Source organism: Streptomyces sp. NPDC039424 (assembly GCF_055639495.1).
Genome location: NZ_JBVKAI010000016.1, coordinates 1 through 186065, shown reverse-complemented (window position 1 = coordinate 186065; position 186065 = coordinate 1). Strand labels below are relative to the sequence as shown.

The window sequence follows — 186065 nt, the reverse complement described above, 5'->3', positions numbered from 1 at the left end:
CTCCGTGGTGACCGGCACGCCGGCGGGAAGACCCTCCAGCGTGGCGACGAGTGCGGGACCGTGGGACTCCCCCGCGGTCAGCCAGCGCAACCTGCTCAACGGTGCTCCTCAGTGCTCGCGCCCGGTACTGCCCTGCGTACGCGCGTCCTCGCGTACGGCAACGGCGCGACCAGGTGCGCGGCCCCGGCCCGCCATCTCCGATCCTCCCACGTCCGCGACGGGACCCGGCCCCCGGTCCAGAACCCGGACGCGCGGGCGGCGGTCAATGTCCGGCGAGCGCCTTCTCCCCGGCCCGGCGCATGGCCTCCAGCGGCGCCGGTGCGCGGCCGGTCATCTGCTCCACCTGGAGCACGGCCTGGTGCACCAGCAGGTCGAGTCCGCTGACGACGGCGCCGCCGAACATCGACCAGCGCGCCGCCAGTTCGGTCGGCCAGGGGTCGTAGAGCACGTCGAAGAGGGTGGCGGGCCGCTCCGGTACGGCGGCGGCGAGGGCGTCGGTGGTGCCCGCGGGCGTCGTGGCGATCACCAGGGGGGCGCGCAGCGCCTCGGCCGCGTCCGCCCAGTCGGCCGTGCGCAGCTCCACGTCGAGCCGCTCGCCCCACTGGCGCATCTCGGCGGCGCGGGCCTCGCTGCGGACGTACGCGACGATCTCACCGGTGCAGACCCGGGCCAGAGCGGCCAGGGCGGAGGAGGCGGTGGCGCCGGCGCCGAGGACGGCGGCGGAGTCGACCTGTTCGATGCCGTGCTCGCGCAGGGCGGCGACCATGCCCGGGATGTCGGTGTTGTCGCCGATACGCCGGCCGTCCTCGGTGAAGACGACCGTGTTGACCGCCTCCACGGAGGCGGCCGTGTCGCTGATCTCGTCGACCAGCGGGATGACCGCCCGCTTCAGCGGCATGGTCAGCGACAGCCCCGCCCACCCGGGCCCGAGCCCGTCGAGAAAGCCGGGCAGGCCGTCCTCGTCGACCTCGAAGCGCTCGTACGACCAGTCGGCCAGGCCGAGTTCGTCGTACGCCGCCCGGTGCAGCACCGGGGAGAGCGAGTGGGCGATGGGCTTACCGAGCACGGCGGCACGGCGGGCGTCAGCGGCCCGAGCTGGCATTGAACTTGTCCTTGAGTTCCTGGAATTCGGCGTACGTCTTGGCGAACTCGGTCTCGTTCTGACCGTCGGTCGCCACGAAGTAGATCCAGCCGTCGTCGGTCGGATTCAGTGCCGCCTTGATCGCGTCGTCGCCGGGGTTTCCGATGGGACCGGGCGGGAGTCCCCTGTTGGTGTAGGTGTTGTACGGGTCCTTGTTGCTGTTGATCTCGGACTCGCTGATGTGGATGTTGCTGGTGCCCTTCAGGTAGTTGAAGGTCGAGTCGAACTGCAGCAGCTGGTTGGTCTCGGTGTTCGTCGGCTTGAGGCGGTTGTAGATCACTTCCGCCATCTTGCGGAAGTCGTCGTGCGTCTTTCCCTCGGCCTGGACAAGGCTCGAGACCGTGACGAGCTGCCACGGGTTCTCCAGCCCCAGGTCCTTGGCCTTCGCCGTGAGGCCGTAGGCGGCGTATTTGTCCTTGGCCTGGGTGACCATCTGCTTCAGGATCGCCGCGGGCTTCATCCCCTTGGCCGCGGGATAGGTGCCCGGGAAGAGGAAGCCCTCCAGCGGATCGATGATCTGCTTGTCGTTCTTCGCCCAGCCCGGCAGCCCGAGGCTCTTGTACTGCTTGCGGGCGATTCCCTTGGTGGTGCCGATGGAAAGACCGAGCTTCTTGTCGATCGCCGCGTAGACGCCCGCGTTGCGCTGTCCGGGCGTGACCACCACGTTGGCCTGGCTCCGCGGGTCGAGCATCGCGGTGACGGCGCTGGCGGCGGACATCTCCTTCTTCAGGAGATAGGCACCGGCCTGGATCTGGTCACCCTTGGAGTTCTGCCCCTGGGCGTGCACGAAAGCGTCGGCGCTCTTGACGACCCCGGCCTCTTTCAGCCGGCGGCCGATCTCCCAGCCGCCCGCGCCCTTGGGGATCTCGACGGCCACCGTCGCGTTGATGCCGTCGCCCGCGTAGTCCGGAGCCGGGGCGAAACGATTTTGGTAGAACTTGTACCCGAAATATCCGACACCGCCCAGCCCGCCGCCGAAGACCAGGACGACCACCATGCAGGCGCAGCCGTTGCGCCGCTTCTTGGCCCCCTTGCCGCCCTTGGCCCCTTTGCCGTTCTTGCCGCGCTTGTCACCATGGGCACGGCGCGCTTTCGGGTCGTCACCGAGCTCGTCGTCGGCCTCGTCCTCGTCGTCGCCCCCACCCGCGAAGAAGGGGTGCTCGTCCTGCTCGGGACCGGGCTCCGGCTCGGCCTCCGGCTCGGGCTCGGGGCGTCTGCGGCCGGGCGGCTCCGGTGGCGGGTAGGCGTCGGGGGTGCCGTAGAGGTCGGGCTGCTCCCCGCCGTAGGCCACCGGCTGCTGGCCGTAGGGGTCACCGGGATCGGCGGCGTAGGGCACGTGTCCGTGGGTACCGGTGGCGTCCCAGCCGCCGCCCTGGTGGTACTGCTCCTGGACATGACCGGCATACTGCTGCTGGTCGTACTGCTGCTGCCCCTGCTCGCCGTAGTGCTGGTGACCCTGCTGCTCGTACTGCTGGTGGCCCTGGCCCTCGTAGTACTGGTACTGCTGCTGGTCGTACCCGCCCTGCTGGCCCTGGTCCTGGGCCCAGTCACCGTACTGCGGCTCCTGCGGATACTGCTGCGGCTGGCCGCCGTAGGCAGACTGCGGGCCCACGTGAGCCTGCTGCTGCCCTTCCCATCCGCCATCCCCGTACAACGGGTCCTCCGGATGCCACGGTTCGGAGCCTTGGCCCCGGCCATACTCAGTCATCGATCCCCTAGAGCCGCGAGACGGCCGGTCACGCGGCCCGGGGGCCGGGTTACCGTTCCGACTCTCTCTGTGCGGTGGCTGTTCGAACACCACCGCATCGCGCGGAACGTTACCGTATCGCGATCAGATGACCACTTCGACGCCCTCGCCGGGTGCATTGCCTGACACCCGTTCGGATTCCAGGGCCTGCTGCAGAATGACGACGGCGGCGGCCTGATCGATGACGGAACGGCCCTTCTTGGACGTCACGCCGGAGGCGCGCAGCCCCTGAGTGGCCGTCACGGTCGTCATCCGCTCGTCCACCAGTCTCACCCCGACCGGCTGAATCATGCGGGCGAGTTCCTGGGCGAAGCGGCGGACCTTGGCCGCAGCCGGGCCCTCGCCCCCCTTGAGGGAGCGAGGGAGACCGACGACGACCTCGATCGGCTCGTACTCCTCGACCAGTTGCCTCAGCCGGCGGTGAGCCGCCGGGATGTCCCGTCCGGGGACGGTCTCCACCGGCGTGGCGAGGATCCCGTCGGGGTCGCACGAGGCGACCCCGATACGGGCGTCCCCGACGTCGATCGCGAGTCGGCGTCCGCGGCGCATCACTTGGCCGTTTCCGCCACGAGCCGCTCGACGGCGTCGACGGCCTCGCCGACGGCGGCCGGGTTCTGGCCGCCGCCCTGGGCGACGTCCGGCTTGCCGCCACCGCCGCCGCCGAGGGTCTTGGCGGCCGTACGCACCAGGTCACCGGCCTTGAGACCGCGCTCGCGGGCGGCCTCGTTGGTGGCGATCACGGTCAGCGGCTTGCCGTTGTTGACCGTGAACAGGGCGACCACGGCGGCCCGGCCGCCCTGGATGCGGCCACGCACGTCGAGGACGAGCCTGCGCAGGTCGTCGGGGGTCGTACCGTCCGGCACCTGACCGGTGACCAGGGCGACCCCGCGGACGTCCTTGGCCGACCCGGCGAGACCGGCCGCGGCCTGCAGCACCTTCTCGGCGCGGAACTTCTCGATCTCCTTCTCGGCGTCCTTGAGCTTGCCGAGCATGGCGGAGACCTTCTCCGGCAGCTCCTCGGAACGCCCCTTGAGCAGCTCGGTCAGCTGGTTGACGACCGTGTGCTCGCGGGCGAGGAAGTTGTAGGCGTCGACGCCGACCAGGGCCTCGATACGGCGCACACCGGAGCCGATCGAGGACTCGCCGAGCAGCTTCACCAGACCCAGCTGGGCGGTGTTGTGCACATGCGTGCCGCCGCACAGCTCCTTGGAGAAGTCGCCGATGGTGACCACGCGGACGCGCTCGCCGTACTTCTCGCCGAACTCGGCGATGGCGCCCTGCTTCTTGGCCTCGTCGATGCCCATGACCTCGGCGTGCACGTCGAGGTCGCGGGCGAGCACCTCGTTGATCTGCTGCTCGACGTCGGTCATCACGGCCGTCGGCACGGCGGACGGCGAACCGAAGTCGAAGCGGAAGCGGCCGGGCTGGTTCTCGGAACCGGCCTGGGCGGCCGTCGGGCCGAGGGCGTCGCGCAGGGCCTGGTGGGTGAGGTGGGTGGCCGAGTGGGCGCGGGCGATGGCCTTGCGACGGCGGTGGTCGATGGAGGCGTGGGCCTTGGCGCCGACCGTCACCTCGCCGACCTGGACGACGCCCTTGTGGACGTAGACCCCCGGGACCGGCTTCTGGGTGTCGCGGACCTCGATGACGGCACCGGAGTCGACCTTGATACGGCCGGTGTCGCCGATCTGACCGCCGCCCTCGGCGTAGAACGGGGTGCGGTCGAGGACGACCTCGACCTCGTCGCCCTCGGTGGCGGCCGGGGAGGAGACACCGTCGACGAGCAGGCCGACGATCGTGGTCTCGCCCTCGGTGTCCGAGTAGCCGATGAAGTCGGTGGCACCGGCGGCGTCGGCGATCTCGCGGTAGGCGCCCATGTCGGCGTGGCCGGTCTTCTTGGACTGGGCGTCGGCCTTGGCGCGCTCCCGCTGCTCCTTCATCAGGCGGCGGAAGCCCTCCTCGTCCACGGACAGCCCCTGCTCGGCGGCCATCTCGAGGGTGAGGTCGATCGGGAAGCCCCAGGTGTCGTGGAGCAGGAAGGCCTTGTCGCCGGGCAGGACGGCCGAACCGGCCTGCTTGGTCTCGGTGACGGCGGTGTCGAGGATGTTGGTGCCGGCCTTCAGCGTCTTGAGGAAGGCGTTCTCCTCGGCGAGGGCGACCTTCTCGATGCGCTCGCGGTCGGTTACCAGCTCCGGGTACTGCTGGCCCATCATCTCGATGACCGTGTCGATCAGGTCCTTGACGACCGGACCGGTGGCACCGAGCAGGCGCATGTTGCGGATGGCGCGGCGCATGATGCGGCGCAGGACGTAGCCGCGGCCCTCGTTGCCGGGGGTGACGCCGTCGCCGATGAGCATCACGGACGTGCGCATGTGGTCGGTGACCACGCGCAGGGAGACGTCCGAGGCGTGGGCGTCGCCGTACTCGACACCGGTCAGCTCGGTGGCCTTCTTGATGACCGCCATGGAGGTGTCGATCTCGTACATGTTCTGCACACCCTGCAGAATCATGGCGAGGCGCTCCATGCCGAGGCCCGTGTCGATGTTCTTGCTCGGCAGATCGCCGAGGATCTCGAAGTTGTCCTTGCCGATGCCCTCGCCGCGCTCGTACTGCATGAAGACGAGGTTCCAGATCTCCACGTACCGCTCGTCGTTGACGGCGGGGCCGCCCTCGACGCCGAACTCGGGGCCGCGGTCGTAGTTGATCTCGGAACAGGGGCCGCACGGGCCGGGGACGCCCATGGACCAGTAGTTGTCCTTCATGCCGAGGCGCTGGATGCGCTCCTTGGGCACGCCGACGACCTCGTGCCAGATCCGCTCGGCCTCGTCGTCGTCCTTGTAGACGGTGATCCACAGGCGCTCGGGGTCGAGGCCGTAACCACCCTTGTCCTGGGGCGTGGTGAGCAGCTCCCAGGCGTACTTGATGGCGCCTTCCTTGAAGTAGTCGCCGAAGGAGAAGTTGCCGCACATCTGGAAGAACGTGCCGTGCCGCGTGGTCTTGCCGACCTCTTCGATGTCGGGCGTGCGCACGCACTTCTGCACGCTGGTGGCGCGGGCGAAGGGCGGCTTGACCTCACCCAGGAAGTAGGGCTTGAAGGGAACCATGCCGGCGGGGACGAGGAGCAGAGTCGGGTCGTCCGCGATGAGCGACGCCGAAGGGACGACGGTGTGCCCGCGCTCCTCGAAGAAGCTCAGCCAGCGGCGGCGAATCTCGGCCGACTCCATCAGTGGTCCTCATTCCGGTTGTACGAGTACGTCTGGTACGTCGAGCCCTCGACGTACTTCGGGTTGTTGCGGTTCTCGATGGCGGCGTACCGCCGGGGCGCCGGGAGTTCGGGGTCCGCGTCGATCCCGAGCGCATCGCCCAGTTCGGCCTCCCGCTGGGCCATGTTGTCGCGGACGTCGAGCGCGAAGCCGACCGCGCGGTCCTTGAGCCGGTGACCGGCCTCGAGCGCCTTGTTGGCCGCCGTGGCGGCGAGGTTCTCGGGCGTCAGCTGCTTGAGCTTGCGGTTGACCTTGGTGGTGGCCCACACACCGGCTGCGACGCCCGTGGTGAACCAGAACGTACGGCGGAACATCGGTCGCTCAGTCCCTCTTCTCCGGGTTGTTCCCCCGGTTCCGCTTCTCCCGCCGCGCGGCCGGGACGGTGCGGCCCACGATCACGGTACGCCTCGACCTCTTCGCGGGCTCGTCCTCCTTGCGGGCGCCCAGGGCCCGGCGCACGCCGTAGCCGAAGGCCGCGACCTTGACCAGGGGGCCGCCGAAGGTGGAGGCGACGGTGGTCGAGAGCGCGGAGGCGTTCGACGTGACCTCCTGGACGTCGGAGGCGATCGCGTCGACCCGGTCGATCTGGGTCTGCGCGGAGCGCACGGCCGCGGAGGCGTCGGCGAGCAGCGGGACCGCCTGGTCGGTCACGTCCGCCACGAGCTTGGTGGTCGCCCTGAGCGTCTGGGCCAGCCTCGCCAGAGCCACGGCGAGGAAGGAGACCAGGATCGCCCAGAAGACGGCCACCAGGATCCCGGCCACCTCTCCACCGGACACTGTTCACCCGCTCCCTGAAACGTGCCTGAACATCGAAAAGGTCGTGTCCCGAGCCTATCGCGCCGGGGCTGGGGCTCCGTACCGGATTACCGGCGGGGAGCGGTGGAAACACAGGAAGCGATTGTACGGAATGAATACGCTTCAGTACGCTCCGTGTCCCATGCGAGGTCCTCAGCGTCACGGCCCCCCGGCGGACGGCCATCTGCCCCTGGAGCTCAACGCCTTCGTCGGCCGCTCGGCGGAGCTGGCCGGGCTGGCCCAGGCGCTGGAGGCGGGCCGGCTGGTGACGGTGACGGGCGTCGGCGGGGTCGGCAAGTCGCGGCTGGCGGTACGGGCGGCGCGGCGGGCGGTGCACCGGGACGGTGTATGGCTGGTGGAGCTGGCCCCGGCGCAGGACCCGGAGTTCGTGGACTACGCGGTGGTGGAGGCGCTGGGGCTGACGGACCACACCACACGCCCGCCACGCCAGGCGCTGCTGGAGCACCTCGCCGACCGTGACCTCCTGCTGGTGCTGGACGGGTTCGAGCACCTGGTGGCGGCGTGCGCGGAGCTGGTGGCCGAGCTGCTGCGGCGGGCGCCGGGGCTGCGGGTGCTGGCGGCCGGCCGCAGACCGCTGGCGGTGGCGGGCGAGCGGCTGTTCCCGCTGGCGCCGCTGGGTGAGGACGAGGCGGTGGAGCTGTTCGCCGACCGGGCGGACCGGCAGGGCCTGGACGTGCCGGACAGCGGGGAGGTACGGGAGCTGTGCCGCCGCCTGGACGGGATCCCGCTGGCGGTGGAGCTGGCCGCCGGGCGGTTGCGGGCCCTGTCCCCCGCCCGGCTGCTGGAGCGGCTCGACGACCGGTTCCGGCTGCTGACCGGCGGCGGCCGGGACGTCCCGGCCCGCCACCAGACGCTGCGCACCGCGATCGGCTGGAGCCACGAGCTGTGCACGCCCGCCGAGCGGCTGCTGTGGGCGCGGCTGTCGGTGTTCGCCCGGACCTTCGACCTGGAGGCGGCCGAGTACGTGTGCGGCGGCGCCGGGCTGGACGCCGACGACGTCCTGGACGTGCTGTCCGAGCTGCTCGCCCAGTCGGTGATCACCCGCGAGGAGACCCCCGCGGGCGTGCGCTACCGGATGCTGGACACGGTCCGGGCGTACGGCGCCGACTGGCTGGCGGCGGCGGGGGACGCGGCCCGGCTGCGGCGGCGGCACCGCGACTGGTACATGGGCCTGGCGACCTGGTGCGAGCTGGAGTGGTTCTCGCCCCGGCAGGCCGAGGTGGCCGCGCGGGTCGAGGCCGAGCTGCCGAATCTCAGGGCGGCCCTGGAGCACTGCCTGACCGAGCCCGAGGAGGCGCACCTGGGCCAGTACCTCGCGGGCTCGCTGTGGTTCTGCTGGGTCGGCTGCGGGCGGCTGTCGGAGGGGCGGCGCTGGCTGGAGCGCAGCCTGGAGCCGGTCTCGGAGTACGAGCAGTCCCGGCTGAAGGCGCTGTGGGTGCTGGGTTACGTGGCGATCCTCCAGGGCGACACCGTCCCGGCGCTGGCCGTGCTGCGGGAGTGCCGGCAGGCGGCGGAGCGGTCGGGCGACGCGACGGCGGTGGCGTACGCGGAACACCGCACCGGCTGCCTCGCCCTGGTCACGGACGACATGGCGGGTGCTCAGACGCTGCTGCGCTCGGCGCTCGCCCGCTACCGGGAGATCGGCGAGTTCAACAGCAACGTGCTGATGGGCCAGGTCGAGCTGGCGATGACGCGGGCGTTCCTGGGCGATCTGCCGGACGCGGTGCGGCTGTGCGAGGAGGTGCGCCGGGTGTGCGAGGAGCACGGGGAGCGGTGGGCGCGGTCGTACGCGCTGTTCGTGCTGGCGTACGCGGCCTGGCAGGGCGGCGATCCGGCGCGTGCCCGGGGGCTGCTGACGGAGTGCCTGGGCAGCGCGCACTCCTTCCGGGACCTGCTGGGCTCGGTGCTGTCGATCGAGCTGCTGGCCCTGGTCAGGGCCACCGAGGGCGACCCGGCCGAGGCCGCGGTGCTGCAGGGCGCGGCGGCCCGGATGTGGCCGTCGGTGGGGCTGCCGCTGTTCGGCTCGGCCTACTACAACGCCCCGCACGAGCTGTGCGAGGCGACGGCCCGGCAGGCGCTGGGCGACGCGCGGTACGAGGAGTGCGTACGGCAGGGGGCGGGCCTGGACCGGGAGGCCGCCGTGGCCCGGGCGCTGGGGCGGACATGCGAAAGCCCGCCGCCTCGCCCGCCCGGGAGGGCGGGGAGACGGCGGGCCGACGCGGAGGTGCTACACCCGGCTGGTGATCAGCGGGCGTAGTACTCGACGACGAGCTGCTCGTCGCAGATGACCGGAACTTCCTTGCGGTTCGGCTCGCGGTCCAGGCGGAACGCCAGGGCGCGGAGGTTCACCTGCAGGTAGCGGGGGGTCTCGCCGTCGGGGGCGAAGCCACCCTCGCGGGCGATCTGGAAGAGCGTCTTGTCCTTGGAGCGGTCACGGACCTGGACGACGTCGTCCGGACGCACGCGGAAGGACGGCTTGTCGACCTTCTGGCCGTTGACCTGGATGTGGCCGTGCACGACCATCTGGCGGGCCTGGTAGATGGTGCGGGCGATGCCCGAACGCAGGACCAGGGCGTCGAGACGGCGCTCGAGCTCGACGATCAGGGCCTCACCGGTCTTGCCCTGAACCTTGGAGGCGCGCTCGTAGGCGCGGACCAGCTGGCGCTCGGAGATGTCGTACTGCGCGCGCAGACGCTGCTTCTCCAGCAGACGGACCTTGTAGTCCGAGTTCTGCTTGCGGCCACGGCCGTGCTCACCCGGCGGGTAGGGGCGGGCCTCGAAGTACTTGACGGCCTTCGGGGTCAGCGCGATGCCGAGGGCACGCGACTTCTTGACCTTGGGGCGGGACTGGTTCGCCACTGTCTCTGTCTTCTTTCGTAGTTTCCGGCTTGTCAGGGTTGAGGGAGGTCGCATCCGCAGCCGGGGAAACCCGCCGGGTCCGCGAGGGACCTGCCGGGCAGCCGCTCCCCTGGTCTGGGCACATATGTGCAGCACGCGAGTGGCCCACCGACCGTTCCCGGAAGTTCGGGTGGTGGTGGGCTGCCCGCGACACCGTCCGACGGTGCGCGACGCTCCTGGAGTCAATCCACGAAGGACTGGATCTCCGGCTGGCTGTCCCGCTCTGACTGCGCGGGACTCAGCACTTCGGAGCATTCTACAGCGTGCTCAGGACCGCTTGCGACCGAGGTGCTTCCTGGTCCACTCGACCGCGTCCGCGTACCGGGCCTCGGTGCCGTGCCGGGTCGGTGTGTAGTACTCGCGCTCCTTGATGGCGTCCGGTGCGTACTGCTGCGGGGCGATGCCCTCGGGCAGGTCGTGCGGGTACACGTACCCCTGCGCGTGGCCGAGCTTGGCCGCGCCCTTGTAGTGCCCGTCACGCAGGTGCGGGGGCACCGGGCCGGCCAGCCCCTTGCGTACGTCGTCCAGAGCGGCGCCTATCGCGAGGGTCGCGGAGTTGGACTTGGGGGCGAGGGCCAGGGCGATGGTGGCGTGACTGAGGGTGAGGGCGGCCTCGGGGAAGCCGATCAGGGCGACGGCCTGGGCGGCGGCGACCGCGATCGGCAGGGCGTTGGGGTCGGCCAGGCCGATGTCCTCGCTGGCCGAGATCATCAGGCGGCGGGCGATGAAGCGGGGGTCCTCGCCGGCCTCGATCATCCGGGCCAGATAGTGCAGGGCCGCGTCGACGTCGGAGCCGCGGATGGACTTGATCAGGGCGCTGGCCACGTCGTAGTGCTGGTCGCCGTCGCGGTCGTACTTCACCGCGGCCCGGTCGACCGTCTCCTCCAGGGTCGCCAGGGCGATCTCCGTCTCGCCCTTGTCGAGCGCGGCTCCGGCGGCGGCCTCCAGGGCGGTCAGGGCGCGGCGGGCGTCGCCGCCGGCGATGCGCAGGAGGTGGTCCTCGGTGTCCTCGGGGAGGGTGACGGCGTCCCGCAGACCGCGCTCGTCGGTCAGGGCCCGCTTGATCAGACCGCGCAGGTCGTCGTCGGTGAGGGGTTCGAGGGTGAGCAGGAGGGAGCGGGACAGCAGTGGGGAGATCACCGAGAAGTACGGGTTCTCCGTGGTCGCCGCGATCAGGGTCACCCAGCGGTTCTCCACCGCCGGGAGCAGGGAGTCCTGCTGGGCCTTGCTGAAGCGGTGGATCTCGTCCAGGAACAGGACGGTCTCCTTGCCGAAGCCGCCGGTGGCGCGGCGGGCGCCGTCGATGACCGCGCGCACCTCCTTGACGCCCGCGGTGATGGCCGACAGCTCGACGAAGCGCTTGTTGGTGGCCTTGGAGACGACGTACGCCAGAGTCGTCTTGCCGGTGCCCGGCGGCCCCCAGAGGATCACCGAGGACGGTCCGGCGGGACCGCCCGCGCCCTCGCCGACCAGCCGGCGCAGGGGCGAGCCGGGCTTCAGCAGATGCTGCTGGCCCACGACCTCGTCGAGGGTGCGCGGGCGCATCCGCACCGCCAGGGGGCTGGCGGCGGGGTCCTTCTCCTGGCGTTCTTCGGCTGCGGCGGTGAACAGGTCGGGTTCCACGTCCAAAACCCTAAATCACCGCACTGACATCGCCGCCGGACCGGGCTCAGACCCAGAGCTTGCTGCCCCAGCGGGTCAGGATCAGCATGGCGATGATGCCGCAGTGCGTGACCGGCAGCACCCAGGTGAACTCGGCGAGGAAGTTCTTGACCGGGCGCGGGGCGGGCAGGAGGTCGTTGCGCACGTTGAAGGAGGTCACGTACCAGAACATGGTGATCGTGGCGACCCAGGCCAGGGAGCACCACAGGCACAGCGCGTTGATCCGGTACAGCGACTGGAACTGCAGCCAGGTGCAGAAGGCCACGCCGAAGAGCGTGCCGAAGTTGAAGGTGAGCCAGTACCAGCGCGGGAAGCGGGCCCGGGCGAGCAGGCTCATGCCGACGCAGATGACGATGCCGTAGCAGACCAGGCCGAGCATCGGGTTGGGAAAGCCGAAGGCGGCGGCCTGCTTGCTCTCCATGACGCTGCCGCAGGAGACGATCGGGTTGAGGCTGCACCCGGGAGTGAAGGTCTCGCCCGCGACCTTGGCCTCGAGGATCTTGAACTTGTCGATCGTGATGACCCACGCGGCGAGCAGTCCGGCCGCACCGGTGATCAGCAGCAGCAGGGCGAAGGCACGGCTGCCGCCCAGCGTCCGCGACGCGGCGGTGGCCTGCTCGGGCCCGGGCTCCGTGGAGACGTCGTTCACAGTCGTCTTGCTCATCACGCCGATTCCGTCACTTGAGAATAGGACCATCTTCGGGCACGCGTCATTGTGCCGCACGCACCCGTGTGTCCACCGTTCGCTGGACATAAGGAGGTACGCGCGGTCGTCCCGGAGCGTTCGGTTCCGGCCGGAGCTCGGGGGCATGACAGCACACGCGGACGAATACGCGGTGCACGTACGAGGGCTGCGCAAGCAGTACGGCGACGTGACCGCGGTGGACGGCATCGATCTGGGCATCCGGCGCGGAGAGGTGTTCGGCCTGCTGGGGCCCAACGGCGCGGGCAAGAGCACCACGGTGGAGATGGGTCACCGCTCCCGGGACGCGGGCGAGGTCTCCGTCCTGGGGTCGGACCCGGCGACCGGCACGCGCGCGTGGCGATCCCGTGTGGGAATCGTCTGGCAGGACGAATCGGCGCCCGCCGAGTTGACGGTCCGCGAGACCGTACGGCACTTCGCCCGCTACTACCCGCGCCCGCGGGACCCGGAGCGGGTCATCGGCCTGGTCGGGCTGGACGCGAAGGCGGACAGCCGGATCCAGGGCCTCTCGGGCCGCCAGCGCCGCCGCCTCGACGTGGCGCTCGGTGTGATCGGCGGCCCCGAACTGCTGCTCCTGGACGAGCCGACGACCGGCTTCGACCCGGCGGCCCGGCGGCAGTTCTGGGACCTGATCCGGCTGCTCGCCGACGAGGGCACGACGATCGTGCTGCCCACCCACTACCTGGAGGAGGCCGAGGCACTCGCGGACCGGCTCGCGGTGGTCGCCCGGGGCCGGGTCGTCGCCGAGGGCGAGCCCGGGGAGCTGCGCGAGCGGTACGGCACCGGAGCCACGGTGACCTGGACGGATCCCGGCGGCTTCGCGCGCGCGGAGCAGACGGACACCCCGACGAAGACGGTCGCCGCGCTCATGGAGCGCTTCGACGGCGAGATACCGGGGCTCACGGTGAGCCGCCCCACCCTGGAGGACGTCTACCTCCGGCTGACCGGACAGGAGCACGCGCGATGACCTGGTCCCTCGGCCTGAGCAGGGGCGCGCTGGAGATCAAGCAGTTCTTCCGGCAGCGCGACCAGGTGGTGTTCACCTTCGCCTTCCCGGTCGTCTTCCTCTTCCTCTTCGCGTCGATCTTCCACGACGACGTGCGCGGCAGCGGCGTCACCGCCTCCCAGCTGTACGTCCCCGCGATGATGGCCTCCGGGATCATGTCGACGAGCTTCCAGTCGCTGGGCATCTCGATCGCCGTCGAGCCTGCCGCGGGGCCGGTTGGCCGACGCCGTACGCGCCGCCGCCCGTGGCGAGACCGTACTGGCCCCCTCCGTCGCGGCCCGCCTGGTCGACCAACTGCGCGCCAAGCCCGAACGCCCCGCCTGTCGGACCGGGAGACCGCGATCCTCCGCCTGGTGGCCGACGGCTGCACCAACGCCGAGATCGGCCGCCGCCTGTTCATCGGGGAGTCCACGGTGAAAACCCACCTGCTGCGGGCCTTCGGCAAGCTGGGAGTCGACGACCGGACGGCAGCGGTCACCTCGGCGATGCGGTTCGGGCTGCTGGATCCGTGACGGAAGCGCCGGGTGCCCTCTCGGGCGCCCGGCGCTTCACGTGCCTGCTAGCCCAGCCGTGACTCCAGTTCGGCCACGATCTCGTTCACGCCGATCGGGGTCTGCTCGCCGGACTCCATGTCCTTGAGCTGGACGACGCCCTCAGCGAGGTCGCGCTCGCCGGCGACGAGGGTGAAGCGGGCGCCGGAGCGGTTGGCGGCCTTCATGGCCGCCTTCAGCCCCTTCGCGCCGTAGGAGAAGTCCGCCGCGATGCCCACCTTGCGCAGCTCGGTGACCTTGGCGAACAGCACCCGGCGGGCGTCCTCGCCCAGCGGCACGGCGAAGACGCTGGTCGTCGACGGAAGGTCGAGCTCGACCCCCTCCGCCTCCAGGGCCAGCACCGTACGGTCGACGCCGAGGGCCCAGCCCACGGACGGCAGCGCGGGGCCGCCGATCATCTCCGACAGGCCGTCGTAGCGGCCACCGCCGCCCACGGCGGACTGGGAGCCGAGGCCGTCGTGGACGAACTCGAAGGTCGTACGGGTGTAGTAGTCGAGGCCGCGCACCAGCTTCGGGTCGTCCTCGAAGGCCACACCGGCCGCGCTGATCAGCTCGCGCACCTCCTCGTGGTACGCCTTGCACGCGTCGCACAGGTAGTCGCGCAGGAGCGGGGCGTCCCCCAGCTGCTTCTGGACCGACTCACGCTTGTCGTCCAGTACTCGCAGCGGGTTGATCTCGGCCCGGCGCAGGGTGTCCTCGTCCAGGTCCAGGTTCCGCAGGAAGTCCTGCAGCGCGGCCCGGTACACCGGCCGGCACTCCTTGTCGCCCAGCGAGTTCAGCAGGATGCGGAAGTTCCGCAGCCCCAGCGAACGGTACGCCTGGTCGGCCAGGATGATCAGCTCGGCGTCCAGCGCCGGGTCCTCCGCGCCGATGGCCTCGGCGCCGACCTGGGAGAAGTGCCTGTAGCGGCCCTTCTGCGGGCGCTCGTAGCGGTAGTACGAGCCGGAGTACCAGAGCTTGACCGGCAGGTTGCCCGCCTTGTGCAGGTTGGCCTCCAGCGCGGCGCGCAGCACGGAGGCCGTGCCCTCGGGGCGCAGGGCCAGCCGGTCGCCGCCCTTGGTCTCGAAGGCGTACATCTCCTTGGTCACGATGTCGGTCGACTCGCCGACACCGCGCGCGAACAGCTCGACGTTCTCGAAGCCGGGCGTCTCGATGTAGCCGTAGCCGGAGTTGCGCAGCGGGGCGGCGATGGCCTCGCGGACCGCCAGGTACTTCGCGGAGTCCGGCGGGATCAGGTCGTATGTGCCCTTGGGGGCCTTGTAGGTGCTCACGGGAAGTCTCTCGTCACATTCCTCGTCGGGGAGCGTCCACGCTCCCGAGGCCGGCGGCCACCTGCCGCAGATACGGGTTGGTGGCGCGCTCCTGGCCGATGGTCGTCTGGGGGCCGTGGCCGGACAGCACCACGGTCGAGTCCTCGAGCGGCAGGCACACGCGGGCCAGCGAGTCGAGCATCTCGGCCATGTCACCGCCGGGCAGGTCGGTGCGTCCGATGGAGCCGGCGAAGAGCAGATCCCCGGAGAAGAACACCGACGGGATGTCGGTCGACTCGGGCATCCGGAACGTCACCGACCCCTTGGTATGGCCGGGCGCGTGCGCCACGGAGAACTCCAGACCGGCGAGCGCGAGCCGCGCGCCGTCGGTCAGCTCCTTGACGTCGTCCGGCTCCCCGACCGTCAGCTCGCCCATGAGCGGCATGCCGATGGAACGGCCGAGCGCCTTCTCGGGGTCGCTCATCATGTACCGGTCCTCGGGGTGGATCCACGCGGGCACGTCGTGCGCGCCGCACACCGGGACGACCGAGGCCACATGGTCGATGTGGCCGTGGGTGAGGACGACGGCGACGGGCTTGAGCCGATGCTTCTTCAGCGTTTCCTCGACTCCTGGGGCGGCCTGGTGGCCCGGGTCGATGATCACGCACTCCTCTCCGGCGGCGGGGGCGACGAGATAACAGTTCGTCCCCCAGGCCCCGGCGGGGAACCCGGCAATGAGCACGATCGTCCTTCGTTGTGTCGATTACAGGCGGCTACAACTGCTGTCAGAGCCTACCGGCGGTGCCGTTTCCTCAGCGAACCCATATACGGTACGGGGCTACACGCGGCTGTCGGCTCACAGGACGCACGCGTACCGGTCGGCAACACGACACGCATGAGGAGAGAACCCGGTGGTCAGCCAGGAGCAGCGGCGGCGTCAGCTCGCCCGGGAGAAGTTCTTGCGGCAGCAGCAGCGGCGCACGTCGGCGCGGCGCAAGGCACGCATGCGCAACTCCGTGATCGCGTCGGTGCTCGGCGTGGTCGTCATAGGCAGCGTCGCCCTGTACACGACCGGGGTGCTGAAGAACGACGACGACAAGAAGTCCAACGCCAGTTCCGACGTCACCCCCAGCGCCTCGCCCACCAGCAAGGCCCCGGACCCGTGCGAGAAGGCCGCCAAGGGTTCGGTGAAGAAGCTGAGCTGGAAGAAGGAACCGGCGGTCACCATCGACAAGTCGGCGAAGTACACGATGAAGCTGGCGACGACCTGCGGTGACATCGGCGTCGCGCTGAAGACCTCGGCGGCGCCGCACACGGTGAACTCGTTCAACTTCCTCGCGGCCAAGGGCTACTTCGACCACACGAAGTGCCACCGGCTCACCACCAACGGCATCTACGTGCTGCAGTGCGGCGACCCGACGGGCACCGGCAGCGGTGGTCCGGGGTACACGATCCCTGACGAGAACCTCAAGGACGCAAGCCTGAAGGGCAACGTCTATCCGGCGGGCACGGTCGCGATGGCGAACACCGGCCAGAAGCACACCGGTGGCAGCCAATTCTTCCTGGTCTACCAGGACAGCCAGTTGCCGCCCAGCTACACCCCGTTCGGTACTGTCGACGCGGCGGGCCTGAAGGTGCTGAAGAAGATCGCCGCCGCGGGCGACAGCACCGGGCAGGGTGACGGTGCTCCGAACGCGACGGTCGTGATCAACAAGGCGACGGTCACGAAATCCTGACGGCCGGGTCGGCGGGCAGCGGAATTCGGTCGCGCTGGATGCGGACAGGCAACCCGCTGGTCGCCTATGTTGGCCGTGACGAAACTGTGGACGATGCCCGGGGGAGCTGAGGCCCCCCGCAGGCATCATGTGGAGGAGGCGCTGTGAGCAGCGACCCGTGGGGCCGCGTCGACGAGACGGGGACCGTGTACGTGCGTACGGCCGACGGCGAGCAGGTCGTCGGTTCCTGGCAGGCCGGCTCCCCCGAGGAGGCGCTGGCCTACTTCGAGCGCAAGTACGAGGGCCTGGTTGTCGAGATCGGCCTCCTCGAGAAGCGAGTGCAGACCACCGACCTGTCGGCGAAGGACGCACAGGCCGCCATCGACCACCTCCGGGAGCAGGTCGACGCGCACCACGCGGTCGGCGACCTGGACGCGCTGCGCACCCGCCTGGACAAGCTCGTCCAGACCGTCGAGGCGCGCCGCGAGGAGCGCAAGCAGCAGCGCGCCAAGCAGTCCGACGAGGCCCGGCACTCCAAGGAGGCGCTGGTCGCCGAGGCGGAGGAGCTGGCGCAGTCCGACCAGTGGCGGGCGGCCGGTGAGCGGCTGCGTTCCCTCGTGGACACCTGGAAGGGCCTGCCGCGTCTGGACCGCAAGTCGGACGACGAGCTGTGGCACCGCTTCTCGCACGCTCGCTCGGCGTTCTCCAAGCGGCGCAAGGCGCACTTCGCGCAGCTGGACGCGCAGCGCGAGGAGGCCCGGAAGACCAAGGAGAGGCTGGTCGCCGAGGCCGAGGCCCTGTCCGGTTCCACGGACTGGGGTCCGACGGCGGCCCGCTACCGCGAGCTGATGGCGGAGTGGAAGGCCGCGGGCCGCGCCCAGCGCGAACACGAGGACGACCTGTGGAACCGCTTCCGCGGCGCCCAGGACGTGTTCTTCGCCGCCCGCAGCTCGGTCTTCGCCGAGCGGGACGCGGAGCAGTCGGAGAACCTGAAGCTGAAGGAGGAGCTGGCCGAGGAGGCCGAGAAGCTCCTGCCGATCACGGACCTGAAGTCCGCCCGCGCAGCCTTCCGCTCGATCAACGAGCGCTGGGAGGCCATCGGCCATGTGCCGCGCGACGCGCGTCCGAAGGTCGAGGGCCGGATGCACACGGTCGACCGGGCGATCCAGGAGGCCGAGGAGGCCGAGTGGCGCCGGACGAACCCGGAGGCACGCGCGCGTGCCGAGGGTCTGACCGGCCAGCTGCAGGCCGCCGTGGACAAGCTCAGGGGTCAGATCGAGCAGGCGCGCGCCCAGGGCAACACCGCCAAGGCCGACAAGCTCGAGCGGGAGCTGGAGGGCCGTCAGGCCCTGCTGGACCAGGCGCTGAAGGGTCTGCAGGAGTTCGGCGGCTGACGCCTGCCCCACGCACGTGAGAGGGCCCCGTACGACGGTGTACGGGGCCCTCTCGCGTGCGCTGCTACGTCCGGCGGGTCGTCATGAACGGCTGCGCGCCGACGTCACCCGGTACACGTCGTACACGCCCTCCACGCCCCGTACCGCCTTCAGGACGTGTCCGAGGTGCTTGGGGTCGCCCATCTCGAAGGTGAAGCGGGAGGTGGCCACACGGTCGCGGGAGGTCTGGACGGCCGCGGAGAGGATGTTGACGTGCTGGTCGGACAGGACGCGCGTGACGTCCGACAGCAGCCGGGAGCGGTCCAGGGCCTCGACCTGGATGGCGACCAGGAAGACGGAGGACTGGGTGGGCGCCCACTCGACGTCGAGGATGCGCTCCGGCTCTCGGGACAGTGACTCCACGTTGACGCAGTCGCTGCGGTGAACCGATACGCCGCTACCGCGCGTGACGAAGCCGATGATCGGGTCGCCGGGGACCGGCGTACAACAGCGGGCCAGCTTGACCCACACGTCGTCGACACCCTTGACGACGACGCCCGGGTCGGCGCTGGAGCGGCGCTTGCGGCTGCGGCTGCGGGAGGGCGGGACCGTCTCGTCGATCTCCTCGGTGGCCGCCTCCTCGCCGCCGAGCGCCTGGACGAGCTTCTGCACGATGTTCTGCGCGGAGACATGGCCCTCGCCGATCGCCGCGTACAGCGCGGAGATGTCCGAGTAGCGCATCTCGTGGGCGAGCGTGACGAGCGAGTCGCCGGTGAGGATGCGCTGGATCGGCAGGTTCTGCTTGCGCATCGCGCGGACGATGGCGTCCTTGCCCTGCTCGATCGCCTCGTCGCGCCGCTCCTTGGAGAACCACGCCCGGATCTTGTTGCGGGCGCGCGGCGACTTCACGAACCCGAGCCAGTCGCGGGAGGGACCCGCGCCGGGCGCCTTGGAGGTGAAGACCTCGACCAGGTCGCCATTGTCCAGGGTGGATTCCAGTGGTACGAGGCGGCCGTTGACCCGCGCCCCTATGGTGCGGTGGCCGACCTCGGTGTGCACCGCGTACGCGAAGTCGACCGGGGTGGCACCGGCCGGGAGCGCGATGACGTCGCCCTTGGGGGTGAAGACGAAGACCTCGTTGCGGGAGAGGTCGAAGCGCAGCGACTCCAGGAACTCGCTGGGGTCCTCGGTCTCCTTCTGCCAGTCCAGGAGCTGCCGCAGCCACGCCATGTCGTTGATGGCGTCCTTGTCCTTGCCGGACGCCTTGGGCACGTCGGTGCGCACCTTGGAGGCGCCGGCGACGGCCTCCTGCTTGTACTTCCAGTGGGCGGCGATGCCGTACTCGGCGCGGCGGTGCATGTCGAAGGTGCGGATCTGGAGTTCGACCGGCTTGCCGTTGGGCCCGATGACCGTCGTGTGCAGCGACTGGTACATGTTGAACTTGGGCATCGCGATGTAGTCCTTGAACCGGCCGGGGACCGGGTTCCATCGCGCGTGCACGGTGCCGAGGGCCGCGTAGCAGTCCCTGACCGTGTCGACCAGGACACGGATGCCCACCAGGTCGTAGATCTCCGCGAAGTCACGGCCGCGGACGATCATCTTCTGGTAGACGCTGTAATAGTGCTTGGGCCGGCCGGTGACGGTCGCCTTGATGCGGGCGGCGCGCAGGTCGGCCTGGACCTCGTCGGTCACTATGGCGAGGTACTCGTCGCGCTTGGGGGCCCGCTCGGCGACGAGCCGCACGATCTCGTCGTACATCTTGGGGTAGAGGATCGCGAAGGCGAGATCCTCCAGCTCCCACTTGATGGTGTTCATGCCCAGGCGGTGGGCGAGCGGCGCGTAGATCTCCAGGGTCTCGCGCGCCTTCTTCTCCTGCTTCTCGCGCTTGAGGTAGCGCATGGTGCGCATGTTGTGCAGGCGGTCGGCGAGCTTGATGACCAGGACGCGGGGGTCCTTGGCCATGGCGACGACCATCTTGCGCACGGTCTCGGCCTGCGCGGCCTCACCGAACTTGACCTTGTCCAGCTTGGTGACGCCGTCGACGAGGAGGGCGACCACGTCGCCGAAGTCCCGGCGCAGGTCGTCCAGGCCGTACTCGGTGTCCTCGACGGTGTCGTGCAGCAGCCCCGCCATCAGGGTGGCCGGGTCCATGCCCAGCTCGGCGAGGATGGTGGTCACCGCCAGCGGGTGCGTGATGTACGGGTCGCCGCTCTTGCGCTTCTGGCCGCGGTGCCAGCGCTCGGCGACCTGATAGGCGCGCTCGATCTGGCGCAGGGTGGCGTTCTCGATCTTGGGGTCGTTGCTGCGGACTATGCGCAGCAGCGGCTCCAGGACCGGGTTGTAGGGGTTGGCGCGCTGGACGCCCAGGCGGGCGAGGCGGGCACGGACGCGGTTGGAGGAGCCGGAGCGCGCGGGCTGTCCGGCCGACGGGCGGACCGCCGGGGACTGCGCGGGGTGCTCGGGCGGTGCCGACTTGGGGCGCGTGGTCTCGGCCGACTTCTCGACGGGCGCGGACTGGGCGTGCTCGACCGGCCCGCGGGGGTCGTTCTTCGCGTGGGGCGCGTTCGGCGCGGGCTTCGCCGTGGAGGCCGAGGCGGGCTCGGGCTTGGCGGCGGTCAGTGGCTGGGCCTCGTCTGGCAAGAGGGCTCCTCGTGCGCGATCCGGGTCCCCGGTCAGGCTCCGGAGATCCCATGGTAGCGATCCTGGGCTCCGGCATCGCCCGCAGACCGATGTGAGGACCGTCTACCGGGGAAACACGGGGTGCTGCCGCGGGATTCCGAAAACGCGGCCGAGGCCGCCCCGGAACTCCCGGGACGGCCTCGGACTGCGTTGATCAGACCTGCAGAAGGGCTTCCAGCGGCGCCCCGTTCAGCGCCGCCTCCAGCCGCGGACGGCCCTGGAGGAACCCCAGTTCCATCAGGACCGCGACGCCCGCCACCTCGGCGCCCGCACGGTGGATGAGCTGGATCGCCGCCTCCGCGGTACCCCCCGTGGCGAGCACGTCGTCCACGATGAGGATGCGGTCGGCGGACGTCAGGTCCTCCGCGTGCACCTCGATCTCGGCCGACCCGTACTCCAGGTCGTAGGCCTGCCGCAGGGTCGCTCCGGGGAGCTTGCCCGCCTTGCGTACGGGGATGAAGCCGAGGCCCGCGCGGACGGCGACCGGAGCGCCCAGGATGAAGCCGCGGGCCTCCAGGCCGACGACCTTGGTGGCACCGGTGCGCTCGGCGATCTCCGCCAGCGCCTGGGTCAGGGCGGCGAAGGCCGCCGGGTCCGCCAGGAGCGGGGTGATGTCCTTGAACATCACGCCCGGCTCCGGGTAGTCCTCCACGTCCCGGATACGGCTGAGCAGCAGCGTCGTGATGTCGGTGAGCTCGGTCATCGGCGCTTCCCAGAAGGTCGGCCGCGGCCCCGGTTGCGGGACGCGGGCTGGTTGCGCGGGCCCACCACGGCCGCGGCGGAGTCATCCGCATCGTCACCGGCGACGGAGCGGGTCTCGGCAAGCTCCTCCCCGGCGCCCTGGGCGCGCTTGGCCAGGACACGCTTGCGCAGGGCCCTCATCTCCGGCTCGCGCTCCTTGAGGTCGGCGACGAGCGGCGTGGCGATGAAGATCGAGGAGTACGCGCCCGCCGCGAGGCCGACGAACAGCGACAGCGAGATGTCGTTGAGCGTGCCGGCGCCGAGGAAGCCTCCGCCGATGAACAGCAGGGCCGCCACCGGCAGCAGCGCGACCACCGTGGTGTTGATGGAGCGGACCAGGGTGCCGTTGATCGACTGGTTGGCGATGTCGCTGTAGGTGAAGCGGCTCTGCTTGGTGATGTCCTTGGTCTGCTCCTTGAGGCTGTCGAAGACGACGACCGTGTCGTAGAGCGAGTAACCGAGGATGGTCAGCAGACCGATGACCGTACCGGGCGTGACCTCGAAGCCGACGAGGGCGTAGATACCGGTCGTGATGGTGATGTCGTGGATCAGCGCGACGAGCGCCGCGAGGGCCATGCGCCACTCGAAGGCGATCGCCAGGTAGATCACGACGAGGACCATGAAGATCGCCAGGCCTTCCCAGGCCTTGCTGGCGATCTGCTCGCCCCAGCTGGGGCCGACCAGGTCGGACGCCAGCTTCTCCGGGTCGAGGCTCAGGTCCTTGGCCAGCGTCTGCTTGATCTCGCCGGACTTGTCGGTGTCGATACCGGCGATCTGGATGCGCAGGCTGCCGTCACCGAGCTTCTGCACGATGGCCTCGTGGCCGGAGGCGTCGTTCGCGTACTCCTCGGCCTTGGCCACGGAGACGCTCATGTGCTTCGGCGTCGTGAAGACCGCCCCGCCCTGGAACTCGATGCCCATGTTCAGGCCGCGCACCGCCAGGCCGAGGATGGCCGTGATGGTGATCAGGATGGAGACGCCGTACCAGATCTTGCGGTGACCGACGAAGTCGTAGCTGATCTCGCCGCGGTGCAGTCGGGCGCCGAGGCTGCCGAATTTCGACATCGCTCACGCTTCCTTCGGGTCGACAGGGCCGGCGGCAGGACCGGCGGGACGGCGGGTGCGGCGCAGCGGCGCCTTGGCCCCCAGGCTCTTCGGGTCGAGGCCGGACCACTTGTGACCGTCGGCGAAGAACTTCCGGCGGGCGAGGATCGTCATCAGCGGCTTGGTGAAGAAGAAGACGACGACCACGTCGAGCACGGTGGTCAGCCCCAGCGTGAACGCGAAGCCCTGGACCTTGCCGACGGTGACGATGAACAGCACGGCGGCGGCGAGGAACGACACGAAGTCGGAGACCAGGATGGTGCGCCGGGCACGCGGCCAGCCCCGCTCGACGGCGGGACGCAGCGAGCGGCCCTCGCGGATCTCGTCCCTTATGCGTTCGAAGAACACGATGAACGAGTCCGCGGTGATACCGATGGCGACGATCGCACCGCAGACCGCGGGCAGGTTCAGCGCGAAGTTGATGGTCGGACCGAGCAGCGCCATGATCACGTAGGTGAGGATCGCGGAGACCAGCAGCGAGGCGATCGCGATCAACGACAGACCCCGGTAGTAGACCACCAGGTAGATCACGACCAGCGCGAGACCGATGGCACCGGCCAGCAGACCGGCGTGCAGCTGCTCGCCGCCGAGCGCGGCGGTCACGGTGGTGACGCTCTGCTCCTGGAAGGACAGCGGGAGCGCGCCGTACGACAGCATGTTGGCGAGGTTCTGGGCCTCTTCCTGCTTGAAGCTGCCGGAGATCTCCGCCTGGCCGCCGGTGATGGCCTGCTGGACGAACGGGCTGGAGACGACCTCGCCGTCGAGGACGATGCCGAACTCGTTCTGCGGCTTCTGGTTCTTGGCCAGCTCACCGGTGATGGTCGCGAACTTCTTGGATCCGCTGTTGGTGAAGGTCATCTGGACCTGCCAGCCGGAGGCGCCCTGCGTGTCGAACACGGCCGCGGCCTTCTTGACGTCGGTGCCGTCCACGGCGGCCGGGCCGAGCAGGTACTTGTACCAGATCTTGTCGATCTCGCCACAGGCCACGGTGGACTCACCGGGCTTGGCCTTCTTGCCCGCGTTGGCGCGCTGTGCCGGGTCGGCGCAGTCGAGTGCGGTGTACTGGGCCTGGAGCTGGGCGACCCGGGCGTCGGCACCGCCGCTCGACGAGGCGGAGGGGCTCGGGGACGACGACGACTTCGCGGAGGCGGAGGACGACGGCGTGGCGTCGGCCTTCAGGCCGTCGGTGACCGCGCGGCCCTGCGAGGTGGCCGTGGCCGTCGGGGACGCTGAGGAGGACGAGGACGAGGACGCCGTCTGCTTGGGCGACGCGCTGCTCGACGGGCTCGGCGAGGCCTTGCCGCTGGAGGAGGCGCTCGGCGAGGGGCTCGCCGTGCCCGTGCTGGGCTCGCTGGCCAGGACCGGGCGGAAGTACAGCTTCGCGGTGGTGCCGACCTGCTGCTGGGCCTCCTTGGAGTTGGTGCCCTTGGGGATGTTGACGATGATGTTGTCGGTCCCCTGGGTCTGCACCTCCGCCTCGGAGACGCCGAGGCCGTTGACACGGCGGTTCATGATGTCGACCGCGGTGTCCATGTTCGCCTTGTTGATCGCGGCGCCCTGGTCGGCCTTCGCCTTGAGGGTGATGCTCGTTCCGCCGGCCAGGTCGATGCCCAGACGCGGCGTCGGGTGCCCGGTGGCGAACATGCCTCCGGTGAGCGCCACGATGGCGATCAGGATGAGGGCCAGCGAGCGCCCTGGCTTGCTCTGGGCGCTCGCGCTCCGGCCCCTCTTAGGTGCTGCCACCTTCTCGTACTCCCTCTCGGGCCGCCCCGCGCACGGTCGGCGCGGTCGGCCATGACATGGTGTCGGGATCCCGTACGGGAAACAGACGCGCCCGGGGTGCGCCGGCCGCGAACGTGTCGCGACGCGCTCCCCGGGGCGTGACTACTTCGCGTCGGAGTCGCCGTCGGTCTTCTTCGGCTCTTCGTCCGCCTTCGGCTCCTCGTCCGCCTTCGCCTCGGCGGCCTTGGCCTCTTCGGCTCGGGCCTCGGCGGCCTGGGCCGCTTCGGCCTTCGCCTCGGGCGCGTCCTTCTTGCCGAGGTCGACGGCCTTGTCGTCGGAGGCGGCGGCAGCGTCGGCGGCAGGCCCGTCGCTCTCGGTGAGGGAGGACGCGTCGTCCGGGACGACGTCGGCGTCGGACTTCAGGTCGTGCTCGATGCCGTGGACGATGCGGTTGTACTCGTCGTCGGTGAGGACGGCGCCGATCGCGTTCTTGGCGAAGAGGAGCTCGACACCCGGGCCGGCGTCGACGAGGACCGTGTCCTCGTTGACCTCCTTGACCGTCGCGTACATGCCCCCGATCGTGCGCACGCCGGAACCGGGCTGCATCTGATTCCGCATGTCGGCGGCCTGCTGCTGCTTCTTCTTGGCCGAGCGCGTCATCAGGAACATGGCCGCGATGAGCACGATGAACGGGAGAAGGGTCAAGGTATTCACGGGACGGAATTTCCTTCGCGCGACCGCGATGGAGAGCGGCCTGATGTTTGGGGGTGTGGTCGGCGCCGCCGACGAAGGCGGCATCGGCGGAGTCTAAGCGAGTCCGCATGCAAGGAACAACGCTCAGCATGGCACCTGGGTTCCTCCCCCGGCCAATGCCCTCGCCGTCACGCCCCGAACAGGTCCTGTTGTCCGTTTCCACCGGCGGCGGAGCGGGGCGGGGCGAGGCCGAGATGCGCCCATGCGGCGGGCGTGGCGACCCGTCCGCGCGGGGTACGGGCGAGCAGGCCCTCGCGTACCAGGAACGGCTCGGCGACCTCTTCCACGGTCTCCCGCTCCTCCCCCACCGCGACGGCGAGCGTGGACAGGCCGACCGGGCCGCCGCCGAACAGCTTCAACAGGGCCTGGAGGACCGCGCGGTCGAGCCGGTCGAGGCCGCGCGCGTCGACCTCGTACACGGCGAGGGCCGCCGCGGCGATCTCGCGCGTGATGTGCCCGTCCGCCTTGACCTGCGCGTAGTCCCGCACGCGGCGCAGCAGGCGGTTGGCGATGCGGGGCGTGCCGCGGGAGCGGCCGGCGATCTCGGCGGCGCCGTCGGCGTCGATCTCGACGTCGAGGAGACTCGCGGAACGGTGCACGACCCGCTCCAGCTCGGCCGGTTCGTAGAACTCCATGTGCGCGGTGAAGCCGAAGCGGTCGCGCAGCGGGGGCGGCAGCAGGCCCGCGCGCGTGGTGGCGCCGACCAGGGTGAAGGGGGGCAGTTCGAGGGGGATGGCGGTGGCGCCGGGGCCCTTGCCGACGATGACGTCGACCCGGAAGTCCTCCATCGCCATGTAGAGCATCTCCTCGGCGGGCCGGGACATGCGGTGGATCTCGTCGAGGAAGAGGACCTCGCCCTCCTGGAGGGAGGAGAGGATCGCGGCGAGGTCGCCGGCGTGCTGGATGGCGGGGCCGGAGGTGATGCGGATGGGGGCGCCCATCTCGGCCGCGATGATCATCGACAGGGTGGTCTTGCCGAGGCCGGGGGCGCCGGAGAGCAGCACGTGGTCGGCGGTCGCCCCACGCGCGCGTGCGGCGCGCAGGACGAGGTCGAGCTGTTCGCGGACCTTCTCCTGGCCGATGAACTCGCCCAGGTCCTTGGGGCGCAGGGCGGCCTCGACGGCCTGGTCCTCACGGTCGGCGACAGAGCCCACCAGCCGCTCCGCGTCGGGGGCGGCGGGGTCGGTCGTGTCGTCCCAGTTCATGTGGTGTGCCTCGGGGTGGTGGTCGGTCAGCGGGCGCGGTTCAAGGTCTGCAGGGCGGCCTTCAGCAGCTGCCCCACCTGGGGCGTCCCCCCGGCGGCCTCGGCCTGCGGGGCCACCGCGGTCACCGCCTCGTCGGCCTCGCGGGTGGCGTACCCGAGGCCGATGAGCGCGGCGTGCAGCTGGTCGCGCCAGCCCTGGGTGACGGGCGCGCCCACCGCGGGGGCGCCGATCGGCTCGCCGAGGCGGTCCTTCAGTTCCAGCAGCAGCTTCTGGGCGCCCTTCTTGCCGATGCCGGGGACGGCGGTCAGGGCCTTCTCGTCACCGGTGGCGACGGCCCGGCGCAGCGCGTCCGGGGTGTGCACCGCGAGCATCGCCTGGGCGAGTCTCGGTCCGACCCCGCTCGCGGTCTGCAGCAGCTCGAAGACCTGGCGCTCGTCGTCGTCGGCGAAGCCGTACAGCGTCAGGGAGTCCTCGCGGACGACCAGGGAGGTGGCCAGTTTGGCCTCCTTGCCCATCCGCAGGCCCGAGAGGGTGTTGGGCGTGCACTGGACCGCGAGGCCGATGCCGCCCACCTCGACCACCGCGGAGTCGGGGGCGAGGGCGGCGACCGGTCCGCTCACGAAGGCGATCATCCCGTACGGCCTTTCGATGTGTGCAGGGCGACGGCCTGCTGGAGTCGGTTCTGGGCGGGGGCGCGCCAGATGTGGCAGATGGCGAGTGCCAGGGCGTCGGCGGCGTCGGCGGGTCTGGGCGGTGCGGCCAGCCGGAGCAGACGCGTGACCATGGCGCCGACCTGCGCCTTGTCGGCGCGACCGCTGCCGGTGACGGCGGCCTTGACCTCGCTGGGGGTGTGCAGGGCGACGGGGATGCCGCGGCGGGCGGCGCACAGCATGGCGACGGCGCTGGCCTGGGCGGTGCCCATCACCGTACGGACGTTGTGCTGGCTGAACACCCGCTCCACGGCGACGAATTCGGGCCGGTGTTCGTCCAGCCAGGCCTCGATGCCCTGCTCGATGGCGACGAGGCGGTGCCCCAGCTCGGCGTCCGCCGGAGTGCGCACGACACCGACGCCGAGCATGGTGAGCGGGCGCCCCGCGACCCCTTCGACGACGCCGACGCCGCATCGCGTCAGTCCGGGGTCCACCCCGAGTACGCGCACCGCGCCCCCTCCCTCTCGATCGCCTGTTTGTGCAGGCTATCGGGTGCCACTGACAACGGCCGACACGGCGACGGGCCGACGGGTGTGTCCCGTCGGCCCGTTCGAAGATGAGCGTCGGCTCAGGCGTCGACCTTCTCCATGACCTCGTCGCTGACGTCGAAGTTGGCGAAGACGTTCTGCACGTCGTCGCTGTCCTCGAGGGCGTCGATCAGCTTGAAGATCTTCTTGGCGCCCTCCTCGTCCAGCTCGACCTGCATGGTCGGGACGAAGTTGGCGTCGGCGGAGTCGTAGTCGATGCCGGCGTCCTGGAGGGCGGTGCGGACCGCGACCAGGTCGGTGGCCTCGCTGATGACCTCGAAGGACTCACCGAGGTCGTTGACCTCCTCGGCGCCCGCGTCCAGGACGGCGCCGAGCACGTCGTCCTCGGTCAGCTCCCCCTTGGGGACGATGACGACGCCCTTGCGGTTGAACAGGTAGGACACCGAACCGGGGTCGGCCATCGAGCCGCCGTTGCGGGTCATGGCGACGCGGACGTCGGAGGCGGCGCGGTTGCGGTTGTCGGTGAGGCACTCGATGAGCACCGCGACGCCGTTCGGGCCGTAACCCTCGTACATGATGGTCTCGTAGTCGGCGCCACCGGCCTCGAGACCGCCGCCGCGCTTGATGGCGGAGTCGATGTTCTTGTTCGGAACCGACGACTTCTTCGCCTTCTGCACGGCGTCGTACAGCGTCGGGTTGCCGTCCAGGTCGACACCGCCCATGCGCGCAGCGACCTCGATGTTCTTGATCAGCTTCGCGAAGAGCTTGCCGCGCTTGGCGTCGATCACGGCCTTCTTGTGCTTCGTCGTGGCCCATTTAGAGTGGCCGGACATCTGCCTGTCTCCTTCGCGTAACCCATCCTGTACCGAACTCCCCCAGCGCTCCGAGAGCGTGGAAGGTACCCCCGCAGATCCTACAAGGACTCGGCTGTCCGGTACGCGCGCACCATGTCGACGAACAGGGAGTGCACACGGTGGTCGCCCGTCAGCTCCGGGTGGAACGACGTGGCCAGCGCGTTGCCCTGGCGGACCGCCACGATGTGGCCGTCGTGCTCGGCGAGCACCTCGGCCCGGGCGCCGACGGACTCCACCCAGGGGGCGCGGATGAAGACGCCCTCCACGGGGTCGCCGTCGACACCCTCGACGTCGACGGCCGCCTCGAAGGACTCGTTCTGCCGTCCGAAGGCGTTGCGGCGCACGATCATGTCGATGCCGCCGATCGTCTCCTGGCCCGAACGCGGGTCGAGGATCTTGTCGGCGAGCATGATCATGCCCGCGCAGGTGCCGTAGACGGGCATGCCGTCGCGCACGCGCGCGCGGAGGGGTTCCATCACTCCGAAGAGGACGGCCAGCTTGGAGATGGTCGTGGACTCGCCGCCGGGGAGGACGAGGCCGTCGACCTCGGCGAGCTCTTCGGGGCGCCGCACCGGCCTGGCCACGGCATCGGCCGCGGCCAGGGCGATGAGGTGCTCCCGTACGTCGCCCTGGAGGGCCAGGACGCCTATGACAGGAGTGCTCATGAGGGGTTACCAGCCGCGGTTGGCGTAGCGCTCGGTCTCGGGGAGGGTGTCGCAGTTGATGCCGACCATGGCCTCGCCGAGGTTGCGGGACGCGTCCGCGATGATCTTCGGGTCGTCGTAGAAGGTGGTGGCCTTGACGATGGCGGCGGCGCGCTTGGCCGGGTCGCCCGACTTGAAGATGCCGGAACCGACGAAGACGCCCTCGGCGCCGAGCTGGCGCATCAGCGCGGCGTCGGCCGGGGTGGCCACGCCACCGGCGGAGAACAGCACCACGGGAAGCTTGCCGAGCTCGGCGACCTCCTTGACGAGCTCGTACGGCGCGCGCAGCTCCTTGGCGGCGGCGTACAGCTCGTTGTTGTCGTAGCCGCGCAGCCTGGCGATCTCGTTCTTGATCTGGCGCAGGTGGCGGACGGCCTCGACGACGTTGCCGGTGCCGGCCTCGCCCTTGGAGCGGATCATCGCGGCGCCCTCGGCGATACGGCGCAGGGCCTCGCCCAGGTTGGTGGCGCCGCAGACGAAGGGGGTGGTGAACGCCCACTTGTCGGAGTGGTTGACCTCGTCGGCCGGGGTCAGCACCTCGGACTCGTCGATGTAGTCGACGCCGAGCGACTGCAGGACCTGGGCCTCGACGAAGTGGCCGATGCGGGACTTGGCCATGACCGGGATCGAGACGGCGTCGATGATGCCCTCGATCATGTCCGGGTCGGACATGCGGGCCACGCCGCCGTCCTTGCGGATGTCGGCCGGGACCCGCTCCAGGGCCATGACGGCGACGGCGCCCGCGTCTTCGGCGATCTTCGCCTGCTCCGGCGTGACGACGTCCATGATCACACCGCCCTTGAGCTGCTCGGCCATACCGCGCTTCACGCGCGCGGTGCCGGTCTCGGGGGTCTGGGCGGGGGTGGGGATCGTGGTGGACACGGAGTGACCTCACTGAGTGAAAGGGGGGCTCTTCACCCTGAGGAAACGTGAGTGGACCAGGCCACAGCAAGGGCCAATGGTGAGCCGGTGGATCCTTTTTCGAACGGACTGCCTACGCGGCCCGGTCCACCAGGGCCGCGGGCGGCTCGTCGTCCATCTCGAAGGCCAGCGGGAAAGGGGCGTGTCCGGCCAGCCGGAACCAGCGCACCTTGCGGTGTTCCCGCAGCCGCCGGGCCGCTCCCACCGCGTCGTTGTGGAAGCGCCGGGCCATCGGAACCCGGCGTACCGCCTCGGTCAGCTCATGGGCCGCGGCCTCCCCGCCGGGGGCCTCACGGACCGCCTCGACCTGCTGGGGATAGGCGAACACCGCCCGCAGCGCCTGGCTCAGCTCGCTCTCGGCGACCTCCCGCTGCTCCTCCTCCGCCTGCCGGGCCGCGTGGGCGGCCTCGTACAGCACGATCGACGCGGCCGGGTCCAGGACGCCCGAGGTCGCCAGCTCCTGCGCCACGGAGGCCCGCCGCAGCAACTGCGCGTCGAGCGCGGCACGGGCGGCGTCGATCCGTGCGTGCAGCCGGTCCAGCCGGCCCGCCGTCCAGCTCAGGTAGAGACCGATCGCCACGAGGGCGACGAGGATCCAGATCAGGGTTGCGGTCACGGGCGGCAAGGCTACCGGGGCGCTCCGCTGGGTCGGCCGGGGGTCGTGCGGCGCGTTGGCGTGGCCGTGCCTGGGGGCTGCCGCCCCCAGACCCCCGCTTCGGCCAGGACGGCCTCGTCCTCAAGCGCCGGACGGGCTGGATGGGCCCGCCCTCGCCTGCATGGCTCAGTCCCGCGCCAGGCCCAGCCGTGCCCGCAGCCCCGTGGCCCGGTCGTCGGCGGCCACCGCCGCGGCGCCGGCCGTCACCGTCTCGTACACGGAGAGGATGTCCGCGCCGACCGTCGACCAGTCGAAGCGGCGCACATGGGCGCTGCCCCGTTCGCGGAGTTCGGCGCGGCGGCCGGGGTCCGCCAGGAGGCGGACGGCGGCCTCGGCGAGGGCGTCGGCGTCCTCGTTGGCGAACAGTTCGCCCGCGGCCCCCTGGTCGAGGACCTGGGCGAAGGCGTCCAGGTCGGAGGCGAGGACGGGCGCGCCCGCCGACATGGCCTCCACGAGGATGATGCCGAAGCTCTCGCCGCCGGTGTTGGGCGCGACGTACAGGTCGATGCTGCGCAGGAAGCGCGCCTTGTCCTCGTCGCTGACCATGCCGAGGAACTCCACGCGCGAGCGCAGTTCGGCGGGGAGCGTCTCGACCGCCTCCTCCTCGTCGCCCCGCCCGGCCACCAGCAGCCGGGTCCGCGGGCGGGCGGCAAGGATCTTCGGCAGGGCCCTCATCAGCACGGGCAGGCCCTTGCGGGGCTCGTCGATGCGCCCGACGAAGCCGATGGTGTCGCCCTGCCACTCGGGTTTGGGCTCGGCCTTGGCGAAGAAATCCACGTCGACGCCGTTCGGGATCACCACCGCGTCCCCGCCGAGGTGCTCGACGAGCGTGCGGCGGGCGTACTCGCTCACGGCTATCCGGGCGCTGATCTTCTCCAGCGCGGCCTGCAGGATCGAGTAGGCGGCGATCATCGCCCGCGAGCGCGGGTTGGAGGTGTGGAAGGTGGCCACGATCGGGCCCGACGCCGCCCAGCAGGTCAGCAGGCCCAGCGACGGCGAGGTCGGCTCGTGGATGTGGATCACGTCGAAGGCGCCGTCGTGCAGCCAGCGCCGCACCCGGGCCGCCGAGAGGAACCCGAAGTTCAGCCGGGCCACCGAGCCGTTGTACGGCACCGGCACCGCGCGGCCGGCCGAGACGACGTACGGCGGCAGCGGGGTGTCGTCGTCGGCGGGGGCGAGCACGGAGACCTCGTGACCGAGCCGGATGAAGTACTCGGCGAGGTCTCGGATGTGGAACTGAACGCCGCCCGGCACATCCCAGGAGTACGGGCAGACGATGCCGATTCTCACGAGGTCCCCTTCGCGGGGTCGAGGTCCGCGAGCCACAGCCGTTGCAGCATGTGCCAGTCCTCCGGATGGTCGGCGATACCGGTGGCGAAGGCATCGGCCAGCGCCTGTGTCATGACAGACGTCTTCTCGTCCCGGGTACCTGCCTCGGGCACCTCGATCGGGGGATGGACCCGGCCCCGCATGACGGGCGAGTCGTCGTACCAGAGCGTGACGGGCAGCAGGAGCGCCCCGGTCTGCTGGGCGAGCAGGGCGGGACCGGCGGGCATCCGCGCCGTCTCGCCGAAGAACCGCACCTCCACCCCGGAGGCGGACAGGTCGCGGTCGGCGACCAGGCAGACCAGGCCGCCCTCGCGCAGCCGCCGGGCCAGCGTGCCGAACGCGGAGCCGCCGCTGTGCGGCAGCACCTCCATGCCGAGGCCCTCGCGGTAGGCGACGAACCGGTCGTACAGGCTCTCCGGCTTCAGGCGCTCGGCGACGGTCGTGAACGGTCTCTCCAGCTTGGTGGTGACCCAGGCGCCGGCCAGGTCCCAGTTGGCCAGGTGGGGCAGCGCGAGGACGACGCCCTTGCCCGCGGCGAGACCGTCGGTGAGGAAGTGCAGGTCCTTGGCCTCGAAGCCGGTCCTGATCCGCTCGGCGCTCCAGGCCGGCAGCCGGAAGGACTCCATCCAGTAGCGCAGGTACGAGCGCATGCCCGCCCGCGACAGCTCGGCCAGGCGCTCCGGGCTCGCGTCGGGCACCACGCGCGCGTAGTTGCTCTCCAGCCGCTGGACGCCCTTGCCGCGCTGCTTCCAGGCGAGGTCGGCGATGGTCCGCCCGAGCCGTACGGCGACCGGCTCGGGCAGCCTCTTCACGCTGCTCCAGCCCAGGCCGTACAGCGCGTCGGTCAGCCGGTCCCCGGCGCTCACTGCGCCGCCTCGCTCCCCTGCGACGCGTTCTCCCGGGCCGCCGCCTCCTCCGCCTCGGCGGACTCCCGGCGGACCGTGACGACCCGCTGGATGAGCGTGACCAGGCTGCCGACGGCGACGATCCACAGGGCGATCGGCAGCAGCACCTGGATGCCCGGGACGCCGAACTTGTGCAGGCCCGAGAAACCGGCGGCGACCAGCGAGATCACCAGCCGCTCGGCGCGCTCGACGAGCCCGTTGACGGCGACCGGCAGTCCGATCGACTCGCCGCGGGCCTTGGTGTACGACACCACCTGCCCGCTGGCCAGGCAGAAGATCGACACCGCGCACAGGATGTTGTCGCCGCCCTGGCCCGCGTACCACAGGGCGAACCCGCCGAAGATCGCGCCGTCGGCGACCCGGTCCAGCGTGGAGTCCAGGAAGGCGCCCCAGCGGCTGGAGCGGCCCAGCTGGCGGGCCATGTTGCCGTCGACCAGGTCGGAGAAGACGAACAGCGTGATCACGACCGTGCCCCAGAAGAACTCGCCCCGGGGGTAGAAGACCAGCGCACCCGCGACCACACCGGCGGTGCCGATGAGCGTGACCATGTCGGGGCTGACCCCCCGCCGGATGAGAAACGCGGCGAACGGCGTGAGGACACGCGTGAAGAATGCACGCGCGTACTTGTTCAGCATGGCCTTCCCGACGGTCGGTGTCGCCGTGGCCCCTGCTGGCCTCCGGCTGGCCCATCGTAGCCACGCGCACGCGTCGGCGACCGCCGGGCACCCACAGCCGGTGACCGGATCGGGCGCACGGCTCGCGGCGCGTCGTCGGTGACGGGATCGACGTCCCTCGTATGGACGCAGCGTGACGGGAGTGGAAAGCTCGAAGGACCGCGGGCGTCGCAGGAGCCGCCAGTGCACGCGGTGCCGCGTGTCCGCGCCCACAGTGACCTCACCGTGCACGGGAGGCAGGACCATGGGCGACAAGGCGCACACACATCCCGGGGCCGCCGGCAGGGCTACGGCGGCCGACCACCCCACGTCCGTACGGAATGTGGTGCTGGTCGGCCACTCCGGATCGGGCAAGACGACTCTGGTGGAGGCCCTCGCACTGACCGCGGGAGCCCTGAACCGGGCGGGCCGCGTGGAGGACGGCGGCACCGTCTCCGACTACGACGACATCGAGCACCGGCAGCAACGCTCGGTACAGCTCTCCCTGGTGCCCGTCGAATGGGACGGGTTCAAGGTCAACCTGCTGGACACTCCCGGATACGCCGACTTCGTCGGGGAACTCAGGGCCGGTCTGCGCGCGGCGGACGCGGCCCTCTTCGTCGTCTCGGCCTCGGACGGGGTGGACGGCTCGACCCGGATGGTGTGGGAGGAGTGCGCGGCCGTCGGCATGCCGCGCGCCATCGTCATCACCCACCTGGAGGCCGCCCGCGCGGACTTCGAGGAGATGACCCGGATCTGCGCGGAGGCCTTCGGCGCCGACGACCCCGACGCCGTACTCCCGCTGTACCTGCCGCTGCGCGGCCCGCAGGCCCCCGACGGGCACGCGCCCGTGACCGGACTGACCGGGCTGCTGTCGCAGAAGCTGTTCGACTACTCCTCCGGGGAACGCAAGGAGTCCGAGCCGGGCGAGGACCAGCTGCCCGGGATCGAGGAGGCCCGCAACCGGCTCATCGAGGGGATCATCTCCGAGAGCGAGGACGAGACCCTCATGGACCGCTACCTCGGCGGTGAGCAGGTCGACGTCAAGACGCTGATCGAGGACCTGGAGCGGGCCGTCGCGCGCGGGGCCTTCTTCCCGGTCCTGGCCGCCGCCCCCGCGGCCGAGGGCGCCAAACAGGGCCTCGGCACGGTCGAACTGCTCGAACTGATCACCGGCGGCTTCCCCACCCCGCTGGAGCGCGAGGCGCCCCGGGTCACCACGGTCGACGGCAAGCCGCGCGAGCTGAAGCCCTGCGATCCACAGGGCCCGCTCGTCGCCGAGGTCGTGAAGACCGCCTCCGACCCGTACGTCGGCCGGGTCTCCCTGGTCCGCGTGTTCTCCGGCACCCTGCGCCCCGACGAGACGGTGCACGTCTCCGGGCACGGGCTGGCCGACCGCGGGCACGAGGACCACGACGTCGACGAACGCGTCGGCGCGCTGTCCACGCCGTTCGGCAAACAGCAGCGTCCGGTGAGCCACGTCATCGCCGGTGACCTGGCCTGTGTGGCCAAGCTCAACCGCGCCGAGACCGGCGACACACTGTCCGCCAAGGACGACCCGCTGCTCATGGAGCCCTGGCAGATGCCCGACCCGCTGCTGCCGCTGGCCATCCAGGCGCACAGCAAGGCCGACGAGGACAAACTCAGCCAGGGCCTGTCCCGGCTGGTCGCCGAGGACCCGACCATGCGCCTGGAACAGAACCAGGACACCCACCAGGTCGTGCTGTGGTGCCTGGGCGAGGCCCACGCGGACGTCGCCCTGGAGCGGCTGCGCAGCCGGTACGGCGTCCAGGTCGACGTCGTACCGCACCGGGTCTCGCTGCGGGAGACGTTCGCCGCCAAGTCCGCCGGACGCGGGCGGCACGTGAAGCAGTCCGGCGGGCACGGGCAGTTCGCCATCTGCGAGATCGAGGTGGAGCCGCTGCCCGGCGGCTCGGGCATCGAGTTCGTGGACAAGGTGGTCGGCGGTGCCGTGCCCCGGCAGTTCATCCCGTCGGTCGAGAAGGGCATACGGGCCCAGGCCGCCAAGGGCGTCGCCGCCGGATACCCGCTCATCGACGTCCGGGTCACGCTGCTGGACGGCAAGGCGCACTCGGTGGACTCCTCCGACGCCGCCTTCCAGACGGCCGGCGCGCTCGCCCTGCGGGAGGCCGCCGCCGACGCCCGGATCCATCTGCTGGAGCCGGTCGCCGAGGTCACCGTGCTGGTCGGCGACGACTACGTGGGCGCCGTGATGAGCGACCTGTCCGGGCGGCGCGGCCGGGTGGTGGGCACCGAACAGGTGGGCACCGGACGCACCCTCGTACGGGCCGAGGTGCCGGAGATCGAGATCGGCCGGTACTCCGTCGACCTGCGCTCCCTCTCCCACGGCACCGCCCGCTTCAACCGGGCGTACGCCCGGCACGAACCGATGCCGCCGCAGGTCGCAGAACGCGTCCGCGAGGAGGCCAAGGACGCCTCGTAGACGTGCCGCTCCCACCCCGTCGGCGGGCGGCTTCGGCCGTCCGCCGACTAATGTCGGTGCCTGCGGATACGCTGAAGACCTGATCAACAGGTGTGCGGAGCAAGGAAGTCGGGAAGGCCGCAGAAGCGAGACCGCGGCGATCGGGGGCGGGAATGTCGGTGGGAACGGAGTGGGACGGGCCACAGGTGCCCATCTCGGGGGACGAGAGCCAGGCGGCGACGTTCGCCCTGGCCTCGGCGGCCTACCGGGACAACGCCGTCGAGGACATACTCAAGGCCAACAACGAATGGCACGAGTCGACCGTCAAGGCCGGCCTGTTCTCCCTGTTCAAACCGAACCTCGGCGAGGCCTTCTCCCGGGCCGTGGCGGACCGCATGCTCGCTCCCGGCCGCGCCGCGCTCATCCAGTCCTTCGGCACCGAGCCCCAGGTCGTCGTGGAGCACTGCCTGGCGGCCAACGCCATCCGCCGGGAGCGGGACAACAAGCTGACCGCCGTCATGGTCCTGTGCGGCCTGATCTTCCTGCCCGGGCTGCTGGTCTGGCTGCTTGTCTTCCAGATCCGCTCCACCATCGCCAAGCTCAGCGACAAGCGGGCCGGCGCCCTCGGCACCACTCTGCTCGTCGCCGTGGGCGCGCTCGCCGCGCTGTTCCTGGTGCGCATGCCCTTCCACGGGTTCTGGGCCCTGTACGGACGAGCGGCCGCGGTGGCCCCGGTGCTGGGCTGGTTCTGGGCCAAGCGGATCTGCGAACAGACCGCCCGGGACCTCCGGGGCCGCTGGGACGGCCTGCTCGCCGGCAGCAGCGTCGGCGCCAAGATCCCCGAATCGGTCCCCAGCAGCCCCGCGCAGACCGCGGCCGAGCAACTGCGCCAGTCCCTCGCCAAACTCAGCGCCGAGCAGCAGTCCAACTCCGTCTTCTACGCCGGGCCCAAGGGCATACTCGGCATGGGCACCCGCTGGGGCGCCTGGCAGCTCGCCGAGGACCTGGTCCCGGCCGACCCGACCCGGGAGATCCACCCCTTCCGCAGCTGGGACGTCATACGCTCCATCCACGACCAGCTGCGCATGCTGGAGCGCGGCCCGCTGAACACCGGCGGCTTCCCCAAGCCCTCGATACGGCACTGGATCGTCACGCCGATCGGCGAGAACGCCAAGGCGGTCTCCCGGCCGGAGGGCACCGACGTCGAGGCGTACCAGGTCAAGTCGCACGCCATACAGGACATCTGCAACAAGCAGCAGTTCGGCAGCGGCGACCGGCACTACCTCGGGGTGCAGTGGACGCTGTGGGACGGCCAGCTCATCATCACCATGCTGATCACCGTGACCGTGCTGCACGAGACGCTGCGCATCGAGGTGACCGGGCACGCGCTGGGCCCGGTGCACTCGCTGTTCACCTCGAAGCCGGAGGCGCCGACGAAGTCGGTGCCGAAGTCCCTCAAGCCGTGGGAGTCCCGCACCATCAAGCTCCCGCTGGTCGACGCCGACGAGGTGGTACGGCTCACCGCGCGCGCCCCGCTGACCTGGTACCCGCCGGCCCTGAACTGGCTCGGCGGGACGCTCGGGCTGCCCGAGCCGTTCGGTCTGCGGCATGTGTGGGCGGACAAGCCGTGGCGGCACCGCTTCATGGCCGACGACGCGCTGCGCGCCGCCACGCCGGTGCTGCGCGTGGTGCACTCGTCGGCGATCCGGGTGCTGCGGGAGAACGGCGTGGACGTGGAGAAGTTCGGGGCCCGGTCGGCGTTCCTCAGCGGCCAGGTGCAGGACCCGGCACCGAAGAAGGCCGACCTGTACGACGCGTAGGCCTCCGGCGGCTCGACCGAGGGGCCGGGGGCGTCGCGGGCGTCTGAGGGCTGCCGCCCCCAGGCCCTCGCTTCGGCCTGGACGGCCTCGTCCGCAAATGCCGGACGGGCTGATGTGCCTGGGCCCCTGGCCGACGCTCAGGCCGTCGGCCAGGCCTCCGCGAGCATCTTCCGGGTGTCCGCCAGCAGCTGCGGCAGCACTCTCGTGTGGCCGACCACCGGCATGAAGTTGGTGTCGCCGCCCCAGCGGGGCACGATGTGCTGGTGGAGATGGGCGGCGATGCCGGCGCCCGCGACCGTGCCCTGGTTCATGCCGATGTTGAAACCGTGGGCGCCGGAGGCGGTGCGCAGGGCCGTCATCGCCTGCTTGGTCAGCTCGGCCAGCTCGGCGGTCTCCGGACCGGTGAGATCGGTGTAGTCCGCGACGTGACGGTACGGCACGGTCATCAGGTGGCCGCCGTTGTACGGGTAGAGGTTGAGCACCGCGTACACGTGCTCACCGCGCCGGACGACCAGCCCGTCCTCGTCGGACTTGGCCGGTATCGAGCAGAAGGGGCAGCCGTCGTCGGCCCCCGGGCCGGTCGGCTTGTTCTCACCCTGGATGTAGGCCATCCGGTGGGGCGTCCACAGGCGCTGGAACGCGTCCTGCGTCCCCACTCCGATCTGCTGTTCCGGCTCACTCGTCATGCAAGGCAGCATATGGCTTCGCCCGTTCGCGGCGTGTCGCCGGGGCTCGGGGAGAACCGCCCGGGGCGAAGCTGGCCCGATGGACGACGACAGCCGTACGGCCAGCTGGGAGCGGCGGGCGGGGACCCCGCTCGGTGTGGCCTCCATGCTCTTTCTGGCCTCGTACGCGGTGCGGGTCCTCGGCGAGGGGCTGCCCGAGCCGGTGCGCGCTCTGTGTCTGGTCGTGACATACGCGACCTGGGCACTGTTCATCCTCGACTACGCGGTGCGCTGGCGCTTGAGCGGCGAGGGACTGGGCTTCGTGCGCCGGCACTGGATGGACTCGCTGGTCGTACTGCTGCCCCTGCTGCGGCCCGTACGCGTGGTGCGGCTCTACGACACCCTCCAGCAGCGGCGCCAGGGCGCTCCACGCTTGTCCCTGCAGGCACGGGTGATGCTGTACGCGGGCCTGTCCTCCCTGCTGCTCGGTTTCTCCGCCTCCCTCGCCGTGTACCACGCCGAGCACACGGTCCCGCAGGCGTCGATCCGTACGTTCGGCGACGCGACGTGGTGGGCGGTCTCCACCCTCTCCACCGTGGGCTACGGCGACGCCGTCCCCGTGACACCGGTGGGGCGGCTGGTGGCGGTGGTGCTGATGGCCTGCGGCCTGGCTCTGCTGGGCGCGGTGACGGGGTCGTTCTCGTCGTGGCTGATGCAGCGGTTCGCACTCGGTGAGGACGACGCGGGGCCCCCGGGGAGGTGAACTCCCCGGGGGCCCCGGCCGTCGCATCGGGTCAGACCTGCGTCCGCTCCTCGACGACCTGCGCGATCTTGGCGATGGCCTCGTCGAACGGGATGCCGTTCTCCTGGGAGCCGTCGCGGTAGCGGAAGGACACCGATCCGCCCGACATGTCCTCGTCGCCCGCGATGACCATGAAGGGCACCTTCTGCTTCTGGGCGTTGCGGATCTTCTTCTGCATACGGTCCGAGGAGGAGTCCACCTCGACCCGCAGCCCCTTCTTCTTCGCCTCGACGGCGAACTTCTCCAGGTACTCCACGTGCGCGTCCCCGATCGGGATGCCGACGGCCTGGACCGGGGCGAGCCACGCCGGGAAGGCGCCCGCGTAGTGCTCCAGCAGCACGGCGAAGAACCGCTCGATGGAGCCGAAGAGGGCGCGGTGGATCATCACCGGGCGCTGCTTGGAGCCGTCCGGACCGGTGTACTCCAGGTCGAAGCGCTCCGGCAGGTTGAAGTCGAGCTGGATGGTCGACATCTGCCAGGTGCGGCCGATGGCGTCCTTGGTCTGTACGGAGATCTTCGGGCCGTAGAAGGCGGCGCCGCCCGGGTCGGGCACGAGCGGGAGCCCCTGCTTCTCCGCGACCTGGCGGAGGGTCTCCGTCGCCTCCTCCCAGACCTCGTCGGAGCCCACGAACTTCTCCGGGTCCTTGGTGGACAGCTCCAGGTAGAAGTCGGTCAGACCGTAGTCCCGCAGCAGCCCCAGGACGAAGGTGAGCGTCTTGTCCAGCTCCTCGGACATCTGCTCACGCGTGCAGTAGATGTGCGCGTCGTCCTGCGTGAAGCCGCGCGCCCGGGTCAGGCCGTGCACGACGCCCGACTTCTCGTACCGGTACACGGTCCCGAACTCGAAGAGGCGCAGCGGCAGTTCACGATAGGAACGCCCGCGCGCGTCGAAGATCAGGTTGTGCATGGGGCAGTTCATGGGCTTGAGGTAGTAGTCCACACCCTCGTCGAGCTGCATGGGCGGGTACATGCCCTCGGCGTACCAGTCCAGGTGCCCGGACGTCTCGAAGAGCTTCCCCTTGGTCGCGTGCGGGGTGTAGACGAACTCGTAGCCCTCTTCCTCATGGCGGCGCCGCGAGTAGTCCTCCATCACGCGGCGGACGATGCCGCCCTTGGGGTGGAAGACTGCGAGGCCGGAGCCGATCTGCTCGGGGATCGAGAAGAGGTCCAGCTCGCTGCCGAGCTTGCGGTGGTCGCGCTTCTCGGCCTCGGCGAGGAAGTCGAGGTACGCCTTCAGCTCGTCCTTGGACGGCCAGGCGGTGCCGTAGATGCGCTGGAGCATGGGGTTCTTCTCGCTGCCGCGCCAGTAGGCGGCCGCGTTGCGCATCAGCTTGAACGCCGGGATGTTCCGGGTGGTGGGCAGGTGGGGACCGCGGCAGAGGTCCTTCCAGCACAGCTCGCCGGACTTGGCGTCCAGGTTGTCGTAGATCGTCAGTTCGCCGGCGCCGACCTCGACGTCCGCGCCGTCGTCGGAGGAGGCCGAGCCCTTGAGGCCGATCAGCTCCAGCTTGTACGGCTCCGACGCCAGCTCCTCACGGGCGGACTCGTCGGTGACCACGCGGCGCGAGAAGCGCTGGCCGCGCTTCTGGATCTCCTGCATCTTCTTCTCGATGGCCTTGAGATCCTCGGGCGTGAACGGCTTCTCGACGTCGAAGTCGTAGTAGAAGCCGTCCTTGACGGGCGGGCCGATGCCCAGCTTGGCCTCGGGGAACAGCTCCTGCACGGCCTGCGCCATGACGTGCGCGGTGGAGTGGCGCAGGATGTTCAGGCCGTCCTCGGAGGAGATCTCGACGCCCTCGACGGTCTCGCCGTCCCGGAGCTCGTGGGCGAGGTCCTTCAGCTCGCCCCCGACCCGCGCGGCGATGATCGAGCGCTCGCCGGCGAAGAGTTCGGCGGCCGTAGTGCCCGTCGTCACCACGCGTTCTTCCCGCTCGGAATCGCGCTGGATGATCACACGGACGTCTGACACCGGTCTCTCCTGACTGAAGGTGGGTGCGGCGCCATACCAGGAGCGCGCGCATGAGTGGGATCGTACCGACCCGGGGCCACCGACCGCGAAACGGTCACTCTCAGTCCTCGGACCCGCACTCCTCCTCGAAGAAGGCCTCTTTCTCCGCGGTCTCGTGCAGGGCCTTCAGCAGCTGGTCCCGCTCCGCCTCGTCCACCTGCACCGGTACGACCCCGCCGGCGCCGGTGAGCCGCCGGAAGCCGCCCCTGCTCTCCAGCCGCCCGTGCACCCGCACCGGCAGGCCGACGAGGTGGGCGTGCCCGGCGATGCGGTAGTCCTCCTCGTCCAGCGTGACGCGGACGTGCGGCACCTCGGCGCCGGCGATCACCCGCAGACGCACGGTGCCCTCGCCGCGCGGCCCCGACCTGCGCATCCGGACCACCGCCCCGGTGAGCCGCACCGGCACCGAGGGCTCCTCGCGCAGATAGCGGGCCCCGGCCTCGCGCAGGGCGGGCAGGTCGCCGGGCGAGAACTCGACGGGCTCGGCCGAGGCCGCGCAGCCCTCGGGGACACCGGCGGCCGGCGCCCACTCGACGGCGATCCGGGCGCCCTCCGTACCCCGCACGAGCGTGATCAGGGCCTCGGTGAGCTCGCGGCTGACGCCCGCCTCGACGGCGCCGTCGAAGGCGTCCATGCCACCGGTGGCCCGCTGGTAGTCGATGGCCTCGCGGGCGGCGTACAGAGCCTGGTGGAGGCGTACGGCGAGGGGGCGTCCGGCGCCGACGGGGACGAAGGCGGTGAGGGTGCGGCCCGAGGCGGCCGGGCCGACGAGGACGTTCTCCAGCATCGCCGCGGCCGGCCGCCGGTGCCGGGCACCGTGGTAGCCCGCCCGCGCCCGGGCGGCCAGCGCGCCCGCGAGGAGGGTCTGGCGGGCGGCGGTGCGCAGCCGCTCCTCGACGGTCCAGGGGGCGGCGCCCGCGGGGCCGCCCGGTACGTCCCGCCACCAGTGGATCTCGTCGCTGGGGACGGCGAGGGAGACGAGCACCTCACGGGCGGAGGGAGTGTCGCTGCGGGCGAGGGCGAGGAGGGCCTCGCCCAGCAGGTCGTCGCTGTCGGGGAAGGCGCGGCTCTCGGGCACGAGCAGGCTGGTGCCGTTGCCGCCGGGACCCGGCGGGGTCCAGCGGCCGTAGCGTCCGACGGCTCCGCCGCGTCGCTGCCAGCCGTGCCGGCGCAGCAGGGCGCTCAGGACGGCCGGTTCCACGTCGACGGGGTCGGGGGGTCGTTGCCAGGAGGCGTCGGCCGGGCCGTCGGGGTGCGGTCCGGCCGCCCGCAGCGGCTCGCCGAGGGGGCGGTGCGTCATGGTCTGCCTCCGGTCCCGACCCGCGTCATGATCTCGCAGAGCGCCCGGTCGTCGAAGATGCGCGTGGTCGGTATCCGCACGGTGGTGCGGTGCCGCCCGGTGACGGGGTGGCCGGCGAGGTTGATCCAGTAGCAGCAGTGCCGCAGGTCGAGGCGGTCGTGACTGGCGCGCAGCCAGTCGTCCTGGGACCTCGGCACGAGCATCACGACCAGGATCTTGTGCACCGAGACGGGTGTGCGGGCGAGCTTCGCCAGGTGGCCGTTGTCGAGCGTGAAGGAGAAGAAGCGGCCCGGGGGGTTGGGTGCGATCTGGTAGGTGCACTTCAGCTGCACCTTGATGGTCACCTCGTCGTCGACCGTGTGCCCGGGTGCGCTGTGGCTGACGTGCCAGTCGATGCCGTTGTCGGGGAAGGGCTGCGACAGCGAGCAGCCGGCCGCCGCGGCGACCGCGTGCAGATAGCCCACCTGCAGTGTCTCCATGCAGGCGGTGGTGGCGAGTGTGCCGCGAAGGGGGCCCATGCTTTCGGGCAGCAGCCCGCCCCGCTCGGGCTGCGCTATCGCCATGACCAACAGCCTTCCACGCCAGGGGTTTCCCCGTTGCGGGCCGCTGAACTGCAAAGACCCGTACTCCTGTTGTGTCCTTGCGGCGTACGGCGCAAACAGCCCGGGTATCACCAAACTGGCAGAAGACGGTGCGTCAGTTGCCGTGGGTGAACGAGGAGTTGTGGTCGCATGACGAACTGGTACGAGGGGCCCCTGGCCGCCTTTGACACGGAGACGACGGGCGTGGACGTCGAGACCGACCGGATCGTGTCGGCCGCCGTCGTCGTCCAGGACGCCCCGGGCACCCGGCCCCGGGTGACCCGCTGGCTGGTGAACCCGGGTGTGCCGGTGCCGGAGGCGGCGACGGCGGTGCACGGGCTGACGGAGGAACACCTGCAGCGCAACGGCCGCTGGCCGGCGCCGGTGGTGTACGAGATAGCGGAGGAGCTGGCGGAGCACGCGTCGCTGGGCCGTCCGCTGGTGGTGATGAACGCGCCCTTCGATCTGACGCTGCTGGACCGGGAGTTGCGCCGGCACCGGGCCTCGTCGCTGGACCGCTGGTTCGAGTCGTCGCCGCTGCGGGTGCTGGACCCGCGGGTCCTCGACAAGCACCTCGACCGCTACCGCAAGGGCCGCCGCACGCTGACGGACCTGTGCGCGCACTACGACGTGGCGCTGGAGGGCGCACACGACGCGGCGGCGGACGCGCTGGCCTCGCTGGAGGTCGTACGGGCGGTGGGGCGCCGTTTCGCGGCCCGGCTGGAGCGGCTGAGCCCCACCGAGTTGCACACCCTCCAGGTCGGCTGGCACGCGGCGCAGGCACGCGGCCTTCAGGCGTGGTTCGCGCGCAGCGGCTCGCAGGAGACCGTGTGCACGGACTGGCCGTTGCGTCCGGAGCTGTCGGCCGCGGCGTAGGAGCGGGGCGCGGGGGTCACCAGGAACCGCCTCCGCCGCCTCCGGCTCCACCGCCGACGCTGTCCGAGGAGCCCGTGCCGAAGGAACTGCCGCCGGAACCGCTGGAGCCGCTGGAGGACGGGGCACTGCGGGAGACCACCACAAGGACGAAGAGGCTGGTGGCCAGCGTGGGCCCGAGCCTTACCGCCCGGGAATGGGGGCGCTGGGTCGGCACGGCGGCCGACTCCAGGGCCTGTCGCCAGTGGTCGCTCAGGCCGAGGGCCATCGCCCAGGCCGTGCACCGCTCCACCTGCTGGTCGTCGAGCGGTTCGAGGTCCGGCACGAGGGACGGATCGGCCAGGAAGCGCCGCAAGGCTTCGACGCGCAGCCAGAGGTCGGTGCCCCGGGCGGTGCGGGAGGGCAGCTCCCAGCCGTTGCACAGCAGTGCGGAGCCGACGGCGACGGCGACGGCGCCCACGGCGAGGACGGGCTCCCCGGACGGGTGGCGCCCGCCGCCGAGAACGGCGCCCACGAGGGCGGCGACGAGACCGAGCACGGCGGCGATGAGCCCGGAGCTCTGGACCTTGCCGATGCGGTCCACGCTTCCCTCGGTCCACAGTTCGCTGCCGGTCTGCCACTCGTGCAGGCGGTGGTCGAGCGTCGTCCAGGCCGCGCGGAACTTCCGGTCGTAGTGGTCGAGCCGGAACTCGGAGCGGCCGGTGAACATCTGGCCCAGGACATCCCGGGTGAGCCGGTCGGTCGGCGTGGGAGCGTCGGTCGGGCGGCTGAGGACCGGGGCCTGCTCGTCGCCGTCCAGGGCGAGGTGTCCGTCGGCGGCGGTGTCGAGCAGCCAGGCGACCCGGTGGTGCGACTCGACCCGCTCGGCGAGCAGTATGCCGCCCTGGGCCGGGGTCAGGTCGTCGGGCGGTGTGGCGCTCGGGGTGAGGGAGGCGGTGAGCCGGCGGCGTCCGACGCGCCGCTCCTTGCCGGGGGTCCCGTCGGCAAGGAGCGGCGCGTAGCGGTCGCGGCCGGCGAGCCGGAGCAGTACGACGGTCAGGGCGGCGGCCGCCAGGGCGAGAGTGGTGGCGAAGCCGGCCGTGTGCAAGGGGTGGGCCAGCGGCGTGCCGACGGCCTTCCCGGTGGGCGGTGTGGGGAGGGCGGTCCGCCCTGCGTCTCCCGCACCGCGGGCGGCGATCAGGGTGAGGCCTTCCTTGCCCTTGAGCCGGTCGAGCCGGACGGTGAGGTGGCCGGGCTCGGTCTGCGTGGCCGCGCAGCTCCCGCGAGCGCCCTCGGTGCCCTGGACACAGCTCAGGCCGGTGAGGGGGTAGGGCGTGACGGCGTGGATCTCTATACGGGCGCGGTCGACCCGCCATCCGGTGCCCACCGCGTCCCAGGCGAGCCGGCCCTTCTTCACCACGCCCTGGAGCTTGTACTGGATGCGGTAGCGGTGCAGGCCGGTGACGGTCCGGCCGGGGTCGCCCACCTTGATGCGGGTGGCGATCTCCCGGTGGCCGTTCGCTTCGAGGTAGTGGTCGCCTGCCGTGAGTTCCCACGGGACGCGGGCGCCGTCCATGGTGACGGCGACCTCGGCCTCGTCCTCGTCGTAGGGCAGGTCGGGCAGATCGCGGTGGATGCCGTGCCGGGCGGTGCCGTCGTGTCCGAAGTCGTAGTCGATGACCTCGGTGATGCGGGCGCTGCCGTCGGCGGAGATCCGCGCGCCGACCCACATCGTGGTGACCCGCTCGGTGGTGCCGAGGGCCCACCCCACCGTCACGACACCGCCCAGCAGCAGCACGGCGAGGACGATTCCGCTCAGGCCGAGGAGCCGGCGCCGGCGCACGGCCGCGTCAACTCTCGGTCCCGCTTTGCCCTGTCCCTTGCCCAAGACGCCCCCCATGGCAATCAAAAGAGCCGGTCCGCTGCTTGCGGACCGGCTCTTTCCCGGTGGGCGATACTGGGTTCGAACCAGTGACCTCTTCGGTGTGAACGAAGCGCTCTCCCACTGAGCTAATCGCCCGGGAACGCACTGAACAATACAGGTCCCCGCGGGCTTCCTTCAAACCGCTTCCAGGTACCGGAGCAGTCCGCGCCGTCCGGCCCGCATCATCAGCCGGTGGTTGACGCGGAAGACGGGCCGTCCCGGTACGGCGAGCCGTCTGAGCAGCGGCTTGTTCACGTCCACCACCTGGTCGTAGCGGGCCAGGCAGCCGGGGCCGTCCGGGGTGACCGTCCAGCGGGCCCGGCCCTCGATGTCGCCGGCCAGGGCGGCCTCGATGATTCCGGCGGCCGGGTCGTGCCGCAGTTCGCGGGCGGTGAAGGTCATGGCGTACGGCAGGACGGAGCGGATGGTGATGACCCCGGTGGTGTCGTCGAGCCGGGTCACCGTCCGGACCTGGGGCCACCAGAGGGGATAGTCCTCGGCGCGGGCCAGGGTTTCGTACACCACGGCGGGCGGCGCGGGCAGGGACCACAGGGTGCGGAAGCGGTAGTGGGTCCAGTCCATGGGCAGAGTCTGCCCGGGCACGCGCGCGTGCCCGGGGATCTGAGTACGGGTACTCATGCCGTGCGCCGTGACACGCACCACACTCGGCGGTGCGAGCGCCGCCGCCCGTGCGACGGCGCTCCCCCCATCGCGCCCTAGGACACGGCCTAGGAGGGCATCTTGTCGCCGAGCAGGGCCAGGTTCTCGATGGCCGCGAGGCCGTAGAGCGCGGTGTCGTTGGTGGCCACCCAGCTCGCCTCGCTGCCGGGGACCAGGGTGGCGGGGCCGCTCAGCTTCTCCGTCTTCCACGGGGAGGACTCGGTGTAGCCGTCGGAGCCGTAGAACTTCGTCCAGGCGCGCTTGGTGAGCGTCTCGTCACCGGTCTGGACGGCGGCGTACGCGTCGAGGCGCGAGTGGCCCTGGAAGAGCAGCAGCGTGCCGAAGTCGGAGCCGTAACGGGCCTTCTGCTCCGCCTTGGTGGCGTTGAAGTAGCGGCAGTAGTCGAGGTAGGCCTCCTTGAACTTCGGCATGTCGACCAGGTGGATGAGCTCGGCGCACAGCTCGTTGAGGCCGAAGACGGCCGACAGGTGGGAGACGGAGACCGCCGGTGTGCCGGCCACGGCGAACCTGCCGGTGTCGAGGTCGTACAGTCCGCTGCCCTGCACGAAGCCGTTGGGCTGGGCGGCGATGGTCTCCATGGTGGACAGCACGCGCGCCTTGGCCTTCTCCCACTTGGGCCCCTTGCGCTCCCACTCGGTCAGCCACGCCGACACCAGGCCGCTCCAGTCGGTGCCGAAGCCGATCGACAGGGCGTGCCGGTCGGGTGTGTAGGGGTCGGTGCGGACCTTGCGCAGCGGGTCGAGGACGAGGAAGGTCTCGTCGGAGTCGACGTTGGCGCGCATGAGGTCGCCGACCCGCTCGTCGGCGGTGAGGAAGTAGTAGAAGCGCCGGTAGGTGGTGTTGGCGATGCGCTGCTGCTTGGCGCTGTCGGCGAAGTGCTGTACGCCGTGCCGGGTGCCGAGGCCCGCCCACTTGCCGATGTGGTAGACGTCCACCTCGCCGGTGTGCCGGGTCATCGCCTCGGCGAAGCGGAAGATGTCGGACCGGCCGCTTCTGAGATACGCGTACCAGAGCCAGAGGTCGGGCGAGAGCTCGGAGTTGTCCCAGGCGTAGCCGCCGATGTCGTAGCGCCACACGTGCCGCGCCGAGTCGTAGGTGTGCATGATGTCGCCGTAGTCCCAGAAGCCGTACCAACGGCGCATCTCCACCTGGTCCTTGTAGTAGGTGAAGAGGAAGTCGAGATGGTCCTCGATCTTCGCCTTGGCGGCCGTGGAGCGGTCGGGTTCGGAGTAGAGGCCGGGGCCGAAGACCTTGGCCTTGATGAGCTGCTTGGGCGGGGCGGCGAGCTGCGGCAGCGTGCGTACGGCCTTGACCTGGTCGGCGAGCGTCTCGGCGCTCGGGGTGGAGTCGTTGGCCCAGAAGAGGAGTTCGGAGGTGCGGGCGATGCCGTAGGGGGTGCCGAACTCCGGCTCGTAGTCCTCGTAGGTGATGTTGAGGCCTTCGAGCTGTTCGGCGTAGGTGTCCTGGCCCATGCCGTCGTGGTAGAAGCGCAGGTCCATCGGTTGCGCCTCGGGTGACCAGAGCCAGAGGGTGACGGTGGCCTCGTCGGTGTGGGCGTCGCGGATGTCGAGCTGGGCGGGGAACTTCTCCCAGAAGTCGCGCAGCCCGAAGGAGAATCCGCCGCTCGCCCCGCCGACGTACCCGAATCCGGAGGCCCGTCCGCCGCCACCGGCGCCGATCCAGCCGTAGCCCTTCTTGGTGCGCTTGCGCAGGGTGAAGCCGTCGGCGGAGAGCTGGGAGAGGGTGTAGTCGCCCCAGTGCGGGATGTACTGCAGGCGGGTGGTGACCCGCTGGTCCCAGGTGGACGGGTCGGGCAGCTTCCGGCCCGCGTACTGGGCGGCCTGCACGGCGGGGCCGGGGTCGCGGCGCAGTCCGGTGATGCCCTGGACGGCCTCGTGCAGCAGGCCGGTGCCCTCGCCGCCGATGCGGATGTGCCGGTCGTAGGCGGCGTCCCGCATCGGTACGGAGAAGCGGACGCCGAGCCCGCGGATGAAGTCGCCGCTCGCCTTGCCGGGCTCCAGGGTGCCGTCGAAGGTGATGGTGTGCACCATGCGGAAGGAGTCGGCGCCCGCGTAGAAGTAGAGCCGGAGGGAGAAGGGCAGCCATCCGCGGTCGCCCTTGCGGTGTTTGCCGTCGATGCGGACGACGGCGCGGACCGGGCCCTCCTGCTCTACGGTGACCGAGGAGATGGCGCCGTCGAACCGCTCGGTCCTGACGGTGCCCTGGTCCTCGTCCTCCACCTCCGGCTGGCGGATGAGCACGAGGCGGCCGTTCCTGGCGATCTCGGTGGAACCCCGGCTGACGGACTTGATCAGCGTGGAGCCGTTCTTGCCGATCCTCGCGGTGATGACGCCGGTGGAGACGTCGACGGTGCCGCCGCTCTTGTCGACGGTGACCTTCTGGGCGGGGGTCTCGGGCGTGCCGGCCTTCAGCGTGAGCTTCCCGGAGCCCGAACCGACCGCGTGGGCGGTCCACTTCAGGGAGCCGTCGGGCCAGTGGGCGATCGGCCAGGACTGTACGGGCACGGCCTTGCCGTCCTCGTCCGTCAGCGCGAACGTCTGGTCCTCCTGGTACGTGCCCATCGGCCAGGGCACGCCGACGGTGGAGCCGGGCGCGGCACCTAGCCCGCCGTCCTCCAGCCAGTCCAGGGTCACCGGGTCGGCGTCGGCGGCCCCGGCGCCCGGGGCGGCCTGCGCGTCGCTCGCCCCCAGCGCCCAGCTGAACTGGGCGGCGGCTCCGGCGACGGCGGCCGCCTTCAGGAGGGACCTGCGGGGAATGGGAGACATGAGAGATCCAGCCTTTCCTTTCACACGCGATGCAAGTGGTCAGGGGCATGACAGATCGAGCGGCGCCCAGGGTGCCGGCCTGATGCGGGCACCGCCGCTCACCGGTGCCGGTAGCGCTCCTCCACGGCGACGGCCGCCGCCGCGACGGCCCCCAGCACGGGGACCGCCAGCGGCGCGACGAGCAGCGCGGAACAGACGACGAGGACCAGTCCGCCGACGAGCAGAAAGGATCCGGCGGGGTCGAGGACCGTACGGCGGCCGGCGGCCGCGAGCAGGGCGCGCCAGGAGTCGCCCGGCGTCCACACCGCCGCCGCGCGCATTCCGGCGACGGCGAGGCCGACCAGCGCGAACAGCCCGACGGCCCCGACGAGCGGCCCACCGGGCAGCCCGGCCCGCACCGCCTGGACGTCCACCCACACCAGGGCCACCGCGACCCACCCGGCGAGCCCCACGGCCCAGCCGCCGCGCACGGCCACCCGGAAGTCCGCGGCGAACTCCTGCCATCCGCCGCCCTGATGGGCCGTCCGGCGCCGCAGGTGCCGCGCACCGGCGGCGAAGGCGGCCGGATACGTGAGGACCGCGAGCGAGGCGAGGGCGATCCACACCCCGGTCAGCAGGGACTCGGCGAAGACGCCGAACCGCTCGGCGAACCAGGACTCCTTGCGTGCTCTCACGCGTGCTTCGGCCATGGGCGACCGCCTCAGCCCTTCAGTCCGGAGGTCGCCATGCCGTCGATGAGATACCGCTGGAAGGCGAGGAAGAACAGCAGTACGGGCAGCAGCGCGACCAGCGACATGGCGATCATGCCGCCGTAGTTGGCGGCCACGCCGTCGGAGTCGCGGAACATCATCAGGCCGAGGGAGACGGTGTACTTGCCGGGCTCGTTGAGGTAGATCAGCGGGCCCATGAAGTCGTTCCAGGCGTTGATGAAGGTGAAGATCGCGCTGGTGATGAGCGCGGGGCGGCACAGTGGCAGCACGATCGACCAGTAGATCCTCAGGTGCCCGCACCCGTCGAGGCGGGCGGCCTCGTCCAGCTCCCGGGGCAGGTTGCGCATGAACTGCACCATGAGGAAGACGAAGAAGGCCTCGGTGGCCAGGTACTTGCCGACCAGCAGCGGGGCGTAGGTGTTGATCCAGCCCAGCTTCTGGAACATCACGTACTGCGGGATCAGCAGCACGTGGTACGGCAGCAGCAGCGTGCCGATCATCAGGCTGAACAGCAGGTTCCGGCCCGCGAACCTGATCCGCGCGAACGCGTACGCGGTCAGCGAGCAGGAGATCAGGATCCCGACGACGGAACCGAGCGCGTAGACGAGGGAGTTCTGGAAGAAGGTCCAGATCGAGATGTCGGCGATGCCGTCGGCCAGTCCCTTGAAGTTGCTCAGGATGGGGTGACCGGGGAACAGCTGGAGGCTGTTGATGATGTCCTTGCTGGGCTTGAACGAGGCGCCGATGACCCAGAACACGGGGTAGAGGATGACGGCCAGGATCAGCAGGGTGCCGACGTGCCAGACGAGGGAGCCGGCCCGTCTGCGGCCCAGGCCGCCGCTGAGGGGTTCGGTGGTGGTCGCGCTCATCGGGCGTCCTCCTCGTAGTGCACCCATTTCCTCTGGGACCAGAAGAGGACGGCCGTCACCAGCGCCACGGCGAGCAGCAGCATCCAGGCCATCGCGGCGGCGAAGCCCATCTGGGAGTTCTTGAAGCCCTGCTGGTACAGGTAGCAGGTGTAGACGAGTGTGGCGTCGGCCGGACCGCAGTAGGTGTTGGAGACGACGTACGCCGAGCCGAAGATCTGGAAGGAGTGGATGGTCTCCAGGAGCACGTTGAAGAACAGCACCGGGGAGATCATCGGCAGCGTGATGTTCCAGAACCTGCGCAAGGGCCCGGCCCCGTCCATCTCGGCGGCCTCGTACAGCTCCTTCGGCACCTGCTTGAGCCCGGCCAGGAAGATGACCATCGGGGCGCCGAACTGCCAGACGGTCAGCGCCACCAGGCAGTACAGGATCCAGTCGGCGTTGCCGACCCAGCCGCCGACGTGGAAGCCGAGGGCGGACTGGGCGCGGTCCACGACGGCGTGGTCGGAGAACAGCGACCGCCAGACGAAGCCGACCGAGACGCTCGCGCCGATCAGCGAGGGCGCGTAGAAAGCGGCCCGGTAGAAGGCCTGGCCGCGGCGGCTCTGCGCCAGCAGCAGGGCTACGCCGAGCGCGAGCAGCAGCTTCAGCGGGGTGCCGATGATCACGTACTTGGCCGTCACCTCGACCGACTTCTGCCAGCGCGGATCGTCGAACATCTTGGTGAAGTTGTCGAAGCCGACCCACTTCGGGCTGTTGAAGAGGTTGTAGTCGGTGAAGGCGAAGTAGAGCGAGGCGACCATGGGGCCCGCGGTCAGGAGCAGGAAGCCCGCGATCCACGGGGACATGAAGAGGTAGCCGGCGAGGTTCTCCCGGCGCCCCCGCCGCGGTCCGGCGGCGGGGGCGGTGGGGCGGGGCTTCCGGGTGGGGGCCGCGGAGTCCTTGACGAGAGTCACGGGGGTTCCCATCGGGCTGGTCAGGCTTGGAAGGCGGCCTCGGACTCGGTGAAGAACTGCTTCACCGCGTCCGCCACCTTGGCCTTGCCCTGTCCGAGGTCACCTCCGAGGCGCAGGAAGGCGGCCTCGACGGTGTCGGCGCCGGACGGGTGCGGGGTGATCGTGCCGAGGACACCGGCCTTGGCGGTGTCGTCCTCGTACTGCGCGATCTCCTTGCTCACGGTGTCCGCCGGCTTGAAGGCCTCGTACTGCTCGGTGCTCGCGAGGATGCCGCGGTCGTAGCCCATGATCTTGCCGACCCCGGGGTCGTGGACCATGAAGTCGATGAACTGGGCGACCTCCTTGGGGTGCGAGGTGCGCGCGGAGGCGCTCAGCATCAGGGAGGCGAGGTACTGGCCGGTCTGCTTGCCGTCCGTCGTGGGGATCGGGGCGAGGCTGTAGGTGCTGTCGCCCTCGGCCGTGTAGCGGACGGTGAAGTTGTCCCAGGTGAACTCCGAGGCGCCGTGGCGGGCGGAGAGCGAGGACTTGGGCATGTCCTGCTGGACGACCTTGGGGTCGGTGACGATGCCCGCCTTGATGCGGTTGTAGCCGTCCTGCCACCACTCCGTCAGGTCGGCCTTGTCGAAGCCGAGCCCGTCCTTGGTGAAGAACGCCTTGCCGTTCTGCCGGAGGTACAGGTCGTACAGGTACATGATGGCGAAGTAGCCGGTGTCGCCCGGGACCTTCGTCTTGTCGTGGATGGTCTTCAGGGCCTTGAAGTACTCGTCCCAGGTCCAGCCCGGCTGCGGCTCGACGCCCGCCTGCCGGAAGAGCTTCTTGTCGATGACCAGCGCCATGGTGTTGGAGCCGACCGGGACGCCGAGCTGCTTGCCGTCGACCTCGCCCACCTTGGTGACGCCCGCGCGGAAGTGGTCCAGGCTCAGGTTGCCCGCCTGGATCTGGGACTTGAGGTCGAGCAGCACGCCTCTCTTGTCGTACTTCCGAAGAAAAGTGACGGCATTCTGGAAAACGTCCGGGGGATTTCCGCCCGCGGCCTGCGTCTGGAACTTCTCCCAGTACGACTGATATGTCTGAAAGTCCGTCTTGACCTTGATCTTCGGGTACTTCTTCTCGAATAGCGCGATGGACTGGTTGATCCTTTTCGCCCGCTCCTCGGCGCCCCACCACGAGTAACGGATCGTCACCGTCCCGTCCCCGGAACCGCTTTCGCCCCCGCACCCCGTCGTCGCGGCCAGCCCGAGCGTGGCCGCCGAGACCCCGGCCGCCCTCAGGATCGTACGCCTCTCAAGATTCCTGCTGGTTCCCACCGTCGGACCCTCCCCGTGACGTCGTTGCCGACTGCATGAATCGTTTCAAGTAAGCGCTTGCTGGCACAAGTTACGGAGGGGTCGGGGGTGCGTCAATGATTCGGACAGGATTTTCTTGGGCGGCGCTCGGCCGCGGACGCCCGGCGACACCAACGGGCTCGGCGATGCCGCAGGTGAGGGGCGTGCCGTCGGGATGGGGCGGACCGGCATCGGATGCGAGGCGGCTGAAAGTCGGCTTGAGGCCGGGTAGTTCGGGGTGAGCGGCGAGGTGGTGACCGAGAGAGGCGGGCCGGGGGCACTCCCCACGGGCACAACGACCGACGGACCACCTGCACTGTCGCAGATGGTCCGTCGGTTCCGGGGTGGGCGATACTGGGTTCGAACCAGTGACCTCTTCGGTGTGAACGAAGCGCTCTCCCACTGAGCTAATCGCCCGGGCGCAGGAAGAAGATTACCCCATGTCAGGGGGTGCCTCCGACCACGGCGGGCCGGCGGTCGCGCCCGGAGGGCGGGCCTCGCGGTGTCCGGTGCGTGCGATCGCGAGGGGCCGGAACGCCCTCGCCGGGGGTCCCCCCGCGCGAGCGAGGCCAGGCCCCGGCGGCTTCACTGGTCCTTGATCTTCCAGGGCATCGTCACGCCGAACTTCCAGAGGTAGATCCCGACGATGGTGCCCACGATCACCAGTCCGATCGAGGTCAGGATGATGTTCCGGCGGCGCACCCGGGGGTCGAGGGCCCGCTGGGCCGCCTCGGTGACCTTGCGCTTGGTCCAGCGGAGCACCAGCTGGGCCCAGACGAACTCGGTCGCCCAGATCGCCATGCCGCCGAAGATCACCACCCAGCCCGGCCCGGGCAGCGGCAGCATGATGATCCCGGCCACCACGACGGCCAGGCCGACGACGAAGACGCCGACCTGCCAGCTCAGGTGGAGGTAGCGCCGGGCCTTGATGAACTCCGGCGCCCTGGATCCGAGTCCCCGCTCGTCCCGTGCCCCGTCCGCCTTCGCCTCCGCACCGCTCGCCGCCGCGACAACGTCGCCCGGCTCGTTACTCCCCGTATTCATACGACGAAACCCTACCGGAGCGAAACCAATCACCGGAATGGGCGTACCTCGCAGACCAGCCCTGGGCCGGAAGAGTTACGTAAACGCACGCAAAACACTCAGAGGGGTTTACAACGGCACCGTAGGTGGCATGTCGATTTCGCCGACGTGCGAATCCCCGAGCGCACACTGAGCGAAAGGCCCTGGCGCTTATGAACACCACGGTCAGCTGCGAGCTGCACCTGCGCCTCGTTGTGTCGAGCGAGTCCTCCCTGCCTGTCCCCGCAGGCCTGCGGTACGACACGGCCGACCCCTACGCCGTGCACGCCACCTTCCACACCGGAGCCGAGGAGACCGTCGAGTGGGTGTTCGCCCGCGACCTCCTCGCCGAGGGGCTTCACCGTCCCACCGGTACCGGCGACGTCCGCGTCTGGCCGTCCCGTAGCCACGGTCAGGGCGTCGTGTGCATCGCCCTGAGCTCCCCGGAGGGGGAAGCCCTGCTCGAGGCCCCTGCGCGGGCCCTGGAGTCCTTCCTGAAGCGGACGGACGCGGCCGTGCCGCCCGGCACGGAACACCGGCACTTCGATCTGGATCAGGAGCTCTCGCACATCCTGGCGGAAAGCTAGGTCACGGGACCTCGAAGCCGACCCGGCGCCGTCCATCTCGGGGAGACGGTCCGGGCGGCTCTCGGGCCAGGACAACCGCATACGGCATGACCGGCGCCGTCACCGTGCGTGTTCACGGAGGCGGCGTCGGTGTGCGCGCGGGAACCCCGGCCCGCACACGTCCGTTCTCCCGGTGGGCGAGTGTGGGGCGGGAGCCGGTGCGCCGGGCGGCGATGTCGCTACCATCGGCCAGCATCGGCGGGCGCCCGCCCGACCCCCAGGCCAGGGAGCGAAACGTGCTGATCACCCACGACACCCGGTGCGCCCTCGACACCGTGGTGGATCTGGTGAACACCGTGCCGGAGGACGACGCGGCGGACGGGCTGCCGGACGTCGCGGCCCTAGAGGATTTCGTACGGAAGCACGAGATCAGCGATGTGGGCGTGCTCTCCGAGTTCGACCTGTCCGCCGTGCGGAAGGCACGCGGACGGTTCGCCGGGATATTCGCCGCCCCGGACCCCCGGACCGCCGCCGGGCTGATCAACGAGCTGGTCGCCGCCGCGGGCACCACCCCCCGGCTGACCGATCACGACGGCTACGACTGGCATGTGCACTACTTCGCCCCCGGCGCCTCCGTGGCCGACCACCTCGCCGCCGACTGCGGGATGGCGCTGGCGTTCTTCGTGGTGGCCGGGGAGCAGGAGCGGCTGCGGCGCTGCGAGGCTCCCGACTGCCGGCGTGCCTTCGTGGACCTCTCCCGCAACCGCTCGCGTCGCTACTGCGACAGCCGCACCTGTGGAAACCGGCTGCATGTGGCCGCCTACCGGGCCCGGCGCAAGGAGGCGGCGGGCTGAGCGACCGGGCGGATCGGCGATGCCGACGCCGCCCCGGCGGGTGACACCGGGGACGGACGTGTACGGCTCACAGCAACAGCAGGTCGTGCAGCGCAGCCATGAGGAGCAGACACCCGATCACCGCTAGGAAGATCATCAGCGGTGGCTGGGAAAGGGCGAAGAGGCACCCGCGCGGCTCGTCCTTCGGCGGCGCGGCCTCGCTCTGTGGCGTGTCCAGCATCTCGCGGCGATGATGACCCAGCCGACACCCCGTACGCGATCAACACGCCCGGAATGAACGGGAGTTCACTGAAATCCTTGATGTCCGGTTCGGTTCCGGCCGAGCAATGATCGTTTACGGGCGCGCGGGGACGTTCTGTGATCTTTCAGCAGGTCATATGCCGTGCTTCTTGAGGATGGCCTCGATGTCGCTGAAGTCGTCCGCGGAGTCACCGGCGCGGGGTGCGGTGGCGGGGCGGGAGGCGGGACGGGTGCCGGGGCCCAGGGAGGGCGCCGAGGCCGCCGGGGCCACCGGCTCCTGGCCGGGCGCCTTCCGCGCGGCCTTGCGCTCGGCACGGGTGCCGCCGCGGCGGCGCTCCACGGCCCGGGTCGTCGCGAACAGGGCCCAGGCGGCGCCCAGCACCCCGAAGCCGGCCCACGCCGTCGGGCTGAACGCGGTGTCGGCCAGCCAGCCGACGACCCCGGTCATCACCAGGCCCACCGGCACCAGCGAGTACGCCGCGATGCGGGCCGCGGCCAGGAAACGCCTGCGGTAGGCGGTGACCACCGCGATGCCCAGGCCGGCCGCGGACACGGCGGAACAGACGGTCTCGGCAATCATCCGGTCCTCCTGGCGGCTCGGTCGGGCGGGGCGCGCGCAGGGCGTACGCGTCGGTCACGGGCACCGCGGCGCCGCCTCCACCTGTCCACTCCATCGTGCACCGCCGCGTACCCGCGAGGCCATGCCCCGGCCGGACATCAGGGACATCTCCGGGTCACCTCCTCCTCAGGGGCCGGTCACGGCGTACGGTCCGATTGGGTCGGCGCAGCCCGGCCTGGGAGACTGATGCCCATGAGCGACTCCTCCCCCGCCCGCACCGCCGTCCCCGTTCTCGACGTCTGGTGCGAACTCCAGTGCCCGGACTGCCGCAGCGCCCTGGACGACCTCCGCGCCCTGCGGGCCCGTTACGGCGACCGGCTGGAGCTGCGGCTGCGGCACTTCCCGCTGGAGAAGCACAAGCACGCGTTCGCCGCCGCCCAGGCCGCCGAGGAGGCTCTGGAGCAGGGGCAGGGCTGGGCGTACGTCGAGGCGGTCCTGGGCCGGGTCGAGGAGCTGGACCGTGAGGGAGAGCCCTTCCTGGTCGAGGTCGCCCGGGAACTCGGACTCGACGCCGAGGAGTTCGACACCGCGCTGATCGACGGGCGGCACATCCTGATCGTCGACGCCGACCAGGCCGAGGGCAAGGCCATCGGCGTCACCGGCACCCCGACGTACGTCATCGGCGGCGAGCGCCTCGACGGCGGCAAGAGCCAGCAGGGGCTGCGCGAGCGCCTCGAGGAGATCGCGGACCGGCTGCTGGCCGGGGAGGCCTGAGCTCAGAGCAGACTCTTGTACATCGAGTAACTCACCGCCAGGTACCCGAGCGACTCGTACAGCCGCTCGGCCGGTGTGTTGCCGGCGAACACGTTGAGGCCGAGGACGGGCTTGCCGGCGGCCATCGCCTGCCGCTCGGCCAGCAGCATCAGGGAGCGCCCGTGGCCCCGGCCGCGGAAGGCCTCGCCCGTCTCGACGTCGCAGACGAACGCGCTCTCCCCCAGGAACGCCAGCCACAGGGCGCCGACGCCGACGCCCTCGTGCTCCAGGACGCTCAGCACCGTGCCCTCGGTCGCGAGGCCGTGCGGCAGCAGCCGGGCGAAGTCCGCGCGCGCCTTGGCCGCCGCCTCGTCCTCGGGCACACCCCGAGTGGTCAAGTCGCCGATGTAGGCCGCCTCGCCGTGCTCGCGCCACGGCCCGAACTCGGCCTCGGTCATCGGCCTGCTCCGGCTGCCCGCGGGCAGCTCCGCCGGGCTCTCCGTGAGCGGCTTCACCATGCCGCGGTTGCGGTGGACGTAGCCGAGCGCGGTGGCGAGCCGCAGCGCGGCCTCCGCCTCGGCGGCCACCGATATCTCGATCCGCTTGCAGCCCCAGCCGCGCGCCACCTCCTCGGCGGCCAGCGCGGCCACCGCGCCCCGGCCGCGCCCGCGGTCCGGTTCCTCGATGCGCAGGTCCTTGATGATGGCTACGGCGGGCCCGAAGGAAGGGTGCGTGCTCAGGCGTACCTCGCCGACGGGACGGCTGTTCACGCACACGTGGAAGTGGCGGGACAGCGCCCCGTCGGCGCCGTGCTGGAGCGGCTCGGTCGGCCGCAGGGTGGTGGTCATCAGAAGTGTTCTACCCGCTCCCCCGCTCCGGATCAGCCCGGTATCCGGGACATCAGGGATCGAGATCGTCCCCGGACCGCTCCTCGAAGATCCGCATCGCCTTGGCGGTCACCGGGCCGGGGGCGTGGGACAGTTCGCGGCCGTCGATCCGGTGCACGGCCTGGACGTCCCGCAGCGTGGACGTGAGGAAGACCTCGTCGGCCCGCTCCAGGACATCCAGCGGCAGGTCGGTCTCCTTGGCGCCGGTCCAGTGCACGGTCAGGGCGCGGGTGATGCCGGCGAGACAGCCGGAGGCGAGCGGCGGGGTGTGGATCTCGCCGTCCAGGACGACGAACACATTGGAGCCGGTGCCCTCGCACAGCTGCCCGACCGTGTTGCCGAACAGCGCCTCGGAGGCGCCCTGTTCGTGGGCGCGGGCGAGGGCGACGACGTTCTCGGCGTACGAGGTGGTCTTCAGGCCGGTGAGCGCGCCGCGCTCGTTGCGGGTCCAGGGGACGGTGATCACGGCGGTGGAGTCGGCGCGGCGGCTGGTCTCCCCCAGGGCGACCACCAGGGTCGGGCCGTGCTCGCCGCGGTCGGAGCCGAGCGGGCCCTGGCCGCCGGTGTAGGTCACGCGCAGCCGGCCGAGCGGCATCGGGTTGGCCGCGAGGACGGCCGCGCAGGCGCGGCGGACCTCGTCGTGGTCGGGGTCGGGCAGGCCCAGGCCCCGGGCCGAGCGGGTCAGCCGGTCGATGTGCCGGGTGAGGGCGAAGGGCCTGCCGTCGACCGCCTTCACCGTCTCGAAGACGCCGTCCCCCACGGTCAGGCCGTGGTCGAAGACGGAGACACGGGCGGTCTCGGCGTCCTGCAGCCCGCCGTCGAGCCAGATCTTCATATCAGGGCCTTTCCACTCTCCTCGTACGCCCCCGACGCTACCGCGAGCAGCCGGGACGCCTTCAGCTCGGTCTCCCGCCACTCCCCCTCGGGGTCGGAGCCCCAGGTGATGCCGGCGCCGGTACCGAACCTCAGGGCGCCCTCCGCGCGGTCGATCCAGAAGGTGCGGATGCCCACGGCCAGCTCTCCCGTGCCCCGGTCGGCGTCCACCCAGCCGATGCCGCCGCAGTACGGTCCGCGGGGTGCCGTCTCCAGGGCGTCGATGATCCTGAGGGCGCTCGACTTGGGCGCGCCGGTGACCGAGCCGGGCGGGAAGGCGGCGGTGAGCAGCTCGGGCCAGCCGGCGCCGGCGCGCAGCTCGCCGCGGACCGTGGAGACGAGGTGGACCAGGCCGGGGTGCTTCTCCACGGCGCACAGGTCGGGCACGGTGACGCTGCCGGTGGCGCAGACGCGCCCGATGTCGTTGCGGACCAGGTCCACGATCATCACGTTCTCGGCGTAGTCCTTCTCCAAGAGGTCCGCCTCGGTGCGGCCGGTGCCCTTGATCGGCCCGGACTCGACGGTCCGCCCGTCCCGGCGCAGGAACAGCTCGGGGGAGGCGGTGGCGATCTCGACGCCGTGCCCCGGCAGCCGAATCGTTCCCGCATAGGGGGCCGGGTTGCCGCGCGCCAGCAGGGCGGTCAGGGCGTCCACGTCGGCGTCGGCGGCGACGGGAGCGGTCAGGACGCGGCAGAGGTTGGCCTGGTAGACCTCGCCGGCCGCGATGTGCGCCCGGATCCGGTCCACGGCGGCCGTGTACGCGACGCGGTCGAGCGAGGACGTCCAGTCGTCCGCGCCGGGGCCGCGCCACGCCCCCCGCACCGGTGCGGGCACGGGCTCCTTGCGTACCTCCGCGAAACGGGCGCAGGTCAGACGGCCCTCGAAGTCCGCGCAGACGGCCCAGAAGCCGGTGGAGTCCAGGGCGGCCGGATCGCTGGTGACGTCGAGGAGGCCGGTGGCGACGCGGTCGCCGAAGCGGGCGAGAGGAGGCAGGTGGAGCACGTGGTCGAGTCTATGGCGGGTGTCACGCCGGTGGCCCGGGCGTGTCCTCGCGGTGCCCTGACCACGGCGTCCGTCCGGCGCAGCGCAGCACGCTGCGCAAACGCGTTTTTGTGCTGGCCGGGGAATCCGCTAGAGTTCAACACGTCGCCGGGACGCGGAAGCGAACCGAAACGACAGGCGGACGTAGCTCAGTTGGTAGAGCGCAACCTTGCCAAGGTTGAGGTCGCGAGTTCGAGCCTCGTCGTCCGCTCGTAGGAATGAGGGGTCTTCCCGATCCCCTACACTCCTGGTGGAGTGGCCGAGAGGCGAGGCAACGGCCTGCAAAGCCGTCTACACGGGTTCAAATCCCGTCTCCACCTCCAAGGACGATTAGCTCAGCGGGAGAGCGCTTCCCTGACACGGAAGAGGTCACTGGTTCAATCCCAGTATCGTCCACTGGATCTTCCAGCACCGTCGGAAAGATCCGAACCCGCGCGATTAGCTCAGCGGGAGAGCGCTTCCCTGACACGGAAGAGGTCACTGGTTCAATCCCAGTATCGCGCACGCGGCATCCCGGACGATTAGCTCAGCGGGAGAGCGCTTCCCTGACACGGAAGAGGTCACTGGTTCAATCCCAGTATCGTCCACACACACCGGAGCCCCCGGCCGTCTCGTACGGCCGGGGGCTTCGTCGTGGGCTCGGGCTCAGCTGGAGAACAGCATGTGGCCGAAGCTCTTGTGGCGGTGGTGGCCGCCGTGACCGCCGTAGTGACCGCCGCCGTGCTGGGGGGCGCCCCAGGCCGGGGCGGGCGCGGCCGGGTAGGCCTGCGGGGCGGCCGGGGGCGGCGGGGCGGGCTGGGACCACTGGGACTCCAGGCGGGTCAGCGACTCCAGCTCGCCGTAGTCGAGAAAGATGCCGCGGCAGCCGCTGCACTGCTCGATCTGGACGCCGTTGCGGTTGTAGGTGTGCATCGGCGCATGGCACTTCGGACACTGCATGGTCGGCTCAACTCCTCGCCGGTTGGTCCTGCTTCGTGTTTCCCCAGGACAGACTCCGTGCGGCCCCGGTCGGTTGCACCTTACTTCGGGAATCCGGGCGTCAACTCGGGCGGGGCCGCACCCATTCGCTCGCAGGCGTCGATCAGGGTCTGCTCCACCTCGTCCAGGGGGCGGCCGGCGGCCAGTGCCTTGGTGATCGCCAGGGCGGCGGTCTGGGCGGTGAGGGCGCGGGCCGGGACGTCCAGGGCCGGCCAGGGGTCGCCGTCCGCGGGCACGGCCGGTCCGCCCGCCGCGCGGTAGGCGGTCAGGAAGCGGGTCCACTCGTCGGGCGGGAGGAGTCCGCAGGCGTACCAGGCGGCGGGGCGGGCCAGGTCCCAGGCCGGGACGCCCACGCCGAGGTCGTCGACGTCTATGAGCCGCCAGTCGCCGTCCGGGTGGCGGACGAGCTGGCCGAGGTGGAGGTCGCCGTGGCAGAGAACCGGGGTCCCGGGCATCGGCGCCTCCGCGCGGGCCCAGGCGGGCAGCGCGGCCCAGGCACGCAGAACGGGGCGTGCGGCGGGGTGGTCCTCCCCGGCCAGGGCCGTACGGAGCCGGGCGAGGGCGCGGGCGGCTTTCACGGGGCCGCGCATCGTGGGCGTGGAGGCGGGTGCGGGCGCGCGGTGGAGACCGGCGAGGAGCGTGGCGGCGGCTTCCCAGGGGGCGGCGTCCGGGTCGTCCGGGTCCACGGGGGTGCCGTACGGCCAGCAGGAGACGAGCCGGTCGTGCAGGGTGACCGGAGCCGGGGCGAGCGGGGCGAGGAGTACGTCCGGCAGCCGGGCGGCCACCCCGAGACGCACGGCCAGCTCGGCACGGTCCGTCTCCGGGGCGTGGGCCTTCGCGACGGTACCGGCGTGGCGGACGACAGTGGCATCGGGACGGTCGGCCAGAGTCACGGTCGCCCCACAGAGGCAGGACGCCCCGTCCGGATGCGCGACGGCCCTGACCTTCACGGTCAGCCGCGGGAGTACGTCTGCGGTCACGGGGTCCTTCTGGGGCCGACGGGTGCTTCTGCCTTCGGCGAGCGTACGCGGTGCGGTGGGGCGCGGTGCCGCCGCGCCCGCCCCCTCACCCTCGGCTTCACTCTGACCCCGGAGGGACCCCACCGCCCCAGCGGGAACGACTGCCCGCGGCTACGCGGGCGGTTCGACGACCGCCACCTCTGCCTGAGTGGGTGCCGGGCCAGCGATACCGACGCTCGCGGTGATGCGGGTTCGACAGCCGCCGCTCTGCCGAGAGGCACGGCCCCACGCCACCACTGCCCCGCGCCACGGCGAGGACGACAGTCGCCGCAGCACGAATGGACACCGGCCCAGCAGTACGACTGCTCGCCCCGACGCGGGGTCGACAACCGCCGCGACCGATGGCCACCGGCCCAACGCCACCGCAGCCCTCAGCCACGTCGAGGACGACAGTCGCCGCAGCACGAATGGACACCGGCCCAGCAGTACGACTGCTCACCGCGACGCGGGGTCGACAGCCGCCGCTGCCGGAGCGTCGCCCGCCCAGCCACCACAGCCTCCAGCCACGGCGAGAACGACAGCCAGCCGCACGGTTGTCCACAGCGGCGGCGGGTTCAGGGAGGCGTCGGCGACTGCGGGGCGGTGGTGTTGGGCGTCCGGCGCTTGGTGGAGGGCGCTGCGCGGAGTTGGGGCGTCGGTGGGTGGGCGTCTCCGGGAGAGGGCTCAGGGCACGGCAATGCCGGCGCAGCTCCCCAGCTGCGCCGGCATTTTTGCCGTCCGCCGCACCCCCGTCCCCACGGGGTTTCATGGGTGGATGTCCCCGCCCGGACCGCTCTTCCGGGCCTGGGGTCGCGGTTCAGCGCCCCAGCATCACGCCCACGGACGACGCCTGTGTGACCACTGCTTCCCAGCCGCCGAAGGCGTACACGAGCAGGGTCGCCAGGGGGAGGACCATCGCGGTCGCCACCAGGGGGTGGCGACGGCCGGTACGGCGGGGACGCGCGGTGCGTCCATGGGTGCGGATCAGTGTCCGCGGAGCCGTGTGGGCCATGGTCCCTCTCCTGACCGTCTCAGTTGTCGTTGGCAGCGGCGGGTGTCTGACCTCGGGGGACGAGTGCTGCACCCGCCGCTTGACCTCAAATCTAGGCGGGCGGTGAACGGCGGTCGTCATGCCTTCGTACCGAATGACGGGCCTCCCGAAGGATGAGCCGTGACCTGCGGCGTACTCCCCTGGGTGGAGACGCGGTCCCAGGTCTCGGGGTCTTCCCGGAGGGGGCGCCCGGAGTGCCCCCTCTTATCCGGGCTGTCCACCTGGAGGGCACCGGGGAACCCCCGCCGCGTGACTTCGCTCACTTCGACCGCGCCCGGCCGTACCGCCCCTGCGCACGGCGGCCCGCCCGGTCCGCGGCCGTCTCCGACCGGTCCGCTGTCAGGACCCCAATCTCCTTACCGGGAGCGGGTGTTGATGTCGCCGTGTGGTCAAAGCCGTGCTTGTGGAGGGCCCCTTGACCAGTCCTCAAGTCTCCCACCAGGCACTGACAATCCATCCGCCCCAGAGGGCGCGGCCTCTGCGCGCGGCGGGCCGTGGAAACGTAAGCTGTGCCACGTCACACGGACCGGGCAGCGGGGATGAACATGGCGATGATGCGCCTGAGGCGCGAGGACCCGCGCGTCGTCGGCTCGTTCAGGCTTCACAGACGGCTCGGCGCGGGCGGGATGGGCGTTGTCTACCTGGGCTCCGACAAGAAGGGGCAGCGGGTCGCTCTGAAGGTCATCCGGCCGGACCTGGCGGAGGATCAGGAGTTCCGTTCGCGCTTCGCGCGTGAGGTCTCGGCGGCGCGGCGGATCAGGGGCGGGTGTACGGCGCGGCTGGTGGCGGCGGACCTGGAGGCGGAACGGCCGTGGTTCGCCACGCAGTACGTGCCCGGGCCCTCCCTGCACGACAAGGTGGCCGACGAGGGTCCGCTCGGCGCGGCGGAGGCGGCCTCGATCGGCGCCGCCCTGTCCGAGGGGCTGGTCGCCGTGCACGAGGCCGGGGTGGTGCACCGGGACCTGAAGCCGTCCAACATCCTGCTGTCCCCGAAGGGGCCGCGGATCATCGACTTCGGCATCGCCTGGTCGACCGGTGCCTCCACGCTCACGCACGTCGGCACGGCGGTCGGCTCCCCCGGCTTCCTGGCACCCGAGCAGGTGCGCGGCGCCGCGGTCACCCCGGCCACGGACGTGTTCTCTCTGGGGGCGACGCTGGCATACGCCTCGACGGGCGACTCGCCCTTCGGACACGGCAGTTCCGAGGTGATGCTGTATCGGGTGGTGCACGAGGAGCCGCAACTGTACGGCGTACCGGACGCGCTCGCGCCGCTCGTACGGGCCTGTCTGGCGAAGGACCCGGAGGAGCGGCCGAGCACGCTGCAGCTGTCGCTGCGGCTCAAGGAGATCGCGGCGCGCGAGGCCCAGGGCCTGGCCGACGTACGGCCTCCCGCGCCGCGCGCCGCCGAGGCGGACCGGCCCACCGGGCGGCTCGCCGAGACCTATCCGGAGCCGCAGCGCGCCCAGCGGCGTCCGCAGCCTTCGCCGGGCACTCCGGCGCCGCGCGGTGGGGCTCCCGTGCGAGGCACGCCGCCGCGCGGTGGCGGTGTGCCGCGGGGTGGCGGTGTGCCGTCGCGGCCGGACGGGGCTCGGACCGGCGGGGCACGGACGACCCCGGCCTCGCGCAACACCACCCGGTCCGGCAGCGGGGGCCGTCCCGTTCAGCGCGGCGGGGCCGGTCGTCCGGGGCCGCGGCCGACGGGGACCGGGCGGCGGCCGGCCAATCCCCGGCTGCTGCGGCAACGGCTGTTCGTGTTCGTCGTGGTGACCCTGCTGGTGGCGCTCGGCATCGCGGCGGCCCAGGGCTGCCAGGGGCCGGCGCACGGGCTCGGCGGCGCCGGAAGTGTCGTACACGCGCAGCACGCGCGCGTGCATCTGCCGCCGGACGTCAGCAAGTAGCGCGCCCGGGGCCCGGCCGGATCCGCTCGCCGCGCCGCGGTACGGCCATGACGGCGTCCCGCACGACCGCCGCCCCTATGCGCCGGGGCGCCCCGTGGCCACCGCGTAGAAGGCGACCGCGGCCGCCGCTCCCACGTTGAGGGAGTCGACGCCGTGGGACATGGGGATGCGCACCCACTCGTCGGCGGCGACCAGGGCCTGGGTGGACAGGCCGTCGCCCTCGGCGCCGAGCATGAGCGCGACGCGGTCCATCCGGTGCGGGGCCGCCTCGTCGAGGGTCTTCGCCTTCTCGTCCGGGGTGAGCGCGAGGAGGGTGAAGCCGGCCTCGCGGACCGACTCCAGGCCCTTGGGCCAGGTGTCCAGGCGGGCGTAGGGCACGGAGAAGACCGCACCCATCGAGACCTTCACGCTGCGGCGGTAGAGCGGGTCGGCGCAGTCCGGGGAGAGCAGGACGGCATCCATACCGAGCGCGGCGGCCGACCGGAAGATCGCGCCGATGTTGGTGTGGTCGTTCACGGATTCCATGACCACCACCCGGCGGGCGTCCCGCAGCAGTTCGGCCGCCGTGGGCAGTGGTTTGCGCTGCATGGAGGCGAGGGCGCCACGGTGCACGTGGTAGCCGGTGACCTGTTCGGCGAGTTCCGGGTTGACCGCGTACACGGGGGCCGGGAGCTCGTCGACGACGTCGTGCATGACGTCGATCCACTTGGCCGAGAGCAGCATCGAGCGCATCTCGTAGCCCGCTTCCTTGGCCCGGCGGATGACCTTCTCGCCCTCGGCGATGAACAGGCCCTCGGCGGGTTCGCGTTTGCGCCGCAGCTCGACGTCGGTCAGGCCCGTGTAGTCGCGCAGGCGCGGATCGGCGGGGTCCTCAACGGTGATGAGATCGGCCACAGGGTGATACTGCCTTGTCCTGGGTGTGGTGCCAACGGCTCGGAACGGTTGTGTTACCCGCGGTTACTCGGCGGGGGCCGCGGAGGAGCGCGGGCCGACGGCGACGACGTCTCCGATGACGATGACCGCCGGCGGCTTCACCTCCTCGGCGCGCACGGTCTCGGCGACCGTGGCGAGGGTCGCGTCGACGCGGCGCTGGGCGGCCGTCGTTCCCTCCTGGACCAGGGCGACGGGGGTCTCGGGAGACTTGCCATGGGCGACCAGCGTCTCGGCGATCCGGCCGATCTTGTCGACGCCCATCAGGACCACCAGCGTGCCGGTGAGCTTCGCCAGCGACGGCCAGTCGACCAGGGAGCGCTCGTCGTCGGGGGCGACATGGCCGCTGACCACCGTGAACTCATGGGCGACGCCCCGGTGCGTGACCGGGATGCCGGCCGCGCCGGGCACCGAGATCGAGCTGGAGATGCCGGGCACGACCGTGCAGGGGATCCCGGCCTCGGCCAGCGCCTGGACCTCCTCCATGCCCCGGCCGAAGACGTAGGGGTCGCCGCCCTTGAGCCGCACCACGGACTTGCCCTGCTTGGCGTGCTCGATCAGCGCGCTGTTGATGGCCTCCTGGGCCATGTAGCGGCCGTACGGGATCTTCGCCGCGTCGATCACCTCGACGTGCGGCGGGAGTTCGGCGAGCAGGTCGCGCGGGCCGAGCCGGTCGGCGATGACGATGTCGGCCTCGGCGAGCAGACGACGCCCGCGCACGGTGATCAGGTCCGGGTCGCCGGGGCCGCCGCCGACCAGTGCGACACCGGGCGTGCGGGTGCGGTGGTGCGGCGCGACGAGCGTGCCGTCGCGCAGGCCCGCCACGACCGCGTCGCGGATCGCGGCGGTGTGCCGGGGGTCGCGACCGCGCGCCTCGGTGGTGAGCACGGCGACCGTGACGCCCTCGCTGTGGCCGGTGGCCGGGGTCCAGGCGGTGGCCGCGTCGGCGTCGTCGGAGCGGACGCACCAGACGCGGTGGCGCTCCGCCTCGGCCGAGGCCCGGGTGTTCGCCTCTTGGTCGCTGGTGGCGATGAGGGCGTACCAGGCTTCGGCGAGGTCGCCCTCGGCGTACCGGCGCCGCTCCCAGGTGATCTCGCCCGCGTCCGCCATGGCCTCGACCGACGGGGTCGCCTCGGGGGACACGAGGAGGACGTCCGCGCCGGCCGCGATGAGGGCCGGGAGACGGCGCTGGGCGACCTGGCCGCCGCCGAGGACGACCACGCGGCGGCCGGAGAGACGGAGGCCTACGGGGTAGGCGGGGTGTTCGGCCATGTGAGGTGCGGCTCCTCGTGCGGGCGGTGCGGTGGGCGCTGCGCCATCGGAGCGGCCCTGACGTGCGGATTTTAGGGTGTGGACGGGGCCGGCGGCCCGGGTGGTCCGGCGGTTGGACACCGGACCACCGCTGCCGGGACGCCTACTTCTCGGTTACCCCCGCCGAGTCGAACGTCGCCACCTCGTGCATCGCCCGTGCCGTGCTCTGCACCAGCGGCAGGGCGAGCAGCGCGCCCGTGCCCTCGCCCAGGCGGAGGTCGAGGTCGACCAGGGGGCGCAGACCGAGCTTGTTGAGGGCGGCCACATGGCCGGGTTCGGCGCTGCGGTGGCCCGCGATGCAGGCGGCGAGTACCTCGGGGGCGATCGCGCGGGCCACCAGCGCGGCGGCACCGGCGCTGACGCCGTCCAGGATCACCGGCGTCCGCAGGGAGGCGCCGCCGAGGAGCAGGCCGACCAGGGCCGCGTGCTCGAAGCCGCCGATCGCGGCGAGGACGCCGATAGGGTCGGCGGGGTCCGGCTGGTGGAGTTCGAGGGCGCGGCGGACCACCTCGGTCTTGCGGGCCAGCGTCTCGTCGTTGATGCCGGTGCCGCGGCCCGTCACCTCGGCCGGCTCGGCGCCCGTGTAGACGGCGATCAGGGCGGCGGACGCGGTGGTGTTCGCGATGCCCATCTCACCGGTGAGCAGCGCCTTGTTGCCGGCCGCCACGAGGTCGCGGGCGGTTTCGATGCCCACCTCGATGGCCTGCTTGGCCTCCTCGCGGGTCATCGCGGGACCGGCGGTCATGTCGGAGGTGCCCGCGCGGACCTTGCGGGGCAGCAGGCCGGGGGTGGCGGGCAGCTCGGCGGCCACGCCGACGTCGACGACGCACACCTCGGCGCCCACCTGGCTCGCGAAGGCGTTGCAGACCGCTCCCCCGCCGAGGAAGTTGGCCACCATCTGCGCGGTGACCTCCTGCGGCCAGGGGGTGACGCCCTGGGCGTGCACGCCGTGGTCACCGGCGAAGATGGCGACGGCGGCGGGCTCCGGGATCGGCGGCGGGCACTGCCGGGACAGGCCGGACAGCTGCGCGGAGATGATCTCCAGCATGCCGAGCGCGCCGGCCGGCTTGGTCATCCGCTTCTGCCGCTCCCAGGCCTCACCGAGCGCCTTGGCGTCCAGCGGGCGGATCTGAGAGACGGTCTCGGCGAGCAGGTCGTGCGGGTCCTCGCCGGGCAGCGCGCGACGGCCGTACGTCTCCTCGTGCACCACCCAGGACAGCGGGCGCCGCTTGGACCAGCCGGCCTGCATCAGCTCGGGCTCGTCCGGGAACTCGTCGACGTACCCGACGCACAGGTAGGCGATGACCTCCAGGTGCTCGGGCAGGCCGAGGGCACGGACCATCTCACGCTCGTCGAAGAAGCTGACCCAGCCGACGCCGAGGCCCTCGGCGCGGGCGGCGAGCCACAGGTTCTCCACCGCGAGCGCGGCGGAGTACGGCGCCATCTGCGGCTGGGTGTGCCGGCCCAGGGTGTGGCGTCCGCCGCGGGTCGGGTCGGCGGTGACGACGATGTTCACCGGGGTGTCGAGGATGGCCTCGATCTTCAGTTCCTTGAACTGCTTCGCCCGGCCCTTGGGGAGGGACTTGGCGTAGGCGTCGCGCTGGCGCATGGCCAGTTCGTGCATGCTGCGCCGGGTCTCGGCGGACCGGATGACGACGAAGTCCCAGGGCTGCGAGTGGCCTACGGACGGCGCGGTGTGGGCGGCCTCCAGGACGCGGAGCAGCACCTCGTGCGGGATCGGGTCGCTGCGGAAGCCGTTGCGGATGTCGCGGCGCTCGCGCATCACCTTGAGCACGGCCTCGCGCTCGGCGTCGTCGTAGCCGGGCGCGGCCGGGCCGGTGGACTGTCGTGCTTCTGCCACTGCGGCCGTGCTCTCTTCCTGGTCGGCGGCCCTGGTCTCCAGGTCCTCCGCGTGCTGTACGACGTCGGGGTGCGGCTCCTCGGCCGGGTGCGCCGGCGCGGGGTCGGCCCCTCGGGGTGCGGGGACCGTGGCGACGGGCTCCTGCGGGACCTGCGGCTGGTCCGGCGGGACGACGAGGTGCTGCGGCGGGGTCGGGGCCAGGTGCGGGGTGGTCGGCACCGAGCCGTCCACGGGCACGAACTGGCCCGGCGCGTGGTCCGGCTGCGCTTGCGTCGGAATCCCGCCGGGCAGCGGGGGTGCGGGGTCTGCGGGGGGCTGCTCGGCGGTGACCTCGGCCGGTACGAAATCAGCCGGTACGGCGTCGGGCTCGGGCGACGGAGCGTGCGGCGCGGGGGCCTCGGGGGCGACCGGCTCCGGGGCCGGGGGCGCCGCGTGCGCCTGGTCGGGCAGCTGCTGCGCCTCGTCGGCCTGCGGCCGGTCCTCCGGTACGAGGACGGCGGGCTGCCCGTGCTCCTCGGCCTGGGCGTGGCCGAGCTGCGGGCCCTGGATCTGCGTGGCGGTGGTGTCGCCGGTGGGTGTGGGCGCGAGTGCGGCTTCGGGGTCGGCCTGGACGGCCTCGGCCTCGGCTTCCGGAGCCACCGGGACGGGAGCGGGCGCGGGGGCCTGCGGGGTGTCGTCGGCGGGCGCGGCAAGCACCTCGGCCTCGGGGGCCGGGGTGGGCTCCTGGGCGGGAGCGACGGGCTGGGCGTCTGCGTCGGCAGGCTCTGCCTGGGGGTGGCCGGCGTCCGCTGCCGGTGCGGCCTCGGGTGCCTGGGCGGGCTCGGGGGCCTGGGCGGGCTCGGGGGCCTGGGCGGGCTCGGGGGCCTGGGGAGCTTCGGAAGCCGGAGCGGTCTCGGCCACTTCGGCGACCTCGGCGACTACGGCCACTTCGGCGACCTCGACAGCCTGCTCGGCCTCGGCGACATGGGCGGGTCCGGCGTCGGCCTGGGCGTGCTCCACGGACGGAGCGGCCACCGGAGGCTGTGCGGCCTCTGAGACCTCCGCGACCTCTGGGACCTCCGCAGCCTCCGCGCCCTCCAGGGTCTCCACCGTCTCTACGGCCTCGGCAACCGGCTCGTCCGCCACCTGCTCGTCCGCGCCCGCTGGGGTTTCCTCCGGTGCGAGCGCTCTCTCGGGTGCCGGGGCGGCGCCTACGGCCTCGGGTTCCGGCGTGGTCTCCGGAGCGGCTTCCGGGGCGTGGGCGCTGTCGCCGTGCCCGGTCATGTCCTGGGTGGTGTCAGGCTCCTGCTCGACCGCCTCGGCGGCCGTGTCGTGCGCCGCCACCTGCGCGGCGGCGGCGGTCTCCACGACGGCGCTCACCGTGGCGGCCTGCGTGGCGAGCCGGGCCACCGCGGCCTGGGCCGCATCCGACGGACCGGTGCCCGGGTCCGTCGCCGGGACGACCGTTTCGGTGGCCGGGACCTGAGGGCTCACCTGTGCCGCGGGCGCCGTCTGCGCCGCGCCCCAGGGGCTCGCGCCCTGGGGGGCGAGGTCGCGCAGCGGCTGGACGTCCAGGTACTCGGGGCCGGTGGCCGACGGACCGGGCTGCCGTACGGGCGCGCCCGCGGGACCGCGGTCGGCGAGGGAGCGGACCGGGCTGGCGGAGGCGTCGGGGATCGGCGGGCCGAGGTGCAGCGGACGGCGCGGGACCGAGGTGGCCGTCGGGTCGTGCGGGGCCGAGAGGATGGGGGACGGCGGGACGGACACGGGCCCCGTGTCGGGCAGGCGGACGCCGCTGAGGTCGACGGAGCCGCTGTCGCGGCCGTCCGTCTCGTGCGGGCCCGGCTCGTGGACGGCCTCGAGGACCGGCTCCGGAGCGGGCGGCGGCACCTCGTTGCCCCACGCGCCCTGGGCGCCCGGCAGCAGCAGGTCTTCGTCCTCGGCGGTGGTCTCGGAGAGGTAGGTGTACGCGCCGTGCGCGGAGACGCCCGGCTGCTCCACCATGCCCGCGCTCTCCGGCAGCCCCTCGCCCGGGACCTGGCCGGTGTCCGTCATGCGTACCCCTCGCCCATCGGTTAGTGCTCCTACGAACAGCTCACCCGGAACGGCGCACCGACCGCCCCGTAGTGAAGAACGAGCGTGCGTGCCCAGCGGCACGAACGGCCCGTCCGGAAAAGGCGACAAAGCCATTCAGTGTCATTGTCGCGGCCGTGCCGCCGTCGCGACAGCTTGATCCGCGACAGCCCGCTGTGGACTGCGCCACGTTGCGCGTCCTCCGGTTCTGCCGTACCACACCCGCCCCAAAGGGGGCGTGTTTTCCGGACATTGGCGAACGAATTTCCGGGCCACCCGGTGCGGTACAACGATCGGCCAGCCTACCGCGCGCGGTACGACAACAGGATCACGGGGCGCGATCCGGCAAGACCCCGCTGAGCAGGAACGCGACACTCCGTTCGGTCTCCCTCCAGGCCCGCGTGTCGAGTTCGACGGACTGCAGCAGGGCGCACTCGACCCGGTAGCCGTGCTCGGTCAGGTCCCGGCCGATCAGTTCGGCGGCGTCGCGGGTGGCGGCGTGGGCGACGATGCGCTGCGGGCGCCGGTCGGCGACCGCGGAGACCACGGCCACTCCCCCGCCGCCGACGCGGACCACGTCCGGTTCGGGCAGGTTCTCCAGGACGTGCGGGGCGGTGCCGCGCACGATCTGGATCTGCACCCCGAACCGGCGCGCGACCGCCTCGGTGCGGGCGCAGGCCTCCGGGTCCCGGTCGACGGCGATGACGGCGGCGCCCGCGCGCCCCGCCTCCGTGGCGAAGGCACCGCCGCCGCAGCCGATGTCCCACACCAGGTCGCCCACGCGCGGTCCCAGACGGGCGAGTTGGGCGGAGCGGAGCAGATTCGTCTCGCCTTCGCCGAGGCCGCCGCCGTACGCCTCGTCGGGCAGCACCCAGCCGCGCGGGCCGATTCCCGGGTCGCGGCCGGCGATCCAGCCGTCGCCCGCGGCCACCGGACCCGCCGGGCCGCCGATGACGATGACGACGTTGGGGTCGCGCCAGGTGTGGTCGGCGGCCTTGTCGGAGGTGACGACGGTGACCTGCTCGCGATCGGTGCCCAGTTCCTCGCAGATGACGAAGGTGCGGTGGACGCCCTCCAGGAGCAGGCCGAGTTCGGCGGGACCGGCGCCGGGTGAGGTGAGGACGGCGACCTTGGTGTGGGCGCGGCACACATTCACCGCGCGTCGCAGGGTGCGCCGGTGTGCGACGACCACCTGGGCGTCGTCCCAGGGCATCCCGGCCCGGGCGAAGGCGGCGGCGACGGCGGAGACGGCGGGCACGACCTCGACCTCGAGGCCGAACTCGGGTGCGCGCAGGGCCCGTACGACGCCGAAGAAGCCGGGGTCGCCGTCGGCGAGTACGACCGCGGTGCCGCGGTGGGCGGCGATGCGGCGGGCGGCCAGGGCGAGGCTGCCGAGGCGGATGCGCTCGGCGCGGGGCGGGACCTCGGGGAGCGCCAGGTGGTGGGCCGCACCCGCCACGAGAGTGGCGGCGCCCAGTGCTGAACGTGCCGCGTCGGTCAGCGGCGAGCCGTCCCAGCCGATCACCGTGACCCGGTCGGCCATCGTCGTCAGTCTCCAGGTTTTCGCAGGTCGTCAGGGTCCGAGCGCCCGCAGGCGGGCTCCGAGGGTACCTGGCGGAGCTGTCGGGCGCGCGGTGGGCGGTGTCGCCGTGGGTCGCGTCCGGTCGGTTCCCGTCAGTTCCAGTCGGAGAACGACGTGAAACCATCGCTGTCGGCGAGCTGCTCGCCCGCGCCCTCCAGGTCCTCCGGGAGGAGGCTCCACACGATGAAGTCGGTACGGACGTCCGTCCAGGTGCCGTCCTCCGTGCGGACGTGGGCTATGCAGGCGTTGCGCAGCACACCCTCGCTGATGCAGCCGATCTTCTGGGCGACCTGCTGGGAGGCGGTGTTGTCGGCGGCGGTGCGGATCTCGATGCGCTCGAACTTCTGGTCGCCGAGCAGCCACTGGGCGGTGGCGAGCGCGGATTCGGAGGCATAGCCCTCGCCGCGGGCCCAGGGGGCGATGATGTACGACAGTTCCGTCGACCGGATGTGCCAGTTGGTCTTGGTCAGCTGGACGATGCCGACCAGGCGCTGGGTGAGGAACTCGGTGACGGCGAGTTCCATGCCGCGGCCGGCGGTCCGTTCGGTGGGCGCCCACTCGGTGATCCAGTGCCGGGCGGCGTCCTCGGTGAACGGCTGGGGTACGTCGGTCCAGGCCCCGACCTGCTCGTCGTTCATCATCGCGGCCAGGGCGGGCACGTCGTCCTCGTCGAGGGGACGCAGCACCAACCGCTCCGTGCTGATGGAGATGTTGGGGAAGGTGCTAGTCATGCGCCGCTCCGTAACCGTCGGTGATCCTTCAGGGCCTGCTCAACTGCCCAGCATGCAGCATGAAAGCACTGAACCGCACAACGGGGTCCACTCCATGTGAGGGAGCGGACCCCGTGCGTGGCGCTACGCGCTGTACGCGCCGTCAGCCTTGCCGTCGGGCTCAGAAGGAGGCGATGACCGAGCCCTGGTACTTGTCCTCGATGAACTTCTTCACCTCGGGCGAGGTCAGGAGCTTCGCGAGCTTCTTCACCCGCGGGTCCTTCTCGTTGCCCTTCTTCACCGCGAGGAAGTTGCCGTACGGGTTGTTCTTCGCGGACTCCAGGACGAGGGCGTCCTTGGCGGGCTTCAGGCCCGAGGATATGGCGTAGTTGCCGTTGACCACCGCGGCGTCCACGTCGTCCAGGGAGCGCGGGGTCTGAGCCGCCTCGACCTCCTTGAACTTGAGGTTCTTGGGGTTCTTGGTGATGTCCCGCGGGGTTGCCGCGTTGCCCGCGCCGTCCTTGAGGGTGATGAGTCCGTTGGCGGCGAGCAGCTTCAGCGCGCGCGCCTCGTTCACCGCGTCGTTGGGGACGGCGATGGTCGCACCGCTCTTGAGGGCGTCGGCCTTCTTGACCTTGTGGGAGTACAGGCCGAGCGGCTCCAGGTGCACCGTGACGACGGGCACGATGTGGGTGCCGCGCTTGTTGTTGAAGTCGTCCAGGTACGGCTGGTTCTGGAAGTAGTTGGCGTCCACCGAGCCGTCCTCGGTCGCCGTGTTCGGCACGATGTAGTCCTGGAACTCCTTGACCTCCAGGTCCAGGCCCGCCTTCTTCGCCAGGTTCTTCTTGACGAAGTTCAGGATCTCGGCGTGCGGGGTGGGGCTGGCGGCGACGACCAGCGGGCCGCTGTAGTCGCCGGAGGAGGAGCTGTCCTTGTCCGAGCCGCAGGCGGTGAGCCCGAAGGTGAGGGCTCCGGCGGCGAGGACGGCGGTGGTGATCTTGGCGGTGTTACGCACGAAAAGTGCCTTTCCTTACGGTGGTGCGACCCCGCTGTGGGTGTGCGGGGAGTCTGGGAAGGGAGTTCAGGCGACCTTGCTCACGTCGGCCGCCGCGGGCTCCTTGGCCTTCAGCAGGCGGAGCCTCGGCGCGGGCCCGGAGCGGCCGCCGCGGTGGTGCAGGGAACGGGCCGCGTAGTCGCCGGCGAACTGGATGAGGGAGATCACGACCGCGAGGATCGCCACGGTGATCCACATCATCTGGGTCTCGAAGCGCTGGTAGCCGTAGCGGATGGCGATGTCGCCGAGTCCGCCGGCGCCGACCGTGCCGGCCATCGCGGAGTAGCCGATGAGCGCGACGATCGTGGTCGTGGTGCTGGAGATCAGGGACGGCAGGGACTCCGGTACGAGCACCTTGCGGACGATCGTCCAGGTGTTGCCGCCCATCGACTGCACGGCCTCGACGAGTCCGCCGTCCACTTCGCGGACAGCCGTCTCGACCAGGCGGGCGAAGAACGGGATGGCACCGATGGCGAGCGGCACGATGGCGGCCTCACGGCCGATGGTCGTTCCGGTGATCGAGCGCGTGAAGTCCATCAGCGCCACCATCAGGATGATGAACGGCATCGAGCGGGCGACGTTCACGATCTGCCCGACGACCTTGTTCGCGACGACGTTCTGCAGCAGCCCGCCCCGGTCCGTGAGGACGAGCAGGACGCCGAGCGGAAGCCCGCCGACGACGGCGATCAGCGTGGACCAGCCGACCATGTAGAGCGTGTCCCAACACGCCTGGGACAGCAGGGGCTGCATCTCGGACCAGGTCACTTGGCACCTTCCTTCACCAGCGCGGGCTCCTGCCCCAGGACGTCGATCTGCAGGCCCTGCTCGCGCAGGAAGCCGATCGGCACGACGTTGTCCTCGTAGCGGCCGGGCAGTTCGATGCGCATACGGCCGATCTGGAGGCCGCCGACGGTGTCGATGGCGGCGCCGAGGATCGATATGTCGATGTTGTAGGTACGCGAGAGCTGGGAGATGACCGGCTGGGTGGCGGCCTCGCCCTGGAAGGTGACGTCCAGGACGGTGCGGTCGGCGCCGGAGGCCTCGCCGGCCACCGGGAAGAGCGCGGAGGCCAGCTCGGAGCCCGGGGTGGCCAGCAGTTCGCTGACCGTGCCGGACTCGACGATGCGGCCCTTCTCCATGAGCGCGGCGGAGTCGCAGACCGCCTTCACGACGTCCATCTCGTGGGTGATGAGCAGGACGGTCAGGCCCAGCTGCCGGTTCAGGTCGCGCAGCAGCGTCAGGATCGAGCGGGTGGTCTCCGGGTCGAGGGCGCTGGTGGCCTCGTCGGACAGCAGCACCTTGGGGTCGCCGGCCAGGGCGCGGGCGATGCCGACGCGCTGCTTCTGACCGCCGGAGAGCTGGGCGGGGTAGGCCTTGGCCTGGTCGGAGAGGCCGACCAGGTCGAGCAGTTCGAGCGCCTTGCGGGAGCGGTCCCTGCCCGACTTGCCGAGGATCTCCAGCGGCAGTTCGACGTTGTCCTGGACGGTCCGCGAGGACAGCAGGTTGAAGTGCTGGAAGACCATGCCGATCCGGCTGCGGGCCCGGCGGAGTTCCCGGCCGGCGCGCTGTCCGCGCCCGGCGAGGGCGGTGAGGTCCTGTCCGGCGACGTTGACGGTGCCGGCGGTGGGACGCTCCAGCAGGTTGACGCAGCGGATGAGCGAGGACTTTCCGGCGCCGGACTGCCCGATGACGCCGTACACCTCGCCTTCGCGGACATGGAGGTCGACGCCGTCGAGGGCGGTGACCTCGCGGTCTCGGGACCGGTAGACCTTGGTGAGGCCCGATGTGGTGATCACGTGGGTTTCCGTCACTGTCGAGTGCGCGGGCGTGGGTGTGCCCGGGCACGGGTGCGTTCGTTCAGGGACGCGGCACGGTTCTCGCGGTGGCGATGGAACCGGGGAGAACAGGTGCGCGGGGCGGCCGTCACACGCGCCGTACGACGGCGCGCGGACATGCCACGGCGGCTCGCTTCGGGGCGCGAGGCTCAGGTGGTGCGGGGGCCCTCTAGAAGGCGCACATTCGGTTCATGCGACACAGACAACGAGCACCGGGCGCAGGGGTCGCCTCGGTCGCAAGGGTGCGGCAGCTCGTCGTGGTCATGCGATCAGTAAACCAGACGTACGGTCCTGACAGGACGCCGCTGTCCGCATGCTGGACAGCGGCGGACAGGGGTCAGCCGCGCGGGGATATCTCCACTCCTTGCTGGGTGACCAGTACGGACAGCGCCGAAAGGTCCTCGGCCACCAGGTCGGCGACCAGCTCGTGCGCGGGGTGGGTTGTGGTCAATGCCACGGTGGTCATCCCGGCCGCGCGGCCCGCCTGGAGCCCGGCCGGGGCGTCCTCGAAGACGACGCAGCGGGCCGGGTCGACGCCCAGCCGTCGGGCCGCGAGCAGATAGGGCTCGGGGTCGGGCTTGCCGCGGGTGATGTCGTCGGCGGCGATCAGCGTCTTGGGCCGGATGCCGACGGCGTCCAGCCGCGCCTCGGCCAGCCGCCGGGTGGCGGAGGTGACGACGGCCCAGCAGTCGGCGGGCAGCGAGTCCAGGAGGTCCTTCGTGCCGGGGAGCAGGCGGACACCCCCGTTCGGTACGTCCTCCACCTCCAGTTGCTCGACCCGTGCGACGGCCTCCGGCACGAGCCGCGCGGGCAGCAGGTCGGCGACGACCTCCGCCGCGGGCCGACCGTGCAGCTCTACCCGTCCGAACGCCTCGGCCGTGATCCCGTACTCCCCCGCCCAGCGCGTCCAGCAGCGCTCCACGGAGTCGAGGGAGGAGACGAGAGTGCCGTCGTTGTCGAACAGAAGGGCTTGTGCGTGGATCGTCATGGTCTAGACCCTACGGCGTACACCGGGGGCGACCGCCTCGGGCCGTTTGGCCCGTATTAAGGTCACGGCATGTTCACTGCCCTGACGCTGGTGACGGGGATCGCCGCGCTGTTGCTCGCCGCCTGGTGCGGCTGGGCCGCCTACCGGGACCAGCCGACCAAGGACTGGCACTTCATCGGAATGGCCGTGGTGTCGCTGCTGGCCGTGGTGCAGTTGGTGATGGGGATCGTGCTGCTGGCGCGGGGCGAGAAGCCCGAGCAGGGGACGACGATCTTCGTGGCGTATCTGCTGGGCGCGTTCGCGTGCGTCCCGGCGGCGGGCTTCATGTCGCTGGCCGAGCGGACGCGCTGGGGTTCGGTGACCGTCGCCGCCGGCGGTGTGGTGCTGGCGGTGCTCGAAGTGCGGCTCTACGACATCTGGGGAGGGTGAGATGACCACCGCGCAGGACAAGCCCCCGAGAACGCGGCTCATCAGCGGGCCGGGGATGCTGCTCGTCTGGTTCTACGGCGTGATGGTCGTCGGTGCCGTCTCCCGCTCCGCCTACCAGATCGCGACCGACTTCGACCGGGCGCCGCTCGCGTACACGCTGTCGGCGGTGGCGGGCGTGGTGTACGGATTCATCACGTACACGCTGGTGCGCGGCGGCGAAACGGCCCGCAGGGCGGCGCAGGTGTGCTGCGCCGCCGAACTCGCGGGTGTGCTGGTCGTCGGTACGTGGACCCTGGTCGAACCGTCGGCCTTCCCGGAGGCGACCGTGTGGTCCGACTACGGCATGGGGTACGTCTTCATCCCCGTACTCCTGCCGCTCTCGGCCCTGTACTGGCTGCGGAAGTCGCGCACGGTCACGCCGTAGTCGCGTAGGCCCCCGCCGGCTTCTCCAGGACGATCATCGGTACGCCGTCCGCACCCTCGGACGTGCCCACCGTCTGGTAGCCGACCCGGCGGTACAGGCGGAGGTTGCCCTCGCTGCGGTGGCCGGTGTGCAGGCGGAACTTGGTGGCCCCGCGCTCCTCCGCCAGGGTCGCCTCCGCCGCGCGCAGCAGCCGGGCGCCGATGCCGTGGCCCTGCAGCCGCGGGTGGACGCAGAGCTTGCCGATGGAGGCCGCGCCGTCCTCGGTGATCCGGCCGCGCACCGAGCCGACCACCTCCTCGCCCAGCCGCGCGACGAAGACGCAGTCGGAGGTGACCTCCTGGCGGACCGAGTCGAGGCTCTGGACGAGCGGGTCGATGCGGTAGTTGCCGTACAGCGCCGCCTCGCTCTGGAAGCACAGGTACTGGAGCCTGAAGATCTGCTCTGCATCCTGCTCGGTCGCCACCGAGATGGTCACGCTCATGCCCATGTGCGCACGCCTCCCGCTCACCTGATCACCGGTCGTCCCTCACTCCTATCCCCGCACTTCGCGGGCCGCAACCTCCGGTGCCAGCATTCGCCGCAGACATCCAAGACATCGGGAACGTTCCGGGCCGAGACTGCCCTGTGAGATACCCAACTCCCCCGCGATCTCCCGGTAGGTGAGGTCCTCCGGGGACAGCAGGGCCTCCATCAGCCGGGGACAGCGGCCCGGCAGCCGGCGCACCGCGTCGCGCAGGGTACGGCGCCGGGCGGCGGCGAGGGCCAGTTGCTCCGGGCCGCGACCGCTGTCGTCGGCGGGCTCGGTGTCGTACGGCCGCTCGTGACGCGAGGTACGACGGCTGCGGCGCGCCTCGGCGCGGACGGCCTTGCGCAGCCAGCCCTGCGGGTCGAGCGGCGGTCCGTCGGTCTCCAGCCGCTCCAGCAGGCGCAGCCAGACGGCCTGCTCCAGGTCACCCGGTTCGGCTCCGGCGGCATATGCCTCGGCGGAGGCCTCGGCGGTGAGGAACGGTCGCAGGGCGGCGACCAGGTTGTGCGTCATATGCGGAGCGACGCGACCGCCCCTGGGCAGGTTGCCGGGGCGGCCGTCAGTCCCCTCGAACGGGTGCCGTGCGGGTCAGCGGTTGACGAAGTCCGCGCGGGCGAGCACTCCCGTGTCCGCGTTGTCGGTGAACACGCCGTCGATGCCGGTCGCGAAGTACGTCCGGAACGCGCCGAAGGCGTCGCCGTAGCCGTCGGCGTCGGTGCCCTTGCGGAACTCGGCCGGCAGGAAGGGGTTCTCGTTGCGCATGGTGTACGGGTGCAGGATCAGGCCGACCGCGTGGGCGTCCTTGACCAGGGTGGTGGGCGTGGTGAGGCTGCCGTTCGCGTCCTTGGGGATGACCAGGTCCAGGGTCGGGCCGATGCCCTGCGCGTAACCGGCGATCTCCCTGAGGCCCTTGGGCGTGACGAGGTCGGCGACCGTGCGCGGGTCGCCCGCCTCGACGAAGTCCCAGGGGCGGCTGGTCGCCGCGGAGAGCAGGACGACCAGGGGGTTGTCGACCAGCGTGTTCAGACGCCGGATGCTGCTCGGCTCGAAGGACTGCAGGATGACCGGCGAGTCGCGCCTGTCCTTTCCGTACTTGCGCAGCAGCTTGGCGACCCGCTCCTCCAGGCCCAGGCCGAGCTTGCGGAAGTAGGTGGGGTGCTTGGTCTCCGGGTAGATCCACACCTGCCTGCCGCGCTTGCGGGTCTGCTCGTCCTGCCACTTCAGGACCTCTTCGAAGGTGGGGATCTCCCACCGGCCGTTGTAGAGGGTGTTGTGCGGGCGGTTGGCCGGGATGCGCTCGACCGCTCGCAGGGTCTTCAGCTCGGCGAGCGTGAAGTCCTCGGTGAACCAGCCGGTGGTGGAGACCCCGTCCAGGACCTTGGTGGCCTTGCGGTCGGCGAACTCGGGGTGGGAGGCCACGTCCGTGGTGCCGCCGATCTCGGGCTCGTGGCGGCAGACGAGGTGACCGTCCTTGGTGGGCACCAGGTCGCCCGCCTCGACGACGTCGGCGCCCAGGTCGAGGGCCAGCTGGTACGAGCCGAAGGTGTGCTCGGGCCGGTAGCCGCTGGCACCCCGGTGCCCGATGATCGTCGGCACGGGCAGGCTCTTCAGACCCCCGCCCCCGTGCCCGGCCGCGCCGGGCTCCGTGGCTCTGGCCGCGCCGGGCAGCCCGAGCACCGCTCCGCCCGCGCCGAGCATCGCGGCGCCGAGCAGCGCCCGCCGTCCGGTGCCGTTCGCGTCCCGCTCGTTCGAGTCCCGGGTTTCCATGAGGGCCCTCCTGCCGTTCCGCCCGTCGGTGCGCGCCGATGGTAGGGGCGTGGACATGACTCGCGGGAGACCTTGGTCCGAACAGGTGGGTGACGCCGGATGGCGTATGCGAGGCAAGATGTGACGATCCGTCGGCTTCGGTCCCGGCACCCCGGGTACGCGGCCTGTAAGGCCTCCGGCGAGGTACGTCACATCGTCGCGGCGGCGTTACGGACGGCCGTCGAGGCGGTACCGCAGGTAAACCAACGTCAACAGTGCGTAAGACCTCGGTGAACCGGACGTACCCGATGTGCGCTTCGCGGGGGGCCGCGAGTATCGTCCTCACCTGCACATACACATACCGACCCTTTGACATCGGAGGACCCGTTGTCCCGCTTCGCGCTCATCAAGGCAGTGCTCGGACCGATCATGCGCCTGATGTTCCGCCCACAGGTGGAGGGCGTGGAGCACATCCCGGGCGACGGCCCGGTCATCCTGGCCGGCAACCATCTCACCTTCATCGACTCGATCGTGCTGCCGCTGGTGACCAAGCGGCAGGTGTTCTTCATCGGCAAGGACGAGTACGTCACCGGCAAGGGCCTCAAGGGCCGGCTGATGGCGTGGTTCTTCACCGGCGTCGGCATGATCCCGGTGGACCGGGACGGCGCGAGCGGGGGCGTGGCCGCGCTGATGACCGGCCGGCGGATCCTGGAGGAGGGGCGGATCTTCGGTATCTACCCCGAGGGCACCCGGTCGCCCGACGGCCGTCTGTACCGCGGCCGTACCGGGATCGCGCGGCTCACTCTGATGACGGGGGCGCCGGTGGTTCCCTTCGCGATGATCGGCACGGACAAGTTGCAGCCCGGGGGCCGGGGGATTCCGCGGCCGGGCCGAGTGACCGTCCGCTTCGGCGAGGCGATGGAGTTCTCCCGGTACGAGGGGATGGACCGGGATCGGTATGTGCTGCGGGCGGTCACCGATTCCGTGATGGCCGAGGTCATGCGGCTGTCGGGTCAGGAGTACGTGGACATGTACGCCACCAAGGCCAAGGCGGCCTAATCGCCGTGCGGGGCAGTGCCTTCAAGGCGCTGCCCCTTCAGCAGGAACCACGCTCCCACCGCCGTCGCCAGCAGGACCGCCGCGCCCGTGCCCGAGGCGAGGTGGAGGCCGTGGACGAAGGCCTCGCGGGCCGCGTCCAGGAGGGTCGCGGAGGTGGGTGTGGGCAGGGTTGCCGCCGCCTCCGTCGCCGCACCCAGTGATTCGTGGGCTGCCTCGGGCGTGCCGGACGGGCCGGTGAAGTCGCGGTACGCGGCCGTCAGGATCGAGCCGAGCAGGGCGATACCGAGGGCGGCGCCGAGTTCGTACGCCGTTTCGGAGACCGCGGAGGCGGCGCCCGCCTCTTCCTTGGGGACCCCGGCGAGGATGACGTCGGCGGTGACGGTGAAGGAGAAGCCCGCGCCGACGCCGACGACCAGCAGGGCGGCGCCGAGGACCGGGTAGCCGGTCGACTGGCTCAGGGTCGTCAGCGCGGCCAGGGCGAGGCCCACGGCGGCGAGACCGCCGGAGACCACGGCGCGTACCGAGAAGCGCCGGGCCGCGCGGCCGGCGACCAGACCGGCCGCCACCGCGCCGACGGCGGCGGGCAGTTCCGCCAGCCCCGCCTCGAACGGGTGCCTGCCCTGGACGAGTTGCAGGTACTGCGAGAGGAAGAACACCAGCCCGGACATGCCGAGGACGGTGAGCAGGTCGGCCAGGACGGCACCGCTGAAGCCCCGGTTACGGAACAGGCGCATGTCCAGCAGCGGGGTCGGAAGCGTCAGCTGGCGGCGGACGAATCCGTACAGGGCCGCCGTGCCGAGCACGCCCGCGGCGAGCGTCTCCCACGTGAGGCCGTGGGTGGCGGCCTCCTTCACCGCGTACACGAGGGCGATCATGCCGACCAGGGACAGGACGACGCTGCTCAGGTCCCAAGGGCCGGGGCTGGGGTTGCGGGACTCCGGCAGCAGCCGGATGCCGACCAGGACCAGGACCGCCATCACGGGCAGGTTGATCAGGAAGACCGAGCCCCACCAGAAGTGCTCCAGCAGGAAGCCGCCCGTGATGGGGCCGACGGCCGTGCCCGCGGAGGCGGTGGCGCCCCAGACGCCGACGGCGAGGCTGCGCTCGCGCGGGTCGTGGAAGAGGTTGCGGATCAGGGCGAGGGTGGCGGGCATCAGGGTGGCGCCCGCGACGCCGAGCAGCGCCCGCGCCAGGATCATCAGCTCCGGTGTGGTGGCGTAGGCGTTGAGGACGGATATCGCGCCGAACGCGGTCGCGCCGCCGAGCAGGATCCGCTTGCGGCCGATCCGGTCGCCGAGGCTGCCCATGGAGACCAGCAGACCGGCGATGACGAAGGAGTAGACGTCACCGATCCACAGCAGCTGGGTGCCGGTGGGCTTCAGGTCCTCGCTGAGGTACGGGGTGGCGAGGCCGAGGACGGTGGCGTCCACGGCCACCAGCAGCACGGCGAGCACGAGGACCGAGAGCGCGAGCCAGCGGCCCGGGCGCTTCTCCGTCTCCCGCGTCACGAACGCCGGCCGCAGGGTGCTGGTCATGATTCCTCTCTCCGTAGCGCGCCGCCGAGCACCAGCTCGACGATCATGTGGTGGAAGTCCTTCGGGGCGCCCTTGCCGCTCTGTACGACCCAGACACCGGAGGCCAGCAGGCCGAAGAGGGCCTCGGTCAGCCAGGCCGGGGTGAGGTCGATGCGGAACTCGCCGCTCATCTGGCCGCGCCGGAACAGGGCGGAGACGCGGTCGTCGATCCGGGACCAGCCCTCGTGCTGCTCCTCGCCCTCGAAGAGCTGGTTCTCGGTGTAGAGGAAGGCGAGCAGTCCGGCGGCCGGTTCGATCTCTTTCACGAACCGGCGCAGGGCTTCCTGGGCCGGGCCCTCGTCGAGCCGTGCGCCGTCCAGCGCGGCGTCGCACTCCTCGATGCCGAGCGCCTCCAGCGCCCGTACGAGCGCGTCGCGCCCGGCGAAGAGGCGGTGCAGGGTGGCCCGGCTGATCCCGGCGGCCTTGGCGACCTCGTCCATGGTCGCGGTGGATCTGCGGGTCAGCAGGGCGGCTGCGCTGCGCAGCACATGGTCACGGTCGACAGCCATGAGACGAGTGTACTCCATATGAGACATTGATGTCTCACAATGGGCATGCGTGCCTCACGGCGGTCGGTTTCTTGACCGGACCGCGGCTGTGTCAGTGCCAGGGAAGCTGCCCGCGCCGCTCCCAGTACGTCCGCGGCTCCTCGACGAGCGCGGCGAGGCGGGCGAGCTGGTCCTCGTCGAGGTCCACGACGGCGGCGTGCAGGTTGGAGGCGAGCTGGTTCAGGGTGGCGGCACCGGACAGGACGACCCCGGCCCAGGGCAGGCGCAGGATCAGCGCCAGGGCGACCGCGTCGCAGCCCAGGCCCGTCTCCGCCGCCACGGCCTTCAGCGCCTCGGGGGCGTGCGGTTCGGCGAGCCGCCCGTTGGCCATGCCCTCCTTGACGATCACCGTGAGCCCGGCGTCGTGCGCCTCGGCGAGCGCGGGGGCGGCGGAGGTCTCCAGCGCGTTGTACGTCGACTGGACGGTACGGAAGAGGGGCTCGCCGTCGACGGTCACGGCGAGGGCGGCGCGGATGGCGTCCGCCTGGGCGGGGCCGCTGGTGGAGAAGCCGACGGTGAGGCCCTGTGCGGCGGCCTCGGCCAGCCTGGCGTGCAGCTCCTTGTCGGTGAGGGCGGGGCTGTCCGGGGTCACCGAGTGGATCTGGTAGAGGTCGAGCCGGTCGCCGAGCAGCTCGGCGGTCTCGGCGCGCTGCCGCTCGTAGGTGGCGAGGCCGTGGTCCTTGACCTCGTGCTTCTCGGCGTCGGTGGACCAGTCCGCGGTGTAGGTGTAGCCCCACTTGCTGCCCACGACGACGTCGTCCACGTCCGGGCGGGCGCCCAGCCAGCCGGCGAGGAACTCCTCGGAGCGGCCGTAGGAACGGGCCACGTCGAAGTAGCGGACGCCCTGGGCGTAGGCGGCGTCCAGGAGCTCGTGGGTGCGCTCGCGCAGGGCCTCGACGGTCCGGTCGGCCGGGAGGTCCTGCTCGCGGCCGAGGTTGATGTAGCCGGGACGGCCGACGGCGGCCAGACCGAGTCCGATGTGGCAGGTCGGGGTCGTTGCTGAGGCCAGTCGGGCGAAGGGCATCGCGGGCTCCGGTTCGGTCGGCTCCTGACGGCTGCCATCAACCTAACCCGCGCGGTGGCGACGAAACGCGCACCGCTCCCACACACGCCGATCGGCCGCCGACCACGCCGACAGCCGGGCCGCCGTCACGGCACCGGCGGACCAGTCGGACGCGGGGTGGTCGCCACGCGGGCGCCCGGGCGGACTCCATTCGGCTCGGGCCGCCGGGGCCACCGTCACGCCACAGACCGCCCGCACGCGGCGTCGTCGCCAAGCGGAAGTCCGACCGGACGCCAGACCCCGGCCGAACGCCATCCCGCCCGGGCCGCCGCGACCACCCTCACACCGCGGACCACGCGCACGCGGGGTCGTCGCCACGCGGCACCGGGCAGCCGGCGGCTGGGGGCGACCGCTACCGGTTCTTCGCGTTCGCCCATCCGTGCTGGGTCGCCACGTCCGCCTTGACCTCGGTGAGCTGGACGGCGACGGCGGTGGGTGCCGTGCCGCCGCGGCCGTTGCGGGAGGCCAGGGCGCCGGGGACGTTGAGGACCGAGCGGACGTCGGGGGTGAGGTGGGCGCTGATCTTGGCGAACTGCTCGTCCGTCAGCTCGTCCAGTTCCTTGCCCTCGGCCTCGGCGACCTTCACGCACTCGCCGGCCACTTCGTGCGCGACCCGGAAGGGCACGCCCTGCTTGACCAGCCACTCCGCGATGTCGGTGGCGAGGGAGAAGCCGGCCGGGGCCAGTTCCTCCATGCGCTCACGGTTGACGGTGAGGGTGGCGATCATGCCGGTGAAGGCGGGCAGCAGCACCTCCAGCTGGTCGCAGGAGTCGAAGACCGGCTCCTTGTCCTCCTGGAGGTCGCGGTTGTAGGCGAGGGGCAGGGCCTTGAGGGTGGCCATGAGCCCGGTGAGGTTGCCGATGAGACGGCCGCTCTTGCCGCGCGCCAGTTCCGCGATGTCCGGGTTCTTCTTCTGCGGCATGATCGACGAGCCCGTGGAGAACGCGTCGTGCAGGGTCACGAAGGAGAACTCCTTCGTGTTCCAGATGATGATCTCCTCGGCGATCCGGGAGAGGTTCACGCCGATCATCGCGGTGATGAAGGCGAACTCGGCGACGAAGTCCCGGGACGCCGTGCCGTCGATGGAGTTGCCGACGCTGCCGTGCTCGAAGCCGAGGTCCTTGGCCACCGCCTCCGGATCGAGGCCGAGGGAGGAGCCCGCCAGGGCACCCGAGCCGTACGGCGACACAGCCGTCCGCTCGTCCCACTGGCGCAGCCGCTCGGCGTCCCGGGACAGGGACTGCACATGGGCCAGGACGTGGTGGGCGAAGAGCACCGGCTGGGCGTGCTGGAGGTGGGTGCGGCCGGGCATCGCCACGTCCGGGTGGGCCTCGGCCAGCCCGATCAGCGCGTCCTGGAGGTCGGCAATCAGGCCGCCGATGATCCGGGCGTGGTCCCGCAGGTACATCCGGAAGAGGGTGGCGACCTGGTCGTTGCGGGAGCGGCCCGCGCGCAGCTTGCCCCCGAGGTCGGGACCGAGGCGCTCCAGCAGGCCGCGCTCCAGGGCGGTGTGGACGTCCTCGTCGGCGATGGTGCCGACGAAGGAGCCGTCGGCCACGTCCGCTTCGAGCCGGTCCAGCCCCGCGAGCATCCGGGTCAGCTCGTCCTGCGTGAGCAGCCCCGCCTTGTGCAGCACGCGCGCGTGGGCGCGTGAACCGGCGATGTCGTAGGGCGCGAGCCGCCAGTCGAAGTGGACGGACGCGGACAGCTTCGCCAGGGCTTCGGCGGGACCGTCGGCGAATCGGCCGCCCCAGAGCCGTACGTCACCGCTGTTGCTGCTCACTTGCGTTGCTCCTCGGAGGTGTGGATGAGCCGCCTCCCCACCGCGTGTGTGGGGAGGCGGTTGCCAGGCTGGTGCGGGTGGGGGTGACCGGGCGCCTCGGCGGGGTCGCGTCGGGCTACGCCCGCGACTGCCGCTGCGCCGCGATCTTCGACGACAGACTGTAGATGTCGATGAAGCCCTTGGCGGCGGCCTGGTCGAAGGTGTCGCCGGTGTCGTAGGTGGCGAGGTTGAAGTCGTACAGCGAAGACTCGGAGCGCCGGCCGGTGACGACCGCGCGACCGCCGTGCAGGGTCATCCGGATGTCGCCGTTGACGTGCTGGTTGGCCTCGTTGATGAAGCCGTCCAGGGCGTGCTTGAGCGGGGAGAACCACTGGCCGTCGTAGACCAGTTCGCCCCAGCGCTGCTCGACCTGCCGCTTGTAGCGGGCGAGTTCGCGCTCGACGGTGACGTTCTCCAGCTCCTGGTGGGCGGTGATCAGGGCGATGGCGCCCGGAGCCTCGTACACCTCGCGGGACTTGATGCCCACGAGCCGGTCCTCGACCATGTCGATCCGGCCGATGCCCTGCCGTCCGGCTCGCTCGTTGAGCTGCTGGATGGCCTGAAGGACGGTGACCGGCTTGCCGTCGAGGGCGACCGGGACGCCTTCCTTGAAGGTGATGACCACCTCGTCGGCCTCGCGGGGCTCGGCCGGGTCGGAGGTGTACTCGTAGATGTCCTCGATCGGGGCGTTCCAGATGTCCTCCAGGAAGCCCGTCTCGACCGCGCGCCCGAAGACGTTCTGGTCGATGGAGTAGGGGGACTTCTTGGTGGTGGCGATCGGGAGGTTCTTGTCCTCGCAGAACGCGATGGCCTTGTCGCGGGTCATCGCGTAGTCGCGGACCGGGGCGATGCACTTGAGGCCGGGGGCGAGGGCGACGATGCCGGCCTCGAAGCGGACCTGGTCGTTGCCCTTGCCGGTGCAGCCGTGGGCGACCGTGGTGGCCCCGTGCTTCTGGGCGGCGGCGACGAGGTGCTTGACGATCGTCGGACGGGACAGCGCGGAGACCAGCGGGTAGCGGTCCATGTAGAGGGCGTTGGCCTTGATCGCCGGGAGGCAGTACTCGTCGGCGAACTCGTCCCTGGCGTCGGCGACCTCGGCCTCGACCGCGCCGCAGGCGAGGGCGCGCTTGCGGATGACGTCGAGGTCCTCGCCGCCCTGGCCGACGTCGACCGCGACGGCGATGACCTCGGCGCCCGTCTCCTCGGCGATCCAGCCGATGGCGACGGAGGTGTCCAGGCCGCCCGAGTAGGCGAGTACGACGCGCTCGGCCACGGGGTTCTCCTCACACTGCATTCGCTGATATGCATGAGTATGCAGAACTCTGCATGATTCGTCAATCTGCAAAAGATCACCGGACGCGTTGAACAAATGAAACCGCTTTCGCGTACTGACCACCGAACGCTGGCGCCGCGTTTGTAAACCCACTCCTGACCCAAGTGAGGCATCCGCATGTCCAGGGCTCTTCCGAAGTACAACCAGCGTCGCGTGGCGATCATCGGCGGCGCCGCCGCCGTGGCCCTGTCCGGCGCGGTCATCGCGGGCTCCGCCCTCGCCGGGACGCCCGACAAGAGCGACAGCAGCACCACGAACGCCCGCACCCTCGCCAGCCCCGGCACCATCACCTGCCCGGACGTCGCCTCGCAGCTGCCCGCGATCCCGGCCACCGCGAAGGCCGAGGTCGACCGCAACCTCACGCTGCTCCAGACGCAGATCCAGGAGGCCAACAAGCGCCTGGTGGACACGGTGGGCCAGGGCGGTCCGAACTTCGTGAACAACGCCATCCTCGGCCCGCTGAAGGACAAGCGCGTGTCCACCATCAACCGCATCGCGACGGCGATCGGGCGTACGGCGGCCAAGCCGACCGGCCTGGACTCCCTCGCGCCGTGCACCCTGAACGCGGGCGGCGCCAACGCGAACGCCGGGAACAACGCCGCGACGGCGACCCCGACCGCGGCGGCCACCCAGCAGGCGGGCGGCGAGACGGGCGCCGCCGGCTCCGGCGCGGCCGGCACCATCAGCTGCCCCGACGTGAAGTCGCAGCTCCCGGCGATCCCGGCGTCCGCGCAGGCCGAGGTGGACCGCAACCTCACCCTGCTGCAGACGCAGATCCAGGAGGCCAACAAGCGCCTGGTGGACACGGTGGGCCAGGGCGGTCCGAACTTCGTGAACAACGCCATCCTCGGACCGCTGAAGGACAAGCGCGCCTCCACCATCGACCGGATCGCCATCTCCATCGGCCGCAAGGGGACCAAGCCGACCAACCTCGGTTCCCTGGCCGCCTGCACCCTCAACAAGTGAGGTGACGGGCAGCCGTGGCCGCCCCGAGTGAGCGCCGGCCGGGGCGGCCGCGGCGGAGCCGTGGCTGTGTGATCGCGCATTCCTTAGACAGCCGAAGGAAATCCACGGATAATCGTTGGCCATGGGAAAGACCTATGAGCGCATAGACGGCAGGCTCCGCACGTTCATCGAGGAACAACCCCTCTTCTTCACCGCGACCGCCCCGCTCTCCGGCGACGGCACGGTCAACCTCTCCCCCAAGGGCCTCAAGGGCTCCTTCGCGGTGCTCGACGAGCACACGGTGGCGTATCTCGACTTCGCCGGTTCCAACGCGGAGACCATCGCCCACCTGCGGGAGAACGGGCGGATCACCCTGATGTGGTGCGCCTTCCAGGGCCCGCCGAACATCGTGCGGGTGCACGGCCGGGGCGAGCCGGTCTTCCGCGACGACCCCCGGTTCAAGGAACTGCTCACCCGTTTCCCCGACATCGACCCGACCCAGCACGGCCTGCGCGCGATCATCGTCGTACACGCCGAACTCGTCCGGGACACCTGCGGATACGCGGTGCCCTTCATGTCGTACGACACGGACCGCGATCTGCACGGAAAGCGCTTCGCACGGGAGGACGACGCCTCGCTGAGCGAGTACTTCCGCAAGAAGGACCACGTGGCCACCAGCCTGGACGGACTACCCGGGCTGCCGTTGCCGCTGCCGCCGTCTACCGTGTGAGCCATGCGCCCCGGTGCCGTCGCCCTCGCGTCCGCGTCCGTCCTCCTGCTCGGCGCCGCGCCCGGCGGCGGCCCGCCCCCGCTTCCCGCACGGCTTCCCGCCCTGATGGCGGACACCGGGGGCGGCAGGCAGCTGATCACGGCTCAGGCCCCGAGCGCCGACGCGACGTCGGGCACCGTCGTCTGGTGGGACCTGCGCCACGGGCGCTGGGTCCGGGCCGGTTCGGCGCCCGCCCGCTTCGGCGCCAACGGGCTCGTCGAGGGGGCCGCCCGGAAACAGGACACGAAGACCACACCGACCGGGCTGTACTCCCTGCCGTTCGGCTTCGGCATCGAGGCGGCACCCGACGGCACGCGGGTGCGCTACCGCCCGGTCGGCGCCGACTCCTGGTGGTGCCAGGACAACGCGTCCCGTGCGTACAACCGCTGGACCGAACCGCTGCCCCCCGACTGCCGGGCCACCGAGTCCGAGCACCTCGTCTCCTACCAGGCGCAGTACGCGCACGCGCTCGTCATCGGCTTCAACTACCGGCGGCCGGTGCGGGGCCGGGGCGCGGGCATCTTCCTGCACGTCAACGGGCAAGGGGCGACCGCGGGTTGTGTCTCGGTCCCCAAGGAGGCGATGCGGCGGATTCTGGCCTGGGCGGATCCGGCGGCCAGGCCGCACATCGCGATCGGGACGGAGAGCGGGGCCACGGCGATCACTCGCTATTGACGTCCCCCAGGGGCAGCCGCACGGTGGACGTGGTCGCCCCCGGCCGGCTCTCCAGCCCCACACTCCCCCCGTGCGCCTCCACCACCGCCGCCACGATCGCCAGCCCCAGGCCCGCACCGCCGCCGGAAGCGTCCGTACGGCGGCGGTGCTCGGCCCCGGGTGAAACGTTCGAAGACGCCGGGCCGGACGTCCTCGGGGACGCCGGGGCCGTCGTCGTGGACCTTCAGGTGGACGGAGGTGTCGTCGGTCTCCAGGGACACCGTCACCTCGGTGCCCGCCGGGGTGTGCAGACGGGCGTTGGCCAGCAGGTTGCCCAGCACCTGCTGGAGGCGGTGGGCGTCACCGGTCAGGGTCACCGGGTCCTCGGGGAGCTCCAGGGTCCAGCGGTGGCCGGGACCGGCCGCGCGGGCGTCGGTGACGGCGTCCAGCACGAGGTGGGTGAGGTCGACGGGACGGCGTTCCAGCGGGCGGCCCGCGTCGAGGCGGGCGAGCAGGAGCAGGTCGTCGACCATCTCGCCCATCCGGGAGGACTCGGCGGCGATACGGCCCAGGGCCCGGGTGACCTCCGGCGGCACCGGCCCGGGGTGCAGCAGGGCGAGTTCGGCGTGGCCCCGCACCGAGGCGACCGGGGTGCGCAGCTCGTGGCTGGCGTCGGCCGCGAAGCTGCGCAGCCGCTCCTCGCTGGCGTGCCGTTTGGTGAGCGCGTCCTCGACATGACCGAGCATGCGGTTGAAGGCGGCCGCCACCCGGCCCACCTCGCCGCCCGGGTCGGACTCGGGGGCGCGCGGCGGCAGGGCCACCTCCCCGCTGGCGAGCGGGAGTTCACTGACCCGGGCGGCGGTCGCCGCGACCCGGCTCAGCGGTCGCAGCGACCAGCGCACCCAGAGGGCGCCGATGACGCCGGTGGCGGCGAGGGCGAGACCGAAGACGATCCCGGCGACCAGTTCCAGACGGTGCACGGTGGCCTGCACGGGCTCCAGGGGCAGCCCGGAGACCAGCACATCGCCGTCGAGGCCTTGGACGGCGACGACCCGGTAGTGGTCCAGTGCGGAGAGGTCGACGGTGTGCCCCTCGCCGTCGGCGTCGACCGCCGCGAGCTGCTCGCGGTCCCTGTCGGTGAGCTCGCCGATCAGGTTCTCGATGCCGCCGGGGCGGACGACCGCCACGTTGGTGATCCTCCCGTTCACCAGCCGCGCGCCGAAGGTGCCGGTCGCCTGTCTGCGGTCGTCGCCGTGCTCGTCGCCGATGGGGGTCCCCCCGGTCGAGCCCTTTCGAGACTGGGGGAGGTCGTCCGGCAGCCTGCCGCCGTGCTCCAGGCTCGCCGGGAACCGGGTGCCGACCTGGGCGAGCTGCTCGTCGAGGCGCTGCGTGAGGAAGCCGTTCAGCTCGACCACCGCGGCCAGCCCGACCGCGGCGCAGCTGACCGCCAGCAGCACGACCAGGCCGACGGTGAGCCGGGCCCGCAGGGTGCGGGGGCGCAGCACGCGGAGCGGGCGGAGCAGGTGCCTCACTTGGTCACCGGCTTGAGCACATAGCCCGCCCCGCGCACCGTGTGGATCATGGACTCGCGGCCCGCGTCCACCTTCTTGCGCAGGTAGGAGATGTACAGCTCGACGACATGGGCCCGGCCGCCGAAGTCGTACGACCACACCCGGTCCAGGATCTGCGCCTTGCTGAGCACCCGGCGCGGGTTGCGCATCAGGAAGCGGAGCAGCTCGAACTCGGTCGGGGACAGCTCGACCAGCTCGCCGCCCCGGGTCACCTCGCGGGACTCCTCGTCCATGACCAGATCGCCGACGACCAGCCGCGGGCCCTCGTCCAGTTGCCGGGTCATGCCAGCGCGGCGCAGCAGCCCGCGCACCCGGGCGACGACCTCCTCGAGGCTGAAGGGCTTGGTGACGTAGTCGTCGCCGCCCGCCGTGATGCCCGCGATGCGGTCCTCCACCGCGTCCCGCGCGGTGAGGAAGAGCACGCACACATCGGGCTTCACCGCGTGCAGGGAGCGCAGCACGGCGAAGCCGTCGGTGTCGGGGAGCATCACGTCGAGGACGACGGCGTCGGGCAGCAGCTCGCGCGCCGCGGCGACCGCGGCGGCGCCGTCGCCGGCCGCGCGCACCTCCCAGCCCTCGTAGCGCAGGGCGCCGGTGAGCACCTCGGCGAGGTCGGGGTCGTCGTCGACGACGAGGACGCGCAGCGGGGTGCCGTCGGGTCGGGTGATGGCCGGGCGGCCGGAGCGGGTCATGTTCATCGCCTCTCCAGGATCACCCCTCGCGGGGACGCCCGGTGTCCGCCGGAGCTCTGAGTTTCCTCTGAGTGGGCTGAGAAGGGGCCCGCTCAGAGCTGTCTCAGAGGTCCGCCGCGCACAGTTGCGTACCGAACGGCAGAAAGGACGCGACCCATGACCACCGTGTACGAGCAGCGGACGGCACCGAGTGTGGTGCCCGTACCCCGCAGCTCCCCGGCGGGCCCCCTGCTCGCCCTGCTGTGGGCGGGGGCGGCGGCGGTACTGGCCCTGTGGTGGACGGACACCGGTTCGGTGGTCGGTACGGAGGGCTGGCTGACCGGGGCCGGGCGGATCGCCGGGCTGCTGTGCGGGTACGCCTGCGCGGTGCTGGTCGGGCTGATGGCCCGGGTGCCGCTGCTGGAGCGGCGGATCGGTTCCGACCGGGTGGCCCGCTGGCACGCGATGGCCGGCCGGTACACGATCTGCCTGCTGCTCGCGCACATCGTGCTGATCCTGGCCGGGTACGCCGCCCAGGACCGCGTCTCGATCGTGCACGAGACGGTCACCGTGGTCCTGGACTACCCGGACATGCTGATGGCCACGGCGGGCACGGTGATCCTGTTCGCGGTCGGCATCACCTCGGCGCGGGCGGTACGCCGCCGCACCAGCTACGAGTTCTGGTACTACACGCACCTGCTCACGTACGCCGCCGTCTTCCTCGCCTTCTTCCACCAGTTGGCCCTGGGCAACGACTTCAACGGCAAGCCGGTGGCCACGGCCGCCTGGTACGCCCTGTACCTGGGCGTGGCCGCGCTGGTGACCTGGTACCGGGTCCTCGCCCCGGTGCGGCTCAACCTGCGGCACCGGCTGCGGGTGGAGTCCGTGCACAAGGAGGCGCCGGGCGTGTACTCGGTAGTGGTCCGGGGGCGGCGGCTGGACGAGCTGGGTGCGCGGCCGGGGCAGTTCTTCCGCTGGCGGTTCCTCGGCGAGGGCATGGGCTGGACGTCGACGCCGTACTCGCTGTCCGCGCCGCCGCGCCCGGATGTCCTGCGGATCACGGTGAAGGCGCTGGGTGACCACAGCGCGGCCGTCCCCCTGCTGCGCCCGGGCAGCCGGGTGTGGGCGGAGGGCCCGTACGGCTCCCTGACCGCCGACCGGGCCACCACGCACCGGTCGCTGCTGATCGCGGGCGGCGTCGGCATCACCCCGCTGCGGGCGCTGTTCGAGACGCTCCCCGGGGACGTCACCCTCCTCTACCGGGCCCGTACGGCAGAGGACCTCGCCCTGGGCGGCGAGCTGGAGGCCATCGCGCGGTGGCGCGGGGCGAAGGTGCGGTACGCGCTCAACGGGCCGCGGGGTGAGCGCCCGGACATCACGGCCGACGCGCTGGCCGCCACGGTCCCCGGTCTCGTCGAGCACGACGTGTACATCTGCGGCCCGCACGGCTTCGCCCAGGAGCTGTACCGGGAGCTGCGCGCCGCCGGGGTGCCGGACCGGCGTATCCACCACGAGTCGTTCGAACTGTGAGGCAGTAGACGTGCACGCCTTGAAGAAGAACCGCCCCCTGCGCCGCATCGTGCTGGCCAGTGCCGCGACCGTCTCCGGGATGGTGCTGCTGCTGTCGCTGAAGCCGCACGACAGCCCCGGCATCACCGTGAGCGCGTCCTCCCCCGCGCCGTCAGGCGGGGCGAGCGCCTCCCCCGGCGGGTCGGGCGGGTCCTCGTCGGCCGGGTCCTCGTCCGGCGGGTCGAGCACGACCGGCACCAAGACCGCCACCGGCGACACGGTCCAGACCCGTTGGGGCCCGGTCCAGGTGCGGATCACGGTGAAGGACGGCAAGCTCACCGAGGTGACCGCGGTCACCTATCCGCAGGAGAACCCGCGCGACCAGCAGATCAACAGCTACGCCATCCCCCAGCTGCGGCGCGAGGCGCTGGCCGCGCAGAGCGCCGACATCGACACCGTCTCGGGAGCGACCTACACCAGCGACGGCTACCGCCAGTCCCTCCAGTCCGCCCTGGACTCGGTGGGCGTCTGAACACTCGGCGGTCGCGGCGCGTATCTGTGGGCCAAGGGTCAAGTCCCCACGGAGGAACCGTGACCACCACGATCGCAGGCGGACGTGCCGCCCGCCGCCAGACGATGCGCCGCATCCGTCCGCGCCGCTCCCCGGCCGTCCCGCTGCTGCTCGCCGTCTGGGCGGGCGCGGCGGGCGTGCTGTGGCTGTGGTGGCACAACACGCCGTCCATCGCCGACGACAACAGCAGGATCCTCAACGCCGGCCGGATCACCGGCCTGCTCGCCGGTTATCTCATGGCACTCGTCGTGCTGCAGATGGCCCGGGTGCCCGCGCTGGAACGCCGGGTCGGGTCCGATCGGGTGGCCCGCTGGCACGCGATGAGCGGCCGCTACACCCTCTGCCTCGTGGTCGCGCACGTCTTCCTCACGATGTGGGGCTACGCACTGCAGGCGGGCAAGTCGCTGGGCGACATCGTCCAGCAGACCATGGACTCCATCAACCAGCTGCCGGACATGGGCAAGGCCGCCATCGGCACCGGTCTGCTGGTGCTCATCGGGCTGGTGTCGATCGGCGGGGTGCGGCGCAGGCTGCCGTACGACACCTGGTACCACATCCACCTGATGACGTACGCCGCAGTGTTCCTGACGTTCTGGCACCAGATCACCACCGGCAACGACTTCGCCATCGAGCCCACCGCGAAGACCGCCTGGTACGCGCTGTACGGGTCGGTGACCGCGCTGGTCGTCTGGTACCGCATCCTCACGCCGATCCGGCTCAACATGCGGCACCGCATGCGGGTCGAGGCGGTGATCGAGGAGACGCCGGGCGTCGTGTCGGTGCTGATCGGCGGGCGGAAGCTGCACCGGATGGGTGCGGAGGCCGGGCAGTTCTTCCGGTGGCGGTTCCTGGCGCCGGGCATGCGGTTCAGCTCCCACCCGTACTCGCTGTCGGCGGCGCCCCGCCCGGACATGCTGCGGATCACCGTGAAGGCGATCGGCGACCACAGCGCCCGGCTGCGCGAGCTCACTCCCGGCACCCGGGTGTGGGCGGAGGGCCCGTACGGAGCGATGACCGCCCAGCGGCGCAGCCGGGGCAAGGTGCTGCTGGTGGCCGGCGGTGTCGGGATCACGCCGATGCGGGCGCTGTTCGAGACGCTGCCGGGCGGGGCCGGTGACATCACCCTGCTCTACCGGGCCAACACCACCCAGGACCTGGCCCTGTGGGACGAGCTCGCGGTGATCGCCAAGGAGCGGGGCGCACGGCTGATGTACGCGGTCAACAGCCCCGACGGGGAACGCCCGGACATCTCCGCGGAGAACCTCCAGCGGAAGATCCCGGACATCGAGCGCCACGACGTCTTCATGTGCGGGCCGGCCGGCTTCGCGCAGTCGGTGTACGAAGCACTCCGCGGCGCGGGGGTTCCCGCCCGCCGCATCCATCACGAGTCGTTCGAGATGTGAGCGACGGGAAATCGTCGTAAGTCGTCGGGAACCCACGGGAAATCAGGAGCTCAGGAACGATGAGGAAGAGCCACCCCATTCGGCGTGTCGTGCTCGCCACCGCGGCCACCGTGTCCGGTGTCGTGCTGCTGCTGTCGCTGAAGCCGGCCTCGGACCCGGCCTCCGCCTCGGCGGCCGGCGCGGCCCCGCAGCAGACCGCGGCGGGACAGGAGGCGCCGCAGGGCGGCGCGGCGGCCGCCGGGACCAGCACCGTCACCGGTGACGTGGCCCAGACCCAGTACGGCCCGGTCCAGGTCCGCCTCACCGTCAGCAACGGCAAGGTGACCAAGGCGGAGGCGGTGCAGGCGCCCAAGGGCGGCACCAGCGACCAGAAGACCGCGCTGTCCGTGCCCAAGCTCAACCAGGAAGCCGTCGCCGCCGGGAACGCGAACATCGACTCCGTCTCCGGGGCCACCTACACCAGCACCGGCTACAAGAAGTCGCTGCAGTCGGCGCTGGACAAGATGACGGCGAGCGCCGGTTCGTCCGGGGCGTCCTCCCCGTCCGCCGGTGCCGCCCAGGCGAGCCGCACGCTCACCGGGAAGGTCGCCCAGACCCAGTACGGCCCGGTCCAGGTCCGGATCACCGTCACCGACGGCAAGATCACCAAGGCGGAGGCGGTGCAGGCGCCCAAGGGCGGCACCAGCGACCAGAAGACCGCGCTGTCCGTGCCCAAGCTCAACCAGGAAGCCGTCGCCGCCGGGAACGCGAACATCGACTCCGTCTCCGGGGCCACCTACACCAGCACCGGCTACAAGCAGTCCCTCCAGTCCGCGCTGGACCAGGCAGGTGGCTGACGCGGTGGCGGAGTCGCAGGAAGCTCCCGCCGCGGTGCGTCATGTGGAGGAGGTCATGGGGACCGTCTTCTCCTTCGACGTCCGCGGCGGGGAACCCGGTGCCGTGCGCGCGGCCCTGGACGAGGCGGTCGCCGGTCTGCACCGGGTCGACGAGGTGTTCAGTACCTACCGCGAGGACAGCCAGGTCTCCCGGCTGGTGCGGGGCGAGGTGACCGTGGCCGACTGCGAGCCGGAGGTCGCCGAGGTGCTCGAACTGGGCGCCGAGGCGGAGCGGACGAGCGGTGGCTGGTTCAGCATGACCTACGCCGGGCGGCTCGATCCGACCGGGATCGTCAAGGGCTGGGCCGCGGAGCGGGCCGCGCGGGTGATCGCGGCGGCCGGGGTGAGCGGGGTCAGCGTCAACGGCGGCGGTGACGTCCAGATGTTCGGCATGCCCGAACCGCAGCGGCCCTGGCGCGTCGGCGTGTCCGACCCGTTGCGGCCGGGCGGGCTCGCCGCGGTGATCTCCGCGGCCGGCGTCGACGAACTGTCGGTCGCCACCTCCGGCACGGCCGAGCGGGGCGCGCACATCGTGGACCCCCGGACCGGCAGGTCGGCGGTCACCGACCTGGTGGCGGTGACGGTGGTCGGGCCCAGGCTGACCTGGGCCGACTGCTGGGCCACGGCCGCCTTCGCGATGGGCTCCCGGGAGGGCCTGACGTGGCTGGAGTCCCTGCCGGACGTGGAGGCGCTGCTGATCACGGCGGGGGACGAGGTGCGGTGCACCGGGGGCCTCGCCGCTCGGCTGGGGTGAGGATGTCGGCCTCGTCCGGCCCGTCCGGCGTTTGAGGGCGAGGCCGTTCAGGCCGAACCGGGGCTGGGGGCGGAGCCCCCAGCTACGGCGCTCAGCCCCCTCAGTGCCCGTTCTGGGCCAGCCGCAGCAAATGCTCGGCCAGCGCCTGCCCCCCGGTCGGATCCCGGCTGATCAGCAACAACGTGTCGTCCCCCGCGATCGTCCCGAGGATGTCGTGCAGCTCGGCCTGGTCGATCGCGGAGGCGAGGAACTGGGCCGCACCGGGCGGGGTGCGCAGGACCACCAGATTCGCCGAGGCCTCCGCGGAGATCAGCAGCTCCTGGGAGAGCCGCCGCATCCGCTCCTCCTTCGCCGACTCCCCCAGCGGAGCGCGAGGCGTGCGGAAACCCCCTTCGCTCGGCACCGCGTAGATCAGGTCGCCGTCGTTGTTGCGGATCTTCACCGCGTTCAGCTCGTCCAGGTCCCGGGAGAGCGTCGCCTGAGTGACGCTCAGCCCGTCGTCGGCGAGCAGCTTCGCCAACTGGCTCTGCGAGCGCACCGGTTGCCGGTTGAGGATGTCCACGATCCGGCGGTGGCGGGCGGTGCGGGTCTGCGGCACGGCGGGCCCCGCGGGCTGCTCGTGATCCTGCGCCTGACTCATCGTCGTCTCATTCTCCGGATCGTGGGTCCCCGTGACTTGCGTCGAGGATGCCGGGCAGTGCCCGGAGCAGGGCGTCCGCCTCGTCGTCGCCGAGGTTCAGCGGCGGCATCAGCCGGACGACGTCGGGGGCGGGCGCGTTCACCAGGAAACCGGCCTCCTGAGCCGCCTGTTGCACCTGCGGCGCGAGCGGCTCGGTGAGCACGATACCCAGGAGCAGGCCCGCGCCCCGGACATGGTCGATCAACGGGTGGCCCAGAGCCTCGATTCCGTCCCGCAGCTTCTCGCTCTGCCGCTTGACGTTCTCCAGCAGCCCGTCGTTCGCGATGGTGTCGAGGACGGCGAGTCCGGCGGCGCAGGCGACCGGGTTGCCGCCGAAGGTCGTCCCGTGCTGCCCCGGCCGGAGCAGTTCGGCGGCACGGCCGAAGGCCACGGTGGCGCCGAGCGGCAGTCCGCCGCCGAGCCCCTTGGCCAGCGTCACGACGTCCGGCAGGACCCCTTCGTGGGCCTGGTACTCGAACCAGTTCCCGGTACGCCCGATGCCGGTCTGCACCTCGTCCAGGACGAGCAGGGAGCCGGTGGCCGCGGTGATCGCGCGGGCCGCCTTCAGGTATCCGGCGGGCGGCACCACGACCCCGTTCTCGCCCTGGACCGGCTCGATGATCACGAGGGCGGTCTCCTCGGTCACCGCGGCGGCCAGCGCCTGCGCGTCGCCGTACGGCACGTGCGTGACGTCGCCGGGCAGCGGCAGGAAGGGCTCCTGCTTGCCGGGCTGGCCGGTGAGCGCGAGGGCGCCCATCGTGCGACCGTGGAAGCCGCCGTGGGTGGCGACCATGTGGGGGCGCCCGGTGAGCCGGCCGATCTTGAAGGCGCCCTCGTTGGCCTCGGCGCCGGAGTTGCAGAAGAAGACCTTGCCGTCCCGGCCGAAGAGCTGGAGCAGCCGTTCGGCGAGGGCGACGGCGGGTTCGGCGACGAACAGGTTGGAGACGTGGCCGAGGGACGCGATCTGCCTGCTGACGGCCTCTACGACGGCCGGGTGGGCGTGGCCGAGCGCGTTGACCGCGATGCCGCCGACGAAGTCGACGTACTCCTTGCCGTCGGCGTCCCACAGCCTGGTGCCCGCGCCGCGCACGAGGGGCAGCCGCGGGGTGCCGTAGTTGTTCATGAGGGCGCCCTGCCACCGCGCGGTCAGTTCCTCGTTGCTCATGACTCCCCCTCTTGCTCGTCGTCCTGCTCGTCCTCTTGCTCGTCGGGCACGACCATGGTGCCGATGCCTTCGTCGGTGAAGATCTCCAGCAGGATCGAGTGCTGGACCCTGCCGTCGATGACGCGGGCGGTGTTGACGCCGCCCCGCACGGCGTGCAGGCAGCCCTCCATCTTCGGCACCATGCCGGAGGACAGCTCCGGCAGCAGCTTCTCCAGCTGGGAGGCGGTGAGGCGGCTGATCACCTCGTCGCTGTGCGGCCAGTCCTCGTAGAGGCCCTCGACGTCCGTGAGGACCATGAGGGTTTCGGCGCCCAGTGCCGCAGCGAGTGCCGCAGCCGCCGTATCAGCATTGACGTTGTAGACATGTCCGTCGTCCTGGCTCCGGGCGATCGAGGAGACGACCGGGATGCGGCCGTCGGCGAGCAGTGCCTCGATCGCGCCCGTGTCGATCGCGGTGATCTCGCCCACCCGCCCGATGTCGACCAACTCGCCGTCGATCTCGGGCTGGTGCTTGGTGGCGGTGATGGTGTGCGCGTCCTCGCCGGTGAGGCCGACGGCGAGCGGCCCGTGCTGGTTGAGCAGCCCGACCAGCTCGCGCTGGACCTGTCCGGCCAGCACCATGCGTACGACGTCCATGGCGTCCTCGGTGGTGACCCTCAGGCCCGCCTTGAACTCGCTGACGATGCCGTGCTGGTCGAGGGCGGCGCTGATCTGGGGGCCGCCGCCGTGCACCACGACGGGCTTGAGACCGGCGTGGTGCAGGAACACGACGTCCTGCGCGAAGGCGGCCTTCAGGTCCTCGTCGATCATGGCGTTGCCGCCGAACTTGATGACGACGGTCTTGCCGTTGTGCCGGGTCAGCCAGGGCAGCGCCTCGATGAGGATCTGGGCCTTGGGCAGCGCGGTGTGCTTACGCGTAGTGCTCATGACGAGTAGGCGCTGTTCTCGTGGACGTAGTCGGCGGTGAGGTCGTTGGTCCAGATGGTGGCGGTCTCGGAGCCCGCGGCGAGGTCGGCGACGATGTGCACCTCGCGGTAGCGCATGTCGACCAGTTCGCGGTCCTCGCCCACGCCACCGTTCTTGCACACCCAGACGCCGTTGATGGCGACGTTGAGCTGGTCGGGCTCGAAGTCGGCGGACGTGGTGCCGATGGCGGACAGGACTCGGCCCCAGTTGGGGTCCTCGCCGTGGATGGCGCACTTGAGGAGGTTGTTGCGGGCGATGGAGCGGCCCACCTCGACGGCGTCGTCCTCGGTCGCGGCGTTGATCACCTCGACCTTGATGTCCTTGCTGGCGCCCTCGGCGTCGCGGATCAGCTGCTGGCCGAGGTCGTCGCAGACGGCGCGTACGGCCTCCGCGAACTTAGGGTATTCGGGGGTGACTCCGGCGGCCCCGGAGGCGAGCAGCAGCACGGTGTCGTTGGTGGACATGCAGCCGTCGGAGTCGACGCGGTCGAAGGTGACCCGGGTCGCGGCGCGCAGGGCCTTGTCCAGCGTCGCGCTGTCGAGGTCGGCGTCGGTGGTGAGGACGACGAGCATGGTGGCCAGGCCCGGGGCGAGCATGCCGGCGCCCTTGGCCATGCCGCCGACGGTCCAGCCGTCCCTGGTCACGACGGACGTCTTGTGGACGGTGTCGGTGGTCTTGATGGCGATGGCGGCCTTCTCGCCGCCGTGCTCGGAGAGCTGTGCGGCGGCCGTCTCGACGCCCGGCAGCAGCTTGTCCATCGGCAGGAGCACACCGATGAGGCCGGTGGAGCAGACGGCGACCTCGATGGCGCCCCTGCCGAGGGCCTCGGCGGTCTTCTCGGCGGTGGTGTGGGTGTCCTGGAAGCCCTTGGGGCCCGTACAGGCGTTGGCGCCACCGGAGTTGAGGACGACGGCCGACACCTGGCCGCTCTTCAGCACCTGCTCGGACCAGAGGACGGGCGCGGCCTTCACCCGGTTGGAGGTGAAGACACCGGCGGCGGCGCGGCGCGGCCCGTTGTTGACCACGAGGGCCAGGTCCGGGTTGCCGTTCTCCTTGATCCCGGCGGCGATGCCCGCCGCCGTGAATCCCTTGGCTGCCGTGACGCTCACGGTGCGACTCCGATCGTCGAGAGCCCGGTCGTCTCGTCGAGACCCAGGGCGAGGTTCATGCTCTGGACGGCACCGCCCGCGGTGCCCTTGGTCAGGTTGTCGATGGCGCTGATCGCGATGATGCGCCCCGCGGCCCCGTCGTACGCGACCTGCACCTGAACGGCGTTGGAACCGTGGACGGACGCGGTGGCGGGCCACTGTCCCTCGGGCAGCAGGTGGACGAAGGGCTCGTCGGCGAAGGCCTTCTCGTAGGCGGCCCGCACGGACTCGGCGGTGACCCCGTCGCGGGCCTTGGCACTGCACGTGGCGAGGATCCCGCGCGGCATCGGCGCGAGCGTCGGCGTGAAGGAGACGGTGACCCGCTCCCCCGCCGCCGCGCTGAGGTTCTGGATCATCTCGGGGGTGTGCCGGTGGCCGCCGCCGACGCCGTACGGGGACATGGAGCCCATGACCTCGCTGCCCAGCAGGTGGGGCTTGGGCGCCTTGCCCGCTCCGGAGGTGCCGGAGGCGGCGACGATCACGGCCTCGGCCTCGGCGAGTCCGGCGGCGTACGCCGGGAACAGGGCGAGGGAGACGGCCGTGGGGTAGCAACCGGGTACCGCGATGCGCTTGGACCCCTCCAGCGCGGCGCGGGCACCCGGCAGTTCGGGGAGGCCGTAGGGCCAGGTTCCGGCGTGTGCGGAGCCGTAGAACCGCTCCCAGTCGGCCGGGTCCTTCAGCCGGAAGTCGGCGCCCATGTCGACCACGAGGACGTCCGGTCCGAGCTGCTCGGCGACGGCGGCGGACTGTCCGTGCGGCAGGGCGAGGAAGACGACGTCGTGACCGGCGAGAACCTCGGGTGTGGTCTCCTCCAGCACCCGGCCGGCCAGCGGCAGCAGATGCGGCTGGAGCGCGCCGAGCCGCTGGCCGGCGTTGGAGTTGCCGGTCAGGGCTCCGATCTCGACCTCGGGGTGCGCGAGGAGCAGCCGCAGGACCTCTCCGCCCGCGTATCCGCTCGCTCCGGCCACCGCCGCACGTACCGCCATGTCACCCTCCTCTGGATGGCATGACTATACGTTTCGATGCACGTTTATGCAATCCAGTCATGCGTCCGCATGATCACCGGCGGTGGGCCGTTGTGGACCGTCAGAGGTCCGCCTCGTCGATCCAGGAGATCGTCGCCACCCGGTCCGGCGCGCTCACCACGGCCTCCGCGGCCAGCAGGGCCCGGTCCCGGCAGTGGGCGACGATCTCGGGCCAGGGACGGTCGCGGTCGACGTCCCAGTCGATGCCGGGCCCGGCGACCCAACGGCGGCCACCGTGCGGCAGGACGTCCCATGTCTGGAAGTACAGCACCGCCTGCCCGTGCTCGGCGAGGTCGCGGATCACCGTGGCCAGGTGTCCCACCGGCCAGAGACCGTTCAGCGCCGCGCCCGACCGCCTGAGCGCGGCCGACCGCGCCGGGAGGACGGCCTGGCGCGCGCCCAGCTCGGTGAGCGCCCAGCGCAGCCCCTCGCCCTCGCAGTCGTCGGGTGCCTCCCCGCGCCGCCGGAAGGCGTCGTAGACCTCCCGCAGCCGCGGCACCGCACGCCGGACGCCCAGCTCGGCCAGGGCCTCGGCCGCCCACTGCCGTACGGTCGCGCTCTCGCTGTCCAGCATGCCGATCAGGACGTCGGCCGGGCGCGGGTCGGCGAGCGCGGTGAACACCTCGATGGCGCACAGCTGACCGAACGGGTCGAGTGCGGGAGCCGCGGCGATCAGCGGCTCCAGCACGCGGGGCCCCAGGGCGATCAGCCCGTGCTGGGCGTCCTCGGCCACCTCGCTCGAACCGTCCAGTTCGGCCACGAGGCGGGCGGTCTCGTTCTCCATGGCGGCCAGTCTGCCCGGCGGGCCTCGTCCACCGCGCCCCGGTTTCCCGCGGTCGTCTTCGCCGGGCGCGGTCAGAGAACGCCGGTCACCGGCTCGCGCGGCCGGGTGGTCACGGAGGGCGGCGGTGGCCCCGCGCCACGGCGCCGGCGGACGGCGGCGAGGACGCCGAGCAGGAGCAGGGTCAGGAGCGAGGCGGCCCCGACGGTCGTGCCCAGCCGCAGCCCGGGTGGGTGGAAGGTGCAGGTGACGCTGGTGGAGGAGCCGTCGAGAGGGACGGCGATCAGGCCGTAGTGCTGCCCGGCCGGTACGGCGGCGGCGCCGCCCGCGGCACAGCGCCAACCGGCGGTCCGGGGAGCCGCCACGACCGCGGTCCCGGTGCTGCCCGCAGGGAGTTCGGCCCGGATGGTGCCGTCGGAGACGCTCACCCGGGTGGCACCGGTGGTCTTGAGCCGTTCGACGGCGGTGTGCAGCCGGGCGGTGTCCAGGCAGCCGACCGCGCCCTCCGGGACGCGGCCGGTCCGGTCGGGGGACAGTTCGATCCGCAGGCGCCCGGAGACCGGGACCCTGCCGAGTCGCCGCATGGCGGCGAGCCTGGCGCCCAGGGCCTCGGACCTGAAGCGCGCGGCCGGTGCGCCGGCCGGGTCACCGGTCAGCCGCGCGGTGCCCGCGAAGCGCGGCGCCCACAGGTACACCTCGCTGCCGGCCGGACACCGGGCCGTGATCGCCGGCTTCCGCACGGTCCCGCCGTCAGGGGCGCCGATGAGCAGTCCGGGATGCTCGGCGTCGCCGCGGTGCGGGGGCCTGCCGGTGCCGGTCCGCACCGTGAGGCGGGGCACGGTGTAGACGCGGGTGCCGAGCAGCAGTTCCTGATTGCGGTACGGCGAGGGCCCGAAGGCCGAGACGCCCGTGCGCGGGTGTGCGGCGGCGCCGGGCGGTCGCACCGTGACCAGGGGCGGTACGTCCCGCCGGGACACGGTGACCCGGCTGCCGTCCTGAGGGGGCCACTTCTGATGCGGGTCCGGCGGGGAGTGCACCCGCGCGCCGACGGAGAAGATCACGTCCGTGACGGCGTTGTCCAGGCTCTGCGGGCTCCGGCCGCCCGAGGTCCAGCCACCGCCGAGGGCGGTGAGCATGCGGTAGAGGACGTCGGAGGTGTGGCTGCTGTAGTACTGGGCGCCCTGGCCGCCCACCAGCAACGGGTCGTTGCCGACGGTCTGTTCGCGGCCGGGGTCGGTACGGTAGCGGGGCCAGCCGTCGGCCTTCGTGACCGCCTCCGACTGCCGCTGCTGCCGTTCTCCCCAGGGGGCGTAGTCGTCCATGCCCGCCAGCCGCTGCCGGGTCGTCACGGCGGAGTTGGCGGTGGCCTCCCCGAGCTGGGCGCCGACGAGCAGCGTGACGGCGAGCCCGGTCAGCGCGGCGCGGCGCGTGCCTTTGGCGGGACACCCGCCGTGCGTGCCGCCGAACAGGGCCAGTGCGGCCAGTGCGCACGCAGCGGTCAGCAGGAACACCGGCCAGGCGAACGGGCGGACCAGATGGCTTCGGCTCGCGACGTCCGCGATCAGTACGAGGAGCCCGCCGGCCGCGAGCAGCGCGCGCATGTCGGGAGGGCCGTACGAGAGCGAGTGCCACGCGGCGATCACCAGCAGCGCGCACAGGACGAAGGCCTGGCGGTACGGGCTGCCCTGCGGTGCGGTGAAGGCGTGCCAGGCCAGATGGGTCGGCGTCCACTGCATCGACAGCGCCACCGCGGCCACCAGCAGCGTCCAGCCCGTGCGCACCCGCGGGGGTACCGCCCGGTGGAACGGCAGGGCGAGGGCGAGCAGCAGCGCTGTGCTGCCCACGTACACGGCCGGTGTGCCGAAGCTGTACGTCGTCGGCAGCAGCCGAGCCGCCAGGTCCTCCCCGGCCACCGGGGCGAATCCCTCGAATCTGCCGGGGGAGGCGTGCGTGGTGCCGAAGTACACCACCGTCACCAGCGGTGCGGCCAGGCCCACGCCGAGGGCGAGGGTGAGGGCGGCGCGGGCCGCCGCCGCGAGCACCCGCCGTCGCGGGAGGCCGGTGAGCGGGAGCCGGAGCAGCAGCACCAGGGCGGCGGCGACGGTGGCCATGTACGCGGTGTAGAAGTTGGCGATCCAGGCCGCCGCGACGACCAGCACGCCGAGCAGCGGGCGGCGCCGGGTCAGCGTCCATTCGCCGACCAGACACAGCAGCGGCAGGGCGATGAGTCCGTCGAGCCACATCGGGTTGTAGGCGGCTGCCGCCACGCTCCAGCCGCACAGCGCGTAGGAGGCGCCCAGCAATCCCGCCGCCCACCAACGGCCCGGGCGCAGGGTAAGCAGCAGAAAAGCCATGGCGGCGCCGGCGCACGCCGTCTTCAGCACGGTTATCGCATAGACCGCGAGGTCGATCTCGTCGCGTGGAAACAATGCCACCAGCAATGCGAAAGGGCTGCTGAGGTAGGTGCCGAAGTCGGGCAGGAAGCTCGAACCGAACCCGGACTGCCAGTTGACGAGGAGCCCGCCGTCGGCCCGTCCGTGCAGCAGGTCCCACAGGTGCGCGTGGAAGGGTACGTACTGGTTGCCCAGGTCATTGACGCTTCGGGTCCGGGGGCCGAAGGGGTAGCTGCGGGCGATGGCGTCGGCCGCGCATAACGCGGTGACGGTGAGGGCCGCCGCGAGCAGTGAGGCGGCCCGCCGGGTATTGGCGTCCCATTTCGGCAAGGTCATGCGTCACTCCCCCGTGTGGTTGATCCCCTCCCTCAGACGGGCCGGATTTCAGATTGGTTGTGTCGTCACCAAAAAGTGGGTGAGGGAATTCCGAATATCCGCACGGAGGCCTTGCGGAATGAATTCCTTACCGTCGGATGAATGGGGGTTGTCCGGTAAATGACGGGCCGGTTGACGAACGTCGCCGAAGGCGCCGCTTGACCTGGAGCGCGCTCCAGGTTCTACCGTTCTCGTCATGACCAGCGGACAGCCTCTCCCGCAGGACCGGGAGACCTCCCTGACCATCGCCCAGGTCGCCGAGCGCACCGGCCTCACGCACGACACGCTGCGCTACTACGAGAAGGCGGGTCTGATCGAGCGGGTCGGCCGGACCACCGGCAACCAGCGGCGCTACCAGGCGGCCGATCTGGCCTGGCTGGAGTTCCTGCTGCGGCTGCGGGAGACGGGCATGTCGATCGCCGACATGCAGCGTTTCGCTCGGCTTCGGGCGCAGGGGGACGTGACGGTCGCCGACCGGCTGGCGATGCTCCGGGGGCACCGCGCCGAACTGGCCGACCGGATCCGGATGTTGCGGCGCAACGCGGCGAAGCTGGACGACAAGATCGACCATTACGAACGGCTGCTGGGCCAGGATCTCGAGCAGCCGGGAACGGATGACCCGACATGAGCGAGAGCACCACCCGTGAAGAGCGCTTCGCCCACGGCCTGGAGGTCCTGAGGAGGGTCGACGGGGAGGCCGGTCAGCGGGTCGTCGACTCCCTCGCCGACATCAGCCCCGAACTGGGCCACCAGATCGTCGCCTGGGCCTTCGGCGACGTCTACGACCGCCCCGGTCTCGCCCCGCGCGACCGCCAGCTGGTCACCCTGGGCATGCTCACCGCGCTCGGCGGCTGCGAGGCCCAGCTGGACGTGCACGTCAACGCGGCGCTCAATGTGGGCCTCACGCCCGAGCAGATCACCGAGGCGCTGCTGCACTCGGCCGTGTACTGCGGCATGCCGAAGGCACTGAACGCGACCTTCGCCGCGAAGAAGGTCTTCGCCGAGCGCGGGCTGCTGCCGCTCGGACAGCAGCCCGCTCGGGCCGCGGCTACCTCTGCTTGATCCGCAGGAACGTGATGGAGTTCGCGGGGAAGGTGTACGTGAACGTGTCGGCGACCCCCGAGTAGGTGGTGGAGACCGGCGCCACCGCGGTGGCCGTCTCCGTGTTCACCGCGTCGGGCGCGGCGGCGAGCGTGGTCACCTTCGCCTTGGACGCGACCTTGGCGCCGCCCAGGTCGATGGCCGTACGGGCCGCCGAGGACTGGGCGTTGACGACCTTGACGATCAGGTCACCCGTCTTCGCGTCCTTGGTCACGACCTGCCGGAACGGCTCGGCCGGCTTGTCGTCGGTGAAGCTTCCCCACTCCTGTCCGTCGAGGTAGAGGGTGACCTGGCGGCCCCGCACCTTGATGTCGACGTCGTAGGCGCGGCCCGTCTCGATGGTCCCCGCCTTGGCGATCAGGGTCGACTTGCCGCCGTCCACGGCCTGTTCGACGGCGGACTGGGTGTTGTTCCAGCCGCCCAGGTTCCACCAGTAGTAGTTGCCGGTGTCCTTGACGCCGAAGGCGACGAGGAAGCCCTCCTTGCCGGACTTCTTGGTGGCCTTCACATGCAGGTCGTAGTCGTGCCAGGAGGGGTCACCGGCCGAGACCATGGTGTTCTCGGCTGCGTCGTCGGACTGCACGTACTGCCCGTCCTGGACGCTCCAGCTGCCGCCGCCGGTGTGGGTCCACTTCGACGCGTCGCCGGAGAAGTCGTCGCCGAGCAGCGTCGTGCCGTCGGCCGCGGTGACTTTGACGTCGTCGTACGCGGCGCCGGTGTTCCAGGTCGACAGGCCGACGGCGCCGGTGATGGGGGCCTGCAGGGACGGTGTGCCGGTGGCCGTCGAGGGCACCACGCGGTCGCCCACGTTGGTCATGAACAGCTTCTGGACCTCGTAGTCGGCCGAGCCCCAGGAGGCGTGGTTGTTGAACCACACCATGTCCGGCCTCCACTGCACATAGTCCTCGTTGGCGAACAGCGGGGCGTAGGAGGCGAGTTTGACGACGTCGGCGTTGCGCTCCAGGCCGGTCATGTACGCGGCTTCGGCGAGGCCGTTCTTGAAGGCGTTGCCCCCGGAGGCGTACTCACCGAGGAAGACCTTCGGGCCGCTCCTGTCGTAGGAGTCGTAACGGTCGTTGTTCTGCAGGAACCACTGCGGGCTGTTGTAGTAGTGCTCGTCGACCATGTCGACCTTGGCGTCCCTGTTCAGCTGCCAGGCCGTGTCGAAGGTCGAACCGGCGTCGTCCGGGCCGGAGTTGGAGATCACCTTCATATAGGGGTACTTCGCCTCGATGGCGGAGCGGAACTGCTTGAAGCGGGCGAAGAACTCGTTCGGGAGGTTCTCCTCGTTGCCGACCTCGATGTGGGTGAGGTGGAAGGGCTTCGGGTGGCCCATCCGCGCGCGCTTCTCGCCCCAGGTCGAGGTCACCGGGCCGTTGGCGAACTCGATGAGGTCGAGGGTGTCCTGGATGTGCCGCTCGAGGAGCGCGTCGTCGTCGACGGCCTTGTTCTGGCCGCAGCCGGTCACCAGGGCGGGCACGACGGGCAGGGGCATCGCGCCGATGTCCTCGGCGAAGCGGAAGTACTCGTAGTAGCCCAGGCCGTAACTCTGGTTGTAGCCCCAGAAGTTGGAGTTGGTGGCGCGCGTCTCGACCGGGCCGATGGTGTCCTTCCACTGGTAGGAGCGCTTGCGCTGCCAGCCGGAGGCCTCGCTGTAGTCCTGCATGGAGCCGGTGTTGACCAGGCAGCCGCCGGGGAAGCGCACGAAACCGGGGTGCAGGGCGGCGATCTTCTCGGCGAGGTCCTTGCGCAGGCCGTTCGGCTCGTGCTTGTAGGTGTCGCGCGGGAACAGCGACACCATGTCGAGGGCCGCCGCGTCGGAGGCGGCGACGGCGAGCCGGCCGGTGGTGCTGGTGCGGGTCGCGGTGAAGGTCGCCCGGTACTGGGTCCAGCCGCCCTTCACGGCCACCTTGCGGGCGCTCGCCAGCGGGCCGTCGGCGTCCTGGAGGGCGACGGTGAGGGTGCTGCCGCCGGTGGCGCGGGCCCACACCGAGAAGTCGTACTTCTCGCCCTGCTCGACGGCGATGCCGGTGTTGTATCCGGAGTTGGCGACCGACGAACCCGCGCCCAGGGAGAGGTAGTCGCGGTTGCGGTCGTCGAGCCGGCCGGAGTCGTTCACCACCTGCGCGGTACCGGTGACCGTCCAGGCGGTCAGCGGGGTGTACGACGTGTTGTCGGCGGTGGAGTACTCGAAGGACCGGTTCTGGACGAGCTCGGCGTACAGGCCGCCGTCGGCGGCGCGGTTGATGTCCTCGAAGAAGACGCCGTACATCGTGTCGTCGATCTCGGCGCCCTTGGCGGCCGGATCCACGGTGATCTTGTAGTCGGTGACGTCCTCGGCGTGGGCGGGGGCGGGGACGAGGCCGACGGCCAGCGAGAAAGCGCTTGCACCGAGACCGAGTCTCAGGCGGTTACGGGTGGTGCGTGACATGGATACTCCGCGGCTCTTGGGGAATGTTCCAGTTGTTCGAAATATCAGACAACGGTCAGCACTTCGAACGGCAAGATAGAGAGGGGGTGTGAGCACGTCAATGGGGCGTGCGGCGGCTCGTGCGACCGGGGAAGGGACGACGATGGGCGAGTTCTGGCCCGTGGCCGACGTGCTGGCCCATCTGGCCGGGCGCTGGAGCGTGGAACGCACCGTGCGGGATCTGGCGGGCGGTGCCGAGGGGCGCTTCCGGGGCACCACCGTCTTCGGCCCGCTGGACGGTGGTGGTCTGCTGCATGAGGAGACGGGCACGTTCACCTGGCAGGGCGTCCCGCGCCCCGCCGAGCGGACGCTGCGGTTCCTGCCGGGCACGGCACCGGGCACGGCGGACGTGCGCTTCGCCGACGGGCGGCCCTTCCACGAGCTGGACCTGACGTCCGGGCGGTACGTCGCCGAGCACCCTTGTGTCGCGGACCTCTACCGGGGTGAGTTCACGGTCCTGGACGACGGCCACTGGCGGACGGTCTGGCGGGTGCGCGGTCCCGCGAAGGACCTCGTGCTCACCACCGACTACGCGCGCGTGGGCTGAGCCGACGCGCCCTCGAAGCGCAGGTTCCAGCGCCCGGCGCGGCCCGTCACGGTGGTCGCCGACAGGGGGCGGACGTCGAGGTTCCAGTAGGTCGAGGGCGGCGCCTTCAGGGCGTACACCAGGGCCGCGCGGATCACGGCGGGTTCGGCCACCGCGACGATCCGGCCGCCGTCGTCGCCGGGCCGGGTGTCCAGCCAGCCGCCGACGCGGGAGATGAAGTCCAGCAGCGACTCACCGCCGTGCGGTGTGGAGCGCGGGTCGGCGAGCCAGGCGTCCACCGCCTCCGGCTCCCGGGCCATCGCCTCGCCCAGCGTCAGCCCACGCCAGCGGCCCATGTCGCAGTCCCGCAGGGCGAGCTGCACCAGCGGGGCGTACCCCAGGGCGTCGCCGGTGGCGCGGCTGCGCGGTGTCGGTGAGCAGTAGCGCAGCTCGGCCGCGGCGAGCGGCAGCAACTCCCCCGCGACGCGCTGCACCTCGTCCCAGCCCGCCTGGTCCAGCGGCCGGTCGTCCTGGAAGCGCTCCGCGAGGAGGGGGGCGCCGCGCGCGGCGGCGACGAACGTGACCCGAAGTTGCATGCGGTGATGGTGAGCCGCGCCGGTAGAAGGGTCAAGGGTCGTTACCCGGGAGTTACCGAGGGTATGCCAGACCTTGCTCGAAGGAGTGCACCATCCACTGGTCCGGGCGGTCCAGCGGCCGGAACCCCAGCTTCTCGTAGACCCCGTGAGCGTCGTGGGTGGCGAGCAGCAGGCGGCGCAGCCCGTACGGCCGCAGATGCTCGCGGATGGCGCCGACCATCGCCGTCCCGACGCCCTTGCCGCGCACGGACGGGTCCACGTACACATCGGCGAGCCAGGCGAACAGCGCCTCGTCGGTCACCACGCGCGCGTACGCCACCTGCTCGCCCGAGGCCGTGTCGTACACCCCGAAGTTCAGCGAGGCGCTCATCGCGCGCTCGTGCTTCTCGCGGGCACGCCCGATCGCCCAGTACGCGTCCGTGGACAGCCAGCGATGGACGCGGTCCACGTCGACGCGGCCGGGGTCGGCGGAGAACTCGTAGCCGTCGGGGAGGGCGGGAGTGTCGCTCATGCCGGGAGACTCGCAGGCCGGGAGCGCCGGTGTCGAACCGATTTCCTCCGCGGGCGGGGCGTTGTCGGTGGCGGGGTGCGGGCGTCACGCGGGAGCTCAGGACGGCGACGAGCGCCCGCGCTTCGAGCCGCTGTTCGCCCACTCCCGTGACGGCAGCCACCCGGACGAACTCCTCGGCGTGGCCGCGCCCTAAAGCACCTCGTCACACGCCGCGCGCAGTCGCCGTACCCCCTCCGCGATCTCGCTCGTGCCCGCCACGGCGGCGAAGCTGAGCCGCAGGTGGGCCGCCGGGGGTTCGGCGCTGAAGTAGGGGCGGCCGGGGGTGACGGCCACGCCCGCGCGGAGGGCGGCGGCGGTCAGGGCGGTCTCGTCAGCGCCGTCGGGGAGGCGGAGCCAGAGGTGGTAGCCGCCGGCCGGGATGTGCGGCAGGGCGAGTTCGGGGAGGTCGCGCAGGAGGGCGGTGGTCATCGCGTCGCGGCGGGCCTTCAACTCGGTCGCGACGGTCCGCAGATGGCGGGGCCAGGCGGGCGAGCCGACGAGTTCCAGGGCCGCCTCCTGCAAGGGGCGGGGGACGAAGAAGGTGTCCACGACCTGGATGGCGCGCAGCCGTTCCAGCACCGGGCCCCGGGCGGCCAGGGCGCTCACCCGGAAGCTGGGCGAGGTCACCTTGGTCAGCGAGCCGACGTGCACGACGACGCCGTCGGGGTCGTCGGCGGCCAGCGGGCGCGGCAGCGGGCCCGCGTCCGCGTGCACCAGCCGTCGTACGAAGTCGTCCTCGATCACGAAGGCGCCCGCCTCCCGGGCGATGCCCAGCACCTCGGCACGCCGCTCGGGGGCGAGCACGGCGCCGGTCGGGTTCTGGAAGAGGGGCTGGCAGACGAACACCCGGGCCCCGCTCGCCCGGAAGGCGTCGGCGAGCAGCGCCGGCCGCACCCCGTCCGGGTCCACCGGCACGGGCACCGGGCGCAGTCCGGCGGCGCGGGCGATGGCCAGCATGCCCGGGTAGGTGGGCGACTCGACGAGCACCGGCGCGCCGGGCGGGGCGAGCGCGCGCAGCGAGGTGGCCAGCGCGGACTGGCCGCCGGCCGCGATCAGCACCTCGGCGGCGGTGGTCGCTCCGCCGATCCCCCGGGCGAACCACTCGCGCAGTTCCGGCAGCCCCTCCATGGGCGGGCGCCCCCAGGCACCGGGGCGCCGCCCGGCACGGGCCAGGGCCGCCGCCATCGCCCGCTCCGGCTGCAACGACGGGTGCAGATAGCCGCCGTTGAACTCCAGCACGCCCGGCGGCGGCGCGGCGAGGGACACCGTGACCCCGGAGGCGTCCACCGTGCGCGGTACGAGTTCAGCGGCGCCGTCCGCGCTGAGGGCGACCTCCTGCCAGGAGGTGTCCCCGGTGGCGGCGGGCGCCCCGCTCAGGTGTGCGCGGAAGGCACCGGCGCCGGGCCGGGTGACCACCAGGCCCTCGGCTGCCAGCTGCGCCAGCGCCCGCGAGACGGTCACCGGGCTCACCCGGAACCGCTCGACGAGCGCCCGGCTCGACGGGAGCTTTCCACCCGGTGAGTAGCGGTCGAGTTCGCTTCGCAGCTGGTTCGCCAGATCCGCAATACTGCTACTCTGTTGCATGAGAGTACAGAGTAGCGCTACTACGCCGACCCGGATAGCGGTCACCGCTCCCCGGAGTCGCCCCCGTCTCGGCGGCACCCTCCAGGCGGCCCTCGGCGTCACCGCCTTCTCGCTCACCTTCCCGGCCACCGCCTGGGGGCTGCAGGGCTTCGGGCCCTGGTCGCTGGTGGCGGTGCGCAGCGTCCTCGCGGCGATGCTCGCGGGCGGCTGTCTGCTGGCCCTGCGTGTCCCGCTGCCGGACCGCCGGCACTGGTCCGGGCTCGCCGTCGTCGCCGGCGGCGTGGTGCTCGGTTTCCCGCTGCTCAGCACTCTCGCCCTGCGGACCTCGACCACCTCGCACGCCGCCGTCGTGGTCGGCCTGCTCCCGCTGACGACCGCCCTCTTCTCGGCCCTGCGCATGGGCACCCGCCCGTCCCGCACCTTCTGGGCGGCGGCCCTCGCGGGCGCGGGCGCGGTGCTGGCCTTCACCGTCCGGCAGAGCGGCGGCGCGCTGACCGCAGCCGACGGCTATCTGTTCGCGGCGCTGCTGGTGTGCGCGGCCGGCTACACCGAGGGCGGCCGGCTGGCCCGGGTGATGCCGGGCTGGCAGGTGATCGGCTGGGCGCTGGTGCTGTGCCTGCCGCTCACCGTGCCGGCCGCCGCGCTGGCGCTGTCGTACGAACCCGTGCGCCTGACCGCACACGGGGTGGCCGGAGTGCTGTGGGTGGCGGCGGGCTCACAGTTCCTCGGGCTGGTCGTCTGGTACCGGGGCATGGCGGCCATCGGCATCCCGCGGGCCAGCCAGTTGCAGTTGGCCCAGCCGCTGCTCACACTGGTGTGGTCGGTGCTGCTGCTGGGCGAGCACCTCACGGTGGCCGCTCCACTCACGGCCGCCGCGGTGCTCGTGTGCATCGCCGTCACCCAACGGTCGCGATCGTGAGGAGGCCCTGCAGATGCGCGCATCCGTGGGCGACCAGCTTGTCCAGCACGGCAGGGTGGTCGGCCAGCACGACCAGGTCACGGAAGTCGTCGAGGTGATGGGCACGGAGGGCACTCCGCCGTACCGCGTCCGCTTCCCGGACGGCCGCGAGGCCGTGATGTCCCCCGGCCCGGACTGCGAGGTCCGGCACCGGGAACAGGAACACCAGACACGGCAGTAGATCAGCACGGTGGCTTCGCCGGCTGCCCGTAGTGGTCGGCGACCACTCGTGCCATCGCCCCGATCGGATCGTTCGCCACGTCCCGCGCGGCGAAGAAGACATGCCCGCGCACCCGGGGGTACCGGGCGGCGAGCGTGAGGTGCCGGGACAGCTCGGCCGGGTCCTGCCAGGGCGCGGGCTGTCCGGCGGCGCCCGCCTTGTACAGCGCCTCGCCCAGGTAGAGACGCGTCCTGGTGCCCTTGGCCACCTCCGCCCACCAGGCCACGAGCGTGGCGTAGTCGGCGGCCTCGAAGCCGATGTGCCAGTACAGCTGCGGCACGATGTAGTCGATCCAGTGCTCGCGGACCCAGGTGCGGGTGTCCGCGTGCAGGTCGTCGTAGGTCTGCACACCCGCCCGGGTGTCCGAGCCCCGCTCGTCGCTGGTGGCGTTGCGCCACACCCCGAACGGACTGACCCCGAACCGGGTACCCGGCCGGACCTCCTTGATCCGGGCGGCGGTCTCGCGCACCAGCCGGTCGATGTTGTCCCGGCGCCAGGCGGCCCGGTTGTCGAAGTCGCCGCCGTAGGCGTCGTAGGCCTCGTCGTCGTCGAAGGTCTGCCCCGCGACCGGATACGGATAGAAGTAGTCGTCGAAGTGGACGGCGTCGACGGGGTACCTGGCGACCGCGTCGAGCATCGCGTCCTCGACGAAGGCGCGGACCTCGGGCAGGCCCGGGTTGTAGTAGAGCTTCCCGCCGTACGGCACCACCCAGTCCGGGTGCACGCGGGCCGGGTGGTTCGCGGTGAGCCTGGTCGGGTCGGTGTGGTTGGCGATCCGGTACGGGTTGAACCAGGCGTGCAGTTCCAGGCCCCGGGCGTGCGCCTCGGCGACGGCGGTGCCCAGCGGGTCCCAGCCGGGGTCCTTGCCCTGGGTGCCGCTGAGGTACTGCGACCACGGCTCGTACGGGGAGGGCCACAGGGCGTCCGCGGTGGGCCGCACCTGTAGGAGCACCGTGTTGAGCCGGTCGCGGACCGCCCGGTCGAGATGGGCGACCAGTTCCTCGTGCTGCTCGGCCGCCGTGAGACCCGGGCGCGAGGGCCAGTCGCGGTTGCCGACCGTGGCCAGCCACACCCCCCGCATCTCGGTCACCGCCCGCGGGCGGCGCGGTGCGGCCGAGGCTCCCCGCGCCGTCGCCAGCGCCGACAGCGCCGCCAGCGCGAACGCGCGCCGGGACACCCGCCGCATGGACACCCGCCCCTCAGACCCCATGGACACTCCCCCATACACTCCGGATCCGCTCCATCACGGATCGTCCCGCGCCCAAGGATGCCCCCACCCGGACGATCGATCATCGATACTTGGGAGTAACGTGCACGCTCGGAGCAGGCACCGAACCCGGTGGCACTGCCACCCAGCCGTTGATCAGCGAAGGGGACCGATGTGACCGACATCGAGCGGGTCGGAGTCGTGGGCTGCGGCCAGATGGGAGCGGGCATCGCCGAGGTGTGCGCCCGCTCCGGCCTGGACGTGAAGGTCGCCGAGACCACCGGCGAGGCCCTGGAGATCGGCCGCACCCGGCTGTTCAACTCCCTGTCCAAGGCCGCCGAACGCGGCAAGATCAGCGAGGAGGAGCGGGACGCCACGCAGGCGCGGCTGAGCTTCACCACCGACCTCGGCGAGTTCGCCGACCGCGACCTGGTGATCGAGGCCGTCGTCGAGAACGAGCAGGTGAAGACCGAGATCTTCCAGGTGCTCGACCAGGTGGTGACCCGGCCGGACGCGATCCTCGCCTCCAACACCTCCTCCATCCCGCTGGTGAAGCTCGCGGTCGCCACCTCGCGCCCGGACCACGTCATCGGCATCCACTTCTTCAACCCGGCCCCCGTGCAGAAGCTCGTGGAGCTGATCCCGGCGCTCACCACCTCCGAGGGGACCCTCGGCCGCGCCCAGCTCTTCGCCGAGAAGCTGCTCGGCAAGCACGCCATCCGGGCCCAGGACCGCTCCGGCTTCGTGGTCAACGCACTGCTGGTGCCCTACCTGCTGTCCGCCATCCGTATGTTCGAGTCGGGCATCGCCAGCCGCGAGGACATCGACAACGGCATGGAGATGGGCTGCGCCCACCCGATGGGCCCGCTGAGGCTGTCCGACCTGATCGGCCTGGACACCATCGTCTCCATCGCCCACTCGATGTACGCCGAGTACAAGGAACCGCTGTACGCCGCTCCCCCGCTGCTCCAGCGCATGGTGGAGGCGGGCCGGCTGGGCCGGAAGACGGGGTCGGGCTTCTACAGCTACGACTGATTACGAACAGCGACGCTCTGAGAAGGGCCCGGCACCGAAGCGAACTCGGTGCCGGGCCCACTTGTTTCACTCCCCGTGTGCGCGCCGGGCACGCATATGCCTGTCGCACACGCTCCCCACGCGCCCACCAGGCGAGTTCACTCATCATGCGCATGCAAGGGATGCGGAAACAACCATGTTCGACTACGGAAAGGAGTGGACCCGTGACCGCCGAACCGGAGCATCCCGTGGTCCATGGAGAACTCGCAGAGTTACGCCGCCGCCTCGACGTGGCGTACGCCCGTGTCGAGGGCGGGCTGGCGCTGCTCAGTCACCGCACCGAGGAGACCGCCAAGGAACTGGACGAGCTGAACACCCGCATGATCTCGCTGGAACACGCCCGCTGGCCCCTGCCCTCGCTCGCCGCGCTCACGGCCCTCGGAGCGCTTGTCGTCACGATCTGGCAGGCGCTGGCCCACTAGTCATCCGCGAGCCTGAGGTGGTGCAGCAGGAGTAACGCGGCCGCCATGTTGGCGGCCGGGACCTCCCCGCGGGCGACCATGTCCGGGACGAGCTTGAGGGGGACCCATTCCCGGCGGTCCGACTCGAAGTCGTCCACGGGGTGTCCGACGTACTCGCCCTCGTCGGCCCAGTAGATGTGGTGCCGGGCGTCGGTGAGCCCGTTGGACGGCTCCACGCTCATGAGGTGGTGCAGGGGCCCCGGCCGCCAGCCGGTCTCCTCCTCCAGTTCCCTGGCGGCCGCGTGCGCGATGTCCTCGCCGTCCTCGACCACCCCCGCGGCCAGTTCCCACCCCCAACTGTCCGTGATGAAGCGGTGGCGCCACAGCAGGAGGACCTCGTTGGCCTCGTTGACCACCGTGGCCACCGCGACGGGCCGCAGCCGGATGAGGAAGTGGTCGAGGTGCCGGCCGTCCGGCAGCTCCACATCCGCGAGATTGACGCTGAACCAGCGGTTTGCGTACACAGTTTGTTCGTTCTGTTTCGTCCACTGCACGGTTCTGCCACCTTCCGCCGAGTAAGTGGCAATATCGCAGCAGCGTGTCTTCTGAACCTACAGCGGTACGCGCAGTGCTCCGTCGATGAGCTCGGCGGCCTCCGAGGTGCCCGCACAACCACTGCGGACGAGGTGCTCGCGTACCGCGCGGAGTCTGTCCCGCAGCCGCTGGGACTCCATCCCCCGGGCCTGCTCGGCCATCTGCACCGCCGTGACCACCGCCTTGTCCGCGTTGCCCTGGCGGAGCTCGATGGTGCTGAGCATGGCGAGCCGGTGCACCCGGCCCCGGTCGTGGGCCGGGTTGTCCACGGCCGCCGCCGCGTGCTCCCGGGCGGCGGCGAGCTCTCCGAGGCTGAGCAGCGCCTCGGCCACCTGGACGTTGACCAGGCCCGGCTGGACGTAGCCGGTCTCGTCGGGCTCGTACCCGCGCCGGATGCGTCCGGCGGCCGTCTCCGCCCGCCGGATGCAGGACAGGGCGCTCGTGCCGTCGCCGAGGTGGGCGTACGCCTTGGCCTGCATCGCGTACAGGTCGGAGGCGAGGGCGGGGGTGATGTGCCGGCCGGCGGCACGCAGCGCGGCCTCCGCGAAGGCGACGGCCTGCCGGTACTCCCGCATGAACAGCGCCTGGTTGACGAGGAGCGCGATCACGTAGGCGCCAAGTCCCCGGTCCCCGCTGGCCTTGGCCAGTCTGAGGGCCTGGTGGAAGTAGCGCTGCGCCAGGCCGTGCGCGTCGGAGTCGTACGCGCAGATGCCCGCGATGGCCACTAACCCGCCGGTCGCCCGGTGCAGTTGGCGGCCGGTGGCGTCGGTGTAGCTGCCGCGCAGCAGCGGGGCCGCCTCGGCGTTGAGGAAGCCGACGATCCGGGTGCGGGTCGCGATGCCGCCGGCCTTGCGGTACATCTGCTCGTAGTGGGTGCGGGCGGCGCGCAGCATCTCGATGTCGGCGGAGGTGACCCGGTGCCGGCCACCGCGCGAGACGTCCACGTCCTCGGGCGGGTTCTCCCACTCCCACACCGGCATCACGGCGGGTGTGCCGGTGACCGCGGGGGCGCCCAGGATGTGCGGGCGCTGCTGTTCGTCCGAGCGCCACAGGGCGGTGGCGCGTTCCACGAAGCCGGAGAGCGAGGTGCCGTGCGGGACGCTCGGTTCGCCGGGCACGCCGAGGCCGATGTCGTCGAGGGTGACGGGCCGTCGCAGCCGGGCGGCGAGCACCTCGCAGATCAGGTCGGGCACCTGGCCGCGTGGCCGCTGCCCCTTCAGCCACCGGGCGACGGCGGTGTGTTCGTACCGGAGCGCGAGACCGCGCGCCCGGCCCGCCTGGTTGACGTGGGCGGCGAGACCGGCGTGCGAGATCCCGGCCTCGTCGAGGATCGCGTCGAGCAGAGTGTTGGGCTGCATCAAGGCCCCCCGGTTGGCTCGTTGAGCGTCAGCGTAGTGGGTCCGCCTTCACACGGGGTGTGAACGGAGTACGCGAATCCGCACTGTGCGCGCACTGTCGCGGAGAGTCGCCGACCGGTTCACTTAACTGCCTCGCAAGAGGCCGGCCGGGCCGCCTGCTCCCCCTCATACAGCGGTGGCCTGGCCGTCGGCGTTGGCCCTCGCGGCCCAGGGCTGGGGCCGGCGGTCGTTGCGCAGGACGAGCAGGGCGATGTCGTCGGCCGGGGTGCCGCCGGTGTGGCGGAGCAGGGCGGTGAAGACCCTGCGCAGGATGGCCTGCGGTGTCACGGAATGGGCGCGCAGGGCCTGGGACAGCACCGTCGGCAGCGAGAAGAAGCGGCCCCGCGCGTCACGGGCGTCCTCCGCGCCGTCCGTGTAGAGGACCAGGGTCTCCCCGGGCAGCAGGTGTCCGCAGTGCAGGGCGGGCAGGTCCGACGGGAGCGGGAAGGGGCCGAGCGGCGGGAGGGGCTCCGCCCGCGTCAGGGGCTCGACCTGCGCACCGCTGAGAAGGTACGGCCAGGGGTGGCCGCAGTTGAGTGCGTGCACCTCGCCGTCGCGGGCGATCTCCAGGAGCAGCACGGTGACGAACTCCTCGGCGACCGGGGTGTCGGGTTCCTGGCCGGTCGAGGGGTGTTCGGCGCGGGCCCGCTCGCGCAGGTGCCGGGCCAGGGCGCGCTCCAGGCGCCGCAGGACGCGGTCCAGTCCGGGCTCGTCGTGCGCGGCCTCGCGGAAGCTGCCGAGGACCGCGGCGACGGTGCCGATGGCGGACAGGCCGTGGCCGCGCACATCGCCCATCACCACCCGGACGCCGTGCTCGGTGGCCACCGCCTCGTAGAGGTCGCCGCCGATCGCCGCCCCGCGGTCGGCGGACAGCTGGGCGGCGGCGACACTCAGACCGTCCAGCCGCGGCGGCGGGGGCCGCAGCAGCACGCTCTGCGCGGCACCCGCGGCCCGGCGGGCCTGCCGCAGCTCGCGCAGCAGGGTCCGGCTGACGTGGACCATGAGGGCGGTGCCGACCGCGAAGAACACGGCGCTGCTGGCGATCCGGGCGCCGAGCCCGTCCTGCTGGGCGAGCGGACAGGCCAGTTTGTAGGTGACCGCCATGGCGCCCCAGGCCAGGGGCGGCCCCAGCGCGTGGCACAGCGGCCGGCGGTCGGACTTGCGTACGGACCACCGTCGGGTGGGTCCCCGAGCCTTGATGCGGATCATGCCGATGGCCCCCCATACAGGCCCTGACAGAGCAGACGGACCGGCCCCGAAAGACCGGTCCGATTCTGTCCACGGCATGCCCCGGACGGGCTGGATCACCCGGAGTTCTCACCCTAATGAGTGAGCGTTCACCGGGGCCGTGCATTTATGCAGGTGGAAGCGGTCCCGCTTAGCTCCGCAGCACCGCTCCCGTGCGCTCGCCCGCGAGGGCGACCGCCGAGTCGCGGGCGGCGGAGGCCTCGTCCACGGTCAGCGTCCGGTCCCCCGCGCGGAAGCGCAGCGCGTACGCCAGCGACTTCTTGCCCTCGCCCAGCTGCTCGGCGTTCTCGTAGACGTCGAACAGGCGGATGGACTCCAGGAGTTCACCCGCGCCCTCGCGCAGCGCGGCCTCGACCTCGGCGTGCGGGACGGGCTTGTCGACCACCAGGGCGACGTCCTGCGTGGCCACCGGGAAGGTCGAGATGCGCGGCGCCTGCGGAGTGCCGTCGCCGACCGCCTCCAGGGCGTCCAGGTCGAGCTCCATGGCGGAGCTGCGCTCGGGCAGACCGAGAGCCTTCAGCACACGCGGGTGCAGCTCACCCGCGTGGCCGACGACCCGCTCGGTGCCGTCCACCACGATCGCGAGCTCGGCGCAGCGGCCCGGGTGCCACGGACCGTACTGGCCCTTGCGGACGATCAGGTCGGCGCCGGCCTCGCGGGCGACGGCACGGGCGGCCTCGACGGCGTCCGCCCAGTCGGTGGGGCGGCCCTTGCCCCACCAGCCGGCCTGCTCGCGGGCCCCGGCGAGGACGACGGCCACGTGCCGCGGCTGCTCGGGCAGCGCGGCATCGAGCTGCGCGAGCTCCTCGTCGGTGGGGCGCCGGTCGGCGGGCAGGTGCGCGGCGACGCGCTGCTCCTCGCGGGGGCGGAAGACCAGGCCCGTCTCGAACAGCGCCAGGTCGTGCGAACCCCGGCCGTCGTTGCGGCGCAGGGCGCCCAGCAGGCCCGGCAGCAGCGTCGTACGGAGCGCGGGCTCCTCGTCGCTGAGCGGGTTGACCAGCTTGACCACCCGGCGGGCCGGGTCGTCGGCCTCCAGCCCGAGCTGGTCGAAGACCTGTTCGGCGACGAAGGGGTAGTTCGGCGCCTCGACGTAGCCGACGCCGGCCAGCGCCCGGCCGACCCGGCGGTGCAGCCGCTGGCGGTGCGTCAGGCCGCGGCCCGAGGGGAGCTTGGGCAGCGTGGAGGGCAGGTTCTCGTAGCCCTCCAGGCGGATGACCTCTTCGGCCAGGTCGTTGGGCTCGGCGAGGTCGGGCCGCCAGGACGGGACGGTGACGATCAGCTCGTCCTGCCCGTAGACGTCGCAGCCGACCTCCTGGAGACGGCGCACGACGGTCTCGCGGCCGTAGGCGACGCCCGCGACCTTGTCCGGGTGGTCGGCCGGGAGGGCGATGGTGTGCGGCGCGGACGGCGCGACGACCTCGGTGACGCCCGCCTCGGCCGTGCCTCCCGCGAGCAGCACCAGCAGGTCGACCGTGCGCTGGGCGGCGGCGGCCGCGGCCTGCGGGTCGACGCCGCGCTCGAAGCGACGGGACGCCTCCGACAGCAGCTTGTGGCGGCGGGCCGTACGCGCGATGGAGACCGCGTCGAAGTGGGCCGCCTCGATGACCACGTCGGTCGAGGCGTTGTCGAGGTCCTCGTGGTCGGCGATCTCCGTGTTCGCGCCGCCCATGACGCCGGCCAGGCCGATCGGACCGCGGTCGTCGGTGATGACCAGGTCCTCGGCGTGCAGCTTGCGCTCGACGCCGTCGAGGGTGACGAGCTTCTCGCCCTCCTCGGCCCGGCGCACCCCGATGGTGCCCTGGACCAGCTTCCGGTCGTAGGCGTGCAGGGGCTGGCCCAGCTCCATCATCACGTAGTTGGTGATGTCGACGGCGAGCGAGATCGGGCGCATGCCGACCTTCTGCAGCCGGCGCTGAAGCCAGATCGGGGAGCGCGCCTCGGGGCTCAGGCCGGTGACCGTGCGGGCGGTGAAGCGGTCGCAGCCCATCGGGTCGCCGACCTGGACCGGGTGGCCGAAGGCGTTCGGGGCCGGTACGTCGATCAGGGCCGGGTCGCGCAGCGGCAGGCCGTAGGCGATGGCGGTCTCGCGGGCGACACCGCGGATGGACAGGCAGTCGCCGCGGTTGGCGGTGACGGCGATGTCGAGGACCTCGTCGACCAGCTCCAGCAGCTCGATGGCGTCCTTGCCGACCTCGGTCTCCGGTGGCAGCACGATGATGCCGTGGTTGCCGTCGTCGCCCATGCCCAGCTCGTCGCTGGAGCAGATCATGCCGTGGGAGGTCTTGCCGTACGTCTTGCGCGCGGCGATCGCGAATCCGCCGGGCAGCACGGCACCCGGCAGGACCACGACGACCTTGTCGCCGACGGCGAAGTTGCGGGCGCCGCAGACGATCTCCTGGGGCTCACCGGTGCCGTTGGCCTGGCCGACGTCGACGGTGCAGAAGCGGATCGGCTTCTTGAACTCCGTCAGCTCCTCGATGGTGAGCACCTGGCCGACGACCAGCGGACCCTTGAGGTCGGCGCCGAGCTGCTCGACGGTCTCGACCTCGAGGCCGGCCGAAATGAGCTTGGCCTGGACGTCGCGCCCGGTCTGAGTCGCCGGCAGGTCGACGTACTCCCGCAGCCAAGAAAGCGGGACCCGCATCAGATCTCCATCCCGAACGGCCGGGTGAACCGGACGTCACCCTCGACCATGTCTCGCATGTCTTCGACGTTGTGGCGGAACATCAGCATCCGCTCGATGCCGAACCCGAAGGCGAAGCCGCTGTACTTCTCCGGGTCGACGCCGCAGGCGGTCAGCACCTTGGGGTTGACCATTCCGCAGCCGCCGAGCTCGATCCAGCCCTCGCTGGAGCAGGTGCGGCAGGGCCGGTCGGGGTTGCCGACGGTCTCGCCCTTGCAGACGTAGCAGAGCATGTCCATCTCGGCGCTCGGCTCGGTGAAGGGGAAGAAGTTCGGCCGCAGCCGGGTCTTCATGCCCTCACCGAAGAGCGACTGGACCATGTGGTCCAGGGTGCCCTTGAGGTCGGCCATGGTCAGGCCCTCGTCGACGGCGAGCAGCTCGACCTGGTGGAAGACGGGCGTGTGGGTGGCGTCCAGCTCGTCGGTGCGGTAGACGCGGCCGGGGCAGATCACGTAGACCGGCAGTTCGCGCTCCAGCAGGGAGCGGATCTGGACCGGCGAGGTGTGGGTGCGCAGCACGACACCGGACTCGGCGCCGCCGTTCTGCCCCCGCACGAAGAAGGTGTCGGCCTCGCCGCGGGCCGGGTGGTCCGGGCCGATGTTGAGGGCGTCGAAGTTGAACCACTCGGCCTCGACCTGCGGACCCTCGGCGACCTCGTAGCCCATGGCCACGAAGATGTCCTCGATCCGCTCCGACAGGGTGGTCAGCGGGTGGCGGGCACCGGCCGGGACGCGGTCGTAGGGCAGGGTGACGTCGACGTCCTCCTCGACGAGCACCCGGGCGTCGCGGTCGGCCTCCAGCTCGGTCTGGCGGGCGGCGAGGGCCTTGTTGACGGCGCCGCGGGCCATGCCGACGCGCTTGCCGGCGTCGGCCTTGGCGTGCGGGGGCAGGGCGCCGATCTCGCGGTTGGCGAGGGCCAGCGGGGAGGCGGGGCCGGTATGGGCGACCTTGGCCTCGTGGAGCGCGTCGAGGGAGTCCGCGGCGGCGAAGGCGGCGAGCGCCTCGTCCCGCATGCGCTCGATCTCTTCCGGTTTCAACGCCTCGACCTCTACAGGGTCGTACGACTTATTCGGTGCCGACATCTCTTCCCGTGCTTCCGGTTGGCTGGCTGGTGTGCCCCGTCTTCGACCTGGCCTCGGACCTGGACGATCCGTCTCTGGTTTTGGACGCAAAGGTGCCAATGGCCGAGTCTAACGGGGTCGGGGAACGCGATTACGCCCGCGGGCGGCTCACGCCAGATAGGCGGGCGCGCTCACGGGCAACGTAAATCGGAACTCGGCGCCGCCGCCGGGGGCGCGGCCGACCGTGATGGTGCCGCCGTGGGCCTCGACGATGCCCTTGACGATGTAGAGCCCGAGACCGGTGCCGCCGCGCTTGCTGCCCCGCCAGAAGCGGGTGAAGACGCGGTTCATGGACTCCTCCGGGATGCCGGGCCCCTCGTCGCTCACCGTGACCGACGTGCCGGTTTCCTCGCCCTCGCGGGGGGACGCCGAGGGCGTGACGTCAATGGTGACCGTTCCCTCGCCGTGCCGCACGGCATTTTCCAGCAGGTTGCTGAGCACCTGGTCGACCTTGTCGGGGTCGGCCCACAGGTCGGGCAGCGGCTGCTCGATGCGGAGCAGGAAGCGGTCGGCGGCCTGTCCGGCGGCGACGTAGGCCTGGATGTGCCGTCCGACGGCCGCTCCGATGTCCACGGGCTGGCGGCGCACCTCGAGCCGTCCGGAGTCGATCCGCGATATGTCCAGCAGCTCGGCGATGAGCCGGGTGACGCGGTCGGCGTCCGCGTCGACGGTCTCCAGCATCAGCCGCTTCTGGTCGTCGGTGAACCGCTCCCACTTGGCGAGCAGGGTGGCGGTGAAGCCCTTGACGGAGGTGAGCGGGGAGCGCAGTTCGTGGGCCACGGTGGCGATCAGCTCGGCGTGGCTGCGTTCGGTGCGGCGGCGGGCCTCGGTGTCGCGCAGGGTGACGACGACGCGGCGGACCGGTCCGGTGGGTTCCTCGCGGACGTACCGGGCGGAGACGAGGACCTCCCGGCCGCCGGGCAGCAGGAGGTTGCGCTCGGGCTGCCGGACCCGGATGGCGAGCCCGCCGTACGGGTCGGTGAGCTGCCACCAGCGCCGCCCCTCCAGGTCCTCTAAGGGCAGGGCCTTCTCCAGGCGCTGTCCGAGGGCGTCGGGGGCGGGGACGGCGGTGATGCGCTCGGCGGCGGCGTTGAAGCAGACGACCCGGCCGTCCTCGTCGGCGACGACGAGACCGTCGGGCAGGTCGTCCGGGTCGACTCCGAGCTCGGTGAGGTCACCGTGCCGGGGCGCGGGGGCGCACCGTGTGTGCCGCCCTCCCGGAGCACTGCTCGTGCCGACGCTCATCCCCGTACTCCACCTCTCAGTCGGCGCAGCAGGCCCCCGAGCTGGTCACCCTACTAGCTCTCGGTGACGGAGCGGCACCCTCCGGAGGCGCGCTGTGCACGGGCCGACGCATACAGACATACGGCGGCGGCCGTGGCGAGGTTCAGGCTCTCGGCCTTTCCGTGGATCGGGACGCGCACCACGGAGTCCGCGAGTGCGCGGGTCTCCTCGGGCAGGCCCCAGGCCTCGTTGCCGAACACCCACGCGGTGGGGCCGCCCATGGCGCCCTTGTCGAGCTCGTCGTCGAGATCGCGGTCGCCGGCGCCGTCGGCGGCGAGGATGCGCACGCCGGCGTCCTTGAGGCCTTCCACCGCCCGTTCGACGGGGACGCCGACGGCGACGGGAAGGTGGAACAGGGATCCGACGGAGGCCCGGACCGCCTTGGGGTTGTACAAGTCGACGGAGGCGTCGGTCAGCACGACGGCTTCGGCGCCGGCCGCGTCGGCGCAGCGCAGGACGGTGCCGGCGTTGCCCGGGTCGCGGACGTGCGCCAGGACGGCGACCAGCTTGGGGCGGGCGGCGAGGATGTCCTCGAACGGGGTGTCGAGGAACCGGCAGACACCGACGAGGCCCTGCGGGGTGACGGTGGTGGAGATGTCGGCGATGACCTCTTCGGCGGCGAGATGGATCCGCGCGCCCGCGGTGCGGGCCTCACCGACGATGTCCGCGTAGCGCTCCGCGGCCTCGACGGTGGCGAACAGCTCCACCAGCGTGGCCGAGCCGTCGGCCCGGTGCCCGGCCGCCTCCCGCACGGCCTGCGGCCCCTCCGCGAGGAACAGGCGCTCCTTCCCCCGGAAGTTCCGCCTGCCGAGCCGCCGTGCGGCGGCCACACGGGCGGAACGGGGGGAGATCAGCTCGGGGGTGGCGGGGGGCATGGTTCACCTCGGGGTTCGGATGTTGTTGTCCGGGGCGCGATGGGTGGGCGGGGTCCCGGTCACCCGCCGCATCCCCTCCGGGCCCTCGTCTGCGCAGCCGCGCGGGCTGGTGTGGACGGCAACAGCAGGACCCGCAGGCGTCAGCCTGCGGGTCCTGTAGTCACATCGGCCGGAGCCGGCGCAGTGTCACGCGGCCTTCGGCGCGTTGACGTCGCTCGGCAGCGCCTTCTGCGCGACCTCGACGAGCGCGGCGAACGCGTTCGCGTCGTTGACCGCCAGCTCGGCCAGGATCTTGCGGTCGACCTCGACGTTCGCGGCCTTCAGACCCTGGATGAAGCGGTTGTAGGTGATGCCGTTGGCGCGGGCAGCGGCGTTGATGCGCTGGATCCACAGCTGACGGAAGTCGCCCTTGCGCTTCTTGCGGTCGTTGTAGTTGTAGACCAGCGAGTGGGTGACCTGCTCCTTGGCCTTGCGGTACAGGCGCGAGCGCTGACCGCGGTAGCCGGAGGCCGCCTCGAGGATCGCCCGGCGCTTCTTGTGGGCGTTGACTGCCCGCTTGACGCGTGCCACTTGTTAACTCCTTGTAGCGGGGCCGTGGGGGTACTCACACGGCCCGGAAACGATTAGGTCCCGGTCCAGACGTACGGCGCTCAGGCGGCGCCGCCGCGTCACTTGCCGAGAAGCTTCTTGATCTTCGCGGCGTCGCCCGGGGCCATCTCGGCGTTGCCGGTGAGGCGACGCGTCACACGGGACGACTTGTGCTCGAGCAGGTGGCGCTTGCCGGCGCGCTCACGGAGCACCTTGCCGGAGCCGGTGACCTTGAAGCGCTTGCTGGCACCGCTGTGCGACTTGTTCTTCGGCATAGCGCCGTTCTCTCCTCGTCGGTGGCGCTCCGGTGCCCGGTCGTGAAACCGGGCACTGTGGAGCGTCGCTCTTGTATCGGTTACATCCTTGGGGACTCGCGTCCCCCGGGATCACGCCTCGGCGGGCTCCTCGGAAGGCGCCTCTGCCTCGGCCTCGGCGGGGTTCTGCGAGCGACCGGGGTTGGCCTTCGCCTCCGCCTTGCGGGCTTCCTGCGCCTGGCGAGCCTCGGCCATCGCCTCGGTCTTCTTCTTGTGCGGACCGAGAACCATGATCATGTTTCGGCCGTCCTGCTTCGGGTTCGACTCGACGAACCCGAGGTCCTGGACGTCCTCCGCGAGACGCTGCAGCAGTCGGTAGCCCAGCTCGGGACGGGACTGCTCGCGACCACGGAACATGATCGTGATCTTGACCTTGTCGCCCTGCTTGAGGAACCGGACGACGTGACCCTTCTTGGTGTCATAGTCGTGCGGGTCGATCTTCGGCCGGAGCTTCATCTCCTTGATGACCGTGTGCGCCTGGTTCTTGCGCGCCTCACGGGCCTTCATGGCCGACTCGTACTTGAACTTCCCGTAGTCCATGAGCTTGCACACGGGCGGACGGGCGTTCGCCGCGACCTCGACCAGGTCCAGGTCGTACTCCTGCGCAAGCTCCAGTGCCTTGGCCAGGGGGACGATGCCCACCTGCTCGCCACTGGGACCGACAAGTCGCACCTCGGGAACGCGAATCCGGTCGTTGATGCGGGGCTCGGCGCTGATGGATCCTCCTCGGTAGCACCACGCGACGGTCTGGCGGACAGCCGCGTAACGTCTGTATTCGATAGACCTAACCGCGCCGAAGCAGAAAAAATGCCCCGGACGATCACAGGCGGGGCTCCAATGACTACCGGAGCACCGCCGCGGTGACCGCGGGGCGCACATTCGGGCGACTCCATCGTCCGTACGGAACGATGGTGGCCGCCTGACCGGGTGACCCGCCGTCCCGGAGGGCGGTCGGGTGGGAGATCGGAGCCTCCACTTGTGGGCCGGACACATGGATGTCCAGCCGGTCGTTACACAAGGTTAGCAGCAACGGTGGGGAAGGGCTAATCGGAAGGCGTGCCCGGGAACCACCTATCGTGTGGGGCATGAGTGAGACCTCCCCCTCCGGCCCCGCCGAGCAGCCCGACTTCGACGAGATGACCCGCGACATCGCGGAGGTGCCCGCCGTCGAGGTGATCGTGACGGTCGCCGTCAACCTGATGAGCGCCGCGGCGGTGAAGCTCGGACTGACCGAGGAGGGCGACAAGCACAAGGACCTCGACGAGGCCCGCAAGCTGGTCACGGCCCTCGCCGGCCTGCTGGACGCGAGCACGACCGAGATCAGCTCCTTCCACGCGGCGCCGCTGCGCGACGGCCTGAAGTCGCTGCAGCTGGCCTTCCGCGAGGCGTCGATCGTCCCGGACGAGCCGGGCCAGGGGCCGGGTGAGAAGTACACCGGCCCGGTCTACGGCTAGCAGTCCAGATTCACTCTCGTACGAACACGGGCTCGCCCGGAGGCGTCGTCCCGGCCGGCAGGAGTGCCAGGTCGAGACCGCGCACCAGGCGGGCCCTGAGTGTTTCGTCGGCGGCGAGGCGCTGGGCGACCGAGCGGGCGGCCTCGGCGGGTCCGGCGGCCGGATCGAGGACCAGGGCGAGGGTGCCGTCGGCCTGACCGGGCCCGAGGTGGGCGCGGAGCACGGCGGGTTCGGCGGCCACGGCGGTGCGGACGGCCTCGACGACGGCCGGGTCGGCCAGCGGGTCGGTCGTCGCACGGCCCTCGGCGAGAGCGAGCAGCGCGGGGCCCGACAGCTCGAACGGCACCGGACCGGACAGGTCCAGCACGATCGTGTCCGCCTTCTCGTGCGCGGCGGCCTGGAGGGCCTGGTGCAGGGGTACGGCGACGGGCCGGGCCCCGGGATCCCAGCGGGCCAGGGAGTCGGTGGAGGTGAAGGCCGGGAGGGCGGTGCGCTGACCCGCCTTCAGGGTCGGCACGGCCATGTCGCTGGTCTTCTCGCGGCGCAGTCCGTTCTCGTCCTCCTCGACCTCACCGAGCACGGCCACGACCGGGACCAGCAGCCGGGCGCCCCTGAGCGCCTCCAGGACCGGGCCGACGGCGGTGCGGTCCTCGGACCAAGCGGCGAGCGCGGCGCTCAGCCGGGGGTCGGCGGAGCCGTCGTCGTCGGAGAAGCCGGGGTCGGGAATGTTCTTGTTCGCCACGGTCACCGACCCTATAGGGGGGATGCTGCTGGGCTTGTGCGGCCCCGGAAACCCGGCGGTCACAGCTTTCACAGGAATCTCAGATTTCCCTGACGCACTTCTAACTCTCGTCTAACGGGGCGCACAGTCCCCGCCCCCAGCATCGCGGTCATGGAGTCTTCCAGAGCCCGCCGACGCCGCCGCGCTCGTCCGCCCCGGCGCCGTCCGCTCGTCCACCTCGCCGTCGCCGCCGTCGCCGTCGTCGGGGTGACGGCGGCCGGGACGGTGTACGTGAAAGCGCGGGCGCACACCGGTGGCGGCGCCGTATCGTCGGTGGCGTCGCCGTCGGCCTCCTCCTCGGCCTCGGCGAGTGGGGAGGCGTCGGTGGAACCCGTGGCCCAGCCGGCCGTGCGGCGGGACGCGCTGCTGTCGAAGGCCATGGCCTCGGTGACCGTGCCGTCGCCCGCGAAGGTGTCGGCGGCCGTGCTGGCCCTGGCCTCCGGGGAGAGCGCGGCATATGGCGACGACGCCGCCTTCGACACGGCGAGCATCGTCAAGGTCGACATCCTGGCGACACTGCTGCTGCAGGCGCAGGACGCGGGCCGGCATCTCACGGCGGCCGAGAAGGCGTACGCCACGAAGATGATCGAGAACAGCGACAACGACTCGGCGTCGGCGCTGTGGCGGACCATCGGCAAGGCGGACGGGCTGGACGCCGCCAACAAGCGCTTCGGGCTCACGGGGACCACGGGCGGCGACGGCATGCTGTGGGGGCTCACCCAGACCGACGTCGCGGACCAACTGACCTTGCTCCAGCAGGTGTTCGCGGACGACTCCGAGCTCAGCGACGCCTCGCGGGCCTATCTGCGGGGGCTGATGGAGAACATCGAGTCCGATCAGCACTGGGGGGTTTCGGCCGCGGCCGACGGCTCCGCGTGGGCGCTGAAGAACGGGTGGCTGGCGCGCAGCACGACGGGCCTGTGGGACGTCAACAGCATCGGGCGGGTGACGGTCGACGGCGACGACTACCTGGTCGCGGTGCTGTCGAACGGCAACGCGAGCCAGGAGAAGGGCATTTCGCTGGTCGAGTCGGCGGCGAAGGCCGCGGTGTCGGCGTTCACCGGGACCGGCGCGGGTACCGCGTCGGCCTCGGCGTCCCGGGCGGGGTGACCGGTGGCCCTCAGTAGCCGTCGTGCTCCCGCTCCCGGCGGCGGCTCCGCCACAGGACGACCGCCGCGACGAGGAGCACCCCTCCGGTGCTGCCGGCCAGCGGTCCCGCCCAGCCCGACGATCCGTCGGTGTCCTCGGCCACGTCCGGGCCGGAGCCGAAGTACTTGTCGCCGTAGGCGGCCGAGTGGAGGCCGTCCGGCTCGAGGCGGGCGGCGGCCTTGATGGCGGCGGCGGGATCGACGAAGCCGTAGCCCCGGGAGTCGTCGCGGCCGTCGCTGGGGGTGTCCCGGGCGGTGTCCTCCAGGAGCTTCTTGATCTGGGCCGGGGTCAGACCGGGATGGGCGGCCTTGACCAGCGCGACGGCGCCGGAGACGAACGCGGACGCCGCGCTCGTCCCCCAGCCCTCGTAGTACTTGTGGTCCGGGTCGGCGATGACGACGTTGACGCCGGGCGCGCTGACGGTGGCGTACCAGCGCCGGGTGGAGAAGGAGGCGCGGGTGCCGTAGCGGTCGACGGCGGTCGCGGCGATGACGCCCGGGTAGGCGGCCGGGTAGGAGATGTGGTCGCCCTTCTCGCCGCCGTTGCCGGCCGAGGCGACCACGACGGCGCCCTTCTTGAGGGCGTACTGGACGGCCTCGTCCTCGCTGGGTTCGGGGTGGGCGGAGGCGGAGTCGTCGCCGAGGGAGAGGTTGATGACGTCGGCGCCCTGGTCGGCGGCCCAGCGGATGCCCTCGGCGAGGGCGTCGCCGCGGGTGGAGCGGGCCTTGCTGCGGGCGGGGTCGCCGTCCTCCAGGATCACCCGGACGGGGAGGATCCTCGCCTCGGGGGCGACGCCCATGACGCCGTCGCCGTCGCCGGGCCCGTGTCCGTGGCCGGCGATGATGCCGGCCATCGCGGTGCCGTGCCGGGCCCAGGTGCGGTCGCCGCGCTGGGCGCCGAAGCCGATCATGTCCCTGCCGGTCAGGACGTTGCCCTCCAGGTCCGGGTGGTCCTCCTCGACACCGGTGTCCAGGACGGCGACGGTGATGCCGCTCCCCTTGGTGGTGCGCCAGGCCTCCTGGGTGTGCATGGCGGACAGGGCCCACTGCTTGGCGCGGATGCTGTCGGCGTGCGCCACGGTGGACGGCAGGAGGGCGATCGAGCCGGCGAGGAGGAGGCTCAGGGCAGCCCCGGCCGTACGGTTCATGAGGGGCTCTCCGTGGCCGAGCTGACGGTCTTGCGCAGGTTCCGTTCGATGCGGTCGGCGAGGCCCCGCGCCTCGTTGCCGAGGCCCGCCTGGGCGGGGGCCGTGGTGGCGCCGGAGCGCACGGCGTCCGCCGCGGGTTGCGGGTCGTCCACGGGGCGGCTGTCGGCCCAGCCGGAGACGGAGTAGGCGACGACCGGGGCGTCGGTGAGGACGGAGACGGTCCAGGAGGCGCGCTGCTTGGCGCCGAAGCCCGCGGCGACGGTGCCCTTCGCGGCGTACGGGCGGGGCATCAGGTCGCTGCGGCTGTCCAGGCCCTCTTTCTCGAAGCGGGCGGCCAGGGAGGTCATGGCGGCGGCGTCGGCCTTGGTGAAGAGCAGGCCGACGGTGGTGACATAGCTCTGGGTGGCGTCGGTGTAGGTGGCGCGCAGCAGCCGGCGGCAGCCGACGGGTGCGAGCGCCTTCCTGAGCAGCGGGTCGAAGGCGTCGGCGCAGCCGCTGTCGGGGGCGACGGCGATCCGTGTCCAGGTGCGGTCGGCGCCGCCGGGGCCCGCGCCGGTGCCTTCCACGGTGGGCGGGAAGAGCTGGTCGACGGGCACGCTGTGCCACAGGTCGGCGCCCGCGGCGTAACCGCCCACGGCTGCGGTGCTCCCCTCGCCTCCGGTGAGCCAGCTCCCGGTCACCGCACCGCCGATGAGTCCAAGGCCGAGCACCACGCAGGCGGCGGCAGCGGCCGTACGGGGGCCTACCCGCACGCCCAGCGGCCGGGGCCGCCCGCGCTCGTCGTACCCCTCGGTCTCCCCGAACGACACGACGGCCGGTACGGCCGCGCTCCAGGAGAGCGCCGGGTCCGGGGTCAGGGCCGGGGCACTCGCCGCCGGGGGCGCCGGGGGCGGAGACGTCCGGGTTCCGCGCGCGGTCTCCGGAGCGGCCGACCGGATCGGGCGCAGCCGGGCGGTGGTCTCCGAGGCGGTCTCGGCCGGGGCTCCGGTACGCCGCTGGGGCACCACGGGACGGTGGCTCGGCCGGGGCGGAACACCGTCCCCACCCGCCTCGCCACCGACGGACGGCGGGGCATCGGGAAAACGGGCCGAAGAGGGGACCTCGGCCGGGGCGGCCGAACGCCGCTGGGGCACCGCCGGGCGGTGGCTCGGCCGGGGCGGAACACCGTCCCCACCCGCCTCGCCACCGACGGACGGCGGGGCATCGGGAAAACGGGCCGAGGAGGGGGGCGGCGGGGCCGTGGGTGCGGGGTTCCGTGCGGCGAAGGCGGGGCGGAGGTACGGGAAGCCCGGCCGCTGGTCCGAGGAGCCCTGGCCGGTACGGCCCGCGTGCGCCTCACCCGTGGCCCGACCCGCCGCCGAACCGGAACGCCCCGGCACGCCCGGCCCACGCGAGCCGGACGGGGCACCGTTCGCGGCCGTACGCGGCCCCGAGGAGCCACTGCCCCCCGCGGGCCGCGATCCCGAGGAGCCGTCGCCGCTTCCGCCGCGCGAGCCCGACGGGCCACTACCGCCTGCGGCACGCGACCCGGAGGGGGCGGCACCGGACGCCGTACGCGAACCCGACGAGGCACCGCCCGCCGCGGGACGCGAACCGAAGAAGCCGTCACCGCCCCCGGCGCGCGAACCCGACGGGCTGCTACCACCGCCTGCCGCACGCGCCCCGGAAGGCGCGTCGTCCGACGCCGTACGCGAACCCGACGAGGCGCCACCCGCTACGGGACGCGAACCGAAGAAGCCGCCGTCGCCGCTCGTGGCACGCACCCCGGACGGAGCGTCGCCACCCGCCGTACGCGAACCCGAGGGACCGCCGCCGCCCACCGGACGCGAGCCCGGGGAACCGTCGCCACTGCCCTCCGCACGCGCCCCGGACGGGGTGCCGTCGGGCGTCGTACCGGCATCCGACGGGGTGTCAGCGTCTTCTCTGCGGTGGGGGACCGTGCCCGGGCCGGTGTCCCGGGAGGCCCCCGGCCGCCGGTCCCCTTCCGGGGAGTCGTCGCCCGTCGGGGTGGGATCGTGGGAAGGGCGTGGGGGGACGGGGGCGTGCCGCGCTTCCGTGCTCATGCACCCCCCGCTTCCTCGTGCCGTTACGCATACCCGCACACGTGGACCGGCATCCCGGCGCAGGGCAAGCGGCCGAGGTGGTTCCACCGTGCGTGTGCGCGTCACTCTACGGCTTGGTCCCGGTCGAACGGGAACCAGTCCACGAGCCCGGGGCATCTGCCCGGAACGTCCCCCTACCCTGCGGTAATCCTGTCTGGCAGGCTTCGTGCATGACTGCGCGCGCCTCCGACCGGGCCCGTTACGACCGGGCCACCGCCCATCTGGACGCCCCTCTCGCGATCGTGGACCTGGACGCCTTCGACGCCAACGCGGACGACCTCGTCCGCCGGGCCGGCGGGAAGCCGATCCGCGTGGCCAGCAAGTCCGTGCGCTGCCGTGCCCTGCTGGAGCGGGTGCTGGCGAAGGACGGGTTCGAGGGGATCATGTCCTTCACTCTGGCCGAGTCGCTGTGGCTCGCCCGTTCCGGCTTCGACGACGTGCTGCTCGCCTATCCGTCCGCCGACCGGGCCGGTTACGCCGAGCTCGCCGGCGATCCCAAGCTCGCCGCCGCCGTCACGGTGGTGATCGACGACCCCGCCCAGCTGGATCGGATCGACGCCGCGCGGGCCGGTGGCGGTGAAGTGGTGCGGGTCTGCCTGGAGTTGGACACCTCGCTGAAGCTGCTCGGCGGCCGGGTCCGGGTGGGTGCGCGCCGTTCGCCGCTGCACTCCCCCGCCCAGGTCGCCGACCTGGCGCGGGCGGTGACCCGGCGGCCGGGTTTCAAGCTGGTGGGGATCATGGCGTACGAGGGGCACATCGCCGGTGTCGGTGACGCCGTCGCCGGCCGGCCTTTCCGCTCGCGTGCCGTCCGGCTGATGCAGGCCACGGCCCGGCGTGAACTGGTCGAGCGGCGGGCCGCGGTGGTGCGGGCGGTCCGGGCGGTGGCGCCCGGCCTGGAGTTCGTCAACGGCGGCGGCACGGGCAGCGTGCAGCACACCGCGGCGGAGGCCGTCGTCACCGAGATCGGAGCCGGTTCGGGGCTGTACGTGCCGCGGCTGTTCGACAACTACACGTCCTTCACCGGCCGTCCGGCCGCCCTGTTCGCCATGCCCGTCGTACGGCGGCCGGGGGTCGGGGTCGTGACCGTGCTCGGCGGCGGCTACCCGGCCTCCGGCGCACCCGGTCCCGACCGGCTGCCGGTGCCGTACCTCCCGGAGGGGCTGCGCTACGACCCGCAGGAGGGGCCCGGCGAGGTGCAGACCCCGCTGCTCGGCTCGCCCGCCGACGATCTGCTGATCGGCGACAAGGTGTGGTTCCGGCACGCGAAGGCCGGTGAGCTGTGCGAGCGGTTCGACGAACTGCATCTCATCGAGGGGGACGCGGTGTCCGCGACGGTGCCGACGTACCGGGGCGAGGGGCACACGTTCCTCTGACCGGCCGGCGTCAGTAGACGCTGTCCGGCCGGTCCGGGACCACCGAGCCGTCGTCGCGCAGGAGCGGGCCCCGGGTGCCGTCGGGAGCGGTGCGGGCGCTGGTCGAGCACGGGTACGGAGCCGGCCTGCGCGGCAGCGGTTCGAGGAACATGGGGTTCACCAGCCAGCGCCCGTCGGCGTCGTCGTAGGCCCGGCACATCAGCTCGGGCTTGTTGCGGTTGACGACGAGATGGGCGCCGGTGGCGTCGCCGACGAAGGTGACGTCGGTGTCGGCGTCGCCGGCCGCCAGCGCGGGCCGGTGCGGCCAGGGCTGGCGCTGCCAGGCGGCGGCGCCGTGGACCCCGTACACCTCCTGGTTGATCCAGCAGCGCTTGCCGTCGATGTACGGGATCACCTCGCCCCGGGTCGCGGGGACGCCGCCGCAGCCCTCGGTGCGGGCGGTGATGCGGCCGTGGCGGTCGAGGACGGAGCGGATGGCGAGGGTGTGGGCCGCGTCGACGCCGACGGCCCGGGACCAGACCTCGGTGATCGGCTCGGCGCCCGCGGAGACGACGTAGACGTCGAATCCGGCCCGCCGCAGTGTACGGATCAGCGCGCGCTGCTGGTCGTAGTAGCGGACGTAGGCGGGGACGGTGTGGGTGCCGACCGTCCGGGTCGCGCCGACGGGGGCGGCCAGGGCCTCGCGGCGGGCCGCGCGGGCGTAGGAGGCGAGTTCGGCCGGGGTGCGGCCTGCGAAGAGCTGGGGCACCCAGGCGTACTGCGGGACCGTGCGCCGGTGGTTCCAGGTGCCGGTGAAGGCCGGGGCGCCGCTCATGGTGGTGCCGGTCTCGCGGATCCGGAGGATCTCGTCCGTGCAGTGCGGGTCGGCGGCGGTGTGCAGGGGGGCGCCCGTCCCCGTGCCGCAGGCCTGTGTGAGGGCCCGGTCCGCGGCGTCCGTGAGCCAGGCGCTGGTGTCCTTCCAGCGGGCCGGGCGCGGGATCCTGTCGTGCCGCAGGGCCCAGGTGAGGGTGGCGTCGGTGACGTCGTTCTTGACGACGGTGTTGTCCCAGTCGAAGGCGGCGACCGGGCGCGGGCCGGGGCGGGCGGCGCAGCCGCCGCGCTCGTCGATCACCTGCTGGAGGTGGGCGCGGTTGTCGCCGTACCACCCTCCCGGAAGGCGGGGGCAGGAGGTGCGTCCGGGCGTCGCCGAGGCGGTGGTCGCGGCCGCCAGGGCGGTGGCCGCGACCAGGGTCCACGCGAGAAGGTGTCGCATATGACCCGGACCGTACAGGTTCCTCCCTACAAGGGGGTGACGTACGCGCCCGAGATTCCGCCGTCCACCAGGAAGTCGGTGGCGTTGACGAAGGAGGAGTCGTCGCTGGCCAGGAAGGCGACGGCGGCGGCGATCTCCTCGGCCTCGGCGAAGCGGCCGAGCGGGATGTGCACCAGGCGGCGGGCGGCCCGCTCGGGGTCCTTGGCGAACAGCTCCTGCAAGAGGGGGGTGTTGACCGGGCCCGGGCACAGGGCGTTGACCCGGATGCCCTCCCGGGCGAACTGCACGCCCAGCTCTCGGGACATGGCCAGGACGCCGCCCTTGGAGGCGGTGTAGGAGATCTGCGAGGTGGCCGCGCCCATACGGGCGACGAAGGACGCGGTGTTGATGATGGAGCCCCTGCCCTGGCGGCGCATGTAGGGGATGGCGGCCTTGCAGCACAGGTAGACGGAGGTGAGGTTGACCTCCTGGACGCGCTTCCAGGCCTCCAGGCCGGTCTCCAGGATGGAGTCGTCGTCGGGCGGGGAGATGCCGGCGTTGTTGAAGGCGATGTCGACGCTGCCGTAGGTGTCGTGGGCGGCCTTGAAGAGGGCCTCGACCTGGTCGGGGTCGGTGACGTCGACCTTCACGAAGAGCCCGCCGACCTCCTCGGCGGCGGCCTTGCCGCGGGTCTCGTCGACGTCGCCGCAGACGACGTGCGCACCCTCGGAGGCGAGCCGGCGGGCGGTGGCGAGCCCGATGCCGCTGCCGGCTCCGGTGACGACGGCGGTACGGCCGGCCAGGCGGCGGCAGATGATGTCAGCGATGCTGTCGGGCTTGTCGGTCATGTGCGGCTCAGGCCTCCGTGCTGATGAAGACGTTCTTGGTTTCGGTGAAGGCGGTCAGGGCGTCCGGTCCGAGCTCGCGGCCGAGGCCGGACTGCTTGTAGCCGCCGAACGGAGTCCAGTAGCGGACGCTGGAGTGCGAGTTGACGGACAGGTTGCCCGCGCGGACGGCCCCGGAGACCCGCAGGGCGCGACCGATGTCGCGGGTCCAGATGGAGCCGGAGAGGCCGTACGGGGTGTCGTTGGCGAGGCGGATCGCGTCCTCCTCGTCGGTGAACGGCAGCAGCACGGCGACGGGGCCGAAGATCTCCTCGCGGGCCGCGGCGGAGTCGGGCCGCTCGCCGGTGAGCACGGTCGGCGGGAACCAGAAGCCGGGCCCGTCGGGGGCGCTGCCGCGCAGGGCGGGCGCGTCCTCGGGTACGAATCCCCTCACCCGGTCGAGCTGCTGACGGGAGATCAGCGGACCCATCTGGGTCTTCTCGTCGGCCGGGTCGCCCACCACCACGGCGGACAGCGCGTCGGCGAGCAATTCGCGGACCTCGTCGTACACGGATTCCTGGACCAGGACGCGGGTGCGGGCGCAGCAGTCCTGGCCGGAGTTGTCGAGGAAGGAGAAGGGGTCGACGGCTGCCTTGAGGTCGGCGTCGGCGAAGACGATGTTGGGGCTCTTGCCGCCGAGTTCGAGGGTGACCGGCTTGACCTGGTCGGCACACAGGGCCATGACGCCCTTGCCGACCCGGGTGGAGCCGGTGAAGACGATCTTGGCGACGTGGGGGTGCCGTACGAGCGCGTCGCCCGCGATGTCGCCGCGTCCGGGCAGGACCTGGAAGAGGTGGTCCGGGAGCCCGGCCTCCAGGGCGAGTTCGGCGAGCCGCAGCGCGGTGAGCGGGGTGGTCTCGGCGGGCTTGAGGACGACGGCGTTCCCGGCCGCGAGGGCGGGGGCCGTCCCCCAGGCGGCGATCGGCAGGGGGAAGTTCCAGGGGGCGATCACGCCGACGACGCCGAGCGGTTCGAGGATGGTGACGTCCAGGCCGCCGGGCACCGGGATCTGCCGGCCCGCGAGCCGCTCCACTCCCCCGGCCGCGTAGTCGAGGAGGTCACGGACGTTGCCCGCCTCCCACCGGGCGTTGCCGATGGTGTGGCCGGCCTCCCGGACCTCCGACCGGGCGAGTTCCTCGATGTGTTCGTCGACCACGGCGGCGAAGCGGCGCAGCAGCCGGGCCCGGTCGGCGGGCGCGACGGCGGCCCATGCGCGCTGGGCCCGCTCGGCGCGGTGGACGGCGGCGTCGACGTCCTGCTCGACGGCGCCGGGAACGGTCGCGATGACCTCTTCCGTCGCGGGGTTGAAAATGTCGAGTTCATACGGCTGGGACAAGTGATCCCTCACATGCGTTCGAAGGAGCGGCGCAGCTCCCAGTCGGTGACCGCGGCGTCGAAGGCGTCGAGTTCGACGCGCGCCATGTTGCGGTAGTGGGCGACGACCTCGTCGCCGAAGGCGGCCCGGGCGATCGTGCTGTTCTCCCAGAGGTCGGCGGCCTCGCGCAGGGTGGTGGGCACGTGTGCGAAGTCGGCGGTGTAGGCGTTGCCGGGGCAGGCCTCGGGCAGCTCCAGCTTCTGCTCGATGCCGTACAGGCCCGCGGCCACCAGCCCGGCCACCGCCAGGTGCGGGTTGACGTCGCCGCCGGGCAGCCGGTTCTCGAAGCGCAGGGAGCGGCCGTGGCCGACGACGCGGAGGGCGCAGGTGCGGTTGTCGTGGCCCCAGGCGACGGCGGTCGGGGCGAAGGAGCCGGGCTGGAAGCGCTTGTAGGAGTTGATGTTGGGGGCGTAGAGGAGGGAGAAGTCGCGGAGCGCGGCGAGCTGCCCGGCGAGGAAGTGGCGCATCACCTCCGACATGCCGCCTTCGAGGTCACCGGCCATGGCGTTGGCGCCGTCCGCGTCCGCGAGCGAGAGGTGGATGTGGCAGGAGTTGCCCTCGCGCTCGTTGTACTTGGCCATGAAGGTGAGGGACATGCCCTCCTGCGCGGCGATCTCCTTGGCGCCGGTCTTGTAGACGGCGTGCTGGTCGCAGGTGACGAGGGCCTCGTCGTACCGGAAGGCGATCTCGTGCTGGCCGGGGTTGCACTCGCCCTTGGCGGACTCGACGGTGAGTCCTGCGCCGGCCATCTCGTTGCGGATGCGGCGCAGCAGGGGCTCGATGCGGCCGGTTCCGAGGACCGAGTAGTCGATGTTGTACTGGTTGGCGGGGGTGAGGCCCCGGTAGTTCGCGTCCCAGGCCTGCTCGTAGGTGTCCTTGAAGACGATGAACTCCAGCTCGGTGCCGACCTGGGCGGTGTAGCCGAGCTCCGCCAGGCGCTCCAGCTGGCGGCGCAGGATCTGGCGGGGCGCGGCGAGGACCGGGGAGCCGTCGTTCCAGGCGAGGTCGGCGATGAGCATGGCCGTGCCCGCGTTCCAGGGGACACGGCGCAGGGTGGACAGGTCGGGGTGCATGGCGAAGTCGCCGTAGCCGCGGTCCCAGGAGGACATGGTGTAACCGTCGACGGTGTTCATCTCGGTGTCGACGGCGAGGAGGTAGTTGCAGCCCTCGGTGCCGTGCTGGAGGACCTCGTCGAGGAAGAAGCGTGCGGCGAACCGCTTGCCCTGCAGCCGCCCTTGCATGTCGGGGAAGGCCAGGACGACAGTGTCGATCTCACCGCCTGCGACGAGGGCGTGCAGCTCCTCGACGCTCAGCGGGGGTGTGCGGTCTGCCACGGGAGAGCCTCCTTCGGCTTCTTCGCGCGTCTTCGCGCTTTTTCGGCCGGGCCGGGAGCCATAAGGTATTGCGGAGAACCATTGCTTGGGAAGGGGGCGCGGCCGGATGTCAGTGGATGCCGAGGACGGTCCGGGCGACCGGCTCGCGCCGGTGCTGCGGCCGGTGCGGGCGGGCAACGGCTTCGAGGAGGCGCTGGAGCAGATCCTGCAAGTGGTCCGGCTCGGTCTGGTGCCGGGCGGGGAGCGACTGCCCGCCGAGCGGGAGCTGGCGGAGCGGCTGGGGATCAGCCGGGTGACGCTGCGCGAGGTGCTGAAGGTGCTCCAGGACCAGGGCCTGGTGGAGTCCCGGCGCGGGCGGTACGGCGGCACGTTCGTGCTGCCGCGCACGGACGCGGGCGGCGAGGACGAGCTGCGGCGCCGGATCCTGGCGGTCGACATCGAGGACGTGCTCCGCTTCCGGGAGGTGCTGGAGGCCGGCGCGGCCGGGCTGTGCGCGACGCACGGGCTGACCGGCGAGCAGGCGGCCCGGCTGCGCGAGGCGCTGGCCCGCACGCACGACGCGCCGCTCGCCGGCTACCGCCGCCTGGACACCCTGCTCCACCTCACCCTGGCGGAGCTGTGCGGCTCGCCGACGCTGACCGCGCAGTACGCGGCCGTCCGGGCGACGGTGAACGATCTGCTGGACTGCATCCCCCTCCTGGTGCGCAACCTGGAGCACTCGCAGCGGCAGCACACCGCGCTGGTCGAGGCGGTGCTGGACGGGGACGCGGACGGGGCGCGGGAGATCGCGCGGGAGCACTGCGCGGGAACGGCGGCGCTGCTGCGGGGGTTCCTGACCTGAGGGCTTGCCCTGCCCGTCGGAAGCCACAATGGTATGCACGTACACCAATGAGAGCCGGGGAGGCCGAGTGACCGCACGACCGCTGATCGGCGTCAGTACGTACCTGGAGTCCGCGGCGCGCTGGGGCGTGTGGGAGCTGGAGGCGGCCCTCCTGCCCTCCGCCTACCCGCGTCTGGTGCAGCGGGCCGGCGGGCTGGTCGCGATGCTGCCGCCGGACGAGCCCGGGCACGCGGCGGCCACGGTGGCCCGGCTCGACGGTCTGGTGATCGCGGGCGGCCCGGACGTGGACCCGTCCCGGTACGGCGCCGAGCGCGACCCCCGTACCGGCCCTCCCGCCCCCGCCCGGGACGCGTGGGAGCTCGCCCTGGTCGACGCGGCACTGGCCGCGCGAGTGCCGCTGCTGGGCATCTGCCGGGGCATGCAGCTGCTGAACGTGGCACTCGGCGGCACGCTCGTGCAGCATCTCGACGGGCACGCGGAGGTGGTCGGCGTGTTCGGCGGGCACCCGGTCAAGCCCGTCCCGGGCAGCCGGTACGCCGAGGCCGTACCGGAGGAGACGACCGTGCCGACCTACCACCACCAGGCGGTGGACCGGCTCGGCGAGGGCCTGTTCGCGTCGGCGTACGCGCAGGACGGGACGGTGGAGGCGATCGAGCTGCCGGCCTTTGCCGGGTGGGTGCTCGGGGTGCAGTGGCACCCGGAGATGGATGAGGACCTGCGGGTGATGCGGGCGCTGGTACGGGCGGCTTCGTGAGGTGAGCCTGAGGTCATCCCCGGGTCAGCGACAACAGCTCCCTCGCCGGGCCCACCGGCCGGTGCCCCGTCGGCCACACCGCCCGCAGGTCGCGGGCCAGGGAGACACCCTCCACCGGGATGCTCACCAGACGGCGCATGGCCAGCTCCTCCCCCACGGCGAGTTCACTGAGGACGGCCGGGCCCGCGCCGCTGACCGCCGAGGCCTTCACCGCCGTCGTCGAGGAGAGTTCGATGAGGGGGCGGGCCAGACCGCCGAGGGCCGCGTCCAGGACCTGGCGGGTGCCCGAGCCGCGCTCACGGAGGATCAGCGGGGTGGCGCCCAGCTCGGCGGCGGCGAGGGGACGCCGACGGCGGGCCCAGGGGTGGGCGGGGGCGGTGACGACGATCAGGCGGTCGTGGCCGATGACCGCGGAGTCCAGCCCGGCCGGCACCGTCAGGCCCTCCACGAAGCCCAGGTCGGCCTCGTCGGCCAGCAGCCGCTCGGCCACCGCCGCCGAGTTGCCGGCCAGCAGGGACACCGCCGTGTCCGGGCGTTCGGCGCGCAGGGCCAGGAGCCAGCCCGGCAGCAGGTACTCGGCGATGGTCATGCTCGCCGCCACCCGCAGCCGGGAGTCCCGGCGGTCCCTGAGCGCCTGCGCGCCCGCGTCGAAGGCCTCCGCCGCCTCCACCACCCGCCGCGCCCAGTCCGTCACCAGAGCACCGGCGTCCGTGAGCCGCGAGCCGCGCGGCGAGCGGTCCACGAGGGCCACGCCCAGCTGGCGCTCCATGGACCGGATCCGGCTGCTCGCCGCGGGCTGCGTGATGCCGACCTCCCGGGCCGCCGCCCCGAGACTGCCCAGCCGCGCCACCGCCAGCAGCAGCTCCAGCGCCCCGAGCTCCGGCACCCGGTACGCCAGCGATCCCGGCCCTCGCCGTTCCTCGGCCCCGCTCCTGCCCTCGCTCATAAGACCAGCTTATGCCCCCATAGGGACGCGGTCCCTGGTCGCGGGTGCCCGCCCGGGCGACCGTGGTCCCATGGTCACCGCAGCAGTTCGCCACCTCGGCCCCAACTGGTACGCCTCCGTCATGGGCACCGCGATGGTGGCGACCGCCGGGGCCGCGCTCCCCGTCCGCGTCGCCGGCCTGCGCCCGCTGTGCGCCGCTGTCTGGGCTCTTTCGCTCGTCCTGCTCGTGACCCTCCTCGCCGCCCGGGCCCTGCACTGGACCCACCATCGCGACCAGGCCCGCGCCCACCTCCTCGACCCGGCGACGGCCCCGTTCTACGGCTGCCTGGCCATGGCCCTGCTGGCGGTCGGCGGCGGCGCCCTGGGCCCCGGCCGGGACTGGATCGGCGGCGAGGGGGCGGTGGCCCTGGACGCCGTGCTGTTCACCGCCGGTACGGCCGTCGCCCTGGCGTCCGCCGTGGCCGTGCCGTACCTCATGGCCGTACGCCACCGGACCGGACCAGGGCAGGCCACGCCCGTGTGGCTGCTGCCGCTGGTCGCGCCCATGGTGTCGGCCGCGCTGGGGCCACAACTGGTGCCGCACCTGCCGCCGGGGCAGCCCCGTCAGACGCTGCTGCTCGCCTGTTTCGCGATGTTCGGGCTCAGCCTGCTCGCGACGCTGCTGATGCTGCCGCTGGTCTTCGCCCGGCTGATCACCGGCGGGCCCCTGCCCCTCGCGCTGACCCCGACCCTGTTCCTGGTCCTGGGGCCGCTCGGGCAGTCCACCACCGCCGTCGGCAATGTCGCGGGCCTGGCCCCCGGGGTCCTGCCGGCCCCCTACGACCGGGGCTTCGCCGTGCTCACCGTCCTGTACGGGGTGCCGGTGATGGGCTTCGCGCTGCTGTGGCTGGGGCTCGCCACGGCGCATGTGGTGCGGGCCCGGCGGCGCGGTATGCGGTTCTCGATGACCTGGTGGGCGTTCACGTTCCCGGTGGGCACCTGCGTCACCGGCTCCACCGTCCTCGCCCGGCACACCGGGCTAGCCGCCTACGACGCCCTCGCGGTCGGGCTGTACCTGCTGCTGGTCGCCGCGTGGCTGGCGGCGGGCGCGGGCACGGCGCGCGGGCTGGTCAGCGGAGAGCTGCTCGCAGGGCCCCGGCCAGCACCCGCGGCGCCTCGGCCAGCGACGGTCCGTACCAGGTCAGGTGCCGTCCACTGACAAGTCCGCAGCTCAGCCCCGGGAAGGCTTCCGGGCCGTCCTCGGCGGTGAAGCGGTACGGCTCGTCCGGCAGGACGACCAGATCGGGGGCGGCGGCCCGCAGCTCGTCGAGGGGGACGCGCGGATAGCGGTCGGGGTGGGCGGCGTAGAGGTGGTCGACGCCCAGCCGGGCCAGCACATCGCCGGCGAAGGTGTCCCGGCCCAGCACCATCCAGGGGCGCCGCCAGATCGGCACGACCGCCGTCGTACGGCGCTCCGGCACCGGCGGCGCCGACCAGGCCTCCTCCGCCTCGTCCAGCCACCGCGGCCGGGCCCCCGCCCCGCACGCGGCCAGCACCCTTTCCAGCTCCCGGAAGGCCTGCGGCACGTCCCGGACCTCGGTGACCAGGACCTCCAGACCCGCCGCGCGCAGGGCGTCGAGGTCGGCCGCGCGGTTCTCCTCCTCGTTGGCGATCACCAGGTCGGGGGCGAGAGCGGCGATCTCGTCGGCCCGGGGGTTCTTGGTACCGCCGACACGGGTGACGTCGAGGTCCGCCGGATGGGTGCACCAGTCGGTGGCGCCGACCAGGACACCGGGCAGCGTGACGGCGACCGCCTCACTGAGGGACGGCACGAGGGAGACGACACGCACGCGGCAGACCTTTCCCTAGCGGGACCGGTCCTTGACCGCCTCGATGTGTTCGGCCACCGCGACGACGATCACTCTGGTGTCCGGGACCGTGGCCCGCCAACGGTGACGCACGCCACCGGTGAGGTAGAGGGTGTCGCCGCGGCCGAGGCGGTAGGCGCGGCCCTCCGCCTCGATCTCCACCGCGCCGTCGGCGACGTACATCAACTCGTCGTTGCGGTGCTGGAACTCGCGGCCCGCGTCGTGGTCTCCGGTGAACTCGGAGGCGTGCAGCTGGTGGTGACCGCGCACCAGGGAGCGCACCTGGGGGTCGAAGCCGCTCTCGGTGTCCTCGGCGCGGACGACGTCCACGCTGCACGCCGGGTCGGCGGCGGCGAGGAGTTCGACGGCGGTGGTGCGCAGCGCGTCGGCGACCTTCTCCAGGGAACCTCTGCTCGGGCGCGCCCGGTCGTTCTCGATCTGGCTCAGGAAGGGAACCGACAGGCCGCTGCGCTCGGCCACGACGGCGAGGGTGAGCTCCAGCGCGCGGCGACGCCGCCGGACGGCCGCGCCCACCCGGAGGGGCTGCTGTTCCTTGTGGTCGCCCATCGCTCCGTCCCTCCTTCGCTCGCCGCCGTCCGACCGGGTGCCCCGCATCGGGCGCACCACTTCTGATGACTTCTCTGCACCCTACGCATGTTCGGCAAACCGTTTCACACAGCGGTCACATCCATGTCATGTCGCACCGGTGCGACCTCATGGATCGCGCCGGCGCCGACGGGCCCGACGCCGGCGCCTCCCCGGGGATGAAGCCGCTGACCAGCGGGGTAGTAGCGCTCTGTGGTTGGCCGGATCCTTTTCGTAGGCGAAAGTCCGGTCCGCCGGTGCCGTCGGTGGGGCGGTACACCACGAGGGGTGGGCCGCCCCACGCCTGGCGGCGTACGGCGAGCCCACCCCTCGTGCGGCGGATCCGGGCCGGTCAGGTCACCCGGCCGCCTGGCTCGCGGCCCCCTTCTCGGCGACCGGCGCCCACTTGTCGACCAGCCCGGGGTGCTGCTTCAGCCAGGCGCGGACGGCGTCCTGCTCCTCGCCCTTGCCGGCCTTCTGGATCCGCGCCTCCAGCCCGGTGAGCTGCTCCTCGGTCATGGAGAAGTCCTTCAGCCACTTGCCGGCCTCGGGGTTGTCGGCGGCGAAGCCCTCACGGGCGATGGTGTGCACGCCGTCGCCCTTGCCCCAGGCGCCCCGGGGGTCCTTGAGCTTCTTCAGGCCGTACTCGCTGTAGGCCCAGTGCGGCGACCACAGGGTGACGACGACCGGCTGCTTCTTGGCGTACGCGCGCTTGAGCTCGGCGAGCATCGCCGGGGTCGAGCCGTCGACGACGTCGTAGGCGCCCTGGAGGCCGTACGCCTTCAGCACCTTGCTCTTGAGCAGGCCCATCATGCCCGCGCTGGGCTCGATGCCGATGATCTTCCCGTCGAACTCGGAGGCGTGGCCCTTCAGGTCGGCGAGGGAGTTCACGTCCTTGACATACGAGGGGACGGTCAGCTCCAGAGAGGTGGGCCCGTACCACCGGCCGAGGTCGTCGAGCCGGTCGCCGTACTTCTTCCAGTACTCGGCGTGAGTGGTGGGCAGCCAGGAGTCGGTCTGGAAGTCGAGCTGGCCGGTGGCGAGGCCGGTGTAGAGGGGGCCGGCCGCGTACTGGGTGGTGGTGACCTTGAAGCCGCGTTCCTCCAGGATCTCCTTCCACAGGTAGGTGGAGGCGATGCCCTCGTCCCAGGGGATGTAGCCGATCCTGATCTCCTTGCCCTTGCCGACATCCGTGGCGGAGGCCTGCGAGGTGCCGGAGGAGCCGAAGATCCCCATGCCGCCGGCCACCAGGGCCAGCACGACCACGCCGACCACCGCGACCGCCGGGCGCGGGCGGTGGGCCCACACCTTGGTGCCGCTCGCGGCGCGGGTCCTGGCGGCGGCGCGGCGGCCCAGCGGGGAGAGCTGGGTGCCGAGCGCGCTGGTGACGCGGTCCAGGTAGATGGCGAGGACCACGATGCCGACGCCCGCCTCGAAGCCGAAGCCGATGTCGAGCTGCCCGATGGCCTCGTTGACGGCGCCGCCGAGGCCGCCGGTGCCGACCATGCCGGCGATCACGACCATCGACAGGCCCAGCATGATCACCTGGTTGACGCCCGCCATGATGGTCGGCAGCGCCAGCGGCAGCTGGACGCGCAGCAGGATGTCGCGGGGCCTTGTGCCGAACGCCTCCGCGGCCTCGACCAGTTCGGCGTCGACCTGGCGGATGCCCAGCTCGGTCATGCGGACGCCGGGGGCCAGGGCGAAGATCAGGGTGGCGATGACGCCGGCGGCCGTGCCCAGGCCGAAGAAGAGGATGGCCGGGATCAGCAGGACCATCGACGGCATGGTCTGGAGCAGGTCCAGGACCGGGCGGACGGCCGCGCTGACCGCCTTGGAGCGGGCGGCCCAGATACCGAGCGGGACGGAGATCACCAGCGCGATCACCGTGGCGACGAGCACCAGGGCGAGCGTCGACATGGCCCGGTCCCACAGGTCGAGCGAGTCGACGAGCGCGAACCCGGCGAACGCGAGGATCCCGGCGACCAGCCCGCGCAGCCACCAGGCGAGCACCGCGAGGATGCCCGCCAGAAGCAGGGGCTCGGGTGCGGTCAGGACGGCGTCGATGCCGTCGTACATGCCCTCCACGACCGTGCGGATCGCGTCGAAGAGCCAGGACAGATGGGCGACCAGCCAGTCGACTCCGGAGTCGACCCAGTCGCCGAGGTGGATCCTAGGCACCGGCGGTCACCTTCTCGGTCATGTCGGTCCCGCCGTCGCAGGCGGTGGGACCGCCCTGCTCGTCGCCGAGGAAGCCGACGAGGCGCTGCCTGGGGACGACTCCGACGAGCCGTCGGCCGGCGTCGAGCACGGCGACCGGGTGGGTGAGCCGGGCGCTGATCGCGCACAGCTCGGTGAACGGGGTGCCGGGGGTCGCGGTCTCGCAGCCGCAGTCGGCCTCGTCGCCGCGTACGCCGGTGTCCATGACGGCGCCCGCGGTGAGCACCCGGGAGCGGTCGACGTCCTTGGTGAAGGAGGCGACGTAGTCGTCGGCCGGGCGGATCAGGATGTCCTCGGCGGTACCGGTCTGCACGATCCGGCCGTCACGCATGACCGCGATGCGGTCGCCCAGGCGCATGGCCTCGTTGAGGTCGTGGGTGATGAAGACGATCGTCTTCTTCAGGGTCTGCTGCAGGGTCAGCAGCTGGTCCTGCATGTCGCGGCGGATCAGGGGGTCGAGCGCGCTGAAGGACTCGTCCATCAGGAGCAGGTCGGCGTCCGTGGCGAGCGCGCGGGCCAGGCCGACGCGCTGCTGCATACCGCCGGACAGCTCGTCGGGCCAGGACTTCTCCCAGCCGGCCAGACCGCACAGGGCGAGCGCCTCGTCGGCGCGGCGTTCGCGCTCGGCGCGGGGCACGCCCTGCACGGCGAGGCCGTAGGCGGCGTTGTCACGGACCGTGCGGTGCGGGAAGAGCGCGAAGTGCTGGAAGACCATGCTGATCTGCCGCGACCGGACCTCGCGCAGTTCGCGGTCGGTGAGCGCGGTCAGGTCCCGGCCGCCGAAGCGCACGTGTCCCGCGGTCGGCTCCAGCAGTCCGTTGAGCATCCGCAGCAGCGTGGACTTGCCGGATCCGGACAGACCCATCACCACGAAGATCTGCCCGGGCCGCACCTCGAAGGAGGCGTCGATCACGGCGGCGGTGGTGCCGTCGGCGCGCAGCTCCTCCCGGTCGGCTCCCTGCCGGAGTCTTTCCACTGCCTGGTCCGGTCGTCTGCCGAACACCTTGTACAGATGCTCGGCCTCTAGGCTGGCTGACACACGTACCTCTCGTCTCGGCGACAACGGGGCGGCGCCTGCCCAAGCACCCCGAAGGCAAACACATCAGTGGCCCAGCTCACAGGCCCCCCGGGTACGGCATGATGCGAGACGTGACCGGACGACTGATGCTCCTCGACAGCGCCTCCCTCTACTTCCGCGCCTACTTCGGCGTGCCGGACTCGGTGAAGGCGCCGGACGGCACTCCGGTGAACGCCGTGCGCGGACTGCTGGACTTCATCGACCGGCTGGTGAAGGACCACCGGCCGGACCACCTGGTGGCGTGCATGGACGCGGACTGGCGCCCCCGGTGGCGGGTCGACCTCATCCCCTCCTACAAGGCGCACCGGGTCGCCGAGGAGCACGAGGCGGGACCGGACGAGGAGGAGGTCCCGGACACGCTCTCGCCGCAGGTACCGGTCATCGAGGAGGTGCTGGACGCGCTCGGCATCGCGCGGGTCGGGGTCGAGGGCTACGAGGCGGACGACGTCATCGGCACCTTCACCGCCCGCGCCGAGGGCCCGGTCGACATCGTCACCGGCGACCGTGACCTGTACCAGCTGGTGGACGACGCGCGCGGGGTGCGGGTGCTGTACCCCCTCAAGGGCGTCGGCACGCTGCAGCTGACCGACGAGGCGTGGCTGCGCGGGAAGTATGGGGTCGACGGCAGCGGGTACGCGGATCTGGCGCTGCTGCGCGGCGACCCGAGCGACGGCCTGCCGGGCGTGTCCGGCATCGGCGAGAAGACGGCCGCCAAGCTGCTCGCCGAGTTCGGCGACCTGGCCGGGATCATGGCTGCGGTCGACGACCCGGGGGCGAAGCTCACGCCGTCGCAGCGCAAGCGGCTGGACGAGGCCCGCCCGTACGTCGCCGTCGCGCCGACGGTCGTCCGGGTCGCCGCCGACGTGCCGCTGCCGGAGGTCGACACGACACTGCCGCGCGCGCCGCGCGACGCGGGGAGGCTGGAGGAACTGTCGGTGCGCTGGGGACTGGGCGGTTCCCTGCAGCGCCTGCTGGTGACGCTGGGGGCGTGACGCACAGGGCGGTGTGCCGCGGGTGCGCTCTCGTCCCCCTCTCTGGTCTCCCTCTCTCATCCCCCTCTTAAGGATGAGGTGTTAACTGGCCCCGGATGCTAACTTAGGTAAACCTAACCATTGGAGCAGGGAGACCGCCATGGCAGAAGGTCCGGGACGCAAGCCGCGGAAGCCCCATTCCGCCCAGGTCGTCCGCACCGAACGGCTGACCCCGCACATGCAGCGGGTGGTGCTCGGCGGCGAGGGTCTGGCCGACTTCGCCGCGGACACCTGCACCGACCACTATGTGAAGCTGCTCTTCCCGGCCGCCGGCGCGACCTATCCCGAGCCCTTCGACCTACAGCGGATCCGTGAGGAGTTCCCGCGCGAGCAGTGGCCGGTGACCCGGACGTACACGGTGCGCGCCTGGAATCCCGAACAGCGCGAGCTGACCCTGGACTTCGTGATCCACGGCGACGAGGGCCTGGCCGGGCCGTGGGCGACGCGCGTCCAGCCGGGCGAGACCGTGCACTTCATGGGCCCCGGCGGTGCCTACGCGCCGGACGTGAGCGCCGACTGGCATCTGCTCGTCGGTGACGAGAGCGCCCTGCCCGCGATCGCCCGCTCCCTGGAGTCGCTGCCCGAGGGCGTCACGGCGCGCGCCTTCGTGGAGGTCTCGGGCCCCGAGGAGGAGCAGAAGATCGACTCCGACGTGGAGGTCGTCTGGCTGCACCGCGGCGACCGGCCGACAGGTGCGGCGCTGGTCGAGGCGGTACGGGCGCTCGAGTTCCCGGAGGGCCGGGTGCACGCCTTCGTGCACGGCGAGGCGGGCTTCGTGAAGGAGCTGCGCCGGATGCTGCGCGTCGAGCTCGCGATCCCGCGCGAGGACCTGTCGATCTCCGGCTACTGGCGCCTGGGCCACAACGAGGACGGCTGGCAGGCCTCCAAGCGGGAGTGGAACGCACGCATCGAGGCGGAGCAGGAGGGCGACGCGGCGGCGGCCTGAACCGGCACCCCGCGCAGATCCTGCGCCTCGTACGCTGGGCCGTGATGAGACGCAAGACCCGGATCCCGCCCGCTCCCCTGCCGCAGCTCAAGGGGGTGGACCCCGTACGGGTGCGGCTGCCGGACACCGACGCGTGGGCCACCGTGCGTGAGCACCTGGTGCACCGGCTGTCCGGGGCCGGGCCCGGAGTGATCGAGGGGATGCTCGACGCCGGACGGATCGTGGGAGCCGACGGGCGGGCGGTGGCCCCGGACGCCCCGTATGTGCCCGGGATGTTCGTCTGGTTCCACCGGGAGCTGCCCGACGAGGTGCCGGTGCCGTTCCCGCTGGACGTGGTGTACCGCGACGAGCGGATCGTCGTCGTGGACAAGCCGCACTTCCTCGCCACCACCCCGCGAGGCAGCCATGTCGCCGAGACCGCGCTGGCCCGGATCCGCCGCGAGCTGGACGTACCGACGCTGACGGCGGCGCACCGCCTGGACCGGCTGACGGCCGGGCTGGTGTTGTTCACCGTACGGCCCGAGGACCGCGGCGCCTACCAGTCGCTGTTTCGCGACCGGCTGGTACGCAAGGAGTACGAGGCGGTCGCCCCGTACGCTCCCGGTCTCGCCCTGCCCAGGACCGTGCGCAGCCGGATCGTCAAGGAGCGCGGGGTGCCGGCCGCGCGGGAGGTGCCGGGTGAGCCGAACGCGGTGACCCGCGTGGAGCTGTCCGAGCACCGCGAGGGGGACGGGCTGGGCCGGTACCGGCTGGTCCCGGCCACCGGGCAGACCCATCAGCTGCGCGTGCACATGTGCGCGCTGGGCGTGCCCCTCCTCGGCGATCCGCTCTACCCGGAGGTGACCGCCCCCGTGCCGCCCGGTGACTTCCGGCGACCGCTGCAACTGCTGGCGCGGAGGTTGGAGTTCACCGACCCGGTCACGGGGGTGGAGCACCGGTTCGTCAGCGGACGGGCGCTGCGGGCCTGGTCGTCCCCCGTGGAGTGGGCTGCCGGGTAAGCAGTCCGGTCAGTGCCCGCGCCACCAGCGCTTGACGCGCTGCCAGACCCCGAGCCGGCGGGCCGGTTCGCCGGGCGCCGGAGCGGTCAGCGGCTGCGCCACCGCCTCGGGCGCGGGGGCCGGGGTCGGGGCGGGGATCGGCGTCGGCTCCATACGGGTCTCCATACGGGTTTCCATCCGGGTGTTGCCGACCTGCCAGGTGGCGCGCTGCGGTGGGATGGGCGCGGGGCTGGGTTTGAGCATCACGTCCTGCTGCGGCTTCGGTTCGAAGCGCACCGGCAACTCCACCAGGTGACGTGAGGCGATCGACGACCGCCAGCGCAGCTCCTCCTCGGCGCAGTCGAGCTGGACGTCCGGCAGGCGCATCAGCAGCGCGTCTACACCGACGTCGGCGATGGCACGGCCGATGTCCTGACCGGGGCATTCGTGCGGGCCGCCGCCGAAGGCGAGGTGCGAGCGGTTGCCCTGCATGTTGGCGGACAGGTCCGGACGCACCCGCGGGTCGACGTTGCCCGGCGCGGGGGCGAACAGCAGCCCGTCGCCCTGGCGGATGCGCTGGCCGCCCAGCTCGGTGTCCTGCTTGGCGAAGTAGCCGAGCACGGTGCTGAACGGCGGCTCGTCCCACAGGGACTGCTCGACCGCCTCCGGCACCGTCATCTGCCCGCCGTTGAGCTGGGCGCGGAAGCCCGGCTCGGTGAGGACCATGCGCAGCGCGTTGGCGAGGAGGTTGACGGTGGCCTCGTAGGCGGCGAAGAGCACCAGGCGCAGGTGCTCCCTGACCTCGTCGTCGGTCAGCCGCGCCGGGTGGGTGATGAGGTGGCTGGTGAAGTCCTCGTCCGGCCGGGCGCGGCGGCGGCTGGTGAGCCGGCTGAGCGCGTCCATGACGTAGGTGTGGCTGGCGATGGCGGTCTCGGTGCCCTTGAGGGCGTCGCGGGCCGCGTGCACCATGCGGTCGTTGTACTCCTCGGGCATGCCGAGGATCTCGCACATCACCGCCATCGGCAGGTGCTCCGCGAACTGGCCGACGAGGTCGGCGCGGCCCGCACCGCAGAACTTGTTCACCAGGTGCTGGGTGTAGCGGCCGATGTGGCGGCGGATGCCGCGGTGGTCGATGGTCGACATGGCGCCGGTGACCGCCGCCCGCAGCCGCTGGTGCTCGTCGCCCTCGGCGTGCGAGCAGATGGGCTGCCAGGCGATGTGCGGCATCAGCGGGTGGTCGGGCTTGACCATGCCCTCGACCAGCGGGGTCCAGATGCGGCTGTCCCGGGTGAACTGCGAGGGGCTGCGCACCATGTGCAGGTTCTCGGTGTGCCCGAGGACCACCCACATCGGCACGTCGTCGTGGAGCAGCACCGGTGCCACGGGTCCGTGGTCCGCCCGCAGCTTCTCGTACAGCTCGCCCAGGTCGTCCGCCTCGGTGCCGTACAGCCGGTGCAGTCCCCCGGGGCCGAGGCCGCGCGCCGGGCAGCCGGGGGGCGGGCCGAGCGTGGGGTCGTCCGTGCCGGTCGGGGAGTGGGGTTCAGGCGTCACAGTGGTCGCTCCGAAACTGAAGGGGGTCAGGTGAGGGCGCCGGTCATGGCGAGCGAGTGCAGGAAGCGCATGAGGGTCATCAGCGTGTCGCGGCTGGAGGCCCGGCGGCGGGCGTCGCACTCGACGATGGGGATGTCCGGCGTCAGGTCCAGTGCGGTGCGCAGCTCGTCGATGGGGTAACGGGGCGCGTCCGGGAAGGAGTTGATGGCGACGACGAAGGGCACGCCGCGTTCTTCGAGACGCCCTATGACGTCGAAGCTGACCTCCAGGCGCCGGGTGTCGACGAGCACCACCGCGCCCAGGGCGCCTTCGAAGAGCCCGTTCCACAGGAACCAGAAGCGTTCCTGGCCGGGCGTGCCGAAGAGGTAGAGCACCAGCTTCTCGGTGATGCTGATGCGGCCGAAGTCCATGGCCACGGTGGTCGCCGTCTTGGACTCGGAGCCGTAGTTGTCGTCGACCCCGATGCCGGCCTGGGTCATGGTCTCCTCGGTGGTCAGCGGTCTGATCTCGCTGACTGAGCCGACCATGGTGGTCTTGCCGACTCCGAAGCCGCCCACGATCACGATCTTCACCGCGGCCTGGGCCGTGTGCGGCAGATGGTCCTCGGTCCGAGGGCCCGGGATGGTGTCAGAGCTTTTGAAGTCCATGCATCACCGCTTCGAGAAGGGAACGGTCGGGGAGCGCCTGGCGGACGATCGGGGCGCGCACCTGCACCAGTTCGGCCGTGATCATCTCGGTGATCAGTACGGTCATCGCGCTGAACGGCAGGCTGAGATAGGCCGAGAGCTCGGCCACGGACAGGGGGGCGCCGCACAGCCGGAGCAGCGCCGCCTGTTCCGGCGGGACGGACGGCGGCGGGTCGGCGCGCGCCACGATCAGCGTCACCAGGTCCAGCTCGGCGCGTCCGCCGTCGGTGGCGCCGGTGATGACGTACAACCGCTCGGGGTTCTTCTTGGTCTTGCCGAGCTTCTCGCCCGCCTCGGGGGGTTCGGGACGCGGTTCCTCTTGGGGGGGTCGCCGTTTGCGTTGCGGAGGAGTCATACGGTCTGCCCGTTGCGCCGGGGCGGACTGGTGAGGTGGGCGCCGATTCGGACGACCAGGTCGCGCATCATGGCGCTCATCCGGCCGGGCTCGCAGACCACGTCGGCCAGTACCGCGAGGTAGGCGTTGGCTCCGGCGGCCATCAGATAGAAGTAGCCGCCGTCGATCTCGATGACGACCAGTTTCATGTCGCCGTCGCTGCCGGGGAGTTCCTGGGCGACGGCGCCCGCCAGGCTCTGCACGCCGGCGCAGGCCGCGGCGACCCGGTCGGCGGCGTCGGGGTCGCCGCCGTAGCGGGCGATGCGCAGGCCGTCGGCGGAGAGCACCACGATCATCTCGATGCCCGGTACGCCGTCGGCGAGCTCCTTGAGCATCCAGTCGAAGTTCGCTCGCTGCTGGATCACTTGAGGTCCCCCTCGTCGTCGGCCTCGGTATGGGTGGCCGAATCGTTGATCAGGTGCAGGTACGCGGTCGGGTTCCGCGTGAAGTCGGTCGGGTGGACGCCCGGGTTGTCCTTCTTCAGGCCCTCCCAGAAGGCGTCGACCCACAGCCCGGGTTCGCGGTCGTCCTTCTTCTTCTCGGGCTCGGCTTCGGGCTTGTGCTGCGACCAGATGGTGGGGTTGCCCTCGCGTTCGGCCCGTTCGATGGCGGCCTGTTCGGCGAGGCGCTGGCTGAGCGGGATCTTCATCCTGCTGCGGCGCTGCGGCAGCCCGTTCGCGGTCCACTCGGTGACCTCGGGGACGTCGTCCTCCATGGAGATCCCGGCGGGGATGCGCGGGCTGGTGGGGCGTCGGGTCTTGGGCGCGCGCTTGGGGCCCTCCAGGGCGCCGAGTTCGGCCTTGGGCACGGCGGTGGCGCCGATGCCGTGGGCGAGTCCGGGGGCGGGCTCGGTGGTCATCATGTTGCGGGGCACGATGAGGACGGCGCGGACACCGCCGTACGCGGAGGCCCGCAGCGAGACCTGCATGTCGTACGTCGAGCAGAGCCGGCCGATGACGGCCAGGCCCAGGCGCGGAGTGGTGCCGAGGGTCTGCAGGTCGACGCCCGCCTTGGCCGCCTCCAGCATGTTCTCGATCCGGGCGCGGGCCTCTTCGTTGAGGCTGACGCCGGCGTCCTCGATCTCGATGGCGACGCCGGTCTGCACCTCGACCGCGGTGACGTGCACCTTGGTCTGCGGCGGCGAGTAGCGGGTGGCGTTGTCGAGGAGCTCGGCCGCGGCGTGGATGACCGGCTCGACGCAGGTGCCCTTGATGTTCACATGGGCGATGGAGGCCAGGTCGATGCGGCGGTACTCCAGGATCCGGGACATGGCGCCGCGCAGCACGCTGTACAGCGCCACGGGGTTGGGCCACTGACGGCCGGGACGGCCGCCGCCGAGGACGGAGATGGAGTCCGCGAGCCGGCCGATCAGCGCGGTGCCGTGGTCGATGCGCAGGAGGTCGTCGAAGACCTCGGGGTTGCGGCCGTGGTCCTCCTCCATCTCACGGAGCTCGTTGGCCTGCTGGTGGACGATGGCCTGGACGCGGCGGGCGATGTTCACGAAGGCCTGCTGCGCGGCGTCGCGCATCGTCTCCTCTTCGTCGACGACCTTCAGCAGGTGCTTGAGCAGGTCGCGCAGCACGTCGGGGAGGTGGCGCAGTTCGGGGTCCTCGTCGAGGACCTTGTGGATCACCTCTCTCGGGGATTCGCCGGCGCGCAGCCGGTACAGGGCGGTCGGCACGACGTCCGTCCGGAAGCGGACGAGGTCCGTCTCGTGGTCGGCGATGCGCCGCTCCAGATACGCGGCGTGACGGGCGTGCTCCGCCCGAAGGTCACGGAGCTTGCGACCGCGGCGCACCGCTTCGGCCGCCGTCGCGATCACCAGCAGTGTGGCGACGGCGCCGCACAGGCCGACCGCGGTCCGGGCCGGCGCTGCCACCACGGCGACGGCGGCTCCGGTCGCCGCGGCCATCAGTATGACCGGCAGCAACAGCACGGCCGCAAGGGGGAGTTGGCGGCCACCGGGAGGCGATTGAACACTCACCATGTATGCCCTCTGTGACGAATCGGCGGGGTGTCGGGGGAGCTTGCTGGGGGAAGATTCATGGAGCTGTCTGGATCTTCGTAACCTTTGGGAACAAGCGCACGAATACACCTCAACTCGGTGCGCCGCGGGCGAGCTTAGTCCGACCGGATCATCGCCATGTCATATTCGGCGAGCACCTGAATTCGCCCGCACCCCAGGAGTACGCTCGGCCCCATTTGCACGTTGCGCCAACACTCGCACACAGTACGTAGCGGTGAACAGGCATACGAAGGTAACTCACCGTAACGAGTGAAGGAGCCGCCCAGGCGGTGACGCGTCCATGGGGATACGCCAGGGCCCCGGACCGCCTGGCGGCGGCGGTCCGGGGCCCTGGGAGACCGGGTGTCGGGGGCTCAGCCCGCCGAAGGGGCTCAGCCCACCGAGGAGTAGGCCACCACCCCGTGCAGCAGCGCGTCCACGGCCTTGCGGGCGTTCTTCGCCACCGTCGAGCCCTCCGTGGGCGTGGCCGCCGCGATCTGCCCCAGCACGTCGATCACCTGCTTGCACCAGCGCACGAAGTCACCGGCCGGCATCTCCGCCTCGCGCAGCACCTCGTCCAGGCCCTTGCCGGAAGCCCACATGTAGGCGGCCCAGGCGAAGCCGAGGTCGGGCTCGCGCTGGCCGACGCCCTCGGTCTGGGTGATCCGGAACTCCTCCTCCAGGGCGTCGAGGCGGCCCCAGATCCGGACCATCTCACCGAGCGCGGCCTTCGCCTTGCCGGAGGGCAGCTTCGGCGCCATGGCGTCGTCGCCGACCCGCGCCTCGTACACCAGCGCCGAGACGCAGGCGGCCAGTTCGGCCGGAGCCAGGCCCTCCCAGACGCCCTCGCGCAGGCATTCGCTGGCCAGCAGGTCGAGTTCGCCGTACAGCCGGGCGAGCCGCTTGCCGTGCTCGGTGACCTCGTCACCGCGCAGATAGTCCAGCTCGGTCAGCAGTGCCACGATCCGGTCGAAGGTCCGCGCGATCGTGTTCGTACGGCCCTCGATACGCCGCTCCAGCTGCGAGGTGTCACGCAGCAGCCGGTGGTAGCGCTCGGCCCAACGGGCGTGGTCCTCACGGTCGTTGCAGCCGTGGCAGGGGTGGGCGCGGATCGCGGTGCGCAGCCGGGCGATCTCACGGTCGTCGGCGGCCTGCGAGCGCTTCTTGCGGGCCCGCTCCGGCGGGATGTGCCCGGCCTTGGTGCGCAGCGCGGAGGCGAGGTCCCGACGGGACTGCGGCGAGCGCGGGTTGAAGGACTTCGGGATCCGCATCCGCTCCAGCGGCTCGACCGGCACCGGGAAGTCGATCGACGCCAGCCGCTTGACCTGCCGCTCGGAGGTCAGCACCAGCGGGCGCGGACCGTCGTGGTACTCGAAGCCGCGATGGCCGTTGGAACGCCCGGCGGGCAGGCCCGGGTCCAGCACCAGTGCCAGACCCGCGTACTTGCCCGTCGGTACGTGGATGACGTCACCCGGCTTGAGCTTCTCCAGGGCGACGGCGGCCTCGGCGCGCCGTTCGTTCGCGCCCTGCCTGGCCAGCTCGGTCTCACGGTCCTTCAGCTCGCGGCGCAGCCGCGCGTACTCCTCGAAGTCGCCGAGGTGGCACGTCATGGACGCCTTGTAGCCCTCCAGCCCCTCCTCGTTGCGCTGGACCTGCCGGGAGATCCCGACGACCGACTTGTCGGCCTGGAACTGCGCGAAGGAGGTCTCCAGGAGCTCGCGCGAGCGGTGCCGGCCGAACTGCTCGACCAGGTTGACCGCCATGTTGTACGACGGCTTGAAGCTGGAGCGCAGCGGGTACGTGCGGGTGCCCGCCAGGCCCGCCAGGTGCTCGGGGCTCATGCCGCGCTGCCACAGCACGACCGCGTGGCCCTCGACGTCGATGCCTCGGCGGCCGGCGCGGCCGGTGAGCTGCGTGTACTCGCCGGGGGTGATGTCGGCGTGCTGCTCGCCGTTCCACTTGACGAGCTTCTCCAGCACCACCGAGCGGGCGGGCATGTTGATGCCGAGTGCCAGGGTCTCGGTGGCGAAGACCGCCTTGACCAGGCCGCGGACGAACAGCTCCTCCACGACCTCCTTGAAGGTCGGCAGCATGCCCGCGTGGTGGGCGGCGATGCCGCGCTCCAGGCCCTCCAGCCACTCGTAGTAGCCCAGGACGTGCAGGTCCTCGGTCGGAATGGAGGCCGTGCGCTCCTCGACCAGGGTGCGCACCTGCTCCCGTGCCTCCTCGTCGTTGAGGCGCAGTCCGGCGTACAGGCACTGCTGGACGGCGGCCTCGCAGGCGGCGCGGCTGAAGATGAAGGTGATGGCGGGCAGCAGGCCCTCGGCGTCCAGCCGCTCGATCACCTCGGGGCGGCTCGGCGTCCAGACCCGGGAGCGCTGGCGCCGCTCGCGCTCGCGGTCGGCCTCGCGCATGGCGCGGCCCCGTCTGCGGTCCTGGTACGAGGGGCGGCTGGCCTCCATGCGGGCCAGGCGGCTGAGGTCGGGGTTGACGGCCTTCTTGTGGCCCTCGCCCTCCTCGAACAGGTCGTACATCCGCCGCCCGGCGAGCACATGCTGGAACAGCGGGACGGGGCGGTGTTCGGAGACGATCACCTCGGTGTCGCCGCGGACGGTGTCGAGCCAGTCGCCGAACTCCTCGGCGTTGGACACGGTCGCCGACAGTGACACCAGGGTCACGGACTCGGGCAGGTGGATGATCACCTCCTCCCAGACGGCGCCGCGGAAGCGGTCGGAGAGATAGTGCACCTCGTCCATGACCACGTATCCGAGGCCGAGGAGGGTCTGCGAGCCCGCGTACAGCATGTTGCGCAGCACCTCGGTGGTCATCACGACCACCGGGGCGTCCGAGTTCACGCTGTTGTCGCCGGTCAGCAGGCCCACCTTGTCCGCGCCGTAACGGCGGCACAGGTCGGCGTACTTCTGGTTCGACAGCGCCTTGATGGGTGTCGTGTAGAAGCACTTCTTGCCCTGCTGGAGGGCGAGATGGACGGCGAACTCGCCGACGATCGTCTTGCCCGAGCCGGTGGGGGCGGCCACCAGCACGCCCTTCCCCGTCTCGAGCGCCTGGCAGGCCTCGATCTGGAAGGGGTCGAGGCCGAAGTCGTACATCTCGCGGAAAGGTGCGAGCGCGGTGGCCTGCTCGGCTGCCCGCCTGCGGGCTGCCGCGTACCGCTCGGCCGGTGAGAGGTCCTCTGTCATCGTGCTTTCGAGGTTACCGGGCCCCACTGACAACAGGACGATCATTATCCCGAACGTGGGCTGATCGACAGAGACGGATGCCCCCGCCCCTCGGGCTCTCCGAGGGGCGGGGGCATCGCGGTGTGGTTCGGTGAGGGCTCAGGTCACGTCGTCGTAGCCGTTGACCCGAACCGTGCTCGCCTCCTCGGGCAGCGCCCGGGCGGCCGGGACGGGCTCGACCTCGCCGATGTCCTCGGGCGTGAGGTCCAGCTCGGAGGCCTCGTCGTCGGCGGGGCCGGCGGCCTCGCGGCGGCGCCTGCGCTTGTCGTTGAGCAGCGCGATGGCCACGGCGATGAAGTAGAGCGCCCAGATCGGCGCCGCCAGCGCCAGCATCGTCATCGGGTCGGGGCTGGGCGTGGCCACGGCCGCGAAGGCGGTGATGCCGACGACCATGCCACGCCACCAGCCCAGCATGCGCTGGCCGGACAGGACTCCGGTGAGGTTGAGCATGACCAGCAGCAACGGCATCTCGAAGGCCAGGCCGAAGACGACGATCATGCGGGTGACCAGGTCCAGCAGGTCGTCCAGCGGCAGCAGGTTCTCAGCACCGCTCGGCGTGAGGTCGATCATCACCCGCGCCGTGGTGGGCAGCACGTTGAAAGCGAGGTAGCCGCCGCCGAGGAAGAGCGGGAAGCCGAAGGCGACGAAGGCGTAGGCGTACTTCTTCTCGTTGCGGTGCAGGCCCGGCGCGACGAACGCCCACAGCTGATAGAGCCAGACCGGCGACGCGAGCACGACACCGGCCATCAGGGCGACTTTCAGTGCCAGGGTGAACGGCGCCAGCAAGCCGCTGACCGTGATGTGCGCGCAGTGGACGTTCTTGGCCTCGGCCAGCTCACCGAAGGACTGGTGACAGCCGATCTCGTCGAGCACCGGCTCGGTGATGACGTCGACGATGTTCCTGTAGAAGAACGCCGCCACGATCGTGACGACCAGGATCGCAAGGACACCCTTCGCGAGCCGGTTGCGCAGCTCACGCAAGTGATCCGCGAGCGGCATCCGCCCCTCGGGATCCCTCTCCTTGTTGCGGGCAGGCTTGAGCAACCCACATCCTCATCTCGTGCAGCGGGCCGGATGCCCCCGGCCCTCGCGTCAGCGCTGGGTCGTGTCGGTCGGCTCGTTGACCGGGCGGGAGCTGGTCACGTCGCCGGGCGCAGCCTGGATCGTGCGCTGAGCGGGAGCGGGCTCCTCGGCGGACTGGGCCGTGTCGGCGGACTGCTTGCCGTCGTCCTTCATCGCCTTGGCCTCGCTCTTCAGGATGCGCGCGGACTTACCGAGCGAACGCGCCATGTCCGGAAGCTTCTTGGAGCCGAACACGAGGACGATCACCAGAACCAGGAGCAGCAGGTGCCACGGCTCAAGTCCATTGCGGAACATAATTCTTCACCTTCTCACCGAGGCGGGGCATGTCCGACAGGTCGGACACTTGTCCGAACGTCATGCTGGCTGCGATCGTAACGCCTGGGATTGAACGCGCGACAACCCCGGGACGTATTCCTGCTCTGCGGACCGCGCCTCGTTGCCGGGCCGCGACCGTCAGCGTACCTGGCCGGGTGGGCAAGGTAACAGGGCGAAGTGACCGACAACGCATGCGTAACCGGGACGTACAGGTCCTCCGGGGCCGGATTCACAGCGAGTCCACGGCGCGGGCGGCGCTCATGGACGCCCGCTCCAGATCCTCGGCCGCCCTGGTGATACGCCGCCCCGACTCCGCGACCTGCCTGCCGAGGCGCTGCGCCTCCAGGAAGACCCGGACCGCCAGCACACCGAGGACGGCAAGTCCCAGGAAACCCACAGCTACCGCGAACATCGGCCAGAACATGACGCCGAGCCTAGACCGTGGAGTGCAGCCGCAGAGTCCTGACCCCGCCCCCGGTGAGCAGTTCGACGATGCGCTCCCCCGCGGGCTTGCGCACGGACACGCCGCACTCGGGGCAGGTGAAGGAGTAGAACGTCGTACGGCTGCTGGCGCCGATCGCCAGACGCAGGGCGCTCGCGGAGAGCTCGAAGCGGCCCCGGCAGTCCGGGCAGCCGGCCCTGAACACCACGGGGGCCACTCTCCTCATCCCGGCGAAAGCGGCCGCGACCGTCATGTCCCTGGCACCGGACCCCGCAGACTCGCTCAACGCCCTGGCTCCTGCCTGTCGTACAGCCCTTCCCGGCCACCGTGCACCGCGTCGGCACCCGGCGGCACGTCGTACGCCGCCAGCGCCTCGGTCGCCGCCTGGCGGGCGCTTGCGGCCAGCTCGGGCGGCGAGACGATCCGGCCGTCGCGGCCCAGGCGCAGCGCCAGCCGTCTGAGCGACGCCGGATCGGGGGTGCGCAGAGTGATACGCAATCCGCCGTCGGGAAGCTCATCCGCGCTGTCGTGCGGGTAGTACTCGGCGACCCACCGGCCGCCCGGGCCGACCTCGACGACGACCTCCGGGTCCTCGGCGGCCGGCTGCACCAACGCCTCCGAGAGATCCCGCAGCTCTATCTCGGGCGGCGCCGACGGCTCTTCCAGGATCCGGATCTCGGCGACCCGGTCGAGCCGGAAGGTACGGCGGGCCTCGGAGCGGCGGCACCAGGCCTCGACATAGGTGTGGCCGACGCTGACCAGGCGGATGGGGTCGATCTCCCGCTCGGTGACCTCGTCCCGGGCGGGCGAGTAGTAGCGGATCCACAGCCTGCGGCGCTCGGAGATCGCCCGGTCGACGTCGGCGAAGACACCGCCCTCGGACTCGAAGGTCACCGACAGCCGGGAACTGGCACCCGCCACCTCGCCCGCCGCCGCCTCCACCTTGGCCGTCGCCCGCAGCAGCGCCTGCCGGTCCCCCTCCCGCAGACCGGGCAGCGTGGCCACGGCACGGGCGGCCACCAGCAGCGCGGTCGCCTCGTCGGCGGCCAGCCTGAGCGGCTCGGCGGCATCCGCGCCGAGCGCGGCGGGGTTGTGCCACCAGATGCGCTCGCCGTCGGTGTCGATGTCGAGCAGATCGCCGCCGCGGAAGCTGGTGCCGCACATGGGCAGCACATCGAGATCGGAGACCAGCTCGTCCTCGGTGATCCCGAAGGCGCGCGCGACATCCGCCACCCGGGCACCGGGGCGCTCCCGCAGATACGTCACCAGGGAGAGCATCCGCCGGGTCTGGTCGATGGCGTTCACGGGCCTGACCGGTTTACCTGCCACTGTCCTGCTCGCTCCCCCTCAGCCCTTGGCCACGGCACGCAGCCGGTCCATCACGTCGGCCCGCAGCTCCGCGGGCTCCAGGACCACCACGTCCGGACCGAACTCCACCAGCCAGGCATCCAGCCCGTGCCCGTACGGAATCTCCAACTCGTCCCAGCCGTCTGCGAGTTCCCGCACCGAGGTGGCCTTCGCCCGAAGGGGGTAACCGGCGCCCGAGCGCAGCCGGATCAGGGCCGTGCGGTCGGCTATCTCGCCCGCCCAGCTCGCGACGGTCTCACGGACGGTGACCACGTCGGGGACCGGGGCCGTGAAGCCGTTGCCCCGGGTGCGGACCCTGCCGGTGATCCGGGACAGCCGGAACACCCGCTCCGCCGCCCGGTCCCGGTCCCAGCCCGCCAGATACCAGTGACCGCGCCAGCACTCCAGCGCCCACGGCTCCACGAGCCGGGGCTCGGGGCGGGCGGCGGAGGCCTTGCGGTAGTCGAAGACCACCGGGCGGCGGTCGCGGCAGGCCAGCATCAGCGGCTCGAAGGCGGCCTCGTGCACGGGGATCCGCGGCTCCAGGGCGCCATGCGCCTCGTACGGGTCGACGTCCTCGGGCAGCCCGGCCGCACGCAGCTTCTGCAGGGCGCCGCTGGCCGCGCCCGCGAGCCGGGCCTGCTGCCACACCTTGGCGGCCAGGCCCAGGGCGGCGGCCTCCTCGGCGTCCAGGGTGATGGGCGGCAGACGGTTGCTGTCCCGGCGGGCCAGGTAACCGACCTCGCCCTCCAGGTTCTCGACGGTCTCGATGACCAGCCCGAGCTCGCGCAGATCGTCCTTGTCACGCTCGAACATCCGGCTGAAGGAGTCGTCGGACCCCGCCTCGAGATAGGCCTCGATGGACTCGCGCAGCTCACGCTTGCTGAGCGGCCGCCGCGTCCCGAGCAGACACAGCGCGAGGTTCATCAGCCGCTCGGCCTTGGCAATGGCCATCGACGCCCTTCGCCTTCCCTATGGTGCTTCCGACCGATGACCGTACCGCTCCGGCGTGTCACGGCAAAAGCCGATGCAAAAGCCGAGGGCCCATGCGGACAGCACGGGCCCTCGTTCGACCAGGATCGGTCAGCGCTTGGCAACGCCCACCAGGTCGCAGACGAAGATCAACGTCTCGCCCGGAGCGATCCGGCCACCGGCGCCGCGGTCGCCGTACGCGAGGTGCGCCGGGATGACCAGCTGGCGGCGACCGCCGACCTTCATGCCCTGCACACCCTTGTCCCAGCCCTGGATGACCTGGCCGATACCGAGCTGGAAGTCCAGCGGGGTACCACGGTTCCAGGAAGCGTCGAACTCCTCACCGGTGGAGAACGCGACGCCCACGTAGTGAACCTTGACGAAGTCGCCGGCCGCGGCGACCTCGCCGTCCCCCTCCCAGATGTCCTTGATCTCGAGGTCGGCGGGCGGCTCGCCGCCCGGGAAGTCGATCTCGGGCTTGTCGATGCTCACGTCTGAAGCTCCTGCTTGTGTACGACTCGGAACGCGGACAGTCTTTCATCTCCGGGCCACTCGCGCCCGCGGCGGGCGGCCCGCACCACCAGGCCCTACATCGCCGCCAGGATGTCCACGGTGAACACCAGGGTGGAGCCCTTCTTGACCGGCCCCTCACTGGGCGGCGTGTCGCCGTACCCCAGGTCCGGGGGCACCACGACCAGGACCCGGCTGCCCACCTTCTTGCCGGTGACACCGTCGGCCAGACCCTTGAGGACCTGCTGCATCTGCGACACCGAGAACTGGCTCAGCCGCCCCGAGCCGTACGTCGCCTGGAACGTCTTGCCGCTGTCCCACACCACGCCCTTGAACTGGCACAGAACGGTCTGGCTCGCCTTGACCTCGGCGCCGTCGCCCTCCAGGACATACTCCGACACCAGCTTCTTCGGCGGATCCGACTCGGGGATCTTGATCGACGGAGCCTTGCCGTCGGTGTTCGTACCGATCTTCGGCAGGGCGGCATCGCTCTGCGCGACCGGCTTGCCCTCGCTGGAGCTCTTGGAGTTGAAGGAGTCCAGCAGGTCCACCACGAAGACCAGCGTGTCGGTGCCCTTGATACCCGCATCCGGATTGCCCGACTTGCCGTACCCCAAGCTCGGCGGCACAGCCACCTCGATCCGGCTGCCGACCTTCTTGCCCGCCAGCCCGTACCGCCAGCCGTCGATGATGCTGCCCTGGGCAAGCTGCATGACCAGCGGCGACTTACGGTCGTAGGAGTTGTCGAAGACCTTCGCGGAGTCCCAGATCTGGCCCAGATAGTGCGCCTGGACGAAGTCGTTCTCCGCGATCGTACGACCACTGCCCGCGATCACCGTCTTGACCGCCAGGTTCTTCGACGGATCACCCGAACCCTTGGCGACCGTCGGCTTCTCCCCGAACTTCGTACCCGCCGTGATGGCCGGCAGCGGCCCGTCCACGATCTTCGGCGGCGGAGCGGCGGAGACCGACGGCGACGCACTCGCCTTGCTCGAATCGGACGATCCGTCGCCACAACCGGCGAGCGTGACCAGTCCTGCGGGAACGGCGGCAAGGAGAAGCGAGCGTCGGCGCACGGGGGGAGCCTCGTAATCGGTCGATCTTGCGGATGGCGTGCGCGCAACTCTACGACGTGAGAAGGGCGCCGTACGGGAAACGTACGGCGCCCACGAAACGTGCCGCTCACATACCGGCGATCAGCTTCTCCACCCGGTCGTCCACCGAACGGAACGGGTCCTTGCACAACACCGTCCGCTGCGCCTGGTCGTTCAGCTTCAGATGCACCCAGTCGACCGTGAAGTCCCGGCGCTGCTCCTGCGCCCGGCGGATGAAGTCGCCCCGCAGCCGCGCCCGAGTGGTCTGCGGCGGAACCGACTTGCCCTCGAAGATCTTCAAGTCGTTGCAGATCCGGGTGGCTTGCCCCTTCCTCTCCAGAAGGTAATACAGGCCACGACGACGGTGGATGTCGTGATACGCGAGGTCTATCTGAGCGACCCGCGGATGCGACATCGTCATGTTGTGCTTCGCCCGGTACCGCTCGATGAGCTTGTACTTCATGACCCAGTCGATCTCGGTGCCGATGCGGTCGAGATCCTCCGTCTCGATCGCGTCCAGCGTCCGGCCCCACAGCTCCAGGACCTGCTCGACCGTGCCGGTACGGATACCGCGGCGCTCACAGAAGTCCACGGCCTTCTCGTAGTACTCCCGCTGCACCTCCAGCGCGGAGGCCTCCCGGCCGCTGGCCAGGCGCACCTTGCGCCGGCCGGTGATGTCATGGCTGACCTCGCGGATCGCCCGGATCGGGTTCTCCAGGGTGAGATCCCGCATCACCGTGCCCGCCTCGATCATGCGCAGCACCAGATCGGTGGCACCGACCTTGAGCAGCATGGTCGTCTCGGACATGTTCGAGTCACCGACGATGACATGCAGCCGGCGGTAACGCTCGGCGTCCGCGTGCGGTTCGTCGCGGGTGTTGATGATGGGCCGGGAACGGGTCGTCGCCGAGGAGACGCCCTCCCAGATGTGCTCCGCCCGCTGGCTCACGCAGTACACCGCACCGCGCGGAGTCTGCAGTACCTTGCCCGCCCCGCACAACAGCTGCCGGGTGACCAGGAACGGAATGAGGATGTCCGCGAGCCGGGAGAACTCCCCGTGCCGGGCCACCAGATAGTTCTCGTGGCAACCGTAGGAGTTGCCCGCCGAGTCGGTGTTGTTCTTGAAGAGGTAGACGTCGCCCGCGATTCCCTCCTCGTGCAGGCGTCGTTCCGCGTCCACCAGGAGTCCTTCGAGAATGCGCTCGCCGGCCTTGTCGTGGGTGACCAGTTCGATCACATTGTCACATTCGGGTGTCGCATATTCCGGATGTGACCCCACGTCGAGATAGAGCCGGGCGCCGTTTCGCAGAAAGACATTACTGCTGCGGCCCCATGACACGACACGGCGGAAGAGGTACCGCGCCACCTCGTCAGGCGACAGGCGGCGCTGTCCCCTGAACGTGCACGTGACGCCGTACTCGTTCTCCAGCCCGAAAATGCGGCGGTCCATGAGTGAACATTACGCCCGATCCCCCGAGCTGAAACGGGGTTCGGCAGCACGATTTGGATCATTTTCCGATGAAGCCGCAACCACCGCGCTCCCGACGGGAGCTGCGAGGACCCGCCCCGTGGTCAGCAGGACCAGCAACGACACCGCCCCCGCGGCACCCGGTACGGCGAACCCCCACAGCGCACCGCCCGCCTGGACGACCGGCCCCGCCAGGCCCGTTCCGACCGACGCACCCACGGTGAACGTCGTCACGAGCCAGGAGAACGCCTCGGTGACCGTACCCCTCGGCGCGTGCCGGTCGACGATGATGAACGCACAGGCGATGCACGGCGCGAGGAACACCCCGGAGACCGCCGTGAGCAGCACCATCGCCACCGCGCCCGGCATCAACGTCAACGGCAGGTAACACACCGCCAGAAGACCGACCAGCACCCTCAGTCGGCGCTCGGGCACACCGTCCCACTGCCGCGCCCCGTACACCGTGCCGCCCACCAGCGCCCCGAGGCCCAGCGCCGCCATCAGCCAGCCGTACACCGCGTCACCGCCGTGCTCGTCGGCGTACGGCACCGAGGCCACCGTGATGGAGCCCAGCGCCATGCCCACGAACAGGAAGGCGGCCAGCAGGACCAGCAGGCCCGGCGAGCGCAGGGCACCCAGCCAGTGTGCCTCGCGGGGCGCCGAGCGCCACGCGCGCGAGGGCGGCGAGACGACCACCGACAGCGCGCCCAGCACCCCCACGACGTTGAGGACGAGCAGCGCGGCCCGCTCCGACCACAGCGACACGCACAGCGTCACCAGCAGCGGTCCGACCGTGAACATGACCTCCTGGGCCACGGCGTCCATCGCGTACGCCGTGTGCACCTGCTCCTCCCGGCGCAGCACGGAGGGCCACAGGGCCCGCAGACCGCCCTCCAGGGGCGGGGTGAACAGCCCGGCCGCCGCGACCGACGCGTAGGCGAGCGGCAGCGGATCGGTGCCGGTGAAGGCGAAGACGGCCATCGCCAGGGCCGAGACCACCGCGGCGGGCAACTGGACACGCGGCTGCCCGTGCAGGTCCACCAGCCGCCCGAGCACCGGCTGGCCCACCGCGTTGGCGATGCCGTAGACGGCCGCCAGCGCCCCGGCGAGGCTGTACGTGCCGCCCTGGGCGCGGACGAACAGCACCAGCGCGATGGCGGCAGTGGCGTTCGGCAGACGGCCCACCAGCGTGCCGGTCAGCAGCCGGACCGCGTGCTTCGCCCTGAGGATCTCCAGGTACCCCGCGGCCATCGGCTGCCTCCAGGTTTTACGTATAACGTCGACGTTCCATACGTACCATGTGCGCTGTCACGCGTCCAGACGAAGGACCGGCGCGGACCCGGCCAGAAGGAGCGCACCCACGGTGGCACGCAGCAGCACGCGCCCGACGAGCCGGGACGTCGCCCAGGCCGCCGGAGTCTCGCAGGCGGCCGTCTCGCTCGTCCTCGGCGACAAATGGCGCGGCAGGGTCTCGGCCGCCACCGCGGAACGCGTACGACAGGCCGCACGCGACCTCGGCTACCGGCCCAACCTCGCCGCCCGCAACCTCCGCCTGGGCCGCACCCGCACCGTCCTGCTCGTCGTCCCCGCCCTGACCACCGAATTCTTCGCCGGCGTCTACACCGGCGCCGCCCGCGTCGCCGCCCAGCACGGCTTCGGAGTCGTCCTCTACCCCTCCCCCGAAGGCATCGGCCCCGCCCGCGACCCCTTCGCCTCCGCCCAGGCCGCCCTCGACGGCGTCATCGCCTCCTCCATGGCCGCCGACGCCCTCACCGCCATCCGCGGCGACCAACTCCCCCTCGTCATGCTCGACAGCGACCCCCGGGGCAGCCTGGGCGCCGCCACCGTCAACCTCGACATCACCGACGGCGTACGCCAGGTCGCCGAACACCTGCTGGAACTGGGCCACCGGCGCTTCCTGCACCTGGCCGCGGACGTCGCCTCCTGGACCTTCGAGGTGCGCGCACGCGAACTGGCGGCGCGGCTGAGCACCGTAACCGGCACCGCGGTACGGACGATCCACGCCCCCATCTCCATCGAAGGCGCCCTCACCGCCACCGAAGCCGCCCTCTCCGGCCCCGGCCCCCGCCCCACCGCCCTGGTCTGCGACGACGACAAACTCGCCGCGGGCGCCTACAAGGCCCTGCGCCGCCTCGGCCTGCGCGTGCCCGACGACATCTCCGTCACCGGCCTCGACGACCTCGCCCTCGCCACCGCCCTCGACCCCGAGCTCACCACCGTCCGCCTGGACGCGGAGCTCTTCGGTGAACGCGGCATGCGGGCCCTCCTCGCGGTCCTGGAGGGTCAGGAGCCCGAGAGCGGCGACATCCCGGTCGAACTGGTCGTACGGGGCTCCACGGCGGCCCCCCGCCACGCCTGACCTACGCCACGCGCCCCGGCCGAGCGAGTCGGCCGGGGCGCGTGGCGAGCAGGGTGGGACCGAGGAGGGTTACTCCTCCTCCTCGGCGCTCTCCGCCTCCGTGCTCGCGCCGTTCGCCTCCAGCAGACGGCCCAGCTGGCGGCCGACGATGCGCTTGAACTTGCGCTGCTGCGGACGCGTACGGTCCAGCACCGCCACCTCCAGCCGCTCGGCGGGGATCTCCCGCTCGCTGCCGTTGGTGTCACGGGACAGGGCCTGCACGGCCAGCTTCAGCGCCTCAGCCAGCGACATCCCGTCGCGGTGACGCTGGTCCAGGAAGCTGCTGATCTGCTCGGCGTTGCCACCCACCGCGACCGAGCCGTGCTCGTCCACGATCGAGCCGTCGTGCGGCAGACGGTAGATCTGGTCGCCCTCCGGGGTCTCCCCCACCTCGGCGACCACCAGCTCCACCTCGTACGGCTTCTCGGCCGCGCTGGAGAAGATCGTGCCCAGCGTCTGGGCGTAGACGTTGGCCAGGCCCCTGGCCGTCACATCGTCCCGGTCGTAGGTGTAACCGCGCAGGTCGGCGTAGCGCACGCCGCCGATCCGCAGGTTCTCGTACTCGTTGTACTTGCCGGCGGCCGCGAAGCCGATCCGGTCGTAGATCTCGCTGAACTTGTGCAGCGCGCGGGACGGGTTCTCACCGACGAACACGATGCCGTCGGCGTACTGGAGCACCACGAGGCTGCGGCCACGGGCGATGCCCTTGCGGGCGTACTCCGCCCGGTCGGCCATGGCCTGCTGGGGTGAGACATAGAACGGCGTCGACACCGGTTATCCGTCCCTTTCTGTGGAAGTCACTGGATCACCTGGACAAGGAGGGCTCGGACCTACAGCAGCGCGGCCCGCGGGCCGTCGGGCTGCTCCAGACGCCGCTCCAGGATCGCGCGGGCGATCTCGGAGGACTCGTCGTCGGTGAGCCGGCGGAAGCCGTCCTCGGTGATCACGGTGACGATGGGGTAGATCCGGCGGGCGACATCGGGACCACCGGTCGCCGAGTCGTCGTCTGCCGCGTCGTAGAGGGCCTGCACCACGAGCGTGGTGGCCTGGTCCTCGGTCAGGTCCTCGCGGAACAGCTTCTTCATGGCACCGCGCGCGAAGATCGAGCCGGAGCCCGTCGCCGCGTAGCCGTGCTCCTCGGAGCGGCCGCCCGTGACGTCGTAGGAGAAGATGCGGCCCCTCTCGCGGTCCACGTCGTACCCCGCGAAGAGTGGCACCACGGCCAGGCCCTGCATGGCCATGCCGAGGTTGGACCGGATCATGGTCGACAGCCGGTTCGCCTTGCCCTCCAGCGACAGCTGGGCGCCCTCGACCTTCTCGAAGTGCTCCAGCTCCAGCTGGAAGAGCTTGACCATCTCGACGGCCAGACCCGCGGTGCCGGCGATGCCGACGGCCGAGTACTCGTCCGCCGGGAACACCTTCTCGATGTCCCGCTGGGCGATCATGTTGCCCATGGTGGCCCGGCGGTCACCGGCGAGGACCACACCGCCCGGGAAGGTCACGGCGACGATGGTGGTGCCGTGGGGCGCCTCGATCACGCCCTGCGTGGGAGGCAGCTGCCGGTTGCCGGGCAGCATCTCGGGCTGGTGCTCGGAGAGAAAGTCCATGAAGGACGAGGACCCAGGCGTCAGGAAGGCAGCTGGTAGACGCCCGGTGCTACGAGTGTTGGCTTCCACGCGTTTCCTTCCACGTATGCAGCAGCCCGCCTTATGGCCTCGGGCTGATCCTTGAACTGCCCCAGTGCGGCGTTGCAGCTGAAGCACAGTACGCCACGGACCCTACCCGTCTCATGGCAGTGATCCACATGTGCGGGCGGAGCCGCAAGACATATGCAGCAGACGCCCCCTTGGGAGGCGGTCAACGCTTCCCGCTCGGCTTCGGTGAGGCCGTACTGGCGCTTGAGATGCCCCTGCCGCCCCTGGGCCGCCCGACACGCTTTGCAACGCGTGGACAAGCCGTCGGATGCGGTGGCATTGCGATGCCATTCGCTGTGAGGCTTGATCTCGCCGCACGTACGGCAGAGCTTGTGTCCGTCCGGGACCTCGACCGTCTCCCGCACGGGCTTACCCATGGCCTCGCGGCGGCGCCGGTAGTGCGCAGCGCTGTATCGGGCCACGCACTCCCGGCATCGCGGCTGAAGGCCGTCGCGCCGGTTCCTGTCACGCGCGAATGCCTCAAGAGGCAAGTCCCGCTCACAACCCGCGCAGTACTTGGCGTTCGGCTCGCCAGCCACCCTCATCCCCCGCAACTTGCAATTCGAAGGTGAAAGTGCCTTGACGACCCCTACTCGCCACCTTTTTGCACGAAGCTCCGAACGAAATCCTCGGCATTTTCCTCGAGTACGTCGTCGATCTCGTCCAGGACGGAGTCCACGTCGTCGCTCAGCTTCTCGTGCCGCTCCTTGAGGTCCTCGGAGCCCTGCGCTTCCTGCGTCTGCTCCTCGACCTCCTCGGTGGAGCGCGTCGCCTTCTGCTGGCCGCCGCCGGTGTCCTTGGTCGCCATAACCCTCACCCCGCTCAGTTCGCCCGACATGGTCGACAGGTCGGCATTCCTGCCGATCGGTGATGATCAGACCCTACAAGCCGGGTCCGACATCGACCCCGCAGTTTCTCCAACGTACGGGGGCCACCTCGATGATTCCCTCGCACAGGGAATTCCACCCCGGATCCCGGGGGTGGGCCGGGTGCCAGTTCAGCCGCCGGACAGGACCCTGACCAGGTCCTCGGCCGTGCGGCAGCGGTCCAGGAGTTCCTTGACGTGATTACGCGTTCCGCGAAGCGGTTCCAGGGTTGGGACGCGCTGGAGGGAGTCCCGCCCGGGCAGGTCGAAGATCACCGAGTCCCAGGAGGCCGCCGCGACGTCGTCGGCGTACTGCTCCAGGCAGCGCCCGCGGAAGTAGGCGCGCGTGTCCTCCGGCGGCTTCGTACGGGCCCGGTCGACCTCGGCCTCGTCCAGGAGGCGCTTGATGCGCCCGCGGGCCACCAGGCGGTTGTACAGGCCCTTCTCGGGCCGTACGTCGGCGTACTGGAGGTCCACCAGATGCAGCCGGGCGGCGTCCCAGTCGAGGTTGTCGCGGCGGCGGTAGCCCTCCATGAGCTCGCGCTTGGCGACCCAGTCGAGCTCGCCGGCGAGGCTCATGGGGTCGTTCTCGAGCCGGTTGAGGGTGTCCTCCCAGCGGGACAGGATGTCCTTGGTCTGCTCGTCGGCGTCGGCGCCGAAGCGCTCCTCGACGTACTTGCGGGACAGCTCGAAGTACTCCATCTGGAGCTGGACCGCGGTGAGTGTGCGGCCGCTGCGCAGCGTGACCAGGCGCTTGAGCGTCGGGTCGTGGGAGACCTGGTGGAGGGTGCGGACGGGCTGGTCCACGGCCAGGTCGACGGCGATGAAGCCGTCCTCGATCATGGACAGGACCAGGGCGGTCGTGCCCAGCTTGAGGTAGGTGGAGATCTCCGAGAGGTTGGCGTCGCCGATGATCACGTGCAGGCGGCGGTATTTCTCCGCGTCCGCGTGGGGCTCGTCCCGGGTGTTGATGATCGGGCGCTTGAGGGTGGTCTCCAGTCCGACCTCGACCTCGAAGTAGTCGGCGCGCTGACTGAGCTGGAAGCCGTGTTCGTGGCCGTCCTGGCCGATGCCGACGCGACCGGCGCCGGCGAAGACCTGGCGGGAGACGAAGAAGGGCGTGAGGTGGCGCACGATGTCCGAGAAGGGGGTTTCCCGCTTCATCAGGTAGTTCTCGTGCGTGCCGTAGGACGCGCCCTTGTTGTCGGTGTTGTTCTTGTAGAGGTGGATCGGCTGTGCGCCGGGGAGCTGGGCGGCGCGTTCGGCGGCCTCGGCCATGATCCGTTCGCCGGCCTTGTCCCAGAGGACGGCGTCGCGGGGGTTGGTGACCTCGGGGGCGCTGTATTCGGGGTGTGCGTGGTCGACGTAGAGACGTGCGCCGTTGGTGAGGATCACGTTGGCGAGGCCGATGTCCTCGTCGGTGAGCTGGCTGGCGTCGGCGGCCTCGCGGGCGAGGTCGAAGCCTCGCGCGTCGCGCAGCGGGTTCTCCTCCTCGAAGTCCCAGCGGGCCCGGCGGGCCCGGTGCATCGCCGCCGCGTAGGCGTTGACGATCTGGGACGAGGTGAGCATGGCATTGGCATTGGGGTGGCCGGGGACGGAGATCCCGTACTCCGTCTCGATGCCCATTACTCGCCGTACGGTCATGCGGCCCTCCTTGCCCGGCGGCGCCCTCGGTCTTGGACGCCGCTCAAGTACCGCTGGCGCTCCGGTGCGTGTGCGGTGCCCGTCCCCGCACTGCGCGACTCGGCGGTAGGAAAGAGCCTAGAACGCCTTTGCGCTGGTGGGGAGATCATTTGCGTCATTGCCTGCTCCAGCCGTGGCCCCGGAAAACAGTCGGCTGCGGGTACCCGTGGAGGGCACCCGCAGCCGCCCTGCTTTTACAGGTACTGACCGGTGTTCGCCACCGTGTCGATGGAGCGTCCGGTGTCCGCGCCCTGCTTTCCGGTGATGAGGGTACGGATGTAGACGATCCGTTCGCCCTTCTTTCCGGAGATCCGGGCCCAGTCGTCGGGGTTGGTGGTGTTGGGGAGGTCCTCGTTCTCCTTGAACTCGTCCACGCATGCCTGGAGGAGGTGGGAGACGCGGAGTCCCTTCTGGTTGTGTTCCAGGAATTCCTTGATCGCCATTTTCTTGGCGCGTCCTACGATGTTTTCGATCATGGCGCCGGAGTTGAAGTCCTTGAAATAGAGGACTTCCTTGTCGCCGTTGGCGTAGGTGACTTCCAGGAAGCGATTTTCCTCGGATTCGGCGTACATGTGCTCGACCGCGGTCTGGATCATGCTCTGGACCGTGGTGGACTTGTCGCCGCTGTGCTCGCCGAGGTCGTCCGCGTGGAGCGGGAGGCGCTCGGTGAGGTACTTGCCGAAGATGTCCTTGGCCGCTTCGGCGTCCGGACGCTCGATCTTGATCTTCACGTCGAGCCGGCCGGGCCGCAGGATGGCGGGGTCGATCATGTCCTCTCGGTTGGAGGCACCGATCACGACCACGTTCTGCAGGCCTTCCACGCCGTCGATCTCGGCGAGCAGCTGCGGGACGATGGTGTTCTCCACGTCCGAGCTGACGCCGGAGCCGCGGGTGCGGAAGAGGGACTCCATCTCGTCGAAGAAGACGATGACGGGGGTGCCCTCGCTGGCCTTCTCCCGGGCTCGCTGGAAGACGAGGCGGATCTGCCGCTCGGTCTCGCCGACGTACTTGTTCAGGAGCTCGGGGCCCTTGATGTTGAGGAAGAAGCTCTTGCCGGCGGCCTGGCCGGTGACCTCGGCGACCTTTTTGGCCAGCGAGTTGGCGACGGCCTTGGCGATGAGCGTCTTGCCGCATCCGGGGGGCCCGTAGAGGAGGACGCCCTTGGGTGGGCGCAGTTCGTGCTCCTTGAACAGGTCCGGGTAGAGGTACGGCAGCTCGACGGCGTCGCGGATGGCCTCGATCTGGCCGCCGAGGCCGCCGATCTGCTCGTAGCCGATGTCGGGGACCTCTTCGAGGACGAGTTCCTCGACCTCGCTCTTGGGAACGATCTCGTAGACGTAGCCGGAGCGGGGTTCGAGCAGCAGGGCGTCGCCGGGGCGGATGGTGACGTCCAGCAGCGGCTCGGCGAGCCGTACCACCCGTTCCTCGTCGGTGTGCCCGAGCACCAGGGCGCGCTCGCCGTCCTCGAGGATCTCCTTGAGGGTGACGATGTCCCCGACGCGCTCGTACTCCATGGCTTCGACCACGTTGAGCGCTTCGTTGAGCATTACTTCCTGGCCGCGCCTGAGGTCGTCGACTTCGACGCTCGGGCTCACGTTCACCCGGAGCTTGCGGCCCCCGGTGAAGATGTCGGCGGTGCCGTCCTCGTTCGCCTGCAGGAAGACACCGAAGCCGGCGGGCGGCTGGGCGAGCCGGTCGACCTCCTCCTTGAGGGCCACGATCTGGTCGCGGGCCTCGCGGAGCGTGTTGGCGAGTCGCTCGTTCTGGGCGGACACGCCGGCCAGGTTCGTCTGCAGCTCGACGATCCGCTCTTCGAGAATCCTCGTGTGTCGCGGAGAGTCGGCGAGCTTGCGTCGCAGGACGGCGATCTCCTGCTCAAGGTAGGCGATCTGCCCGGCCGGGTCGTCGGACCCTCGTCCCGGGCGGATGCCGCGGTTCATGTCGTCGTCGTGGGCTGCCACGGTCCTCACCTCCTCCAAGGGGAGCTGGACGCTTCCAGACCCTACCTGGGTGGGTGTCGATTGAAACCCCTAGATCACAAAGACTGTCAAGGTGTGTCCGATCTTCACCCTTGCGCTCTCCCTCACGCCAGGGGAATACCCACCGAACATGCTTGGGAAGCCGCCGGGGGTAGGGTCGAAGCGTTCAACACCCGTCAGAGCTGGCCGGATTCCCGTCGGCTCGGCGTCCAAACGGCAGGAGAGATGAGCGTGCAGCAGGCGACTCGAAGCGGCGGCGAGGCGCTGGAGGTCTGGATCGACCAGGATCTGTGTACGGGCGACGGGATCTGTGCCCAGTACGCGCCGGAGGTGTTCGAGCTGGACATCGACGGCCTGGCCTACGTGAAGGGCCCGGACGAGGAGCTGCTGCAGGCCAAGGGGGCCACAACGCCCGTACCGCTGCCGCTTCTCACGGATGTGGTGGACTCGGCGAAGGAGTGTCCGGGGGACTGCATCCATGTGCGTCGGGTTTCGGACAAGGTGGAAGTCTACGGTCCCGACGCGGAGTGACCTTGCGGGCACTTGCCGTGAGCATTGTCTGATTTCTCACATGCCCGCGCCCCAAGGCGCGGGTTTCAGACGTTGTGGGCCTCGGTGGGCGTGGAGCGGGTGAACGCGTTGCCCTTCCACTGCCACTTGGTGGGGGTCTTGAGGTCGGGGCAGCAACTCGGTACGTCCTCCGTGGAGTAGCCGAGGAGGGTGGCGGTGACGGCTCCGGCGCGGACGGTGAAGTCGGTGACGGTGAGCCGGTCCTTGGGGTCGACGAGGGTGGCGACCACGCGGGGCTTCTTGGTGTCGGCGGCCCGGGTGAGGACGTAGACGCCGTCGGGAGGGGTGCCCATGGCGGAGTCGCAGTGGACGACGGCGACCGTTTCGGGGCTGCCGTCGCCGTCGAGGTCTCCGGTCGCCTTCTTGGCCACGACGGCCTTCAGCGGTCCGCACCGCAGGGGGAAGGTGACACCTGTGGTGGCGGGCGGCGCGGCGGCGACGGGGGCGCTCTTCGTCTCGGGGCCGGCGGTCGGCTGGGCGGCGGTGGCGGAGCCGGGTTGGAGGAGCGAGGAGAGGGCCACGACCCCGGCGACGGCGGTGGCGGTTGCGACCCAGTGGATGGGGCGGGGGTGGGCGTGAGCGAGTTCCGGTACGGCGGATTGCTGCACTAGGAGCGTCTCCTGGGGGGGCTGTGCCGGTGGGGTGGCCAGCATGGTGCCACACGTCACAGTTTGGGGGAACGGCGGGGTCAGGGGTTCCTTCGCCCGGTGGGGCGTGGGGTGCCTGGTGCTCCGTCAACGGACGGGCGCCGTGGCGGAGTTCCGGGTGGGTCCCGGGAACTTCGTCACGGCGCCTGTGCGTTGGTGCTGCGAGGGCGGCAAAGGCTGCCTCGGGGTGGCAACGCCGTAAAGGGGACGGCGTCAGCGGCCGGCGCCTCCGTCGGCGTTGGGGCCGGCGTAGTCCTCGCCGTAGGCGCCCTTGGCAGGGCGGCGGCGGCGCATGGGGGGCTCGACTCCGTCGGCGAGGCGGCGGGCGGTGAGGAGGAAGCCGGTGTGGCCGATCATCCGGTGGTCGGGGCGGACGGCCAGGCCCTCGATGTGCCAGTTGCGGATCATGGTCTCCCAGGAGGTCGGCTCGTTGAAGCAGCCGATCTCGCGGATGGACTCCACGGTCCGGGCGAGCTGGGTGGTGGTGGCGACGTAGCAGCACAGGATGCCGCCGGGCACCAGCGCCTTGGAGACGGCCTCCAGGCACTCCCAGGGGGCGAGCATGTCGAGGATGACGCGGTCGACGTCGGTGTCGGACAGGTTGTCCTGGAGGTCGCCGACGGTGAGCTGCCACGCGGGGTGGGGGCCGCCGAAGTAGCGCTCGACGTTCTGCTTCGCGATCTCGGCGAAGTCCTCGCGCCGCTCGTAGCTGTGCAGCATGCCCTGGTCGCCGATGGCGCGCAGCAGGAAGCTGCTGAGGGAGCCGGAGCCGACGCCGGCTTCCACGACGCGGGCGCCGGGGAAGATGTCGGCGAAGGCGAGGATCTGCCCCGCGTCCTTGGGGTAGACGACGGCTGCCCCGCGGGGCATGGACAGGACGTAGTCGGGGAGCAGGGGGCGCAGCGCGAGGTAGGCGACGTTTCCGGTGGTGCGGACAACGCTGCCCTCGGGAGCGCCGATCAGTTCGTCGTGCGGGAAGGAACCCTTGTGGGTGTGGAAGTTCTTCCCGGCCTCGAGCGTGAACGTGTAGTGGCGGCCCTTGGGGTCGGTCAGCTGTACCTGGTCCCCGACCTTGAAGGGCCCGCGCCTGCGGGCGGCACCGGTCGGTTCGGACATGTGACCAGCCTACCGGCGTTTGCGGGGGCCGCCGACCACCTGGGCGGGCTCTCCTAGGGCTGTGCCGTGGGGCGGGCCATGGCTTTCACGAAGGCGCGTTCCACGTCGGCCGCGGACAGGACGCCGTAGATCTCGCCGGTTTCCTCCACGACGAGGTATTCGGTCGCGGGGGTGGCGCGCAGGGCGTCGAGGAGGGGTTCTCCGGCCAGTTCGGCGGAGACGCGCATGCCGTCGGTGAGTTCCTGGGCGAGGCCGCCGACGGTGACCCAGGGGCGGCGGTGTTCGGGTACGCCGACGATGGCGGCTTCGCGGACGAGGGAGAGGGGGTTGCCGTCGGCGTCGACGACGACCAGGGCGCGGGCGCCGGCGGCGTTGGCGCGGCGCAGGGCCTCGGACAGCGGGGTGTCGGTCTCCACGGGGACGGCCCGGCGGGTGAGGCTGCGGGCGCGCAGCTCGGGCAGGTGTTCGCGTAGCCGGGCCATGCGCAGGCTGTTGCCGGCGCCGGTCCAGATGATCGCGGCGAGGATCGCGGCGAGCAGGGCGTCGGTGACGGTGTCCATGCCGACGTTGTCCTCGGCGGTGGAGCCGAGTGTGCCGGACTGGTTGAGCAGGGGGAGGCCGATGAGGACGGCCACGGCGAGGGCGCGGCCGACCCAGGCGGCGGCGATCGTGCCGCTCATGGGCTTGCCGGTGATCTTCCAGACGACGGCGCGGAGCATGCGGCCGCCGTCCAGTGGGAGGCCGGGCAGGAGGTTGAAGGCGGCGACGATGAGGTTGGAGATCATCAGGCCGGCCAGCAGGACGCCGGGGACGGTGCCGGGCTCGACGGGGAGCATGGCGAGGTAGAAGAGGCCGGCGAGTACGAGGGAGAGCAGGGGGCCGACGAAGGCCAGGACGAACTCGCGTCCGGGGGTCTCGGCCTCTTTCTCGATCTCGGATACGCCGCCGAAGAACTGGAGCTGGATGCGGCGGACCGGGAGTTTGAAGCGGATGGCGGCGACCGTGTGGGCGAGTTCGTGGATCAGTACGGAGGCGTAGAAGGCGACCGCGAAGAAGAGGGAGACGAGGTAGCGGGCGGCGCCGAGTTCGGGCAGTACGCGGTCGAGTTGTCCGCCGAACACCCAGGTGATGAGGGCGGCGACCAGGAACCAGCTGGGTGCGACGTACACCGGTACACCGAAGGGCCGGCCCATGAGGAGGCCGCCGCCGGGTTCGCGGGGGCGCTGGGGCGGACGGCCTTTGGTGGTGCCGGGCATGGTGTCCGGGGTCGTGCGGTGCTGGGGCGGGGGTCCGGTGGGGGTGGCGTGGGCGGTGGGCTCCGCTTCGGGGCGCCGGGTGGTGCCGCTCGCGGCCCCTGGGTCGGTGGTCGGCGGTATGGCGGTGGGGCTGTGGGTGTCGTCGCCGGTGGCGGGCGGGGTTGCGGGGTCCTCGCTGTGGGCGGCCGCGGGTCCCTGGCCGTCGTTCAGGGTCGGCGAGTGGACCGGGTCCTCGTCCCTGGCCTCGGGAGTTACCGGGCGGTCGTTCAGGGGCTCCGCGGACGGGGCGTCCTCGTCCTCGGCCGCCGGGGGCGTCGGGACGTCGGGGGTGGTGCCGTCGGCGTCGGGGGCGGCCGGTTCGTCCGGGGTGGGGGCCGGGGGCGTCGAGGGGTCGTGCGGCTCGGGCCCGGGGTGGCCGGGGGCCGGGGCCGTAGGACTCGCGGGGTGCTCGGTCGGCTCGTCGTTGCCGGACCGCGGCTGCCCGCTCCCGCCGCTCACGTCCACGGTGTCCCCTCGTTCGAAGCGTCTTCCGCGTCTGCCGGGTGCCGGGCGGAAGGGTTCTCGTGGTCGATGGTATGCGTCCGTCGTCACGCGTTCCGCCCCGGCACCCCCTGTGTTCCGTTCGCCGTTGTCCACAGGTGCGGCGGGCGGCTGGGTGACTGTCAGTGCTGGGCCGTATGGTCTGTGGTCATGGACAGCAGCATCGAGGGCGCGGCGGAGACCGGGCGCGGCGTGGGCGCGGAGGCGGACCCGGCGACGGTGGTTCCCCCGGCGGACGTCGCGGCCTCGCCCGTCGTGACAGCACCCGCCTCCTTGTCGCCCTCGCGGGCCAGTGACTTCATGCAGTGCCCGCTGTTGTACCGGTTCCGGGTGATCGACCGGCTGCCGGAGAAGCCGAGCGAGGCGGCGACCAGGGGGACGCTGGTGCACGCGGTTCTGGAGCGGCTCTTCGACGCGCCGGCCGCCGAGCGGACGGCGCCCCGGGCCAAGTCGCTGATCCCGGGTCAGTGGGACCGGCTGCGGGAGAGCAGACCCGAGGTGGTGGAGCTGTTCGCGGACGATCCGGAGGGCGAGCGGCTGGCCCGTTGGCTGGGCGAGGCGGAGCGGCTGGTGGAGCGCTGGTTCTCGCTGGAGGATCCGTCGCGTCTGGAGCCGGCCGAGCGTGAGCTGTTCGTGGAGGCGGAGCTGGAGTCGGGGCTGCGGTTGCGCGGGATCATCGACCGGGTGGACGTGGCGCCGACCGGCGAGGTGCGGATCGTCGACTACAAGACGGGGAAGGCGCCGAGGCCGGAGTACACCGAGGGCGCGCTGTTCCAGATGAAGTTCTACGCCCTGGTCGTCTGGCGGCTGAAGAACGTGGTTCCGCGCCGGCTGCAGCTGGTGTACCTGGGCAGTGGTGATGTGCTGACGTACGATCCGGTCCTCGCCGATCTGGAGCGGGTCGAGCGCAAGCTGCTCGCGTTGTGGGCGGCGATCCGGCAGGCGACCGAGACCGGGGAGTGGCGGGCGCGTCCGACGAAGCTGTGCGGCTGGTGCGATCACCAGGCGCACTGTCCGGAATTCGGCGGCACTCCCCCGCCGTATCCGCTGCCGGTGAGGGCGGCCGAGTCCGGGGCGGGGCCGCAGGGCAGAATGGGGCCGGACTAGCGAAGGAGACTTACGTGGCCATCCGCGTCCTATTGGTCGACGACCAGCCTCTGCTGCGCACCGGCTTCCGGATGATCTTGGAGGCGGAGCAGGACATCGCGGTCGTGGGTGAGGCCGGGGACGGCCTCCAGGCTCTCGACCAGGTGCGTGTCCTGCAGCCGGATGTGGTGCTGATGGACATCCGTATGCCGCGGATGGACGGGGTGGAGGCGACCCGGCAGATCACGGGGCCCGGGCGGGACGGTCCGGCGAAGGTGCTGGTGCTGACCACGTTCGACCTGGACGAGTACGTGGTGGAGGCGTTGCGGGCCGGGGCGAGCGGCTTCCTGCTCAAGGACGCGCCTGCCAACGAGCTGGTGCAGGCCATCCGGGTCGTCGCGGCCGGGGAGGCGATGCTGGCGCCGAGCATCACGCGTCGGCTGCTGGACAAGTACGCCACCCATCTGCCCTCGGGTGACGAGCCGGTGCCGGACACGCTGCACACGCTCACCGACCGGGAGGTCGAGGTGCTGAAGCTGGTGGCGCGGGGGTTGTCGAACGCCGAGATCGCCGCCGATCTGTTCGTCAGCGAGACCACGGTGAAGACGCATGTGGGTCATGTGCTGACCAAGCTGGGGCTGCGGGACCGGGTGCAGGCGGCGGTGTACGCGTACGAGAGCGGGTTGGTGCGTCCCGGCGCGCAGTAGCGGGAGTTGGCCGTACGACCGCCGAAGGGCGCCCCTTCCTTCCGGAGGGGCGCCCTTCGGCGTTGGTGGCGAGGGCGTCAGCCCTTGCTGAGTTCCCAGAAGCGGAACACGGTGGAGGCGTCGAGGCAGTACTCGAGGCCGTAGACGCCGTCGCGGACGACCGCGTACTGCTTGGCCTGCCAGACGGGCAGGACGGGGAGTTCGTCGGCGACGATGTTCTGGAGCCGGCCGAACTCCTTGCCGGTGGCGGAGCGGTCGCTCTGGGCGGCCGTGCGCGGGATGAGGGAGCCGGTGATCGTGCTGTTGGTGTAGTTGTTGCTCAGCACGTTGCCCTTGCCGAAGAACGGGGACGTGAAGTTGTCGGCGTCCGGGTAGTCGGGCACCCAGCCCTTCACGTACACGCCGTACTTGCCCTTGGCTATGTCCTTCTCGTACTGGCCGTAGGCGACGGACTTGACGTCGGCGTCGAACAGGCCGCTGGCGTTGAGCTGGGCGGCGATGGCCTTCAGCTCCTGGTCGGTGGCGGGGCCGTACCGGGAGGGGGTGGACCAGAGGGTGAGCTTGACCTTGCCGGTGATGCCGTCGGCCTGGAGGGCGGCGGCGGCCTTGGCCTTGGAGGGACGGGCGCCGTAGGTGTCGAAGTAGGCCGTGTTGTGGCCGGCGATACCGGCCGGGATGATCGAGTACAGCGGCGTCGCGGTGCCCCGGTAGACGTTCCTGATCAGGGCGTCGCGGTCGATCAGGTAGGCCATGGCCTTGCGGACGCCGAGCTTGCCGGCGACCGGGTCGTCCATGTTGAAGACCAGGTGCTGGACCTCGGCGCTGCTGCCCTCGATGACCTCGACGCCGCTGCTGTCGTCCTGCTTCTCGATGTCGGCGATGGCGCCCGCGGTGAGGCCGCGGTAGGCGATGTCGACGTCGTCGTCGAGGAGGGCCTCCTTCAGGGCGGCCTGGTCTCCGTGGAAGAACTTGATGGTCACGCCGGAGTTGTTGACCTTGGCGGTGCCCTTGTACTTGGAGTTGACGGAGAAGGCGGCCTCGTCGTCGCTGAAGGAGTCCAGCTGGTAGGGGCCGGAGCCGACGGCCTTGTGGTCCTTGCGCAGGCCGTCCGCGTCGTACTGCCGGTGGTCGACGATGGAGCCGGCGCCGGAGGCGATCTTGCTGGGGAAGGTGGCGTCCGGCACCTTCAGCCGGAACACCACGGTCTTCGGGTCCGGGGCCTCGACCGTGTCGAGCATCGGGAACATGATCGCCGGACCGGCCTCGTCGTCGATCTTCAGCATGCGGTCGAAGGAGAACTTCACGTCCTCGGAGGTGAGGGCGTCACCGTTGCTGAACTCGAGGCCGTCCTTGAGGGTGCACTTGTAGACCTTGGCCTGGGTGTCGGTGAAGGAGCACTCCTCGGCCGCCTCGGGCTGGGGGTCCGTACCGCCCTTGGGGAAGCTGAGCAGCGACTGGAAGACGTTGTTGAACAACAGCCATGAGCCGGGGTCGTAGCCGGAGGCGGGGTCGGTGGCGAGGACGTCGTCGGACATCCCCATCACCACAGAGGAGCCGGTGCCCCCGGAATCGCCGGTGTCCGAGCCGCAGCCGGTCAACAGGCCGGAGGCCAGCCCTGCCACGAGGGGCAGGACCGGCCACTGGTTGCGCATGTTCAATGGAGGTGCCTTGTCGTCGGTTCTCGTCACCCCGGGGCCGCGGTCACCGGCCCGGGCGGTCGGAAAGGACGTCAGCCGCTCACTCCGCGGCCGAGTTCCCACAGCTGAAGCGTCGAGGACGAGTTGAGGGCGTAGGAGGTGCCCGTGATGTCGTCCCGTGCGGCGACGTACTGCTTGCCCTGCCACAGCGGCAGGACCGGGACGTCGTCGGCGACAATGTCCTGGATCTCCGTCAGGCTCTTGGAGGCCGTGAGCCGGTCGGCCTCGCGGCGCGACTGCGGGATCAGGGTGTTGCGGATGTCGGTGTTGGCGTACGGCGTGCCGATGGTGTTGTCCTTGTCCAGGAACGGCGCGAGGAAGTTGTCGGCGTCCGGGAAGTCGGGGAACCAGCCCATGCCGTAGACGTCGTACTTGCCCTTCTGCTCGGCGGGCCGGAAGGTGTCCCAGGACGTGCCCTTGATGCTGACGTCGAACAGACCGCTGTCGTTGAGCTGCTGCCGCAGGATCTGGAACTCCTGCTTGGTGGCGGCGCCGTAGTGGTCGGTGGTGTAGTGCAGGGTCAGCTTCACCGGCGTGGTGATGCCGGCCTTGGCCAGCAGCGACTTGGCCTTGGTGACGCTGGGGTCGCCGTACTTGTTGAAGAACGAGTTGGAGTGGCCGGTGAGGGTGGCCGGGACCAGCGAGTACAGCGGCTCGGCCTGGGAGCCGTACACCTTGGAGACCAGCTCGCCGCGGTTGATGAGCTGGGCCATCGCCTCGCGGACGGCCTTGGTCTTCACGGTGGGCGCGTCGGTGTTGAAGCCCAGGTAGCGGATTTCCAGTCCGGGCATCTCGACGAGGTCGACGTTCTCGTTGGAGGCGCCGTCGAGCTTGTTGATCTGGTCCGGCGACATGGTGCGGGACATGACGTCGATGTCACCCTTGTCGATCGCGTCGCCCATGGCGTCGGCGTCGGCGAAGGAGCGCATCTGCACCTTGTCGTTGTTCACCTTCAGGCTCCCCTTGTAGTCGGGGTTCTTGGTGAAGGTGATGGTGACGGCCTCGTCGTTCTTGGTGTCGGCCTGGAGGGTGTAGGGGCCGGAGCCGTCGACGTCGAAGCCGTCCCGCAGCTTGTCCTTCTCGTAGTCCTCCGGGTTCACGATGCCCGCGACCGGAGTGGACAGCTTGTACGGGAAGGTGGCGTCGGCGGTCTTGAGGTGGAAGATCACCTCGCGGTCGCCCTGTGTCTCGATGGTGTCGACGGTCGACAGCAGAGCGAACACACCGCTGTCGGCCTTGATGCGCAGCGCCCGCTCGATCGAGTACTTCACGTCCTCGGCGGTGATGGCGTCGCCGTTGGCGAACTTCAGGCCGTCGCGCAGCTTGCAGGCGTAGCGCTCGTTGCCGCTGTCGGTGAAGCCGCAGCTCTCGGCTGCCTCGGGTACGGGGTCGCCTTCTCCCTTGGGCTGGATCATCAGGGTCTGCACGGTCTGGCGCAGGATGTTCCAGGTGCCGACGTCGTAGGCGTAGGCCGGGTCGAGCGGGGCCGGTGTGTTCTTCGTGGCCGTGAACCGGTCCGTGGTGCCGACGACGATCGCGTCGCCGCTCTTGCTCCCGCTGCTGTCTCCGCCACACGCGGCGAGAACCGGCGCGAGGAGGCCGACCACGGCCGGCAGCACCAAAGTCTTGCGGTTCATGCTCGGGTTACTCCAGGGCTGTTCGAGTCCGTGTATCCGGCATGCATGGGTGTCGCATCGGATCACGGGGGTAAGGGCGATGTTCTCGCGACGAGGTTAGTCCGCGCTTGCAGGAGGGTTCACAGCCGCCGGAGTTGAGTTCCCATCACACAGCGAAACCGGGTGTGGACGCACCGAAAACCCGACAGTGGCAGGATTAGTGCAGCGTTCCACCAATCGGGACACAAGGGCGCGCGAATTCCGCTCCAACAGGGGTGGCCAGCACACGCCGATCTTACTGTCGACCCCTTCTGACGTGGGGAACGTCACACTTCCAACTCGGGTGGTCAGTGGTGGAATTCGGCCGCGCGGCCTGCTTCGAATTCTTTCGGGGCGCACTCGGGTGTACTGCGGCGGGATTTTGTCCAATGGGCTTTGCACGCTGGGTGAACGCCTAGCGCATTTCCGTCATCAAGCCGCGCAGAAATGCCAGGTCGACCTCTTCGAGAGAGCTCACCACGGTACGCCGGGTGGCCGGGGCGATGGGGGCGACCGACGGCACCGCGACCACCTGGCAGCCCGCGGCCTCGGCCGCGGCGACCCCGGTCGCGGTGTCCTCGACGACCGCGCATCTGGCCGGGTCCGCACCCAGCCCGGCGGCCGCCAGCAGATAGGGGTCCGGGAACGGCTTGGTGCGCGAGACCTCGTCGCCGGCGATGGACAGGGCGAAGTGCTGGGGCCCGAGCGAGGTCAGCACACGGTCGATGATGCGGCGGTGCGAGGCGGAGACCAGGGCCGTGGGGATCTGCTGTTCGTACAGCTCCGCCAGGAGTCTGGCGGCGCCGGGCATCAGTGGCAGGGCACGTCCGATGCGCTCCTCGAAGCCGTCGTTGAGCAGCACGCTGAGCTCGGCGAAGGTGATGTCGGCGCCGGTGGCCTCGATGAGGAAGCCCGCGCTGCGGGCCATGGGCCCGCCGACCACGACATGGCGCCAGGAGTCGTCGAGGGTGTGGCCCAGACGGGCGAAGATCTCGACTTCGACGTCCCACCAGAAGCCCTCGGTGTCCACCAGGGTGCCGTCCATGTCGAGCAGTACCGCCTGGAGGGCGGAGCCTTCCGCCGTACGGGTTCCGAGCGCGGGGACCGTGCTGGTCATCGGGCGCACCTCCTGAAGGGACGATCAGGCCGGTTCCCGTGCGGGAACCGGCCTGCGGTGGATCGACCAGTGTACGACTGTCGCTGGTGAAGCGCCTTGTTTATCGCTTGGGGTCCGTCGTTCGGCCCCGCTCAGCGGGCATTGAAGTACTTCGCCTCCGGGTGGTGGATGACGATCGCGTCGGTGGACTGTTCGGGGTGGAGCTGGAACTCCTCCGACAGGTGGACGCCGATGCGCTCCGGCTGGAGCAGTTCGGCGATCTTGGCGCGGTCCTCCAGGTTGGGGCAGGCGCCGTAGCCGAGGGAGAAGCGGGCGCCGCGGTACTTCAGCGCGAACATGTCCTCGACGTCGCTCGGGTCCTCCCCGGCGAAGCCCAGTTCGGAGCGGACGCGGGCGTGCCAGTACTCGGCGAGGGCCTCGGCCAACTGCACGGACAGGCCGTGGAGTTCGAGGTAGTCGCGGTAGGAGTTGGACTCGAAGAGCCTGGCGGTCTCCTCGCCGATGCGGGAGCCGACGGTGACGACCTGGAGGCCGACCACGTCCGTCTCCCCCGATTCCTCCGGCCGGAAGAAGTCCGCCAGGCACAGGCGCCGGCCGCGTCGCTGACGCGGGAAGGTGAAGCGGGTGCGCTCGTTGCCCTGCTCGTCGAGGATGATGAGGTCGTCGTCCTTGGACACGCAGCGGAAGTAGCCGTACACCACGGCCGCCTCCAGCAGGTTCTCCGTCTGGAGCCGGTCCAGCAGACCGCGCAGCCGCGGCCGGCCCTCGGTCTCGACGAGTTCCTCGTAGCTCGGCCCGTCCCCGGTGCGGGCCTGCTTCAGCCCCCACTGGCCCTTGAACAGCGCGCCCTCGTCGAGCCAGCTGGCGTACTCCTTGAGCTGGATGCCCTTGATGACGCGGGTGTCCCAGAACGGCGGGGCGGGCACGGGGTTGTCGACGGCCACGTCGGAGCGCACAT

General features: G+C 71.3%; 170 protein-coding genes, 7 tRNA genes and 5 pseudogenes. 51 read left to right on the top strand and 131 right to left on the bottom strand.

The window, feature by feature from the left end; genetic code table 11:
• From ACZ7L0_RS32400 to ACZ7L0_RS32370, 7 genes are all read right to left on the bottom strand, one after another.
• Window positions 1-99: chorismate synthase (locus tag ACZ7L0_RS32400; protein ID WP_158711799.1), on the bottom strand; the 99-nt coding region annotated here is incomplete at its 3' end.
• 163 nt (window positions 100-262) lie between these two features.
• Complete coding sequence (locus tag ACZ7L0_RS32395) at window positions 263-1102, bottom strand: shikimate dehydrogenase (protein WP_471246083.1); 840 nt, start codon at window positions 1100-1102, stop codon at window positions 263-265.
• Window positions 1083-2849, bottom strand: coding sequence for an endolytic transglycosylase MltG (gene mltG, locus ACZ7L0_RS32390; RefSeq protein WP_471246082.1), 1767 nt, complete (start codon window positions 2847-2849; stop codon window positions 1083-1085). Before mltG ends, ACZ7L0_RS32395 begins: the two co-directional genes overlap by 20 nt.
• Before the next feature lie 123 nt (window positions 2850-2972).
• A complete protein-coding gene (gene ruvX, locus ACZ7L0_RS32385) occupies window positions 2973-3437 on the bottom strand; it encodes a Holliday junction resolvase RuvX (protein ID WP_471246081.1) in 465 nt (154 codons plus the stop codon).
• Window positions 3437-6109, bottom strand: a complete 2673-nt coding sequence (gene alaS, locus ACZ7L0_RS32380; RefSeq protein ID WP_471246080.1) for an alanine--tRNA ligase — start codon at window positions 6107-6109, stop codon at window positions 3437-3439. The genes ruvX and alaS overlap by 1 nt, the downstream gene beginning before the upstream one ends.
• Entirely contained in the window at window positions 6109-6462 is a 354-nt protein-coding gene (locus ACZ7L0_RS32375) for a hypothetical protein (RefSeq protein WP_471246079.1), read from the bottom strand. The genes alaS and ACZ7L0_RS32375 overlap by 1 nt, the downstream gene beginning before the upstream one ends.
• Window positions 6463-6469: 7 nt before the next feature.
• The gene (locus ACZ7L0_RS32370; protein WP_471246078.1) at window positions 6470-6925 is read right to left on the bottom strand and encodes a DUF948 domain-containing protein; all 456 of its coding nucleotides are present in this window, start codon (window positions 6923-6925) and stop codon (window positions 6470-6472) included.
• A 160-nt stretch (window positions 6926-7085) separates the two neighbouring features.
• Here ACZ7L0_RS32370 and ACZ7L0_RS32365 point away from each other — a divergent pair.
• Window positions 7086-9208, top strand: a pseudogene (locus ACZ7L0_RS32365) (ATP-binding protein).
• Here the strand turns inward: ACZ7L0_RS32365 and rpsD are convergent.
• The 3 genes from rpsD to ACZ7L0_RS32350 form a co-directional block, all read right to left on the bottom strand.
• Window positions 9209-9823, bottom strand: a complete 615-nt coding sequence (gene rpsD, locus ACZ7L0_RS32360) for a 30S ribosomal protein S4 (RefSeq protein WP_132853601.1) — start codon at window positions 9821-9823, stop codon at window positions 9209-9211.
• A 306-nt stretch (window positions 9824-10129) separates the two neighbouring features.
• Window positions 10130-11485: a replication-associated recombination protein A gene (locus ACZ7L0_RS32355; RefSeq protein WP_471246077.1), complete on the bottom strand. Its 1356-nt coding sequence runs from the start codon at window positions 11483-11485 to the stop codon at window positions 10130-10132.
• 46 nt (window positions 11486-11531) lie between these two features.
• Window positions 11532-12188 carry a vitamin K epoxide reductase family protein gene (locus tag ACZ7L0_RS32350; RefSeq protein WP_471246076.1) on the bottom strand — a complete coding sequence of 219 codons (657 nt, stop codon included), beginning with the start codon at window positions 12186-12188 and terminating at the stop codon, window positions 11532-11534.
• Window positions 12189-12333: 145 nt separating this feature from the next.
• Here ACZ7L0_RS32350 and ACZ7L0_RS32345 point away from each other — a divergent pair, with 145 nt between their 5' ends.
• The 3 genes and pseudogenes from ACZ7L0_RS32345 to ACZ7L0_RS32335 form a co-directional block, all read left to right on the top strand.
• Window positions 12334-13194, top strand: coding sequence for an ABC transporter ATP-binding protein (locus ACZ7L0_RS32345; RefSeq protein WP_471246075.1), 861 nt, complete (start codon window positions 12334-12336; stop codon window positions 13192-13194).
• Window positions 13191-13433: pseudogene (locus ACZ7L0_RS32340) on the top strand (ABC transporter permease); the annotation flags it as partial. The gene ACZ7L0_RS32345 and the pseudogene ACZ7L0_RS32340, both read left to right, overlap by 4 nt.
• A gap of 1 nt (window position 13434) precedes the next feature.
• Window positions 13435-13745, top strand: a pseudogene (locus ACZ7L0_RS32335) (helix-turn-helix domain-containing protein); the annotation flags it as partial.
• A gap of 47 nt (window positions 13746-13792) precedes the next feature.
• Here the strand turns inward: ACZ7L0_RS32335 and hisS are convergent.
• Window positions 13793-15055, bottom strand: a complete 1263-nt coding sequence (gene hisS, locus ACZ7L0_RS32330) for a histidine--tRNA ligase (protein ID WP_471246074.1) — start codon at window positions 15053-15055, stop codon at window positions 13793-13795.
• A 13-nt stretch (window positions 15056-15068) separates the two neighbouring features.
• The gene (locus ACZ7L0_RS32325; protein ID WP_471246073.1) at window positions 15069-15776 is read right to left on the bottom strand and encodes an MBL fold metallo-hydrolase; all 708 of its coding nucleotides are present in this window, start codon (window positions 15774-15776) and stop codon (window positions 15069-15071) included.
• 169 nt (window positions 15777-15945) lie between these two features.
• On the opposite strand from ACZ7L0_RS32325, the gene ACZ7L0_RS32320 reads away from it, so the two are divergent.
• Both ACZ7L0_RS32320 and ACZ7L0_RS32315 read left to right on the top strand, forming a co-directional pair.
• Complete coding sequence (locus ACZ7L0_RS32320; protein WP_471246072.1) at window positions 15946-16770, top strand: peptidylprolyl isomerase; 825 nt, start codon at window positions 15946-15948, stop codon at window positions 16768-16770.
• 143 nt (window positions 16771-16913) lie between these two features.
• Window positions 16914-18143: a DUF349 domain-containing protein gene (locus ACZ7L0_RS32315; protein WP_471246071.1), complete on the top strand. Its 1230-nt coding sequence runs from the start codon at window positions 16914-16916 to the stop codon at window positions 18141-18143.
• Between the two features lie 81 nt (window positions 18144-18224).
• Here the strand turns inward: ACZ7L0_RS32315 and ACZ7L0_RS32310 are convergent, their stop codons facing one another.
• The 15 genes and pseudogenes from ACZ7L0_RS32310 to pgsA form a co-directional block, all read right to left on the bottom strand.
• Window positions 18225-20762 (bottom strand): RelA/SpoT family protein, encoded by a 2538-nt coding sequence (locus ACZ7L0_RS32310; RefSeq protein ID WP_471246070.1) that lies wholly within the window; start codon window positions 20760-20762, stop codon window positions 18225-18227.
• Window positions 20763-20955: 193 nt separating this feature from the next.
• Complete coding sequence (locus ACZ7L0_RS32305) at window positions 20956-21504, bottom strand: adenine phosphoribosyltransferase (RefSeq protein WP_471246069.1); 549 nt, start codon at window positions 21502-21504, stop codon at window positions 20956-20958.
• Window positions 21501-22607 (bottom strand): protein translocase subunit SecF, encoded by a 1107-nt coding sequence (gene secF / locus ACZ7L0_RS32300; protein WP_471246068.1) that lies wholly within the window; start codon window positions 22605-22607, stop codon window positions 21501-21503. Before secF ends, ACZ7L0_RS32305 begins: the two co-directional genes overlap by 4 nt.
• Before the next feature lie 3 nt (window positions 22608-22610).
• A complete protein-coding gene (gene secD, locus ACZ7L0_RS32295) occupies window positions 22611-24389 on the bottom strand; it encodes a protein translocase subunit SecD (RefSeq protein WP_471246067.1) in 1779 nt (592 codons plus the stop codon).
• 141 nt (window positions 24390-24530) lie between these two features.
• A complete protein-coding gene (gene yajC / locus ACZ7L0_RS32290; protein WP_471246066.1) occupies window positions 24531-25082 on the bottom strand; it encodes a preprotein translocase subunit YajC in 552 nt (183 codons plus the stop codon).
• 167 nt (window positions 25083-25249) lie between these two features.
• Window positions 25250-26326, bottom strand: coding sequence for a Holliday junction branch migration DNA helicase RuvB (ruvB, locus tag ACZ7L0_RS32285; protein ID WP_471246065.1), 1077 nt, complete (start codon window positions 26324-26326; stop codon window positions 25250-25252).
• Between the two features lie 26 nt (window positions 26327-26352).
• Window positions 26353-26958: a Holliday junction branch migration protein RuvA gene (ruvA, locus tag ACZ7L0_RS32280; protein ID WP_471246064.1), complete on the bottom strand. Its 606-nt coding sequence runs from the start codon at window positions 26956-26958 to the stop codon at window positions 26353-26355.
• Entirely contained in the window at window positions 26955-27485 is a 531-nt protein-coding gene (gene ruvC / locus ACZ7L0_RS32275; RefSeq protein ID WP_471246063.1) for a crossover junction endodeoxyribonuclease RuvC, read from the bottom strand. The genes ruvA and ruvC overlap by 4 nt, the downstream gene beginning before the upstream one ends.
• Before the next feature lie 119 nt (window positions 27486-27604).
• Entirely contained in the window at window positions 27605-28357 is a 753-nt protein-coding gene (locus ACZ7L0_RS32270) for a YebC/PmpR family DNA-binding transcriptional regulator (protein WP_471246062.1), read from the bottom strand.
• Between the two features lie 80 nt (window positions 28358-28437).
• Window positions 28438-29043, bottom strand: coding sequence for a pyridoxal 5'-phosphate synthase glutaminase subunit PdxT (pdxT, locus tag ACZ7L0_RS32265; RefSeq protein WP_471246061.1), 606 nt, complete (start codon window positions 29041-29043; stop codon window positions 28438-28440).
• 6 nt (window positions 29044-29049) lie between these two features.
• Window positions 29050-29964 (bottom strand): pyridoxal 5'-phosphate synthase lyase subunit PdxS, encoded by a 915-nt coding sequence (gene pdxS, locus ACZ7L0_RS32260; protein WP_471246060.1) that lies wholly within the window; start codon window positions 29962-29964, stop codon window positions 29050-29052.
• A 112-nt stretch (window positions 29965-30076) separates the two neighbouring features.
• Window positions 30077-30619: a LemA family protein gene (locus tag ACZ7L0_RS32255; protein ID WP_471246059.1), complete on the bottom strand. Its 543-nt coding sequence runs from the start codon at window positions 30617-30619 to the stop codon at window positions 30077-30079.
• A 165-nt stretch (window positions 30620-30784) separates the two neighbouring features.
• On the bottom strand, window positions 30785-31948 hold the full coding sequence (locus ACZ7L0_RS32250; RefSeq protein WP_471246058.1) for a glycosyltransferase family 4 protein: 1164 nt from the start codon (window positions 31946-31948) through the stop codon (window positions 30785-30787).
• Complete coding sequence (locus tag ACZ7L0_RS32245; protein WP_471246057.1) at window positions 31945-32853, bottom strand: phosphatidylinositol mannoside acyltransferase; 909 nt, start codon at window positions 32851-32853, stop codon at window positions 31945-31947. Before ACZ7L0_RS32245 ends, ACZ7L0_RS32250 begins: the two co-directional genes overlap by 4 nt.
• Window positions 32850-33582: pseudogene (pgsA, locus tag ACZ7L0_RS32240) on the bottom strand (phosphatidylinositol phosphate synthase). Before pgsA ends, ACZ7L0_RS32245 begins: the two are co-directional and overlap by 4 nt.
• A gap of 228 nt (window positions 33583-33810) precedes the next feature.
• On the opposite strand from pgsA, the gene ACZ7L0_RS32235 reads away from it, so the two are divergent.
• The gene (locus tag ACZ7L0_RS32235; RefSeq protein ID WP_471246056.1) at window positions 33811-36009 is read left to right on the top strand and encodes an elongation factor G-like protein EF-G2; all 2199 of its coding nucleotides are present in this window, start codon (window positions 33811-33813) and stop codon (window positions 36007-36009) included.
• A gap of 152 nt (window positions 36010-36161) precedes the next feature.
• Window positions 36162-37808, top strand: coding sequence for a hypothetical protein (locus ACZ7L0_RS32230; protein ID WP_471246055.1), 1647 nt, complete (start codon window positions 36162-36164; stop codon window positions 37806-37808).
• A 137-nt stretch (window positions 37809-37945) separates the two neighbouring features.
• On the opposite strand, the gene ACZ7L0_RS32225 is transcribed toward ACZ7L0_RS32230, so the two are convergent.
• The gene (locus ACZ7L0_RS32225; protein WP_471246054.1) at window positions 37946-38506 is read right to left on the bottom strand and encodes an HIT family protein; all 561 of its coding nucleotides are present in this window, start codon (window positions 38504-38506) and stop codon (window positions 37946-37948) included.
• A gap of 67 nt (window positions 38507-38573) precedes the next feature.
• On the opposite strand from ACZ7L0_RS32225, the gene ACZ7L0_RS32220 reads away from it, so the two are divergent.
• On the top strand, window positions 38574-39236 hold the full coding sequence (locus ACZ7L0_RS32220; RefSeq protein ID WP_471246053.1) for a potassium channel family protein: 663 nt from the start codon (window positions 38574-38576) through the stop codon (window positions 39234-39236).
• Window positions 39237-39267: 31 nt separating this feature from the next.
• Here ACZ7L0_RS32220 and thrS read toward each other — a convergent pair whose 3' ends face one another.
• The 3 genes from thrS to ACZ7L0_RS32205 all read right to left on the bottom strand — a co-directional run bounded on the left by thrS (window position 39268) and on the right by ACZ7L0_RS32205 (window position 43146).
• Window positions 39268-41244 (bottom strand): threonine--tRNA ligase, encoded by a 1977-nt coding sequence (thrS, locus tag ACZ7L0_RS32215; protein ID WP_471246052.1) that lies wholly within the window; start codon window positions 41242-41244, stop codon window positions 39268-39270.
• A gap of 100 nt (window positions 41245-41344) precedes the next feature.
• Window positions 41345-42583: a hypothetical protein gene (locus ACZ7L0_RS32210; RefSeq protein ID WP_471246051.1), complete on the bottom strand. Its 1239-nt coding sequence runs from the start codon at window positions 42581-42583 to the stop codon at window positions 41345-41347.
• Window positions 42580-43146 (bottom strand): DUF4365 domain-containing protein, encoded by a 567-nt coding sequence (locus tag ACZ7L0_RS32205; protein ID WP_471246050.1) that lies wholly within the window; start codon window positions 43144-43146, stop codon window positions 42580-42582. The genes ACZ7L0_RS32210 and ACZ7L0_RS32205 overlap by 4 nt, the downstream gene beginning before the upstream one ends.
• Before the next feature lie 168 nt (window positions 43147-43314).
• On the opposite strand from ACZ7L0_RS32205, the gene ACZ7L0_RS32200 reads away from it, so the two are divergent.
• A complete protein-coding gene (locus tag ACZ7L0_RS32200; protein WP_471246049.1) occupies window positions 43315-44040 on the top strand; it encodes an exonuclease domain-containing protein in 726 nt (241 codons plus the stop codon).
• A gap of 16 nt (window positions 44041-44056) precedes the next feature.
• On the opposite strand, the gene ACZ7L0_RS32195 is transcribed toward ACZ7L0_RS32200, so the two are convergent.
• The 10 genes from ACZ7L0_RS32195 to ACZ7L0_RS32150 all read right to left on the bottom strand — a co-directional run bounded on the left by ACZ7L0_RS32195 (window position 44057) and on the right by ACZ7L0_RS32150 (window position 54308).
• Window positions 44057-45859 carry a DUF2207 domain-containing protein gene (locus ACZ7L0_RS32195; protein ID WP_471246048.1) on the bottom strand — a complete coding sequence of 601 codons (1803 nt, stop codon included), beginning with the start codon at window positions 45857-45859 and terminating at the stop codon, window positions 44057-44059.
• A 105-nt stretch (window positions 45860-45964) separates the two neighbouring features.
• Window positions 45965-46036: transfer RNA gene (locus ACZ7L0_RS32190), tRNA-Val, on the bottom strand.
• A gap of 39 nt (window positions 46037-46075) precedes the next feature.
• The gene (locus tag ACZ7L0_RS32185; protein ID WP_471246089.1) at window positions 46076-46522 is read right to left on the bottom strand and encodes an SRPBCC family protein; all 447 of its coding nucleotides are present in this window, start codon (window positions 46520-46522) and stop codon (window positions 46076-46078) included.
• Window positions 46523-46668: 146 nt separating this feature from the next.
• The gene (locus ACZ7L0_RS32180; RefSeq protein ID WP_471246047.1) at window positions 46669-49407 is read right to left on the bottom strand and encodes an exo-rhamnogalacturonan lyase family protein; all 2739 of its coding nucleotides are present in this window, start codon (window positions 49405-49407) and stop codon (window positions 46669-46671) included.
• A 98-nt stretch (window positions 49408-49505) separates the two neighbouring features.
• On the bottom strand, window positions 49506-50096 hold the full coding sequence (locus tag ACZ7L0_RS32175; RefSeq protein ID WP_471246046.1) for a hypothetical protein: 591 nt from the start codon (window positions 50094-50096) through the stop codon (window positions 49506-49508).
• An 11-nt stretch (window positions 50097-50107) separates the two neighbouring features.
• The gene (locus ACZ7L0_RS32170) at window positions 50108-50986 is read right to left on the bottom strand and encodes a carbohydrate ABC transporter permease (RefSeq protein ID WP_471246045.1); all 879 of its coding nucleotides are present in this window, start codon (window positions 50984-50986) and stop codon (window positions 50108-50110) included.
• Complete coding sequence (locus ACZ7L0_RS32165; protein ID WP_471246044.1) at window positions 50983-51951, bottom strand: carbohydrate ABC transporter permease; 969 nt, start codon at window positions 51949-51951, stop codon at window positions 50983-50985. The genes ACZ7L0_RS32170 and ACZ7L0_RS32165 overlap by 4 nt, the downstream gene beginning before the upstream one ends.
• Before the next feature lie 8 nt (window positions 51952-51959).
• Complete coding sequence (locus ACZ7L0_RS32160; RefSeq protein WP_471246043.1) at window positions 51960-53246, bottom strand: ABC transporter substrate-binding protein; 1287 nt, start codon at window positions 53244-53246, stop codon at window positions 51960-51962.
• 363 nt (window positions 53247-53609) lie between these two features.
• Window positions 53610-53681, bottom strand: a tRNA-Val gene (locus ACZ7L0_RS32155).
• A 168-nt stretch (window positions 53682-53849) separates the two neighbouring features.
• Complete coding sequence (locus ACZ7L0_RS32150; RefSeq protein ID WP_471246042.1) at window positions 53850-54308, bottom strand: TIGR02611 family protein; 459 nt, start codon at window positions 54306-54308, stop codon at window positions 53850-53852.
• Window positions 54309-54499: 191 nt separating this feature from the next.
• Here ACZ7L0_RS32150 and ACZ7L0_RS32145 point away from each other — a divergent pair, with 191 nt between their 5' ends.
• Together ACZ7L0_RS32145 and ACZ7L0_RS32140 are read left to right on the top strand one after the other, a co-directional pair.
• Entirely contained in the window at window positions 54500-54913 is a 414-nt protein-coding gene (locus ACZ7L0_RS32145; protein ID WP_004002642.1) for an SsgA family sporulation/cell division regulator, read from the top strand.
• Window positions 54914-55188: 275 nt separating this feature from the next.
• The gene (locus ACZ7L0_RS32140; protein ID WP_471246041.1) at window positions 55189-55746 is read left to right on the top strand and encodes a CGNR zinc finger domain-containing protein; all 558 of its coding nucleotides are present in this window, start codon (window positions 55189-55191) and stop codon (window positions 55744-55746) included.
• Between the two features lie 67 nt (window positions 55747-55813).
• Here ACZ7L0_RS32140 and ACZ7L0_RS32135 read toward each other — a convergent pair whose 3' ends face one another.
• Window positions 55814-55966, bottom strand: coding sequence for a hypothetical protein (locus tag ACZ7L0_RS32135; RefSeq protein WP_190046070.1), 153 nt, complete (start codon window positions 55964-55966; stop codon window positions 55814-55816).
• Between the two features lie 153 nt (window positions 55967-56119).
• Window positions 56120-56566, bottom strand: coding sequence for a hypothetical protein (locus ACZ7L0_RS32130; RefSeq protein ID WP_471246040.1), 447 nt, complete (start codon window positions 56564-56566; stop codon window positions 56120-56122).
• A gap of 231 nt (window positions 56567-56797) precedes the next feature.
• Here ACZ7L0_RS32130 and ACZ7L0_RS32125 point away from each other — a divergent pair, with 231 nt between their 5' ends.
• The gene (locus ACZ7L0_RS32125; protein WP_471246039.1) at window positions 56798-57319 is read left to right on the top strand and encodes a DsbA family protein; all 522 of its coding nucleotides are present in this window, start codon (window positions 56798-56800) and stop codon (window positions 57317-57319) included.
• Window positions 57320-57321: 2 nt separating this feature from the next.
• Here the strand turns inward: ACZ7L0_RS32125 and ACZ7L0_RS32120 are convergent, their stop codons facing one another.
• From ACZ7L0_RS32120 to ACZ7L0_RS32110, 3 genes are read right to left on the bottom strand one after another with little or no spacing between them, the layout of a single operon-like run.
• Window positions 57322-58146: a GNAT family N-acetyltransferase gene (locus tag ACZ7L0_RS32120; protein WP_471246038.1), complete on the bottom strand. Its 825-nt coding sequence runs from the start codon at window positions 58144-58146 to the stop codon at window positions 57322-57324.
• 52 nt (window positions 58147-58198) lie between these two features.
• Window positions 58199-59020: an aminotransferase class IV gene (locus ACZ7L0_RS32115; protein ID WP_471246037.1), complete on the bottom strand. Its 822-nt coding sequence runs from the start codon at window positions 59018-59020 to the stop codon at window positions 58199-58201.
• A complete protein-coding gene (locus ACZ7L0_RS32110; protein WP_471246036.1) occupies window positions 59017-60060 on the bottom strand; it encodes a chorismate-binding protein in 1044 nt (347 codons plus the stop codon). The genes ACZ7L0_RS32115 and ACZ7L0_RS32110 overlap by 4 nt, the downstream gene beginning before the upstream one ends.
• A 177-nt stretch (window positions 60061-60237) precedes the next feature.
• On the opposite strand from ACZ7L0_RS32110, the gene ACZ7L0_RS32105 reads away from it, so the two are divergent.
• The 5 genes from ACZ7L0_RS32105 (at window position 60238) to ACZ7L0_RS32085 (ending at window position 60686) form a co-directional block, all read left to right on the top strand.
• Window positions 60238-60310, top strand: a tRNA-Gly gene (locus tag ACZ7L0_RS32105).
• 38 nt (window positions 60311-60348) lie between these two features.
• Window positions 60349-60422: transfer RNA gene (locus ACZ7L0_RS32100), tRNA-Cys, on the top strand.
• A 1-nt stretch (window position 60423) separates the two neighbouring features.
• Window positions 60424-60495: transfer RNA gene (locus ACZ7L0_RS32095), tRNA-Val, on the top strand.
• Between the two features lie 36 nt (window positions 60496-60531).
• A tRNA-Val gene (locus tag ACZ7L0_RS32090) sits at window positions 60532-60603 on the top strand.
• Window positions 60604-60614: 11 nt separating this feature from the next.
• Window positions 60615-60686 (top strand) — tRNA-Val (locus tag ACZ7L0_RS32085).
• Window positions 60687-60744: 58 nt separating this feature from the next.
• On the opposite strand, the gene ACZ7L0_RS32080 is transcribed toward ACZ7L0_RS32085, so the two are convergent.
• From ACZ7L0_RS32080 to ACZ7L0_RS32070, 3 genes are all read right to left on the bottom strand, one after another.
• A complete protein-coding gene (locus tag ACZ7L0_RS32080) occupies window positions 60745-61038 on the bottom strand; it encodes a TFIIB-type zinc ribbon-containing protein (RefSeq protein WP_471246035.1) in 294 nt (97 codons plus the stop codon).
• An 80-nt stretch (window positions 61039-61118) separates the two neighbouring features.
• Entirely contained in the window at window positions 61119-62057 is a 939-nt protein-coding gene (locus ACZ7L0_RS32075) for a phosphotransferase (protein ID WP_471246034.1), read from the bottom strand.
• Between the two features lie 835 nt (window positions 62058-62892).
• A complete protein-coding gene (locus ACZ7L0_RS32070) occupies window positions 62893-63087 on the bottom strand; it encodes a hypothetical protein (protein WP_471246033.1) in 195 nt (64 codons plus the stop codon).
• Window positions 63088-63665: 578 nt separating this feature from the next.
• On the opposite strand from ACZ7L0_RS32070, the gene ACZ7L0_RS32065 reads away from it, so the two are divergent.
• Window positions 63666-65024: a serine/threonine-protein kinase gene (locus tag ACZ7L0_RS32065; protein ID WP_471246088.1), complete on the top strand. Its 1359-nt coding sequence runs from the start codon at window positions 63666-63668 to the stop codon at window positions 65022-65024.
• 75 nt (window positions 65025-65099) lie between these two features.
• On the opposite strand, the gene ACZ7L0_RS32060 is transcribed toward ACZ7L0_RS32065, so the two are convergent.
• The 9 genes from ACZ7L0_RS32060 to ACZ7L0_RS32020 form a co-directional block, all read right to left on the bottom strand.
• Complete coding sequence (locus ACZ7L0_RS32060; RefSeq protein WP_471246032.1) at window positions 65100-65918, bottom strand: TrmH family RNA methyltransferase; 819 nt, start codon at window positions 65916-65918, stop codon at window positions 65100-65102.
• Between the two features lie 63 nt (window positions 65919-65981).
• The gene (gene cobA, locus ACZ7L0_RS32055) at window positions 65982-67226 is read right to left on the bottom strand and encodes a uroporphyrinogen-III C-methyltransferase (RefSeq protein WP_471246031.1); all 1245 of its coding nucleotides are present in this window, start codon (window positions 67224-67226) and stop codon (window positions 65982-65984) included.
• A gap of 142 nt (window positions 67227-67368) precedes the next feature.
• On the bottom strand, window positions 67369-71160 hold the full coding sequence (cobT, locus tag ACZ7L0_RS32050) for a nicotinate-nucleotide--dimethylbenzimidazole phosphoribosyltransferase (protein WP_471246030.1): 3792 nt from the start codon (window positions 71158-71160) through the stop codon (window positions 67369-67371).
• Window positions 71161-71506: 346 nt separating this feature from the next.
• Entirely contained in the window at window positions 71507-72721 is a 1215-nt protein-coding gene (gene cbiE, locus ACZ7L0_RS32045; protein ID WP_471246029.1) for a precorrin-6y C5,15-methyltransferase (decarboxylating) subunit CbiE, read from the bottom strand.
• Window positions 72722-72852: 131 nt separating this feature from the next.
• Complete coding sequence (locus tag ACZ7L0_RS32040; RefSeq protein ID WP_471246028.1) at window positions 72853-73491, bottom strand: GNAT family N-acetyltransferase; 639 nt, start codon at window positions 73489-73491, stop codon at window positions 72853-72855.
• A 160-nt stretch (window positions 73492-73651) separates the two neighbouring features.
• A complete protein-coding gene (locus ACZ7L0_RS32035) occupies window positions 73652-74485 on the bottom strand; it encodes a MetQ/NlpA family ABC transporter substrate-binding protein (protein ID WP_471246027.1) in 834 nt (277 codons plus the stop codon).
• A gap of 66 nt (window positions 74486-74551) precedes the next feature.
• The gene (locus tag ACZ7L0_RS32030; RefSeq protein WP_471246026.1) at window positions 74552-75289 is read right to left on the bottom strand and encodes a methionine ABC transporter permease; all 738 of its coding nucleotides are present in this window, start codon (window positions 75287-75289) and stop codon (window positions 74552-74554) included.
• A complete protein-coding gene (locus ACZ7L0_RS32025; RefSeq protein WP_471246025.1) occupies window positions 75286-76320 on the bottom strand; it encodes a methionine ABC transporter ATP-binding protein in 1035 nt (344 codons plus the stop codon). The genes ACZ7L0_RS32030 and ACZ7L0_RS32025 overlap by 4 nt, the downstream gene beginning before the upstream one ends.
• Window positions 76321-76696: 376 nt before the next feature.
• Window positions 76697-77347 carry an HAD family hydrolase gene (locus ACZ7L0_RS32020; RefSeq protein ID WP_471246024.1) on the bottom strand — a complete coding sequence of 217 codons (651 nt, stop codon included), beginning with the start codon at window positions 77345-77347 and terminating at the stop codon, window positions 76697-76699.
• 69 nt (window positions 77348-77416) lie between these two features.
• Between ACZ7L0_RS32020 and ACZ7L0_RS32015 the strand changes: the two genes are divergently transcribed.
• Both ACZ7L0_RS32015 and ACZ7L0_RS32010 read left to right on the top strand, forming a co-directional pair.
• On the top strand, window positions 77417-77776 hold the full coding sequence (locus tag ACZ7L0_RS32015) for a hypothetical protein (RefSeq protein WP_471246023.1): 360 nt from the start codon (window positions 77417-77419) through the stop codon (window positions 77774-77776).
• A gap of 1 nt (window position 77777) precedes the next feature.
• Complete coding sequence (locus ACZ7L0_RS32010) at window positions 77778-78200, top strand: hypothetical protein (protein WP_471246022.1); 423 nt, start codon at window positions 77778-77780, stop codon at window positions 78198-78200.
• Here ACZ7L0_RS32010 and ACZ7L0_RS32005 read toward each other — a convergent pair.
• From ACZ7L0_RS32005 to ACZ7L0_RS31995, 3 genes are all read right to left on the bottom strand, one after another.
• Complete coding sequence (locus ACZ7L0_RS32005) at window positions 78190-78687, bottom strand: GNAT family N-acetyltransferase (protein WP_471246021.1); 498 nt, start codon at window positions 78685-78687, stop codon at window positions 78190-78192. The genes ACZ7L0_RS32010 and ACZ7L0_RS32005 overlap by 11 nt on opposite strands.
• A 45-nt stretch (window positions 78688-78732) precedes the next feature.
• Complete coding sequence (locus ACZ7L0_RS32000) at window positions 78733-79239, bottom strand: RNA polymerase sigma factor (RefSeq protein WP_471246020.1); 507 nt, start codon at window positions 79237-79239, stop codon at window positions 78733-78735.
• A gap of 75 nt (window positions 79240-79314) precedes the next feature.
• A complete protein-coding gene (locus tag ACZ7L0_RS31995) occupies window positions 79315-80493 on the bottom strand; it encodes a glycerophosphodiester phosphodiesterase (protein WP_471246019.1) in 1179 nt (392 codons plus the stop codon).
• Window positions 80494-80859: 366 nt separating this feature from the next.
• Between ACZ7L0_RS31995 and ACZ7L0_RS31990 the strand changes: the two genes are divergently transcribed.
• Window positions 80860-81531 (top strand): lysophospholipid acyltransferase family protein, encoded by a 672-nt coding sequence (locus ACZ7L0_RS31990; protein ID WP_471246018.1) that lies wholly within the window; start codon window positions 80860-80862, stop codon window positions 81529-81531.
• Here the strand turns inward: ACZ7L0_RS31990 and ACZ7L0_RS31985 are convergent.
• The 5 genes from ACZ7L0_RS31985 to ACZ7L0_RS31965 form a co-directional block, all read right to left on the bottom strand.
• Window positions 81528-83066 carry an MFS transporter gene (locus tag ACZ7L0_RS31985; protein ID WP_471246017.1) on the bottom strand — a complete coding sequence of 513 codons (1539 nt, stop codon included), beginning with the start codon at window positions 83064-83066 and terminating at the stop codon, window positions 81528-81530. The genes ACZ7L0_RS31990 and ACZ7L0_RS31985 overlap by 4 nt on opposite strands.
• Window positions 83063-83614: a TetR/AcrR family transcriptional regulator gene (locus tag ACZ7L0_RS31980; RefSeq protein WP_471246016.1), complete on the bottom strand. Its 552-nt coding sequence runs from the start codon at window positions 83612-83614 to the stop codon at window positions 83063-83065. The genes ACZ7L0_RS31985 and ACZ7L0_RS31980 overlap by 4 nt, the downstream gene beginning before the upstream one ends.
• A gap of 91 nt (window positions 83615-83705) precedes the next feature.
• The gene (locus tag ACZ7L0_RS31975; protein ID WP_471246015.1) at window positions 83706-84677 is read right to left on the bottom strand and encodes an aldo/keto reductase; all 972 of its coding nucleotides are present in this window, start codon (window positions 84675-84677) and stop codon (window positions 83706-83708) included.
• Between the two features lie 391 nt (window positions 84678-85068).
• Window positions 85069-86499 (bottom strand): argininosuccinate lyase, encoded by a 1431-nt coding sequence (argH, locus tag ACZ7L0_RS31970; RefSeq protein WP_471246014.1) that lies wholly within the window; start codon window positions 86497-86499, stop codon window positions 85069-85071.
• A 115-nt stretch (window positions 86500-86614) separates the two neighbouring features.
• The gene (locus ACZ7L0_RS31965) at window positions 86615-87811 is read right to left on the bottom strand and encodes an argininosuccinate synthase (RefSeq protein WP_471246013.1); all 1197 of its coding nucleotides are present in this window, start codon (window positions 87809-87811) and stop codon (window positions 86615-86617) included.
• A 177-nt stretch (window positions 87812-87988) separates the two neighbouring features.
• On the opposite strand from ACZ7L0_RS31965, the gene ACZ7L0_RS31960 reads away from it, so the two are divergent.
• The 3 genes from ACZ7L0_RS31960 to ACZ7L0_RS31950 all read left to right on the top strand — a co-directional run bounded on the left by ACZ7L0_RS31960 (window position 87989) and on the right by ACZ7L0_RS31950 (window position 90260).
• Window positions 87989-88837: a hypothetical protein gene (locus ACZ7L0_RS31960; protein ID WP_471246012.1), complete on the top strand. Its 849-nt coding sequence runs from the start codon at window positions 87989-87991 to the stop codon at window positions 88835-88837.
• 121 nt (window positions 88838-88958) lie between these two features.
• Window positions 88959-89546: a pyridoxamine 5'-phosphate oxidase family protein gene (locus ACZ7L0_RS31955; protein ID WP_471246011.1), complete on the top strand. Its 588-nt coding sequence runs from the start codon at window positions 88959-88961 to the stop codon at window positions 89544-89546.
• Between the two features lie 3 nt (window positions 89547-89549).
• Window positions 89550-90260 carry a L,D-transpeptidase family protein gene (locus tag ACZ7L0_RS31950; protein WP_471246010.1) on the top strand — a complete coding sequence of 237 codons (711 nt, stop codon included), beginning with the start codon at window positions 89550-89552 and terminating at the stop codon, window positions 90258-90260.
• On the opposite strand, the pseudogene ACZ7L0_RS31945 reads toward ACZ7L0_RS31950, so the two are convergent.
• Together ACZ7L0_RS31945 and ACZ7L0_RS31940 are read right to left on the bottom strand one after the other, a co-directional pair.
• Window positions 90247-91771, bottom strand: a pseudogene (locus ACZ7L0_RS31945) (sensor histidine kinase). The gene ACZ7L0_RS31950 and the pseudogene ACZ7L0_RS31945 sit on opposite strands and share 14 nt — an antisense overlap.
• On the bottom strand, window positions 91768-92508 hold the full coding sequence (locus tag ACZ7L0_RS31940) for a response regulator transcription factor (protein WP_471246009.1): 741 nt from the start codon (window positions 92506-92508) through the stop codon (window positions 91768-91770). The pseudogene ACZ7L0_RS31945 and the gene ACZ7L0_RS31940 overlap by 4 nt, the downstream one beginning before the upstream one ends.
• Before the next feature lie 150 nt (window positions 92509-92658).
• On the opposite strand from ACZ7L0_RS31940, the gene ACZ7L0_RS31935 reads away from it, so the two are divergent.
• The 5 genes from ACZ7L0_RS31935 to ACZ7L0_RS31915 are packed head-to-tail and all read left to right on the top strand — an operon-like array spanning window position 92659 to window position 97593.
• The gene (locus ACZ7L0_RS31935) at window positions 92659-94011 is read left to right on the top strand and encodes a ferredoxin reductase family protein (protein ID WP_471246008.1); all 1353 of its coding nucleotides are present in this window, start codon (window positions 92659-92661) and stop codon (window positions 94009-94011) included.
• A gap of 10 nt (window positions 94012-94021) precedes the next feature.
• A complete protein-coding gene (locus ACZ7L0_RS31930; RefSeq protein WP_471246007.1) occupies window positions 94022-94522 on the top strand; it encodes an FMN-binding protein in 501 nt (166 codons plus the stop codon).
• A gap of 59 nt (window positions 94523-94581) precedes the next feature.
• Window positions 94582-95964: a ferredoxin reductase family protein gene (locus tag ACZ7L0_RS31925; protein ID WP_471246006.1), complete on the top strand. Its 1383-nt coding sequence runs from the start codon at window positions 94582-94584 to the stop codon at window positions 95962-95964.
• Between the two features lie 59 nt (window positions 95965-96023).
• The gene (locus ACZ7L0_RS31920) at window positions 96024-96800 is read left to right on the top strand and encodes an FMN-binding protein (RefSeq protein ID WP_471246005.1); all 777 of its coding nucleotides are present in this window, start codon (window positions 96024-96026) and stop codon (window positions 96798-96800) included.
• Window positions 96793-97593 carry an FAD:protein FMN transferase gene (locus tag ACZ7L0_RS31915; protein WP_471246004.1) on the top strand — a complete coding sequence of 267 codons (801 nt, stop codon included), beginning with the start codon at window positions 96793-96795 and terminating at the stop codon, window positions 97591-97593. Before ACZ7L0_RS31920 ends, ACZ7L0_RS31915 begins: the two co-directional genes overlap by 8 nt.
• A 100-nt stretch (window positions 97594-97693) precedes the next feature.
• On the opposite strand, the gene ACZ7L0_RS31910 is transcribed toward ACZ7L0_RS31915, so the two are convergent.
• The 7 genes from ACZ7L0_RS31910 to ACZ7L0_RS31880 all read right to left on the bottom strand — a co-directional run bounded on the left by ACZ7L0_RS31910 (window position 97694) and on the right by ACZ7L0_RS31880 (window position 106085).
• Window positions 97694-98233, bottom strand: a complete 540-nt coding sequence (locus tag ACZ7L0_RS31910) for an arginine repressor (protein ID WP_471246003.1) — start codon at window positions 98231-98233, stop codon at window positions 97694-97696.
• Window positions 98234-98240: 7 nt separating this feature from the next.
• A complete protein-coding gene (locus tag ACZ7L0_RS31905) occupies window positions 98241-99437 on the bottom strand; it encodes an acetylornithine transaminase (protein ID WP_471246002.1) in 1197 nt (398 codons plus the stop codon).
• A complete protein-coding gene (argB, locus tag ACZ7L0_RS31900; protein ID WP_471246001.1) occupies window positions 99434-100363 on the bottom strand; it encodes an acetylglutamate kinase in 930 nt (309 codons plus the stop codon). Before argB ends, ACZ7L0_RS31905 begins: the two co-directional genes overlap by 4 nt.
• Window positions 100360-101511 carry a bifunctional glutamate N-acetyltransferase/amino-acid acetyltransferase ArgJ gene (gene argJ / locus ACZ7L0_RS31895; protein WP_471246000.1) on the bottom strand — a complete coding sequence of 384 codons (1152 nt, stop codon included), beginning with the start codon at window positions 101509-101511 and terminating at the stop codon, window positions 100360-100362. The genes argB and argJ overlap by 4 nt, the downstream gene beginning before the upstream one ends.
• Window positions 101508-102536 (bottom strand): N-acetyl-gamma-glutamyl-phosphate reductase, encoded by a 1029-nt coding sequence (argC, locus tag ACZ7L0_RS31890; protein WP_471245999.1) that lies wholly within the window; start codon window positions 102534-102536, stop codon window positions 101508-101510. Before argC ends, argJ begins: the two co-directional genes overlap by 4 nt.
• Before the next feature lie 100 nt (window positions 102537-102636).
• Window positions 102637-103359: a HEAT repeat domain-containing protein gene (locus ACZ7L0_RS31885; RefSeq protein WP_471245998.1), complete on the bottom strand. Its 723-nt coding sequence runs from the start codon at window positions 103357-103359 to the stop codon at window positions 102637-102639.
• Window positions 103360-103430: 71 nt separating this feature from the next.
• Entirely contained in the window at window positions 103431-106085 is a 2655-nt protein-coding gene (locus ACZ7L0_RS31880) for a YfhO family protein (protein WP_471245997.1), read from the bottom strand.
• 235 nt (window positions 106086-106320) lie between these two features.
• On the opposite strand from ACZ7L0_RS31880, the gene ACZ7L0_RS31875 reads away from it, so the two are divergent.
• Window positions 106321-106752 carry a MerR family transcriptional regulator gene (locus ACZ7L0_RS31875; RefSeq protein WP_471245996.1) on the top strand — a complete coding sequence of 144 codons (432 nt, stop codon included), beginning with the start codon at window positions 106321-106323 and terminating at the stop codon, window positions 106750-106752.
• Entirely contained in the window at window positions 106749-107186 is a 438-nt protein-coding gene (locus ACZ7L0_RS31870; RefSeq protein WP_471245995.1) for a carboxymuconolactone decarboxylase family protein, read from the top strand. The genes ACZ7L0_RS31875 and ACZ7L0_RS31870 overlap by 4 nt, the downstream gene beginning before the upstream one ends.
• Here the strand turns inward: ACZ7L0_RS31870 and ACZ7L0_RS31865 are convergent.
• Window positions 107173-109656 carry an alpha-L-arabinofuranosidase C-terminal domain-containing protein gene (locus ACZ7L0_RS31865; protein ID WP_471245994.1) on the bottom strand — a complete coding sequence of 828 codons (2484 nt, stop codon included), beginning with the start codon at window positions 109654-109656 and terminating at the stop codon, window positions 107173-107175. The genes ACZ7L0_RS31870 and ACZ7L0_RS31865 overlap by 14 nt on opposite strands.
• A 142-nt stretch (window positions 109657-109798) precedes the next feature.
• Here ACZ7L0_RS31865 and ACZ7L0_RS31860 point away from each other — a divergent pair, with 142 nt between their 5' ends.
• Complete coding sequence (locus ACZ7L0_RS31860; RefSeq protein ID WP_471245993.1) at window positions 109799-110242, top strand: DUF6314 family protein; 444 nt, start codon at window positions 109799-109801, stop codon at window positions 110240-110242.
• On the opposite strand, the gene ACZ7L0_RS31855 is transcribed toward ACZ7L0_RS31860, so the two are convergent.
• Window positions 110224-110817 (bottom strand): histidine phosphatase family protein, encoded by a 594-nt coding sequence (locus ACZ7L0_RS31855; protein ID WP_471245992.1) that lies wholly within the window; start codon window positions 110815-110817, stop codon window positions 110224-110226. The two genes, ACZ7L0_RS31860 and ACZ7L0_RS31855, sit on opposite strands and share 19 nt — an antisense overlap.
• A gap of 52 nt (window positions 110818-110869) precedes the next feature.
• A complete protein-coding gene (locus ACZ7L0_RS31850) occupies window positions 110870-111328 on the bottom strand; it encodes a GNAT family N-acetyltransferase (protein ID WP_471245991.1) in 459 nt (152 codons plus the stop codon).
• On the opposite strand from ACZ7L0_RS31850, the gene ACZ7L0_RS31845 reads away from it, so the two are divergent.
• On the top strand, window positions 111327-111521 hold the full coding sequence (locus tag ACZ7L0_RS31845) for a DUF6461 domain-containing protein (RefSeq protein ID WP_471245990.1): 195 nt from the start codon (window positions 111327-111329) through the stop codon (window positions 111519-111521). The genes ACZ7L0_RS31850 and ACZ7L0_RS31845 overlap by 2 nt on opposite strands.
• On the opposite strand, the gene ACZ7L0_RS31840 is transcribed toward ACZ7L0_RS31845, so the two are convergent.
• Entirely contained in the window at window positions 111518-112951 is a 1434-nt protein-coding gene (locus ACZ7L0_RS31840; RefSeq protein WP_471245989.1) for an aminotransferase-like domain-containing protein, read from the bottom strand. The genes ACZ7L0_RS31845 and ACZ7L0_RS31840 overlap by 4 nt on opposite strands.
• On the opposite strand from ACZ7L0_RS31840, the gene ACZ7L0_RS31835 reads away from it, so the two are divergent.
• Window positions 112950-113870, top strand: coding sequence for a DMT family transporter (locus ACZ7L0_RS31835; protein ID WP_471245988.1), 921 nt, complete (start codon window positions 112950-112952; stop codon window positions 113868-113870). The two genes, ACZ7L0_RS31840 and ACZ7L0_RS31835, sit on opposite strands and share 2 nt — an antisense overlap.
• A gap of 13 nt (window positions 113871-113883) precedes the next feature.
• On the top strand, window positions 113884-114090 hold the full coding sequence (locus tag ACZ7L0_RS31830) for a DUF1918 domain-containing protein (protein ID WP_471245987.1): 207 nt from the start codon (window positions 113884-113886) through the stop codon (window positions 114088-114090).
• Between the two features lies 1 nt (window position 114091).
• Here the strand turns inward: ACZ7L0_RS31830 and ACZ7L0_RS31825 are convergent, their stop codons facing one another.
• Entirely contained in the window at window positions 114092-115315 is a 1224-nt protein-coding gene (locus ACZ7L0_RS31825; RefSeq protein ID WP_471246087.1) for a glycoside hydrolase family 10-like protein, read from the bottom strand.
• Window positions 115316-115510: 195 nt separating this feature from the next.
• Between ACZ7L0_RS31825 and ACZ7L0_RS31820 the strand changes: the two genes are divergently transcribed.
• Together ACZ7L0_RS31820 and ACZ7L0_RS31815 are read left to right on the top strand one after the other, a co-directional pair.
• Window positions 115511-116371, top strand: coding sequence for a 3-hydroxybutyryl-CoA dehydrogenase (locus ACZ7L0_RS31820; RefSeq protein ID WP_471245986.1), 861 nt, complete (start codon window positions 115511-115513; stop codon window positions 116369-116371).
• A gap of 203 nt (window positions 116372-116574) precedes the next feature.
• Window positions 116575-116832 (top strand): hypothetical protein, encoded by a 258-nt coding sequence (locus ACZ7L0_RS31815; protein WP_471245985.1) that lies wholly within the window; start codon window positions 116575-116577, stop codon window positions 116830-116832.
• Here the strand turns inward: ACZ7L0_RS31815 and ACZ7L0_RS31810 are convergent.
• The 10 genes from ACZ7L0_RS31810 to infC all read right to left on the bottom strand — a co-directional run bounded on the left by ACZ7L0_RS31810 (window position 116829) and on the right by infC (window position 127632).
• Window positions 116829-117365, bottom strand: a complete 537-nt coding sequence (locus ACZ7L0_RS31810) for an NUDIX hydrolase (RefSeq protein WP_471245984.1) — start codon at window positions 117363-117365, stop codon at window positions 116829-116831. The genes ACZ7L0_RS31815 and ACZ7L0_RS31810 overlap by 4 nt on opposite strands.
• Before the next feature lie 57 nt (window positions 117366-117422).
• Window positions 117423-118763 (bottom strand): transcriptional regulator, encoded by a 1341-nt coding sequence (locus ACZ7L0_RS31805; protein ID WP_471245983.1) that lies wholly within the window; start codon window positions 118761-118763, stop codon window positions 117423-117425.
• Between the two features lie 165 nt (window positions 118764-118928).
• Window positions 118929-120011 carry a PP2C family protein-serine/threonine phosphatase gene (locus ACZ7L0_RS31800; protein WP_471245982.1) on the bottom strand — a complete coding sequence of 361 codons (1083 nt, stop codon included), beginning with the start codon at window positions 120009-120011 and terminating at the stop codon, window positions 118929-118931.
• Between the two features lie 169 nt (window positions 120012-120180).
• On the bottom strand, window positions 120181-122694 hold the full coding sequence (gene pheT, locus ACZ7L0_RS31795; protein WP_471245981.1) for a phenylalanine--tRNA ligase subunit beta: 2514 nt from the start codon (window positions 122692-122694) through the stop codon (window positions 120181-120183).
• On the bottom strand, window positions 122694-123815 hold the full coding sequence (gene pheS, locus ACZ7L0_RS31790) for a phenylalanine--tRNA ligase subunit alpha (protein WP_471245980.1): 1122 nt from the start codon (window positions 123813-123815) through the stop codon (window positions 122694-122696). The genes pheT and pheS overlap by 1 nt, the downstream gene beginning before the upstream one ends.
• A 147-nt stretch (window positions 123816-123962) precedes the next feature.
• Window positions 123963-125099: a sensor histidine kinase gene (locus ACZ7L0_RS31785; RefSeq protein ID WP_471245979.1), complete on the bottom strand. Its 1137-nt coding sequence runs from the start codon at window positions 125097-125099 to the stop codon at window positions 123963-123965.
• Between the two features lie 53 nt (window positions 125100-125152).
• Window positions 125153-126013, bottom strand: a complete 861-nt coding sequence (locus ACZ7L0_RS31780) for a TrmH family RNA methyltransferase (RefSeq protein ID WP_471245978.1) — start codon at window positions 126011-126013, stop codon at window positions 125153-125155.
• 186 nt (window positions 126014-126199) lie between these two features.
• Window positions 126200-126583: a 50S ribosomal protein L20 gene (gene rplT / locus ACZ7L0_RS31775; RefSeq protein ID WP_020938960.1), complete on the bottom strand. Its 384-nt coding sequence runs from the start codon at window positions 126581-126583 to the stop codon at window positions 126200-126202.
• Between the two features lie 98 nt (window positions 126584-126681).
• Window positions 126682-126876: a 50S ribosomal protein L35 gene (gene rpmI / locus ACZ7L0_RS31770; RefSeq protein ID WP_004933563.1), complete on the bottom strand. Its 195-nt coding sequence runs from the start codon at window positions 126874-126876 to the stop codon at window positions 126682-126684.
• 111 nt (window positions 126877-126987) lie between these two features.
• Complete coding sequence (infC, locus tag ACZ7L0_RS31765; RefSeq protein WP_471246086.1) at window positions 126988-127632, bottom strand: translation initiation factor IF-3; 645 nt, start codon at window positions 127630-127632, stop codon at window positions 126988-126990.
• Window positions 127633-128000: 368 nt separating this feature from the next.
• Between infC and ACZ7L0_RS31760 the strand changes: the two genes are divergently transcribed.
• A complete protein-coding gene (locus tag ACZ7L0_RS31760) occupies window positions 128001-128369 on the top strand; it encodes a DUF1844 domain-containing protein (RefSeq protein WP_132853700.1) in 369 nt (122 codons plus the stop codon).
• 10 nt (window positions 128370-128379) lie between these two features.
• Here the strand turns inward: ACZ7L0_RS31760 and ACZ7L0_RS31755 are convergent, their stop codons facing one another.
• Window positions 128380-129111, bottom strand: a complete 732-nt coding sequence (locus ACZ7L0_RS31755) for an SseB family protein (RefSeq protein WP_471245977.1) — start codon at window positions 129109-129111, stop codon at window positions 128380-128382.
• A 150-nt stretch (window positions 129112-129261) separates the two neighbouring features.
• Between ACZ7L0_RS31755 and ACZ7L0_RS31750 the strand changes: the two genes are divergently transcribed.
• The gene (locus ACZ7L0_RS31750) at window positions 129262-130260 is read left to right on the top strand and encodes a serine hydrolase (RefSeq protein WP_471245976.1); all 999 of its coding nucleotides are present in this window, start codon (window positions 129262-129264) and stop codon (window positions 130258-130260) included.
• 10 nt (window positions 130261-130270) lie between these two features.
• On the opposite strand, the gene mycP is transcribed toward ACZ7L0_RS31750, so the two are convergent.
• Both mycP and ACZ7L0_RS31740 read right to left on the bottom strand, forming a co-directional pair.
• The gene (gene mycP, locus ACZ7L0_RS31745; protein ID WP_471245975.1) at window positions 130271-131446 is read right to left on the bottom strand and encodes a type VII secretion-associated serine protease mycosin; all 1176 of its coding nucleotides are present in this window, start codon (window positions 131444-131446) and stop codon (window positions 130271-130273) included.
• Complete coding sequence (locus tag ACZ7L0_RS31740; RefSeq protein WP_471246085.1) at window positions 131443-132255, bottom strand: hypothetical protein; 813 nt, start codon at window positions 132253-132255, stop codon at window positions 131443-131445. Before ACZ7L0_RS31740 ends, mycP begins: the two co-directional genes overlap by 4 nt.
• A 1463-nt stretch (window positions 132256-133718) precedes the next feature.
• Between ACZ7L0_RS31740 and ACZ7L0_RS31735 the strand changes: the two genes are divergently transcribed.
• Window positions 133719-134921: an amino acid deaminase/aldolase gene (locus ACZ7L0_RS31735; protein WP_471245974.1), complete on the top strand. Its 1203-nt coding sequence runs from the start codon at window positions 133719-133721 to the stop codon at window positions 134919-134921.
• A 10-nt stretch (window positions 134922-134931) separates the two neighbouring features.
• Here ACZ7L0_RS31735 and ACZ7L0_RS31730 read toward each other — a convergent pair whose 3' ends face one another.
• The 4 genes from ACZ7L0_RS31730 to ACZ7L0_RS31715 are packed head-to-tail and all read right to left on the bottom strand — an operon-like array spanning window position 134932 to window position 139745.
• The gene (locus ACZ7L0_RS31730) at window positions 134932-136173 is read right to left on the bottom strand and encodes an HAD family hydrolase (protein WP_471245973.1); all 1242 of its coding nucleotides are present in this window, start codon (window positions 136171-136173) and stop codon (window positions 134932-134934) included.
• 26 nt (window positions 136174-136199) lie between these two features.
• Window positions 136200-137000 carry a 3-oxoacyl-ACP reductase gene (locus ACZ7L0_RS31725; RefSeq protein ID WP_471245972.1) on the bottom strand — a complete coding sequence of 267 codons (801 nt, stop codon included), beginning with the start codon at window positions 136998-137000 and terminating at the stop codon, window positions 136200-136202.
• Window positions 137001-137007: 7 nt separating this feature from the next.
• On the bottom strand, window positions 137008-138372 hold the full coding sequence (locus ACZ7L0_RS31720; protein ID WP_471245971.1) for an aldehyde dehydrogenase family protein: 1365 nt from the start codon (window positions 138370-138372) through the stop codon (window positions 137008-137010).
• An 8-nt stretch (window positions 138373-138380) separates the two neighbouring features.
• Entirely contained in the window at window positions 138381-139745 is a 1365-nt protein-coding gene (locus ACZ7L0_RS31715; protein ID WP_471245970.1) for a glutamine synthetase family protein, read from the bottom strand.
• 106 nt (window positions 139746-139851) lie between these two features.
• On the opposite strand from ACZ7L0_RS31715, the gene ACZ7L0_RS31710 reads away from it, so the two are divergent.
• On the top strand, window positions 139852-140586 hold the full coding sequence (locus tag ACZ7L0_RS31710; protein ID WP_471245969.1) for a FadR/GntR family transcriptional regulator: 735 nt from the start codon (window positions 139852-139854) through the stop codon (window positions 140584-140586).
• Between the two features lie 67 nt (window positions 140587-140653).
• Window positions 140654-141340 carry a gamma-glutamyl-gamma-aminobutyrate hydrolase family protein gene (locus ACZ7L0_RS31705; protein WP_471245968.1) on the top strand — a complete coding sequence of 229 codons (687 nt, stop codon included), beginning with the start codon at window positions 140654-140656 and terminating at the stop codon, window positions 141338-141340.
• A gap of 13 nt (window positions 141341-141353) precedes the next feature.
• On the opposite strand, the gene ACZ7L0_RS31700 is transcribed toward ACZ7L0_RS31705, so the two are convergent.
• Window positions 141354-142286, bottom strand: coding sequence for a LysR family transcriptional regulator (locus tag ACZ7L0_RS31700; protein ID WP_471245967.1), 933 nt, complete (start codon window positions 142284-142286; stop codon window positions 141354-141356).
• Between the two features lie 70 nt (window positions 142287-142356).
• On the opposite strand from ACZ7L0_RS31700, the gene ACZ7L0_RS31695 reads away from it, so the two are divergent.
• Window positions 142357-143484 carry a TDT family transporter gene (locus ACZ7L0_RS31695; protein ID WP_471245966.1) on the top strand — a complete coding sequence of 376 codons (1128 nt, stop codon included), beginning with the start codon at window positions 142357-142359 and terminating at the stop codon, window positions 143482-143484.
• Here ACZ7L0_RS31695 and ACZ7L0_RS31690 read toward each other — a convergent pair.
• The 4 genes from ACZ7L0_RS31690 to ACZ7L0_RS31675 form a co-directional block, all read right to left on the bottom strand.
• The gene (locus ACZ7L0_RS31690) at window positions 143396-144115 is read right to left on the bottom strand and encodes a helical backbone metal receptor (RefSeq protein WP_471245965.1); all 720 of its coding nucleotides are present in this window, start codon (window positions 144113-144115) and stop codon (window positions 143396-143398) included. The two genes, ACZ7L0_RS31695 and ACZ7L0_RS31690, sit on opposite strands and share 89 nt — an antisense overlap.
• A gap of 15 nt (window positions 144116-144130) precedes the next feature.
• Window positions 144131-144700 (bottom strand): helix-turn-helix domain-containing protein, encoded by a 570-nt coding sequence (locus tag ACZ7L0_RS31685; protein ID WP_471245964.1) that lies wholly within the window; start codon window positions 144698-144700, stop codon window positions 144131-144133.
• A gap of 375 nt (window positions 144701-145075) precedes the next feature.
• Window positions 145076-146899, bottom strand: coding sequence for an ABC transporter permease/substrate binding protein (locus ACZ7L0_RS31680; protein ID WP_471245963.1), 1824 nt, complete (start codon window positions 146897-146899; stop codon window positions 145076-145078).
• The gene (locus tag ACZ7L0_RS31675) at window positions 146892-147977 is read right to left on the bottom strand and encodes a quaternary amine ABC transporter ATP-binding protein (RefSeq protein WP_471245962.1); all 1086 of its coding nucleotides are present in this window, start codon (window positions 147975-147977) and stop codon (window positions 146892-146894) included. The genes ACZ7L0_RS31680 and ACZ7L0_RS31675 overlap by 8 nt, the downstream gene beginning before the upstream one ends.
• A 101-nt stretch (window positions 147978-148078) precedes the next feature.
• Here ACZ7L0_RS31675 and ACZ7L0_RS31670 point away from each other — a divergent pair, with 101 nt between their 5' ends.
• The 3 genes from ACZ7L0_RS31670 (at window position 148079) to ACZ7L0_RS31660 (ending at window position 150991) form a co-directional block, all read left to right on the top strand.
• Entirely contained in the window at window positions 148079-149008 is a 930-nt protein-coding gene (locus ACZ7L0_RS31670; RefSeq protein WP_471246084.1) for a 5'-3' exonuclease, read from the top strand.
• Window positions 149009-149147: 139 nt separating this feature from the next.
• Window positions 149148-149993, top strand: coding sequence for a siderophore-interacting protein (locus ACZ7L0_RS31665; protein WP_471245961.1), 846 nt, complete (start codon window positions 149148-149150; stop codon window positions 149991-149993).
• A 44-nt stretch (window positions 149994-150037) separates the two neighbouring features.
• Window positions 150038-150991, top strand: a complete 954-nt coding sequence (locus tag ACZ7L0_RS31660; protein WP_471245960.1) for an RluA family pseudouridine synthase — start codon at window positions 150038-150040, stop codon at window positions 150989-150991.
• A gap of 9 nt (window positions 150992-151000) precedes the next feature.
• On the opposite strand, the gene ACZ7L0_RS31655 is transcribed toward ACZ7L0_RS31660, so the two are convergent.
• From ACZ7L0_RS31655 to ACZ7L0_RS31580, 16 genes are all read right to left on the bottom strand, one after another.
• Window positions 151001-152521 (bottom strand): cytochrome P450, encoded by a 1521-nt coding sequence (locus tag ACZ7L0_RS31655; protein WP_471245959.1) that lies wholly within the window; start codon window positions 152519-152521, stop codon window positions 151001-151003.
• A gap of 26 nt (window positions 152522-152547) precedes the next feature.
• Window positions 152548-153168 (bottom strand): GTP-binding protein, encoded by a 621-nt coding sequence (locus ACZ7L0_RS31650; RefSeq protein WP_471245958.1) that lies wholly within the window; start codon window positions 153166-153168, stop codon window positions 152548-152550.
• Window positions 153149-153562, bottom strand: a complete 414-nt coding sequence (locus ACZ7L0_RS31645) for a DUF742 domain-containing protein (protein ID WP_471245957.1) — start codon at window positions 153560-153562, stop codon at window positions 153149-153151. Before ACZ7L0_RS31645 ends, ACZ7L0_RS31650 begins: the two co-directional genes overlap by 20 nt.
• Window positions 153559-153966: a roadblock/LC7 domain-containing protein gene (locus ACZ7L0_RS31640; RefSeq protein ID WP_471245956.1), complete on the bottom strand. Its 408-nt coding sequence runs from the start codon at window positions 153964-153966 to the stop codon at window positions 153559-153561. Before ACZ7L0_RS31640 ends, ACZ7L0_RS31645 begins: the two co-directional genes overlap by 4 nt.
• Complete coding sequence (locus ACZ7L0_RS31635; protein ID WP_471245955.1) at window positions 153963-155588, bottom strand: ATP-binding protein; 1626 nt, start codon at window positions 155586-155588, stop codon at window positions 153963-153965. Before ACZ7L0_RS31635 ends, ACZ7L0_RS31640 begins: the two co-directional genes overlap by 4 nt.
• A gap of 410 nt (window positions 155589-155998) precedes the next feature.
• Complete coding sequence (locus ACZ7L0_RS31630) at window positions 155999-158851, bottom strand: DEAD/DEAH box helicase (protein WP_471245954.1); 2853 nt, start codon at window positions 158849-158851, stop codon at window positions 155999-156001.
• Between the two features lie 93 nt (window positions 158852-158944).
• A complete protein-coding gene (tatC, locus tag ACZ7L0_RS31625) occupies window positions 158945-159889 on the bottom strand; it encodes a twin-arginine translocase subunit TatC (protein WP_471245953.1) in 945 nt (314 codons plus the stop codon).
• A 48-nt stretch (window positions 159890-159937) separates the two neighbouring features.
• The gene (tatA, locus tag ACZ7L0_RS31620) at window positions 159938-160222 is read right to left on the bottom strand and encodes a Sec-independent protein translocase subunit TatA (protein WP_471245952.1); all 285 of its coding nucleotides are present in this window, start codon (window positions 160220-160222) and stop codon (window positions 159938-159940) included.
• A gap of 250 nt (window positions 160223-160472) precedes the next feature.
• Window positions 160473-160667, bottom strand: coding sequence for a hypothetical protein (locus ACZ7L0_RS31615; RefSeq protein ID WP_471245951.1), 195 nt, complete (start codon window positions 160665-160667; stop codon window positions 160473-160475).
• Between the two features lie 10 nt (window positions 160668-160677).
• Window positions 160678-160971 carry a hypothetical protein gene (locus tag ACZ7L0_RS31610; protein WP_471245950.1) on the bottom strand — a complete coding sequence of 98 codons (294 nt, stop codon included), beginning with the start codon at window positions 160969-160971 and terminating at the stop codon, window positions 160678-160680.
• Window positions 160968-162014, bottom strand: coding sequence for a helix-turn-helix transcriptional regulator (locus tag ACZ7L0_RS31605; protein ID WP_471245949.1), 1047 nt, complete (start codon window positions 162012-162014; stop codon window positions 160968-160970). Before ACZ7L0_RS31605 ends, ACZ7L0_RS31610 begins: the two co-directional genes overlap by 4 nt.
• A gap of 18 nt (window positions 162015-162032) precedes the next feature.
• Window positions 162033-162986 carry a helix-turn-helix transcriptional regulator gene (locus tag ACZ7L0_RS31600; protein ID WP_471245948.1) on the bottom strand — a complete coding sequence of 318 codons (954 nt, stop codon included), beginning with the start codon at window positions 162984-162986 and terminating at the stop codon, window positions 162033-162035.
• A 129-nt stretch (window positions 162987-163115) separates the two neighbouring features.
• Window positions 163116-163496, bottom strand: a complete 381-nt coding sequence (locus tag ACZ7L0_RS31595) for an FKBP-type peptidyl-prolyl cis-trans isomerase (protein ID WP_471245947.1) — start codon at window positions 163494-163496, stop codon at window positions 163116-163118.
• A 95-nt stretch (window positions 163497-163591) separates the two neighbouring features.
• A complete protein-coding gene (locus tag ACZ7L0_RS31590) occupies window positions 163592-164590 on the bottom strand; it encodes an FKBP-type peptidyl-prolyl cis-trans isomerase (protein WP_471245946.1) in 999 nt (332 codons plus the stop codon).
• Window positions 164591-164696: 106 nt separating this feature from the next.
• A complete protein-coding gene (pafA, locus tag ACZ7L0_RS31585) occupies window positions 164697-166058 on the bottom strand; it encodes a Pup--protein ligase (RefSeq protein WP_471245945.1) in 1362 nt (453 codons plus the stop codon).
• Between the two features lie 9 nt (window positions 166059-166067).
• Window positions 166068-167327, bottom strand: a complete 1260-nt coding sequence (locus ACZ7L0_RS31580; RefSeq protein WP_471245944.1) for an MFS transporter — start codon at window positions 167325-167327, stop codon at window positions 166068-166070.
• Window positions 167328-167439: 112 nt separating this feature from the next.
• Here ACZ7L0_RS31580 and ACZ7L0_RS31575 point away from each other — a divergent pair, with 112 nt between their 5' ends.
• Window positions 167440-168456 (top strand): LacI family DNA-binding transcriptional regulator, encoded by a 1017-nt coding sequence (locus ACZ7L0_RS31575; RefSeq protein WP_471245943.1) that lies wholly within the window; start codon window positions 167440-167442, stop codon window positions 168454-168456.
• Between the two features lie 69 nt (window positions 168457-168525).
• Here the strand turns inward: ACZ7L0_RS31575 and prcA are convergent, their stop codons facing one another.
• From prcA to arc, 6 genes are all read right to left on the bottom strand, one after another.
• Window positions 168526-169266 carry a proteasome subunit alpha gene (gene prcA, locus ACZ7L0_RS31570; RefSeq protein ID WP_471245942.1) on the bottom strand — a complete coding sequence of 247 codons (741 nt, stop codon included), beginning with the start codon at window positions 169264-169266 and terminating at the stop codon, window positions 168526-168528.
• Between the two features lie 59 nt (window positions 169267-169325).
• The gene (gene prcB, locus ACZ7L0_RS31565) at window positions 169326-170171 is read right to left on the bottom strand and encodes a proteasome subunit beta (protein WP_471245941.1); all 846 of its coding nucleotides are present in this window, start codon (window positions 170169-170171) and stop codon (window positions 169326-169328) included.
• Complete coding sequence (locus ACZ7L0_RS31560) at window positions 170123-170734, bottom strand: endonuclease domain-containing protein (protein WP_471245940.1); 612 nt, start codon at window positions 170732-170734, stop codon at window positions 170123-170125. The genes prcB and ACZ7L0_RS31560 overlap by 49 nt, the downstream gene beginning before the upstream one ends.
• 44 nt (window positions 170735-170778) lie before the next feature.
• The gene (locus tag ACZ7L0_RS31555; RefSeq protein ID WP_361440735.1) at window positions 170779-170997 is read right to left on the bottom strand and encodes a ubiquitin-like protein Pup; all 219 of its coding nucleotides are present in this window, start codon (window positions 170995-170997) and stop codon (window positions 170779-170781) included.
• A 189-nt stretch (window positions 170998-171186) separates the two neighbouring features.
• Window positions 171187-172698, bottom strand: coding sequence for a depupylase/deamidase Dop (dop, locus tag ACZ7L0_RS31550; protein WP_471245939.1), 1512 nt, complete (start codon window positions 172696-172698; stop codon window positions 171187-171189).
• 233 nt (window positions 172699-172931) lie between these two features.
• A complete protein-coding gene (gene arc / locus ACZ7L0_RS31545; protein WP_471245938.1) occupies window positions 172932-174698 on the bottom strand; it encodes a proteasome ATPase in 1767 nt (588 codons plus the stop codon).
• 243 nt (window positions 174699-174941) lie between these two features.
• Here arc and ACZ7L0_RS31540 point away from each other — a divergent pair, with 243 nt between their 5' ends.
• Entirely contained in the window at window positions 174942-175247 is a 306-nt protein-coding gene (locus ACZ7L0_RS31540; protein ID WP_471245937.1) for a ferredoxin, read from the top strand.
• 65 nt (window positions 175248-175312) lie between these two features.
• Here the strand turns inward: ACZ7L0_RS31540 and ACZ7L0_RS31535 are convergent, their stop codons facing one another.
• From ACZ7L0_RS31535 to ACZ7L0_RS31525, 3 genes are all read right to left on the bottom strand, one after another.
• Complete coding sequence (locus tag ACZ7L0_RS31535) at window positions 175313-175894, bottom strand: hypothetical protein (protein ID WP_471245936.1); 582 nt, start codon at window positions 175892-175894, stop codon at window positions 175313-175315.
• A 252-nt stretch (window positions 175895-176146) separates the two neighbouring features.
• Window positions 176147-177049, bottom strand: a complete 903-nt coding sequence (locus ACZ7L0_RS31530; protein WP_279553094.1) for a tRNA (adenine-N1)-methyltransferase — start codon at window positions 177047-177049, stop codon at window positions 176147-176149.
• 53 nt (window positions 177050-177102) lie between these two features.
• Complete coding sequence (locus ACZ7L0_RS31525) at window positions 177103-178809, bottom strand: site-2 protease family protein (protein ID WP_471245935.1); 1707 nt, start codon at window positions 178807-178809, stop codon at window positions 177103-177105.
• 186 nt (window positions 178810-178995) lie between these two features.
• Here ACZ7L0_RS31525 and ACZ7L0_RS31520 point away from each other — a divergent pair, with 186 nt between their 5' ends.
• Both ACZ7L0_RS31520 and ACZ7L0_RS31515 read left to right on the top strand, forming a co-directional pair.
• A complete protein-coding gene (locus ACZ7L0_RS31520; protein ID WP_471245934.1) occupies window positions 178996-179952 on the top strand; it encodes a RecB family exonuclease in 957 nt (318 codons plus the stop codon).
• Between the two features lie 14 nt (window positions 179953-179966).
• Window positions 179967-180638: a response regulator gene (locus ACZ7L0_RS31515; protein ID WP_399100751.1), complete on the top strand. Its 672-nt coding sequence runs from the start codon at window positions 179967-179969 to the stop codon at window positions 180636-180638.
• Window positions 180639-180715: 77 nt separating this feature from the next.
• Here ACZ7L0_RS31515 and ACZ7L0_RS31510 read toward each other — a convergent pair whose 3' ends face one another.
• The 4 genes from ACZ7L0_RS31510 to ACZ7L0_RS31495 all read right to left on the bottom strand — a co-directional run.
• The gene (locus ACZ7L0_RS31510; protein ID WP_471245933.1) at window positions 180716-182296 is read right to left on the bottom strand and encodes an ABC transporter substrate-binding protein; all 1581 of its coding nucleotides are present in this window, start codon (window positions 182294-182296) and stop codon (window positions 180716-180718) included.
• 71 nt (window positions 182297-182367) lie between these two features.
• Window positions 182368-183972 carry an ABC transporter substrate-binding protein gene (locus ACZ7L0_RS31505; RefSeq protein ID WP_471245932.1) on the bottom strand — a complete coding sequence of 535 codons (1605 nt, stop codon included), beginning with the start codon at window positions 183970-183972 and terminating at the stop codon, window positions 182368-182370.
• 433 nt (window positions 183973-184405) lie between these two features.
• Window positions 184406-185107, bottom strand: a complete 702-nt coding sequence (locus tag ACZ7L0_RS31500) for an HAD family hydrolase (protein ID WP_471245931.1) — start codon at window positions 185105-185107, stop codon at window positions 184406-184408.
• A 131-nt stretch (window positions 185108-185238) separates the two neighbouring features.
• A partial coding sequence (locus tag ACZ7L0_RS31495) for a vitamin B12 dependent-methionine synthase activation domain-containing protein (RefSeq protein WP_471245930.1) occupies window positions 185239-186065 on the bottom strand: 827 nt, incomplete at its 5' end.

Coding starts and splice junctions, on each gene's coding strand:
- ACZ7L0_RS32120 (WP_471246038.1), bottom strand. CDS start 58,146: ATGACCACCACCCTGCGGCCGACCGAGCCGCTCCAGCACGGCGCCGAC.
- ACZ7L0_RS31530 (WP_279553094.1), bottom strand. CDS start 177,049: ATGTCCGAACCGACCGGTGCCGCCCGCAGGCGCGGGCCCTTCAAGGTC.
- ACZ7L0_RS31650 (WP_471245958.1), bottom strand. CDS start 153,168: ATGGACTTCAAAAGCTCTGACACCATCCCGGGCCCTCGGACCGAGGAC.
- ACZ7L0_RS31840 (WP_471245989.1), bottom strand. CDS start 112,951: ATGCAACAGAGTAGCAGTATTGCGGATCTGGCGAACCAGCTGCGAAGC.
- ACZ7L0_RS31885 (WP_471245998.1), bottom strand. CDS start 103,359: ATGGAGAACGAGACCGCCCGCCTCGTGGCCGAACTGGACGGTTCGAGC.
- pafA (WP_471245945.1), bottom strand. CDS start 166,058: ATGGACCGCCGCATTTTCGGGCTGGAGAACGAGTACGGCGTCACGTGC.
- ACZ7L0_RS32270 (WP_471246062.1), bottom strand. CDS start 28,357: ATGTCCGGCCACTCTAAATGGGCCACGACGAAGCACAAGAAGGCCGTG.
- ACZ7L0_RS31950 (WP_471246010.1), top strand. CDS start 89,550: ATGCGCCCCGGTGCCGTCGCCCTCGCGTCCGCGTCCGTCCTCCTGCTC.
- ACZ7L0_RS32065 (WP_471246088.1), top strand. CDS start 63,666: ATGAACATGGCGATGATGCGCCTGAGGCGCGAGGACCCGCGCGTCGTC.
- ACZ7L0_RS31920 (WP_471246005.1), top strand. CDS start 96,024: ATGAGGAAGAGCCACCCCATTCGGCGTGTCGTGCTCGCCACCGCGGCC.
- cobT (WP_471246030.1), bottom strand. CDS start 71,160: ATGACGGACACCGGCCAGGTCCCGGGCGAGGGGCTGCCGGAGAGCGCG.
- ACZ7L0_RS31910 (WP_471246003.1), bottom strand. CDS start 98,233: ATGAGTCAGGCGCAGGATCACGAGCAGCCCGCGGGGCCCGCCGTGCCG.
- ACZ7L0_RS32150 (WP_471246042.1), bottom strand. CDS start 54,308: ATGAATACGGGGAGTAACGAGCCGGGCGACGTTGTCGCGGCGGCGAGC.
- dop (WP_471245939.1), bottom strand. CDS start 172,698: ATGACCGTACGGCGAGTAATGGGCATCGAGACGGAGTACGGGATCTCC.
- ACZ7L0_RS32040 (WP_471246028.1), bottom strand. CDS start 73,491: ATGACTAGCACCTTCCCCAACATCTCCATCAGCACGGAGCGGTTGGTG.
- ACZ7L0_RS31805 (WP_471245983.1), bottom strand. CDS start 118,763: ATGCAGCCCAACACTCTGCTCGACGCGATCCTCGACGAGGCCGGGATC.
- pheT (WP_471245981.1), bottom strand. CDS start 122,694: ATGCGGGTCCCGCTTTCTTGGCTGCGGGAGTACGTCGACCTGCCGGCG.
- ACZ7L0_RS32130 (WP_471246040.1), bottom strand. CDS start 56,566: ATGATTGCCGAGACCGTCTGTTCCGCCGTGTCCGCGGCCGGCCTGGGC.
- cbiE (WP_471246029.1), bottom strand. CDS start 72,721: ATGGCCGACCGGGTCACGGTGATCGGCTGGGACGGCTCGCCGCTGACC.
- ACZ7L0_RS31635 (WP_471245955.1), bottom strand. CDS start 155,588: ATGGTGAGTGTTCAATCGCCTCCCGGTGGCCGCCAACTCCCCCTTGCG.
- ACZ7L0_RS31580 (WP_471245944.1), bottom strand. CDS start 167,327: ATGGCCGCGGGGTACCTGGAGATCCTCAGGGCGAAGCACGCGGTCCGG.
- ACZ7L0_RS31850 (WP_471245991.1), bottom strand. CDS start 111,328: ATGAGCGACACTCCCGCCCTCCCCGACGGCTACGAGTTCTCCGCCGAC.
- mltG (WP_471246082.1), bottom strand. CDS start 2,849: ATGACTGAGTATGGCCGGGGCCAAGGCTCCGAACCGTGGCATCCGGAG.
- ACZ7L0_RS31645 (WP_471245957.1), bottom strand. CDS start 153,562: ATGACTCCTCCGCAACGCAAACGGCGACCCCCCCAAGAGGAACCGCGT.
- ACZ7L0_RS32395 (WP_471246083.1), bottom strand. CDS start 1,102: ATGCCAGCTCGGGCCGCTGACGCCCGCCGTGCCGCCGTGCTCGGTAAG.
- secF (WP_471246068.1), bottom strand. CDS start 22,607: ATGTCGAAATTCGGCAGCCTCGGCGCCCGACTGCACCGCGGCGAGATC.
- pdxT (WP_471246061.1), bottom strand. CDS start 29,043: ATGAGCACTCCTGTCATAGGCGTCCTGGCCCTCCAGGGCGACGTACGG.
- ACZ7L0_RS32175 (WP_471246046.1), bottom strand. CDS start 50,096: ATGGCCGAAGCACGCGTGAGAGCACGCAAGGAGTCCTGGTTCGCCGAG.
- argC (WP_471245999.1), bottom strand. CDS start 102,536: ATGGCGGTACGTGCGGCGGTGGCCGGAGCGAGCGGATACGCGGGCGGA.
- alaS (WP_471246080.1), bottom strand. CDS start 6,109: ATGGAGTCGGCCGAGATTCGCCGCCGCTGGCTGAGCTTCTTCGAGGAG.
- ACZ7L0_RS32230 (WP_471246055.1), top strand. CDS start 36,162: ATGTCGGTGGGAACGGAGTGGGACGGGCCACAGGTGCCCATCTCGGGG.
- ACZ7L0_RS31880 (WP_471245997.1), bottom strand. CDS start 106,085: ATGACCTTGCCGAAATGGGACGCCAATACCCGGCGGGCCGCCTCACTG.
- ACZ7L0_RS32070 (WP_471246033.1), bottom strand. CDS start 63,087: ATGGCCCACACGGCTCCGCGGACACTGATCCGCACCCATGGACGCACC.
- ACZ7L0_RS31835 (WP_471245988.1), top strand. CDS start 112,950: ATGAGAGTACAGAGTAGCGCTACTACGCCGACCCGGATAGCGGTCACC.
- ruvA (WP_471246064.1), bottom strand. CDS start 26,958: ATGATCGCCTTCGTGAGCGGACCGGTCGCCGCCCTCGCCCCCGACTCC.
- ACZ7L0_RS31960 (WP_471246012.1), top strand. CDS start 87,989: ATGTCCAGGGCTCTTCCGAAGTACAACCAGCGTCGCGTGGCGATCATC.
- ACZ7L0_RS32010 (WP_471246022.1), top strand. CDS start 77,778: ATGACCACCGCGCAGGACAAGCCCCCGAGAACGCGGCTCATCAGCGGG.
- ACZ7L0_RS31955 (WP_471246011.1), top strand. CDS start 88,959: ATGGGAAAGACCTATGAGCGCATAGACGGCAGGCTCCGCACGTTCATC.
- ACZ7L0_RS31685 (WP_471245964.1), bottom strand. CDS start 144,700: ATGGGCGACCACAAGGAACAGCAGCCCCTCCGGGTGGGCGCGGCCGTC.
- ACZ7L0_RS32220 (WP_471246053.1), top strand. CDS start 38,574: ATGGACGACGACAGCCGTACGGCCAGCTGGGAGCGGCGGGCGGGGACC.
- mycP (WP_471245975.1), bottom strand. CDS start 131,446: ATGAACCGTACGGCCGGGGCTGCCCTGAGCCTCCTCCTCGCCGGCTCG.
- ACZ7L0_RS31865 (WP_471245994.1), bottom strand. CDS start 109,656: ATGTCACGCACCACCCGTAACCGCCTGAGACTCGGTCTCGGTGCAAGC.
- ACZ7L0_RS31520 (WP_471245934.1), top strand. CDS start 178,996: ATGGACAGCAGCATCGAGGGCGCGGCGGAGACCGGGCGCGGCGTGGGC.
- ACZ7L0_RS32115 (WP_471246037.1), bottom strand. CDS start 59,020: ATGAAGATCTGGCTCGACGGCGGGCTGCAGGACGCCGAGACCGCCCGT.
- rpmI (WP_004933563.1), bottom strand. CDS start 126,876: ATGCCGAAGAACAAGTCGCACAGCGGTGCCAGCAAGCGCTTCAAGGTC.
- ACZ7L0_RS31760 (WP_132853700.1), top strand. CDS start 128,001: ATGAGTGAGACCTCCCCCTCCGGCCCCGCCGAGCAGCCCGACTTCGAC.
- ACZ7L0_RS31710 (WP_471245969.1), top strand. CDS start 139,852: ATGTCAGTGGATGCCGAGGACGGTCCGGGCGACCGGCTCGCGCCGGTG.
- ACZ7L0_RS31670 (WP_471246084.1), top strand. CDS start 148,079: ATGCGAGACGTGACCGGACGACTGATGCTCCTCGACAGCGCCTCCCTC.
- ACZ7L0_RS32375 (WP_471246079.1), bottom strand. CDS start 6,462: ATGTTCCGCCGTACGTTCTGGTTCACCACGGGCGTCGCAGCCGGTGTG.
- ACZ7L0_RS32210 (WP_471246051.1), bottom strand. CDS start 42,583: ATGACGCACCGCCCCCTCGGCGAGCCGCTGCGGGCGGCCGGACCGCAC.
- ACZ7L0_RS31905 (WP_471246002.1), bottom strand. CDS start 99,437: ATGAGCAACGAGGAACTGACCGCGCGGTGGCAGGGCGCCCTCATGAAC.
- ACZ7L0_RS32145 (WP_004002642.1), top strand. CDS start 54,500: ATGAACACCACGGTCAGCTGCGAGCTGCACCTGCGCCTCGTTGTGTCG.
- ACZ7L0_RS31750 (WP_471245976.1), top strand. CDS start 129,262: ATGGAGTCTTCCAGAGCCCGCCGACGCCGCCGCGCTCGTCCGCCCCGG.
- ACZ7L0_RS31695 (WP_471245966.1), top strand. CDS start 142,357: ATGGTCACCGCAGCAGTTCGCCACCTCGGCCCCAACTGGTACGCCTCC.
- ACZ7L0_RS31860 (WP_471245993.1), top strand. CDS start 109,799: ATGGGCGAGTTCTGGCCCGTGGCCGACGTGCTGGCCCATCTGGCCGGG.
- ACZ7L0_RS31785 (WP_471245979.1), bottom strand. CDS start 125,099: ATGAGCGTCGGCACGAGCAGTGCTCCGGGAGGGCGGCACACACGGTGC.
- argB (WP_471246001.1), bottom strand. CDS start 100,363: ATGAGCACTACGCGTAAGCACACCGCGCTGCCCAAGGCCCAGATCCTC.
- ACZ7L0_RS31505 (WP_471245932.1), bottom strand. CDS start 183,972: ATGAACCGCAAGACTTTGGTGCTGCCGGCCGTGGTCGGCCTCCTCGCG.
- ACZ7L0_RS31825 (WP_471246087.1), bottom strand. CDS start 115,315: ATGCGGCGGGTGTCCCGGCGCGCGTTCGCGCTGGCGGCGCTGTCGGCG.
- ACZ7L0_RS32235 (WP_471246056.1), top strand. CDS start 33,811: ATGGGCGACAAGGCGCACACACATCCCGGGGCCGCCGGCAGGGCTACG.
- ACZ7L0_RS31700 (WP_471245967.1), bottom strand. CDS start 142,286: ATGAGCGAGGGCAGGAGCGGGGCCGAGGAACGGCGAGGGCCGGGATCG.
- ACZ7L0_RS32350 (WP_471246076.1), bottom strand. CDS start 12,188: ATGAGCAAGACGACTGTGAACGACGTCTCCACGGAGCCCGGGCCCGAG.
- ACZ7L0_RS32205 (WP_471246050.1), bottom strand. CDS start 43,146: ATGGCGATAGCGCAGCCCGAGCGGGGCGGGCTGCTGCCCGAAAGCATG.
- ACZ7L0_RS32005 (WP_471246021.1), bottom strand. CDS start 78,687: ATGGGCATGAGCGTGACCATCTCGGTGGCGACCGAGCAGGATGCAGAG.
- ACZ7L0_RS32180 (WP_471246047.1), bottom strand. CDS start 49,407: ATGTCTCCCATTCCCCGCAGGTCCCTCCTGAAGGCGGCCGCCGTCGCC.
- ACZ7L0_RS32125 (WP_471246039.1), top strand. CDS start 56,798: ATGAGCGACTCCTCCCCCGCCCGCACCGCCGTCCCCGTTCTCGACGTC.
- tatA (WP_471245952.1), bottom strand. CDS start 160,222: ATGTTCCGCAATGGACTTGAGCCGTGGCACCTGCTGCTCCTGGTTCTG.
- ACZ7L0_RS31780 (WP_471245978.1), bottom strand. CDS start 126,013: ATGCCCCCCGCCACCCCCGAGCTGATCTCCCCCCGTTCCGCCCGTGTG.
- ACZ7L0_RS32185 (WP_471246089.1), bottom strand. CDS start 46,522: ATGGACTGGACCCACTACCGCTTCCGCACCCTGTGGTCCCTGCCCGCG.
- ruvB (WP_471246065.1), bottom strand. CDS start 26,326: ATGAACTGGGACGACACGACCGACCCCGCCGCCCCCGACGCGGAGCGG.
- ACZ7L0_RS31830 (WP_471245987.1), top strand. CDS start 113,884: ATGCGCGCATCCGTGGGCGACCAGCTTGTCCAGCACGGCAGGGTGGTC.
- pheS (WP_471245980.1), bottom strand. CDS start 123,815: ATGTCGGCACCGAATAAGTCGTACGACCCTGTAGAGGTCGAGGCGTTG.
- ACZ7L0_RS31600 (WP_471245948.1), bottom strand. CDS start 162,986: ATGGCCATTGCCAAGGCCGAGCGGCTGATGAACCTCGCGCTGTGTCTG.
- ACZ7L0_RS31725 (WP_471245972.1), bottom strand. CDS start 137,000: ATGACCGACAAGCCCGACAGCATCGCTGACATCATCTGCCGCCGCCTG.
- ACZ7L0_RS31500 (WP_471245931.1), bottom strand. CDS start 185,107: ATGACCAGCACGGTCCCCGCGCTCGGAACCCGTACGGCGGAAGGCTCC.
- ACZ7L0_RS32170 (WP_471246045.1), bottom strand. CDS start 50,986: ATGAGCGCGACCACCACCGAACCCCTCAGCGGCGGCCTGGGCCGCAGA.
- ACZ7L0_RS32345 (WP_471246075.1), top strand. CDS start 12,334: ATGACAGCACACGCGGACGAATACGCGGTGCACGTACGAGGGCTGCGC.
- ACZ7L0_RS32080 (WP_471246035.1), bottom strand. CDS start 61,038: ATGCAGTGTCCGAAGTGCCATGCGCCGATGCACACCTACAACCGCAAC.
- ACZ7L0_RS31660 (WP_471245960.1), top strand. CDS start 150,038: ATGAGACGCAAGACCCGGATCCCGCCCGCTCCCCTGCCGCAGCTCAAG.
- ACZ7L0_RS32015 (WP_471246023.1), top strand. CDS start 77,417: ATGTTCACTGCCCTGACGCTGGTGACGGGGATCGCCGCGCTGTTGCTC.
- ACZ7L0_RS31935 (WP_471246008.1), top strand. CDS start 92,659: ATGACCACCGTGTACGAGCAGCGGACGGCACCGAGTGTGGTGCCCGTA.
- ACZ7L0_RS31665 (WP_471245961.1), top strand. CDS start 149,148: ATGGCAGAAGGTCCGGGACGCAAGCCGCGGAAGCCCCATTCCGCCCAG.
- ACZ7L0_RS32200 (WP_471246049.1), top strand. CDS start 43,315: ATGACGAACTGGTACGAGGGGCCCCTGGCCGCCTTTGACACGGAGACG.
- ACZ7L0_RS31630 (WP_471245954.1), bottom strand. CDS start 158,851: ATGATCGTCCTGTTGTCAGTGGGGCCCGGTAACCTCGAAAGCACGATG.
- ACZ7L0_RS31845 (WP_471245990.1), top strand. CDS start 111,327: ATGCCGGGAGACTCGCAGGCCGGGAGCGCCGGTGTCGAACCGATTTCC.
- ACZ7L0_RS31555 (WP_361440735.1), bottom strand. CDS start 170,997: ATGGCGACCAAGGACACCGGCGGCGGCCAGCAGAAGGCGACGCGCTCC.
- ACZ7L0_RS32135 (WP_190046070.1), bottom strand. CDS start 55,966: ATGCTGGACACGCCACAGAGCGAGGCCGCGCCGCCGAAGGACGAGCCG.
- cobA (WP_471246031.1), bottom strand. CDS start 67,226: ATGGCCGAACACCCCGCCTACCCCGTAGGCCTCCGTCTCTCCGGCCGC.
- ACZ7L0_RS31995 (WP_471246019.1), bottom strand. CDS start 80,493: ATGGAAACCCGGGACTCGAACGAGCGGGACGCGAACGGCACCGGACGG.
- ACZ7L0_RS31980 (WP_471246016.1), bottom strand. CDS start 83,614: ATGGCTGTCGACCGTGACCATGTGCTGCGCAGCGCAGCCGCCCTGCTG.
- ACZ7L0_RS31800 (WP_471245982.1), bottom strand. CDS start 120,011: ATGATCCGCATCAAGGCTCGGGGACCCACCCGACGGTGGTCCGTACGC.
- ACZ7L0_RS31735 (WP_471245974.1), top strand. CDS start 133,719: ATGACTGCGCGCGCCTCCGACCGGGCCCGTTACGACCGGGCCACCGCC.
- ACZ7L0_RS32225 (WP_471246054.1), bottom strand. CDS start 38,506: ATGCTGCCTTGCATGACGAGTGAGCCGGAACAGCAGATCGGAGTGGGG.
- ACZ7L0_RS32305 (WP_471246069.1), bottom strand. CDS start 21,504: ATGACCGAGCTCACCGACATCACGACGCTGCTGCTCAGCCGTATCCGG.
- ACZ7L0_RS31870 (WP_471245995.1), top strand. CDS start 106,749: ATGAGCGAGAGCACCACCCGTGAAGAGCGCTTCGCCCACGGCCTGGAG.
- ACZ7L0_RS31975 (WP_471246015.1), bottom strand. CDS start 84,677: ATGCCCTTCGCCCGACTGGCCTCAGCAACGACCCCGACCTGCCACATC.
- ACZ7L0_RS31985 (WP_471246017.1), bottom strand. CDS start 83,066: ATGACCAGCACCCTGCGGCCGGCGTTCGTGACGCGGGAGACGGAGAAG.
- ACZ7L0_RS31875 (WP_471245996.1), top strand. CDS start 106,321: ATGACCAGCGGACAGCCTCTCCCGCAGGACCGGGAGACCTCCCTGACC.
- ACZ7L0_RS31940 (WP_471246009.1), bottom strand. CDS start 92,508: ATGAACATGACCCGCTCCGGCCGCCCGGCCATCACCCGACCCGACGGC.
- ACZ7L0_RS32165 (WP_471246044.1), bottom strand. CDS start 51,951: ATGGGAACCCCCGTGACTCTCGTCAAGGACTCCGCGGCCCCCACCCGG.
- ACZ7L0_RS31615 (WP_471245951.1), bottom strand. CDS start 160,667: ATGTTCTGGCCGATGTTCGCGGTAGCTGTGGGTTTCCTGGGACTTGCC.
- ACZ7L0_RS32020 (WP_471246024.1), bottom strand. CDS start 77,347: ATGACGATCCACGCACAAGCCCTTCTGTTCGACAACGACGGCACTCTC.
- ACZ7L0_RS32000 (WP_471246020.1), bottom strand. CDS start 79,239: ATGACGCACAACCTGGTCGCCGCCCTGCGACCGTTCCTCACCGCCGAG.
- ACZ7L0_RS31855 (WP_471245992.1), bottom strand. CDS start 110,817: ATGCAACTTCGGGTCACGTTCGTCGCCGCCGCGCGCGGCGCCCCCCTC.
- ACZ7L0_RS31560 (WP_471245940.1), bottom strand. CDS start 170,734: ATGAGGGTGGCTGGCGAGCCGAACGCCAAGTACTGCGCGGGTTGTGAG.
- ACZ7L0_RS31730 (WP_471245973.1), bottom strand. CDS start 136,173: ATGCGACACCTTCTCGCGTGGACCCTGGTCGCGGCCACCGCCCTGGCG.
- ACZ7L0_RS31540 (WP_471245937.1), top strand. CDS start 174,942: ATGAGCGTGCAGCAGGCGACTCGAAGCGGCGGCGAGGCGCTGGAGGTC.
- ruvX (WP_471246081.1), bottom strand. CDS start 3,437: ATGCGCCGCGGACGCCGACTCGCGATCGACGTCGGGGACGCCCGTATC.